Origin of the sequence: Streptomyces sp. NPDC002574, assembly GCF_042889545.1 — a bacterium.
In the GTDB taxonomy this organism is placed as follows: domain Bacteria; phylum Actinomycetota; class Actinomycetes; order Streptomycetales; family Streptomycetaceae; genus Actinacidiphila.
The window spans coordinates 57,672-278,266 of record NZ_JBIARB010000001.1 but is presented as its reverse complement, the minus strand read 5'-3'; the positions used below and the strand labels follow the sequence as shown (position 1 = coordinate 278,266).

The following is a 220,595-nucleotide window of genomic DNA, read 5'->3' as shown; positions in this document are numbered from 1 at the left end:
GGCGCGCGTAGGCGCCGTCCTTGAGCAACAGCTCGTCGTGGGTGCCCTGTTCGACGATGTCACCGTCCTCCATGACGAGGATGACGTCCGCGTCGCGGATCGTGGAGAGCCGGTGGGCGATCACGAAGCTGGTGCGGCCGTGGCTGAGCTGGGCCATCGCCCGCTGGATCAGCACCTCGGTGCGGGTGTCGACGGAACTGGTCGCCTCGTCGAGGACGAGGATGACCGGATCGGACAGGAACGCCCGCGCGATGGTGATCAACTGCTTCTCGCCGGCGCTGACGCCCGTGCCCTCGTCGTCGATGACGGTGTCGTAGCCGTCCGGGAGGGTGCGGATGAAGCGGTCGGCGTGCGCGGCGCGCGCGGCCTCCTCGATCTGCTCGCGGGTGCTGCCGTCGGTGCCGTACGCGATGTTCTCCGCGATCGTGCCGCCGAACAGCCAGGTGTCCTGGAGCACCATGCCGATCCCGGACCGCAGTTCCTCCCGCGAGATGGTCGCGATGTCGGTGCCGTCGAGCGTGATCCGGCCGCCGGTGACCTCGTAGAACCGCATGAGCAGGTTGACCAGGGTGGTCTTGCCCGCCCCCGTCGGGCCGACGATGGCCACCGTGTGGCCGGGCTCGACGGCCAGCGACAGGTCGTCGATCAGGGGCTTGTCGGGCTCGTACCGGAAGGCGACGTCCTCGAAGCGGACCTCTCCGCGCAGGTCCTTGCGCAGGCTGAGCGTCTTCGGCTCCGCGCTCTGCTCCTGCGCGTCGAGGAGTTCGAAGACCCGCTCGGCCGACGCCACACCGGACTGCACCAGGTTGGACATGCTGGCCACCTGGGTCAGCGGCTGGCTGAACTGCCGGGAGTACTGGATGAACGCCTGCACGTCACCGATGGACAGCGCGCCGCTGGCGACCCGCAGGCCGCCGACGACCGCCACGAGGATGTAGTTGATGTTGCCGATGAACATCATCGCGGGCTGGATGATCCCGGAGATGAACTGCGCCCGGAACCCCGACTCGTAGAGCGCCTCGTTCTGCTCCCGGAACGCCTCCGCCGACTCCTCCTGGCGGCCGAAGACCTTCACCAGGGTGTGCCCGGTGTACATCTCCTCGATGTGGGCGTTGAGCTTGCCCGTGGTCCGCCACTGCGCGACGAACTGGGGCTGCGCGCGCTTGCCGACGGCGGTGGCGACGACCACCGACAGCGGCACCGTGACCAGGGCCACCAGGGCCAGCAGCCACGAGATGGAGAACATCATCGCGAGCACGCCCACGATCGACAGCAGCGCGAAGATGATCTGGCCCAGCGTCTGCTGCATCGTCTGGCCGATGTTGTCGATGTCGTTGGTGGCCCGGCTCAGCACCTCGCCGCGCGGCTGCTGGTCGAAGTACGACAGCGGCAGCCGGGCCAGCTTCGCCTCGACGTCGCGGCGCAGCCGGTAGATCGAGCGCTGGATGATCCGGGTGGCCAGCCGGCCCTGGACGATGGAGAAGACCGCGGCCGTCGCGTAGACCGCGACCGCGATCAGCAGCACATGGCCCACCGCGCCGAAGTCGATGCCGTGCCCGGGGGTGAAGTCGATGGACTGCAGCAGGTCGGCGACGGTGTCGTTGCCCTGCTGCCGCAGGTGCGCGATGGCCGTGGCCTTGTCCGTGCCGGCGGGTATGGACCGGCCGATCACGCCCGCGAAGATCAGGTCGGTGGCACGGCCCAGGATGCGGGGGCCGAGGACGTTGAGGCCGACACCCAGCGTCGTGCACGCCAGCATCGCGTACAGCAGGGTGCGTTCGGGGCGCATCAGCCCCAGCAGGCGTTTGCCCGAGCCCTTGAAGTCCATGGACCGCTCGGTGGGCTGGCCGCCCATGAAGCGCATCGGTCCCGCCGGCAGCGGCCCCCGGCGGGGGGTGGGGACGCTCACGCGGCCTCCTTCTCGGTGAGCTGGGAGAGCACGATCTCCCGGTACGTCGGATTGCCGTCCATCAGCTCGTGGTGGGTGCCGGTCCCCACGACCCGGCCCTCGTCGAGGACGACGATGCGGTCGGCGTCGCGGATGGTGCTGACCCGCTGGGCGACGATCACGACCGTGGCCTGCGCGGTCTGCCGGGCCAGCGCGCGCCGCAGGGCGGCGTCGGTGGCGTAGTCCAGCGCCGAGAAGGAGTCGTCGAAGAGGTAGAGGCGCGGCTTGCGGACCAGCGCCCTGGCGATCGCCAGGCGCTGCCGCTGACCGCCGGAGACATTGGTGCCGCCCTGCGCGATGGGGGCGTCGAGCCCGGAGCCTTCCTCGCTCAGCCGCTCCACGAAGTCCCGCGCCTGCGCGATCTCCAGGGCCTGCCACAGCTCCTCGTCGGTCGCCTCCGGGTTGCCGTAGCGGAGGTTGGAGGCGACGGTGCCGGAGAAGAGGTACGGCTTCTGCGGGACGAGGGCGACGGTCTCGGCGAGGTCCACCGGGTCCAGTTCGCGGACGTCGACCCCGTCGATCAGCACCTGGCCGCCCGTGGCGTCGAACAGCCGCGGCACCAGCCCCAGCAGGGTGCTCTTGCCGCTGCCGGTGGAGCCGATGACGGCCGTGGTCTCACCGGGCCGGGCGATCAGGTCGACGGCGTGCAGCACCTCGGCCTCGGCGCCCGGGTACTTGAAGTCCGCGCCGCGCAGCTCCAGCTCGCCGCGGCGCACCGGCAGCCGCACGGGCTGCTCGGGCGGCACGACGCTGGTCTCGGTGCCCAGCACGTCCTCGATGCGCTCGGCGCAGACCTCCGCGCGGGGCACCATCATCACCATGAAGGTCGCCATCATGATCGACATCAGGATCTGCATCAGATAGCTGATGAAGGCGGTGAGCGCGCCGATCTGCATGCCCCCGCTGTCGATGCGGTGCGCGCCGAACCACAGGACGGCGACGCTGGTGAGGTTCACCACGGCCATCGCGATGGGGAACATCAGCGTCATCGTCCGCCCCGCGCGCAGCGAGACGTCGGTCAGCTCGTCGTTGGCCCTGCCGAAGCGCTGCTGCTCGAAGTCGTCCTTGACGAAGGCCCGGATGACCCGGATGCCGGTGATCTGCTCGCGCAGCACGCGGTTGACCGTGTCCAGCCGCTGCTGCATCGAGCGGAACAGGGGGCGCAGCGTCCGTACGAGCAGCACGATCAGCACCGCCAGCACGGGCACGACCGCCAGCAGCAGGGAGGACAGCGGCACGTCCTGGCCGAGCGCCATGATGATGCCGCCGAAGCACATGATCGGCGCCGTGACCATCAGCGTGAAGGTCATCAGCACCAGCATCTGGACCTGCTGCACGTCGTTGGTCGAGCGGGTGATCAGCGACGGGGCGCCGAACTGTCCGACCTCGCGTGCGGAGAAGCGCTGCACCCGGTCGAAGACCGAGGCGCGGATGTCCCGGCCCACGGCCATGGACGTACGGGCGCCGAAGTAGGTGGCGCCGACGGAGCAGGCGAGCTGCGCGAGGGTGACGGCGACCATGATGCCGCCGAGCTGCAGGATGTAGCCCGTGTCCCCCTTCACGACGCCGTTGTCGATGATGTCGGCGTTGAGCGTGGGCAAGTAGAGCATGGCGATGGTCGCCACGAGCTGGAGGACCACGAGCACGGCTATGGAACGCCGGTACGGGCCCAGGTGGGAGCGGAGGAGTCGGATCAGCACGACCGCTGACCCTATAGTCCGAAGGTTGCCACAGGCACCCGATTTACCGGGGCATTCCTCACACCCGGGCAGACTCTGACGCACGCGCGTGCGCCGGGTGTCAGCCCGCGAACGCCCCCGGATGCGTCTGCTCACGCACCGCGACGAACTGCTGCCGCACCGAGTGCCCGATCGCCCCGTCGTCCGGCCCGGCGTCGACGACCGCGTACTCCGCCTGCTGCCAGTACGGGGGCTGCTCGGGCGATCCCTTGCCCTCCGCCACCGCCAGCGCCCAGGCCGCCTGCCGGGCCGCGCCCAGCGCCGCGTACTCCGCCGGCGGCGGGATCACGATCTGCGCGCCCAGCAGTGCCGGGGCCATCGACCGCACCGCCGGGAGATCACCCGCGGGGCCCAGAAGGAAGATCCGGCGCACCTCCACACCCCGCCCGCGCAGCATGTCGAGCGCGTCCGCGAGCCCGCACAGCATGCCCTCGAAGGCCGCCCGCGCCAGGTGTTCCGGCTTCATGCTCTCGCGCCGCAGCCCGGTGAGGGTGCCCGCGGTGTGCGGCAGGTCGGGGGTGCGCTCGCCCTCCAGATAGGGGAGCAGCACCAGCCCGTACGAACCCGGGGTCGAGCGCAGCGCCAGCTCCGACAGCCCCGCGAGGTCGGTGCCCAGCAGATCGGCGGTGCCGCGCAGCACCCGTACGGCGTTGCGCGTGTGCAGCATCGGCAGATGGCGTCCGGTCGCGTCCGCGAAGGAGGTGATCGTGCCCGACGGGTCGTTCAGCGCCTGGTGGTGCACCGCGAAGACGGTGCCGGCGGCGCCCAGCGACACCACGGCGTCGCCCGGCCCGACGCCCAGCCCGAGCGCGGCCGCCATGTTGTCCCCGGTGCCGGCCGAGATCAGCAGCCCCTCAGGGGTGCGCCCGGCGGGCTGGGCGGGCGCCAGCACCTCGGGCAGCGCCACCTGGTGGCCGAGCGCCCGCTCCACGATGTCGGTGCGGTACCGGCCGGTCGCCGCCGACCAGTAGCCGGTGCCGGAGGCCTCGCCGCGGTCGGTCGTCCGCCGCTGCGGCCGGCCCATCAGCTGCCAGACCAGCCAGTCGTGGGGGAGCAGCACCTCGGCGGTGCGCTGGGCCGCGGCCGGCTCGTGCTGCGCCATCCAGCGCAGCTTCGCCACCGGGTACGCCGCCTGCGGCACCGCCCCGACCGCCTCCGCCCAGCCGGCCTGGCCGCCCAGTTCCTCGGTGAGGTCGGCGGCCTGTATCTGCGCCCGCTTGTCGTTCCGCAGCAGCGCGGGCCGCACCAGCACGCCGCCCGCGTCCAGCGGCAGCAGACCGTGCTGCTGCCCCGACACGCCGATGGCCTGAACGTTCTCCAGCATCCCGCTCTTGGCCGCCTCGCCGAGCGACAGCAGCCACGCCTCGGGGTCGATCTCCGTCAGCGCCCCGGCGCCCTCCGCCCCCTGCGCCGGATGCGGGGCATGGCTCTGCCGGAGCACGGCCCCGCTGTCCGCGTCGCACACGACCACGGTCGTGCCGGCGCTCGAGCTGTCGATCCCCGCCACAATCCCCATGCGTCGCATCATGCCGTACTTGACGCGCACACAGGACAACCGGGCGCAGCCGGTCCCGTGCGGTCAGGTGTTGCTGGTGCCCCAGTCGTCCTGGGCCCTGCCGTTGCCCGCGCGCAGCCGGCGCACCCGGTCGGCCACCGCGGGCGGCAGCCGGTCGCCGACCTTGGCCGACACCGCGTCCACGGCCTTCACGGCGGCCTCGCGCCCGGTCTGGCCCGCGGTCTCCACGGTGTTCCGCACCGCGGGGTTCTGGGCGATCCGCTGCGCGCTCTTGCGCAACTGCTCGTAGCGCTCGCGGCCGGCCCGCGCCCCGAGCACGTACCCGACGGCGACCCCACTGATGAACGTCAGTCGGTAGCGCATGGCTCCACCCTCTCCTCGGACCTCGGGGGCTGTGCTCCGCGCCTACCCGCTGTGGCCTGCGGACAACCACGGCGTTACCGGTTGGCGGAGCACCCCCCACCTTGCGCTAATGTATGTGTCGCAGCGAGCGCACGCCGTCCGGGATGCCGGAAACGGGTGCATTCGGTGCAAGCGGAGCGATCCCCTGTAGCTCAATTGGCAGAGCAGCCGGCTGTTAACCGGCAGGTTACTGGTTCGAGTCCAGTCGGGGGAGCTCGCGCAAGTCTTTCCCCTGTAGCTCAATTGGCAGAGCAGCCGACTGTTAATCGGCAGGTTACTGGTTCGAGTCCAGTCGGGGGAGCGCTGATCAAGGACTCCTTCGGGGGTCCTTTTTCGTGTGCGGGAACCGATCACCGGGTGATCGAGGTCTCCCAGGTGGTGCGTCTGTGACCCGCGAGGGCGACAGATCGTATGAGCAGCTATGCTGCGGCAGACGGCGTGCACGACACGTGAAGGCGCGCCGTACGGGGCGGTAGCTCAGCCGGTTAGAGCAGCGGACTCATAATCCGCCGGTCGTGGGTTCGAGTCCCACCCGCCCCACCCTGGGCGGCAGGTCGGCAATCCAGCCGGCCTGCGCCGTTGGGTAAGCCGTGGCGTTGGCCGTCCACTTGGGACGGCCGCAGAGATCGTTGGCTGGCCCGCTGCTGGCCCGAAGTGCAAACGATCACGGCCAACTGGACTGTGAAGCCACCTGCATGGCCAAGGCCCCACCGCCGTAAGGGTGATGGGGAAGTCGCGGTTCCCTGACCGGACATGACGAGGCCCCCACCGCCCGTCAAAGATCGGTGGGAGCCTCGGGCGCGTCCGCGGCTCCTCGTACCCGAAACGGAAGGGCCCTCGCTCTCTATGGGAGTGAGGGCCCTCGTCACGTCGTGGAGTGGTCAGTTGTGTGTGCCGTTCCACTCCCATCGATCCAGCTCGATGCCGGACTGGCCCCAGGGGGCGGAGTAGACGGCATCACCGTTGGCCGAGGTGCGCAGGGAGTTCTCCCACAACCCGGCATTGACCGAGAGTTCGTTGTTGTCGCCTCTCCACAGCTGCCCGGAGTTGTTGAAGATGGCATCGCAGGGGCTCGTCCAGACGGCGTTCGTGCTGGTCTTGAAGTCCGTGGTGAGGCACCGTTCGTCGTTGCGGTACCAGGTCTTCAGTTGACGGTAGGTGAGGCCACTGCGGGGGTCAGTGAGTGAATCGCCCCAGTACCAGGCGACGGTTGATCCGCTGCAGGGACCCGACCAGACGTTGCTGGTCGTGTCGGAGTAGGTGAGGCAGTTGCCCTCGTAGACGTTCTGGTACACCCATCGGGTCGTCGTCGCGGACGCGGTGGACATCGAGCCCGTGATTGCGAGCAGGAGGGCGGCGAGTCCAATGGGCACGGTCAGGCGCAGGGTCTTCAGAGATTTCATGATCGCGAGGATTGGGGGTCGAAGCGTTCACCATGCGAACGGAACATGAACATGCCGCGTCTCGGTGGTCAGGCTCTCGACATGCCCGCGTCAGAGAATGGCTTCCGGGATGTCGGAGGTCCGCCCCTGCCTGCGCTGCCACCCCGAGCACGACCGGACAGGGCGAGGCCCCCACCGCAGTCGTGAGCGGTGGGGGCCTCGTGCCGTCCGTCCCGTGGTGCTTGCCGTCGGGCGGCCGGCAGTCTCAGGAGGGTGCGGTCCAGCGGGGCGCCGGGGCGCGGCTGACGCACGCGGCCGCGTCGGCGCAGACGACGAGGATGCCGCCGGGGCTGGAGCCGGTCTCCACCAAGTACGAGACGCCGTTCTCGGTGAACTTCTGGCAGCGGGCGCAGGTGCCTTCGATGCGCTCGTGCTCCCGGGGGATCACCGTGCGCTCCCGTGGCACGCGCAGCCGCAGCGGCGCGACAGAACGATGCGCGGCTCGGCCGGCATGTGATGGTCCTCCAGGCGGCGGCACCCGCGGTGCAGGTCCTCGTAGCCCGGGCGCTTCGCCAGCTCGCAGTGTTCGGACAGGGGCCGTGCGGGCGCTGTCGCCCTGTCGGTCGTCCCGGTAGCGTTGGGCATGTCGACTCCTCTGCAGTCGGCCACGCCCTCGGGGACCGTCGCCACGGTCCGCCGGGGGCTTTCTCGTACCCCCACCTTAGGCAACCTGTACACCCCTGTAGATGGCTGTGTATGCCTAGGCGTGTCTATGACCGGGTGTGTGCAGTTACGTACAGTCCGATCGTGATCGAATACGACCCGACCCGGCCGAAGTGGGAGCAGATCGCCGAGGTGCTCCGCGAGCGCATCACGACCGGCGCCCTGCCGCCCCGCTCCCTCGTGTCCGAGGTGCAGCTGGAGTCCGAGTTCGGCGTGGCCCGCGGCACCATCCGCAAGGTCACCGCCGCGCTGCGCGAGGAAGGGCTGATCACGACCACCCCGGGCATGGGCTCGTTCGTAGCCGAGCCGACCGACGCCTGACCCCGAACGCACGAAAGCGCCCCCGCCGTCCCGAAGGACAGCGGGGGCGCTTCGTGGCCACTACGCCACGTCGTTACTCACGCGGACTAATTCATCCTCTGCTTCATCCAGATGTCGAAGCCACTCGGCAGCCCGTCCTTGTAGCCCACCACCACGCGGGTGTTAGGGGCGTCGAGGAAAGTGAGAGAGCCGCCCTGCAGCGATGCTATCGGGGTCTCGCTGAGGGTGCTGACCCACCACAACCTACTCGTCCAGTCCTCGCATGTGCCGGACTTGGCGTCCTCCCCCAGGTTGGTGGGGGCGACCAGGCAATCTCCCGTCCACCTGTTCACGAGCCGCCTGCCGTCCTCGCTCCAGCTGCTGTTGATCCAGTACCACTGCTGGGCCGTGCCTCCATCGCAGTCAGCCATACGGATAACGCCGCTGGAAAACTCCGTCAAGCACCTTGCCTGCACACGGGTGGCATCTTCGAACGCCCAGTAGATCGGCCCGGCGGCGGCCTGCTGGGTGGTGGCCGAAGCCGTCTGGACGCTGGTGGCCGTGGTGCCGAGCATGGCCAGGGCCAGTGCAGCAACCGCGAGGATGCGCTTACGCATACGAAGGTCCCCCTTGATCTCGATGAGTGATCGGGAGCCAGACTGGCCCGCATGATCAAACACTGCGGTGTCGCACAGGGAACGGAATCCTGAACGCCGGGTTGCCGAGTGGTCTCCGTTGGTACGCGCCGATACCAAGCACACAAAGTCGGTAGACGCCCCTGAACAGGCGAAAGCGCCCCCGCCGTCCCGAAGGACAGCGGGGGCGCTGCGATGTTCAGACTCCGACGTCGTGCAAGTACGGGCGCACCTCGTCAGGTATCGGCTGCGGGGGCGTGGGGGGCTCGAGGCCGGAGACCCTGATGTAGCCGACCATGTCGCGGATCCAGCCGGCCAGATACCGGATCGTGAAGTCCTGGGTGGTGATGCGGGCCTGCTGCTGCTCGGACTCCGCTTCGAGGTCGGTGATGCGGGCGCCCTGCCGGGTGATCTCCTTCTCCATGCGGTCCGTGAACACGGTGAAGTCGTCGCGCCGCCGCTGGTCTCGCGGCTGACGCCGCCCCACCACGACCGTGATGGCGTCGCCGGCGGCCGTGACGACGGCGACCCCCAAGGCGCTTGCGGCAGTCAGCATTTCAGGGCTCACGGCGGCCCTCCGTTCTACCGCGGCTGGGCTCGGGCCAGCCGACGGCAACCAGGCACACCAGGCCGAACGCGCCGAAGATCGCGGCAGCGACCCAGCCGCGGGGGTTGTCGTGCAGCGGCCACCAGGACGCCAGGTAGGACAGGGCCCATGGCGTGCTGACGGCCCATACGGCGAGGAAGCCGGGCCAGTCCCTGTCCTGCCCGAGCCACGCGGCGACGAGGGCGATGGCGCCCGCGGTGATCCAGGCCCAGGCCCAGCCGGTGATGGGCATGAGGTGCAGGGCGAGGCGTAGGCCGCGGGTGTCGGGTATGGGTGCGGCCAGTTGGGCGTAGCCGTAGAGCAGGGCGATCAGGCCCTTGAGGCTGAGCATGGTGCCGCGGCGGCCCAGCCACCTGGCGAGCCGCCGGGCCGCCGCGCGCATCACGCGTCCTTGGTGAGCGAGGCGCTGTTCTTGTCGCCGAAGGCACGGGCGAGCATGCCCTTGACGAGGGAGCCTGCGGCCGCGATACCGGCGGCGCCCATGGTCTCCCAGAAGGAGGCGTGGAACATGTCCGCGGGGCCGGCCGCGATGGCGACGCCACCGGCGGCGACGACGGCGGTGGACAGGACGCGCTCGGCGACGTCGCGGCCGTAGGTCGCGGCGGTCTTACCGAGGGCGGGGAAGTTCGGGGCGGTCATGGATCCTCACTTCGTTTCGAGGGCAGCGATGCCCTTGCCCTGGTCGGCGACGGTCTTCTCCAGGGCGGAGAGCCGCTGTTCGGTGGTCGGCTTGGGGGCCGGCGGCGTCGGGGGCTTCGGCGCGGGTGGGGTCGTGACGGGCGGGGACCACGACGCGGGGTGCTTGAGCCGCTCGGCGACGTCCATGCGGAACTGGCCCATGGAGAACGTGAACTTGCCGCGGGTGCCGTAGCCCTCGACGGGCCCCTTGGGGTCCGGCTTGCCCTCGACGCTGGTCTCCAGGTGGCCGGCGCACGACTCGGCTGACCAGCCGTAGTGGCGGCAGATCGCCGCGTTGATACGGACCCGGGCGTCGTACTGGGCGCGCGGGTACACGTCCTTGCTGTCGCCGCGGTTCTCGGTCTCGATGCCGATCGCGACATCGTTGCCGTCGATCGTGCCGGTGGACTTGGACGGCGTCGGGTGCGAGGTCTTCTCGTTGAGGAACGAGGTGTACGCGTTCACGGCCATGAGCCCGGCGTGGTTCGCGCGGCCGGCGCTGCACATCGTGGCGAGGCCGCTCTTGGCCAGGTGGATGTGGGCGAGCGGTGCGGGCAGGTCGGGGCGGCCGTTGTTTGCCACCAGGGCGAGGGAGTCTGTTCCGCCCGTGTGGTGGTTGAGGATCATGTGGATCGGGCCGAACGGCTTGCCGGTCGCCTGGTCACGCTCGCGGGTGCGCCAGCCGGGGTACTCGGCCGTCTTCACGCCTTCGGCCTTGAGTATGGCGAGCAGCTTATCGGGGGTAGGAGGTGTGGCCACTGGTGCCCTCCAGGGCATGCGAAAGCCCCCGGCCATCGGCTCGGGGGCGTGGGGTAGGGCGGGGTCAGGGTGCTGGGGGCGACAGGTCGATCTGTGTCTCGGCGGCGATGACGGCGTAGATGGATCGGACCTTGGCCAGCGGTACCGCCAGGGTGTTGGCGAACGCCAGGACCGCGGCCTGCATCAGGTCCGGAGCGATTCCCCCGGTGCCGCTGATGAGGATCTCGGAGATGCTCTCGGAGCCGTCGTCGATCCGTACTCGGAACGCCGGGCGGCTGGCGTCTCCGAGGTCCATCAGGATCTGTGTGCTGGACACAGCTCTCCTTACGAGGCGGTTTGGTAGGTGAGGGATCCGCGGAGCACCGCGCCGTTGGCCCAGATCTCCGGCCCCGTCGGTGAGGCGTTCGCGGCGCGGGTGTTGGTCGCAGTGGCCGGGAAGATCACGTTGGCGCCGCTGGAGTTGGAGCCGAGGGTGACCACGCCGAACCAGCCGTCTGTGAGACCGAAGCGGGCCGCCCCCATCGAGACCAGGCCCGAGGATGCCGATGTGAAGGGCACGCCGATGATGTAGCTGCCGGAGCCATAGGTCGTGGTGGAGCCGGTGCTCAGCTGGAACTGCACGTGGCAGGTACGGCCGACCTTCATGTACAGGCCGGTGATCGTGCCGTTGCCCAGGGACGGGTTGGAGGTCGCTGTCCAGGTCGGGGTGTACGAGGTCCAGGCCGCGAGCATCGAGCCGATCTGATCGCGGATCTCCTGGTTGAGGAGGACGGCGGTCACGACCTCGCCCACGACCCAATCAGAGTGCCAACCATGACTGCGAGCGCGATCCACGGGATCACCGGCCAGCCCTTGACCAGACTGACCAGGAACACCAACAGCGCGCCAACGAACATCCCGGCGCCGACGTTGCCCTTCATCGTGACCCCCTCGTTCGAAGCGACCACGGTAGGGCGGACCAGCCAGTGTGACGAGGTATGTCACGGCACTGTCATAACCTCGCGTACCCGGACACCCCCTGCCACAGTGGCCCAACACCTACGCCACAGGGGGCGACCCATGGGATTCATCAACAACGCCAAGGCCGGTTCGGCAGGCGCTGAGGCCAAGAAGGCTCGCGAGAACGGGCAGCGCGTCCTCGCCTACAAGTTCATCGAGGCCAACAAGAACTCCATGGCAACGGGCCCGATGGCCGGCATCGCCGAGCGGATCGAGGCCATCGAAGCCGAAGGCTGGACGCTGTACAACATGGCCGCAGGCGAAGGTAAGGCCCTCGGCGGCGAACGCATCGCCGTCATCTGTCTGTTCCGCCTCGGCGCCTGACACAACACCGACCCGGCCCGGCCGACGCAACGAGCAAGGCCGGGCTGTTGTCGCGCGATCAGGCAGCCACACATCACGGAACCGTCACACAGCAGACGCACAGCCCCCAACCTGCGCATGATGCCCCCTCGATCACACATCCCTGGGGGATTTCTTGCGCATCCGTACAGCCGCCGTAGCGGGCGCCCTGCTCCTCGCCCCACTCCTCACCGCCTGCGGGACCCGTAGCGGCGCACCCATCAGCGGGGACGCCACCACAGTCGCCGCAGCCACGTGCGAGGGCATTGTCAAGGGCCGCCTCAAGTCGCCAGACACAGCAGAGTTCCCCGGCCTCACGAGCGAGGACCACGCCAAGACCACCACACTCCACGACACCAAGCCGTGGAAGTACAAGGTCACCGGCGTCGTCGACAGCCAGAACAGCTCCGGCACCAAGGTCCGCAGCGACTACGTCTGCACCATCTCCAGCAACGACAACCTGCAGATGTGGCACCTGGACGACATGCAGATCGCGGAGCGATAGGCCTGCACCCCCACCCCGGCCCGGTCCACGCCATGAGCGAGGCCGGGCCGTCGCGTGCCCGGAGGATGCCATGGATCACACCTGGGACCTGCAGAACGACCTCGTCGAGCTCCCGCCCATCGACGGCTGGCACAACTACGAGAACGCCGGCACCGCGGGCTTCAGGTCATCGTGATGAGCGCCCATTTGTTCTGGGTGGCCTGGGACCACGGGCGGGACGCCGTTCGCTCCACGTCCGGCAACAAGCCCTGATCCCGGACGCACGAAAACGCCCCCGCCATCCCGAAGGACAGCGCGTACCCGGCGGCAACGTCGCCCAGGGCCGCGGCGGTGCGGCCGACGCCGCTGGCACGGACATTTCGCGGGACATGTCCGACCGGTCAGGCCGGTGAGGGCAAGGTGGACGCGTCGCGCGGGCGGTGGCATGATCACGCGCGGGTCCGGCGTGGGGCCGGGGTGCAGGGGGGAATCATGGAGCTCTACTGGGACGTAGCTCTCGTTGTGATCGGATCGCTTTACGCCGCCTCGGGTGTGGCGGCGATCACCCGTGGCTGGGTGTTCCCCTGGAGCCGGCGCCATGTGGGCCGCCTGCGGCTCTACGGTGGGGGGCAGTTGGTACTTGCCTTCGCCCTCTGCTGGCAGGGGCTCTTCGGCACGGTGATCGGCGACCCGGACGCCCGATCGACGGGATCAGTGATCGGCAGCGTGACCGTGGTGGCCGCCCTCTTCGTGATCAACCGCGGTTACGGCGACGGGCGACGGAGCGGCGGGGCGTCGTAGGCGGCGGTGACGGCGCAGGGCCGCCCGCTGGTGGCGGGCGGCCCTGGGCTTCGGGGGGCTCAGCGGGTGGCGGTCAGTTCCGCTGTTCCTGTCCGGGCAGGGTCTGCGTGCCGCCCGGGCGGGACGGCATGGGCAGCTTCGCGGCCGTGGCCTGCGCGGCCAGGTTGGCCGCCGCCGTGTCGGCCTCGAACTGCGGGTTGCTCGGAGCCGGCTTGTTCTCGTAGAGGTGCAGGGCCCCGGTGAAGTCGCCGAAGGTCCTGCGCCGCCACTTGCTGATCGGCGTGAAGGTGACGGGCCCGTTGCCGGACAGGCCGCCGGCGGCGGTGATCGCCTCGATGAACTGCAGTCCGGAGGTGTGGTCGGTGACCCCGGAGAAGATCCGGCCGCCCACGGTCCACGGGGACACGATGATGCACGGCACCCGGAACCCGGCGCCGACCGGCAGGCCACCGCCCGGGGTGCCCTTCGGGGAGGGCAGGTGCACGAACTCCTCGGGGTACTTGTCGGAGTGCGGGACGGGCGGCGGGACGTGGTCGAAGAAGCCGTCGTTCTCGTCGTAGTTCAGCACGAACACGGTCGAGTTCCACAGCTCCTCGTTGGAGGCGAGCGCCTCCAGCTTGGACGCCAGGTACTGCGCCCCCGCCGCGGGGAGGTTCGGCGGGTGCTCGTCGGCCTCGCTCGGCATGAACAGCCAGGAGACGTCCGGGAGCACTCCGTTGGCGCAGTCCTCCTCGAACGCCAGCGCCGGGTCGGCCGCCGGGGTCGGGCTGACCGGGTTGCCGATCATGCCGGGCGTGCCGTCGCCGTACAGCGTGCCGCCGGTCATCACGGAGTTGTACAGGTCGACGGGCAGCTTCGTCTTGTCCTGGAAGTTGGCGAACCAGGAGAACACGTTGAACCCGCTGGTCGCGCCGGAGAAGTAGGTCTTCACGCTGTACCCCGCGTCGTGCAGGATCTCCGCTGCCGACGGGTGGGTCAGCGGGTTGGGCGTGACGGTCTCCAGCACGGGACCGCCGAACCTGCCTTCCGGGTCGTTGGTGCCGGACATCCACACCAGCCGGTTGGGGTCCGTCGGGCCCAGGATCGAGCAGTGGTAGTTGTCTAGCAGGGTGAACGACTCGGCGAGCGCCCAGTGGAAGGGGATGTCCTCCCGGGTGAAGTAGCCCATGGTGTACGAGCCGTTGACCGCGCCGTCCGAGGCGATGTGGGTGGTCAGCCAGCCGTCCATCGCGCCCTGGTTCCACGAGGCGTGCTGGTCCCGCCAGTCGTGGGACAGCGACGGGATCGCGGCGGCACCGGTGGTGAGGGTGGACATGTGGAACGGTTCCAGGTACCCGTCGGGGTTGGCCGGGTCGGGCTGCTGGAAGACCGAGTTGCCGTTCGGCAGCGTGATCGCGGTCGGGTCGCCGAAGCCGCGGGCGCCGGGGTAGGTGCCGAAGTAGTGGTCGAACGACCGGTTCTCCATCATCACGTACACGACGTGCTTGATCTGGGAGAGGGTCCCCTTGGCCGGCGCGGCGGTCGCCGCCCGGGCGAGGTTCTCCGGCAGCACGCCGGCCACGCCGGCGGCGCCCGCCAGGGCCGCCGCGCCGGTGACGAAGCGGCGGCGGGACATGATCGAGCGGGATGAAGCGGTGTTGCTCATCGTCTCTCTTCTTCGTTTCGTGGGCCGGGTCAGGACTGGCCGGGGGCCACCGGGCCCGCGATGTCGCCGGACCGGGCGACGCCGATTACCTGCGCGATCGCGCTGTTGCGCGTGTCGGCGATGTACAGGAGGTTCGTGGAACGGTCGACCGTGACCGCGTACGGGGTGTTGAGCTTCGAGGCGGTCGGTGCCGCGCCGCTGCTCTCCCCGCCCGGGGCGGCCGCGGAGTTCACCACGGTGGTGATGGTCCCGTCCGGGGTGATCCGGCGGATCGCGTGGTTGAAGGTGTCCGCGACGAACAGGTCGCCCGCGCCGTCCACGGCGACGCCCTGCGGGTCGTTCAGCCGTGCCGAGGTCGCGGGGCCGCCGTCGCCGGAGAACCCGCCGAGGCCGTCGTGGGCCTGGCCGGCGGCGTGGTCGCCCGCCACGGTGGTGATGGCCCGGGTCCCGGCGTCCACCCGGCGGACCACGTTGTTGGCCGAGTCGGCGATGTACAGATTGCCCCGGACGTCCACCGCGAGCCCGGTCGGCTGGTTCAGCAGTGCCGCGGTCGCCGGGCCGCCGTCACCGGCGTACCCGGCCTCGCCGGTTCCGATGACCTGGACGATGTTCCGTTTCGGGGACACCTCGAGCACCCGGTTGTTGCGCGTGTCGGCGATGAAGACGTCGTCCGCCGCGTCGACCGCCACCGCGGTGGGGCCGTTCAGCTGGGACGCCCGGGCGTTGGCGCCCAGCGCGCTGCCCGCCGTGTTGTTGCCGGCGAAGCGGTCGATCTCGCCGTCGTCCGCGGTGATCTCGCGGACCACGTTGTCGCCGGTGTCCGCGATGAGGAGGTCGCCGTCGGACTCCACCGCGGTGCCGGCGGGCTGGTACAGCGTCGCCTGGTCGGCCTGGTGGTGGTCGCCGTTCTCGCCGTAGCCCTCCAGGGAGCCCGCGACGATCGTGGTGCCGCCGTTGCGCAGCTCCGCCACGACGTTGTCGCCGGTGTTCGACACGTACAGCGAGTCGCCGTCCGCGGACACGCCCGCCGGGCGGAACAGGGAGCCCGGAGTGACGTTGGGGACGACGGCTCCGGTGCCGGGGTCGACGTGGGTGCCGGGAACGTCGCCCACCGCGGAGTAGGGCATCGTCTGGAGGATCGGGCCCGGCGGTGTCGCGCTGGACCCGATGGTGAGGTTCAGGTTGTCGGCGGTGCCGTCGCTGTTGGCGCCGCTGCTGACGCCCACCGTGGCGACCGTGACGACGATCTTCTCGGTGCGGACCGGGATCGTGCCGTACCAGGCCTGGTGGATCAGGCTGGAGACGTTGTTGCGCTGGGCGGCGGTGACCGGGCCGATGACGCCGGAGCCGAGGGTGGCGCCCTTGGCGTCCTGGAACCTGGCGGTGACGGTCGCGTAGTCGCCCTGCGTCGAGTAGCCGCCGAGGTCACCGGAGAGCCGGAACGGCCGGCCGCCGGCGCCGAGCGCGGCGACGTCGATCGACTGGGTGCCGGTGGTGGAGATGCCCGGAATGGAGACGGTGCTGGGGTTGGTGCCGCCGTAGAAGACCCGGCCGCCGGTCACGCCGGGGTAGGTCGAGGTCCTCGACTCCTGGGTGCCGTCCGGCGGGTTGAGCGGGGAGGCGCTGGTCCAGCAGTCGGCGATCGTCTGGTCGTCGCCCAGCGGGGCGCCCAGCGCGGTCGCGGCAATCCAGTCCTCGGCGCCGGGGTTGGCGATCAGGTTGGTGTCGAGGGCCGGGGTGACCTTGTCGGAGGCCGGGCAGGGGGCGGCCCAGCTCTGGCCGACCGCCTTCTGGCCGATCGTCAGATTCAGGTTGTCCGCCGTGCCGTCGCTGTTGGCGCCGCTGCTGACGGCGACCGTGATGACCGTGACGCGGATCCTCTCGGTGCCGGCCGGGATCGTGCCGTACGTGCCGTCCGGCAGCAGGCCCGAGGCGTTGCCGCGCTGGGCCGCGGTGGCCGGGCCGATGCCGGCCGTGCCGAGGCTCGCGCCGTCGGCGCCCTCGAACGTGGCGACCACCTGTGCGTAGTCGGTCTGCGTCGAGAAGCCGCCCACGTCGCCGGTCAGCTTGAACGGCTTGTCGTCGGCGTCCAGCGAGCTGACGTCGATGAGCTGCGTGCCGGTGGTGACCACGCCCGCGACCTGGACGGTGCCGGGGTTGGTGCCGCCGTAGAAGACCCGGCCGCCGGTCACGCCGGGGTAGGTCGAGGTCCTCGACTCCTGGGTGCCGTCAGGGGCGTTCAGCGGGGAGGCGCTGGTCCAGCAGTCGGCGATCGTCTGGTCGTCGCCCGAGGGGGCGCCCAGTTCCGTCGCCGCGGTCCAGTCCTCGGCGCCGGGGTTGGCGATCAGGTTGGTGTCGAGGGCGGGGGTGACCTTGTCGGACGCAGGGCAGGGGGCGGCCCAGCTCTGGCCGGTGCCGTTCGCGGCGAACGTCAGGTTCAGGTTGTCGGCGCGTCCGTCGATGCCGTAGCCGGAACTGACGCCGGTCGACGCCACCGTGACCAGGACCTTCTCGGTGCCGGCCGGGACTGTGCCGACCATCGCCTCCGGGACGAGGCTGGTGACGTTGCCGCGCTGCGCGGCGTTGACCGGGCCGATGGCCGCGGAACCGAGGGCGGTGCCCTTGGCGTCCTCGAACGCGGCGGTGACGGTCGCGTAGTCGGTCTGCGTCGTGTAGCCGCCGATCGCGCCGGTCAGCGTGAACGACTTGCCGCCCGCGTCCAGCGCGCCTACGTCGATCAGCTGGGTGGCCGTGGTGGTGACGCCCACGATCGAGACCTGCGGGGAGTCGTAGTCGTAACCGCCGTAGAAGGTACGGCTCCCGGTCTGGCCGGGGACCGACGACGGCAGGGACGCGAGGACGGCCCCCGGCGCCTTCATGGGGGAGGCGGCCTCCCAGCAGTCGGGCACGTACTGCGTGTCGCCCTCAGGCGCGCCGAGTTCGGTGACCGCGGTCCAGTCCTCGGCGCCGGGGTTGGCGATCAGGTTGCTGTTCAGGGCCGGGGCCACCACGTCCGCCGCCGGACAGGCGGCGGAGTAGCTCTGGCCGATGGTGGCCGCGGACGCGGGTCCGCCCACGACGTCGGCCCCGGCGAGGCCGATGACTGTGAGGGCCGCGGCGACGGCCGCCACGGCCTTCCAGCGGGCCTTCGGATGAGAAATCATGCGCGTCATTGATGTATGGAGCAACAGACGTCAACCGGACCACTTCTGTCCAGATGGCGGACCGGACGTGAACACTCGTCAGGCACACGACGAAATTTGCCTCCCCTTGGGAATTCCCGCACGTCCAGGCGGTGCGACGCGCGGTTCGACCACCCCTGCGGCCCACGTCGGGCTCCACCGCGAGGGCGTGGCGCGGCGTGCTTCCTCCGCGCGTCCGGTTCTGTACGGGGACGTTGGAGTGCGGCGATGAAATCGACGCCGTGGGCCGTTGCCGCCGCCGCTACGGGCGTGTTCGCACCGGCCGTTGTCGTGGCTGTCGTCGTGCGGATCGCCCAGGGCGATTTCGCCGCGGTCGTCATGCCGTCCGTGCCCATCACGGTGGCGCTGCCGGTCGGGCTCGGTTTCGGTGCACGGGCCGCCTGGCGCAAGGCCCTGGGCCGGGAGAGCGCTCAGCCCGTCGCCGGCGAACGGGCGTGGCAGGTTCGGGCGAAGTAGCGCCGCGCGCGGGGGGTTTGCTCGGGTGGGGCACCGCCGCGCCGCGGGCCGGGACGGCGGCAGCACCCTCGTGATCGACACCGTCGGCGGGCTGGCTAGGGTGCGCGGCATGAAATCCGTTCCCTGGACCCTTGCCGCCACCGTGATCAGTGTCATGGCACTGTCGAGCATCGCGGGCATCGTCGTCACCCTGAGCAGGGGGGTGTCGATCCAGACCGTCTGGGCGCTGCCCTTCTCCCTGGCCTGGCTGGTCGGGCTCGGCTTCGCGTCCCGGACCGCGTGGCGCAAGGCCCTGGGCCGCGACAAGGAGCTGCCCGCCGGTACTTCGCAGGGCTGGGAGGCCGGAGACCGCTGACCGGAGCGCGCGGTGGGCGGCTCCCCGGCGCACCCGGGGGAGCCGCCCGCCGCGCGTGGGCTCACGACGTGCAAAGGGTCTTGCGCAGCGCCTCGTTGATGGCCTCGGCCTGCGCCTCGGTGACCTGGTGGCCGCCGCTGCCGAAGCGGGACCGGGCGGAGTCCACCGCGTTGCCGCCGCCGCTGAGGGTCGCGCACTGGTCGCGCGCGTTCGCGACGGCCTGGTCCGCGTCCTTGGCGAACGCCGGGTCGATCGCCTTCAACGCGGCCAGCAGGGCTGTGCGTTCGGTGCCGGTGGGCTCGTCCGGCATCAGGTCGGCGATGTCGGGCACCGGGGAGCCGGCGGCCGTGGGGGAGGACGTCGGGGCGGGTGCGGGGCCGGCCGCCGGCGTGCCGCTGTCGCCGCCGGACGTGCACGCGGTGAGCGCGAGCAGGAGGGCGGCGCCGGTGAGGACGGCGGCTGTGAGGTGAGTACGCATGCCCGGCATTGTGGCGGCGCCCGGGCGTACCTGGGCCGAGTCGGCGCATTCGTACCGGCGACGGTGCCGAACCCGGCCCCCGCCGGGCGTCAGACCGAGGAGAGGTCGATCGCGCGGTCGACGTCGTCGGGGCGCAGGACGCGGAGGATGCCCTCCAGGAGGTAGTAGTCGCCGTAGGGGACGGAGACCTCGATGCCGTCCTCGGCGGGGCGGTTGCGGGTGGCGCGGGCGAGGACGGCCTGGGCGCGGGTGGACCGGGTGGTGAGGCAGGTGGTGGCGAGGGCGGTGAGGATGCCCAGGGCGGCCTCGCGGTAGGAGGGGCGGCCGGTGGCGGCGGAGAGGTCGAGCAGGCCGCAGGCGAGCACGGCGCCGGCGGAGGAGTCCTTGACGTCGTACGGCTGCTGCGGCGCGAGGAAGTCCCAGACGGGGACGTTGTCGGGGGTGAGGGCGCCGAGCGCGTAGTCCGCCAGCTTCGTCGCCGTGGTGAGGAACTGGGCGTCGCCGGTGCGCCGGTGCATCGTGGTGAAGCCGTAGACGCCCCAGGCCTGGCCGCGGGACCAGCAGGAGGCCGCGCTGTAGCCCTGGACCGTGTTGGGGCCGACGGGGGCGCCGGTGGCCGGGTCGAAGTCGTAGACGTGCGGCGTGGAGCCGTCCGCGCGGGGGAAGTAGCGCTGGGCGGTGCGCGCATGGCCGACGGCGGCGTCGAGGTAGCGGGAGTCCCCGGTCTGCTCGGTGGCGAAGGTGAGCAGGTCGAGGTTCATCATCGTGTCCATGATGACGCGGCCCGCGTTGGCGGTGTCGTTCAGCGCGCCCCAGGCCCGGATGAACCGGCCCGTGCTGTTGTACCGCCTGACGAGCGAGGACGCCGCCTGGACCGCCCCGTCGCGCCACTTGGGGTCGCCGGTGAGCCGCCAGGCGGTGACCCACGAGGGGTAGAAGAGGAAGCCCAGGTCGTGGGTGCTGGTGTCGGTGCGGCGCGGGGCGAGCCGGTCGGCCGCGGCGAGGGCGAGGGAGCGGAACCGGGTGTCGCCGCTGTGCAGCCACGCCATCCACAGCGTGCCCGGCCAGAAGCCGCCGACCCAGTCGCCGTTGTCGGCGTAGGTCCACTTCTCGAACTTCGTGATGACGGGGAACGACGTGACGCCGGGGGCGACCGCCCGCAGCTTGGTCACGGCGTAGTCCGCCGCCGCGCGCAGGGTCTGCAGGGTCTCGGCCGGATCGGCGGCCCGGACCGGGGCAGCGGCCTGCGCGGGGGGCGTGAGTACGGTCGTCGCGGCCGCGGCGCCGGCCGCGGTGGTCAGCAGGTGTCGCCGGGAAATGCTCATGGGTGCCCGCCGTTTCGAGTGGGGGGACGGATCACGAAGAGGCGAGGCAAGGGTTGCACGGCGTTCACCGCGAAGTACATATACGTGGCACGAGTTTGTGTATGTGAACGATTGGGGCGGTCGACCGCCGGGACAGGGAGCCGCCGATGGCCGCGGCGCGCAACGGCGCCGCGGCCACCGGCGGTTCAGCGCGCTCCCGGCGCCCCGTCCGCGGCCTCGGCCGCGCCGTCCTCGCGGCCGGCGGCGTAGACGCGTTGCACGAACTCGGCGGCGGTCGCCTGGTCGAGGTCGTCGGTGAGGCGCATCAGTTCGGTGGTGAAACGGATGATCGGGTTCTGGGCCATGCGTACAGGAGACCGCGTCGACGGGCCTTCTGCCAATCGGCAATTCGCACGAATGTACGGGCCCCTGCCTGTGGAACCCCGCCCGTGGAACCCCGCCGGTCCGGGACACTCCCGCGCTCGCCGTTGCCGGTCGGCGCGGGGTGCGGCTGCGATCCTGTGGTTTCCGCACCCCCCACGGAAGAGGAGCAGGCGATGCCCGGCAAGCCGAGGATTCTCGTGACCGGTGCCGCGGGGAACGTGGGAGGCGTCGGCCGCTCCGCGGTCGAGGTCCTGCGGGACCGCGGGTTCCCCGTGCGCGCGTTCGTCCGCCGTGAGGACGACCGCGCCGAGGCGCTGCGGGCGATCGGGGCCGAGGTGTTCGTCGGGGACCTGACCAGCACCGCGGACGTGGCCGAGGCGGTGCGCGACTGCACGCGGATGTACTTCGGGATGAGCGTGTCGGCGCAGTACCTGCAGGCCGCGCTGGTCGCCACGGCCGTCGCCCGCTCCTTCGGCCGGCTCGACGTGCTGGTCAACATGTCGCAGATGACGGTCTCCCAGATGGACCTCACCGGCGGTTCGGACTCCCGCCAGCACCGGCAGCAGTGGCTGGTGGAGCAGGCCATGAACTGGTCCGGGGTCCCCGTCACCCACGTCCGGCCGACCGTCTTCATGGAGAACCCGCTCCTCCTGAGCGCCGGGTTCGGCTCGATCACCCGGGACGGCACGATCCGGCTGCCCTTCGGCTCCGGACGCACCTCGCCCATCATGGGGCGTGACGTCGGGGAGGCGGTCGCGGCGATCCTGGAGGACCCGGCGCCGCACATCGGGCGGGTCCGCGAGCTGACGGGGGCGGTCTCCCGGGACATGGACGCGATCGCGGCGGAGTTCTCCGAGGTGCTCGGTCGGCCCGTCCGGTACGTCGACGTGCCCTACGAGGAGTGGGTCGAGACGGACCTGGGCGCGCTCGGGCTCCCGGAGCACGTCCAGCAGCATCTGTCCGTCATGGCGCGCCTGCACGCGGAGAACCGCTACGACCGGGTGACCGACGACCTGGAGCAGATCATCGGCCGTCCGGCGTCCGGCGTCCGTGAACTCGTCGCGGCGCACCCGGAGGTCTTCGCCTGACGCGTGCCCCGCCCCGCCCCGGCCGGGGCCGGGACGGGGCAGGCGTACTCAGTGGTCGGCGCAGCAGGGCGTCGGGTTGGGCACCTCGAAGGGGGCGAGGCGCCCGTCGACGGCCGGCACCAGCGGCAGCACCAGCCGGCTGGCGCGCCACTCCGGCCTGACGTGGTCCCTGGTGAGGACCTCGACGGCGGGCGCGGGGCGCTCGTCCGCCGGGGAGCCGAGGACCGGGAGCCCGGTGATCGGGGTGTGCGCGAGCACGTCGGCCACCGTGACCGTGCCGGTGAGGAGTTCCACACCGGGGTAGACCACGGCGCGGCCGCCGGTACGGGCGGCGGCCTCCTCCGCGGCCTGCGCGGCGGCGGCGGCGAGCGGGGCCGGACCGTGGCTGCGGCCGGCCAGGTGCACGCCCCACGGCCCCGGTCCCGCCGGGTCGTGCTCCGTCGTGTCCGCCCCGGCCGCCCCGTCCGGCGCGGTCAGGGCACGCCAGGCCGCCTCGGCTGCCTCGGCCGCCTTGTTCACGTCCCCGTCCGGCAGGGTGAAGGACACCGCCGTGTGCGGGGTGCCGGTGCGGATGAAGTGGGTGCAGGCGACCGTGCCCGCGGGAAGGCCGAGCCGGTCCACCAGACGGTGGATCAGGTGGTCGGCCTCCCGCAGGGAGGCGGTTCCGGCGTCGACGCCGAGTACCGTGCCGTACGTCACGCGGGCAGCACCCAGATCGGGTTGGTGTAGAACCACAGGTCGCGCCACGGGTCGGCGTCGCCCACGACGTCGATGGCCGGACCGTGCGGGTCCACCGCGGCGCCATTCAGGCCGACGGCGCTGCGGTTGCCGTCCGTACCGCGCAGGCGGACGTACAGCGGGCGGTCGACGCGGCCCAGCGACCAGCGCAGGCGCACCGAGCCCATGGACTGGTTGACCTCGAAGGACGTCACGACCTTGGTGTTGGGCGCCGCGAAGGCGTCCTTGTCCGAGGCGCGGCCGGTGACGTCGCCCTGGATGACGTCGACGCGGGCGAGCGTCGGCACGAACTGCGCCCAGTTGGGGCCGTTCGCCAGGTCGATCTCCATGATCAGGTCGACCTTGTCGCCGCGGCGGATGCGCAGCATGCCACCGAGGGTCTGCTCCTCGCCGCCGGCCTTCAGGCGGGCGTTGAGACCGCTGATCAGGCCGCCGTGGTCGACCCAGACCCGGCCGTCGCGGATGCCGTCCATCACCGCGCGGTAGGAGAAGCTGACGGCGCCGACGTGGGTGCGGCTGTACTGGCCGGGCCAGAAGTCGCCGTCGGTGAGGTTGAGCGCGCCGCCGTAGACCGGGTCGTTGTACTTGCCGTTGGCGTTGAAGTCGCTGCCCGGGCCGCGCACCGCGTTGTCCGCGTACACGTTGTGGGAGTCGGAGTTGGCGGTGATCCACCACGGCTTGCCCTCGGCGAGCAGGCTGTCCCAGAGGCCGCCGACGGTGGAGGTCATCCAGTCGAAGCCGCCCCAGGTGCGGTAGCTGTCCAGGGGGTAGCCGCCCCAGGACTGGGCGCTCGGGCTGTTGTCGTACCCGCCTCGGCCCGAGCCGGGACCCTGCGGGGCGCGGATGCCGGTGGCCTGGTGGCCGGGGGCGCCCTCCATGCCGACCGCGATCGTCGGCTGGGCGTCGCGCCAGGCACGGATCTCGTGCGGGGAGTCCAGGCCCTTGCGGGCCGGGTGGTTGGCCAGGAACAGCGCGTCGCGGACCCGGCGCTGGTCGACCGCGTCGGCGAGGAAGTTCAGGCCAGCGATGGCCAGCGCCTCGTTCGCCGGGGTGTTGTCGGTGGCGCCCTTGACCGCGCCGTCGAAGGAGTTCTCGAACTCCTTGAGCACGGCGACCTCGTTGTCCCCGGGGTGCACGAAGACGGTGCCGTGCTCGGCCGCCGGGATGTTCCACTCCAGGCCCTGGAAGACCAGGGTGTCCTCGATCTCGTCGCGGGCGGCGACGATGTCGGGGTTGACCTTCTCCACACCGATCTTGGCGTGCTGCTCGCTGCCGTGGTCGGTGATGACCATCCAGTCCAGGCCGTTGCCGTTGGCGTGCCGGACGTGGTCGACGACGCGGTACTTCGCGTCCGAGCTGTACTGGGTGTGGATGTGGTGGTCACCGGCCAGCCACAGGAAGTCGCCGTTCCAGGTGCCGCTGCGGCCGGTCTTGGCGTCCGCGAAGGCGGGGGTCGCGCCGGTGGCGGCGCCGGCGAGCACGCTGCTCGCGGCCAGGCCCGCGCCGAGCAGGCCGGTACGCCGCAGCATCCCGCGGCGGGACAGCTGGTTCGGCGTCAGTTCCTCGTCGGGGACGGACATGTCCAACGCGGGCGGCAGCGACTGCGAGGCGTCGCCGTGCTCGTGGTGGTGTCCGTGGCTGTGGTCGTGTCCGTGGTGGTGGCCGTGGCCCATGTCGTTTCGCTCCTTGCTCTGAGCGCCGGTCCGCGCTGATAGGAGACGTGCAGGAAGAGAGCCTGCGGAGGCTGGATGAATTCTTCGGACCGGTGAGGTGGAGCACAGAGTTACGCCGCATGTGATCCGGGTCGCTTGTTCCGGAACGTGTCAGTTCGCCGCGGTCAGGAACTGAGTGGCCGCCAGTTCCGCGTACAGCGGTTCCCCTGCGACGAGTTGGGCGTGCGTGCCGACCGCGCGCACCGTGCCGGCGTCCATCACGACGATGCGGTCGGCCATGGTCACGGTGGACAGCCGGTGCGCCACCACCAGCACCGTGGTGGTGCGGGCGACGTCGGCCACGGTGTCCCGCAGCGCCGCCTCGTTGACCGCGTCGAGCTGCGAGGTGGCCTCGTCCAGGAGCAGCAGGCGGGGACGGCGCAGCAGCGCCCGGGCGATGGCGACGCGCTGCCGCTCGCCGCCGGACAGCTTGGTGCCGCGATGACCGACGAGGGTGTCCAGGCCGTCGGGGAGCCGGGCGACGAGGCCGTCCAGACGGGTGGTGCGCACGGCCTCGCGCAGCGCGTCAGCGGTGGCGTCGGGCGCGCCGAGCAGCAGGTTGTCGCGCAGGCTGCCGGACAGGACGGGGGCGTCCTGCTCCACGTAGCCGATGGCGGCGCGCATCGTGGCCAGGTCCCAGTCGCGCACGTCCCGGCCGTCGAGGAGGACCCGTCCGGCGTCCGGCTCGTAGAAGCGCTCGATGAGGGAGAAGACGGTGGTCTTGCCCGCCCCGGAAGGGCCCACGAAGGCGGTCATGCCGCGCGGTGGCACGTCGAAGGTCACGCCGTGGTGGACCGGCGGCAGGTCCGGGGCGTAGCGGAACACCACGTCGAGGAAGGCGACCGAGGCCGGCGGCGCGCCGGGGTCCGGCGCCGCGGCGGGCGGCACGGCGGGCTCCACGGGCAGTGCCTGCGCCTCCTGGATGCGGGCCACGGCGGCGGCGCCGACCTGGTACTCGTTCGCCGCGCCCACCAGTTGGTTGATCGGCGCGATCAGGTAGAAGACGTACATCAGGAAGGCGATCAGCGTGCTGACGCCGATCGCCCCGGACGCCACCCGTGCCCCGCCCACCGCGAGCACCGTCAGGAACGCGACCTGGCCGGCCAGGCCCGCGGTGTTCCCGGCCAGGGCGCCCCACTTGGCGGCCCGCAGACCGGCCTCCCAGGACTCGTGCGCGGCGGCGTGGATCCGGGCCTCCTCGCGGTGCTCGGCGCCGGAGGCCTTGACGGTGCGCAGTGCGCCGAGCATCCGCTCCAGGGCGGCGCCCATCCGGCCGACGGACTCCTGCGCCTGCTTCCCGGCCCGGTTGATGCGCGGGACGAGCAGCCCGATGACGGCGGCGGCGAACAGCAGCACGCCCAGGGTCACGGCCAGCAGCACCAGGTCCTGGAGTCCCATCATCACCAGCGTGGCCAGCAGGGTGAGGCTGCCGGTGAGGGCGCCGAGCAGGGAGTCGGTGGTGACCGAGTGCAGCAGCGTCGTGTCGGCGGTGACGCGCGACATCAGGTCCCCCGGCTCTGACCGGTCCACCGCCGGGACGCGCAGGCGCAGCAGGTGCGAGGCCAGGCGGCGGCGCGCGGTCAGCACGACGGACTCGCCGGTGCGGCGCAGTACGTAGGAACCCACCGCCCCGATCACGGAGTTGGCCGCGACCAGACAGGTCATCAGCAGCAGTGCCGTGGTCACCGGCCGGTCCTGGCCGAGGTCGTCCACCAGGCGCTTCGCGGCGAGCGGGAGCAGCAGACCGGTGGCGCCGGTGACCAGGCTCAAGGTGCCGCCGAGCACCAGCCACCCGCGGTACGGGCGCACGTACCCGGCGAGCACCCGCCAGGTCGGCGACGGCCGTTCGGAGGACGGCTCCGCGGCCTTGCCCACCGGGGAGCGGGATATGGCCCCGCCGTTCGCTGCCTCGTCCACGGTGATTCCCTCGCTACGGCCCGGACTCGGGCGCGACCGGTGATCGGGCACGAGTATCGCGCCCGTGCGCCGTGCCCCCGGGGGCAGGGTCGGTCCCGGCGCCCGGCGGGCGGGCCGCCGCGTCAGCCGCCCGGCCGGGGTCACTTCTCGGCGGCCGCGGCCGTCACGGCGACCGCCAGGGCGCAGCCCGCCGCCGCGGCGATCGCGGCGGCCGGGCTCACGTGGAGCACGACGAGGGCGCCGATCGCGGCCCCGGCGATCAGCGCGACGACGCTGAGCGCCTGCCGCGCGGCCAGCGGGCGGGGATGCCTGGGGGCGCCGGCGTCGCTGACCAGGGCGACCAGGGTGCGGGTCATCACGGAAGTCGTCAGGCCGCCGATGCCCAGCCGTCCCGCCATGGCGTTCTGCATGCCCAGCGCGACCGCGCAGATCGCGACCAGGGCGTCGTGCGGCACGCCCACCGCCGACAGCGCCGCCGCCGTGCCGAGCAGCACGGTCTCGCAGCCCGCCCCGACGCGCACCAGTGCCAACGGCGCGTCCAGCCGCCCCACCGTCGAGCGGCAGAGCAGGATGCCGGCGACGAATCCGCCGAGGGCCACCACGGAGGTGACGACGGAGAAGCCGGAGACGCCCGCCATGCCGAGGCTGACGAAGACGAGATTGCCGGTCATGTTGGCCACGAACACATGGCCCAGGCCGATGATGCTCACCGCGTCGATCAGCCCGCTCAGCACGGTGAGGACGAGCAGCAGCGCGGGGAGCAGGCGTCCCGTCCCGGTGGCCGGTCCACCGCCCATGTCCGCCGCCCTCCGCCGATGTCGCGCCGTTTCCCGGTCAGGATGCACCGTGCAAGCGGTGGGAGCAGACTGGTGCGTGGCCGATCAGGGGTACGAAGGAGCGTGGCGATGGCGGAACCGTCCCCGGAGGCGCTGTCGCAGCCGGTGCTCAGCCCTCTCACGACCTCCGCCATCTTCCTCGTGGTCACCGTCGACGACGGGGGCGAGGACACCGTCCGCGATCTGCTGGAGGACCTCTCCGGTCTGCGGCGCTCGGTCGGCTTCGGCTCGCCGGGCGGCAGGCTCAGCGTCGTGGCGGGGATCGGCTCGCAGGTCTGGGACCGGCTCTTCGACGGTCCGCGGCCGGCCTCCCTGCACCCGTTCGAGGAGCTGACCGGGCCCCTCCACCGCGCCCCCGCCACCCCCGGCGACCTGCTCTTCCACATCCGGGCGACCCGGCAGGACCTGTGCTTCGGGCTGGCCGCGCAGATCATGGAGCGCCTGCGCGGTTCGGTGACGGTCCGCGACGAGGTGCACGGCTTCACCTACCTCGACGTGCGCGACCTGCTCGGCTTCGTCGACGGCACGGAGAACCCGGTCGGCCTCGAGGCGACCGCGGCCGTCCTGATCGGCGAGGAGGATCCCGGCTTCGCCGGCGGCAGCTATGTGATCGTGCAGAAGTACCTGCACGACATGGACGCCTGGAACGCGCTGACGGTCGAGCAGCAGGAGCTGGTCATCGGCCGGAGCAAGATGGGCAACATCGAGATGGACGACGACGCCAAGCCCGCCGACTCCCACGTCGCCCGCACCACGGTCGTCGACGCGGACGGCACCGAGCGGCAGATCCTCCGCGACAACATGCCCTTCGGGGCGGTCGGGAGCGGCGAGTTCGGGACGTACTTCATCGGCTACGCGCGCACCCCGCAGGTCACCGAGACCATGCTGCGCAGGATGTTCCTCGGCGACGACGAGGCGTCCCACGACCGCATCCTGGACTTCTCCACCGCCGTGACCGGCACCCTCTTCTTCGCCCCGCCCGCGGCCTTCCTCGACGACCTGCCCGACCCGCCCGCCCCGGCGGACACGGCGGTGCCCGCGCCCGTACCGGCCCCGCAGTCGCTGGGGATCGGAGACCTCCGGAAGGCGGCCACGCCATGAACAACCTGCACCGAGAACTCGCCCCGATCTCCGGCGCGGCCTGGGCGGACCTGGAGGACGAGGCGCGGCGCACCTTCGAGCGCCATGTCGCTGGCCGCCGGATCGTGGACGTCCCCGAGGCGGCGGGCGCCGAACTGGCCGCGGTGACGACGGGTCACCTGGACGACGTGGAACCGCCCGCGCCGGACGTCGTGGCGCACATCCGCCGCTCGCAGCCGGTCGTCGAGCTGCGCGTGCCGTTCACCGTCGACCGCCGCCAGGTGGACGACGTCGAGCGCGGCGCCAAGGACGCGGACTGGCAGCCGGTCAAGGACGCCGCGCGCCGCATGGCCTTCACCGAGGACCGGGCGATCTTCGAGGGCTACGCGGCGGCGGGCATCGACGGCATCCGCGCGAGCGCGTCGAACCCCCCGCTCACCTTGCCGGAGGACGTGCGCGACTACCCCGAGGCCGTCAGCCAGGCCGTCTCCGCGCTCCGCCTCGCCGGTGTCGGCGGCCCCTACACGCTGGCGCTCAGCGCGGAGGCGTACACCGCCGTCAACGAGACGTCCCACTACGGCTATCCCATCCAGACCCACCTGGCCCGCGTCCTGGACGGCGAGATCGTCTGGGCCCCCGCGATCGACGGGGCCTTCCTGCTCTCGACGCGCGGCGGCGACTTCGAACTGCGCCTCGGCTCCGACGTGGCCATCGGCTACCTGTCGCACGACGACACGAGCGTCCGGCTGTACTTCCAGGAGACGCTGGCCTTCCTGGTGCACACCGCCGAGGCCGCGGTCGCCCTCGCCCCGGCCACCGCGTAGCCCGGCCGGTACCGGGTAACGGACCGATATGACCGGAAAGCACAGGAAAACCTCGCTCTGGCCGCACCGCCACCCCGAGCGCCACGAGGAACACACCCGTCACGCGGCCACCCCGCCCACCGCCGCCCCCACCCGCGCGGGCGCCGCCGGGGACGCCGGTCCGCCGCCCCTCGTCCCCGGCACCCATGTCGACGGCAGTCAGGCCCCCCACCACCGCGCCTGAAACGGCCCCCCCTCTGCGAGGATCGCCGGTGCCGACGCACCGCGCGTCCAAGGGGGTTGAGGGTGCCGTCCACCGAACTCACGCACGTCTTCCGGATCGCCGCGCCGCCTCGGGAGGTCTACGACCACCTGAGGGAGCCGGAGCACTACATAGGCCTGTCGCCGCTCGTGGTCGCCGTCCGCGACGTGCGCCGCGACGGCGACGGCACAGTGCGCTACACCGCCGTCGAGCGCTTCAGGTTCCTCGGCCTGCGCCACGACAACGCCATCGACGTCACCATCAGCGCCGATCCGGCGGGCCTGCCGGACGCCGCCGCGATCAGCGGCGAGGTGCGCAGCCCCGGCCGGGTCCGCATGGGCTACCGCTTCGCCGTCGCGGGCGACGGGACCGGCAGCGTCGTCACCGACGTGCTGCGCCTGCGCACCCCTCCCGGCCTGCTGCGTTTCGCCGCGTCCCAGGCGGCCGCCGTGCAGCGGGCGCGGGCCCAGGTGCTGGCCGAACGCCTGGCGCGGCGCGCCTGACGGCCGTACGGGTGGACCGGGCCGGGAGCGCGTGACACGTTCCGTCACCGGGGGGACCGTTTGTGTGATCATTCGCCGTCCTTCTGGAGGAACCCCCACGATGAGCGCGCACACGGAGAACGAGATCGTCATCGACGCGCCGCTGCAGTACGTCTGGTTGCGGACGAACGACGTCGCCGCCTGGCCCTCGCTCTTCAGCGAGTACGCGGCGGCCGACGTCATCGCGCAGGAGGGCGACACCGTGCGCTTCCGGCTGACGATGCACCCGGACGAGAAGGGCCGCGTCTGGTCGTGGGTCTCGGAGCGCACCGCCGACCCGGCGACGCGCACCGTGCGGGCGCGGCGGGTGGAGACCGGCCCGTTCGAGTTCATGAACATCTTTTGGCAGTACGAGGAACTCGGGCCGGAGAGCACGCGGTTGCGCTGGGTGCAGGACTTCCGGATGAAGGCGGACGCGCCGGTCGACGACGAGGGCATGCGGCAGCGCATCAACGGCAACTCCAAGGTGCAGATGCAGCTCATCAAGGAGCGCCTGGAGTCCCGCCGCACCCGGCCGGTCGGCACCCTGGACGTACCGGCCGACACGCGCCGCGGCGGGGACATCCGCACCCTGCTGGCGACCGGCTCGGTCGGGACGACGGACGGCTTCTGCGGCATGGTCACGGTCGGCCCCGGCGAGGCGGTGGCCGAGCACTACCACCCGTACTCGCAGGAGTACCTGGTCGTCGTGGAGGGCGAGTTGCGGGTCGACCTCGACGGCGTGCCGCGCAGCGTCGCCGCCAACGAGGCGCTGCTCATCCCGCGCGAGGTGCGGCACCGCGTGGTGAACGCCTCCGGGACGGTCGGCCGCGCGGTGTTCTTCCTCAGCCCGCTGGCTCCCCGCCCCGACCTCGGCCACGTGAACACCGAGAGCCGCGAGGACGCGGCCGCCGTGGCCCAGGCCGCGGTCACCGAGTCCGGCGGTCCCTCGGGACCGGGCCGCGAACTGGTCGACCGGTGACCGGACGCCCGGCCGTGCGCCGCGTCGTGGTCACCGGCGTCGGCGCGGTCGCGCCCGGCGGCGCCGGACGGGAGGCGTTCTGGCGGCGGATCGTCGGAGGGCAGCCGGCGGTCCGCCGGATCAGCCGCTTCGACGCCTCCGGCTACCGCTCGCAGATCGCCGCCGAAGCCGACTTCGACCCGGTCGCGGCCGGGCTCACCCCGCAGGAGGTGCGCCGCAACGCCCGCTTCGCACAGTTCGCCCTGGTCGCCGCCGCGGAGGCGCTCGCCGACAGCGGGATCACGCCGGAGCACGAGGACACCGACCGGATCGGGGTCTGCCTCGGCACCGCCGCGGGCGCCACCGCCACCCTGGAGGAGGAGTACGCGGTCGCCAGCGACGGCGGCCGCGACTGGGAGGTGCACGCCGAATACGGCGTCCCGTTCCTCCACCGGGCGATGCACCCCTCCTCGGCGGCGGCCGAACTGTCGCTGCGCTACGGGTTGCACGGCCCCTCGGTCGTGGTCTCCACCGGCTGCACCTCGGGCATCGACGCGATCGGCCACGCCTTCCAGACACTGCGCGACGGCGAGGCCGACGTGGTGCTCGCGGGCGCCGGCGACGCGCCCATCTCACCGGTCACGGTGGCCTGCTTCGACGCGGTCCGCGCCACGACCGACTTCGACGGCGACCCCGAGCGGGCGTCCACCGCCTTCGACGCGCGCCGCAGCGGCTTCGTCCTCGGCGAGGGCGGCGCCGTGCTCGTCCTGGAGGAGATGGAGCGTGCCGTGGCGCGCGGCGCCGCCGTCTACTGCGAGGTGCGCGGCTACGACAACCGGGCCAACGCCTACCACATGACCGGGCTGCGCCCCGACGGCTACGAGCTGAGCGAGGCCATCATCACCGCCATGTCCGAGGCCGGCATCTCCCCCGAGGAACTGGACTACATCAGCGCCCACGGCTCCGGCACCGCGCAGAACGACCGCCACGAGACCGCCGCCTACAAGCGGGCCCTCGGCGACCACGCGCGGAAGGTGGCGATCAGCTCCATCAAGTCGGTCATCGGCCACTCCCTGGGCGCGATCGGCGCCCTGGAGACGGCCGCCTGCGCCCTGGCCATCAGCCGCGGCAAGATCCCGCCGACCGCGAACCTGGTCCACCCCGACCCGCTGTGCGACCTGGACTACACCCCCGTCTTCGCCCGCGACCAGCGGGTGCGGCACGCGCTGTCGGTCGGCAGCGGCTTCGGCGGCTTCCAGTCGGCGATGATCTTCTCCGCCCTGGACGCGGACGAGGACCGGGGCGCCGCCGACGCCCGCCGCGTGGACGAGGCGGACCACCGGGGGGCGGCGGCATGACCACGCGCGCGGTCCTCAGCGGCATCGGCGTGATCGCCCCCACCGGCATCGGCACCGGCCCGTACTGGCGGGCCACCCTGGCCGGGCGCAACGGCCTGCGCCCGCTGGGCCGGCCCGACGCCCGCCGCTCCCCGGTCGCGGTGGCCGGCGAGATCACCGGCTTCGACGCGGGGGAGTGGATCGGCGACCGGCTGCGGGCGCAGACCGACCGGTGGACCTGGTTCGCGCTGGCCGCCGCCGAGATGGCGCTGACCGACGCCGCCCTCAAGCCGGCCGACCACCCCCCGTTCCATCTGTCGGTGGTCACCGCAGGCGGCTCGGGAGGCAACGAGTACGGGCAGCGCGAGCTGCACCACCTGCTGGCCGGGCGGGCCGGCAGGACGAGCGCCCGTCAGCCGGCGGCGTCCTTCTACGCGGCCAGCACCGGACAGATCTCCATCCGGCACGGGTTCACCGGCGGCTGCGGGGTCGTCGCCTCGGACGGGGCCGGCGGGCTCGACGCCCTGAAGCAGGCGTGGCGGCTGCTGCGCCGCGGCAGCAAGGCGGTGCTCGTCGGCGGCACGGAGGCGCCGCTGTCCCCGTACGCGCTGGCCTGCCAGGCGACCCTGCCGACCGTGCACCGGGGCGCCGACCCCGAGCGCGCCTACCTGCCGTTCAGCCCGGAGGCCTCCGGCTTCGTGCCCGGCGAGGGCGGCGCGCTGATGGTGCTGGAGGAGAAGGCGTACGCCGCGGAACGCGGCCGGCTCGCCTACGCCGAACTGCTGGGGCACGCCGCCACGCACGACGCGTACCACCACACCCTGCCCGCGCCCGACGGCGTGCAGCTGGCGCGGGCGGTCACCACCGCCCTGGAACAGGCCGGGCGCGAGCCGCGGGACGTGGACGTGGTCTTCGCCGACGGCGCGGGCGACCTGGAAGGGGACGCGGCCGAGGCCGCCGCCCTGCACCGGGTCTTCGGCGACCGGCTGGCCGAGCTGCCGCTGACGGTGCCCAAGGCGGCGGTCGGCCGGCTCGTCTCGGGCGCGGGCGCGCTCGACGCCGCCACCGCCGCGCTGGCCCTGCGCACCGGCCTGGTCCCGCCCACCCGCGGCGGGGACGAGCGGACCTGCCGGGAGCGGTACGGGCTGCGCCTGATCACCCGCTGGCACCGGCCGGAGCTGCTGCGCACGGCGCTGGTGGTGGCGCGCGGCACGGGCGGCTTCAACAGCGCGGTCGTGCTGGGCGCGCTGGAGTGACACCCGCGGTGGACCCCCGGCACGACGACGGCCGCCCCACGAGTGCGGGGCGGCCGTAGCCAGGGGTTCGCCGATGGTGCGCGTACCCGTGGCCGTGGACGTCGGAGGCCTGGGCGAGGGGCGCGAGGGCCGCGGCGCTGCCGGTGGCGGGGACGAACAGGGTCGCACGGGAGGGTGCGCGGGCGCCCCGGCGAGGGCGCTGCCGTCAGTCGTTGAGGCAGACGTTCCCGACGGTCGGGTTGACCAGCGAGAGCAGGACGTTGACGCCGTTGCCGCACACGTTGACCGGGATGTTGACCGGGACCTGGATCGCGTTGCCGCTGAGCACACCCGGGGAGCCGATCGCCGCGCCGTCCGCGTGCGCACCGCCGCGGCCGAAGCCGCCGTAACCGCCGCCGTAGCCACCGCCGCCGTAACCGCCGCCGTAACCGCCGTCGGCGAGGGCGCCGCCCGCGCTGCCGAGGACCGCGGCGCCCGCCGCGACGGTCAGGACCGCTGCCTTCGAAAAACGCTTCACGAGCTGTTCCTTTCATCGATCACTGCATGCCGACTGGTCAACGAAGCCCCCGTGCCGTCGGATGCGGAGCGTCACCCGGATAGCGGTCCGGGGCGGACGGGGCGGAAATATCAGCCCATGAGCGAGGTCTGAGCAGGAGTCGGTTCGTGGTGATCGTCAAGGGAGCCCTCAGGTGCCCCGGTTCTCGTGGCGCCCCTCGCGGCAACGCCGTGTGACACGACGGCCGGACGCGACGACGAGGCCGCCGGAGGAGTCCTCCGGCGGCCTCGGGTCGGGGTGGTGTGCGGCTGCGTCAGCTGTTGATGCAGACGTTGCCGGCCGTCGGGTTCAGCAGCGCGATGATGCCGATGCCGTTGCCGCAGACATTGATCGGGATGTTGATCGGCACCTGGACGACGTTGCCGCTCAGGATGCCGGGCGAGCCGATGGCGGCCGCCCGCGCGTGGGCACCGCCGCCGCGGCCGAAGCCGCCGAAGCCGTTGCCGTAGCCACCGCCGTGGCCGAAGCCACCGCCGTAGCCACCGCCGTGGCCAAAGTTGCGGCCGTTGCCGCCGTAACCGCCGCGGCTGTCGTTGCCACCGGCGACAGCGGCCGTGGCTGCGCCGAAAACGGTGACCCCGGCGACGATGGTCGAAATGGCGGCCTTGGTGAAGCGGTTCACTTTTATTCCCTTCGGATCGGTCCGACAGTGAACGTCGTGACCGAATCAACGCCCGCTGATGTCCGGAGATGCGAACGATCACCCATATAGTCCCATCAGATAAGCACACTGGGTGATGGGTCGTCAGGTTCGACAGTCGTTCGGACGTGCCCCGGGTGTCGCGTCTGCGTGATGCGCGGCCATTGCCCGGTGCGCCCGGCGCGGATACGCTGCGTTCGCGATACCGATCGCTTTTCGGAATATCGAACGGCCGGATACGGCTGTGAACGTCCGCCCGGAGAGAGCGAGCAGAGATGGGACGTCTCGTACCCGCCGTGACCAGAGCGCTGGACATCCTGGAGCTCTTCCTCGAGGGTGACGGCACGATGTCCGCGCCGGAGATCACCCGCAGGCTGGGACTCCCGCGCACCACGGTGCACGAGCTGGTGACCACGCTGGCCGCGCGCAACTACCTCGTCCCGCAACCGGGGCACGCCGGCCGCTACCGGCTCGGGGTGCGCACGTACCAGCTGGGCAGCCGCTACGCCGAGCAGCTGGACCTGGCCGCCGAGGGGCAGCAGGTGGCCCGCTCCGTCGCCGAGACCTGCGACGAGACGGTGCACGTGGCGGTCCTGGAGGGCACCGACGTGATCTACATCGCCAAGGTCGACAGCACCCACGCGGTGCGGATGGTCTCCGCGGCGGGCCGCCGGCTGCCCGCGCACTGCACCTCGGTCGGCAAGATGCTGCTCGCCGCGCTGCCCGCGGCCGCGCTCGACGAGCGCTTCCCCGACGACCGGCCGCTGACGGCGATGACCTCGCACAGCATCACCTCGCCGCACGAACTCCGCCGCCAGCTGGACCTGGTGCGCGAGCGCGGCATCGCCGTCGAGCAGCGCGAGTCCAACCCGGACGTCTCCTGCGTGGCCGCCCCGGTGCGGGACTCCGCCGGGCAGGTGGTGGCGGCGCTCAGCATCTCCGTGCCGATGGTCCGCTGGAGCGACGAGCGCCTGACGGAGCTGGAGGCGCTGGCGGGCAAGGGCGCCGCCGAGCTCTCCGAACGCCTGGGCCACCGCGGCGGCCTGCGGTGACCGGCGTCGAACTCGCGCTCCCCGCACGGGCGTCGCTCGGCGAGGGTCCCACATGGGACCCGGCCGCCGCCCGGCTGGTCTGGGTGGACATCCTCGCCTGCCGCGTGCACTGGTACGACCCGCTGGGCGGCCGGACCTCGGTCATGGCGACCGGGCAGCACGTCGGCGCCGCCAAACCGCGCGCGGGCGGCGGCATCGTGGTCAACCTCCGTGACGGCGTGGCGGTGTACGACGCCGACGGCGCCTTCCGCTGGCTGCACCGCGAGCCCGTCCCCGGCCGGCGGGCCAACGACGCCGCGGTGGACGCCTCCGGAACCCTGTGGGCCGGCACCATGCGCTACGACGAGGCACCCGGCGGCGGGACGCTGTCCCGGGTGGCCCCGGACGGCACGGTCGAACCGGTCCTGGACGACGTGGCCGTCAGCAACGGGACCGACTGGAGCCCCGACGGCTCGCTCATGTACTACGTCGACAGCCCCACCCGCCGGATCGACGTCTTCGACGTGGACCCCGACACCGGACTGGTGCGCAAGCGGCGCCCGTTCGCGGCGGTCGAAGAGGGCGCGGGCTTCCCCGACGGGCTCACCGTGGACGCCGACGGCTGCGTCTGGGTGGCGCTGTGGGACGGGGCCGCGGTACGCCGCTACACCCCGCGCGGCGTCCTGGACCGGGTGGTCGAGGTGCCCGTGCGGCGGCCGACGGCCTGCGCCTTCGGCGGGCCGCAGCTCACCGATCTCTACATCACCTCGGCCCGGACCGGCCTGGGGGAGCGGGAGCTGTCCGCACGGCCGCTGGCCGGGGCGCTGCTGGTGCTGCCGGGGGCCGGGCAGGGCATGCCCGAAGTGCCGTATGCGGGCTGATTGGGGCGGGATTCGGGGCTGATCGGGTTCCTAAACCCGCATGTCCCGGCTTTCACAGAGGTTTCACTTGTTCGACGAACGACTCATGTGTACGTCGTACCGGTGCCTCACATACGCTGCCCGGACGATGGACTACTGCGCAGCCTGCCGACGGCACATCAACGGCGCCCTGTCTTGCCCGGGGTGCGGAACGCCCGCTCACCAGCTCGGGGAGAAGGGTTCCGCGGACGTGCCCGCGGCGCAGACGGCGTCCGCCGACACCGAGGCCATGGAGAGCGTCGCACCCGGCAGGGCCGAACGCCGCCGCGCGGCTGCCCGTGACGGCGCCCCGCGCCGCTCCCGCAGCCGCACCCGCAGCATCCGCACCCGGCGCAAGTCCCGGCTGCTGGTGGGCACCCTGGTCGGCGCCACGATCGTGTTGGTCGGCTGGAGCGTCGCGGAACTGCCGCTGGCCGGCTACGTCACCGGTGACCGGACGCAGTCCGCCGGTTCCGACGAAGTCCCCAGCCCGAGCGCCTCACCGGGCGCGACGTCCTCGGCCCACGCCTCCACGTCGGCGAGCGCCCCCGCCAGACCGGCGTCCGACGCCTCCGGTTCGGCCTCGGCCAGTGCCAGCGACTCGACGTCACCGAGCCCCTCGGCCAGTGACAAGCAGTCCACCACCGCGACCGCTTCCGGCGCGGTCAGCCAGGCCCCGGTCAGCTCCGGCCCGCCGGCCTCGCCCGGCGGCGGTTCGGGGTCCTCCAGCCCGGCCTCGGACCCGACCACCAGCGCTCCGCCGCCCCCGCCGTCGACGCCGACACCGAGGCCCACCTGCACCCGCTTCCTGTGGTGGTGCAGCTGACGGGTCCCCGCCCGTCACATCGGCCGGCCGGCCATCCGCCTGAGCAGGTCGCGCAGCGTCGCCCGCTCGTCCGCCGAGAGTGCGGCCAGCGGTTCGCGTGCGAAGTCCAGTGAGCCGCGCAGCTGTCCCGCGGTGTCCTCGCCCGCGGCGGTGGCGGCCGCGAGCCTGACCCGCCGGTCGGCCGGGTCCGTGCGCCGCTCCACCAGGCCCTGCGCCTCCAGGCGGTCCACGATGCCCGTCACATTCGACGGCTCGCACTTCAGCCGTGCCGCTATGCCGCGCATCGGCAGCGGGTCGCGGGCGAGCAGCGTCAGCACACGCGCCTGGGCGCCGGTGAGCCGGTGGGCGGCGGCGGCCTCCTCGTACTCCTCGTGATAGCGCGCCACGACGGTGGCGATGAGGTCGACGACCTCCACGGTCAGCGGATCGGTGCGGCGTGGCATGGCCCCAGGCTACCTGTTGCTTGACATCATCAAACATCCAGGTACATGGTTGGTTGAGAACCTAAAGCTTTTGGAGGCGTTACCCATGCCGCAGAGCCGTGAATGGCACCTGGTCTCCCGCCCGCACGGGTGGCCGAAGCCGGAGGACTTCGCGCTGCGCGAGACCGAGGTCGGCGAGCCCGGCCCCGGGCAGGTCCTGGTCCGCAACCTGTACGTGTCCGTGGACCCGTACATGCGCGGCAGGATGAACGACGCGAAGTCGTACGCGGAGCCGTACCGGCTGGACAAGCCCATGCAGGGCGCCGCGGTCGGCCGGGTCGTCGCCTCCGGCGCCGAGGGCTTCGCCGTCGGCGACCACGTGCTGCACTTCCTCGGCTGGCGCGAGTACGCCCTCGTCGACGTCAAGTCCGCGGTCAAGGTCGACCCGGATCTCGCGCCGCTGAGCACCTACCTCGGCGCGCTCGGCATGACCGGCCTGACCGCCTACGCGGGTCTGCTGCGGGTCGCGGAGCTCAAGGAGGGCGACGTCGTCTTCGTCTCCGGCGCGGCCGGCGCGGTCGGCAGCCAGGTGGGCCAGATCGCCAAGCTCAAGGGCGCCTCGCGGGTCATCGGCAGCGCCGGCTCGGACGAGAAGGTCAAGCTGCTCACCGAGGAGTACGGCTTCGACGCCGCCTTCAACTACAAGAACGGCCCGGTGGCGGAGCAGTTGGCCGCCGCCGCCCCCGACGGCATCGACGTCTACTTCGACAACGTCGGCGGTGAGCACCTGGAGGCCGCCATCGGCGCCCTCAACCTGCGCGGCCGGGTGGCCGTCTGCGGCATGATCGCGATCTACAACGCCACCGAGCCCGCCCCCGGCCCGCGCAACCTGGCCCGCCTCATCCAGAACCGGCTGCGCATCGAGGGCTTCCTCGTCGGCGACCACTACGACCTGCAGCCGCAGTTCGTCCAGGAGGTCGGCGGCTGGATCCGCGAGGGCAAGCTGCGCTACCGCGAGACCGTCGTGGACGGCATCGAGAACAATCTGGAGGCCTTCCTCGGTGTCCTGCGCGGCGACAACACCGGCAAGATGCTGGTCCGCCTGCCCGAGTAGGCCGGTTCCCGGCCGGTGTCCAGGGGCGCGCTCCCGCGGGGGCGCGCCCCTGGTGCCGTGGTGGCGGGTGGCAATGCCCCGCCGTGACCGCCAGGTTCAGGGTCTGCCCGGCCGCCTGGGTCACAGGGCGCTACCGGGCTGTCGGGCGAGGCCGGTACGTGGGGTTCGCCATGGCGTGTGCCTCCCCTGGCCCCGAGGGGCGAGGTCGTGCACCACTTCATGATCCGGGCGGACCCGCCCGCTGGGCGCTCCCCGGCGTCCCGTCCGCCGAGCGGGGCGCGGTCAGCAGGGCGACGAAGTCGCGGAAGGCGGCGGGCATGCCGACCGCTTCCGGGTCGTGGAGCCACTGCGTCTGCAGGCCGTCCATCACGGCGACGAGCAGGGGCGCGGCCTGCTCGGGGGTGAGGCCGCCGGGCAGGACGTCGCCGTACTCGCTGCGCAGCGACTGGGCCGCCCACTCGCGCACCCGCGCGTAGCGCTCCTTGAAGTACCCGCTCGCGGGATGGTCCTCGGTGACGCTGTCGCCGGCGAGGACGGTGAAGACCTGGACGACTCCCGGCCGCGTCGCGTTGTACTCGACCAGGCCGGCGATCATCTCCAGCGGCCAGGCGGTGCCGTGCAGCGCCGCCGAGGCCATGTCCCACTGGTCGCGCGCGTCCAGCACCGCGATCAGCAGCGCCTCCTTGGTCGGGAAGTAGTGCAGCAGGCCCTGCTGGGTCAGACCGACCCGCTCGGCCACGGCCGCCAGCGAGGCACCCCGGTAGCCGCGTTCCGCGATCACCCCGAGGGCGGCCTGGACGATCTCGGCCCTGCGGCCCGCGCCGCGGGTCGCGCGCCCGAGGCCCCGCCCGTGGTCGTTGGCTGTCACGACGGCGAGCCTAACCGGGCCGTGGCGGGCCCGAGTAACGGGCGGGTGACGACACCTACCGATCATCAGGGAGGAGGGCCAGGATGGCGGGGCACGTGGCACGAGGAGGGGCCGCCGCGTACCGGCCGGCGCGGTGCCGCGGCCGGAACGGGCCGGCCCCGTGGCAAGGCGACGACAACCGTCCCCGACATGGGAGTTGACCCGATGACCGACACCGAGCGCGCGGCCGCCGTGGAGCAGGCCCTCGGCAAGCTCGACCTCGACACCAAGGCACGGCTGCTGGCCGGGCAGGACATGTGGTCGCTGCCCGCGGTCCCCGAGATCGGACTGGGTTCGCTGGTCATGTCGGACGGGCCCATCGGCGTACGGGGCGTGCGCTCCACCGCCGACGACCCGTCCGTCGCACTGCCCAGCCCCACCGCCCTCGCCGCCGCCTGGGACCCCGATCTCGCCCGCCGCACCGGGCGGCTGCTCGCCCAGGAGGCCCGCCGCAAGGGCGTGCACGTGCTGCTCGCGCCCACGGTCAACCTGCACCGGTCGCCGCTGGGCGGACGGCACTTCGAGGCGTACTCCGAGGACCCGTACCTGACCGGCGAGATCGGGACCGGCTACGTCGCCGGGGTCCAGGACGGCGGTGTCGGCACCACCGTCAAGCACTTCGTGGCCAACGACGCCGAGACCGACCGCTTCACCGTCGACAACGTCATCGGCGAACGCGCCCTGCGGGAGCTCTACCTCGCCCCCTTCGAGGCCATCGTCAAGAACGCCCGCCCCTGGGGCGTCATGGCCGCCTACAACGGGGTCAACGGCTCGACGATGACCGAGCACCGCAGGCTCCAGAACGAGGTGCTGCGCGACGGATGGGGCTTCGACGGCTTCGTCGTCTCGGACTGGATGGCCGCCCGCGACACCGTCGCGGCCATCACCGGGGGCCTCGACGTGGCCATGCCCGGCCCACGCACCGTGTACGGCGAGGCGCTCGCCCAGGCGGTACGGGACGGGCGGGTCGAGGAGTCCGTCGTCGACGACGCCGTGCGCCGCGTGCTGCTGCTCGCCGCCCGCGCCGGACTGCTGGAGGGCGTGCCCGCCGCGGTGCCCGCGGGGGCGCTGCCGGCCGCCGTCGACGGCGGGGCGCTGGCCCGGGAGATCGCGCGGCGCTCGTTCGTCCTGCTGCGCAACGAGCCGCGCGACGGACGCCCCGTGCTGCCGCTCGACCCCGCTCGCCTTCGCCGCGTGGCCCTGATCGGTGCCGCCGCGCGCGACGCCCGCGTCCTCGGTGGCGGTTCCGCCCACGTCTTCCCCACCCACGTCGTCTCCCCGCTGGACGGGCTGCGCGCCGCGCTCCCCGCGGGCACCGCGCTGACGTACGCCGTCGGCGCCGACCCCAGCGACGAACCGGCCGCCGCGGAACAGGGGTTCGCGCTGCGCGCGCTGTGCAGGGACGCCGCGGGACAGCCGCTGGGGGAGACCGCCCTGCCGAGCGGCCAGGTGCAGTGGATGGGCGGCGACCTGCCCGCCGGCGTCACCTACGACGCGCTGCACTCCGTCGAGGTCACCGGCACCTTCACCCCGCGCGAGAGCGGCGCCCACCACTTCGGCACCCGCGGGCTCGGCGGCTTCCGGCTGGTCGTCGCGGACACGGTCGTCTTCGACGGCGTGCAGGAGATGGGCCAGGAGAGCGACCCGTTCGAGGCGTTCTTCGGCTCGCCCCTCGACCGCGGGACGGTCGAACTGGAGGCGGGCGTCACCGTCGCGGTCTCCCTCGCGTACGACGTCTTCAAGATCGAGGACATGCCGATCGAGGCGGTCGCGTTCTCCCTCGTCCACGGCGGACCGCGGCGCGACCCGGACGAGCTGATCGCGGAGGCGGTCGCGGCCGCCCGCGACGCCGAGGTCGCGGTCGTGGTCGTCGCCACCACCGAACGGGTCGAGAGCGAGGGCTTCGACCGCGGTGACCTGCGGCTGCCGGGGCGTCAGGACGACCTCGTGCACGCGGTCGCCGCGGCCAACCCGCGCACGGTCGTCGTGGTCAACTCCGGTGCCCCCGTGGAGCTGCCGTGGCGCGCGGAGGTCGCGGCAGTGCTGCTCGGCTGGTTCCCCGGGCAGGAGGCCGGCGCAGCCCTGGCCGACGTCCTGCTCGGCGCGGAGGAGCCCGGCGGGCGGCTGCCCACCACCTGGCCGGCGAGGCTCGCCGACGCCCCGGTCACCCGGGTCGAGCCGCGGGAGGGCGTCCTGGCCTACGAGGAGGGCGTCTACATCGGCTACCGGGCCTGGGACCGGTCGGACGTCGCCCCGGCGTACGCCTTCGGACACGGGCTCGGCTATACCGACTGGGAGTACGACGGCGCCGGTTACGAGACCGACGGCGACCCGGACACGCTGGGCGTCGTGACGGTGCGCCTGCGCAACGCCGGGGCCCGCGCGGGCCGCGAGGTCGTCCAGGTCTACCTGGCGGTCCCCGAGGACGACACCGCCGACCGGCCGCGCCGCGTCCTCGCCGGCTTCCTCTCCTTGGAACTGCCCGCGGGCGGCACCACGGAGGTCCGCGTACCGCTGTCCCGGCGGGCCGCCCGCACCTGGGACGAGACCGCCGGCGCCTGGCGCACCCCGCCCGGCACCTACACCGCGGAGATCGGCCGCAGCCTTCTCGACCGCAGGCTCACGGTGCCGGTGTCCGTGACGGGCTGAGGCCTGCGGGGTCGCCCCCGTCCCCGGGGAGGCAGTTTCCGCTTCCCCGGGGCCGGGGGATGCCTGTCCGGCCCGGGCCCAACGGTCCGTTGTCCGGGGCCGGTTGGGACGTGCGCGAAGCGCCGCCGGGCAGACGGCCGGCCTCCTCGGCGCGGCGGTGCGTGCCGGACGGCGGGAACGCCGGTTCGGGCCCGGCTTCGTGGAACCGCTCGCGGGCGCCGCTGAGGCGCGCCCGCCGCCCGGTGCTTACGCCGCCGGGGCCGGTCACGGCCTGGCGCACGGCGTGAGTGCCGGACCGCGGAGGGACGGCTGCCGCGAGGCACGCCGGGCACGGCATGTGCACCGTGCCCGATCGCCGGCCGGAGGCTCCCGGGGAGGCGGCGACCGCCTCCCCGGGTGAGCCGTCAGTGACGGGTGGCCGACAGGAGGGCCACCGCGCCCGCCCAGGGGCCCGGGTGGTGCCAGCGGAGACGGGCTCCGGCCAGGGAGAGCGGGGCACCGAAGGGGGTGAGCGCGGCGTCGACGGTCCACAGGCCCTCGGGGAGGACCAGGCCCGCGGAGTCCCCGGGGTCGGCGAAGGTGTGCAGGACGGCGAGGGCACGCAGACCGTCCGGGGAGACGCGGAGCACGGACTGGCAGCCCGTGGCGTTGCCCGCGGCGTCGGCGGCGCGCGTGCCGCCGTGCAGGGAGATCCCGTCCGCTATGACGGGGGCCGCGCGCTCGTACAGCGCCAGCGCCCGCCGCACCAGTGCCCAGCGGGCCGCGTCCAGCCGGGCGGGGTCGCCGGACAGGGACATCCGGCCCAGGAAGCCCGCGGCGAGGCGGGAGACCAGGGTGCGGTCGTCGTCCTGCTCCCCGAGCTCCACCGGGACCAGGGACTGCCGGGGCAGCAGCACGCGGTGCAGGTTCGCCGCGACGACGGGGATCTCCCGCGCGTCGACGGCGCCCGTCCCGTACGACAGCGCGGTGACCGCGGTGTACGCGGGGGTGACGCGTCGCCCGCCGCCCGCGCGGTTCTCGATCACGAGGTCCGGCAGGCGCGCGGCGAGCGCCCGGAGGAAGTCGACGGCGGCCTCGCCCAGTTGACGGGACGTCTCGCCGTCGGCCGCCAGGTCCGCGCCGCAGTCGACGGTCAGGTACCCGAAGTCCCGCAGCACCGCCGTCATCCGGTCGACCAGCGGTTCCGCCACCTCCGGGCGGCGCAGGTCCAGCAGACGCCGTCCGGCGACCGCGGCGGGCGTCCCCTCGCCGGGGAGGTGGGCGACGTGCCCGTCCTCGGCGCCGTACCGCTTGGACAGTTCGCCGGTGGTCTCCGGCTCCCACCACAGGCCGGGTACGAACCCGCGCTCCCGCAGCGCCCCGGCCGTCGCGGCGAGGCCGTCGGGGAAGCGGGCGGCACTGGGCTCCCAGTCGCCGTGGGTGCGGTCCGCGTCGGTGCCGGGGTCGCCGTACCAGCCGGGGCCGAGCGTGACGTGGCGGACGGGCGTGCCCGCGAGCCGGTCGGCCAGTGCGAGCACCCGGTCGTGGGACGGGTCGTCCACGGTGAAGCCGACGGGCAGGGAGGGTTCCGCGCCCGGGCGCGGATGCCCGGACTGCGCGGAGGTCAGCCGGTGGCAGAGCTCGTCGAGGCCGCCGCGCACCACGGACAGCACCGCCTCCGGGGCGTGCAGGCTGCCGCCCGGCGGCAGCGCAAGGCGCCATCCGCCGAAGCCGGCGTCGGCCGGGCCGCCGCCGATGGCCAGCTCCGCACCGGAGCGCAGCAGTTCCATCTGCCACGGCCCCGACGCGGCCAGCTGGACGCCCCACACGACGCCCGCCACGGTGTCCTCCACGGCCAGGAACGGAAGCCATCCCACGACCGGCAGCAGCCCCGTGGCCCCGAACCGCTCCGCCACCGTGCCGGCCGCGCCGTCCCGGGGCCGCTCCAGGCCGAGTCGTTCGACGGTCTCGGAGACCAGCCGGGCCTCGGCCCCGCGGGCGCAGCGCAGGCGGTGCACGACGTGGCGCCCGGGTTCCGGGTCCCCCGCCCCGCCCTCTCCGGGATCCCCGGCGAACACGGTGAGGCCGCCGAGGGTGAACGAGCTCAGCAGTTCCAGCGTCAGCGGCCGGTCGCCCTCGTTGACCGCGCTCGTACGGACCCGGACGAAGCCGTCGCCCCGCACCACCCGGTGGCGCAGGACGAGTCCGTCGTCCGTGGCCAGTTCGGTGGTGACGACGTCGTCCGCGGCCTCGTGCGCGCGCTCGCGCAGCGAGGACGCCGTCGCCCCGCGCCGCAACGTGCGCGCGGCCGCGTACGGTTCGGTCACCGCGTCGCCGGCGCGCGCGGCCGTGGCCAGTGGCTCACCGGCCCGGCCGTCGCCTGGGAGGGCCCCCGCCGCGAGCGCGGTGGGAAGGAGCTCCAGCGCCCGCACACCTCGGTCGGCGGGACAGCGGACGGTCAGGTCTCCCCATGCGTACACACGGACTCCAATGCTGTTCGGGGCGTTGAGGTGCGGGGCGTTGACGTGCGGCCGTGCGATCTCACGTTCCCCACTCGACGTTACGAGCACCTGACGTGCCCCCGAACGCAAGACTGAGGCCCGGCGTGTGACCGCCCCGCCCCGCCCGCCGACGGACGGCGCGCGTCGGTTCCGCTGCTGCTCACCGGGCCCGCGCCGGGCCGTCGGGCCCCCGCGGGGCGTGTTGGCGCGTCCGGCGGCACTGCGGCCGCGGGTCCGCCGCCCGTCCCGCTCCGGCGCGCGCGGGCGCCCGGCCGTGCGCCGGGCCGCGGTGTCCCCCGGCCCCGCCCCTCCGCCCCGCTGACGGGTTCCGCGCGGGCCGCCGGACCCCCTTGCGGCGGTGGCGCCCCGCACGGTGAACGGCACGGCCGTCGCGGGTGCGGTGGTGACGGGGACGGAGGGCACCGACGCGATCGCGTGCCCGGCAGGGGTGGCCGCCGACACCGATGTGTGCCTCTTCGACGCCGAGCCGTCCGGACCGGCTGACTGCGAGATCGTGGCCTGATCCCGATGCGCGGCGGCCGGACGGTCCCCCCGTCCCCGGGAGGTCGCATACCCTGTCGCGCATGGGAGATCTTGCGACCGGGATACGTCACTTCGTGGACGGCCAGCGCTGGGTCGTCCGGCACGGCCGCTGGTTCGGTTTCGGGCTGCTGCCCGCGCTGATCACCCTTGTCGGGTACCTGGCCGCGCTGGTCGTGCTGGCGTTCTGGGCGGACGACGCGACCGCCTGGGCGACCCCCTTCGCCGACGACTGGGGCTCGCCGTGGCAGGGGCTCTTCCGCGGTCTGCTCACGGTCGTCGTCTTCGGCGGCGGCCTCGTACTGGCGGTGATCTCCTTCACCGCCGTGACGCTGCTGGTCGGGCAGCCCTTCTACGAGTCGCTGGCGGAGCGGGTCGACGACACCGAGGGCGGCGCCCCGGACAGCCCGGACGTCCCGCTGTGGCGCGAGCTGCTGCGGTCCGCCTGGGACAGCCTGCGGGTGCTGGTGCGCGTCACGGTCTGGACCGTCGCGCTGTTCGCCGCGGGCTTCATCCCCGTCGTCGGGCAGACCGTGGTGCCCGTGATCGGCTTCTGCGTCTCCGGTTTCTTCCTGGCCCTGGAACTCAGCGGTGTCGCCTTCCAGCGCCGCGAGGTGCCGCTCCGCGAGCGGCTGCGGATGCTCCGCGGCCGGATGATGCTGAGCCTCGGGTTCGGTGTGCCGCTGGTGCTGTGCTTCCTCGTGCCGGTCGTGGCGGTCTTCCTGATGCCGGGCGCCGTGGCCGGCGCCACCCTGCTGGTCCGCGACCTGCTGCCGCCGCAGGCCGACGACCGGCCCGCGGAGGCCGGACCGGAGGCGGCGCCCGGGAGCGCGCCGCGTCCGCTGGACCTTCGCAAGCCCTGACCTTGCGGAGGGAACCGTTCCCGGTGCCGTACGTGACCTGAACTGTGTCAGGTGACGGCAGGACGCGAGGGGGACGCGATGGCACAGCGGGCCGATCAGTACGACGACAACCAGCGGAGCTACCGCACCTATTGGGACGGCCGCGGCTACGAGCACGACGCCGAGGTCGCCGCGCTGCGCCGGCTGCTGGCCGGCCGCCACTTCGGTCACGCGGCGGACGTCGGCGGCGGATACGGGCGTCTCGTGCCGGTGCTGCGGGAGTTCGCCGACCGGGTCACGTTGCTGGACTCCAGCCGCCGTCAACTGGACGACGCGGAGGAGTACCTGGCGGGCCTCGCGGGCGTCAGCATGCGGCTGACGACCGTGTCCGGCCTCGGCCTCCACTCCGGCAGCGTCGACCTGGTGACGATGGTCCGGGTCATGCACCACCTGCCCGACCCGGCGCCCGCCCTGGCGGAGATCGCGCGGGTCCTGCGGCCCGGGGGCACCGCGGTCGTCGAGAGCGCCAACCTGGCGCACGCCGCCAACCGGCTGCGGTACGCGGCCCGTCGCCGGCGTGTTCCGCTGGAACCGGTCGACATCCGTTCCGCCGCCAACCGCGAGCGCGAGAGCATCCCCTTCGTCAACCACCACCCGCGCACCGTGGCGGCCCAGTTGGAGGCCGCCGGGCTGCGTGTGCAGCAGCGGCTGTCGGTGTCGAACCTGCGCAGCACTCGGCTGAAGCGGGTGGTGTCCCGGGGCACCCTGGTCCGCGCCGAGGAGGCGCTGCAGCGGCCGCTGGCTCGGGTGACGTTCGGGCCGAGCATCTTCTTCCTCGTGCGGAAGGCGGCGTAGGCGCCCGCGCCCCGCGGGTGATCCCCGCGGCACGCCGCGCCGGACGGCAGCCGGGGCCGGGGCAGCCGCGTCCCTTTTGTTACTGTCCGGAGTGTTTGCGCCGGTCGGTACGGGGAGTGACGCGTGGTGCGGTGGGCTGGGCGTCTGGTGACGGCCGTGTGCGCGGCCCTGGCGGCGGCCTGCCAGCCGGTGCCGGCGACCCCGGCGGAGCCCGCGGGCTCCGGTGCCGGGTGCGCGCCGACCAGGGTCTTCGTCTCGGGCCAGAAGGACTACAGCACCTTCCGCATCCCCGCGGTGGTCCAGGTGCCCGGGTCCGGCCCCTCGGGGCCCGTGCTCGTCGCCTTCGCGGAGGGCCGGCGGGAGTCCGGCGCGGACCACGGTGACGTCGATGTCGTCGAGCGCCGCTCGAAGGACGGCGGCTGCACCTGGACGGCGCTGCGCAGGATCGCGGACGCCGGGCCGAACACCCTGGGCAACCCCGCGCCGGTGGTGGAACCGTCCGGGCGGCTGGTGCTGCTGACCACCCGCAACGGCGGCGCGACCACCGAGGCCGACATCATGTCCGGCGACGCCGTCCCGGCCGACGGGCGGCGCGTCTTCGTGCGGACCAGCGACGACGCCGGGGTCACCTGGTCGCGGCCGCGCGAGATCACCGCACAGGTCAAGCGCCCCGGCTGGCGCTGGTACGCCACCGGCCCCGGGCACGGCATCGTGCTGACCACCGGTCCGCACAAGGGCCGGCTCGTCGTCGGCGCCAACCACTCCGTCACCCCGTCGCCGGGCAGCGGGGACAACGGCGCGGAGCCCCGCTGGTACGCGGGCCACAGCCTGCTGAGCGACGACGGCGGCAGGACCTGGCGGATCGGCTACGTGGACACCGCCGGGGACGGCCGGATCAATGTCAACGAGACCGCTGTCGCCCAACTCCCCGATGGCCGCGTGTACTTCAACGCCCGCGACCAGAAGGGCACCGACCGCGGCAGCCGGGCCCACGCCTGGAGCGCCGACGGCGGCACGACCCTGCTGGCCCCGTTCCGGACCGTTCCCGGGATCACCGCGCCGTCCGTCGAGGGCAGCCTGCTGCAGACGTACAACGGCCGCGGCTCGGGCCCGCTGCTGCTGGCCGCCCCGGGCGAGCCCCGGGACCGGGTGGGGATGACCGTGCGGGCGAGCCTCGACGACGGGGTGACCTGGTCGCGCGGGTACCGGGTGTCGGACACCAAGGCCGCCTACTCGGACCTGGTGCAGATCGACAGCGAGCACGTCGGCCTGCTGTACGAGACCGGGAGCGCCACCCCGTACGACACCATCACCTTCGTCCGGCTCACGATCGCCTCGCTGCTGCGCTGACCCGGCGGGCGCCGGGGCGGAGCCCCCTGGCGTTCCGCCGTGCGGGTCCGGAATGCTGGGAGGACGCTCCACCTGGTGCGCACCTGATCAGCTCGGAGGTTCCCGGACAGTGCGGCCCCCCACCCGGACCGGCGTGCCGGCCCTCGCGCCGCCCGCCGGCGCCCCCTTCGCGACCGTCCCCGGGACCGCCGGCACCGTCCCGGAGCCGACCGTGGAGGAGGCCCGGCTGGACCGGGCCGTGCCCCAGGAGCTCCTGCGCCGCAGCGGTTTCGACGCCGCCGCCCCCCGCTTCGCCCGGGCGCTGGCGGCGGCGCGGTCCAGGGCGGCGGCGCAGCGCGTCGTGCGCCACCACGGCCGCGCACTGTGGCAGGACGCGGTCGGCAGGGTCCAGGGGCGCGGCCCGGCCGGCGGCGACCTCAGCCGCGACGACGACCGGCCGCTGTACTGGGCCCGGCTCGCCCTCACCCGGACCCTGCGCGTGTGGCAGCCGTCCTTCCCGCTGGAGGAGCACGGGCGCGCCGCCCTGCTGGACCGGCTGGAGCGGACCTCCCGGGGTCAGGACACCGTCCGGCCGCCCACGGTCGCGGGCGTCAGACGCATCCTGCTGACCGGCTTCGACCCCTTCCGGCTCGACGTCGACGTCCGCCGCAGCAACCCCTCGGGGGCCGCCGCGCTCGCCCTGGACGGCGTCACGATCCGCACCGCTGCCGGCCCGGTCCGCGTGGAGGCCGTCGTCTTCCCCGTGCGCTGGGACGACTTCACGGGGGGCACCGTCGAACGCGCCCTGCGCCCGTGGTTCCGTCCGGGCCCGCACCGCGTCGACCTGTTCGCCACCGTCAGTCAGGGCCGCGCCGACCGCTTCGACCTCGAACGCTTCAACGGGGCCTGGCGCGGCGGCCATTCGGACAACGCCGACGTCCGGGTCACCGGTCCGGTTCCCGTCCCGTACGGCCACGAGGCGCCGCAGTGGACCACCACCGGGCTGCCGTACCGGGCGATCGTCGCGGCCGGGACCGGTCCCTACCCGGTGCACGACAACACCGCGGTCACGGAGATCCCGGCCGGGGCCACCGTGCCCGTCGCCGGCGACTCCGGTCCGACACCCGGCTCCACGGCGCGCGCCGGGGGCGGCGGCGACTACCTCTCCAACGAGATCGCCTACCGCGCCACCCTGCTCCGCGACGTCCTCGCGCTCCCCGCGCCCGGGGGCCATGTCCACACCCCTGTGCTGCAGTTCGGCGCCGGCAACACCGACCCCGGCACCGGCACCGTCTCCGATCCCGAGTTCGTGGCCAACCGTCTGGCCATCACCGCCCAGCTCCGCGCGATCCTCACCGCGGCCGCCGGCGGCTGAGGCGGATCCCCGGGCCGCCGCCAGGCGGTGAGGGTGCTGAACGGAAGCCGGAGCCGGGCCGTAAAGGACTGCGAAAGACCGCAAGACAGCCGTCCTGCGCACCTCTTGTCCCGCATACGCCCCACACGCCCCGCCTGTGAGGAAATGCGACAGAGGTGCGCGGGCAAGGGGAAGCAGGCCGCCGCGGCGCGGCCTCTGTGATCGAGGGAGGTCCTGCCGTGACCGTCGCCGTCGGCGTCACCGGTAATGCCACCGAATTGTTCCGCGCCAACACCGCGCACAGTCCCTCGTACTTCGCCCTGCGCCGCGCCGGTGGCGTGTCCTCCCCCGAAGGGGCGGCGGACATCGTCGACTTCTGCATCCCGTGCAATCCGTACTTCCCGAGCCCGGCGATGTACGAGAAGCTGCAGCGCTCGATGCAGGACATCCTCACCTACTACCCGAGCAGCACCGACGTCATCACCGGCGAGCTGTGCTCCCTGCTCGGCCTCAACCCGCAGACCGTCGCCATGGGCAACGGCTCCACCGAGCTGATCACCTGGATCGACCACCTCCTGGTCCGCGACAGCCTCGCCGTCCCCATACCGACCTTCGGCCGCTGGACCGATCAGCCGATGGAGACCGGCAAGCGCGTCGACATGTTCCTCCTCCCCGAGGCCGCCGGGTTCGCACTCGACCCGGCGGCCTTCGTCTCGTTCGTCCGGGCCCGCGGCTCGCGCACGGCCGTCATCTGCAACCCCAACAACCCCGACGGCGGCTTCCTCCCCAAGCACGCGGTCGTCGGCCTCATGGACGCCCTCGCCGACCTCGACCTGGTCGTCATCGACGAGTCCTTCCTGGACTTCGCCGACGCCGAGGCGTGGCCCAGCGTGGCGGCCGAGGCCGTGCTGCGGCCCAACGTCATCGTGCTGCGCAGCCTCGGCAAGAACTTCGGCCTGCACGGCATCCGCTTCGGCTACATGGTCGCCAACCCGGCCCTCGCCGGGAAGGTGCGCCGGATGCTGCCCAAGTGGAACCTCAACTCCTTCGCCGAAGCGGTCGTCTTCATGCTCAAGGACCACCGCGAGGAGTACGCGCAGAGCCTGCACATGGTCTCCCGCGACCGCCAGGAGATGATCTGGCAACTGGCCGCGCTGCCCGGCCTGACCGTCTACCCCTCACAGGGCAACTTCGTCTTCGTCAAGCTGCCCGACGGCGTGGACGGCGCGGTTCTCCGCGACCGGCTGCTCGCCGAGCACGGCGTCCTGGTCCGGGAGTGCGGCAACAAGCTCGGCAGCAGCAGCCGCTTCATGCGCCTGGTCGTGCGGCCGCAAGGGGACGTCCAGCGCCTCCTGACCGGGCTGAGCACGGTGCTGTACGGCAGCACCTGGTACGCGGCCGCGCCCGAGCCCGCTCCCGTGCCGGAACCGGCACCGGCACCGCAGGTCCAGCAGCTCCCGCAGATCCAGCCCGCGCCGCAGCCGGTACCCGCCCCCGCGCCCGTCCCGCAGCAGCTCCAGCTCCCGCAGGCCCAGCCCCCGCAGCCGGTGTACGAGCCGCCGCCGCCGCTCCCGCCGGCGCCGCAGCAACCGGTGTACGAGCCCCAGCGGATGGCCCCGCCGCCGGTCTACGAGCCGCAGCCGATGGGCCCGCAACCGGTGTACGAGCCGCAGCCGATGGCCGCCCAGATGCAGATGCCCCTGCAACAGCAACAGCAGCAACCGCAACCGCCGCAAGCCCCGGCCACGGACCTCTACCCCGCGCTGACCACCGAGGTGCCGCCCGCCTTCGCGTCCGCCAAGCCGGGCTCGCCCAGACCCGCGCTGTACTGGCAGGACGCGTCCTGATCCCGGCGGGTCCGGGCGACCGGCTCAGCGGACGTCGAAGGAGTGCACCGTGGTGGAGCGGTACGTCTCCCCGGGCCGCAGGACCGTCGAGGGGAAGGACGGGCGGTTGGGGGAGTCCGGGAAGTGCTGGGTCTCCAGGCAGAAGGCGTCGCCCTGCCGGTAGACGTGCCCGGAGGGGCCCGCGAACGCACCGGCGAGGAAGTTGCCGGTGTAGAACTGCATGCCCGGCTCGGTGGTGGCGAGCCGCAGCCTGCGGCCGGAGACCGGGTCGGTGACCGTGGCCACGTGCTCGGGCAGGTCGGTGCGGCCCTTGTCGAGCACGAAGTTGTGGTCGAACCCCTGCCCGTACAGGATCTGCTGGTGCGGGGTGCGCAGATCGCGGCCGATGGGCTTCGCGGCGCGGAAGTCGAACGGCGTGCCCTCGACGGGCGCCAGCTCGCCGGTCGGGATCTGCGTGGCGTCGACCGGTGTGTAGCGGTGTGCCGCGATCTCGGCCTCGTGGTCGTCGACGCCGCCGCTGCCCTCGCCGCGCAGGTTGAAGTACGTGTGGCTGGTGAGGTTGACCACCGTCGCCCGGTCGGTGGTGGCGGTGTAGTCGATGCGCCACCGCGCGTCCTCGGTCAGCGTGTAGACCACCTGGACGTCGAGCGTCCCCGGGAAGCCCATCTCGCCGTCCGGGCTGGTGCGGCGCAGCACGAGCCCCGCGTCGCCGCCGTCGGTGAAGCTCTCCACCGCCCAGACCCGCTTGTCGAACCCCTGGTCGCCGCCGTGCAGGCTGTTGGGCCCGTCGGTGACCGGCACCTGGTACGTCGTACCGTCCAGGGTGAAGGTGCCCCGCGCGATCCGGTTGCCGTACCGCCCGATGAGCGCGCCGAAGTACGGGCTGCGGGCCACGTAGTCGTCGAGGTCGTCGAAGCCGAGGGCGACGTTGGCCCGGTGCCCGTGGCGGTCGGGCAGTTCCAGGGACTGCACGATCCCGCCGTACGACAGCACCCGCAGGGCGATCCCGCCGCCCCGCACGGTCCAGATGTCGACCTTGGTCCCGTCCTCCAGGGTCCCGAAGTGTTCCTTGCTCACCTGTGTCCCACCCGCGGGCCCCTTGTCGTGTGGGCGGCCGGCCCGTTCGTGCCGGCCGCGAGGGCGCTGGTCCCGCTCGTCGCGGGCGCGACCGCCCCGAGCGCCGCGCCAGTGATCAATGTACGTCCGTTCCCGGTGCGACTTCACACGGGAGCGGCGCCGGCCGCCGTCCGGTGACGGACGGCGGCCGGCGCCGCTGCGCTGACGGAAGGGCGGACGTCAGGATCCGACCTTGCGCTTGTTCCACACGTCGAAGCCGACCGCGGCCAGCAGCACCAGGCCCTTGATGACCTGCTGGTAGTCCGTGCCGATGCCGACCAGCGACATGCCGTTGTTGAGCACGCCGAGCACCAGGCCGCCGATGATGGCGCCCAGCACCGTCCCGACGCCGCCGGTCGCCGAGGCACCGCCGATGAAGGCGGCGGCGATGGCCTCCAGCTCGAAGTTGATGCCGGCCTGGGGGACGCCCGCGTTGAGCCGTGCGGCGTAGACGAGGCCGGCGAGGGCGGCGAGCACGCCCATGTTGACGAAGACCAGGAAGACCACGCGCCGGTCCTTGACGCCGGAGAGCTTCGCCGCGGCCTGGTTGCCGCCGAGGGCGTAGACGTGCCGGCCGACGACCGCGTTGCGCATCACGAAGCCGAAGACGATCAGCAGACCGGCCAGGATGAGCAGCACGATGGGCACGCCGTGGTAGCTGGCCAGCGTCATGGTGAAGGCGACCACGCAGGCGACGATGGCGAGCAGCTTGAGCAGGAAGAACCGGCGCGGCAGCACGTCGAGGTCGTAGGCGACCTGCTGGCGGCGGTCGCGGATCTCCTGCATGACGGCGATGGCGATGACCAGGAGGCCGATCAGCAGGGTGAGGTTGTGGTAGTTCGTGTGCGGCCCGACCTCGGGCAGGAAGCCGTTGCCGATCTTCTGGAAGCCGGTCGGGAAGGGCGAGACGGACTGGCCCTCCAGCAGGATCTGCGTGCCGCCGCGGAAGAGCAGCATGCCGGCCAGCGTCACGATGAAGGAGGGGATGCCGACGTAGGCGATGAAGTAGCCCTGCCAGGCCCCGGCGACGGCGCCGATCAGCAGGGAAACCACCAGGGCCAGCGGCCAGGAGACATGGTGATGGATGATCATCACGGCCGCGGCGGCGCTGACGAAGGCCGCAAGCGATCCGACGGACAGGTCGATGTGACCGGCGATGATCACCACCATCATGCCGATGGCCAGGATGAGGATGTAGCTGTTCTGGCCGATCAGGTTGGTGACGTTCTGCGGCTTGAGCAGGATGCCGCCGGACCATATCTGGAACAGCGCGGCGATCAGCACGAGCGCGATGATCATGCCGTACTGGCGCATGTTGCGCCGTGCGGCCTGCAGGAGGTAGCCGGCGGTCCCCGCCGGTCCACCCCCCGCCGCGGCCGCGCCTCCGGCGGGCGGCGGAGGAGTCTTGTCGGTCTTCACCGGGCTGCCCATCTCAGTTCCCTCGGTCCATGGTCATGTGGCGCATCAGCACTTCCTGGGTCGCGCTCTCGCGCGGGATCTCCCCGGTCAGCCGGCCCGCAGACATCGTGTAGATGCGGTCGCACATACCGAGCAGTTCCGGCAGTTCGGAGGAGATGAAGACGACGGCCTTGCCCTGGGCCGCCAGGTCGTTGATGACCGTGTAGATCTCGTACTTGGCCCCGACGTCGATGCCGCGCGTGGGCTCGTCGAGGATGAGGATCTCCGGTCCCGCGAAGATCCACTTGCTGAGGACGACCTTCTGCTGGTTGCCGCCGCTCAGCTTGCCCGTGGTCTCGAAGACGGTGGGCGCCTTGATGTTCATCGTCGAGCGGAAGGACTCGGCGACCCGGGCCTCCTCGTGCTGGTTGACGATGCCGCGCCGGGCCACCTTGGACAGCGCGCTCAGCGAGATGTTGCGGCTGATGTCGTCGATCAGGTTGAGCCCGTAGTGCTTGCGGTCCTCGGTGACATAGGCGATGCCGTGGGCGACCGCCTCGGGGACGGTACGGGTGCGGATCTCCTTGCCGCGCAGGTAGACCCGGCCGGAGATGCCGCGGCCGTAGGAGCGGCCGAAGACGCTCATGGCCAGTTCGGTGCGGCCGGCGCCCATCAGGCCGGCGATGCCGACGATCTCGCCGCTGCGGACGTTGAGCGAGACCCCGTCGACGACCTTGCGCTGCTGGTCGATCGGGTGGTGCACGGTCCAGTCCTCGACGGCGAAGGCCACCTCGCCGATGTCGGGCTCGCGCTCGGGGAAGCGGTGGTCGAGGTCGCGGCCGACCATGCCGCGGATGATCCGCTCCTCGGTCACCGCCGGGGTGCCGTCCTCGGCGGTGCCCTTCATGTCCAGCGTCTCGATGGTCCGGCCGTCCCGCAGGATCGTGATGGAGTCGGCGACCCTCGCGATCTCGTTGAGCTTGTGCGAGATGATGATGCAGGAGATGCCGTGCTCCTTGAACTCCAGGATCAGATCAAGGAGTTTGCGGCTGTCCTCGTCGTTCAGGGCGGCCGTCGGCTCGTCCAGGATGAGGAGCTTGACCTCCTTGGACAGCGCCTTGGCGATCTCGACGAGCTGCTGCTTGCCGACACCGATGTCGGCGACCCGGGTGTTGGGCGGGTCGGCGAGCCCGACCCGCTTCAGCAGCCGGCCGGCGTGCCGCAGCGTCTCGTTCCAGCTGATGACGCCGCGCGTGGAGTGCTCGTTGCCGAGGAAGATGTTCTCGGCGATCGACAGGTAGGGCACCAGGGCGAGCTCCTGGTGGATGATCACGATGCCGCGCTGCTCGCTGGCGCGGATGTCGCGGAAGGCGCAGGGCTCCCCCTGGAAGAGGATCTCCCCTTCGTAACTGCCGTGCGGATAGACCCCGCTGAGCACCTTCATCAGGGTCGACTTGCCCGCACCGTTCTCACCGCAGATGGCGTGGACCTCGCCCTCGGCCACTGTCAGGGTGACATCGGAGAGCGCCTTGACCCCTGGGAAGGTCTTGGTGATGGAGCGCATTTCGAGGACGGGTCCGGCCATTCCTGCTTTCCGTTCTCCTCGGTTGGAGTGGGGTGACGATCGTCGGTCGTGGTCCGGCTCCGCGACTACTGGAGCTCGGACTCCTTGATGTAGCCGGAGTCGACGACGATCTCCTTGTAGTTGGACTTGTCGACGCTGACCGGCGGCAGCAGGAAGGTCGGGACGACCTTGGTGCCGTTGTCGTAGGTCTTGGTGTCGTTGACCTCGGGCTTGCCGCCGGTGAGGACCGCGTCACCCATCTGGACGGCGACCTTGGCCAGTTCGCGGGTGTCCTTGTAGACGGTCTGGGCCTGCTCGCCCGCGATGATCGACTTGATCGAGGCGACCTCGGCGTCCTGGCCGGTGACGATCGGCAGCGGCTTCTTGCCGCTGCCGTAGCTGACGCTCTTGAGCGCCGAGATGACGCCGCGGGAGATGCCGTCGTACGGGGACAGGACCGCGTCCACGTTGGCGGAGGTGTACGACTTGCTCAGCAGGTCGTCCATGCGGGCCTGGGCGGTGGCGCCGTCCCAGCGCAGCGTGGTGACCTGGGTGAGCCCGGTCTGGCCGCTCTTGACCACCAGCTGCTTCTTGTCGATGTACGGCTGGAGCACGTCCATCGCGCCGTTGAAGAAGTACTTGGTGTTGTTGTCGTCGGGCGAGCCGGCGAACAGCTCGATGTTGAAGGGGCCCTTCTTGCTGCCGTCCTTCAGCCCGAGCTTCTCGACGATGTAGCCCGCCTGGAGCTGTCCCACCTTGAAGTTGTCGAAGGTGGCGTAGTAGTCGACGTTCTGCGAGCCGAGGATCAGGCGGTCGTAGGAGATGACCTTGATGCCCGCGTCGTGCGCCTGCTGCAGCACGTCGCTGAGGGCCGAGCCGTCGATGGCGGCGACGACCAGGAGCTTGTCGCCCTTGGTGATCATGTTCTGGATCTGGGCGACCTGGTTCTCCACCTTGTCGTCGCCGTACTGCAGATCGGTCTTGTAGCCCTTGGCCTGGAACTGCTTGACCATGTTGTCGCCGTCGGCGATCCAGCGCTCGGACGACTTGGTGGGCATGGCGATGCCGATGGTGCCGCCCTTCCCACCGTCCTTGTCGCCGCCGCCGCTGTTGTCGCTCTGCCCGCAGGCGGTCGCGGTGGCCCCGAGGGCGAGCGTGGCTATCAGCGCGGCTGTGGTGCGCAGGTGGGCGGCTCTCGCGATGCGCATGGCTGATCAGATCCTTTCGGGGGACAGGCGGAGGTCGGTCGCCTGGCCCTGGTCGGTCGTGATGTCCTGGGGAAAGCGGTGGAGCGGCCCGGGCAGCCGCGCGCCCAGCGGGGAGAGCCCGCCGTCCGCGCCGAGCCGGGAGAGCAGGTCGAGCACGAGGCGTCCGCGGCGGACCCGTTCGCGGGCGGTCGCCAGGGCGACGTCCCGCAACTGCCGTCCGTACGGGTAGATGCCGGGGGCCTTGCTCAGGCCGAACTTGAGGTAGATCGGGGCGCCGCGGCGGATCAGCTCCGCCGCGTCGTAGAGCCGGACGAAGCCGCCGAGGTCGTCGGGGGCCTCGATGTAGAAGTCCATCGGGGCCCGGCTGGTCCTGCGGATCTCGGTGATCTGCTGGAGGGTCAGGTCGGAGGGGATGTTGACGGAGTCGGCGCCGAGCCGCTCCCACACCGCGTAGGCGGCCGGGTTGACCGGGCCGACCAGCGCGGAGACCTTGAAGGTGGTGTCGGCGGGCAGCAGGCCCTGCTCGCGGAGCCGGTGCAGCAGCCACAGCACGCCCTCGTCGGCGACGAGCAGGCAGCGCACGCCCAGCGCGGCCGCCCGCAGGGCGTCCTCGACGCAGCCGGCCACCTGGTCGTGGCCGCGGGCGCGCAGGCCCCCGCCGCGGGAGTCGGTGCGGGTGGCGGAGCCGATGTCCCAGGTGCCGCGGGGACCGGTGAACAGGCAGAGCTCGACGTCGCGTTCGGCGCACGCGGCCACCATCTCGGTGATCTCCGCGTCGGTCAGCATCCAGATCCCGCTGCCCTGGCTGATCCGGTGCACCGGCACGTCCAGCCGTTCGGCCTCCTCGAGCACGGTGGCCAGCGCCTCGGGGCCCTCCACGGAGGGGATCTCGGTGCGCCAGGTGCCGCCGTCGGGGAAGGAGTGCGGGGAGGCGTCGGCCGGGTCGTCCGCCGGGGCACCGTGACCGAGCAGGGCGAGGGCGTGCTGCCCTGGGTGACGGGGTCCGGGCGCGGTGCCGGTCCTCTCGGGACTCGTGGTGGAAGCGTCGGTCACGGTGCTCCTTCGTCGGTGCCGGTGGTGCCGTTCCAGATCTGCGAGGGCGTGTTCGGGATATCGGACGACGTTCGGGTCATTGGGTACGGGCCGGTACGGAGGGGGACATCGCCGCCCAAGGCCGTACGGGGCCGGGCCGGGTCATGGGCGCAGCAGCACCTTGCCCACCTTCGGGTCCCGGTTCGCCAGCAGGCCGAGCGCCCCCGCGTAGTCCTCCAGGGGCAGCTCGTGCGTGATCAGGGGGGCCGGGGTGAGCACTCCCGCGCCGAACGCCCGTACCGTGTGCGCCCACGCGGCCGGCGGCGCGCCGAACACCGTGTGCACGGTCAGCTGCCGGACCACCAGGTCGGTCGGGTCCAGCCCCAACGCGGCCCCGGGTTCCGGGATTCCGGTGAGGGCCAGTCGGCCGCCGCGGCGCAGCAGTCCCGCGCCGGTACGGGCGGCGGAGGCGGAACCGGCCGCCTCCACGACGAGGTCGAAGTCCGCGGCGGCCGCGTCCGGCAGTTCGTCGGCCGTGCGGAACATCGTGGCGCCGAACGAGGCGGCCAGTTCCTCCCGGTCGCGCCGGGCGCCCACCACGAGCAGTTCCGCGGGGGACACCGCGGCCAGGAACTGCACCGCCAGCATCCCGAGCGTGCCGGTGCCCACGACGGCCACCCGCTCGCCCGGCGCGGCAGGCGCCTTCAGCAGCGCGGCCGCCACGCACGCCGCCGGCTCCAGGAGCGCGGCGGAGCGCAGGTCGGCGGCGTCGTCCAGGACGTGCAGCAGCCGGGCGGGCAGGGTGAGGGTGTCGGCCATCGCGCCGGGCTGCGTGAAGCCGGTCTCCTCGTACGGGGCGCCGCACAGCGTGGTCTCCCCGGCGTGACAGCGGTCGCAGACCTGGCAGTTGCGGAAGCCCTCGCCGACGACCTTGCGGCCGGTCAGCTCCGCGCCCACCCCGGGGCCGACCGCCTCCACCGTGCCGGACCACTCGTGCCCGGGGGTGACGGGGTAACGCACGTACCCCTTCGGGCGGGTGCCCGCGTGGACCTCGCGGTCGCTGCCGCAGATCCCGGCCGCGTGCACGCGGACAAGTGCCTCGCCCGGGCCGGGAGCGACCGGTTCCGCGGGCACGATCCGGTGCCGGCCGGGCCCGTCGAGGACGACCGCGCGGGGGGAAGGGGCGGTCACTTCGCGCCACCCGGCTGCCGGCGCTCCCAGCCCTCGGCCCACAGGTCGAAGCGCGCCTGCTGCTGGGGGAACTCGGCGGCGGCGTCCACGTCGAGCTCGACACCGAGGCCGGGGGCGTCCGACAGGGTGAAGTACCCGTCCGGCCCCACCACGGGGGCACCCTTGACGACCTTCTTGATCTCGGAGTCAGCGAAGTCGTTGAAGTGCTCGAGGATCTTGAAGTTGGGCGTGCAGCCCGCCAGTTGGAGGCTCGCCGCGGTGAGCACCGAGCCGCCGACGTTGTGCGGGGCGACCAGCACGTAGTGCGTCTCGGCGGTGGCGGCGAGCTTGCGGACCTCGTTGATGCCGCCGATGTGGCCGAGGTCGGGCTGGATGACGTCGGCTGCCTGGAGCTCGAACAGCTCGCGGAACTCGTAGCGGTCGTGGACGCGTTCGCCGGTCGCGATCGGCAGGTCGGTGTGCGCGGCCACCTTCGCCAGGGCCTTGAGGTTCTCCGGCGGCACCGGCTCCTCGATCCAGCTCGGCTTGAACGGCGCCAGTTCCTTCGCGATCCGGATCGCGGTCGCCGGGCTGAAGCGCCCGTGCATCTCGACCAGCAGTTCGGCCTCGGGTCCGATCGCGTCGCGGACGGCCTCGATGAGGGAGAGGGAGTACGCGGTGGCCGCGTGGTCCAGTTCGAAGTGGCCGGTGCCGAACGGGTCGATCTTCAGCGCCCGGTAGCCGCGCTCCACGACCGCGGTGGCGGCCTTGTGGTAGGCCTCCGGGGTGCGCTCGGTGGTGTACCAGCCGTTGGCGTAGGCCTTGACCTTCTCGTTCACCTTGCCGCCGAGCAGCTGCCACACCGGCACGCCGAGGGCCTTGCCCTTGATGTCCCAGCAGGCCATCTCGACGACCGCGATCCCCGACATGACGATCTCGCCGGCCCGGCCGTAGTCGCCGTACTTCATCCGCCGGACGAGATCCTCCACCGCGAACGGATCGGAGCCGGTGATGTGGTTTGCGGACGCCTCGTGGAGGTAGCCGAGCAGTGCGTCGGTGTGGCCCAGCATGCGCGTCTCGCCGACGCCCGTCAGGCCCTCGTCGGTGTGGACGAGCACGTAGGTGAGGTTGCGCCAGGGAGTGCCGACGACATGCGTGCTGATGCCGGTGATGCGCACGGAAGTTGCCCCTTAAGGACGGTCGTTCGAGATTTCGTCACCCGTTCGAAATGTTGAAGGGACCGTAGTTACGGGCTCCGGGCGGTGTCAATGGCAAAGTCACCCGCGTGTGGGCGTTGTTGCCGAAGTGAGGCCGGACCGCGTGCCGGAGACCGGCCGCGCCGTCGTATACAAAGGGGCCCGGGCGGCCCGCCGGGCGACCGCTCAGGAGCCGAAGGCCGCGCCGTAGACGATCCCCGCGAGCCGCGACTGCCCCCGCGCGCTGGGGTGGAACCAGTCGAACGGGCTCAACTCGGCCGAGGTGAAGCGGTAGTCGAAGACCGCGCCGCCGTCGGAGCGGCAGCGCTTCCAGCGCGCGCACTCCTGCCCCAGCACGCTGTTGTACGCGATCACCCGCTCCCGTACGGCCTGCCGTCGCGCGTTCGCCGCGGCGTCCGTCGACTCGGGGTCCGCCAGCATGGACGGGCACAGGCCGAGCTTCCAGATCTGCCGGCCCAGGACGTTGTGCCGCCCGACGTCCCACAGCCGCAGCAGGTCGGGCACGCTCGCGACGAAGACCTGCGTCCGGGGCAGCCCTCGGTGCAGGGTGCGCAACGCGGTGGCGAACTCCTGGCGGAAGGTGTCCACCGGGGTCATCCGGGCGGTGCTGGGCGCGCACGCGTCGTTGGCGCCCATGAGGATCACCACCTGCTGCGGCCGCAGCGCCACGGCCCGCTCCGCCTGGGCCGGCAGGTCGGCCATCCGGGCGCCGCTGGCCGCCAGGTTCCAGCTCGCGGCGGAGGGGCGGGCGAGCAGCCGGCCGGCGACGCTGGTCACCGAGGCCCCGCTGCCGGTCGCCCAGGACAGTTCCGGACAGTCCGTCAACACGCCGCACGCGTCGAAACCCCGGGTGATGGAATCCCCGAGCGCGGCCAAAGAGGCCGGCCGGGTGTTCCACGCCAGGGCCGCCGAGGCGCTCGGACGGGGGCTCGCGGCACCGCTCCCGGCGGCCGCCGGGGCCCCGGGGCCGGTCACGGAACAGGCCGCCACCAGGGCCGTTGTGAGCAGACCGGTCAGAGCGACGGTGGCGCCGCGCATACCGCGCCGGAGCGGCTCCCGCATCGCTGCTCCCTCCGACGAGTGGGTGACTTCTCGGTGATCCCGACAGTACGTCACTCCTCGGGAGACGCCGCGCGGTAGCTTTTTCCCTGACGCCTGAGGGGAAAGAGGTGATCAGAAGTCAGATCTTGTCTCATTCGTTATGATTAGTGCAGAATGTCCACTGCTGTCCCGGATGGCTCGGTTATGGGCATGAGGCCGCTGGGGAAGGCGTACCTCGTCCCACACTGGAGGTCCCGGTGACGACACGTGGAGTTCTGTACGTGCACTCCGCACCGCGCGCGCTGTGCCCACACGTCGAGTGGGCCGTCGCGGGCGTGCTCGGCGTGCGCGTGAACCTCGACTGGATCCGCCAGCCCGCCTCTCCGGGCACGTGGCGGGCCGAGTTCTCCTGGCAGGGAGATCCCGGCACCGCCTCCAAGCTGGCGTCCGCGCTGCGCGGCTGGCATCTGCTGCGCTTCGAGGTGACGGCGGAGCCGTGCCCGTCCGCCGAGGGGGAGCGCTACAGCAGCACCCCCGAGCTGGGCATCTTCCATGCCGTCACCGGCATCCACGGCGACATCCTCATCCCCGAGGACCGGCTGCGCGCCGCGCTCGCCCGGGCCCGCAAGGGCGAGGCCGACCTCGAGACCGAGGTCGCCAAGCTCCTCGGCAAGCCCTGGGACGACGAGCTGGAGCCCTTCCGGTACGCGGGCGAGGGCGCCCCCGTCCGGTGGCTGCATCAGGTGGTCTGACGCTGCCTCGGCTCCGCGGCCCCCGCCGCGGGGTCCTGCGGCGTGCCGTCGTCCTCCCCGCACCGCGCGGCGGCCCCCGGCCACCACACCCGGGCCCCGATGTCCCGCACCAGCGCGGGCACCAGCAGCGAACGCACCAGCGTGGTGTCCAGCAGCACGCCGAACGCCACCATGAAGGCGATCTGCACCAGGAAGGCCAGCGGGATCACGCCCAGTGCCGCGAAGGTCGCCGCCAGCACCACGCCCGCCGAGGTGATCACGCCCCCGGTGGCGGTCAGGCCGCGCAGGACGCCCTGCCGGGTCCCGTGCCGCAGCGTCTCCTCCCGGACCCGGGTCATCAGGAAGATGTTGTAGTCGACGCCGAGCGCGACCAGGAAGACGAAGCCGTACAGCGGGACCGAGGCGTCCGTCGCCGAGAAGCCGAACACGTGCGGGAAGACCAGCGCCGACACACCCAAGGTGGCGGCGAAGTTCAGCGCCACCGTGGCGACCAGGAGCAGCGGCAGCAGCAGGCTGCGCAGCAGGGCCACCAGAATGAGCAGGATGATCGCGAGGACGACGGGCACCACGAGCGTGCGGTCCCGCTCGGCGGTGCGCTGGGTGTCCAGCTGCTGCGCCGTGTACCCGCCGACCACGGCGTTCGCGCCGGGTACCGCGTGCACGGCGCGCCGCAGCCGTTCCACGGTGGCCTTCGCGGCGTCGCTGTCGGCGGCGTCCCTCAGGGTCACCTCCAGCTGTGCCCGGCCGCCGGCGACCAGCGGCTCGCCCTGGCCGGGGCGGCCGGAGGCCGTGACCGCGGCGGCGGAGGAAACTCCGGAGGTGCTTTCGGCCGTCCGGGTCACCTCGGGCAGCCGGCCCGCGGCGGCGACCACCACGGCGGGGTTGCCGGAGCCGCCCGGGAAGTGCTCGCCGAGGACGCGCTGGGCGGTCACCGAGGGGGCCTGGTGGACGAAGATCTCGTCCAGCGGCACGCCCCGGGCGGTCAGGGCGGGGGAGAAGGCCGCGCAGGCGACCAGCACCGCCAGGCTCGCGGCCCAGACCCGGCGCGGCGCCCGGTCCACGAGCGCGGCCACCCGCTGCCACACCCCCCGGCCCCCCTCCCGCGCCGGACGCGGCCGGGCGGGCCAGTACGCGGCCCGGCCGAGCAGCAGCAGGACGGCGGGCAGGAAGGTGAGGCTGCTCGCCACGGCGCAGACGACGCCTACGGCGCCGACCGGGCCCAGCGCCCGGTTGTTCGTCAGGTCGCTGGCCAGCAGGGCGAGCAGCGCGAGCGCCACGGTGGCGGCGCTCGCCACGATCGCCCCCGCCGAGCGGCGCAGCGCCGCCCGCATGGCGGCGAACCGGTCGCCGCGCGCGGCGAGTTCCTCCCGGAAGCGGGCCGACAGCAGCAGGGCGTAGTCCGTCGCGGCGCCGATGACGAGGATCGACAGGATGCCCTGCACCTGGCCGTCCACCCGGACCGCGCCGTGCTCGGCGAGCACGTACACCACGCCGCAGGCGAGACCGAGGGAGAGGACCGAGCCGGCGATGACGACCAGCGGCAGCAGCACCGCGCGGTAGACCAGCAGCAGGATCACCAGCACCACGCCGAGGGCGACGAGCAGCAGCAGCCCGTCGATGCCCGCGAAGGCGTCGCCCAGGTCGGCCTGCGAGGCGGCCGGCCCGGCGACGTGCGCGGTGGTGCCGGGCACGCGCCCGGCCGCGGCGGAGATCCGGTCGACGGTGTCCTGCACCTGCCGCCCGAGGTCGGGGCGGAGCTGCAGCACGCCCTCCAGCGCCCGGCCGTCACGGGAGCGCAGCGCGGGGGAGGGGTGACCGGTCATTCCCTCGGTCCCGGCCAGGGAGGCCAGGGCCGCGGTGGCGGCCTCCCGCTGGGCGTCGGTGACGGGTCCGCGGTCCGCGGTCCAGACGACGATCGCCGGCACGGTCTCGCCCCGGCGGAACGCCTGCCGTTCGGCGAGCGCCTTCGTGGACTCTGCGCTGCGCGGGAGGAAGGCCGCCTGGTCGTTGGTGGAGACCTCGCCCAGCTTGCCCGCGTAAGGGCCGAGGGTGCCGCCGATCCCCAGCCAGGCGACCAGCAGCACCACGGGGAGCAGCCATCGGACGGTGCGCGGCACGGATGTCATCGCTTCTCCCGTGGGGGTGGGTGCGGGTGTCTCCCTCTGCTGTCCACAGGATATATCTCACTCATCGATTATCTTAACCGTCGAGATTATTTACGATGGAGGAGTGCCCGAACACGTACAGGACGATCGCCACGACGCCGAGCAGCCCGAGTCCCCCACGGGGCTGCACGCCTTCGCTGTGCAACTGCGCCGGATGAACGGCGAGTTCAACCGCATCGCGCAGGACTTCGCGCAGAGCCGGCGACTGCACCACACCGATGTGCAGGCCCTGGTGGCGATCCTGGACGGCGACGGGCACGGCGGCGCGATGACCCCCGGAATGCTGGGCGAACGGCTCCATCTGACCTCCGGCGCGGTCACCGCCTGCCTGGACCGGCTGGAACGGGCCGGCCACATCCGCCGCACCCGAGACGCGGCCGACCGGCGCGTCGTCCACCTGCACTACGCGCCCAAGGCGAAGGCGGTGGCCCGCGCGTTCTTCCGGCCGCTCGCCCAGGGCACGGAGGCGGCCAGGAGCCGCTTCACCGAGGAGGAACTCGCCGTCGTCATACGCTTCCTGACCACGATGAACGACGAACTCACCCTCCTGCACGGCGACCCGGCCCCCGAAGTGCCGCCCCGGGCCTAGGGCGCGACCTGCTGCGCCGCCGAGGCGATGTTGCGGGCCATGCCGCCGAACACCACGGAGTGGAACGGCGACACGCTCCACCAGTACGCGTGGCCCGCCAGGCCCCGCGGGTGGAACAGCGCCCGCTGCCGGTAGACGGTGCGCCCCCGGTCGTCCCGGTCGGCCGACAGCTCCAGCCAGGCCAGCCCCGGCAGCCGCATCTCGGCGCGGAGCCGGAGCAGCTTCCCGGGTTCGATCGCCTCGACCCGCCAGAAGTCCAGCGAGTCGCCGGTCCGCAGCCGCGTCGCGTCCCGCCGCCCCCGGCGCAGCCCGACTCCGCCCACGAAGCGGTCGAGCCAGCCGCGCACCGCCCAGGCCAGCGGGAAGGAGTACCAGCCGTTGTCGCCGCCGATGCCCTCGATCACCCGCCACAGGGCCTCCGGTGAGGCGTCCACCACCCGGGCCCGCCGGTCGGTGTAGAGGCTGCCGCCGGCCCAGTCCGGATCGGTGGGCAGCGGGTCGCTGGGCGCGCCGGGCACCGAGGCCGACGACCAGCGGGTGACCACGTTGGCGTCCCGGATCCGCTGGAGGGCCAGTTCCAGTGCCCGCTCGACGCCGATCATGCCCTGCGGCGGGTCGGGCACCCACGCGGCGATGTCGTGGTCGTGGCAGACCACCTCGTGCCGCAGCGACTCGGTCAGCGGACGCGCGATGCCCGCGGGCACCGGGGTCACCAGCCCCACCCAGTGGCTGGACAGGCGGGGGGTGAGCACCGGCACCGGCACGATCAGCCGCGGTGGCAGCCCCGCCACCTCGGCGTACTTCAGCATCATCGCCCGGTAGGTGAGCACGTCCGGCCCCCCGACGTCGAAGGCGCGGTTCACCTCGGGCGGCAGCGCCGCGCAGCCGACGAGGTGGCGCAGCACGTCCCGCACGGCGATCGGCTGGATGCGGGTGCCGACCCAGCGCGGGGTGACCATCACCGGCAGCCGCTCGGTCAGGTAGCGCAGCATCTCGAACGAGGCCGAGCCCGAGCCGATGATGACCGCCGCCCGCAGCACGGCCGTCGGCACCCCCGAGGCGAGCAGAACCCGGCCCACCTCGGTGCGCGAGCGCAGGTGCGGCGACAGCTGCCGCTCGGGCACCCCGGCCGGGGTGAGCCCGCCCAGGTACACGATCCGCCGCACGCCCGCCGCCTTCGCCGCGCGGCCGAAGATCTCGGCGGCCCGGCGGTCGGTCTCCTCGAAGTCCCGGCCGCTGCCGAGCGCGTGGACGAGGTAGTAGGCGACGTCCACGCCCTCCATCGCCGCGAGCACCGACTCCTCGTCGGTCACGTCGCCCCGCACCACCTCGGCGCGGGGCGCCCAGGGATGGTCGCGCAGCTTCCCCGGCGTGCGGACCAGGCAGCGCACCGTGTGGCCGGCGTCGAGCAGTTCGGGCACCAGACGGCCGCCGATATAGCCGCTGGCGCCGGTCACCAGACAGGTGAGGGTCATCCCGGTCGTTCCTTTCCGGCGCCCGGGGCCGCCAGGGCGCTCGCCACATCCGGCGGCAGCGGGGCCAGCCGCAGCAGCCCCGCCACCACGCGGGCGGTCGTCGCGTGCCAGGTGCCGGCGCCCCGCAGCATCGCGTGGTCGCCGCCCGGCACCGTCAGATGGCAGGCCAGGGCGCCCGCCGCCCGCGCCCGGTCGGCCAGGACCAGCGACGCGGCCGGATCGGTGACCCGGTCCCGGTCCCCGTGCAGCATCACCAGACGGCGTCCGGCCAACTGCCCCACCGGCTCGCCCGCCGGGCACCACGGGGCCAGCCCCACCACCCCCCGCACCAGCGGATGCCCGGCCACCCGCAGCGCCGCACGGCCTCCCATGGAGTGGCCGACCAGCACGACGGGAACCGCACCCGCACGCCCCCGCAGGGCCTCCAGCGCCCGCCAGGCGTCGCGTGCGGCGTCCTGCCGGTCGCCGTTCCAGCCGCGGTGCCGGTAGCGGACGCCGGCGAGCGCCACCGGGTGCCCGGCCGTGACCCGGCCTATGGCGCGGACGAACGGCCGCATCCGGGCCCCGGGGAGATTCCACCGCGTGGGCGGCTCCAGGCCCTCGGCGCGACCCCCGTGCAGCAGCAGGACGGCGGCCGCCGGGCGCTCCGGGAGGGCGTACGGGACCAGCGCCGGGTGCGGCGCCGCACCGCCGTCGGTGCCGCTGTCACCGTACGTCATCGGATCGCCCCTTCTCGTACTCTCCGTCATTATCCGCCGCTCCCTCCGCCGCCGCCCGTCCTGTTCCTGCCCCCGCCCTTCCTGCCCAGGGATTCGAAGCCGCGCCCCCACCGGATTGCCCGTCCGGCCAATCCGCCGGCCGCAGGCCTACGAATCACCGGCAGGGAGAGACGGGGCACGAAGGGAGCGGCATGACCGACACAAGGCGCCGGATCGCGGTCGTGGGAAGCGGGGTGGCCGGACTGACCGCCGCATACGCACTGCAACGGGACTGCGACGTATCGTTGTTCGAGGCGGACGACCGGCTGGGCGGGCACGCCCACACCCACGACATAGCCTCGGCCGACGGACGGGTGGCGGCGGTCGACAGCGGCTTCATTGTGCACAACGAGCGCACCTACCCCACCCTGCTGCGGATCTTCGCCGAACTCGGGGTCCCCACGCAGGAGTCCGAGATGAGCATGTCCGTGCGGTGCGAGGGCTGCGGCCTGGAGTACGCCGGGGCCCGCGGGCCCGCCGGGCTGTTCGCACAGCCGCGCAACGGGCTGCGCCCCGCGTACCTGCGCATGCTGGCCGAGGTGCCGCGCTTCCACCGCGGGGCCCGGCGGCTGCTGGCCGGGGACGGCGGCGACGACAGCACCACGCTGGGCGAGTTCCTCCGCGCGGGCGGCTTCTCGGCCTACTTCGTCGCGCACTTCACGACCCCGCTGGTGGCCTGCGTCTGGTCGTGCTCGCCGCGCACGGCGGCCGACTACCCGGCCGCGTACCTCTTCCGGTTCCTGGACCACCACGGCATGCTGTCGGTGTCCGGCTCGCCCACCTGGAAGACCGTCACCGGCGGCTCGCGTGTCTACGTCGAGCGGATCGCCAAGCGGCTCACGGCCATCCGCACCGCCACCCCCGTACGCGCCCTGCGGCGGCACGCCGACGGCGCCGAGATCGTCACCGACGACGGCGAGAGCGAGGAGTACGACGCGGTGGTCGTCGCCACCCACCCCGACCAGGCGCTGCGCCTGCTCGCCGACGCCACCGCGGCGGAGCGCGCCGTGCTCGGCGCGATCCCGTACTCCCGCAACCCCACGCTGCTGCACACCGACACCTCACTGCTGCCGCGCAGCACGGGGGCCCAGGGCTCGTGGAACTACCTGATGCCCTCCTGCGCGCCCTCGCCCGGCGGGGTACGGGTCACCTACGACATGAACCGCCTCCAGCGGCTGGACAGCCCCGAGCGCTTCCTGGTCACCCTCGGCGGCGAGGAACTCGTCGACCCCGGCCGGGTGCTGGCCCGCATGGTCTACGAACACCCCGTCTACACCCCGGAGTCGGTCGCCGCGCGGCGCCTGCTGCCCACCCTGGACACCCCCGTCACCGCCTTCGCCGGGGCCTACCACGGCTGGGGCTTCCACGAGGACGGCTGCCGCTCCGGCGCCGAGGCCGCCCGCACGCTGGGGGCGCGATGGGAGTGACCGCCGTCGCCCCGCCGGACGTGCCCGCCCTGTACGAGTGCGTGATCACCCACGTCCGCACCCGCCCGGTCCGCAACGCCTTCACCCACCGCACCTACATGTGGCTGATCGACCCCGACCGGCCGCCCCGGCTCCCCGCGCCGCTGCGCCCCTTCGCCCGCTTCGACGCCCGGGACCACTTCGGCGGCCGGCAGCCCACCGTACGGGCCGCCCTGGAGACCTGGCTCGCCGCGCGCGGCGTGGACCTGCGGGGCGGCCCGGTGCGGATGCTCACCCACGCCCGGGTCCTCGGCCATGTCTTCAACCCGCTGACGCTCTACTGGTGCCACACCCCGGACGGCGCGCTGGCCTGCGTCGTCGCCGAGGTCCACAACACCTACGGCGAGCGCCACGCCTACCTGCTGCGCACCGACGGGGCCGGGGCGGCGAGCGTCGCCAAGGACTTCCACGTCTCGCCGTTCTTCCCCGTCGACGGGGCCTACCGCATGCGGCTGCCGGAGCCGGACGCCGCGCTCCGTCTCACCGTCCACCTGGAACGCGAGGAGACCTGGCCGTTCACGGCCACGGTGCGCGGCGAACGGCGGCCCGGCACCGCCCCGTTCCTGCTGCGCGCCGCGCTGCGCCATCCCTGGTCCACCGCCGCCGTGTCGGCCGGCATCCGCCGGCACGGCATCCGACTGCTGCTGCGCGGACTGCCCGTGCTGCGGCGCCCCGTTCACCGGTCTCAGGAGGGCTTCGAGTGACCACGTCCGTCCCCGTCCCCGCACCCGCTCCCGCCTCCGACGGCGGCGTGGACCCGCGCCGCTGGCCGGACGTCGCCGCACCACCGCGCCGCTCACGCGTGCGCGCCGCCGTCGCCGGCGCCGTCGTGCGCCGCGCCCTGTCCCGGCTGCCGCTGCGCTGCCGCCTCGGGCCCGGCGGCCCGGTGATCGGCACCGGCGGTCCCGCGGTCGAGATCGCCGACCCCGACGCCTTCTTCCGCCGCCTGGGCGCCGGCGGGCTGATCGGCTTCGGCGAGTCCTACATGGCCGGCGAGTGGGACGCGCCCGACCTCGTCGCGGTGCTGACCGTGCTGGCCGGCCACGTCACCGAACTCGTCCCCCGGCCGCTGCAGACGCTGCGCTCCCTGTGGGCGCGGCGGCAGCCCCCCGAGCGCCGCAACACCCTCGACGGCGCCCGGGACAACATCCACGCCCACTACGACCTGTCCAACGAGCTGTTCGCCCTCTTCCTGGACGGGACCCTCACCTACTCCTCGGCGGTCTTCCGCGCCCTGCCCGCCACGTACGACCTGCTCGCCGACGCCCAGCGCCGCAAGATCGACCGCCTGCTGGACCTCGCGGGGGTCGGCGAGGGCACCCGGCTGCTGGAGATCGGCACCGGCTGGGGCGAACTCGCCGTGCGCGCCGCCCGGCGCGGCGCGGAGGTCGTCAGCGTCACCCTCTCCGAGGAGCAGCGCCGGCTGGCCACCGAACGCATCGAGGCGGCGGGCCAGTCCGCCCGGGCGACGGTGCTGCTGCGCGACTACCGCCAGGTGACCGGCCGTTACGACGCGATCGTCAGCGTCGAGATGATCGAGGCCGTCGGCGCCGACTACTGGCCCGCCTACTTCGGCGCCCTCGACCGGCTGCTCGCCCCCGGCGGCCGGATCGCGCTCCAGGCCATCACCATGGCCGACGACCGGATGCTGGCCACCCGCCACACGTACACCTGGATACAGAAGTACATCTTCCCCGGCGGCCTCATCCCCTCCCCGGAGGCGATCGGGCGCACCCTCGCGGAGCACACGGCGCTGCGCGTCGAGGACAGTACCGGCTTCGCCGCGCACTACGCCGAGACGCTGCGGCTGTGGCGCGAACGCTTCACCGCGCGGGCCGCCGAGGTGGCCGCCCTCGGCTTCGACCAGACCTTCCGCCGCATGTGGACGCTCTACCTCGGCTACTCCGAGGCCGGCTTCCGCTCGGGCTACCTCGACGTACGGCAACTGCTGCTGACCAGAGGGGAGACCGCCCGGTGAAGAGCGCCGCGGACACCCTCGTCCCCCTGCTGGAGCAGTTCACCGGCGGCCCCCTGCCGGTGCGGCTGCGGGCCTGGGACGGGAGCACCGCCGGGCCGCGCGACGCGCCGATGGTGGTGCTGCGCTCCCGGCGGGCACTGCGCCGGCTGCTCTGGGAGCCCGGCGAACTCGGCCTGGCCGAGGCCTACATCACCGGCGACCTCGAGGTACGCGGCGACCTCACCGAGGGACTGCGCGCGATCTGGCGCGCGGTGCGCGAGGGCAGCGTCGAACCGCCCCGGCTGACGGCCGCCGGCCGCCTGCGGGCGACCGGCGCCGCGCTGCGGCTCGGCGCCGTCGGCCCCCGCCCGCCTGCCCCGCGGGGCAGGGCCCGGCTCAACGGGGCCCCGCACAGCCGGGGCCGCGACCGCGCCGCCATCAGCCACCACTACGACCTGTCCAACGAGTTCTACGCCCTGCTCCTCGACCCCTCCATGGCGTACTCCTGCGCCTACTGGACCCGCGCGGACGACCCCGGCTACAGCCTCGCCGACGCCCAGCGCGACAAGCTGGAACTCATCTGCCGCAAGCTGGGACTGCGCCCCGGTATGCGGATGCTGGACATCGGCTGCGGCTGGGGCGCGCTGTCCCTGTACGCCGCCGAGACCCACCGCGCCCAGGTGCACGCGGTCACCCTGTCCGCCGCGCAGCGCGACGCCGTCCGCGCGCGCATCCGCGAGCGCGGCCTGGAGGAGTACGTCCAGGTCGAACTGCGCGACTACCGCGACCTGGAGGGCAGCGGCGGCTACGAGGCGGTCACCGCGATCGAGATGGGCGAGCACGTCGGCGACGCCCACTACCCCGCCTTCGCCGACACGCTGCACCGCGTGCTGCGCCCGCACGGCCGGGTCCTGGTGCAGCAGATGTCCCGCGGCCGGGTCGCGCCCGGCGGCGGCGCGTTCATCGAGACGTACATCGCCCCCGACATGCACATGCGTCCCCTCGGCCGTACCGTCGCCCTGCTGGAGGGCGCCGGGCTGGAGGTGCGCGCCGTGGAGTCGCTGCGCGAGCACTACGTGCGCACGGTACGGGCCTGGCTGGCCACGCTGGAGGCGCGCTGGTCCGAGTTCGTCGCGCTGGCGGGGGAGGAGACCGCCCGCGTGTGGCGGCTGTACCTGGCCGGCGGCGCGCTGGCCTTCGCCGAACGGCGCATGGGCGTCGACCAGATCCTCGCCGTGCGGCCGACCGGGGAGGGCGGCACCGGGATGCCGGACACCCAGGACGGCTGGTACGGGCGATGGTGACCCTCGCGGCGGCGGGTGCCGCGCTCGCGGTCATGCTGGTGGCGTTCGTCGTCGGCCGGGTCCGCGGCATGCACCGGTACGTCGACGTCGCGTGGGGCGCGGGCTTCGCGGCCGTCGGAGTGGTCGCCTACGTCATGTCGGCCGGGCACGGGGACCCGGCCCGGCGCGCCCTGGTGCTCGCGATGGTGGGGGTGTGGGGGCTGCGGCTGGCCGCCCACATCGCCTGGCGCGGCCGGGGGCACGGCGAGGACCCGCGCTACGAGGCCCTGTTGGACAAGGCGCCGGGCAACCGCACCCTGTACGCCCTGCGCATGGTCTACCTGCTGCAGGCCGCCCTGGTCTGGCTGGTCTCCCTGCCGGTCCAGGCGGCCTCCTACATCCCGGGCCCGCTCGGTCCCGCCGCCGCGGTCGGCGTGGCGCTGTGGGCCGTCGGCCTGCTCTTCGAGGCGGTCGGCGACCACCAACTGGCGCGCTTCAAGGCCGATCCCGCGAACCGGGGACGGATCATGGACCGCGGGCTGTGGAGCTGGACGCGGCACCCCAACTACTTCGGCGACTTCTGCGTCTGGTGGGGCCTGTACGCGCTGACCTGCGACGCCTGGCAGGCCGCGGCGGCCACCGTGGTCTCCCCGCTGGTGATGAGCCTGCTGCTGATCCGCGGCAGCGGGAAGGCCCTGCTGGAGCGGCGCATGCAAGGCCGCCCCGGCTGGGCCGGCTACGCCTCCCGCACCTCGGGCTTCTTCCCCCGGCCGCCGCGGAAGCGGGCGGCGCCCTCGTCCAGGTCCACGACCGGAGACGGGTAGTCCAGGTCGCGGCGCCGCTCCTCGGGCAGCAGCCAGGGCCGGTGGACGGCGCCGCCCGCCACGCCGGACAGCTCCGGCAGCCAGTGCCGGACGTACTCCCCGTCGGGGTCGAAACGGCGGGCCTGCGTCAGCGGGTTGAGGACGCGGTTGGGGCGGGTGTCGGTACCGGTGCCGGCCACCCACTGCCAGTTGAGCTGGTTGTTGGCCAGGTCGCCGTCCACCAGCAGGCTCAGGAAGTGCGCGGCGCCGACCCGCCAGTCCACGTACAGCGTCTTGGTCAGGAAGCTGCCCACCAGCAGCCGCGCCCGGTTGTGCATCCAGCCCTCGTGCCGCAGCTGCCGCATCGCCGCGTCCACGATCGGATAGCCGGTGCGGCCCTCGCGCCAGGCCTCGGCCTCCGGGCCGTCGCCCTGCCAGGAGTCGTGGCGCGGGCGCAGGTCGTGATGGGCGGCGTCCGGGCGGGCGGCCAGCACCTGGTGGTGGAAGTCCCGCCAGGCCAGCTGCCGTACGAAGCCGCCGTGGGCGCCGGCGACGAGCTCCGTCGCGGACAGGCAGCCGAAGTGCAGGTACGGGGAGAGCCGCGAGGTGCCGTCACCCGCCAGGTCGTCGTGGCGCTCCTCGTACGCGTCCACGCCGCCGCCCGAGCGCCAGGCCCGCCAGCGGCGCCGGCCCTCGCTCTCGCCGCCCGCGGGCAGGCCGGGCGAGACCCCGTGCGGCGCGTCCGGCACCGGGAGCGACCGCGGGCCCTCCGGCACCCTGACCACCCGCGGCGCGCCCAGCACATCCCGGACCTCCGCCTGCTCCCAGCGCCGGAAGTACGGCGTGAACACCTCGAAGAGGTCCTTCCCGGCCGGGGTGAGGGCCCCGGGCGGCACCACGGTGAGCACGCCGTCGTGGACCCGCAGCTCCCGCCGCGCCCCCTCCAGTGCCTCCCGCAGCCGCGTCTCGCGGCGGGCGGCGTAGCCGCTCACCCCGGCCGCGACGTGCACCTGCCGGGCGCCGGTCTCCTCGGCGACCCGGCACACCTCCTCGACCACGTCCCCCGAGCGCAGCACCAGCCGTCCGCCGCGGTCCCGCAACCGGGCGTCCAGGTCCGCCAGGCACCGCACCAGGAACGCCGTCCGGTTCGGCACCGCGAACCCGGCCGCCTCGACCCCGTCGTCCAGCACGAACAACGGGACGACCTCGTCCCCGGCGTTGAGCGCCGCACGCAGGACGGGGTTGTCGTGCACCCGCAGATCCGCGGTGAACAAACAGACGGCCACGGACACGCGGGCACCTCGCACCTCTGACTGCTTTCCTTTCGCCCGAGCCTAGGCGGCTCCCGTGCCCCGTCCCGGCATTCGCCGGGGCGCGTCCCGCCCGGTCAGGCCTTCGGGAAGGACATGAGCGCGAGCGGCTGGGTGGTGGGCCGGGGGGAGCCGCCCGCCGGTTCGACGGTGATGCCCATGCCGGAGGCGTCGCCCACGGGACCGTCGAGGAGGACGGCCTCGCTGGTGCCCGGGGTGGGGCGGGGGACGAGCCCGGCGGAGCGCATGGTGCCGCCCGTGTCGGAGAACCACAGCTGGTAGACGCGGCCGCCGGACAGGGAGGGGAGGCCCTGGGCGAAGAAGACGGCGCGGTCCTGGCTCCGGGAGACCACGACGGTGCCGCTGGCGCCGCCGGAGAGCTTCCCGGTGGTGGCGGCGGCGTCGGGCGCGGCGAGGACCCGGGCGACGGACTCGGCACCGGCCTGCGCCTGCCGGGTCTCCTGGCGGGCGTCGCCGAGTTGCTGCTGCTGCCAGACGGCGACGCCGCCGAGCGCGGCGGCGGCCACCAGGCAGGCGGCCAGGGCGAACCGGGTGGGCAGCGGTGTGCGCGGGGCGCGGCGGACGCGGCGGCGGTCCCGGACGGGGACGGGCTCGGTCACCCGCGGCGGCTCCTGCCGGACGGTGGCGATCCGCCGCATCACCTCGTCCTTCATCCGCGGCGGCACGGGTTCGGCCGCGGCGAGGCCGAGCCGGGCGGCGGTCGCGGTGAGCTCGCGCACCTCCAGGGCGCAGGGCTCGCACTCCGTCAGATGGCTCTCGAACTCGGCACGCTCGTGCCGGTCCAGGGCGTCCAGGGCGTACGCCCCGGTGAGGGTGTGCAGCTCGGCGTTGGTGCTCACGCGGTCACCCCCAGGCAGTCACGCAGTCGGATGAGACCGTCCCTGAGCCGGGTCTTGACGGTCCCCAGGGGCAGCGACAGCAGTTCGGCGACCTCGCGGTAGGTCAGGCCGCGGTAGTACGCCAGCATCACCGACTGGTGCTGGAGTTCGGTGAGGGTACGCATGCAGCGCCGCACCTGCTCGCGTTCGAGCCGGGCCTCGACCTGCTCGGTCACCTCGTCGTAGGCGGGCGTGCGGTCCAGCAGGGCCGCCTTGTGCTCGCGGTCCGCGGCGGCGCTCGCCGACCGGACCCGGTCGACCGCGCGGCGGTGGGCGAGCGTCATCACCCAGGTCATCGCACTGCCTTTCTCGGGGCGGAAGCGGGCCGCCGTGCGCCAGACCTCCACCAGGACCTCCTGAGCGACCTCCTCCGACTGCGCGGGGTCGCGCAGTACGCCGCGGACCAGCCCCAGCACCGGTCCGCTCACGGCGTCGTACAGCCGGGCGAAGGCCTCCTGGTCGCCGCGCGCGACGGCGAGCAGCAGTTCCGTGAGGTCCGGCCCCTGGCGCGCGGGCATGCCGATTCGCACCGGTTCCCTCTCCACATCTCCCGCTTTCGTCGTGTCCGCTGTCGTGGTCGTGGTCGTGGTCGTGCCGTCGCTCCGGCACACAGTCTCCCGTCCGGCATTCGGCGCCGCGAGCGGTTCGGATTGGTCCGTCGTACGGTGGCTCTCATGTCCGACACCACCTCAGTAGCAGTACTCGGCACCGGGATCATGGGTGCCGCGATGGCCCGCAACCTCGCCAAGGCCGGCCTCGACGTCCGTGTGTGGAACCGTACGAGGGAGAAGGCCGAACCGCTCGCCGAGGACGGCGCCCGCGTCGCCGCCACCCCCGCGGAGGCCGTGGAGGGCGCGGACGTCGTGCTCACCATCCTCTACGACGGCCCGGCCGCGCTGGAGACGATGCGGCAGGCCGCGCCCGCGCTGCGGCCCGGCACGGTCTGGGCGCAGGCCACCACGGCCGGGATCGACGCGCTCGGCCCGTTCGCGGAGTTCGCCGCCGAGCACGGCCTCGTGCTGGTCGACTCGCCGGTCCTCGGCACCAAGCAGCCGGCCGAGGCCGGACAGCTCCTGGTGCTCGCCGCCGGGCCGCAGGAGGCGCGGGCGGCGCTGGCACCGGTCTTCGAGGCCGTCGGCAGCCGCACCGTCTGGGTGGGCGAGGACGCGGCGGGCGGCGCGGCCAGCCGGCTCAAGCTCGTGATCAACAGCTGGGTGCTCACGGTCACCCACGGCGCCGCCGAGGCGCTGGCCCTGGCCGAGGGACTCGGGGTCGACCCGCGCGGTTTCCTGGACGCGGTGGCCGGCGGCGGCCTCGACATGGGCTACCTGCGGGTGAAGGCCGACGCCATCCTGCGCGGCGACTTCACGCCCAGCTTCGCCGTGCGGACCGCCGAGAAGGACGCCCGCCTGGTGGTGGCGGCCGGGGAGGCCGCCGGGGTCCGCCTCGACGTGGCCGCGGCCGGCGCCGAGCGCTTCCGGCGGGCGGCGGCCCAGGGCCACGGCGAGGAGGACATGGCGGCCACCTGGTTCGCGAGCTTCGGCGACGGCAGGGCCGCGAAGCGGGCGTAGGCGGCCGCCCGGCGGGCCGGGGCGGCGCCCGCTACCCCACGTGCGGGAAGAGGGCGGCGAAGGACGCCGCCGCCTCGGCGGGGGTGCGCCCGTAAGGCGCGTTGAAGTCCCAGATCAGGAAGAGGAGGAAGGCGATCAGGGCGCTGTAGAGCCCGGCCAGGATCAACTCCCGGCGGGAGCGGCGGATCTGCAGGGTGAAGATCAGCCCGACCGCGACCAGGCCGCCCACGATCAGCCCGAACCAGACCACGCCCGGCATGGTGGGCCCGGAGCTGTCGGCGCGTGCGTTGCGCGCGTCGTCGGCCGCGGCCACTTGGTCGACGACCGGCTGGTAGGCCTGGTTGGCCAGCGGGGTGCGCGGCTCGAAGGAGGTCACGTCGCGGCGCACCACGCCCAGCAGGTCGCTGCCGCGCTGGGTGTTGTCGCCGTGCTTGATCATGTAGGGGATCTCTGTGTCCACGACGTACGACACATAGGTGTCGATGTCGCCGCGCACCCGGTCGCGGACCGCGGCCGGGTACACCTGGACCCGTTCCTGGACCTCGTGCAGCGCCTGGGCCTCACGGCGTGCGGCGTCCTCGGCGGCGCCGCGCCCCTCCCAGACGCCGGCGATGGCCAGGCCCAGCACGATCGCGTAGACCACGCCGATCATCATCGTCATGTACTCGATGACGTCCGGGGTCTCGCTGGGGTCGTCGTCCTCGCTCAGCCGGCGGTTGTTGATCGCCACGATGCTCAGCACGACCACGCAGCTCGCGGCCATTCCGATGGCCAGGACAATCCAGTCCGACATGCGTCACCTCCGGGAACGAGCTTGGGAACGGGGTTTGAGCGCGGCGGCCGACAGCACCGCGGGCGCGGTGATCAGCAGCATCAGATGGACGAGGCTCGGCCCCTCGGGCGGCGGCAGCGCCGTGACCTTGTGGTAGGCGACCGGCGGTAGTTCGACCCGGCGGGTGGGGGCCGGGGTCGGGGTCGGAGTGGGTGTCGGGGTGGGCGTCGGTGTCGGGGTGGGGGTGGGCGCGGGCCGCTGCCGTACCGGCGCGGCGGGCGCGGGGGTGGGTTTCGGGCGCGGGGCCGGTCCGCACGGATGCCGCCAGGACACCGAGCCCCGGGCGCCCGAGGCGTCCGTGGAGGCGTCCACGGAGGACTGGTAGCGGGGGCAGTGCTCCCGTCGTACGCGCGCCGACGAGCCACCGGGGCCGGTCTGCGCCTCCACGGTGTCACCGCCGTGCCGGATCCGGACGCGGGTCCGCGGCACGTTCGCCCCGGTGCCGCCCTCGGTGTTCGTCTCCACGCGGACGGCACCGCCGCCCGTCTCCACCCGTACGGTGCCGTCCGGCAGGAACCGCACGACCGGCGGTCCCGGGACCCCGGGGCGGTCGTCGGCGTGTGCCGTACCGGCGCCCCCAGGCCCCCCTGGGCCCAGCACAGCCAGCAAAGCGGCCGCCGTGAGGCCGGCCCCCCTCAGCCATATGGTCATGTCCGAGATGTTGTGCGGCGGCACGGCCGCCCATCCGGCAATTCGGGCCAATCCCCCCGAAGGGCTGATTCGTCAGCGCAGGACGCGGCGCAGCGCACGCCGGGCGCGGTCGGGGGCGCTCCGGTCGCCGAAGAGCTGGACGGCGTGATTGAGCGCGAAGTAGATGCCGTTGAGCTCGAACACGACCTGGTCGGGATCGGTGTCCGGGGGCAGTTCGCCCTGCTCGACGGCGGCGCGCAGGTCCCGCACCAGGCGCCGCTTCCACACCGTGTACAGCCGGGCCACCGCGTCCCGCACCGGGCCCTCGCGCCCGTCGAACTCCACGGCGGAGGCGGTGAACAGGCAGCCGCCCGGGAAGGCCTCCCGCTCGCGGTCGAGGTAGGTCACCCATGCCTCGCAGATCGCCGTCAGCCGGACCAGGCCGGGCGGGCTGCCCGCGGCGGGCAGCCAGACGGCGCGGGTGAAGATCTCCGACGCCCGGCGCAGGGCGGCGATCTGCAGCGCCTCCTTGGTGCCGAAGTGGCCCAGCAGCCCGGACTTGCTGATCCCGAGGTCGGCCGCGAGCCGGCCGATGGTCAGGCCCTCCAGGCCCTCCACGGAGGCGACCGCGACGCTGCGCTCGATGATCCGCTCGCGGGTGTGGCGGGCCTCGGTGGCTGACTTGCGTGGGCTCATGCGGCCATCGTAGCGAGCCGTCCCTATTTAGAGTCCGATCGGTCGGTCGCTATAGTTCGGGCATGACCTCGACCCGTATCGTCGCCCTCGGCCACCACCAGCCCGAACGCGTCCTCACCAACGACGACTTGGCCGCCATGGTCGACACCAGCGACGCCTGGATCCGGCAGCGCACCGGCATCGCCACCCGCCGCATCGCCCGCGACGACGAATCGGTCGCCGACATGGCGACGGCCGCCGCCGGCAAGGCCCTGGCCGCCGCGGGCCTGGCGCCCGCCGACATCGACCTCGTCGTCGTGGCCACCTCCAGCGCCATCGACCGCTCCCCGAGCACCGCCGCCCGGGTCGCCGCCCGGCTCGGGGCGGCCGCACCCGCCTCCTACGACCTCAACAACGCCTGCGCGGGCTTCACCACCGCGCTGGCCGCCGCCGACCACTCCCTGCGCGCCGGAGCCGCGCGGCACGCCCTCGTCATCGGCGCCGAGAAGATGTCCGACCTCACCGACTGGACCGACCGCAGCACCTGCGTCCTGCTCGGCGACGGTGCCGGGGCGGCCGTCCTCAGCGCGGTCGCGGATGGCTCCACCGGCCCCGGCGGTCTCCAGGGCGTCGGCCCGGTGGTCTGGGGCTCCGACCCCACCCGCGCGGACGCCGTACGGCTCACGGGCGCCTGGCAGCCGCGCTTCGCCCAGGACGGCCAGGCGGTCTTCCGCTGGGCCACCTCGACCCTCGCCCCGATCGCCGAGGAGGCCTGCCGGCGGGCCGGCGTCGCCGTGGCCGATCTCGGCGGCATCGTCACGCACCAGGCCAACCTGCGCATCATCGAGTCGGTGGTCCGTCAACTCGGCGCCACGGAGGCCGTCGTGGCCAAGGACGTCGTGGACTCCGGCAACACCTCCGCGGCCTCCGTTCCGCTGGCCTTCTCCAAGCTCGTCGAACGCGGCGACCTCACACCGGGCGCCCCCGTGCTGCTGCTCGGCTTCGGCGGCGGGCTGTCCTGGGCCGGACAGGTCGTCAGCTGCCCCTGACCGCACGCCCGCCCGCAACGCCGAGGGCCGGCCCACCGCGTGAGCGGGGGGCCGGCCCTCGGAGCGTTGCCGTGCGCTGTCGTCAGACCGTGCGGAGCGCCAGGACGACGTTGTGACCACCGAAGCCGAACGAGTTGTTGACGGCCACGATCTGGCCCTCCGGCAGCTTCCGCGCCTCGCCGGAGACCAGGCCCGGCTCGATCTCGTCGTCGAGGTCCGTGAGGTTGATCGTCGGCGGGGCGGTGCGGTGGTACAGGGCCTGGACGGTCGCGACCGTCTCGATGCCGCCCGCGCCGCCGAGGAGGTGACCGGTCATCGACTTGGTGGCCGAGATGGCCACGTGGTCGAGGTGGTCGCCGAGGACCTTGCGCAGCGCCTTGACCTCCGCGACGTCACCCTGCGGGGTGGACGTGGCGTGCGCGTTGAGGTGGTGGATCTGCGCCGGGTCGATGCCCGTGGCGGTCAGCAGCTGCTCCAGCGCGGCGGCGATGCCGCGGCCGGTGGGCTCCGGCTGGGCGATGTGGTGGGCGTCGGCCGACAGGCCCTGGCCCAGCACCTCGGCGTAGACCTTGGCGCCGCGCTTGGCGGCGTGCTCGGCCGACTCCAGGATGACGACGCCCGCGCCCTCGCCGAGGACGAAGCCGTTGCGGGCCTTGTCGTACGGGCGGGAGGCGCCCTGCGGGTCCTCGTTGTTCTTGGACATCGCCATCATGTTGGCGAAGGCCGCGATCGGCAGCGGGTGGATGGCCGCCTCGGTACCGCCGGCGACGACCACGTCGGCGCGGCCGGAGCGGATCATCTCGTACGCGTAGCCGACGGCCTCCGCGCCCGAGGCGCACGCGCTGACCGGGGTGTGCACACCGGCCCGGGCGTTGACCTCCAGGCCGACGTTGGCGGAGGGGCTGTTGGGCATCAGCATCGGCACGGTGTGCGGGGACACCTTGCGCGGGCCGGACGCCAGCAGGTTGTCGTACTGGTCGAGCAGGGTGGTGACGCCGCCGATGCCGGAGGCGATGACCGCGCCCAGACGGTCGGGGTCGATCGAGCTGTCCTCGCCGGCCTTGGCGGCGAAGCCCGCGTCGGCCCACGCCTCACGGGTGGCGATGAGCGCGAACTGGGCAGAGCGGTCGAGCTTGCGCGCGACCGGGCGGGGCAGAACCTCCAGCGGCTCCACGGCGATCTGCGCCGCGATGCGCACCGGCAGTTCGGCGGCCCAGTCCTGGGTCAGGGCGGTGACGCCGGAACGGCCGGCGAGAAGCCCCTCCCAGCTCGACGCGCTGTCCCCGCCCAGCGGAGTGGTTGCGCCGATACCGGTGACGACCACGGTGTGATTGGTCGGGCTCACAGGGATTGTCTCTCCACGTCTAGAAGGGCGGGCGACAGACACGTCGTCCGGGAACCGGCCTTGATCAGGCCTGAGCCTTGAGGATGTAGTCGACGGCGTCGCCGACGGTCTTGAGCTGCTTGACGTCGTCGTCCGGGATCTTCACCTCGAAGCGCTCCTCGGCGGCGACGACGACCTCGACCATGGACAGCGAGTCGACGTCCAGGTCGTCGGTGAAGGACTTGTCCAGCTGGACGTCCTCGGTGGGGATGCCGGCGATCTCGTTCACGATCTCGGCGAGACCCTCGACGATCTCTTCCTGGGTGGCGGCCATTGCGGCGCTCTCCTTCTTCGGTGCTGTTACTACGGGCTGCGGCGGGCGGGAGTGCGGCGCCGCGTGGGGTGTTGCCTAGGGGAGGGTAACGACCGTGGCGGCGTAGACGAGACCCGCCCCGAACCCGATGATCAGGGCCGTGTCGCCGCTCTTGGCCTGTCCGGTGGCCAGCAGGCGCTCCATCGCGAGCGGGATCGACGCGGCCGAGGTGTTGCCGGTGGTCTCGATGTCGCGGGCCACGGCGACGTGCTCGGGGAGCTTGAGCGCCTTGATCATCGAGTCGATGATCCGCATGTTGGCCTGGTGCGGAATGAAGACGTCCAGCTCGTCCGCGGTGATCCCGGCGGCGTCGAGCGCCTCCTGGGCGACCTTGGCCATCTCGAAGACCGCCCAGCGGAAGACCGTCTGGCCCTCCTGGGTGATCGCCGGGAACTTCACCTGTCCGTCGGCGTCCACCGGGAGCGACGAGACATCACCCACTCGGAAGCGGTCCCATGCGACGGTCTGGGTGATGGTGTTGGCCTTGTCACCCTCCGAACCCCACACGGTCGGGCCGATCTCCGGCTCGTCGGCGGGGCCGATGACGACCGCGCCGGCACCGTCGCCGAAGAGGAAGGCGGTGGCACGGTCGGACTTGTCGGTCAGGTCGCTCAGCCGCTCGACGCCGATCACCAGGACGTGCTTGGCGCTGCCCTCGGTGACCATGCCCTTGGCGAGCGTCACGGCGTACGTGAAGCCGGCGCAGCCCGCGGAGATGTCGAAAGCGGCCGGCTTGACGGCACCGATCCGGTGCGCGATCTCGGTCGCGACCGCCGGGGTCTGCTTGAAGTGCGAGACGGTGGCGACGATGACGCCGCCGATGTCCTCGGCGGAGATCCCCGCGTCGGCGATGGCCTTGCCCGCCGCGATCACGGACATCTCGGCGACCGTCTCGTCCGGGCCGGCCCAATGGCGGGAGGCGATGCCGGAGCGGGAGCGGATCCACTCGTCGCTGGAGTCGATGTGCTCCAGGATGACCTCGTTGGGCACCACGCGGGTCGGGCGGTAACCGCCGACACCCATGATCCGTGCGTACGGGGAGCCCTTGGCGGGCCTGATCTTCGCGGTCATGTCTGCGAGGACTCCTATTCCTGGGCGCCGTGCTCGGCGACGATCGCGCGGGCGGCCTCGAGGTCGTCCGGGGTCTTGAGGGCCAGGGTCGCGACGCCGGGCATCGCGCGCTTGGCCAGGCCCACCAGAGTGCCACCCGGCACGAGCTCGATCACGGCGGTGACGCCGAGTTCCTTGAAGGTGTCCATGCACAGGTCCCACCGCACGGGGTTGGACACCTGCGACACCAGCCGCGCGACGATCTCCTTGCCGCCGGCGACGACCGTGCCGTCGGTGTTGGACACGTAGGGCAGCGACGGGTCGGAGACCTCCAGCGTCCCCGCCAGCGCGTCCAGGGTGGCCACGGCCGGGGCCATGTGGTGGGTGTGGAAGGCACCCGCCACCTTCAGCGGGATCACCCGCGCCTTCTCCGGCTTGTCCGCGGTCAGCGCGGCCAGCTGCGCGGCCGTGCCGGCGGCGACGATCTGGCCGGCCCCGTTGATGTTCGCCGGGGTGAGTCCGAGCTTCTCCAGGTGTGCCACGACCGTGTCCGGGTCCCCGCCGAGCACCGCCGACATGCCGGTCTCGGTGACGGCGGCGGCCGCGGCCATCGCCGTGCTGCGGGTGCGGACGAACGCCATCGCCGCGTCGGCGCTCAGCACCCCGCCGATCGCCGCGGCGGTGATCTCACCGACGCTGTGGCCGGCCACCGCGTGCGGCGCGCCGGCGCCGGGCAGCAGCCGCTCCGCCGCGACCAGGCCGGCGGCGACCAGCAGCGGCTGGGCGACGGCCGTGTCGCGGATCTCCTCCGCGTCGGCCTTGGTGCCGTAGTGGGCGAGATCGAGTCCGGCGGTCGCGGACAACTCCGCGAGGCGGTCGGAGACGCCGGGCAGATCGAGCCAAGGGGCGAGGAAGCCGGGGGCCTGAGCACCCTGGCCGGGAGCGACGAGTACGAGCACGCTTTCAACTCTCTCTTGAGCGAGGTCGTCCCCGCCCGTGGGGACAGGGACCAAGAACCGACGGGCGATTTGTTGGTGTCCCACAAACGCCCTGCGTACACCTACGGTGTCTGTCCGGAGTCGGAGAGCCGGCCCAGGATGAGCGCGATACGGAGGGTGAATGCGGAGCGTACATCCGAGGGCGACCAGCCGGTGACGTCCGTCACACGTCGCAGGCGGTATCGGACGGTGTTGGGGTGAACGAACAACATACGGGCGGCCCCTTCGAGCGACGACGCCTGTTCCAGGTACACCGACAGCGTCTCCAGCAACGCCGAACCGGCTTCCTCCAGAGGCCTGTAGATCTCCTCCACCAGCTGATCGCGGGCGTAGCGGTCCCCGGCCATCGCCCGCTCCGGCAGCAGGTCGTCCGCCTGCACGGGACGCGGCGCGTCCGGCCAGGCGGCGCAGGCCCGCAGGCCGGCGGCCGCGGCCTGCGCGGAACGGGAGGCCGACAGCAGGTCGCCGACGACCGGGCCGGCCACCACCGGGCCCGCCGCGAAGGGGCCGATCAGCGCCTTGGCGACGCGCAGCGGTTCGTCGTCGCCGCCCGCGACCACGATCAGCCGGTCGCCCAGCACACCGGTCAGCACCTGCAGCTTCGCGTGGCGCGACGCCCGGCGGATCGCCTCCACGGTCAGCTCGCTGTCGCCGTTGGGCGCCGTGCCCAGCACCACCACGATCTTGTCGGGGGAGCTCCAGCCGAGCGCCGCCGCCCGCGACAGCACGCCCTCGTCGGCCTCCCCGGACAGCACGGCGTTGACCACCAGGGACTCCAGGCGGGCGTCCCAGGCGCCGCGGGCCTCCGCGGCCTGGGCGTACACCTGGGCCGTCGCGAAGGCGATCTCCCGGGCGTACACGAGCAGCGCCTCGCGCAGCACCGACTCGTCGCCGGGGGCGGCGACCTCGTCGATGGCCGCCTCCATCACCTCGATGGTGGTGCGCACCATCTCCACCGTCTGGCGCAACGAGATCGCCCGGGTCAGCTCCCGCGGAGCGGTGCCGAAGACGTCGGTGCTGATCGCCTGGGGTGTCTCCGGGTGCCGGAACCATTCGGTGAACGCCGCGATGCCCGCCTGCGCCACGAGCCCGATCCACGAACGGTTCTCCGGCGGCATGGCCCGGTACCAGGGCAGCTGTGCGTCCATCCGAGCGATCGCCGCCGCCGCGAGGCGCCCCGAGGACTTCTCCAGCCGTCGCAGTGTGGCGATGTGGGAGTGGTCGCGGGCGGGGTCGAATGCGCTCTGCGCGGGTTCTGGCACGGTACAAGCCTGCCTTATCCGGGCGGAAGGATGGCACGGACCCCTGTTCTGCGCGCGTCCGCGCCTCAGATTCTGCCCCCCGAAGCGGTGTCCGCGGACAGCCGCTGGGCGAGGTAGATGGGGACCACCGACAGCACGATCAGCACCGCGGCGACCACGTTGACCACGGGCGCCTGCTGCGGCCGGGCCATGTTGCCGAAGATCCACACCGGGAGCGTCTGGACCCCGGGCCCGGCGGTGAAGGTGGTGACCACGATCTCGTCGAAGGAGAGCGCGAAGGCCAGCAGCCCGCCCGCCAGCAGCGCCGAGCGGATCAGCGGGAAGGTGATGTCGCGGAAGACCTGGAAGGTGTCGGCGCCCAGGTCCATGGCCGCCTCCTCGTACGAGCGGGAGGTGCGCCGGAGCCGGGCCAGGACGTTGTTGAAGACCACCACGACGCAGAAGGTGGCGTGGCCCACGACGACGGTGAACAGGCCCAGACCGACGCCGAGCGGCTCCAGCACCGTGCGGAACGCCGTGTTCAGGGCGATGCCGGTGACGATGCCCGGCAGGGCGATCGGCAGGACCACCACGAAGGACAGCGCCTCACGGCCGAAGAACCGGTGGCGCTGGACGGCGAAGGCGATCAGCGTGCCCAGCACCAGCGACACCGCCGTCGCGCCGAGTCCGGCCCTCACCGAGGTCCACAGCGCCGCGCGGGCGCCGTCGCTGTGCCAGGCGTCGCCCCACCAGCGCAGGGTGAGCCCGGAGGGCGGCCAGCCGAAGGCGCGGTCGGCGTTGAAGGAGTTCAGCAGGACCAGCAGCAGCGGCAGGTAGATGACGGCGAAGCCGAGCGCGGCCGCGACACGCAGGGCGATCCGGGCGGGTCGGGACAGTTGCATGGCGTACGGCCCTCACAGACTCTGGAGCGCGCCGGTGCGTCGCACGGCCAGCAGGTAGACGACGATGATCGCGACCGGCACCGTGCCCAGGGCGGCGGCGAGCGGCAGGTCGAGGGTGATGTTGGAGTAGACGACGTTGCCGATGAGCTGGGTCTTGCCGCCGACGATCTGGACGGCGATGTAGTCGCCGAGGCTGAGCGAGAAGGTGAAGACCGAGCCGGCCGCCACCGAGGGCAGCACCATCGGCAGCACGACGGACCTGAAGGTCCGCCAGGTCCGCGCCCCGAGGTCCGCGGAGGCGTCCAGCAGGCTGCCGGGCAACTGCTCCAGGCCGGCGTGCAGGGGCAGGATCATGTACGGCAGCCACAGATAGGCCAGGACGACGACGGCGGCCGGCAGCCCGTACCCGGGGCCGTGCAGACCGAGGGGAGCCAGCGCCCAGTCCAGCGGCCCGTCCTCGGAGAGCATCACCCGCCAGGCGTAGGCCTTGACGAGGTAGCTCGCCCACAGCGGGGTGAGCATGGCGACCACCAGCAGGTGCCGGTGGCGGGGCCGGGCCACCCGCGCGGTGTAGAAGGCGATGGGGAAGGCGACGACGATGTCGATGACGGTGACCGCGACCGCCACGCCGAGGCTGCGCAGCGCGACGTCCCGGTAGACCGGGGTCGTCCACAGGGCGTGGAAGTTGTCGGTGCTCCAGACCTTGACCACGTCCGAGGTGAAGGGGTCGGTGGTCCAGAAGGCGGAGAGGAACAGCGCGGCCAGCGAGCCCAGGTAGGCCAGTACCAGCCACAGCAGCGGGGCGGACAGCAGCAGGGACAGCCGCAGCCGCGGGCGGCGGTGCAGGAAGCCTGCGATCCGCCGCCCGGGGGTGGTGGTCGTGGGGGTCACGGACGGTTCAGCCCTTGATCTCGGTCCAGGCCTGGACCCACTTGGCGTAGGGGACGCAGGCGACGTCGGTGCGGCCGTCGAGGCACTGCGGGATCGGGGTGTTCCAGAAGTGGACCTTCTTCCAGTAGGGCTCGTCGGAGGCGTGGAAGACGGTGCAGTGGTTCTTGTCGGCGGTCAGCGCGCAGGACTTGGCGTTGGACGGGGCCTCGCCGAACCACTCGGCGACCTGGGCGTTGACCTTGGGCGAGACGATCCAGTCCAGCCACTTGTAGGCGCAGTTGGGGTGCTGGGCCTTGGCGGAGATCATCCAGGTGTCGGACCAGCCGGTCGCGCCCTCACTCGGCAGGACGGCGGCGACCTTGGCCTTCTCGGCCTCGGCGAGGTTGGCGATGACCTGCCAGCTCGTGCCGATGACGGAGTCGCCGCTCTTGAACGCGGAGATCTCCTTGAGGTAGTCGCTCCAGTACTCGCCGATGTTGGCGTTCTGCTCCTTCAGCAGGGCGACCGAGGCGTCGAACTGCTTCTGGTCCAGGGCGTACGGGTCCTTGATGCCCAGTTCCGGCTTCGTCCTCATCAGGTACAGCGCGGCGTCCGCGATGTAGATGGCCGAGTCGTAGGCGGTGACGTGGCCCTTGTACGGGGCGGACTTGTCGAACACCGCGGACCAGGAGGTGGGCGCGGGGGAGACCTTGTCGGTGCGGTACATCAGCAGGTTGGCGCCGCGGCCGTGCGGGATGCCGTAGGCGACCCCGTTCACCGAGTTCCACTTCTGCATCTTCAGACTCGCGAAGACGTCCTTGTAGTTGGGCACCAGATCGGTGTTGACCGGAGCCGCGTCGCCCGAGGCGATCAGCCGCAGTGATGCGTCGCCGGAGGCGGAGACGGCGTCGTACTGGCCGGTCTTCATCAGGCTGACCATCTCGTCGGAGGTGCCGGCCACCTTGGTGTTGACCTGGCAGCCGGTCTCCTTCTCGAACGGCGTGACCCAGTCGACGGACTTGTCGTTGGAGCCGTCCTCGGCGTAGCCGGCCCAGGCGATCAGGTTGACCGTGCCCTCGGTCTTCCCGAGGGTCTTCTGCGCGCTGAGTTTCGGCGGGGTGAACCCGCTGCCGGAGCCGGAGCCCTTGTCGGAGGAGGTCCCGCCGCAGGCGGTGGCCAGGGCCAGGAGGGTGCAGGCGGCGAGGGTACGGGTCAGACGCACGTGGACTCCGTTTCCGGTGGGGCGGGCTGGACGGTGACGTGGTGGCGGCGGTGCCACTGGAGGCGGACGCGGGTGCCCCGGTACGCGGCGACATCCGCGGAGGAGGTCTCCCGGTTCTGCTGGAGCGCGGTCACCCGGCCGCCGTCGTCCAGGTCGACCAGGAAGCGGGTGGAGTCGCCGAGGTAGACGACCTCGGCGACGGTGCCGGAGACGGTGCGCAGCGCGGTGTCGTCGGTGCCGGCGGTGCCGTCCGCACCGGAGCCCTTCTCCCGCGGGTCCAGCAGCCGGATCTTCTCCGGCCGGACGCTGTAGGTCCCGCTCTCGTCGGTGAGCAGGTTGGACGTGCCGACGAAGCCGGCGACGAAGCGGGTGGCGGGCCGCTCGTACACCTCGGCCGGGGTGCCGACCTGCTCGATCCGGCCGCCGTTGAAGACGGCGATCCGGTCGCTGAGGGTGAGCGCCTCTTCCTGGTCGTGGGTGACGAAGACGAAGGTGATGCCGACCTCGCGCTGGAGTTCCTTGAGCTCGACCTGCATCTGCTCGCGCAGCTTGAGGTCGAGCGCCCCCAGCGGCTCGTCCAGCAGCAGCACCTTCGGCCGGTTGACCAGGGCGCGGGCCAGCGCGACGCGTTGCCGCTGACCGCCGGACAACTGGGCGGGGCGCCGTCCGCCGAAGTCCGCGAGCCGGACCGAGGCGAGGGCGGCGCGGGCGCGCTCGGTGCGCTCGGCCTTGGGCACCTTGCGGATCCTCAGTCCGTACGCGACGTTCTGCTCGACCGTCATGTGCGGGAAGAGGGCGTAGTCCTGGAAGACGGTGTTCACGTCCCGCTCGAAGGGGGCGAGGCGGGTGACGTCCCGGCCGGCGAGTTCGACGGTGCCGGCGGTGGGCGCCTCGAAGCCCGCGACCATGCGCAGCACGGTGGTCTTGCCGGAGCCGGACGGCCCGAGCATCGAGAAGAACTCGCCGTCGCCGATCTCCAGGTCGACGCCGTCGACCGCGCGCACCGGGCCGAACGACTTGGCCAGGCCCCGCAGGCGTACGGCGGGCGTCCCGGTGGCTGTTCCCCTGGCCGTTCCCTCCATGGGCGGGAACCTTTCTGTTGGCACGGGCGTTGACCGTTGACCGAAAACCTATGAAGTTATATTTCAGAGGACAAGGCCTGGCCGGGGTAAAACTTTCCCCAAGTGAGAAGGTGTCCGGGTGAGCAAACTTTCGAATGGCGCGCTGCACGCCGTCTTCGCACCCGTCGGCAACCTCGCCCGGGTGGACGCGGTCGTGCGGCGGCTGGCGGACGCCATCGAGCTGGGCCTGCTGGCCGACGGGGAGCAGCTGCCCGGTGAGAGCGAACTGGCCACCCGGCTGGGCGTGTCCACGGTGACCTTGCGCGAGGCGCTCATGGCCCTGCGGCAGCAGGGGCTGGTCACCACCCGCCGCGGCCGCGGCGGCGGCAGCTTCGTCACCGCCCCCGGCCAGCCCCGGCACGCCCGGCTGGGCCACCGGCTGGCCGACTGGAGCACCGAGGAACTGCGCGACCTCGCCGACCACTGGGCCGCCGTCGCCGGTTCCGCCGCGCGACTGGCCGCCGAGCGCACCGGACCTGACGACCTCGCCCCGCTCCAGCGCTCCCTGGAGGAGTTCGAGACCGCCGAGGACCCCGCCGCCCGCGGCCGCGTCTACGGCCGGCTCCATGTGGAACTCGCCGCCGTCTCCCAGTCGGCCCGTCTCACCAAGGAGGAGATCCGTATCCAGGCGGAGATCGGAGCGCTAATCTGTCTCGCACTCGGGGAGGACGACGCCCGCGCGGCGGCCGTCGCGCTGCACCGCGCGCTGATCGGCGCCGTGCGCGAAGGCGACGCGGAACGGGCCAGGTCCCTGGCCGAACGGCGGGTGCAGGACGCGATGGAGCGCCTGATCGGACTGCGTCTGACCGCCGCCGGCTGACCCGGGCGCCCCGTACCTCCCGTCCTCCCGCACCGGAGGCAGTCGCCGTGGTCATGAGCTCATCAACCGTCGTCGAGGACGTCGCCGCCGGTGTCGTGGACCGGGTCCGCGCCGCGCTCGAGGACGTCTTCGCCGCCGTCAGCCAGGTCGCGGAGCGCACCACCGCCGTGGCCGCCGTGCGCGCGGCCGGCCGCGCGCCCACCACCGCCGACCTCGCCGCACTGCGGCCGCTGCTGCACGACCGGCTGCGCGGCCGGGGCGACCTGATCTCCGGCATCGGCTTCATCGCGGAACCCGGGCTGCTCGGCGACGTACCGGCCTGGCTGGAGTGGTGGCAGACGCACCGCGACGGGGAGTTGCGGCCGCTGCTGCTCGACCTCGACCCGGAGACCTCGGCGTACTCCGACTACACGCACTGGGACTGGTTCGCCCTGCCCCGCGCCACCGGCGAGCGCGCGGTGGCCGGGCCGTACGTGGACTACCTGTGCTCCGACGAGTACAGCCTCACGCTGTCGGTGCCGGTCCAGCACGGCGGGCGCTTTCTCGGCGTGGCCGCCGCGGACGTCTACCTGCGCCACTTCGAGGCCGCCGTGCTGCCACTGCTGCGCCGGCTGCCCGCCCCGGCCGCACTGGTCAACGCCCGTGGCCGGGTGGCCGCTTCCACCGATCCCCGGCACTTGGCCGGCTCCCTGCTGCGGAGCTTCAGCGGGCGGTCCTGCGGACCGATCCCGCTGACGCTGGTCACAACTCCGACAGCACCGCGTCCGTGAGCGCGGGCCACAACGGCAGCGCCCACTCGCCGAAGTCACGGTCCGTCAGCACCACGCAGGCCGCCCCGGCCCCGGGATCGACCCACAGGAACGTGCCGGACTGCCCGAAGTGCCCGTAGGTGCGCGGCGAGGACGACGCGCCCGTCCAGTGCGGCGACTTGTGGTCCCGGATCTCGAAGCCCAGGCCCCAGTCGTTGGGGTTCTGGCCGCCGTAGCCCGGCAGGACGCCCTTGAGCCCCGGGAAGGCCACCGAGGTGGCCGCGGTCACCGTCTCCGGGGCCAGCAGCCGCGGCGCCTGCAGTTCGGCGGCGAAGCGCACCAGATCGTCCGCGGTCGCGATCGCGCCCGCGCCCGCCGAGCCCGGCAGGTCGGTGGCGTGCATGCCGAGCGGCTCCAGCACCGCCTGCCGCAGGTACTCGGCGAAGGGGATCCCGGTGGCCTTGGCGATGTGGTCGGACAGCACCTCGAAGCCCGCGTTGGAGTAGATCCGCCGGGTGCCCGGTGCGGCCATCACCCGGTGCTCGTCGAAGGCGAGCCCGGAGGTGTGCGCGAGCAGGTGCCGTACGGTCGAGCCCTCCGGACCGGCCGGCTCGTCCAGCTCGACCGCGCCCTCCTCCACCGCGACCAGCGCCGCGTACGCGGACAGCGGCTTGGTCACCGACGCCAGCCGGAAGCGCCGCCAGGTCTCGCCGTACGTTCCCGCGACGGTGCCGTCGCGGCGGACGACCGCCGCCGCGGCCGTCGGGACAGGCCAGTTCTCGATCGCGCTCAGGCTGCTCAGGCTCCGCATGACGGTGAGCCTAACCAATGCCCTTGCTTGGAGTGCACTCCAGGGTTTTAGCGTGGAACCCATGACCGTGACGCAGGTGGCCAAGAGCAAGCCCGGCAGCGTACGCAGCTGCGCCGACGAGGCGCCGCACCCTCTCCCGGCCGGCCGGGACCGTTACACGATCAGCGAGGTCGCCGCCTTCACCGGCCTGAGCGCGCACACCCTGCGCTGGTACGAGAGGATCGGCCTGATGCCGCATGTCGACCGGTCCCACACCGGGCAGCGCCGCTTCACCCACCGCGACCTGGACTGGCTGGCCTTCGTCGGCAAGCTGCGGCTGACCGGAATGCCGGTCGCGGACATGGTCCGCTACGCGGAACTGGTGCGGCTGGGCGAGCACACCTTCCCCGAGCGCCAGGACCTGCTGGAGTCCACCCGGCGCGATGTGCTGCAGCGGATCACCGAGCTCCAGGACACCCTCGCGGTCCTCGACCACAAGATCCACACCTACGCCGACGCCCGCCGGGCGTCCGAGAGGGCATGAACCCCATGAGCGACACGAACAACGAGCCGATCGCCACGGTCGCACTCGGCACGGACGGCCCCCTGGTCGGCGTGCAGGGCCTGGGCTGCATGGGCATCAGCGAGTTCTACGGACCGACCGACGAGGGCGCCGCCCGCGCCACGCTGGAGGCGGCGCTCGGCGTCGGCGTCACGCTCTTCGACACCGCCGACGTCTACGGCCTGGGCGCGAACGAGGAGTTCCTCGCCCCCTTCGTGCGGGCGCACCGCGACGAGATCACCCTCGCCACCAAGTTCGGCATCGAGCGCAAGGCCGACGACCTGCGGTACCGCGGCGTCCGCAACGACCCCGCCTACATCCGGCAGGCCGTCGACGCCAGCCTGCGCCGCCTCGGCACGGACGTCATCGACCTGTACTACATGCACCGCCGCGACCCGGCCGTGCCGCTGGCCGAGTCGGTCGGCGCGATGGCCGAGCTGGTGCGGGCGGGCAAGGTCAAGCACCTCGGCCTGTCCGAGGTGACCGGGGCCGAGCTGCGCGAGGCGCACGCCGTGCACCCGATCGCGGCCGTGCAGTCGGAGTGGTCGCTGTTCAGCCGTGACGTGGAGGTCTCGCTGGCCGGCGCCGCCGCCGAGCTGGGCGTGGCCGTGGTGCCGTACTCCCCGCTCGGGCGCGGCTTCCTCACCGGCTCCTTCCAGGCCGCCTCGGAGCTGACGGCGGGCGACTTCCGGCAGGCCCAGCCGCGCTTCACCGGGGAGAACGCCAAGCGCAACGCCGATCTGCTGGAGCCGCTGCGCAGGGCCGCCGAGGCGCACGACGCCACGCCCGGCCAGATCGCCCTGGCCTGGGTCCAGCAGCGGGCACAGGTGCACGGGCTGGCCGTCGTCCCGATCCCGGGGACCCGGAAGGCCGAGCGCGTGCGGGAGAACGCCGCCGCCACCCGGATCGTCCTGGACGAGACCGAGCTGGGCCGGCTGGAACCGATCGCGGGGCAGGTCGCCGGTGACCGCTACGCGGACATGTCGTCCACGTCGGCGGCGCGCGAGTAGCCCTCGCGCTCCAGGGCGGGCCGCGACCGCGTGGCCCGCTGGATCGCCGCGAGCACGGCCGCCGCCAGCGGCAGCGACTCGTGGACCGGGCCGTAGCCGAGGCCGAACACCACGGCGGTCGGGTCGTCGTCCGCGCTGCCCGGCCGGCGGCCGCCGCCGTCGCGGGGGAGCAGCCGCAGGTGGCCGCCGAGTGCCTCGGGGGAGCGCCAGTCGAGGCCGGTCAGCTCGGCTACCGGGAAGTGCTGGTCGCCGGCCCGCCACTTCGCCGTGGAGGCGCCGGTCCAGAACCAGCGGAAGGACACCGTGTGCCCGTCGAAGGACGCCTTCCCGTCGTACGCCTTGAACGACAGGGGAGGGGCGGGGGCGTCCACCAGATGGCGCGGGGCCGGCTCGTCCTCGTCGGCGCCGAGGGCGCCGATCGCGGTCAGCAGGTGCTCGGCCCACTGCTCCGCGAGCGGTTCGCGGGCGGCGGGCAGCACCAGACGGTAGGGGTCGGCGGCCTCCTTGAGCTGGCCGTCCGCCGCCTCCATCAAGGGGTCGGCGCCCGGCCGCGGCACGGCGCGCAGCACAAGGGTGCCGCGCCGGCCCGGCGCGAGCTCCACGCCCGACAGAGCGGCGTAGGGGACGCGGCGCTGACCGAGCACCTGGAGCAGTTTGGAGTTGCGCATCCCCCGCTCGTACCGGATGAGGACCGCGTCGGCATCGAACTCCCATACGGCGTTGGATCCGGCCAATACGTCACCCATACGAGTCATCGTAGGCCGGGTTCCCGCCGGGGGAGCCTGCCGGGTGAGGCCGGTCTAGGCCACGCCCGCCGTGCAGGACCTGCCCTCGGCGCAGCGGACGTCCGGAAAACGCCCGAGGGCGATACGGGTGAAGTTGTCGAGGCTGCCGGTGCCCGAGCGGAAGTAGCCCGCGTGGCCCTCGGCGCCGTCGGAGCTGACGACCCGGGCACCGAAGGCCCGGGAGACCGGGTCCGCGCCGTGGCCCAGCCCCGCGATCTCCAGGTGCGGCACGTCGCCGATCCAGTCCGAGCTGTCCCGGGTCGCCCACACACGGGCACCCGTGCGCAGATCGGCCGCCCGGTCCACGCGCATGCCGGGGCTGCCGAAGACCGTGATGTCCGAGACCCGGCCGGCCGGCAGTCCGGGCGCGGCCACGCCGCACAGCACCGAGCCGTACGAATGGCAGAACAGCGCCACGTCGCCGCGCGCCGGCAGCGCCCGCACCAGGGCGGTCAGCCGGACCGCGCCCTGCTCGGCGCGTTCGCCGGTGGACGCGTCCAGGCCCACGCCGAGCGGGGTGGTCCAGTCGGCCCACGCGATGACGGCCGTGCGGGCGCCCGGGTCCGCGGCCCGCTCGGAGGCGTACAGGGAGCGCGCCATGCCCGCCGGGGCCCGGTAGGGCAGGGCGGTGCGCTCGAAGGACATCACGTCGGTGTCGACACCGGGCACCACGATCGAGACCCGGTCCGCGTGCCGCAGATCACCGAGGACCTCGGCGATCCGGCCCCGGCCCGCGGGGTCGAAGGCGAGGATCTGCCGGCCGGGTTTCTGGAGGGAGGCGTAGCGGCTGGCCAGTTCGGCCGCGTCCTTGCGGCCCTCGGCGCTGAGCAGCGGGCTGTGCGAGCGGGCGTTCTCCCGGGCCCGTTCGGTGCCGAGCGAGATCTGGTTCGCCTGGTAACGCAGCGTCAGCGGGGCGCCGTTGAGGTTGCCCACGATCAACGGGTAGCGCTTCGTCAGGCGCTGGGCCTGCACCGGGCCGAGCGTGCCGAAGAAACGCGCCACCGCGTTCGCCCCGGCCTGCGGATCGGGCAGCGGACGGCCGCCCACCGTGGCGTGCCGCCAGGCGGACGTGGCAAGGGACTTGGGGTCGCTGTCACCGGTGTGGTGACGCAGCGCCGTCCAGCCGGTGGTCGACAGCATGACGAAGACCACGGCCAGGGCCATGAGGGCGCGCAGGGAGGGGGAGCTGAAACGCTCGTCGGCGAAATTCACTGCGTGCCACCATAGGAGACGGCGCCGGTCCCCTGAGCACGCCGTGACTCAAGTCACGTTTGAAAGAAGGAGATTCCGGACACACCCTTGTGTTCGTCCCACGGTTGTGTCAACACGGGCACGAGTTGGGCCAGGTGCTCCTCGGTGATCCGGCGGATCGACTCCACGCTCGTCTCGTCGCCGCCGCCCCACAGTCGCTGGGCCGCCCTGAGCACCCCGCCGACGGCGCCCACGAGCACCCGCGGCCGCGGGTCGGTCGCGTCCAGGCCCTCACGGGCGGCGATGACGGCCGCCAGCCGCCCCTCCACCACCGCCGAGCGGCGCATCTGCGCGGCCAGCAGCGTCGGGGTGGACTCGATGACCCGGTACATCGCCATGTACGTGGGCAGCGGCACGACGGCGACGATGAGCGCGCCGATGCCGTCCCACGACGCGACCAGCGCCGCGTGCAGCGCCTCGAACGGCGGCTCGCCGGGCGGCCGGGCCGCGACCGCGGTGACGTAGGCGTCCTCGACGGTGTCCTCCAGCGCGAGGGCGACCTCCTCCTTGCCCGCGAAGTAGCGGAAGAACGTGCGCTGCGAGACGTCCACCGCGGCGGCTATCTCGTCCACGGTCGTCCCGTCGTACCCCTTCGCCACGAACAACTCCACCGCGGCCCGCACGAGCGCGTCCCGTGTGCGCTGCTTCTTGCGCTCCCGCAGGCCGCACACGGGCGTCTTGGGCATCGCGTACGTCATCTGCCGTCCACCTTTCCGGGCCCCCTTTCGAAACGGTTCTGCTTCCTGACAGTTACCGACGGATGAATGCTTTGGTCAAATGTCAGATGCTGCCATAATCTCTTGCCCATGACCCAAGCCTCCGTCGTCACCGACCAGGCCCCGGACCCCATACCGGCGCCTTCCAAGAAGCCACTCCGCGGCCATCCCTGGCTGACCCTCTTCTCGGTCGCCATCGGCGTCATGGTCGTGGCGCTGGACGGCACGATCGTCGCCGTCGCCAACCCGGCCATCCAGGCCGACCTCGGCGCCTCCCGCGAGCAGATCCAGTGGATCACCACCGGGTACATGCTCGCCCTGGCCGTGTCGCTGATCACCGCGGGCAAGCTCGGCGACCGCTTCGGGCACCGCCAGACCTTCCTGATCGGCCTCGCGGGCTTCGCGCTCACCTCGGGACTGATCGGCCTCTCCAGCGGGGTCGGCATGGTGATCGGGCTCCGCGTGCTGCAGGGCGTGTTCGGCGCGCTGCTGCAGCCCGCCGCGCTCGGCCTGCTGCGGGCCACCTTCCCGGCCGAGAAGCTCAACATGGCCATCGGCATCTGGGGCATGGTCATCGGTGCCTCCACCGCCGCCGGGCCGATCGCGGGCGGTCTGCTGGTCGAGCACGTCAACTGGCAGTCCGTCTTCTTCATCAACGTGCCCGTGGGCCTGATCGCGCTCGCCATGGGCCTGGTGATCCTCAAGGACGTCCGTGCCGACAAGGCGCCGCGGTCCTTCGACATCCCCGGCATCGTGCTGCTCTCCGGCGCGATGTTCGGCCTGGTGTGGGGCCTGATCAAGGCTCCGGAGTGGGGCTGGGGCAACGCGCAGACCCTGCTCTTCCTGATCGGTTCGGTGCTGCTGTTCGTGCTGTTCGCGCTCTGGGAGACCAGGGCCTCCGAGCCGCTGATCCCGCTGCGGATGTTCCGCTCGGTGCCGCTGTCCGCGGGCACCCTGCTGATGGTGCTGATGGCCTTCGCCTTCCTCGGCGGCCTGTTCTTCGTCACCTTCTACCTGCAGAACGTCCACGGGATGTCGGCGGTGGAGTGCGGTGTCCATCTGCTGCCGCTCACCGCGATGATGATCGTCAGCTCGCCGGTCGCCGGCCTGCTGATCACCAAGTTCGGCCCCCAGGTGCCGCTGGTCGGCGGCATGGTCTGCACGGCGGTCGCCATGTTCGGCATGACCGGCCTGGAGGCCGACTCCGGTTCCCTGGTCATGTCCCTGTGGTTCGCACTCCTCGGTCTCGGCCTCGCCCCGGTGATGGTCGGCGCGACCGACGTCATCGTCGGCAACGCCCCGCTGGAGCTGTCCGGCGTGGCCGGCGGTCTCCAGGGCTCCGCCATGCAGGTCGGCGGCAGCCTCGGCACCGCCGTCCTGGGGACGATCATGGCCTCGCGGGTGGACAGCGCGCTGCCCGAGAAGTGGGCCGCCGCAGGTCTGCCCCCGCTGAAGGGCGAGCAGGCCGCCCAGGCCGCGGACGCGGTCGTGGTGGGCGTGCCGCCGGTCGCCCCGAACACCCCGGCCCAGGTCGTCGCCGTGATCACGAAGGTGACGCACGAGACCTTCCTGTCCGGGATGGGGCTGGCCTTCATGGTCGCCGGCATCGTGGCCGCCTTCGCGGCGGGCGTCGCCTTCCTGACCAAGCGCGGCGTCAACGCGGACGCCGCCGGCGGCGCGGTGCACGTCTGACGCCGGCGGACTCCCTATCAGGGTGATCGAGGCCCGGGGCCCTTGGCGGCCCCGGGCCTCGTCGTTCACGGTGGTGCTCCGTACGCGCCGTACCGACAACGGGGAGTGATCCACATGCGCCGTGCCCTGACCCTCACCCTGACCCTGCCGCTCGCGCTGGCCGCGGGCGCCGCCGCCCTGGTGTCCCCCGCCGCGGCGGGCGCGGCCCCCGCGGGCGGCTGCGACCCGGGGGAATTGTGCCTGTGGGCCCGGCCGGACTACGGCGGCCCCCGCACCGTCCACGAGCTCGCGGACACCGACGTCAACTCCTGCGTGCCGCTGCCCGCGGGCGTCACCGCGAAGTCCTTCGTCAACCGCACGCGCAAGCTCGTGACGACCTACCAGAGCGCCGAGTGCTCCACCGAGGGCGACTTCGTGACGTTCCCGTCCGGCACCTGGGTGCCGCAGTCCCGGCACACGATCCGGGCCTTCCAGATCGTCGACCAGTGACCGGTCACCCCTGAGCCCGCGGCAAGGGGGCAAAAGGGCGAAGGGACGAAAGGGCAGGGCCCCCACCGCGACCGCGGTGGGGGCCCTTGCGAAGCGGGGACCGTCAGGCGTCGCCGCCGGCCGCGCCGGGGTCGGCGGCGGCCACATCGAGCAGCTGGTAGCGGTCGATGGCCTGCTTCAGCACCGAGCGGTCGATCTTCCCCGCCTTGGCGAGCTCGGTGAGCACGCCGAGGACCACCGACTCCGCGTCGATGTGGAAGAAGCGCCGCGCCGCGCCGCGGGTGTCCGCGAAGCCGAAGCCGTCCGCACCCAGCGACTGCCAGGCACCGGGCACCCAGCGGGCGATCTGGTCCGGGACGGCCCGCATCCAGTCGGAGACCGCCACGAACGGGCCCTCGGAGCCGGAGAGCTTGCGCGTCACGTACGGGACGCGCTGCTCCTCCTCCGGGTGCAGCAGGTTGTGCTCCTCGGCCGCGACCGCGTCGCGCCGCAGCTCGTTCCAGGAGGTCGCGGACCAGACGTCGGCCCGCACGTTCCACTCCTCGGCGAGGATGCGCTGCGCCTCGAGGGCCCACGGCACCGCGACACCGGACGCCAGGATCTGCGCCGGGACCACGCCCGCCTCGCCGGCCCTGTACTTGTACAGGCCCTTGACGATGCCGTCGACGTCCACGTTCGCCGGCTCGGCCGGCTGGACGATCGGCTCGTTGTAGACGGTGAGGTAGTAGAAGACGTCCTCGTTCGCCTCGGGCGTCCCGCCGTACATCCGGCGCAGACCGTCCCGCACGATGTGCGCGATCTCGAAGCCGTACGCGGGGTCGTAGGCGACCACGGCCGGGTTCGTGGAGGCGAGCAGGTGCGAGTGGCCGTCGGCGTGCTGCAGGCCCTCACCGGTCAGCGTGGTGCGGCCGGCGGTGGCGCCCAGCACGAAGCCGCGCGCCAGCTGGTCGGCCATCTGCCAGAACTGGTCGCCCGTGCGCTGGAAGCCGAACATCGAGTAGAAGACGTAGACCGGGATCAGCGGCTCGCCGTGCGTGGCGTAGGCCGAGCCCGCGGCGATCAGCGAGGCGGTGCAGCCCGCCTCGGAGATGCCGTCGTGCAGCATCTGGCCGGTCGGGGACTCCTTGTACGCCAGCAGCAGCTCGCGGTCGACCGACTCGTACGTCTGGCCCAGCGGGTTGTAGATCTTGGCCGACGGGAAGAGCGAGTCCATGCCGAAGGTGCGGTACTCGTCGGGGGCGATCGGCACGAAGCGCTTGCCGATCTCCTTGTCCCGCATGAGGTCCTTCAGCAGCCGGACGAACGCCATGGTGGTGGCGATCGTCTGCTGCCCGGAGCCCTTGCGGGTCGCCGCGTACGCCTTGTCGTCCGGCAGCGCCAGGGGCTTGGCACGCACGACGCGGGTCGGGACGTAACCGCCCAGGCCCTTGCGGCGGTCGTGCATGTACTGGATCTCCTCCGAGTTCCGGCCCGGGTGGTAGTACGGCGGGGCGCCGGACTCCAGCTCCTTGTCGGAGATCGGCAGGTGCAGCCGGTCGCGGAAGCGCTTGAGGTCGTCGACCGTCAGCTTCTTCATCTGGTGGGTCGCGTTGCGGCCCTCGAAGTTCGGGCCGAGGGTCCAGCCCTTGACGGTCTGGGCCAGGATCACGGTCGGCTGGCCCTTGTGCTCGCGGGCCGCCTTGTACGCCGCATAGATCTTGCGGTGGTCGTGGCCGCCGCGGCCCAGGTGCAGCACCTGGTCGTCGGTGAGGCCCTCGACCATCGCGCGCAGCCGCTGGTCCTCGCCGAAGAAGTGCTCACGGATGTACGCGCCGGTCTCGGTGGCGTACGTCTGGAACTGGCCGTCGGGCGTGGTGTTGAGCTTGTTCACCAGCACGCCGTCGCGGTCCTGGGCGAGCAGCGGGTCCCAGGTGCGGTCCCAGATCAGCTTGATGACGTTCCAGCCGGCGCCGCGGAACTGCGACTCCAGCTCCTGGATGATCTTGCCGTTGCCGCGCACCGGGCCGTCGAGCCGCTGCAGGTTGCAGTTGACCACGAAGGTCAGGTTGTCCAGGCCCTCGCGGGCGGCCAGGGACAGCTGGCCGAGCGACTCCGGCTCGTCCATCTCGCCGTCGCCGAGGAAGGCCCACACGTGCGACTGCTCGGTGTCGGCGATGCCGCGCGCCTGCATGTAGCGGTTCATCCGGGCCTGGTAGATCGCGCCCAGCGGGCCGAGGCCCATGGACACGGTCGGGAACTCCCAGAAGTCCGGCATGAGCCGCGGGTGCGGGTAGCTGGACAGGCCGTACGGGGCCTTGGACTTCTCCTGGCGGAACGCGTCGAGCTGGGTTCCGGAGAGCCGGTCCAGCAGGAACGCGCGCGCGTAGACACCCGGAGAGGCGTGTCCCTGGAAGAAGATCTGGTCTCCGCCCTTGCCGTCGTCCTTGCCCCGGAAGAAGTGGTTGAAGCCCACGTCGTAGAGGGAGGCCGAGGAAGCGAAGGTGGCGATGTGGCCGCCGACGCCGATACCGGGCCGCTGCGCCCGCGACACCATGACCGCCGCGTTCCAGCGGGTCGCGTTCAGGATGCGACGCTCGATCTCCTCGTTGCCGGGGAAGAACGGCTCGTCCTTGGTCGCGATGGTGTTGACGTAGTCCGTGCTGCGCATCTCGGGCACGGCCACGCGCCGCTCGCGGGCTCGCTCGATCAGCCGGAGCATCAGGTAGCGGGCGCGCTCGCGTCCGCGCTCGTCGATAGCGGCGTCAAGCGAGTCGAGCCATTCCGCCGTCTCCTCGGGATCGAAATCCGGGACCTGGCTGGGAAGGCCGCCAATGATGATCGGGTTGCGATCTGATCCGGAAGCCACGCTAATCCTTCGCTGCTAGGTAGTGCTCTACGGGGTCACGCCGCCTCCATCGTGTACCGCGCGTTCGGGATACGTCATCTCTACTGAGCGGTAACCGTCATGTAGCGAGACAGACCCACCTACAAGGCCCCTGGCGGGGCTCCTGCGTGGCTTCCGGTGGCCGAGCGACCAAATCGCAACTGTACGCCCACTCGGACGTACGACCGACCGCGACTCCGATTCGGGAGAAATGCTGGCATAGTGGAGTGAGCCACGTCACCCTTCGCAGTTCGGGTTGCGGTGACACGTCAACGTTTGGGCGGGATGGGCGGCCGGGTACTTGCGCGATCCGCCGCGCCCGTGTGGACTACCGCCCATAACCCCGCACAGGAGCGGGAAGACAACCCCCATGACAGGAGGCAGAGCGTGAGCGCGACCGCGGGCCACGCGGAGGAGCGGACCAACCCGGCAAGCCGGCTTGGTTTCGAGCCCGGACAGGTGGTCCAGGAGCTCGGTTACGACGACGACGTCGATCAGGAGCTCCGTGAGGGTATCGAGGAGATCACGGGCGAAGAGCTCGCGGACGAGGACTACGACGACGTCGCAGACGGTGTCGTCCTGTGGTTCCGCGACGATGACGGCGACCTGACCGACGCCCTGGTCGATGCCACGTCCGCCGTCGACGACGGCGCCCAGATCTGGCTCATGACCCCGAAGACCGGCCGTGACGGGCACGTCGAGCCGAGTGACATCGGAGAGGCCGCACAGACTGCCGGCCTTGCTCAGACCAGCAGTGTCAACGTCTCCAAGGACTGGACCGCCAGCCGGCTGGTGACCCCCAAGTCGGCCAAGGCCGCCAAGCGCTGAGGCGTTAGGACGGACCCCACGCCCCCGCGGCACCGCGCCGCGGGGGCGTCTTGCGTCGCGTCCCGCGGGCAGTGGTTGACTGGGGCACCGGACGGCCGGGCCGCGAGGGTCCCGTCGCAGCCCCCGTCACCGGAAAGGTGTGTTCCGCATGGCGCTCGCCGCAGGAGAGATCGCCCCCGACTTCGGGCTGAGGAACCAGCACGGCCAGACCGTGCGGCTCTCGGACTACCGGGGCGCCAAGAACGTCGTGCTGCTCTTCTTCCCCTTCGCCTTCACCGGCGTCTGCACCGGCGAGCTGTGCGCGCTGCGGGACGAGCTCCCGGCGTTCCAGAACGACGACGTCCAGCTGCTGGCGGTCTCCAACGACTCCATGCACACCCAGCGCGTGTTCTCCGAGCAGGAGGGCCTGGACTACCCGCTGCTCTCCGACTTCTGGCCGCACGGCGAGGTCTCCCGTGCCTACGGCGTCTTCGCCGAGGACAAGGGCTGCGCGGTGCGCGGCACCTTCGTCATCGACAAGGAGGGCGTCGTCCGCTGGAGCGTCGTCAACGACCTGCCGGACGCGCGTGACCTGAACGAGTACGTCAAGGCGCTCGAAGCCCTGTAGTCGGAGGGAACCGGGTACTACCCTCAGGGCGTTGATCCTGTTACGAGCGACACGCGATGACATGGGAGGACTCGTGGGAGTCAGCCTCAGCAAGGGTGGCAACGTTTCGCTGACGAAGGAGGCCCCCAACCTCACGGCCGTCGTCGTCGGCCTCGGCTGGGACGCCCGCACCACCACGGGCGCCGGATTCGACCTGGACGCCAGTGCGCTGCTCACGGGCGCCGAGGGCAAGGTCCTCTCCGACCAGCACTTCGTCTTCTTCAACAACCTCAAGAGCCCCGACGGCTCCGTGGAGCACACCGGCGACAACATCACCGGTGAGGGCGAGGGCGACGACGAGCAGATCAAGGTGAATCTGGCCACTGTCCCGGCCGAGGTCTCCAAGATCGTCTTCCCGGTGTCGATCTACGAGGCCGAGACCCGTCAGCAGTCCTTCGGCCAGGTCCGCAACGCGTTCATCCGCGTGGTGAACCAGGCCGACAACAACGAACTGGCCCGCTACGACCTCACCGAGGACGCCTCCACCGAGACCGCCATGGTCTTCGGCGAGCTGTACCGGCACGGCGCGGAGTGGAAGTTCCGGGCCATCGGCCAGGGGTACGCCTCCGGCCTGCGCGGCATCGCGCAGGACTTCGGCGTCAACGTCTGATGTCCAGGGTCGTGCGGCCCGCCCGCCCGGGGCGGGCCGCGCACCCCGACTGGGGGAGGAGAACAGCATGGGCGTGACGCTCGCCAAGGGAGGCAATGTCTCCCTTACCAAGGCCGCACCGAACCTCACGCAGGTGATGATCGGACTCGGCTGGGACGCGCGCTCCACCACCGGAGCGCCCTTCGACCTGGACGCGAGCGCCCTGCTGTGCGCCTCGGGGCGGGTCCTCGGCGACGAGTACTTCGTCTTCTACAACAACCTCAAGAGCCCGGAGGGCTCGGTCGAGCACACCGGGGACAACCTCACCGGTGACGGCGACGGCGACGACGAGATCCTGATCGTCGACCTGACGGCGGTCCCCGAGCGGGTCGACAAGATCGTCTTTCCGGTCTCCATCTACGAAGCGGACACCCGCGGCCAGACCTTCGGCCAGGTCAGCAACGCCTACATCCGGGTGCTCAACCAGTTCGACCAGAGCGAGCTGGCCCGGTACGACCTGTCCGAGGACGCGTCCAGCGAGACCGCCATGATCTTCGGCGAGCTCTACCGCTACGGCGGGGAATGGAAGTTCCGGGCCGTTGGCCAGGGGTACGCGTCAGGTCTGAGGGGCATCGCCCTAGACTTCGGGGTCAACGTTTCGTAAAGGGATTGGATATCCAGTGCTCCTCCGTACATTCGGCTGGTCGCTCGGCGTCACCGCCGTGGGCTTGGCCCTCGCCGGCTTCCTGTGGGGTGCGGAAGGTCTCGCACTCGTCGCGATCCTCTCTGTCCTGGAGATCTCGCTCTCGTTCGACAACGCGGTGATCAACGCCGGAATCCTCCGGAAGATGAACGCCTTCTGGCAGCGCATCTTCCTGACGATCGGCATCCTGATCGCCGTCTTCGGCATGCGGCTGGTCTTCCCGATCATCATCGTGTCGATCACCGCCAAGATCAGCCCGATCGACGCGATCGATCTGGCGATCAACAACAAGGACCAGTACGAACACCTGGTGACCTCCGCCCACCCGGCGATCGCCGCGTTCGGCGGGATGTTCCTGTTGATGATCTTCCTGGACTTCATCTTCGAGAGCCGTGAGCACACCTGGCTGTCCTGGCTGGAGCGCCCGCTGTCCAAGCTCGGCAAGCTGGACATGCTCTCGGTGGTCGTCGCCCTGGTCGTGCTGCTGGTCACCGCCACCACCGTGGCCACCGCGGTGGCCCACGGCGGCGGCGACAAGACCTCCACCGTGCTGCTCGCCGGCGTCGGCGGTCTGATCACCTACCTCGTCGTGGGCGGCATCTCCAGCTACTTCGAGGACCGCCTGGACGAAGAGGCGGACGAGGCGGACGAGGAGCTGGAGGAGGTGGCCGGCGGCGGCAAGCCGAGCGGCAGCGGCTCCAGCGCCGTGGGCCTGGCCGGCAAGGCGGCCTTCTTCCTCTTCCTGTACCTCGAGGTCATCGACGCCTCGTTCTCCTTCGACGGCGTCATCGGCGCGTTCGCCATCTCGAACGACATCTTCATCATCGCGCTGGGCCTCGGCATCGGTGCGATGTACATCCGGTCGCTCACCGTCTACCTGGTCCGCAAGGGCACCCTGGACGACTACGTCTACCTGGAGCACGGCGCGCACTACGCCATCGGCGCCCTGGCCGTCATCCTCCTGGTCACCATCAAGTACGAGATCAACGAGGTCATCACCGGCCTCGTCGGCGTTGTCCTGATCGGTGCCTCCTACTGGTCGTCGGTGGTGCGAAACCGCCGCCTCGGGGAAAGCTCCGAGCAGCGGGACGACAACGACAAGACGGAAGTGACGAGCGGGGTCTGAGCCCCGGCGCACGACCGGTCCGGGCCGCCGCCCTCCGCCCGCAGGGCGGAGGGCGGCGGTACGTCAGGGGAGGGGCGGAGCCCACATGTGGAACTTTCTGCGGCCCAGCGGCGGCTTCAACGTGCAGTTCGACCTGGCGAACGCGCACACCATCGAACTCACCCGGCGCCACCAGGTCGTCTCGCTCACCAAGCAGGGAGCGGCCGTCGGCAATCTGCGGATCAACCTGTCCTGGCAGATGCGCACCTCCGACACCGGCGGCTGGAACCAGCGCGGCGGCTCCTGGCTGAACCGCCAGATGCACCTGTTCCGGCCCGAGCCGGTGCAGGCGGCCGGTCCCGCCATGGTCAACGTCGACCTCGACCTGGCCTGCATGTACGAACTCGCCGACGGCACCAAGGGCGTCGTCCAGCCGCTCGGCAACTTCCTCGGCGACCTGGACGCCCCGCCGTACATCCAGATGAGCGGGGACGACCGCTTCGGCGGCTCCTCGGGCGAGACGCTCTACATCAACCTCGACAAACGCGACGAGCTCAAGCGCATGCTCGTCTTCGTCTACATCTACGACGGCACGCCGGCCTTCGACCGCACCCACGCCAAGGTGGAGATCTTCCCCAGCTCCGGGCCGCGCATCGAGATCCCGCTCAACGAGCGCGAGCCGCAGGCCCGGTCCTGCGCCGTCGTGCTCATCGAGAACAAGAAGGGCGATCTGACCGTGCGGCGCGAGGTCAAGTACGTCTACGGCTTCCAGGCCGAACTCGACCGGCTGTACGGCTGGGGGCTGCAGTGGGGCCGCGGCTACAAGAGCAAGGTGTGACGCCGGCCCGCCCGCGGCCCGCGGTCAGCGGCGCTCCTGGAACTGCGGGCCCTGCGGGGGCAGCGTGACGCCCTGCTGCGGCTGGGGGTACCCGTAGGCGGGGCCGGGCGCGGCCGCGGTGGCGGCCGGCTGCTGCGGCGGGTAGCCGTAGGCCGGCGCCGGTGCGGTCGGCTGCTGCGGATAGCCGTAGGCGGGGGCCGGCACGGTCGGCTGGGGCTGCTGCGGGTAGCCGTACGCGGGCTGTGTGGCCGGGGCGGGGGCCGGGGCCTGCAGGGTGTACGCCTCCGGCTCGGCGGTCACCGGGACCGTGGGCGGCACCGGCTGCGGCAGCGAGGTCACCTCGCCGTCCGGCCGCGGCTGCTGCGGCGGGGCCTCGACCAGGTCGCCCTCGTCCACGGCGATCCCGAACTCGGTGGCCAGACCCTCGAGGCCGGACACGTACCCCTGCCCCAGCGCGCGGAACTTCCAGCCGCCGGAGCGCCGGTACAGCTCCCCGCAGATCAGCGCCGACTCGTCACCGGTGTCCGGGACGACGTCGAAGAACGCCAGCGGCTCGCCCTCGGAGCCGGCCGTGGCGGCGACGTCGTACAGCAGCACCCGCAGGTCCGAGACGAGCGCGAAGGGGCCGCCGTCGGAGGAGGCCGCGATCACCACCCGCTCGACGCTCGCGTCGAGGGCGGACAGGTCCACCTCCACCGCGTCCGTCAGCCCGGCCGGCTCGCTGCGCTTGGGCAGGTGCCGTGCCACGCCCGCCGGGTGCCGGGGCTGGTTGTAGAAGACGAAGTCCTCGTCGGAGCGCACCCGCCCGTCCGTCCCGACCAGCAGCGCCGACGCGTCGACGTCCGGTATCCCCGCGCCCGGGCTCCAGCGCAGTACCGCCCGCACGCCCGAAGCCGGCACCGGGATGTTCGAGCCCTTCACCATCGCCTGCGTCATGCCCGTCATCCTGCCCTCCCGGGGGCCGCGGTCACAACGCGGGGCACAACGGGACCGCCCGCCACGGACCGGCCGACATCCCGCCGACGCGAGGGGGTTACCTGATTTTCATGCATGACGGGAACGACCCGGGTGACCCCACACGTACGATAATCGGCCACGGCGTCGGGGGACGCTTCCCGCCCCACCACCCACCACCTGCCACGGGGGAACGTATGCGCCACTTCGCGCACCTCGCGCCGGACGTACGGAACGAACTCTTCCACCGCGAGCCCGGCGAGTTCACCGCCGACTCGCCGGCCGCCACGCTCGCGGTCGCCCTGGGGGCGACGCTCTACAGCCCGGCGACCCGCCCGAGCCTGGCCGAGGACATCCTCAAGCAGTCCGCCCGCGGCGTCGTCTCGATGGTGCTGTGCCTGGAGGACTCGATAGACGACCGCGAGGTCGTCGCGGGCGAGGAGAACCTGGTCCTCCAGTTCGGCGCGCTGGCCGCCCGCATCGGGGACGCCGACCCGCCCCTGCTCTTCATCCGCGTCCGCACCCCGGAGCAGATCACCGACCTGGTGCGGCGCCTCGGCGAGACCGTGCGCCTGCTGTCCGGGTTCGTGCTCCCCAAGTTCACCGAGGAGTCCGGCGTCCCCTTCCTGGAGGCGCTCGCCGCCGCCGAGGGCATGTGCGGCCGCCGTCTGTTCGCGATGCCGGTCCTGGAATCGCCGCAGCTGCTGCACCTGGAGTCGCGCACCGAGACGCTGTACGGCATATCGCGGACCGTCGACAAGTACCGCGAACGCGTCCTCGCGCTGCGCCTGGGCGTCACGGACTTCTGCTCCGCCTACGGACTGCGCCGCTCGCCCGACATGACCGCCTACGACGTCCGCATCGTGGCCTCCGTCATCGCCGACGTCGTCAACGTGCTCGGCCGCGCCGACGGCACCGGCTTCACGATCACCGGCCCGGTGTGGGAGTACTTCCGGCACTCCGAGCGCATGTTCAAGCCGCTGCTGCGGCACAGCCCCTTCGTGCCCGAGGCCGTCGACCTGCGCGACGCCCTCATCCAGCGCGACATGGACGGCCTGCTCCGCGAGATCGAGCTCGACCGCACCAACGGACTGCAGGGCAAGACCTGCATCCACCCCTCGCACGTGCAGCCCGTGCACGCGCTGAACGTCGTCTCCCACGAGGAGTGGACCGACGCCGCGGACATCCTCCACGAGGACCGCAGCGGCGGCGGCGTCCTGCGCTCGGCCTACACCAACAAGATGAACGAGGTGAAGCCGCACCGCGCCTGGGCCGAGCGCACCGTGCGGCGTGCCGAGGTCTTCGGCGTGGCGCGGGAGGAGACCAACTTCGTGGAGCTCCTCGCCGCGTGCGTGCCGTCATGACCGGCATCCACCGGGAAAGGGCCGTCCCCATGGCAGCAGAGCCCGTCTGGTCCGGGCAGTGGGTCGCCGACCGCCTCGGCATCGCCCTGCGCGGCGAGGGCCTGAGCGATCTGCTGGGCCTCGCCCTGCGGCGCAACCCCAAGCGCGCGCACCTGCTCGTCTCCAATGTGCTGGGCAAACACGTCCCGCAGCGGCCCGGGGCCGTCTACGCGGCCGGGCACGGGCTCGGCGTGCGCGTGCGCGACCTGCTCGGCGCCGACGCGGCGGCGCGCGCGGTCGTGCTCGGCTACGCGGAGACCGCGACCGGCCTCGGCCACGCCGTCGCCGACGGCCTCGGCACCGCCCCCTACCTGCACTCCACCCGGCGCCCGGTGCCCGGCGTGACGCCGGTCGGCGGCTTCGAGGAGGAGCACAGCCACGCCACCTCCCACCTCCTGCTGCCCGAGGACCCCGCGCTGCTGGCCGGGGACGGGCCGCTGGTCCTGGTCGACGACGAGTTCTCCACCGGGCGCACCGTGCTCAACACCGTCCGCGCGCTGCACGCGCGCTACCCGCGGGACCGGTACGTGGTGGTGGCCCTGGTCGACATGCGCTCGCCCGCCGACCGGGAACGGCTCACCGCCGTCGCCGCCGAACTGGGTGCCGCGGTCGACCTGGTCGCCCTCGCCTCGGGCGGGGTCGACCTCCCCGAGGACGTGCTGGAGCGGGGCCGGGCGCTGGTCGCCGCGCACGGCGGCGACGCCCCCGCCGCGCACCCGGTGCCGGACGGCGCCCGCCCGCTGCCGGAACGCGTACCCCTGGACTGGCCGGCCGGCGTGCCCGACGGCGGCCGGCACGGCTTCACGCCCGAGCACCGCGCGCGCCTGGAGGCGGCCCTCCCGGCGATGGCCGCCGCACTGGCGGCACGGGCGAGGGGCGCGGCAGGCGGCGGCCGGATCCTGGTGCTGGGCAACGAGGAACTGATGTACGCCCCGCTGCGCCTCGCCCAGGCCCTCCAGGACGCGCTGCCGCACGCGGAGGTCCGCTTCTCCACCACCACCCGCTCGCCCGTGCTCGCGGTCGACGACCCCGGGTACGCGATCCGCACCCGGATCGTCTTCCCCGACCACGACGCGCCCGCCGACGGCCCCGGCGAGCGCTACGCCTACAACGTCGCCGGCGCCGCCTTCGACACGATCGTCGCGGTCGTGGACAGCGCGGGGGACACGCCCGCGCTGCACGCCCCGGACGGGCTGCTCGCGCGGCTCGCCGCACACACAGAAAGGCTGCTGCTCGCCGTGGTGCCTTCGTACGAACCCCGCACCTCCCCGGGGCTGCCGGAGCCGCTGCGCGGCCCCGCGTTCTCCTCCTACGCGCCCGAAGAGGTCGGCTGGCTGCTGAAGGACCTGTCGGACGTGGAGCTGGAGGCCCCGACCGAGGAGCGCGAGGAGGCCATCCAGAGCGGCGGCGCGCACTACGCGGAGTCGCTGCCCGAGGAGTACCAGCCGAGCGCGGAGTACCAGGAGCTGTTCCGGGCCGCCCTGGAGGAGTCCGCGGACCGGATCGCCCGCGCCGTCGGCGCCGTCACCGACCTGGTGCTCGCCGAGCGCGGCCCGGACGCGGTGCTGGTGTCGCTGGCCCGCGCGGGCACGCCCGTCGGCGTGCTGATGCGGCGCTGGGCCCGGCACGCCCACGGCCTGGACCTGCCGCACTACGCGGTCTCCATCGTGCGCGGCCGCGGCATCGACACCACCGCGCTTCGCTGGCTGGCCGGGCACCACGACCCGGCCCGGGTGGTCTTCGTGGACGGCTGGACCGGCAAGGGCGCGATCACCCGTGAACTGGCCGAGGCCGTCGCCCCCTTCGGGAACTTCGACCCGGAGATCGCGGTGCTCGCCGACCCGGGGTCCTGCGTGCGCACCTTCGGCACCCGGGACGACTTCCTCATCCCGTCCGCGTGTCTCAACTCCACCGTCTCCGGCCTGATCTCGCGCACCGTGCTGCGCTCCGACCTGATCGGCCCGGACGACTTCCACGGCGCGAAGTTCTACCGCGAGCTGGCCGGCTCGGACGTCTCCACGCTCTTCCTCGACACGGTCGCCGCCCGCTTCGACGACGTGGCCGAGGACGTGGCCCGCGACCTCAAGGAACTCCAGGCCGCCGACCGCACGCCCACCTGGGAGGGCTGGAAGGCCGTCGAGCGGATCAGCGAGGAGTACGGCATCGGGGACGTCAACCTGGTCAAGCCCGGCGTCGGCGAGACCACCCGGGTCCTGCTGCGCCGCGTGCCCTGGCGGGTGCTCGCCCGCCGCGGGGCAGGCGCGGACCTGGCCCACATCCGGCTGCTCGCCGAGCAGCGGGGCGTCCCGGTGGAGGAGGTGGACGACCTGCCGTACTCGTGCGTCGGGCTGATCCACCCGCGCTTCACCCGGGGCGCGACCGGTACCAACGGAAAGGCCGTGACGGCCCAGTGAAGCAGCGTCCGGACCAGCGCACGCTCGTCGCGAGCGACCTCGACCGCACCCTCGTCTACTCCCCGTCGGCGCTCGCCCTGACCGTGCCCGACGAGGACGCGCCACGCCTGCTGTGCGTGGAGGTCCACGAGGGACGGCCGCTGTCCTTCATGACAGAGACCGCCGCCGGCCTGCTCCAGAAGCTCGCCGCGGTCGCCGAGTTCGTCCCCGCGACCACGCGCACCCGCAAGCAGTACCGGCGGATCAACCTGCCCGGCCCCGTGCCGCGTTACGCGATCTGCGCCAACGGCGGGCACATCCTGGTCAAGGGCCACACCGACCACGACTGGAACGCCGAGATGCGCCGCCGCCTCGCCGAGGGGTGCGCGCCGCTGGACGAGGTGCGGGAGTACATGGCGCGCACCTCAGACGAGTCCTGGCTGCGCAAGGAGCGCGTCGCCGAGGACCTGTTCGTCTACCTCGTCGTCGAGCGGTCCGCGCTGCCCGAGAACTGGGTGAAGGAACTCGCCGAGTGGGCCGAGGAGCGGGGCTGGACGGTGTCGCTCCAGGGCCGCAAGATCTACGCCGTGCCCCGGCCGCTCACCAAGTCCGCCGCCCTGGCCGAGGTCGTCCGCCGCACCGGCGCCGAGCACGTCCTGGCCGCCGGCGACTCCCTCCTGGACGCGGACCTGCTGCTCGCCGCGCACACCGGCTGGCGCCCGGGCCACGGCGAGCTCGCCGACTCCGGCTGGACCGCCCCGCACATCGACCCGCTCACCCTGGCGGGCGCGGCGGCGGGCGAGGAGATCCTGCGCCGGATGCTCAGCGTGTCCCGTCGCTGATCCGCAGCACACGGGTGGCCGCGCTGCGCGTCGACTCGACGCGCAGCGCGTTCGGCCGCTCACTGGCCTCGATGAAGGCGCGCGCCTCGTCCTCGGTGCGACCTCCCGTCACATGCCGTACGCGCAGCCGCTCCTCGCGCACCGCCCGGTCGGTCTCCAGGAACCACAGCTCGTCCAGCAGGTCCCGCACCTCGTGCCAGCCGGGGCCGTCGTCGGCGAGGTAGTTCCCCTCGGTCACCACCAGGCGGACGTCGTCCGGCACCGCGATGCCCGCGGCCACCGGCTCGTCCAGCGCCCGGTCGAAGTCCGGCGCGTAGACCGTGCGGCCCTGCGCCGCGCGCAGCCGCCGCAGCAGATGGACGTAGCCGTCCACGTCGAAGGTCTCCGGCGCGCCCTTGCGCCCGCGCAGCCCCAGCCGGTCCAGCTGGGCGTTGGCCAGGTGGAAGCCGTCCATCGGGACGTGCACGGCCGTGTCCGCGCCGAGCCGCGCGTTCACCCCGTCCACCAGCGACCTGGCCAGGGTCGACTTGCCCGCGGCGGGAGCTCCGGCAACACCCAGCAGCACCCGCCTTCCTGGCATGCTGGGCACCAAGGCGACGGCGTCATCCACGTACATGCCCGCCACCTTAAGGAGCAGCCGTGACCGACACCAAGAATCCCCCGCTCACCCCCGAGCTCTACGCCTACGTACTGGACCACAACCCGCCCCTGGACCCCGTCCAGCGCGAGCTGGTCGAGATCACCCACGCCCGCTTCGGCGACGCGGCCGGGATGCAGTCCGCCCAGGAACAGGGACCGCTGCTGGCCTTCCTGGTCCGGCTGCTGGGCGCCCGGAACATCGTCGAGGTCGGCACCTTCACCGGCTTCTCCGCGCTCTCCATGGCGCAGGCCCTGCCCGCCGGGGGCCGCCTGCTCGCCTGCGACATCTCCGAGGAGTGGACCGCCGTCGCCCGCGAGGCGTGGGCCAAGGCGGGCGTGGACGACCGCATCGACCTGCGGATCGCGCCCGCGCTCGACACGCTCCGGGCGCTGCCCCAGGAGCCCGCGATCGACCTCGTCTACCTGGACGCCGACAAGGAGAACTACGTCGCCTACTGGGAGGAACTGGTGCCCCGCATGCGGCCGGGCGCGGTCCTCGCGGCGGACAACACCCTGTTCCACGGCCGGGTGGCCGACCCCGCCGCGGGCGGCGCCGCGGGGGCCATCCGGCGGTTCAACGACCACGTCGCGGCCGACTCCCGCGTCGAGGCCCTGCTCCTGACGGTCGCCGACGGGCTGACCCTGGCGCGCAAGCGCTGAGCCCTGGCTAACCTGTGCACATGCCCCGATACGAATACCGCTGCCGGTCCTGCGGCACCACCTTCGAGCTGAACCGGCCGATGGCCGAGTCCTCCTCCCCGGCGCAGTGCCCGTCCGGGCACGACGACACCGTCAAGCTGCTGTCGGCCGTCGCCGTCGGCGGCACCGCCTCCGCCGCGGGCGCCGCCACCGGCCCGTCCGGCGGCGGGGGTTGCTGCGGCGGCGGGTGCTGCGGCTGACGCGCCGCGGCAACGTCCGATAACCGCTCGCGGGCACGGGCCCCGGGCGGGACACTGCCCGCGTGACGGAACAGCGGGCAACAGGGCGCACGGTCGATGTCGTGGTGACGTACGACGGGGAACGGCTCGGCGGGACGGGTCCCTTCCCCGTCGTGACGCGGTGGTGGTCCGACGTCACGGAGGTCGTGGCACACCTGGAGGCCCTGCTGGGCGTGCCGGTGGTCGTGCTCCGGCTGCTCCGCACCCACGGCGGCGAGGGCGGCCGCGACGGGTCGGTGACCTACCACGCGGAGGCACTGCGCCGGCCCCGCGACGGCGCGCTCCGCGAGGACGCGGCCGGGCCGGACGTCGACGGCCTCCTGGGACCGGCGGACCTGCGCGCCGACTGGGCGACGACGACCGGCCTGTGGTCCGGCCTGACGTGGGCCTTCGACGCGCTGGGCGGCGGCACGGCCGAGCAGGTCAGGACGTGGAACCTGTCCGGGCTGTTCCGCATGACGCCGAAGGACGGCCGCACGGTGTGGCTGAAGACCACCAACCCCCGCTTCAACGCCTGCGAGGCCACGGCCATCGGCCTCTTCGCCGCCGGGGACCGGGCGTTCGTCCCCGACGTCGTGGCGGCCGACACACCGCAGCGGCGCGTGCTGCTCGGTCACGTGGACGGCAAGGACTGCTACGGGGCCGCCCCGGACGTCGCCGGCGCCGCCGTGCGGCGACTGGCCGCCGCCCAGGCCGCCATCGCCTCGACGACGCCTCCGCCGGGGCTGCCGGACCGCACCCCGGCCACCCTGCCCGGCCTGCTGGACCGGCTGCTCGACGGCGAGGCCGGCCGCGACCTCGCCCCGCAGGAGGCAGCCGCGGCACGCCGGCTGACCGCGCGGCTCCCCGCGCTGATCGCGGAACTCGACGCCTGCGGGCTCCCGCACACCGTCGTGCACGGCGACTTCCACCCCGGGAACTGGCGCAGCGACGGCCGGCGCATCGTGATGATGGACTTCGCCGACAGCCACTTCGGCCACCCGGTGCTCGACGGTCTGCGACCGCGCGACTTCCTGGACGACCGCAGTTGGCGGCAGGCCGCCGACGCGTGGGTCCAGGCCTGGTCGCGGCTGGTGCCCGGATCCGATCCGCGGCGTGCGCTCGCGGTGGGCGCGCCGCTGGCGCGTCTGCTGTACGCCGTTCGGTACCAGGAGTTCCTGGACAACATCGAGCGGAGCGAGCGCGTGTACCACGCGGGCGGTCCCGCCGCCGAGATCCGCGCGGCGCTGGCCGCCTGAGTTTTTTCCCCGCCCACCCTCCCGGGTGCCCTGTGAAGTCAGGTGCCCCGGCGCGTGTTGCGGGGTGGGCCGGGTTCGGGGCGTCCGGGGCTGCACGTCCTGGACTGGCATATTTACGCGCCTTTCCAGCACCTGCTCATCCCGTCCCGGCCCGGATACTGCGCACAAATATGCCGCACCGTCCAGAACATCCACCCCTGCACCCCCGCCCCCTCCGTAGTTGTCGCGCCTGATCCCCGGAGGGGGGTGGTTGGCAGTGACGGCTGGGCACCTGGACAGCGCCGCGCCAACGAATGGCCCGAGCACGGTGCCGTCTCCACCCGCCCTCCGGGGATCAGGCGCTTGGAACTACGGAGGGGGCGGGGTCGGAGGGTGGGTGTTCTGGACTGTGGAGCATATTTGGGTGCACGACCCGGAGTGACCGATCCAGGGTGCTCGAGGCACCTAAATGTGCTGTCCAGAATGGCCAGCCCGGAGGCCCCGAACCCGGCCCGCCCACCGCGCGCGCCGGGGTCACTGACTTCACAGGGCACCCGGGAGGGCGGGCGGGGAAAAAACCTACCCGGACAGCCAGCGCAGCGGCACCGCTAGGGGCGGCCCGCCGCGCGGTCCTCACGGATCGCCGCGACGACGTGCGCGGCGGCATCGCGTACGGCCGCCATCTCCTGGAGGAAGTGCCACCAGTCGGGGTGGCGGCCCTCCAGACCGGCGACCGCGCGGTCGAGCCGCCCGACCGCGTCGTCGAGCGGGCGCGCGTGCCGCGCTTCCGGGGTCGAGCGCCCCTGCATGGCGAGGCGCTGGGCGTCGCGGAGGGCGAAGCGGGTGCGCTCGATCTCGCCCTGGGGGTCCTTGCTGACCTCGTTGAGCCGGCGCAGCCGGTCCCCGGCCGCGGAGACGGCGCCGTCGGCGTCGTCGAGCTGCGCCCGTACGGTCGCCAGGAGCGCCGTGGCGTCCGGCCAGCGCTGTTCCTCGCGGGCCTTGGCGGCCTCCACCAGTTTCTGTTCGGCGTGCCCGACCGCCTCCGCGGCCCGCTGCGGGACCGGCTGGAGATCCTCCCAGCAGGCCATGGAGAACCGCCGCCGCAGCTCGCTGAGGACCGGTGTGACGCCCTCGCTGCGGGTGGCCAGGGCCTGCGTGCGGGTACGCAGCGAGACCAGGCGCTTGTCGATCTCGCGGGCCCGCTCGGGGAGCCGTTCGGCCTCGGCGCGGATGCCCTCCGCCGTGCGCAGGACCTCGTCGGCGCGGCGGATGGTCTCCTGGATGCCGTGCCGGCCGGCGCCCTGGTTGAGTTTGGTCAGTTCCGGGCCGAGCGCGGCGAGCCGGGCGGCCAGGTCGTCCGCGCGCAGCCCCGACGCGCGTACCGCGTCCAGGGCGTTGGAGGCGGCGAGCAGGGCCTGCCGGGCGCGTTCGACCGCGGGGGCGAGCCGGGCGAGCTGGGTCTCGGCCTTCTCCAGCAGCGGCGTCAGGTTGCCGGCGAAGGTGTCCAGGTCGGTCCTGGCGCGGGTCAGCTCGTCCTTGGCGCGGGTGAGCTCGGTGCGCGCGCGGGCCGCGGTCGAGGCGTCCAGCTCGTCGTGGTCGAGGTCGTAGGCGTCGACGGCGGCGATGTAGCCGGCGCTGACCTGGTCGATGCGCTCGCCCAGCGCCCGGAAGTCCGCGACGGCGCGCCGCGCGGCCGGGGTGTCGTCGACCGCGGTGACCGTCTCTATGGAGATCACGAGGTCGCGCTGGGCCGTGTCCAGCTCGTAGAAAGCCTGCGCGGCGGCGTCCTTCGCGGCCTGGGCGTCGGCGCGCAGATTGTCCCCACGCCGCCACCACGAGCGTGCCGTCGTCACAGTCGCCCTCTCCCGCAGGTCCGCCGCCGGTGGTTGTCCGCTCCAGTCTCCCACCCGGCAGGGACGAATACACGGGCCGGTCGGTTGCGTCAGCCGGCGTCCGCCCCGACGACGTTCACCGATCCGTCGGACGTCCGGACCGTGACCGTACGCGGGCTGTGGTCGTCGCGGGGCACGTCGACGCGCACATGCCCGTCGCCGGAGCTCGCGCTCACCTTGTACCCCTGCTTGGGCAGGGAGACCCGCACGGAACCGTCACCGCTGCGGGCCTCGACGCTGTCGGGGGCCCGTACGAACGCCAGCGTCAGCGAGCCGTCCGAGGTGTGCGCGGTGACCCGTCGGGAATTCAGGCCCGTCGCCTCGATCCGGCCGTCGCCGCTGGACAGCTCCAGGGGGCCGGTCACGTCGCGGACCCGGACCGAGCCGTCCTTGGTGGTGAGCGTGAGCGGGGTGGTGAAGCCACTGGCCTCCACACGGCCGTCCCCGTTGGTCACGGTCACGGTCACGTCGCGCGGCACCAGCACCTCGTGCCGGGCGGAGCAGTTCTGCATCACGCCCTGGCAGGAGACCCGGAACTTCAGGGTGTGGCCGTCCATCGACCAGGTGGCCTTCGGGGTGTCGCCGAGCACCGACCAGCCGTCGAACCAGCGGGTGACCTCGACGTCATGGACGTCGGCGGGCCTGACGACGACCGCGCTGTCGGCGGCGTCGATGGTCAGCCGGGTGCCGTCCAGCGCGAAGTCGCGCTTTTCGGGCCGGGTGTCGTCGGAGGAGTCCGCGCAGGCGGACACCGTCATGGCGAGTGCCACCGCGCCGGCGGTGGCGGCCAGGGTCCTGAGGATGCGCTTGCGTTGCGTCGTGTCCGTCATGTCAAGGACGGTACGGAGAGCGCCGCGGAGCCGGAATCAGGCCGCCCACCGGATGCGGGGTGGGGCAAACCCCCCGTTCGGCGCGGGGGTCAACGGCCGTGCTCGCGGCGGACGGTGGGCCGCGTGGGGCCGCCGTGCGCCGCGAGCACGCGCCGCCGCTCCCGGGGGCCGCGGTCGCGCGGTCCCCGGACGCGGGTCGGGCCGGCCGGGCCGGTGCGTGCTACTCCCCGCGGCGGGCGATCTCGACGTTCTCCAGCACGCCGAGGGCGTCGGGGACCAGGACGGCCGCCGAGTAGTAGGCGCTGACGAGGTAGGAGATGATCGCCTTCTCGTCGATGCCCATGAAGCGGACGGACAGGCCCGGCTCGTACTCGTCCGGAAGTCCCGTCTGGTGCAGGCCGATCACGCCCTGGTTGTCCTCGCCGGTGCGCAGCACCAGGATCGAGGTGGTGTTCTCCTTCGTGATCGGGATCTTGTTGCACGGCAGGATCGGCAGGCCGCGCCAGGAGGGCACGTGGTTGCCGTGCAGGTCGACGGTGTGCGGCACGAGGCCGCGGCTGTTGAACTCGCGGCCGATGGCGGCGATGGCCCGCGGGTGCGCCAGCAGGTACTGGGCGCCGCGGCGGCGGCTGATCAGCTCGTCGAGGTCGTCGGGGGTGGGCGGCCCGGAGTGGGTGGTGATGCGCTGCCGGTAGTCGGCGTTGTTCAGGAGCCCGAACTCGCGGTTGTTGATCAGTTCGTGCTCCTGGCGCTCGCGCAGCGCCTCGATGGTGAGCTTCAACTGCTGCTCGACCTGGTTGTAGGGCTGGTTGTACAGGTCGGCGACGCGGCTGTGCACCCGCAGCACGGTCTGGGCGACGCTCAACTCGTACTCGCGCGGCGAGAGTTCGTAGTCCACGAAGGTGCCGGGCAGCTCGTGCTCCCCGATGTGGCCGGAGGCGAGGGCGATCGCCTTCTCGCCGTACTTGTTCTGAGCCTGCTGGGTGCCGCTGACGAATCCGGCGACGTGCTCGCGCAGTCCGTCGGACTGCTGCATCAGGGCCTGGAAGGCCTGGCGCGGCAGGGCGAGGGCGGTCACGGTGGTGGCGGCCTTGGCGGTCCAGTCCCAGGTGGCGTCGGCGGCGGCCAGCCCCTCGGAGCCGAAGTGGTCGCCGTCGGCGATGGTGCCGACCACGCCCTGGCCGTCCCACTTGGTGGGCGCCAGCTTGTTGATCTTTCCGTGGGCGACCAGGAAGACGTGGTCGGCCGGTTGCCCCGCGGAGACGATCACCTCCCCGGGCGCGAACTCCCGTTGCTCGAACTGACCGGCCAGCGCCGCGAGCACGGCGCCGTCGTCGAATCCGCGCAGCAGGGGCAGTTCGCCGAGCTCCGCGGGGATCACCCGCACCTGGGAGCCGGTCTGGACGAAGTCGACGCGCCCGTCACCCACCGAGTAGCTCAGTCGCCGGTTGACCCGGTACGCGCCGCCCGCCGCCTGGACCCACGGCAGTACCTTCAGCAGCCAGCGCGAGGTGATTCCCTGCATCTGCGGCGTGGATTTGGTGGTCGTCGCCAAATTCCGCGCCGCAGCGGTGCTCAGACTCTGCTGAGACTGGCCGTTCTCTGTCGCCGACTCCGACGCGACACCCGGCTCAACCGTCATGAATGGTCCTTCCCTTGCGGCCTCGTGGCCCACGCGCTCAAATGCGTGGTTAATGCAATCAATTCACCGTGAAACGACGTTCGCTGTGGGAGCCCCCTGCCCTCGGCCGCTGTCCTCACGGAAGCTACCCAGGGGACAGAGCGACCTGCACTCACTCGTATGGATGAGAATCCGGAATGGGCGACTTGGGTAGATCCGAGGGCTTCCGTTCTTCCATCGGCTCCCGTGTACCGAATCGTGACCATGGGCGGGGGTCTGTCGGGCGGTCGCGCATCGGCTGAGGTCACGGCCTCGCGGCGAGCGCGCGGAACGGCGCCATCGCAGGGTGATCAAGGTGACTCCCCGGTAATTCGCGTGCTATTCCCCAACCCCGCCATCGATGATGAGGAAAACGTCACGCGCCCCCGGGGGGATCCTCGGCGGGTCTCTGGCGTACGCTGTACGGCTGAGGGCGGGTCGCAGAAGAACCGCTTCTGCGCGACACCGCCACACCCCCGGAGGGCGCCGCGCACCAGAGGGGGAGAGGAGGCGCGGTGCTGACCGGAGCGGGCTCGCTGTTCGACTCACCGTGGATCTACGCCCTGGTCGCCGCGTCCATCGTGCTCGACGTCTTCGTGCCAGTGATGCCCAGTGGCGTCCTGCTCATCTCGGCCGCCACTGCCGGCACCACCGCCGGAGGCGCCAGCGGCATCCTCGACGTGGTCGTCCTGCTGCTGTGCGCCGCCACCGCCTCCACCCTCGGCGACCTGGCCGCGTACCGGCTGGCCTGGCGCGGCGGGGACTGGCTCGACCACCGGGTCGCCAACTCCCGCCGGCTGTCCTCCGCCCAGGAGGTCCTCGGCGCGGTCCTGGCCCGCGGCGGCGGCGCGCTCGTCGTGCTGGCCCGCTTCGCACCGGCCGGCCGTTCCGTCGTCAGCCTCACCGCGGGTGCCTCGCACCGCAGGGTCCGCGAGTTCCTGCCCTGGTCCGCGCTGGCGAGCCTGGTCTGGGCCGCGTACAGCGTCGGCCTCGGCTACGCGGGCGGCCATTGGCTCGGCGCCGGCTGGCTCGGCACCGCCACCTCCGCCGTCGCCCTGATCGGCTCCGGCTCGATCGCGGCGTACGTCTTCCAGCGCGAGCGCCGCACCCATTCCGTGGTGCCCGTCACCCTGCCCGTGCAGGCCACGGCCACCCCCGACCGGGCGGCGGTGGCGGAGGCCCACTGAGGCCCCGTCCGCCGATGGCGGCCCCCCGGCACCCGTGCAAACATCATTACGGGCATCGCCGGTGCCGGGGGCGGCAGCTGCACGGACGCACGGACGGAGGCCCCGGATGCGACTCGGGCCGCTCAACGGCCTCGTGGCCGTGATCCTCGCCGCCATCGCCTTCGCCCTCCAGGGCGACACCCCCGGCGTCGGCAGCTCCGGCTTCACGGTCCGGCTCTTCTACACCGAGCACGACACCGCCCAGGGCATCGGCCTGTACCTGCTCCTGGTCGCCGGGATCTTCCTGGTCTTCTTCGCCGGGAGCCTGCGTCACGCGCTCGCCAGGACCGACCGCTCCGGCTGGCTGCCCGATGTCGCCCTCGTCGGGGGCGCGCTCGCCGCCCTCGGCTTCTGGATCAGCGCCGGGCTCACGCTCTGCCTCATCGAGGCGGGCGGTGAGCAGATGGTCGGCGGCGGCGCGCTGCAGGCCCTCAACGTGCTCAGCGGCGACCTGTTCATGCCGTTCCTCGGCGGGGTCGGCCTGATGCTGCTGGCCGCCGGGATCAGCACCGCCCGGTCCTCCGGGCCGCTGCCGCACTGGCTGGGGTGGATCGCCTTCGTCCTCGGCGTGCTGATGTTCGTCCCGTTCGCCGGCTTCATCGGCCTCGGCCTGGCCGGCCTGTGGATCATCGCCGTGAGCGTGTGGCTCGCCGGACCGCCCCGGCGGCGTCAGCCGCAGCCCGAGCAGGCCCGCTGACGTGCTCTAGCGGATCCTGCGGTAGACCGTGCCGTCCGCCGAACGTTCCAGCCAGCCGTCGTCGACGAGGTACCGCCGCAGGGCCGCGCAGTCGTCGTGCACCGTGCGCAGGACCCCGTTGACCTCGGTCTCGCCGTAGGCGCGGCCGGACACGAACAACGTCTCGGCCAGGTGCCGGAGCAACTGCTCGCGGCGCGCCGCGCGGCGGGGGACGACGGTCAGCCGCCCGTCGCGGAACAGGGCCGACACGGCGTGCGCACCGGTCTCGGTCACGGGACTCTCCTTCGTACGGACGATTCGGCGACTGCTGCGCAGCCTGACACGCCCGCCCCGGCCCCGGCACCTGAATTCCGGCTGGCACGATGGGGGCATGAGCATTGTGAAGATCAACGCCCTGACCGTTCCGGCGGAGCAGCGCGAGGTCCTGGAGAAGCGCTTCGCCGCCCGCGCCGGCGCCGTGGAGAACTCCGACGGCTTCGAGTGGTTCGAGCTCCTGCGCCCCCTGGAGGGCACCGACCAGTACCTGGTCTACACGCGCTGGCGCAGTGAGGAGGACTTCAAGAACTGGATGGCCGGCTCGATGCGCGAGGCCCACCAGGGCGGCGGCGAGGGCCGCCCTCAGCCCGCCGCCACCGGTTCGACGCTGTGGTCCTTCGAGGTCGTCCAGCAGGCCGCTCCCCAGCAGGCCTGAAGGGCCCCGGCCGGACGTGAGCCGGTGAGCGCGTCGTCGGCCCGGCCCCTGCTCTTCCTGGACGTGGACGGGCCGCTCAACCCGTACGCGGCGAGGCCGGCCCGCCCGCCGGACGGGTACGCGACGCTGCGCGTGCCGCCGGTGGGCCTGGCGACGGCGCCGCTGCGGGTGTGGCTCAACCCGGCGCACGGCCCCGCGCTGCTCGCCCTCGGCTACGAGTTGTGCTGGGCGACCACGTGGATGGCGGAGGCGAACACCTGGATCGGCCCGGTCCTCGGGCTGCCCCGGCTGCCGTACGTCGACTTCACCGACGTGCTGTTCGCCCACCGGCCGGACCTCGTGCACTGGAAGACGGCGACGCTGGTGGCGCACGCCGCCGGACGCCCGTTCGCCTGGGTGGACGACGAGCAGAGCCCGGCGGACACGGCGTACGTCGCCGCCCACCACCCCGCGCCGGCGCTGCTGCACCACGTCGATCCCCGGGTCGGCCTGCGCGAGCCGGACTTCGCCGCGCCGGCCGCCTTCGCCGGGGGCGGGTAGCTACGCGGCACGCCCCGGGCCGTGCCCGGGGCGGTCCTGGTCCTGGCCGCACAGCTCGCCGGTCAGCCGGGTGAGCAGGGCCGCCAGATCGTCGTGCCGTTCGGGGTCCCAGTCGCCGAGCAGGTCGGCCAGGAGCTTGCGGCGTGCCTCCGTCAGCAACGCGGCGATCTCCTGGCCCCGCTCGGTGAGCACCAGCGGATCGCCCTCCCGCACGGCCAGTCCGCGCTCCTCGACCTCCCGGGCGGCGCGGTCGATGACCTCCGCCGGGACCGTCGTCTGGCGGGCCAGTTCCGCGGGGTCGGCGCTGCGGGCCCGGGCCAGGTAGAGCAGCAGCCAGCCGGAGGCGGGGTGCAGGTCGAGCCCGGCCAGCCGGACGATGCGGACGTACAGGTCGCGGCCGGCCTGGCGGCCGCCGAGGACGCTCAGGCAGCGGGCGATCTCGTCGAGCGAGGAACGGCTCACGGGGTTGGTGCCGATGGTCTCGCTGGCGTCGGGCACGGTGACCGACCGCCGCAGCGGCTCCTCCTTGAGGAACCAGGCCAGGACGAAGGCGACCGCGCACACCGGTACCGCCCACAGGAAGACACCGGTGATGGCGGTGGAGTACGCGTGCAGCACCGGCCCGCGCAGGTCTGCCGGGAGCGCGCCGACCCCGCGCGGGTCGGCCTGCACGACCGCGGGGTCGAAGCCGGGCGGCAGCGTACGGCCGGAGAGCGCGTCGGTGATCCCGCGGGCCAGGCTGGTGGTGAAGATCGTGCCGAAGATGGAGACGCCGAAGGACGCGCCGATGGAGCGGAAGAAGGTCGCGCCCGAGGTGGCGGTGCCCAGGTCCTCGTAGCCGACGGCGTTCTGCACGGCGAGGATCAGCACCTGCATCACCAGGCCCAGCCCCAGCCCGAACACCAGCAGGAAGGTGCTCAGCACCCAGACCTCGGTGTGCTCGTCGAGCCGGTGCAGCAGGAACAGGCCGACGATGGTGACGGCGGTCCCGGAGATCGGGAAGACCTTGTAGTGCCCGGTGCGCGAGACGATCTGGCCGGAGCCCGTGGAGGCCACCAGCATGCCGACCACCATCGGGATCATGTGCACGCCCGACCACGTCGGCGAGTAGCCGTGCACGACCTGGAGGAAGGTCGGCAGGAAGGTCAGCGCGCCGAACATGGCGAAGCCGACGACGAAGGAGATCACCGAGCAGAGCCAGAAGGTGCGGATCCGGAACAGCCGCGGCGGCAGCACCGGTTCCTCCGCCCGCAGCTCGATCAGTACGAACGCCGCCACGAGCAGCACGCCCAGCACGGCGAGCCCGATGATCCGCCACGAGCCCCAGGCCCAGGTGGTGCCGCCCAGCGAGGTCACCAGCACCAGGCAGGTCGCCGCGGCCGCCACCACCGCCATGCCCCAGTAGTCGATGCGGTGCGAGGTGCGGCGGACCGGGATGTGCAGCACGGTGGCGATCACGGCGAGCGCGACCAGCCCGATCGGCAGGTTGACGTAGAACACCCAGCGCCAGCTGAGGGTGTCCACGAACAGCCCGCCGAGCAGCGGCCCGAGCACGCTGCTGGCACCGAACACCGCACCGAAGACGCCCTGGTAGCGCCCGCGTTCACGGGGCGGCACGATGTCGCCGACGATCGCCATGGACAACGCGATCAGACCGCCGCCGCCCAGGCCCTGCAGCGCGCGGAAGGTGATCAGCTCGCCCATGCTGCGGGACAGTCCGCACAGCGCCGAGCCGATCAGGAAGATCACGATCACGGCCTGGAAGAGCTTCTTCCGGCCGTACATGTCGCCGAGTTTGCCCCACAAGGGGGTCGCCGCGGTCGACGCCAGCAGGTAGGCGGTCACCACCCAGGACAGATGGTCCAGCCCGCCGAGGTCGCTGACGATGGTGGGCAGCGCCGTGGACACGATCGTCTGGTCCAGGGCGGCCAGCAGCAGGCCGAGGGCGAGCGCGCCGATGGCCAGGCGTACGGCCCGCCGGTCGCCGATCTCGACGGGACCGGCCGGGGCCGGTCCCCCGGGGGCCTTGGTGTCCTCGATGTCGTCCCGCGCCATGTCGCTCCGCTCGGGCACCGGGGTGCCCGGTACCGCCTGCCCGTCACTTCTTCACGAAGATTCACACCCATTCCACATCATGCGCGCGGTTTGTACGACCGGCGGAGGTGGAGGCGGCTGCGCGGCTCCGGCGGCCTGTCTGCATAATCACTGCGACTGTCAGGACGTCGGGAGGGGGCGCCGGTGGCGTCGCAGGGGCCGGGATCTCCGGAGGACGAGTACGAGTACGAGTCGCTGCGCGTGCGGCCGTACGTTCCGGGGCCTGACCCCGACGGGCACGGCGGGGAGCCGGCACCACTGCCCAAGGCGCTGCGCGACGCCGACGAGGAAGCCGCCGCGGCGGACGTCGACTTCATCGACCTCGGCACGGTCTCGTCCGCCGACCGGCTGCCCGTCCCGGTGTCGCAGGCCTCGCGCGAAATGGAACGGTACGTGCCGGCGGGGACCGCCCCTGCCACCGCCCCTGCCGGTCCGGCCCGTCGCCGCCGTGCCGCGGGACCGCGCCGGGCGGCGGTGATCGCGGGTGCCGCGGGCGCCGCGGTCGTCCTCGCCGTCGGGGCCGTCCTGCTGACGGCGCACCTGACGAAGGTTCCGGACCGCACCGAGGCCGTCCCGGACCGCGGCGCCTCCGAACCCGCGCTCGAACTGCCGCCGAGCGCACGGCCGACCGCCGCGGCCGGCGCGTCGGCGTCCGCCTCCCCGAGCGAGAGCCCGTCCACCCTGGCCTCCAGCAAGGGGCTGAGCTCGGCCACCGCCCAGTACCCCGGCGTCACCGCGACACCCTCCGCGTCGCACGCCCCGGCCTCCGCGCCCGCCTCCGCGTCCGCCCCGGCCACCGGCGCGACGTCCGAGCCCCCCGCCAGCACGCCCCCCGCCGCCCCCGCCACGCTCCGGCCCGGCGACAGCGGAGCCCAGGTCGTCGAGCTCCAGGACCGCCTGCGCAAGGCCGGCCTGTACTACCGCGACTCCGACGGCCAGTACGACCAGGGCGTGAGCCGCGCGGTCTCCCGCTTCCAGTACTTCCACCACGTCACGGGCGATCCGGAGGGCGTCTACGGCCCGAACACCCGCAAGGCCCTGGAGGAGGCGACCGCCTAGCCCGCCGCGCCTCCCGGCGCGCGGGGCTGGCAGGATCTGTCCCGTGGCGATCGACGACTTCGGACCGGTGGGCTTCCAGCTCGTGCTGCTGCGCCGGATGGCCGACCACCGGCCCGAGCTGGTCGAGGAGGCGCTGCGCACGCTCGGCGTGAGCCGCACCGACATGCGGGAGGCCAACCGCCGCTGGCAGGCCTGGGGCCACGCCCGCGGCTTCCCGCGCGGCGAGCGGCGCTACCGCGCCGTACTGGGCCCGCCCGAGGCGATCACCCAGCGCCGCGTCGGCGACCTGGTCTGCCCCGCCTCCCTGTGGCCCGTGCCGCTCTGGCCGACGCTCCGCTTCGAGGTGCTGTGCGCCCCCGGCGGCGGCGCGGTCTGGAACGAGTGGCTGGTGCGCGCCCCCGGGGAGGTCGGGCCGCGGCCCGCGACGGCCGACGAGATCGAACCGTGGTCCTGCACGGTCGACGAACTGGCGCACGCGTTCCCGCCGGCGACGCCTCTCGAGGGCGATGCGCCGACGCGGTGGCGGATGGCGTTCACGGATCCCCTTGACGGGGGGACGCGGATCGCGCACTTCACGTATGGCCTGTTCCAGTCCGTGGACCGCGTCTAGGTTTTTTCCCCGCCCGCCCTCCCGGGTGCCCGGCGAGGTCAGGGTGCCCCGGCGCGCGTGGTGGGTGGGCCGGGTTCGGTGCCTCGGGCACCCTGGATCGGTCACTCCGGGTCGTGCACCCAAATATGCTCCACAGTCCAGAACGCCCACCCTACGACCCCGCCCCCTCGGTTTCGTCATGCGCCTGATCCCCGGAGGGGGGTGGAGACGGGACCGTGCACGGGCCACCCGTCGGCGCAGCGCTGTCCAGGTGCCCAGCCGTCACCGCCAACCAACCCCCACCGGGGATCAGGCGCCACAAACAACGGAGGGGGCGGGGGAGTTGGGGGCACCCCCGGCCGGAGGTTGGGGGGAGGGCGGGAGGGCGGGGAAAGAATCGCGCCAGAGGGGAACTGGCAGGGCCCCGTTGGCGCGCCCACAGCGCGAAACGGACTGGTTGCCTGGAGGTCGCGGACGGGGCGCGAAGGGCGCCCCCCGCATCGCGGAAAGGCGACCCCCATGACTGGAACACCCCGTATCACCACGCCCTTCGACGGCAGTTCGACCGCCGCCGAGGTCATCGCCGGCGTCGACCTGACCGGCCGCCGTGCCGTCGTCACGGGCGCAGCCTCCGGCATCGGCGTCGAGACCGCGCGGGCGCTGGCCGGGGCCGGCGCGGAGGTGACGCTGGCGGTGCGCGACACCGCGGCGGGCGAGCGGGCGGCGGAGGACATCCGGGCGTCGGTCGACGACGCCCGGGTGCACGTCGCGCACCTGGACCTGACCGACCTCCCGTCGGTCGCGGAGTTCACCTCCGCGTGGTCGGGCCCGCTGCACCTGCTGGTCAACAACGCCGGCGTGATGATGACGCCCGAGACCCGTACGCCGTCCGGCTGGGAGCTGCAGTTCGCGACCAACCACTACGGCCACTTCGCGCTGGCGACCGGGCTCCACCCGGCACTGGCGGCGGCCGGCGGCGCGCGGGTGGTCGCGCTGAGTTCCGTGGCGCATCTGCGTTCCGGTGTGGACTTCGAGGACCCGCACTTCCTGCGGCAGCCGTACGACCCGTCCGTCGCGTACGCCCGTTCCAAGACGGCCAATGCGCTCTTCGCCGTCGAGGCGCAGCGGCGCTGGGCGGACGACGGGATCACCGCCAACGCCGTGCACCCCGGCGCGATCCTGGAGACGGGGCTGAGCCGCCACATGAGCCAGGAGGCCCTGGACGGCGCGGTCGCGAACGGGGGCTATACCTTTAAGACGCGTGAGCAGGGCGCGGCGACGTCCGTCCTGGTCGCGACCTGGGCGGCGCTCGACGGGGTGGGCGGCCGCTACTTCGAGGACGGCAACGAGGCGCTGCCGCACGAGCCGGGTATGCACGGCGGGGTCGCGGCGCACGCCCTGGACCCGGAGGCGGCCGCGCGGCTGTGGGAGATGTCGGCGGACGCGGTCCTGCCGGCGCGTACCTGACGCGGACCGAGGGGCCCCCTGGCGCGATGCCCGTGCGGTTTTGTATCGTGTAGGAACAAAGTGGTTCCGCCCGTTTCCCCTGACCGGCGGGCGGGCCACTTGTCCTGTTCTTCCGAGGGAGCCTTCATGTCGCCGTCCACCACCGTTCCCGCCCGCGCGCTGCTGCTGGACATGGACGGGACGCTGGTGAACTCCGACGTGGTCGTCGAACGCTGCTGGCGCCGCTGGGCCGCGGAGCACGGCCTGGAGGGCGACGCCGTGATGAAGGTGGTCCACGGCCGCCAGGGCTACGCCACGATGGCCGTGCTCCTCCCGGAGCGCCCGATGGCGGAGAACCTCGCCGACAACAAGCGCCTGCTGGCCGAGGAGACCGCCGACGTCGACGGCGTCGTGCCGATCGCCGGCGCCCCCGCCTTCATGACCGCGCTGCGTGATCTGCCGCACGCCCTGGTCACCTCGGCGGACGACGCCCTGGCCCGCGCCCGCATGGGGGCCGCGCGGCTGCCGCTGCCCGACGTGATGATCACCGCCGAGAGCGTCAGCGCCAGCAAGCCGGACCCCGAGGGCTTCCTCAAGGGCGCCGCGGAACTCGGTTTCGGCCCGGAGGACTGCGTGGTCTTCGAGGACTCCGAGGTCGGCATCGCCGCCGCCAAGGCCGCCGGCATGCGCGTGGTCGGCGTCGGCCCGCGTGCCGCCGCGCACGCGCCCACCGCGCACGTGGACTCCCTGGAGCAGGTGCGCGTCGAGACCGCGCCGGAGGGCGGCCTCGTCCTGCACATCGGCTGACGCCCGGGGAGACGCGGCCGGAAACCTGCGTGTGATCCGCCCGGCGCGGTGACATGCTGACGGGGTGAGCGGGCCGGAGATCGGGATCAGTTTCGCCTCCGGGCTGCGGCTCTTCGCCGCGGCCCCACGGCGTGAGGGACGGACGAGCGTGGTCACCGACGGGGTGTCCTCGCTCGGGCATGTGGTGGAGTCGCTGGGGGTGCCCCTCACCGAGGTGGGCAGCCTGGTGGTCGACGGCCGCGAGGCGCCGTTCTCGCACGTGCCGCGCGCCGGGGAGCACGTGGACGTGTGCCCCGTCGCCCGCCCGCAGGCGGTGCCCGGAGCGCCGCTGCGCTTCCTGCTCGACGTGCACCTGGGCACCCTGGCGCGGCGGCTGCGGCTGCTGGGCGTGGACGCCGCGTACGAGAGCGCGGACATCGGGGACCCGGCGCTCGCGCGGCGGTCGGCCGCGGAACGGCGCGTACTGCTCTCCCGGGACCGCGGGCTGCTGCGGCGGCGCGAGCTGTGGGCCGGCGCGTACGTCTACAGCGACCGGCCCGACGAGCAACTGCGCGACGTGCTCAGCCGGTTCGCCCCGGAACTGGCGCCGTGGACGCGCTGCACCGCCTGCAACGGGCAGTTGGAGGACGCCGACAAGCACGCCGTCCTGGAGCACCTGGAGCAGGGCACGCGCCGCAGCTACGACGTCTTCGCGCGCTGCACGGCGTGCGAGCGGCTGTACTGGCGCGGCGCCCACCACGCCCGCCTGGAGGCGATCGTCGAGGACGCGCTGAGCGAGTTCGGGCGCCCGGCCGCCTGACCGCGTCGCGGCCGGGGAGGCGCGTCCCGTCCTGCTCGCCGCCCGCGGCGACCCGTGCGGAGACATCGCGCTCCGGCACGGCCTCGCGCGACGCGAAGCAGCGCAGCACGCGCAGCCTAGAGACCCCCGGTCTGTTGTTATCGGACCGGGGGTCTGCTAGCTTCCCATTCAACGGACCGACGGTCTGTTGATGCTTCGCCCGTTCTCGCTCCCGGGAGTGCCCATCTACGAGATCCCCGACCGCACCGGCACCTTCGCCGTCGTCACCGGAGCCAACAGCGGCACCGGCAAGGAGGCGGCCCGCCGTCTCGCCGAGGCCGGCGCCCGGGTCGTCCTGGCCGTACGCACGCCCGCCAAGGGCGAGCAGGCCCGCGCCGAGATACTCGCCCGGCACCCGCACGCCCGGCTGGAGGTGCGCCGGGTCGACCTGGCCGACCTGGCCTCCGTCGAGGCGTTCGCCGAGGCGATCGTGGCCGACGGCACCCCGCTGGACCTGCTGGTCAACAACGCCGGGGTGATGTCCCCGCCCACCCGGATGACCACGGCGGACGGGTTCGAGCTGCAGATAGGCAGCAACTTCCTCGGCCCCTTCGCGCTCACCGTGCGCCTGCTGCCCGCCCTGCTCGCGGCCTCCGCGCCCCGCGTGGCGACGATGAGCAGCGGCTCCGCCAACTTCGGCCGCATCGCCTTCGACGACCTGCAGTGGGAGCGCCGCCGCTACCACCCGTTCCTCTCCTACGGCCAGTCCAAGCTCGCCGACCTGATCATGAGCGTCCACCTCGCCCGCGTCGCGGCCGAGCGCGGCTGGAAGCTGCTGAGCACCGCGGCGCACCCCGGATACACCCGCACCAACCTCCAGACCGCCGGTGCGAGCCTGGGGCGCGAGACGCCGTACCGGCCGAACCCGGCCCTCCGTGCCCTCAACGCGCTGCTGCCCTCGCAGGCCGTCGAGCCCGGTACCGAGCCGCTGCTGTACGCGGCGACCGGCCCGGACGCCGTCGCCGGCGGCTACTACGGGCCGGGCGGGCGCTTCGGCCTGGTCGGTGCCTCCGCCCCGGCCCGCATCACCCGCCGGGCCCAGGACGCCGCGGTCAACGCCCGCCTGTGGGCCGAGGCCGAGCGTCTGACCGGGGTCGCCCTCCCCGCCCCGGCCGCGGGGACGGCCGGGACCGGGCAGCGCTCCGGGAGCTGACCCGCGGCGGGCGCGGGCGCCCGGGACTCAGCCGGCGAACGCCTCGTACAGGCTGAAGCCGGCCAGCAGCACCATCACGGCCGCCGCGACCTTGGTGATCAGCCGCAGGGGGACGTACTTCATGAGGGTGCGGCCGCCCAGGATGCCGATCGCGCCGACGGCCCACAGGCCCAGCACGGCGCCGAGTCCGACGGCGATCGGGTCGTCGTAGCGGGCGGCGAGGTTGGCGGTCATGATCTGCGTGAGATCGCCGAACTCGGCGACCAGGATGAGCATGAAGCCGGCGCCGGAGACCTTCCAGAAGCTCTGGTCGGCCGGGGCCTTGACCTCCTCCTCGTCCTCGTCCTTCTTGAACAGCAGCACGGCCGCGCCCGCGAGGAAGAGCAGGCCCACCACCCCCTGCACCCAGCGGTGGGGGAGCAGGGTCAGCACGCTGCCGGCGGCGATGGCCAGTGCCACATGGACCAGGAAGGCCGCGGCCACTCCGCAGAAGACGTACGAGGCGCGGTAGCGCGTACCGAGCATCAGCCCGGCCAGCGCGGTCTTGTCGGGCAACTCGGCCAGGAAGATGACGCCGAAGGTGATGGCGGCGACGGTGAGGCTGAACAACGGACTTCCTCTGGGTTCGGGCCGCACCAGGAACTCCGTGAAGGGGTCGCTTCGGCACGGCAGCGTCTGACACTGCGGCCGAAGGTCTCGCTGGCCCGGTCCGCCGCCGTGCCTCGCGGGCGACGATGACGCGTGTACCGGGCTCCGGGCGCCGGCCTGGCCGTCATCCGTTGTGCCTGAGCACATTCCACCGGCTGGTGGACGGGCGACGGACGGGCAGTATGTCGACGGTCCGGCGAGGAGCTACTCCCCTTCTGCTGCTCCCAGTCTACCGGCTGCCGGGCGGTGCGCCTCGGGGCCGCCCGTCGGGGGAGCGGGGGCAAAGGACGTGTCCGGGGCGGGGGTTGGGCGCGGGGAGTGCGGGCCCCGCCCGGCCGGCGGTGTGACGGACACCACATCGGGGCCGGGGGCGGATCCACTCCTGTCGCACCCCTCGACATGACGTGTCCATGTCGGCAGGCTGTTACCTGCCGCACGCCCCCACGCAACGTCGCGACACAAGGATGGCCGTCGGCTCCATCGGCCAACACCCCCACATCCAAGGGAGTTCTCCATGTCCCGGATACGCCTCGCCTTCACGCGCCCCGGTGTCTACGCGCGTCGATACCTTGGTCTGCTCGCCGCTCTCACCAGCCTGTTCGCCACCCTCGGCACCCTCAACGGCCCCGCCGCCCAGGCCGCGCTCCCCACGCCCGTGAGCGCCGCCACCGCCCGCACCTACCTGGCCTCGCTCAAGGTCGCCACCGAGAACCGCACCGGCTACAACCGCGACCTCTTCCCGCACTGGATCACCATCAGCGGCGCCTGCGACACCCGCGAGACCGTCCTCAAGCGCGACGGCAGCGGCGTGGTCACCAACTCCTCCTGCTCGGCCACCAGCGGCAGTTGGTACTCGGTCTACGACGGCGCCACCTGGACCGCCGCCTCCGACCTGGACATCGACCACCTCGTGCCGCTCGCCGAGGCCTGGGACTCCGGCGCCTCCGCCTGGACCACCGCCCGCCGCCAGTCCTTCGCCAACGACCTCACCCGCCCGCAGCTCATCGCCGTCACCGACAACGTGAACCAGTCCAAGGGCGACCAGGACCCGGCCACGTGGATGCCGTCGCGCGCCGCCTACGCCTGCACCTACGTCCGCGCCTGGGTCCAGGTGAAGTACTACTACGGCCTGTCCGTCGACACCGCGGAGAAGAACAAGCTCAGCAGCGTCCTCAGCGGCTGCTGACCCCCCCGCGCCCGGCCGTCGTCCCCCCACCGTCCGGCCGCCGGGACCGCGACCGGGAACTCACGCCTTCCCTCCGACGTCCGTACCCAGTGACGACGGAGGGAAGGCCGACCGCATGGCAGAGCTGCGCCTGGGCCCGCTGCTCAGATACGTGGACGAGGACACCGCTACCGTCTGGCTGGAGGCCGACCGCCCCGCCACCGCCGAGATCCGCTGCGACGACGGCTCCGCCGGCAGCGAACGGACCTGGCAGATCGCCGGGCACCACTACGCCATCGTGACCGTCACCGGGCTGCGCCCCGGCGCCAGCACCCCCTACCGGCTGCTGCTCGACGGCCGCGAGGTCTGGCCGCTGCCCGGATCCTCCTATCCGCCCAGCACCATCGACACCCCCGCCGGCGAGGACGGCGAACTCCGCGTGGCGTTCGGCTCCTGCCGCTGGGCCGCGCCGCCGCCCGACGAGCCCGACCCGATCGGACCGGACGCGCTCGACACCCTCGCCCACCACATAGCCGACGGCACCGCGCCCCGCCCCGGCCTGCTCGTCCTGCTCGGCGACCAGATCTACGCCGACGAGACCTCCGCCGCCACCCGCGCCTGGCTCGCCCGGCGCCGCGACCTGAGCGAACCGCCCTGGGACCAGGTGGCCGACTACGAGGAATACACCCGCCTCTACTACGAGTCCTGGCTCGACCCCGACATCCGCTGGCTGCTGTCCACCGTGCCCAGTTGCATGATCTTCGACGACCACGACGTCATCGACGACTGGAACACCTCGCACACCTGGCGCGACGCCATGCGCGACACCGCGTGGTGGAACGAGCGCATCGTCGGCGGCCTCGCCTCGTACTGGGTCCACCAGCACCTGGGCAACCTCAGCCCCGCCGAACTCGCGGGCGACAAACTCCTCGCCGCCATACGGGCCGAGGACGACGGCACCGAGGTGCTGCGCGCCTTCGCCGCCCGCGCCGACGCCGACCCCGCGCACAACCGGTGGAGCTACCGCCGCGACCTCGGCCGCACCCGGCTGCTCATGGTCGACTCCCGCGCCGCCCGCGTCCTCGCCGAGGAACGCCGCGCCATGCTCGACCCGGACGAACTCGACTGGCTGCGCCGGCAGACCCACCCCGACGGCGCGTTCGACCACCTGCTCATCGGCACGTCGCTGCCCTGGCTGCTCCCGCACGCCGTCCACGACGTCGAGGTCTGGAGCTCCGCCCTCGTCCGCGGCAACCGCGGCCACCGCTGGAGCCGGCGCGGCGAACGCCTGCGCCGGGCCGGCGACCTGGAGCACTGGTCCGCGTTCCCCAACTCCTTCGACGACCTCGCCGGACTGCTCACCGCGGCCGCCGACCACCCCGACGCGCCCGCCACCATCTGCGTCCTGTCCGGCGACGTCCACCACGCCTACACCGCCGAAGCCCACCGGTCCGGCACCCCCTTGCGGTCCCGGGTCCTCCAACTGACCTGCTCGCCGGTGCACAACACGATCCCCGGCTTCATGCGCGTCGCCTTCCGCCTCGCCTGGACCCGGCCCGCCCGCCTCCTCGGCCGCGTCCTGACCCGCCACGGCCGCGCCCCCGCGACCTCCCTGACGTGGAGCAGACTCGGCGGCCCCTGGTTCGGCAACCAGCTGATGACGCTGACCCTGCGGGGGCGCGCCGCGCACCTGCGGCTGGACCAGACACGGGCCGAGGAGCCCACGGCCCGGCTGGAGACGGTGCTGGACAGCCGGCTCACGGACTGAACGGCGGCCGGGATTGCCGATCCCGGGACGGACGGGGTGGAATGGCGGCGTGGACCACGCACCGGCGATCACCGCCACCCTCGCCGAGGTCGGGCCCCGGCTCAAGCGCCTGCGCACCGGGCGGGGCGTCACGCTGGCCGGACTGTCCGAGGCCACCGGCATCTCGACGAGCACGCTGTCCCGGCTGGAGACCGGTGGGCGCCGCCCCAGCCTCGAACTGCTGCTGCCGATCGCCCGGGCGCACCGGGTGCCGCTCGACGAACTGGTCGGCGCGCCCCCGTCCGGCGACCCCCGCGTCCGCCCCGCCCCGCGCCGGGTGAACGGCAGAACCGTCGTCCCCCTGACCGAGGGGCCCGGCGCCCTGCAGGCCTGGAAGGTGATCATCCCCGCCTCCCAGACCGAGCCGGACCCGCGCGTGCACGAGGGGTACGAATGGCTCTACGTCCTGGCGGGGCGGCTGCGCCTCGTCCTGGACGACCACGACCTGGTCCTCGGCGTCGGCGAGGCGGCCGAGTTCGACACCCGCCGGCCGCACTGGTTCGGCAGCGCCGGTGAGCACCCCGTCGAGATCCTGAGCCTCTTCGGCCGCCAGGGCGAGCGCATGCACGTCCGCGCCGCGCCGCGCCCCCGCGGGCCCGGCGGCGGCTGACCGGGCGGGCCGTGCGGCCCGGGTGGGCCGTCAGCCGCGCCGCGTTCCGTCCACCCTCACCACTCGCGCCACCGGTCCGTGACCCCGTCCGGGCCGATGCCGCCCCGCGCGGCGAGGGCGGGGACGTCGATGCCGTGCTCGGCGAGGGTGAGATCGATGTACCTGCACAACTCCTCCCGCTCGTCCGTCTCGTAGCCGCCTCCGCCGTGCTCCTCGTTGACGGCGTTCAGCGCGAGCACGACGTGCTCGACCGCCGCGAGGACTTCTCCGTCGCAAGGGCCGCCCATCGCCCTCACCTCCGCCTCGAACGACGCCGTCACACGGTCCGTGGCCGCGAGGAGAGACTCGGGGAAGAGCCGGGCCATGAAGGCGCATTCGGGACCGATCGTCCCGGCCGCGAGCTCTCGGGCCTCCTCGGCCACGCCGTCACGCCAGTGTTCGGAAGGTCTCGTCGCCATGCCCGCGACTGTACGTGCGGCCTCCGGCATCGCCACCGGGACGGTGTGACACGCGGCGGTGCGTACGCACACCGTGGCAATGTGGGTGGAGGTCCCGACCGGAGGGGGCGCGGCGCGGTGTCCTGCCCGCCGCCGGCTCCCCAATCCGGCCCGGGAAGTGCAGGGTTCGCGGACCGCCGCGTGACCTCGCCGGAGCGTCGGCCGCGGGGCTTCTCGCCCGGCAGGGGAGTGTGCCACCTCCCACACCGTGTCAACGGACGCCGGGTGCTAGGGTCCGTGTGGCGCTCCCCGAGGCGCCGTACTCCAAGGCACAAGGCGCAGCACGGTCGGCGCCCCTCGCCATATCTGCGTCCCCGGGCAGATGGGGTTCCCGCATGCCTTCCGGCCGTTCGCGGCGTGCCGGTTCGCGGGCGCGGGGTGCCCGAGGACGGACGAGGGGGCGGATTCCCCCTTCGTGCGGCCGGGCTTCTTCTCGCCACTTCTGATCCTGGAAGGACGCAATGACGGCTTCTCCCAACGACGGGACGGCGGCAGCCGACGAGACCCGGGCGACGCCTGCGTCCGCAGGCTCCACGCCGCTGCCCCGCCGGACGCAGAGGACGACCGCTATCGCTCGGGCTGCCGCCGGTACGAGTGCGACGCCCCCGGGCTGGAGCGACGGGCGGACCGCGACGGAGCGCTCGCGGCGGGCCGCGGAGATCCCGGAGGAGCCCGAGGACCCCTCGGGGGCGTCCGGGTCCACCTTCGCCGACGGGTTCGCGGCGGGGCTCGCGTTCGCGCCGCGCCCGGCGGCCGAGGAGACCGGCGCCGCGGGACCGGCCGCCGCCGACGCGGTGCCGCCCCCCACCCCTCGCCCGCGGTCCCGCAGGACCGTCCTCGTCGGCGCGGTCCTGGCCGCGGGCGTCCTCGCCTGCGTCCCCTTCGTCGTGCGCGCCGTCGACGGGAACGACCGGGGCGCGGCGACGGTCACCATCACCGACGCCGCCTCGGGCGAGCAGGCCCCCGGGGACGTCGCGGCTCCCGCGAGCCCGTCCGGGTCGGTGTCGCCCTCCGCCGCGAGCAGTCCGCGGCAATCGCCCGGGAACAGCGCGAGCGCCACTGACAGTGCCGGCGCCACCCCGTCCTCGACCTCGGACCCGACCGGCGGGAACGGGAAGCCGGGCAACGGCGGCAAGCCCGGCGGCACCGCGCACCAGCCCACGTCGAACAGTTCGAACACCTCGCACACCGGCGTCCCGGCGGACGCCACCGTGCCGGACGGGGCCATCGTCAACCCCGCCTCCGGCCGCTGCATCGACAACAGCACCCCGAACAACACGCCGCTGCAGGTGTGGGACTGCACGGGGAGCCCCCAGCAGACCTGGCAGGTCATGCCGGACACCAGCATCCGGTCCGTGGGCCGGTGCCTGGACGTCGTGAACGGCTCACGGGACGACGGGGCGGGCATCCAGCTCGCCGACTGCAACGGCACCGGCGCCCAGCAGTTCCGGTTCGACTCCGCGCACCGGCTGGTCAATCTGCAGGCCGGCAAGTGCGTCACCCTCCAGGACGCCTCGGGCGCCAACGGCACCCGACTGCACCTGTGGACGTGCGGCGCCGACGCCGGCCAGAGGTGGACCGCCCACTGACCCACGGGGCCGTGTGTCCGGGGGCGGCCGGGCGTCAGATGACGGTCAGCGTCAGCACCGCGGTGTACGTGCCGGGCGGGGTGGAGGTCGGTGCGTCGAGGTCGAGTTCGGCGCCGACCCTCGCGGTGCCGGGGCCGGTACCCGTGGCCAGGGTCCTGATGCCCTTCAGCCCGTTGCCGTCGCCGGGGGCGACCGGGGCGCCCGCCGTGACCGACTGCGCATTGCCGCGGTCGATGACGGCGGGGGTCCAGGTCAGGTGGCTCGCGTCGATGGTGGCGCCGGCCGGGTCCGACGTGAAGTCGCCCGCCTGGGCGGTGGCGGTCCAGCCGATGTTGCCCGGGCGGGTGTCGGTGACGGTGACCGGTGCCAGCTGCCCCGAGGTGTGGAGGAACTCGCCCGTCGCGTCGAGCACCGGGGTGGGCAGGACGACGTGCGGGCTGCCCGCGACGGAGATCACCAGCGCCCCGGGTTCGAGGGTGGTGGTGATCGTCTGCATCCGGTGTCCCGGGTTGGTGTCGGTGCACGGCGGACCGCCCACCCGGTCGCAGGCCCGCGGCTGAGGCGCGTTCTGGAGTTCCTCGGCGGCCGCGCCGACGCAGTTCGACGTGTCGACCTCGCTGAGCGGGGAACCCGGGATGCGGCGCACGATGCCAAGACCGGCGGACACCAGGTCGGGCGGCAGAGGCGCGCTCTCCATGCCCACCGTCGCGGCCTGGTGGCACAGGGCGTACGAACCGAGGGAGGCGAGCGTCTGTCCCTTCTCCTCGGTGAACCCGGTGCCGGTCGTCGTCGGGACGATCAGGTGGCCGACGAGCGGCAGCGGGTAGGTCCGCGGGTCCGGCGCGGTGTACACGGGCGTGAGATCGACGAGGCCGGAGGGCCCGGCCGTGGCGGACGAGAGGGCGACCGTCACGGCGCCGCTGGTGGGCGCCGTGTAGTACCCCGAGGTGTTGAGCAGACTGGCCACCGGCAGGCCCGCCGACGACGCGTAGCCCGACTCCACGTAGGTGATGGCACCGCTGGTGAACCTGGTCTCGACGGTCACACCGAGCGAGCCGGCCACGGCCAGGTCCCCCGGCACGGTCGGGAAGACCGCGGTCGTACCGCATCCGGGGCCACGCCCGGCCGCCGAGCAGTAGGCGCCCCACACCGACGGCTGCTCGGCCGCCAGCCACTGCGTCAGACCGGCCGTGGTGGCGTTGTTGTCGGCGCGGACCACCGGGGTGATCGCCGTGGCCGGCAACGTGGTCCTCGGGTTGTCCGCCTGGATCGCCGGATCGTTCCACCGGGTGATGGTCCTGGTGAAGATCCCCGCCACGGTCGCGCCGGACAGCCGCAGGTTGGTGATGCGCCTGCCGTTGACCTGCACGTTGTAGGTGAAGCCGATGCTGCCCGCCATGACGGGGAGATAGGCGAAGGGCCTGGAGGGCGGCGGGTCGGTGAACCCGTCCTCGTTCAGGCCGTACGGCAGCTCCGAGGCCGCGAAGTCCAGCGTCCCGGAACGGAACCGGCTGCGCCCGTCGATCGAACCGGTCCCCTCGTAGTGGACCGTGCCGAAGCCCTGCCTCTGGACTGCGGCTCCCCACCCCTGGATCTGGTCCTGGGCCCACGTCGAACCGGCTCCGTCGATCGGCGCGCCGGTGTCCGCCCGGGCGGGCGACGCGCCGTTGAGGACGACGACGAACACCGCGGTGACCGTCGCCACGGCGCCCCTGAATCCGCGCCGGCGCCACACCCGCGAGGAACTGCCCTGTACCGCCGCCCGGTCCGACCGTGCCATCGTCCGCCCATCGTTCTCCGGGGACCGCCTCCCCAGGGGCCCCGACCGCATCGCGTCAGGATGTGCGCCCCGTGGCAACCGGGGACGACGGACAGGTGAAGGACGAACGAACACGCCCGGGGCCGACGGGACTTCCCGGGGCTAGGCCACCTCGATGCCGTACTCCTGGACCAGTGCCTCCAGGCCTCCGGCGTAGCCCTTGCCGCCGATGACGAAGTCCCAGTCGCCGGCGGCGCGCCGGCGGAACGAGCCGAGGACCAGCGCGGTCTCGCCCGGGCGCCCGTCGGACACCTCCAGGCGGTCGAGTTCGGCGCCCGAGGCGTCGAGGAGCCGGATGCCCGCGTCGGTGAAACCCGACAGGTCCGCCCGGGGGTCGGCGACGGGATCGATCGCGGCCACGAGGACGAGCCGGTCGGCCCGTTCCGGCAGCGCGTCGAAGGCGACGCGGAGCGCCGCCTTGTCGGGGGCCGCGTCGTCGATCGAGCGGACCGCTCCGTCGGGGGTCCGGGGGTTGTTGTAGAAGACGAAGTGGTCGTCGCTCAGTACCCGGGACCCCTGGCAGACGAGCGCGCACACGTCCACGGCGACCGCGCCCGACCACGACATGCCCAACACGTTGTGGTCGACGGGCTGTTCGCCGGCCGAGGGCGCCGGAGCCGGAGGCCGGCCGGGACCGCCGGACCCGCCGTCGCCCAGCCTGCCGCGCAGCCCGTGACGGTGCAGCAGGTCGACCAGTTCGCTGCCGGACACCAGCTCCAGCGGCTTGCCGTTCGCGAACGTACGGGACCCCGGGCCGAACCCGGAGGTGGTGACCAGCACGCCCTTGTTGGCGCCGGCGTCCTGCACGGTGCCGTACAGATCACGGACCGCGGTCGGCGGGACCGTGTTGCGGTACCGCTTGACCTGCACGACGATCTTCCCGCCCCGTATCGGGGTGGGGTCGTCGGCCTCGACGTCGACGCCGCCGTCGTTCGAGCGCTGCGTCGTCACCGCGCGCATCCCCATGGCGCGGAACAGGTCCGCGACCAGCGACTCGAAGGCGACCGGATCCATGGTGAAGAGGTCCGGCCCGTCGTCCCCTCCGTGCGTGACGACGTCCCCGCCGACGTCGCCGGGCAGCCGGCCCGGCCTGACCGCGACGCGCTGGTCGGGACGCGCCGAGAGCCGGCCGTGAAGGCCGTCCATGAGGCAGTCCACCGCGTTGACCTGCTCCAGGTTCAGCGCGACGAAGGCCGGACGCGCGGCCATGACGGTCGCCAGGACGATCTCGGCGCGCCGGCCGGTCGCCGGGTCGTGGTCGTCGACGAAGCCGTTCAGCGCCACCGACTCCAGCGCCCCGAACTCGTCGGCCGCGAACAGCTCGCGCAGCACCAGCAGCACACTCTGCGCCAGCACGTCCCGGTACAGCGCCCGCCGCTGGGCGACCGGGCGGGCCGTCTCCTTGTCCTGGTCGGCGGACGGCACGTAGCGCACCGACTTCGCCTCCGGGACGATGTCGTACTTGGGCAGCTCCCAGTTCACCACCAGCTCCCGCCCGGACGGGTCGTAGGCCGCGGACAGCTGCCGCGGCATCGCCTCGGGCCAGGCCGAGGACGCGTACAGCGCCGCGGAGAAGTACTCCACGGCCGCCTCCGGGTCCCCGTCGCGGAGCGCCGCGGCCATCTCCGCTGTCGCGGCGTTGTGGCGGCGTATCTCGGCCAGTTGCCCGCTCGCCCACTGGTCGTACTGCTGCCGGTACTCGGCCAACTGCCGCTGCCGCTGCTGCTCGGCCGCCTGCGCGGCGTGCCAGTCGCGCTCGAACCGGGCCCGCGCCTCGTCCTGCGCCTGGGCACGCCGATGCGCTCCCAGGCCCCAACCGCCCTGGGCCTGGTACTGGTTCGGGTCCGGCATCGCGAGGGGGTGGGCCAGCGGGCCGGGGGCGAACGCCTCGATCCGCTCCGGCCGGACGAGCGCGGCCGACCGGAACGCCGGGGCCCGGCACCCCGCGGCCAGCAGACCTCCCAGGGCCGCGACCTGCGCGTCCAGCTCCTCGGTACGGCGACGCGCGTCCGCCTCCCGGTGCCGCCGGTACGCCGCCTGCTGCTCACGATGACCGCGCGCCATGTCGCGCTCGTAGGCCCGCTGCTGCCGCTCCGCGTCCCTTTCCCGCTGCACCTGCGAACGCAGCTGCGCCTCCCGCTGCCGCTGCTGCTGGCGCTGCGCCTCGGCCCAGATCCCGGCCAGTCCGCTGGAACGACGACTCATGGCGGTACACGTCCTCCCCCGGGACACCGTCGTCCCACCCAACCGTTCGTCCGCCGGCTCCCCACCAGCAGTAACGGGACAGCCTAGTCGCGATCCGGCCCGGTTCCCACGGGCTTGGCACACGCTTTGACCTGCCGCCCACCACTGCCCACCGCCGCCCCGGGCATCAGGCGTCGTGCCACGGCAGCGGATCCGGCCGCCGGTACCACCACCAGCCGTGTCCGCCCCCCGGCGTCAAGACGCCGCTCGCACCACGGTCTTCGGCGCGACATATGTCCGTGGCATACTGCGCCCTCGAAGAGCAGGGGAGGGGTCTTCACATGCAGCGGGTCAAAGGTGCCGCACCGGATCTCGGCAAGACCGACTACTGGTCGAAGTTCCGCGGACTCACCTGGTGGCAGTGGGCGCTGTCGGTACTGCCGTTCGGCTTGTTCATCGGCGGAGCACTGGGCGCGGGCATCGGCCTCCTGAGCATCGCCGCGAACACCTCCCTCGCCAGGAAGCAGTTCCCGACGCCGCTCAAGGCGCTCGCCATGACCGGCGTCGTCCTGGCCGCCTATCTCGTCTGGATCGTCATCGCGGTCATCCTCGACACCACGGTGAACTGAGGCGCGCAGCGCGGACGCGGTGAAGGACGGCGGCGGTTCAGCCGATGCGCGGCTGCTCGCCATCGACGGCTGCGGCCGTTCCGCGCTGCCCGACCCGGCAGCTGCGTCAACGCCCACGGGAGCCGCTACGTCGTCGGCGGCGCCCTCCTGCGGGGCGGGACCTCCGGCCGGACGGGATCGGGACCGCGCGGCGATGCGGTCAAACGGGAGGGACCGAAGGGCCCGCGACCGTGGAGACCGGCAGGAAAGGAACGGCTTCACGGGGCCCGGCAGCCCGCTCCGAGAGGTCTTCGGGCGGTTCCTCGCCACGGCTGAGGGCGGCGACGTACTCGCGGACCTGGCTCAGGGGCAGCAGAGTCGCACGCCTGCGCAGCAACCGCATGGCCGCGACCCGCCCGTCCGCCGCCAGGACGCGGGCGACCGCGACCCGCAGGTCGTCCGGCGCAGCCGGCCGGGGGAGCCCCTTCACACGGTGACGGTAGTCGTCCTCCCACTCGCCCATGAGGTACGCGACGGAGTGGATCGTGTGGACGCTGCCGTCAACGGCGTCCACCAGGTAGGGGCCGACACCGAGGAACATGTCCCTGCTGTCACGGGTCCTGACCCATGCCGCTGACTGAGCGAACACAAGCCAGCCAAGTCCGTGCCTCTGGGTCTTCCAGACGACCATGGGATGGGCCGCGGCGTGAGGCGACTCCGCCTCCTCACGCGCCAGGACCTGCTCGACCAGCGCGATGGCCCATTCGATGGGGATCATCCGCTCATGACGGGTCGGCGCGGGTTCCGTGGGTCACTGCTTTCGCGTCCTGCCATTGGTCGACCGTCATCCGCCACACGACGTCGATCCCCACTTCACCGGGAGCGGCAGGCCCGTCCGGCACACGGAACCGTTTGACCTCGGTGAAGCCCAAACGGAGGGGGACGGCTCCGCTCGCCACGTTGGCGGCATCGTGATGGATCTCGAGGCGGTCGATGCCGGGCAGGCGGAAGCCTTGGTCCGCAAGGGCCGCCGCGGCCATCGTGACGAGTCCCTGTCCGGTCCAACGGGGGTGGATCCAGTAGCCGATCTCGAGGCCGCCGGCACCGATGCGGCGATGCAGGCCGCAACTGCCGATCACGGCACCACCCGATGTGATCGCGTAGCCGTAGGCCTGCCCGGTCTCCCAGTCGTCGTGGGTCCGCGCCAGGAAGTCGGCGACCTCCTGCCGACTGTGGGCGGCCGCCCAGACCATCCACGGCAGGAGCGTGTCCAGGGCCTCGGTGGTCACCCGGTCCAGGGCGTCGAGATCGGTCATCCGCCACCGGCGCAGTTCGACCCGGTCGAAGCGGAGACGCTCGGCAGGCTCGTCATCCATGCCGGGATGCTCTCGCGACCCGGCTGAGGCCGACAACGCATTATCGCCCGCCCGCTGCCAGAGGGGCCCGCACACGCGACCGGCGAACATCGGATCGGTCCTGCGCTACGGCGAGTTCGTCGTGGGCGCGGTCGGGTTCCTGATCGAAGAGCAGCCAGTAGGCGGCTAGAAGGGGACGAAGCTCACCGCGGCGAGGGTGCCGTGCTCCACGACCTCGCGCGGCAGGGTCAGGCCGAAGTGGCGTTCGCCCATTTCGAGGATCTTGATCTCCGCGTTCACATCGGGGGCGGCGGTGCCGTCGGGGAGCAGCAGTCCCACCTCGCGCATGGCGGGCACCAGTCGCCCCGGATCGTCCCCGCCGAGCTGGTCGGCTCCCCACCCCGGCTCGAAGTCGCCGATCAGGCATCCGTCCTCGGCGTACAGGAACCAGCGAGGCGGAGTGCCGGAGTTGAGGTACACGACCGCCTCGGTTCCCCGGGAGACATCGCGGAGCGCCTTCCGCTCCATGCCCTCGGCGCTCCAGTGCTCCAGCGCGAACGCCCACCCACCGCAGGTGCCCAGCCGGGCCACGGACCCCTTCTCGTAGGACCAGTCCATGGCCTCGTCGGCCGAGAGTCCCTCACGGATCGCACCGGCGTCACCCCCCATCCGCCGGACCAGTTCGTCGATCTCCAGCCCTCGCGCGAAGGTCAGGCAGTAGGTGTCGAAGGCCGTGGAGATCCACTGAATTCCGCTGTCTGTCACGAGGACGAGCTCCTGGTCCGTCGATCAGCCGATGTAGGGCTCGGTGCGGCTGCCCAGTCCGTGGTCGATCCGCATCCGCATGGACGGGTGGATGCTCAGTTCGTCCAGCCCGCTCGGGTGGACGAACGCCACGTCCTTGCTCTCGCCGCTGGTACGGAGTTCGCCGCCGGTGATGCGGGCGCGGAAGCAGAGGGAGAACTGCTGGCGCACCTCGCCGTCGTCGTAGGCCATGACGTGGGCGGGGTCGGTGTAGATGCCGATCAGGCCGGCCACCTCGACGTCGAACCCGGTCTCTTCCTTCGCCTCCCGTACGGCCGCGGCCGACGCGGACTCCCCGATGTCGATGCCGCCACCGGGGAGCGCCCACAGGTCGTTGTCGGTCCTGTGGATGAGCAGGATCTCCCCGGCCTCGTTGAGCGCGACGGCCGTGACCGAAGGGACGATGCTGTTCGCCTTCGGGGCGTTCGGGTCGTTGAAGTAGTCGACGCGGGCCATGCGCCCAGCCTCGCACAGACGTCCTTCGCGGTCCCGTCCGTCCAGACCCTGATGTCGACAACTCTGGGCGGGAGCCCCGGCGCAGCGGCCCGGAACCCCACCGATGGGGTCCCGGGCCCCGGCCGGGCGCACGCTGCTGAAAGGTCCGTGCGGGACAGGCCTCAGGCGAGGGCCGAGCCGGACTTCCACTGGTCCCAGGTCATGTTCCAGCCGTTGAGGCCGTTGTCGGGGGCGATCGTGTGGTCGTGGGAGTGCTCGACCACGACCACGTCGCCGAGGAGGGAGTGGTCGTAGAACCACGCCGCGTCCTGCCCGGAGTCGCCGCCGCCGCGGACGTCGTTCAGCCCCACGCAGCCGTGGCTCACGTTGCTGTGGCCGAACGTCGAGTCCGGGGCCCAGTAGTTGCCGTGGATGAAGGTGCCGGAGGTGGACAGGCGCATCGCGTGCGGGACGTCGGGGATGTCGTACTCGCCGGCGTATCCCACGCTGGCGCCGTCCATGCGGGTGGAGATGAGCTTCTGGGAGATCACCATCTGCCCGTTGTACGTGGTGCGGCCCGGCGCGCCGGAGGTGATCGGGATCGTGCGGACGGTGCGGCCGTCGCGGACGACGCGCATCGTGTGCGTGGCGGCGTCGACGGTGGAGACCTGACGGCGGCCGACCGTGAAGCGGACCGTCTTGTCCTGGGTTCCGTAGGCATTGCCCGCGGCCTTCACGCCGTCCAGGCGCAGGCTCAGGGTGACCCGGGTGCCGGCCTTCCAGTACGCCTGCGGGCGCAGGTCCAGGCGCTGGTCGCCGAACCAGTGGCCCACGACCTCCTGACCGCTGTCGCCGGTGACGCGTATGCCGCCCTCGACGGCCTTCTTGTCGGTGACCGGTTTGTTGAAGGTCAGCGACACGGGCATGCCGACCCCGACGGTCGAACCGTCCTCCGGGGTGAACGTGCCGACCAGGCGGTCGTCCTTCGCGAGGGTGGTGAAGGACAGGCTGCGTGTCTGCTCCCCGCCCGCCTCGTCGGCGGCGCGGACGACGAGGCGGTACGCGGTGCCGTACGCCAGGGCGGCGTCCGGGGACCAGCGGCGGTGGTCGCCGGCCTCGGTCCCGCGAACCTCTTGTCCGGCCGCGCTGGTGAGGGTGACGGACGAGATCTTCCCGCCGGAGACCTCGACGTCGGCCGCGCTGCCGACGGACGCGTGCCGCTCGCCGTCGGCGGCGCCCGTGGTGAGCCGCAGGGCCGCCGCGGAACGTGGCTCGCCCGAGGCGGCCTGCGACGGCGCCGTCGCCTGCGCGGCGGGCGTGGCGGCGGGGTGCGGGCCCGCGCAGGCGGTGAGCAGCGACGCCCCGGCGACGGCAAGGGCGATCACGGTGCGGTGGGGAAGGGACGACACGCTTACTCCTGTGGACCGCGGGACTGTCATCGGGTGAGAGAGGCCGCGTCGCCCATGACGACGACGGGGTGGTCGGCGGGGTCCAGGGCCCGCAGCAGCTGGCTCATGTGCGCCTTGGAGAGGCTGATGCAGGCGTGCGTGGGGCCGCCGTGGTCGACGTGGATCCATATGCCCCCGCCGCGGTTCGCGCCCATCGGCTGGGCACCGTCCATCGGTGAAGTGCCGGGCTGCCGGTTGTAGTTGATGGCGATGACGTAGTCGAAGGATCCGGCGAGCGATTCGCCCTCGATACCGGGACCGCTGATGGAGAAGGCACCGGAGTGGTGGTAGGGCAGCTTGGTTCCGGGGTCGGGCAGCCGTCCGCCGGCGTCGGTGAGACCGAACACTCCTATGGGGCTGTGCAGGTCACCCGCGTAGTGCTCGTCGGTCCAGCCCTTGTAGCCGTTGTGCGCGGCCCACACCGCGCCCGGACGCCAGCCGCCGTCGACGCGCTCCCAGAGCACGACCCGCGAGGACGACGACTTCTTGCCGGTTCCCGTGACCAGGACGACCTGCCGGGTGCGGGCCGGGACCTGCGACAGGGTCTTGGGGCCGAGCCCCGGCAGCCGGGCGGGGAACTCCGGCTCCGGCGGGGCCGTCGTCCGCGGTGCGGCGGGGGCGGCCGCCGGCCGACCGGTCGCGGGGGCGACGGCGTCCTGGACGACCGAGGCCGTCTCGGGGGCGGAGTGGGCATTGCCCTCGGGTGCTTGGAGGTACGTGGCGATGCCCAGCGAGGAGACGACGACCGCGGCGGACATGGATATGTAGGGCCTGTGGAGGCGCATGGGTGCGGGCTTTCTCAAGAGGAGGGGGGACGTTGCGGGGGCAGCCCTGTGTCGGGGCGCGCGTGTCCGGCGGGCCTGCCGGCGTCCGTGGGGGGTGCGGCACTCCTGGCGTCGCCGCCCACGTCGTGGGGGCGGTCCAGGGCCGCGGGGGTGGTTCCACACGCGTTCAACCAGGCGGACGCCGGTTCGGGTTGCCTGGAGGTCGGGACGCGGTCGGGACGCGGGAACGGGTTTGCCGCCGGCGGCCTGGCGGCCTCAGCGGGCCGCGGTCGTGGGCGTCGCCCGGAGATCTGCCGCGGCCGGTCGGCGGCGGTCGGCGGCGGATCTCCGGGTCGCCGGTGGGTGCGGGCCGGGGGCGCGTCGCCGCGCGGCCCGGCCGCCCGGTTCAGCTGTGCGCGTTCTTCGGCACCGTGATCTGGCGCTCGCCCCAGCTCATCCGGGTGGTCGCCGAGTAGTTGACCGTCGTGCCCGCGCGCAGGCCCGCCGTCTTCGCCTGGGCGGAGGGTTCGACCAGCACGACCTCGTCGCTGAGCATCGCACCGGTGGACGGGTCCACGACCAGCCGCTGCCGCGTGGTCCCCAGCGCCGTGCGGTAGGTGACGGGGAAGTCGACGCCGACGCCCTCGCGTCCCAGGGGATCGGTGACGCTCCCGGTCACCCGGACGCCGGGCAGACCCGCCATCACGCGGTACGCGGCCGCCCGGACGCCGGGCTTCACCGGCATCGTGACCAGATCGGCCGCCTGGCGCAGCATCCAGGCACTGCGGTTCCCGGTACCCGTGTCGGCGCCGTTGTCCCGCGCGTACAGCCGCTCCAGGTAGCGGCGCAACTCACCGCTGGTGGACGGCAGGGCGCGCAGGTCCTTGTAGGTGACGTTGTTCGGGCCGACGGCGTAGATCTTGTCGTCGACGTTCGTCCGCAGGACCAGCGGCCGCCGCCCGGTCCCCATCGTGACCCCGAACCGGCCGGGGCCGTTGGCCTTCGAGACCTTGACCTCGATCGAGCGCGGCGAGCCCGCGGCGTGCCAGCGCGCCGCGTCCGCCGCGGTCCGCGGCCCGGTCGCCGCATCGAGGCCGGTGACCATGAGGCTGCCGGTGCCGGGGCGCACGCCCACCGACCACTCGTCGGTCGAGGTGCTGCGCACGGCGAAGATCCGCCCCTTCGCCTCGGTGACGTCCAGGTGCTCCGAGCGCGTCGTGGTCTGCCAGTACGTGCCCTCGGCGACCGAGGTCTCCGCCTTCCGGGCCGCGCTGAGCAGTTCGAAGTGGCCGTCGACACGGACGTCCTCACCGGCGGCCGGTCCCGCTCCGTCCGCCCCGTCCGAGGGGGCCGCGGCGGAGGACGGTGACTGTGCGACCGGCCGATCGGCCGGATCCTGCGAGTCGAGCGTGCTGACGACCACCACCGACGCCGCGACGGCCGCCAGCGCCACGGCTCCCAGCGGCCGGAACCCACTTCTGCGGCGGGGAGCGAGGAAACGTGCCGCGCGGCCGTCCGTCTCCCCGGCGACGATGCGTGCGAGGTCCTCCCGCTGCCGTACGGGGTCCACCAGCCGGGACGGGTCCAGTTCGCCCGGCCGCGCGTCGGCGAGCACCTTCATGACGTCGGGCCGCCCGGACGGCCTGTGGGTGTTCTTCACGCGGGTGCTCCTTCGCGGTGGGTGGGGTACGGGGCCTCTACGGCAGGTGCGGAGGCGGCCTCCGGCACGGGCGTCGCCTCCAGGGCCCTCTCCAGACGGCGGCGGGCCCGGTACAGCCGGACGGTCAGCGTCGCGGTGGTGCAGCCCAGGACCTGGGCGGCCTCCTTGGCGCTCAGGCCGTGCCAGGCGATCAGCGTCAGCAGCTCCCGGTCGGCCTCCGGCAGGCTCGCGAGGGCCTGCAGCGCGTCGTGCCGATCGGTGACCTCCGCCGCGACGTCCCCGGCGTCGGTCCCGGTGCCGCTGCTGATGCGCCGCGCTTCCTCGGCGGCGAGGAGGTACTGGTGCGCGTCCCGGCGGCGCAGCTCGCGCACCAGGTTGCGGGCCACGCCCAGGAGCCACGGCAGCGCCGGGTGGGGGATGTCCCGCACGCGCCGCCAGGCGACGGTGAACGTCTCGCTGGCGATGTCCTCGCCTACCTGTCGCCCCACCAGGCTGGTGGCGTAGGCAAGGACCCGCGGATAGCACTCCTCGTAGACGTCCCGGAAGCGTTGGGCATGTGTCACGCGCCGTCCCTCCATCTCGGCTCTCTCACCGAGCAATGCGCGAGGCGGCGCGTTTCTTACAGCCCGAACCGAGGATTCCGTCGGATGTGGTCCATGTCACGCGGCGGCGGCGCGACTGCGTCGATCAGAATCCCGGGGCCGGCAGGAAGCCCGGCCGCCAGGGAGGGACACTGCCGGGCACGAAGTGCGACGCACCACACGACGGCGAGGAGCGTCACCGCGAGGACGAGGGCGTGCACAAGCGGCCGTTCCCCGACGAGGAGCCCCACCGCGACCCGAGGCCCGTGATGGAGAGGAAGAGGAGGAAGGTGCTGTCGGCCGCGTTGTTCACCCCGACGTCGCAGGCGCTCCACGACCTGCCCGGAAGCAACGCGGTAAGTACCGCGAGAGCCGTCCCCACTGCCATGCCGAGACATCCGTGCAGCCGTCGGCGCTCCATCTGCCTTCTCGGGAGCGCTTGATCCGCGCCGCTTGTCACCGCGTTCCCGCGTTACGGCGGGTGGGGCCCGCGTGCGTGCGCATCCCGACGGACGGCCTGGACGCGTCCCAGGGGGCGGCCGATCCGGCCGAGCCGAAGTGCCGCCGCTCGGGACCCGACGAAGGGATCTGACGGTGACGTGGGCCGAGAGGCGCCGTCACGGCGGGTTGGCCGCTGCCCGGCAGGCACCGGTGGCGGCGCCGCCCGGTACGCCGACCGCGGTCAGGCCGCTCACACAGCCCTGCAGGTCACCGTGCACCCCGCGGGTGCACGCCGATGTGACGGCGCCCGAGACCTCGACGCCCGTTTGCCGGACCATGTTCTGGCAGGTCGGAATGTCCGCGTGGGCGGCGGGCACGGCGAGAGCCACACCACCGAGGGCGACGGTCAGACCGGTGAGGACATGGGCGATTCGGATCGACGTGCGCATGGGAGGCACCTGCTCTCCGGGGCTGGTCGGGGATTCGAGGCGCCGAGGCGGACACGACCGCAGCACTACCGTGAAACCGGGCCCCGTATGCGTCGGCTCGGCAGACCACCCCTCCGTTCGACACTAGAACAGCGCGCCACCACGCGCATGCCGGCTCGGGGCCGCTGGTCCGCTGCATGGGTATCGCCATCGTGGCGCCCGTAGTCGACTGTGGCCGGCCGCCCGAGGGGTCGCGATGCAAGCGTCGTTGCCGATCCCTGACGCGTAAGTTCGCGTCAGGCTCCGTCCGTCCTGCACGAAGGTGCCGACACCCTGGTTCCGCGGCCGTCCTCCTGCGTTGATGTCATCTGGTGATGTCTTCGCTGGTGCTCGCGTGGCTCATCTGCTTGATCGCGGATCTCGCGCTCCCGCAGCTCTCGGTGCCGCCCGTCGTCGCGCTGCGCCTGTCCTTCGCCGCGACAGTCTGCGGGGAACGCCCACGCCGGGGCCCTGTGGCGCCGGTCCTCCATCCATCCGCGGCGCGAGGGCTGAAGGCCAGGCCCCCACCGCGGCCGGAACCTCAAGCCCCGGCGCCCTCCACGCGGAGCAACGCCTGGGCCGGGACGTCGTCCCGGCCCAGGCGTTGCCGACTACTGCTGCTGGCCGCGCTGGGTCAGTGGTGGTCGTGGCCGTGGCCGTGGCCGTTGCCGCCGTCACTGCGCTGGCGCTGGAGCGTGAACTTCTCGAAGACCGACAGCTCACCCGTGGGCGTGATGATGTTGTAGTAAGTGACGTAGATGCGGGTCATGTCGCCGGGGTGACGGCCCGGGTCGACGCTGAACTCGGCGAAGCCGTACGGATGCTCCGCGTCGCGGACACCGATCCAGACCGCCGTCTCCTTCTCCTTGACGGAGTTGAACTTGCCGACGTGCTCCGTCTGGACGTACGCCGAGTGGTGCCCGTGACCGTCCGCGTCGTCGTTGGTGAAGCTGTTGTTGGTGATGCCGGACACGCCGCCACCGCCGAGGATCATGTGCGTGGTGCCGTGCTCGCTCTCGATCACGTCGAGCGCGTTCTGACTCGGGTTGGGCGTCAGGGTGACGCTGCCGGGGACGACGCCGCGCACCGCCAACGAGCGCTCGTAGTCGTGCTCGTGGCCACAGAGCACCAGGTCGACGCCGTACTTGTCGAACAGCGGGCCGTACGCCGCGCGCAGCGCGAGGTCGGCGCCGTTCGCGGCGGTCGCCGAGCTGATCATCACCTGGTGCATGCAGATGACGATCCAGTCGACGTCCTTCGAAGCCCGTGCCGACTTGAGCTCCTTCTCCAGCCAGGCGAGTTGCCGACCGCCGGAGTAGCCCTTGATGTAGATGTCGCCGCCCTCCTGCAGGGCGATCTCGTCGTTCTGCAGGACGATCACCTTCACCGAGCCGACGGTGAAGGAGTACCAGAGGTTGTCGAGTTCGGGCTGGGTCTCGGTCGAGGGCAGCTCGAAGTAGGTCTGGTACGCGTCGAGACCGAGCTTGCCGTTGCCCAGCTCGATCTCGTGGTTGCCGGCGGCCGGCATCCACGGCCGGAATCGCGCCGAGCGGCTGTTGTTGGTGAGGAAGTCGCGCCAGACGCGGACGCGGTCCGGCCCGGTGTTGGCGTAGCAGAGGTCGCCGTTGAGGAGGTTGAACAGCGGGCCGACCTTCTCGATGCCGGTGACGATGTCGGCGGCGGCGGGCGTGGCGTTGGGCTCGAAGTCGCGGCCCGAGGCGTCGGCCGGGTTCGCTCCGGTCTTCCACGTCACACTGGGCGCACCCTGGTCGCCGAAGCTGGTGAAGGTGAACGGAGCTCTGCCGGACGGCGCCGTGTGGAAGGTGCCGGCGTCGGGGGTGGCGCCGTCGTGCTGGGCCGCGTACAGGTAGTCGGTGTCGGCCTTGAGCTTGCTGATCAGCGCGTGATGGACCCAGACGGTGCGCCCGGAGGTGCCGTCCACGTAGGTCTTCGTCGTCGCGCGCGCCGTGGAGCCGAAGCCGCCACTCAGCGTGCCGTAGACGACCCGCGGGTTCTTGACGGCCGCGTCGGTGACCCACGAGACGACCATCTGGCTGCGCGGGTCGGCGCCGAAGGTCAGGTGCAGGCCCTGGACCGGGGTGGTGGCCGAGCCGGTGGTGAGACCGGTGACCTCCGACTGAGAGGGGACCGCCTCGGCGGTTCCGGCGCCGAGGACCAGTGGCCCGGCGGCGGCGCCGGACACTGTCGCGCCGAACAGGCCGAGCGCGTTACGACGAGAGATGCGAGTTTGCTTGGGTTCTTCGGACATTCCGGGGGCCTTTCGCGTCTTCGGGTGCAGTCGAACACCGACCGGACAGCAGCGGTTCGAACCTGACAGCGGGCTGCGGCAGGCCAGTGGTGAGCACACTCACGGACGCTAGGAAGCACGGACGACCGGCGCGGCGGGACAGGCATGAACGCCAGATGGCAGTCACCGCAACGGACGGCAACTCCTGACGGCCTGGCCCTGCAGGCGTCCGGCAGCTCGGCAGGCAGCGCCCACCACGTTCACCGGACGATCCAGGTCGCCACCGGCGATGATCAGGCTTCTCCGGCGGCACCAGGAGGAGCAGGCGCGGGAGCGCGGTGCGGCCGGCGCCGACGGGCAGGACAAGGGATACCTCTTCGCCTCGCCGACCGGCGAGCCGTCCAGTCCGAACACCGGCTACCACGGGGGGATTCAGTCGGTCGCCGCAATGCCGATGGCCCACCACGCCTTGCCGTCGATCTACGCGGGCACGGCGTGTCAGACAAGCCCGCGTACGGCTACCGCGTCGCGCGGTTCGCGGCTGATCTACGCGACCTCCTGGTAATGCTCGACCTGCGGGACGTAGCGGTGCTGGCCCACTCGCTGGCGTGCACGGTGATCTGGTCCTACTGGGACCTTTATGGGGGCGACCGGATCTCGCGACCGATCCTCGTCGACCAGGGGCCCATCGGCGAGTCCGCATCTGCTCGGCGAGAACCTCACCCTGTCAGGCGCCCACGCCGCCGCCCTCCTGCGGGACTACGCCCACAACGACTGGCGAGACGTACTTCATCGGATCGACGTGCCAACTCTGGTCGTCGGCGGCGAGGCGAGCATGACGTCTCCCACGGTCGCCCCCGAGGTGGCCGCGTGCATCCCCGACGCCCAGTGCCGGGTCTTCACAGAACGCGAAAAGGGGAGCCACCTGATGTTCTGGGAGAACGCCGCCGACTTCAACGAGATGGTGGCCCGGTTCCTCGACGAGACTCCGGGAGCCAGGGGTCTCTCATGACGAACACTCCCCAGCGCCCCGGCGGCAATCCTGTTGAGTAGGACGGTGGATTCGAGTGACGGGGTGACCGTCACGATTTCGGGATGCCTCTGTTCGCCGCCCGGATGCCCGCCTCCAGCGCCGCCATCAGATCCGCCGGCACCGGCTCCTCCAGCCCCTCGCCCGCCATCTTCGCCACCACCGGCTGCTCCAGCGCTGCGGCGTACTCGTCGTGGAGCTCCTGGATCTCAACGCCGACCAAGGAGTGCATGAGGAGCTCGGCGAGCTCGAGCTCCCGCTCCGTCACCAGGGCCGCGCTCGACAGGTCATCCGGCTCCCGGATCTCTTCCGGCCACAGCAGCGGGTGCAGGACCGAACAGCGGAGCGAGCTGACGCAGGGTCAAGTTCGTACGCCAGTAGGCCGTGACCAAGAGGAGGCGATCCTCCAGTGGTAGACCCCACGGCCGTCCACGCCGCGGCTCCTTGGCGACTTCGCGACGCACCGCGGTCACCAGCCTGCTGAAGCAACGTGGGCTCAGCCCGGTGAACGGGGCTATCCAGGACGTCTCCACCGCCGTGATCACACCAGCCATCCGGAGATCATTTCAATTGCCGACGGCCCGCCCATCGGCGATCCTGGGCACCCAGCAAGGAGGGTGGGCGAGATGGGGCTGATGCTCTTCCCAGGTGACGACGACGTGACAAGTCCAGACGTCTCCTGGTCCTACACCGGCTTCGGGATGTTCAGGGAGTGGCTGGCCCAGACCGAGGGGTTCGCGCTCGCCGAGATGGACGGCTTCGGCGGAGACCGCGACTGGTCCAGCGTCTCCACCACGCTGGAGCCACTCCTCAACCATCCAGACGACGATGGCCCCGACCTCACGCCCGCTCAATGCGCGGCCATGCTGCCCCGTCTGGAAGCAATCCTCGATCACCGTCTGCCGGACCCCAGCGACCCTGTCCTACGACGGCGCATCGGAGACGTCAGTCAGTTGGTCACCGTCCTGCAGTCTTGCGTGAACAAGAACGTCGACCTCATCTTCGGCTGATCCGGGAGCGCGTCGCGACCCACCGCCGAGGGATGGCGGCGGCTCGCAGTTACGGGACAACCTTTACGCTCACCTGCGGCGATGGTTGCGCCAGCGCGGCATCCAGCACCGCATCGCGAGGAAAGGAGTCGAGTCCTCACAGCGACTGGGCCGCCACCGCTGGACCATCGAACGCACCATGGCCTGGCTGGCTGGCTGGCTGGCCGGCTGCCGCCGCCTTCATCGCCGCTACGAGCGCAAGGCCGACCACTTCCTTGCTTTCACAGCCATCGCCTGCACCCTCGTCTGCTACCGCAGACTCACCAAATGAGATGTCTTCTAAAGTCACCACGATGATCACCAGGCCCGTGCCTGTTTGCTGCGCACCCCAACCGGTCACAACCCGACCAGCCGGACGACCCCCGAACTTGCAACCACCCTGACTTCCGGACTCGTACGGCTCCCAACCCGCTGTCCGCGCGCTCGCGCTTCCAAGATGCCGGTTGCGGTCGAGAGGAATAGCGTGGAGTTACCCAGTCGGCTCGTGATGTGACGACGGAAAAAGGTGCGTCGCATCTTCAACACGAGTGTGAGGACTGTACGGAAAGGCTGATGCGGACGACGACTCGGGGTGTGCGGCATGCTTTTCTACGTCCAGATGCGCTGGAACATCGAGGGTCGCATGAGCTTCGATGAAATGTGGGATTATCAAGTAAGAGAGCAAGAGGAGGTCGGCGGTAAGGTAAATGTCGTCCACATGTACAAAGTGGCTGGCCAGCGGCGCGTCATCGCCGTGATCGATGCGGAATCCGCAGATGAGCTGGATCGTATCTTCATGGCAACGCTCCCGCTGAGAGAATATCTCGACATCGAGATCATCTGGGCGCTACGCGAGTTCTCCGGCTTCGTCGAGGACTGCAAACGACACTTCCGTGAATAGACACCCTACCTGCGGCCGTTCCCTGCCGACCCAGGGTGGTTGCAAGTTCGGGGTCGTCCGGCTGGTCGGGTTGTGACTGGTTGGGGTGCGCAGCAAACAGGCACGGGCCTGGTGATCATCGTGGTGACTAATGTGCCGAGGGGGCCCCGCGTGGTGGCAAATGGCCCTGTGTATCCGCGCTCCCACGAGGCAAATTCAGGCGCATCCCGAGTGGAGGGATGCAGTGCCCGAGCGGATCGAACGCACCGTCACGAACCTGTCACTCTCCGGCGCGACCGAGCTGGTAGCCACCAGCATCGCGCCATGAAACTCCGCACCCTCGCCGCCGCTGCCACGCTGATCGTCCTGGCTGTCAGCGGCTGCAGTTCCAGCCCGGACACCTCCGAAGACAAACCCCGGCCCGCCGGCGCTTCCCCATCGGCCTCCAGCCTCGGCGACCTCGTCGTGCCCGACCCCACCGGAACTGCCTCAAAGGCAGCCCGCGAAGCAGCAGCCAAGATCCTCCGGGCCAGCAACGACCACTACCGGAGCCTCCTGGACGAGGGCCGCAACGCCTGGGGTACGCCCGACTTCGGCTCCTGGCAATCCAAGGCCCTGAACGACTTGAGCTACCTGGACGCCTTCCGCAAGGCCGACGGGCACTTCGACGCAACCAACGAGCCCGCCGGCATCCGGAACTGGCAGAGCGACATCGCGGCCGTCGGCGATGCGATCAACCAGTGGGCGCAGCAGAACACCCTCGACACGGCGCAGAAGTCAGCCATGCCCGAGCCCAAGGACGTCACCACGGCCTTGGGCAAGTGCGACTCCGACGTACGGGCCGTACTCGCCGGGAAGTAGCGCGGACCGCCGCCGCAGAGGGCCTGTTGATCGTTTAGCGGGGTGACACCGCACACTCTGCCCCGGGGGCCCCATGCCCACTCCCGCCCTCTGTCCCGGCTTCTGCAACACCGCGTGGCGCCGAGCCGCACACGCCCTCGCCGTCAACGGCACCCCCCCACGACATCCCCGCGTCGTGGGGCACGCCCGTCCACTGCCCCGGCTGCGTCATGCGCACCCACCGGCAACTCGACGAACTCCCCGCCGTCGCCCGCGAGCCGCTCCATGCCACCCGCGCCCCGTCGGTCTCCACCACGCGCAGCGCGCCGACCGACACCACGCCCCTGGCCCGGGCAGTCCGCCCGCCTCCTCATCGACCTCGTCGCCGGAGGCCTCCTCGAGACCGCCGCCGAGCTGCTGCGCCTGCGCGGCATCAGCTCCGACCGGCTCCTGGCCACCGGCGTGCGGGAAGAGAGGCGCACCAACCGGGCCATCACCATCCTCGAGCGCCACCTCGAGTGGCTCCTGCAGGAGCACCCCCTCGCCACCGAGTCCCACGAACCGACCCGCACCGGCACGGTCGTCATCGCCTCCGGCAACCCCGCTGCGCAGATCGCGCACTGGCACCGCGCCATGGTCCGCTTCACGCACCAGGACGAGGCCCACGCCGTGCAGCGCCTCGCCCCTTGCCCCCGCTGCGGCGGCCCCTGGCTCGCCGAGGCTCGAGACCTGCGCCTCGTCAACGGCCTGTCCTACATCGAGTGCCAGAACACCGACTGCGGCGCCCTGCTCACTCAGCCCGAGTACGACGAGCACGTCCGCAGCCTCATCGGCGGCGTCCCCACCCAAGCCCCCGCCCGGCGCCCCGTGACGCTCGACGCCGGCGTCCGCCAGGCCGTCGAGGAGGTCCTCCGCGGCGTCCTCACAGACGACCGCACGCCACCGGGTCACCCGGACGGCGCGCCCGGAGGAACTGCAGCTTGACGGGGGTCAACGTGACGCGTCACAGTGAGCGCGGAGCAGTGTGTTCACAACACAACGCGCCAACAGGGCCCCCGCCGCAACTGGCAGAGGGGCCCTTGGCGTTTCTCGCCGGAGGTGAGCCCCGTGGACCAGCAGCCTGACTTCTCCCGCCTGTGGACCACGGCCGAGGCCGCCCGGGCCGCCGGCGTCCGGGCCGATGTGGTCCGCGCGTGGAAGTCCCGTGGCCACCTCGAGCAGGCCAGCCGCAACCACCTCGGCCAGCCGCTGTACCGGCCCGTCGACGTCATCCGCGCCGAGGCCGCCACCCGAACCCTCACCCACGCCCCCGCCGGCGCCATTCGGCTACACCGCGCCCTGCGACCTCGAGCAGCCGCCGGAGGCGTAGCCACCACTGACTCCGATCCACGGCCAGGGCCCCGGCCGCAGATCGGGGACCGTCCGTCGTCGGGAAGCGCCGAGGGTCGCCAACCGGCGACGGACATCCAACGCCCTGATATCGACCCAGCCTCGCATTAGTCCGGCGGCATCTGGGAACGATGGACCCCGTGGACCAGGGGCTGGCGGCCGTGTTCGGGGCGGCGGTGGGCGTTATCGGATCGGCGATGACAGGTGCCCTGACGTGGGCCATCACGCGCACGCAGCTCAAGACCCAATTACAGGCGGATCTCCAGCGCTGGAAGCGGGAGATACGCCGGGAGACCTATTTGGGCCTGCTCAACGCCGTACGTGCCGCGCGAGGAGCCCTGGCGGCCGCCCTAGATGAGTTCGAACTCAACCGTGAGACCGGGCAGCCGCACATGGCCGAGGCATGGAGACTGCAGCCATCGGTCGAGGTGGCCCGAACGGCGGTCCACCTTGAAGGTCCGGCCGAGATGGCAGCGTTGGCGGACGACCTCGCAGAGGCACTCCACTCACTGTTCGGGTGCGCGTATCCGTGGCGACAGGGAAGTTCCTTCGACGACCCAGATCTCACCGCTAACAACCGTCGGGCTCGCGCCAGGCTGTTCTCCGCGGAGCAAGCGTTTATCGCAGCCGCGCAAAGGCAATTGGATGCCGGGGGCAGCACCTCACTCCTGACACGCTCTCCCTGACCAGCGGCTCTGCTCGGCCGCATCCCCCCGATGAGGGGGGACAGTCGCATTCTGCGTACACGCGGGGAAGGGACCAGCCCTGCTGGCGTCGCCCAGCTTTGTCAACTCCCGCTGTCCGGCAACCCTGTGTGCGGATGCGGGGATGGCCATCGAGGGGAACGAGGGCCACCGGGCAGCGGGCCGCAACGTCGCCTGGGCGCGGCCCTCGCTCCCCGGGACCGCTTCCCTCACGCGTTGCCCCACCCGACCAACGGCCCAGGAGAAACCCCCGTGTCCGAGCCCGCGATCTTCTACCCCTCGAGTCAGCCTCCGGTCCCGAGCATCGGCCGCATCGTCTGGTACCGCCTGTCGGCCGATGACGTGCGCGCCCTCGCCCGGGAGCGCGACGACGCCGGCATCTGCGGCAACCCGCTCAAGGCCGGCGAGCAGTACCCCGCGGTCATCGTGCGTGTCTGGGGCGAGACTCCGCAGGCCGCATGCAGTCTCCACGTCCACCTCGACGGTCCCGACGTGTACTGGGCGACGTCCCGGCACCTCGGCGACCAGAACGGCAACTGGTCCTGGCCGCCGAGGACCGGTGCCTGATGGCCGAAGTCGGCGCCTACGTAGTCCAATGCCCGGAATGCGACGCGGAACTCTGCATGCCCATCAACGTCCGGATGCCGGAGGCCCCGGTTGTATCGACCCCCGGCGGGGGATCACGCTCGTCCTCGCCGCCGACCTGACTACCTGTTTCTGTACCCGGAAGCTGCAGGTCAACCGGATGGTGTCCGAAACGCGAAGTTCGTGGAAGTGTTCACCGAACGGTCACCGTGACCTTCGGCGAACGAACCCCGTGGGGTCCATGGGGCCCGTGGTTCTCCGGGGCGCGGTGCCCGTGGGGACAGCGCCCCGGAGGCCGACGAACTCGGTCGGCGGACCGACCCGGCCTTGATCGTTCTCAAGTTGGTGGCCACCAACTTGCCCTGGAGCCCACCTGATACCGGACTACCGAGCTCGGCAGTTCGGGGGCTTGAAAACAGGTTCTGAACGTTTCAGGCGCGCTCTCAATAACAACTGTTTGTGGCGGTGCCGTCCGCCTTGAATTGCTTGAAGGAGAACCAGGAGCTGGTAAGGGGGCCGAAACGGCCGTCCTCGCTCAGCCCCGCGTGCCACGTATTGTTGAGTGCTATCTGGACGTTCCTTACCGCCTGCTCGGTGGCGGGGCCGAAGTCCGAATCCTCCTTGAGGCCCTGCTTGTAGCAGGTGTTCAGGGTCTCCTGCAAGGCCCGCACGGCCCAGTTGTGGTCCCCCCGGGCCACGACGCAGTTGTAGTTTCCTGACTCCGGGGTCGTCGACGGCCTGTGGATGTACAACGACCCCCCATCGATGGTCCCGCCCCTCTGCAGCGTGGTGAAGTTGGCGCAATGGACCTCGGCAGCGGAGGCCGGCGTGGCGCTCAGACCGAGGGTGGCGGCGGTCAGTGCGCCGACCACGCCTGCGGCCAGATTGATTCTTATAGTGCGGAATTGCATATTCTCTCCCCCTGCTCTCTGCCGTCGAAACGCGATGAGTCTGACAGGCAACCGTCTGCCTAGAAGGCCGAATTTCGGCCATTGTCGCCGCAGTTCACGGCCTCGGCTTCCAGCGCCTTCCAAGGACCGGGCGGTGTGCCCGGCTCCCCGCCCACCCTGGCCGCCAGGACCATGGGGAGGACAGACAGCCGCCGCGCTGGCCTCCGCCATACGCCCAGCCGAGGTCGCGCGGACCAGGACCGGCCCGAACGTCTCCGGCACCGGCCGAAGTACGGCCTGCGGCAGCCGGTCGGCCTTGGCGTGACCACGTTCTGTCGCCATTCCACGCTCACGTCGACGAGTACCTGGGGGTGAGCGGTGGGCCGCAGGCCAGTCCTCGGTGACCTCGTCCACTACCAGGCCTACGGCTCCGCCGAAGATAACCGAACAACTGTTCACGCTTTTGGGTGATCGACGCCACTCGGATCCATGAGTTGAACTGGTGGACCGCAAAAATCGCGGGGCATAGACGCGCCGGGCGCCGTGAAGGGTGGCCCCCGCTCCCGGTGGCCCGGTCGCGAACGCAGCCCCCTCCCGCTGTGGACGGGAGGGGGCTGACGTCTTCCCAACGTGAGTACGTGGCTCCGGCGTGCCCGACTCGCCGCGTCCCTCCCGCAAGGGTGGCCGTAACCCGAATGTGCCGCAAGGGGTTGCCAGCCTGGTCGCGTAGGAGGCGGCGCCCGGTCATCCGGGAGACGTGGCACCCGGGTTGGAGTGTCTGACCTGCGGCGTCCCCTTGATCATCTGGGAGAGATGTGGGAGACGGGATCGGGTATTGCGGGGGTCTCCGAGGGTTTCCAAGGGTCTCCGGTGCATGCAGCGAATGCAGCGGCCCAGGGCGCCGATATGCCGGGCGACCTGGGCTGTCGGGCTAGAAAGCCCTGTTCACTGGGGTGGGCGTGGACGGTTTCGAACCGCCGACATCTGCCTTGTAAGCCTGGTGGTCAGGGTTGTTGAGGGTGCGCACGTCAGAGTGGCTTGGGCGAGTCTCCGGCTCGGCCAGTCATCGCGACCGCGGCGATCCGTCGTTGACCGTGGCTGACCGCCCGATGTGGCACGGTTGTGGCACGCGCGGGTGCGTGTCAACAACTGGCTCCCAGGCCTGTGAGGGTGATACCTGATTTCTGGTGCCCCTCCAAAGACCGTGCGGCGTTTGCTGGGGCAGCGAGAAAGGATTCGCGTTGGTACGGCATCTCACCCCTATGTTCGCGCTGGGAGCGTTGCGTCGCGGCAAGGAGATCGAGCAGTTCCTCGGCCCGGTGGAGCGGGGCGGCCGGCGTGGCGTTCGTTGGATCGCGCTCAGCCCTGGCCGTGCCGGCGTCGGGGTCTATCTGCAGGAGGTGGAGGACATCCCCTCCGACCCCTTCCGTGACATCACCTACCAGCTACCGCTCGACCGGGACGACGAGACGTGGGGCAAGGAGATCACCACCGTGGCGACTCCGGAGGAAGCCATCAGCCTGGCCGAGCGGGAGTTCGGCGCGATTGCTGATCGGTGGGTCAACCTCGGTTTCGTCAGCGACGAGTACTACGACTACGTGACCTCCGGCCGTCCGGATCACACGGGCTGACACGCGCCTTGTAAGTTCGATCCGGGTCCGCTGCGGCGGCTTTCGTCGATTGGTGCGACGGCCGGGCAGAGGTGCTGGAGTACGCACCTGTCCAGCGTCGTTGATGTCAGCCGCTGATGTCAGCCCCCGCACGCGGTCTTTGCAGGGGGGCGACGCTGTTGAGCGATTGGGGCTGTCCCTGGCGTGGCGGAGGATGGTGCTCATGTGCGCTCTTTTCGACCCCCCTGAGCCTCGCGGCGTCTCGCCGGGCGAGTACCCAGTGTGGGACCAGGCTCTCGCCCTTCTGAACCGGGACCTAGCGGTGACGCTTCCCCAGCTGGAACCCCTGCAGCTGCTGGCCCTTCCGGCCTACGACGCGGATGAGCCGGAGAACGTCTACGTCGCCATGGCCAACGGCGAGTGGCACGGTAACCACTTGGACCCGAACTCACAGGACAGCCTTGCCTCTGCACTGGCGAGCGTCGCCGATGCCGCGCAGGAGACCGTCATGGAGCTTCTGTGGAAGGCGTGGCCTCTGTGCCCCGAGCATGGCCTGGGCATGCATCCAAGGGAGGACACAGAAGAGCGACTGTCCTGGTGGTGCGCGGGAGAACGGTTGCGTCGCGGCCCGGCCCATATCCACGGGGCCGTGGGTGCACTCGACGCTTTGGGAGCGTCGATCCGTACACGGTCTTGAAAACCGTCGTGGCAGCGATGTCACCGTGGGTTCAAATCCCACACTCTCCGCACGTGAACGGCCCCCGACCAGCAGTGCAGGTCGGGGGCTCGTTGCTCTCGGGTTCCCGTGAGTGCCCGCTGTTGGCCGGGGTTTACCGCCTCGAATGGCACGTGGATGGCACGCCAGGGGAGGTACCGCGACCTTCCGCCATAAGCTGGCTCGGCTACTCTCCCAGCGTGATCACGGAGTATGGCGTTAAGACTGGGCCGAAGAGACAGCGACCGTGGGATGTGGTGGCCTCTGTCGCACTCCGGACCCTGCTCGGTCTTGCTGTCTGGACGGTAGCCACGCTGGCACTGTGGCGATTCGTAGAGGGGCCCGTCAGAACGCTTACCACTGGGGTCGAGCTGTTCGCGGGTGCTCCGCTGGTCGGGCTATACATCGCGGGACCACCGCGTCGGCGCGTTGGTTGTGCCGCTGCTCTCCTGACGGTCGTGGCGATGGCAGCGCTCGGCATGGCGGTTCAGGGATGGCTCTTTCCCACCATGAGGAATGTCGGGTTTCAGGTTGGCGCGATCATCGGAGTGCCCGTTGCAGCGGCCCTGTTCGTGGTGATCGCTGGTCGGGCAAAGGCGACGTGAGCCCCAGTTGGGAAGACTGAGGCTGCGGACCCTGCCTCACCCGGGCGGACGTTGACCTGCGGCAAAGCGGTCTCGTTACCGCTGTTCCCCGTGGTTCCCCGTTCGGCACCGCCGTACGTGGCACGCGTGTGGCACGCGCCCCTTGATATGGCTATTTGAGGAGCCGGAAGCCCGGCTGAGCAGCCCATGCACGCAGAAACTCCGCTGTGGCGAACACAGTCGGCCACGACTCGTCCGTCATCGCCAGCACACCCGGTAGCCCCGCTACGACAGTCATCTGACCATCCCATAGCTCGGCACTGGCAACGCCGCCAACCACGTCCATGATGGAAGCCGTCAACAAGGCCGTCGTGATGTGATCGATCTGGCTGTTGCACCCGGCGATGACGTCCACGGCGTGCGTTGGGCGGAATCCGATGAGTGGCGCCAGATCAGGCCCATCCGCGTGCTCACCCTCGAAGATCTCTGCGTCCCCGATTCCAGGTCCCATGACGGAAACCAGAAAGGGCCGGCGCTTGTCGACGTCCCCTGAGTTCATGACGCCGAGACGGTCCGCGATGACGTTGATGTCGTACTCGCCGGGACGTTTCTCCTCGAACCAAGCCGAAGTGCCCACAAGAAGGTCACGGAGCTGTTTGACCACTGCGCCAGGGAGCGCCTCGGGCAACTCAATCACCAACACTGGACCAGCCACGGCGCGAGCCTAGTCAATCGAGCGGTGCAACCCTTAGCCCATTACTCAACCTGTCTACCCTGCTCGCCTCTGCACGTTCGCTCCATCCGAGTCGGGCACGTCGATCAGTTCTTCTGGAAGTAGTGCGCTGGTCCTGCGACCTGCGGTGCGATTGTCGATCATCCCTCTGAGCTGGATCGCGGCTGTCGACGGTTGTCATCGTTGCGTGTTATCGGTTCGCCTTGCACGGCCCCACCACGGCCCGAGGCCAACGTGTCGAGCTCTGGCCAGTGCTCGCTGATCGGCGATAGCCCCTCTATCCCGTGGCGAAGCAGCAGTGGCACCGCGACTGCCAAGGAGGCCGGGTTCGCGACTACGTGAAACGGCAGCGGTACACGGGCGCTGCGATCGGGATTCTCTTCGGAATCGAGCGGCATGCACAGCCATCCTCCATCGCGCCGCCAGAACAAGACGAGCCCGTATGCCCATATCGCACGTGACAGACCAGGAGCTCCCGCTGTCCACCAAAATGCGGTTCCGGCCGCCTCTTCCCACCTCTCACACGGTGCGTGATCCACGGCCTCAAGAGCGCTGACCACGGCATTGGCGTACCGATATCCCTCCCGGAATCCCAGAACTGCATCTGGCTCCGTCATCCCCATCGCGCCTCTTCCGCTCTCACCGCCGGCATTGGCTGCACGCTACCGCGGGCGTTGGCGCGATCTTTGGCCGGTGGCCTGCCTGGGCTGGGGTCGAGCATGGCCAGGGGGCCTTACGCTGGCCGCGAATCGGGCTGGCTCCTGCCTGCCCGCAACAAGCCCGATCGGCCCCCTGGTCTTGCTCGACGTCGGGTCCCGGACCGGGGAGGTGGCTAAAGATCGTGTCGGCGTCCGCCCCAGCCACAGGGGTTCTGACCTCATGCCCCTGGGCCTACCTGGTGGGCGCGCGGCGGCGGACGGCCGTGCCGAGCGGGACGGAGGCAGGAGCGTGGGCGCGGCCGGACGCGGGCCGCGCGCCCGGCGGAGCGTGAGCGACGCCGGGTGTCTTGATGAAGTAGAGAAAGTCTTACCGCGCTGTGGTCGCTTCATGATCGCCTAGGGCTCGTCAGTGAGGTTTAGCCGGTGCCGTTGCAAGCGAGTGCTGTGCGTAAAAACCGGGTCGCCGCAGATCAGCGCTATACCGGATCATGTGTTCATGCCCCAAAGAGAGACCCTTGCCCGAGTCGATGCAGACCTGGCCGCGGGCCGGGTTCCTGTCGCGCGCCAGCGTTTGCGCGGTCTCGTCTCGTCCTTCCCGTACGACCTGACGCTCCGCCGACGTCTGGCCGAGGTGTACCGGCTCTACGGCGACGCCGCCGAGGTTGGACGCTGGATGTACCTCGAAGAGGACCGCAACGCCGATGAGACTGCCGCCTTCGAGGCGCGGTACGGGTCTCCCGCGTGGCGGATGAAGGCCCTCGCTTGGCGCGGCCCCGAGGCGATGGCTGCCACCGCCTTCGCCGAGGGGCAGCTGGCCGCAGTGCGGACCGCCTGTGCCGAGGAACTGGGGCACCCCGTCGACTGGGACGACCCCGCCTCCTACCGGGACGGCCTGGAGGAGGAGTACGAGGCGACTTCCGAGCCGTGGACGGTCGGCAGTGTGCTGGCCAGCCTCGGATGCCTGGTGGGGGCTCTTGCGTTCCTTGCGATCTGGGTGAATGGAGTCGTTGCCCTCTTCGACTGACTCAGGTCACCTCGGCCGGTGAGAAGCGCACTAGCTTGATCGATTCGCGAGCCTCCTGGAGCTGTCGGCTGTCCACACCGTTCGGATACCGTGCGGTCCATGTCTTCTGCGCTGGACACGCCCCATGGAGCGGCCGAGTTGGCCGAGTCGTTGTTGCCGCCGCTTGGGAACCGCTGGCTGCATACGCAGGCCGTTGCAGCGCGTGCCCGCGAGGTGTCCGCGGCCGTGCCAGCGGGTGAGCGGGATCTCCTCGTGGCTGCCGCCTGGCTGCACGACATCGGCTACGCCCCACAGCTGCGGGACACCGGCTTTCATCCGGTCGACGGTGCACGGCACTTGGAGTCTCTCGGTGCACCCGACCGGCTCGTGCGCCTGGTGGCCCATCACTCGGGCGCCGTCTATGAAGCGGAACAGCGGGGACTGTCGGTGGAGCTGGCCGTGTATGAGCGGGAGGACTCTCCGTTGCTCGATGCCCTCATCTGCGCCGACATGACGACGGGGCCTGCCGGCCAGTCCCTCGACTTCGAGCAGCGCATCGACGAGATCCTGGTCCGGTACGCGCCAGGCAGCGAAGTGCACACGGCGATCAGCAACGCGCGCCCGTACCTGCGGGCAGCTGTGGAGAGAACGCAGGCTCGTCTCGTCGATCAGCCGATGTAGGGCTCGGCGCGTCGGGCCAACCCGTGGTCGATCCGCATCCGCATGGACGGGTGGATGTTCAGTCCATCCAGCTTGCTCGGGTGGACGAATGCCACTTCCTTGCTCTCGCTGCTGGTACGGAGTTCGCCGCCGGTGATGCGGGCGTGGAAGCAGAGGGAGAACTGCTGGCGTACCTCGCCGTCGTCGTAGGCCATGACGTGGGCCGGGTTGGTGTAGATGCCGATCAGGCCGGTCACCTCGACGTCGAACCCGGTCTCTTCCTTCGTCTCTCGCACGGCTGCGGCCGGCGCGGACTCCCCGACGTCGATGCCTCCGCCCGGCAGTGCCCACAGGTTGTTGTCGGTCTTGTGGATGAGCAGGATCTCCCCGGCCTCGTTGAGGGCGACGGCCGTGACTGAGGGGACGATGCTGTTCGCCTTCGGGGCGTTCGGGTCGTTGAAGTAGTCGATGCGAGCCATGACTCCAGCCTTGCATGGTGCCGGTTAGTGCTGCTGCTACCACCCTCACCTGCGAGCGTGCTTGGGCTGTTCCAAGATTCCGCTGTCACCAGCCGCGGAATGTGTCAGTTGCGTCCGTGGAGTCAGCGAAGTCGGCGAAGTCCATGTTGGCGATGCTCAGGTTGGCGGAGATTTCGGCGAACCACTCGGCCGGTACACGGAAAGTCCGGCCTGGTTCGTCGTAAAGGTCGACGGCCAGGAGGGGGCGTGTCGTATCGGTCATGGTTATGGCATCCGCGAGGAAGACGTACGTGATCTTGTCGTCATCCTCGGCTGCGGCATCCTCCTCGACCAGGGCCTGGATGCTCACGTCAGCGAAACGCGGGTCGTCGACGTAGGTCGCGACTCCGTCCTCCGCGGCGTTGATCGCCTCTCGCAGGGCGTCCCACGCTGAGTCGTTGCTGAAGTCAGTGCGCATGACCACAGATGCGAGATCGTCGGGGTAAGGCAGAGGCATAGGGTCATGCTCTCACCTGCGTTTGGTCGTCATCGCGGCAGGTGGATGAACTGCCTACGCCGGTCGGCCGCGCTCCCATGCGTAGTCGAAGCTGCGCATGTAGTGCCGGAAGGTGCGGGCACCGGGCAGGTAGCGGAAGTGCAGGACCGGGTTCTGGCCGGCGGGGGCTCCGAGGACGTGCGGGTTCACGAGGATGTCGTCGTCGAAGCGGTAGATGGAGTTGTACAGGATGGTGTCGTGCGACCTGACCTCCACGCCTGGCGTGGCCATGGTCGGTTCGAGGTAGCGACGCGTAATCCGGGCCCGTGCGGCCAGGTCGCCGCCGATTCCCTCCTCTTCGCCGCGCTGGCGGACCGCGTCCGAGTCCGGGTCGCCCAGCAGTATCCGCACCTGCGCGCCGGCGGCGGCCTTCTGCGCCAGCAACTCGGGGAGGTCGGGGTGGCTGTCGAAGAGGAACAGCCCTGCGTAGACCAGGATCTCGACGTGGCTGGTGGCCTGCTCGATCAGCGATGACCACAGGGCCGCCGGGACCGCTCCACGGTGCGGGTAGTACGTGATCAGCTCGGATGCGCTCGCCGTCTCGGCTTGCTTCTGGACCGACGGCCACACGTAGACCTCGTCGACGCCGAGGAAGCCCGCTGCCTTCCAGCGGTGGCCTCGGTGCGGTGTCCGGTTGGTGCTGATCCAGCGCTCCACGCTCTTGGGATCAACCCCGACGTGGTCCGCCACGGACTGGATCGTCTCGCCCTTTGCCGAAATCGCCGCTCGTAACCGCTCGTTCGCCATCGCCGTGCCCTTCCGGGGGACGCTAGGGACGTTTTGACGATAGCTCAGACGTCCCCAAACGTCCATACGGACCGTGATGCGTCCACTACCTCTCGCGGTCTCCTGAAGTCACCGCCGAACGACGGCGGAACGCCCACTCCAACAGGAGACAGACGATGCGTCAGATCCCCGTGGACACCTCCGCCGCCACCGTGATGGTGGCCCAGGCACCCCAGCCCAAGGTCCGCGACCGCCGTACCGGCGAGATCGCCACCGACGCCGAGACCGGCGCGACGATGATGACCGTCGACGTGATGTTCGCCGCCAACGGCGACGTGGAGATCCTCTCCGTGACGGTCCCCGAGCCGGGCATCTCCGGTGACCTGGTGATGGGCACGCCCGTCGCGCTGACCGGGCTGGTCGCCCGGCCGTGGGAGAACGAGTTCAACGGTCAACGCCGCCACGGCATCAGCTTCCGCGCCGTCGCCGTCACCTCCCTCGCCGCCGCCAGCACGAACGCCCAGGCGGCCTGACCATGACCAACTTCACGGTCGCGCTGCTGCTGCTGCTCGTCGCCACCGCTCTCGTTCTGCGCTGGTGGCGCCCCTCCTGGTACTGGCTGACCTTCGGAGTCTCGCTCGCCCTGCTGCGGGTCGCCGTCCGCTACAGCTCGGTGATGGACGCCTGCGGGCTGACCGTCCCGCCGTCCCGCTGGCGCATGGCGCTCGCTCGGGCCGCGAACCGCCCTGTACCGGGCCCGCGGGCGCCCCGTATCCTCCGCGCACGGCCCACCCGGACCGGCCTGGTCCTGCGGTTGAAGATGCGCCCCGGACAGGGCGCCTTCGACTTCTCGGCGGCCTCCGACCGGCTCCGGCACTCCTTCGCCATGTACGCGGTGACCGCCCGCGAGATCCGCTCCGGTGTGGTCGAGCTGCGGATGACCGGCTACGACGTCCTCAAGCGCGTGCAGATGCCCGCGAAGGTCGACACGACACCGATGCGCGTACCCGTCGCCCTGCGCGACGACGGCGAAGTCCACTACCGGGACTACCGAAAGGTGCCACACGCGCTGAACATCGGTGCCACGCAGTCGGGCAAGTCCGTCTATCAGCGCAGGCTCGTCAGCGAACTCGCCAAGCAGCACGTAGCCCTGGTCGGCATCGACTGCAAACAGGGTGTCGAACTCTCCCCGCTGGCCCGCCGGTTCTCGGCCCTGGCCGACAACCCCGACTCCGCCGCCGACCTGCTGGAAGCGCTCATCGGACGCATGGCAGACGTCTACCAGCTCATACGCCGCGAACAGCGCGTGAGCGCCGACACCTCCGACGCGGAGATCGCAGCCGATATCTGGGACCTGCCCGAGAGCCTGCGGCCCGTGCCGGTCGTGCTCCTCATCGACGAGGTGGCAGAGCTGGCCCTCTACGCCACCAAGGAGGAAGAGAAGCGCCGGGACCGGATCATCACCAACCTAGTCAGCCTCGCCCAGCTCGGCCGCGCCGCCGGCATCTACGTCGAGGTGTGCGGACAGCGCTTCGGCTCGGAACTCGGGAAGGGCATCACGATGCTCCGCGCCCAGCTCACCGGCCGGACCGCGCACCGGGTCAACGACGAGACCAGCGCCAACATGGCCTTCGGCGACATCGCTCCGGACGCAGTGCTGGCCGCGATCCAGATCCCCACCGAGACGCCCGGCGTCGCCGTCGCCGCCGACTCCGCCGGCGGCTGGGTCCGCACCCGGACACCGCTCACCTCGTTGCGGCACGCGGCCAACGTCTGCAACCGCCTTGCGGACCTGACCCCGGAGCTGCCCGAGCTCGCCGCCTTCCGGCCTGCTCTGCCGCCCGTGGCCCCGCCCAAGCCGCTCCGCGCCCCCGCCCCCGTGCGGCTGCCGGACGCTGCCTGACCCGAAAGGAGAACGATCATGCGGTCTCTGCGCGTGGACGCGGTGCTCGTGCAAGCGGTCATCGCAGGGGCGCTGTCCTTCGCCCACCTGCACGACCTCGCCGCCGCTGCCGGACAGAGCGGCTGGAAAGCCTGGGCTTACCCGATCAGCGTGGACCTGCTTCTCGTTGCTGCTTGGCGACGGCTTCGCATCCTGCGTACGGATGGTGCCCCTGTCCGGGCCGCGTGGCTGTGGTTCGCGGTGGCCTTGTCCGCCTCCCTCGGGGCGAACGTCGCCACCGCGGGGCTCCTCGACCTGGATCACGTGCCTGACTGGCTGAGCATCCTCGTGGCCGGATGGCCCGCCCTGGCCTTCCTCGGCGGCACCCTTCTGGTCCACGCCCCCGGCCACCAGGCTCCGGCTCCCGAGCCGACCGCGACGGCCAGCGTGGAACGCTCCCCTGAGCCCGCGCCGGTGCCGGAGGCCGTCGAGGCAGCCGAGCCCGTCCCGGCCCTGCCCGCATCGAAGCCCGCTTCTGCGCCGGCCGCTCCACCGGTGCCGGCCGCACTCGTCGCGCACGCCCGGAAGGTCGCCGACGACCACCACGCCCGCACCGGGACCGCGATCGACACCGACATCCTGCGCGTGCGGCTCGGCGTCCCCGCGTCGCTGGCCGATGCGATCGCCGCTCAACTCACCTGATCCGAGAGGAGAACCACCGTCATGCCTGCCCGCGATTTCTTCCACTCCGTGATGCGGATCGGCCCTGTGCAGATCGGCACCCACCGCGACCGGCACGGCCAGACGAAGCACGCCGCGGTGTGCACCAACGACCGCTGCGGCTGGTCCGCCGACTACTCCAGCCAGTCCGCCGCTCAGCTGGCCGCCCGCACCCACCGCTGCACGGCCCGATAGGAGACCCCGCCCGTGGACGTCCCGCTCTGGTTCGCCCTGATCGTCGTCGGCTACCTCGGCTGCAAGCTCATCCGCCCACCGTTCTGGCTGGTCCTGGTGCTGCTCCTGGGCGGCTACCTCATCGCCGACAGCCTCCTCGCCCCCGTCATCGACACCCTCATCGAGAAGTAGGGAGACCGCTCATGCTCCGGCCGAAGATCCCCACCAACCCCGTCCCCACCGGCACCGTGATGCCGCTGCCGGTCGAGGCGACCGCCATCGTGCCGTCCGCCCCGACCGCTGCTCCCGCGCCTGCTCCGGCTGCTCCGGTGTCGTCCCGGCCCGTCGTGCAGCTCACCCCGGGCGCTCTGGTCGCGCTCGTCGGCGGCGGCACGGCCGTGGTCCTGGTCGTCGGCACGGTCCTGGTGTCGCTGCTTCTGGCGGTCGCCGTCACCGCCGCATCGGTCGCCGTGTGCGCCGTCGTTCTGCGCTCGATGCTCAACGGCCAGCGTCAGCGCTGACCGGCCCCCGGGGCGGTCTCAACCGCCAAGTATCCGCCGCCCCGGGAGCCGTGCCCCTGCCCGAACCAGAGATCCGGAAGGAACCCCCATCATGACCCACCCCACACCGCCCCCGCCGCGGATCTGCCCGGCCTGCGACGGCTTCGCTTCCGCCGCCGTCACCCTCGGTGGCCGCGACCACCGCGGACACCTGCGCACCCTCACCGTCCACTGCCCGGCCTGCCACGGCGCCGGCACCCTCCACCCGGGGCGGACGCGGGAGGGCGCCCGTGTCTGACACCGCGACCCTCGCGGGCCTGGACCCGACCACCCTCACCGACCTGTTGCGGGTGGCCGGGTCCCCGGGCTTCCACCGCTGGGAAGAACAGGTCCACCGCACCGGCGGCTGCTCCGACCCGATCCACCTGACCGGCTGGACCCTCACCAAAGACAAGACCAGCGGCGAGACCCTGCACCACTACTCCACAGAGAACGAACCCGGCGGACGCCTCCGTATCGCCTGCGGCAACCGCCGCGCCTCCCGCTGCTCGGCCTGCGCCTGGACCTACGCCGGCGACACCTACCACCTCATCCGCGCGGGCCTGGCTGGCGACGACCGCCGCGACATCCCCGGCACGGTGCGGGATCACCCCCGGGTCTTCGCCACCCTCACCGCCCCCTCGTTCGGCCGCGTGCACAACCGGCCCGACACCGGCCGCTGCCGCTGCGGCACCCAGCACCCCGCCGACGATGCAGCGCTCGGCACCGCGCTCGACCCCACCACGTACGACTACGCGGGAGCGGTGCTGTTCAACAACCACGCCGGGCAACTGTGGCAGCGCTTCACCAACCGGCTCCGCCGAGAGATCGCCGCCCGCGCCGGCCTCACCCAGCGGGCCATGGCCGAGGTCCTGCGCGTCTCCTTCGGCAAGGTCGCCGAGTTCCAAAAACGCGGAGCCGTCCACTTCCACGCCGTCATCCGCCTCGACGGCCCAGACGGTCCCGACACCACGCCCCCGGCCTGGGCGACCACGGGCCTACTGGAAGACGCCATCCGCGCCGCCGCCCACCACGCGTACACGAGCGTCAGCGTCCCGGCGGCTGCTGACCAACCTGCCCGGACCTTCCGCTGGGGCGCCCAGCTCGACGTCCGACCGGTCAAGGCGTTCGGGGACGGCTCCGACATCACCGAACAGGCCGTCGCGTCCTACGTCGCCAAGTACGCCACCAAAGCCGCCGAGAACACCGGCACCCTCGACCGCCGCATCGGCGAACTCGCCGAACTCGACCGCCACCAGGTGCCCGACCACGCCCGCCGCCTCATCCAAGCCTGCCGCGACCTCGACGACCTCTACCCCGACCGGCGGCTGTGGCCCTGGGCACACATGCTCGGCTTCCGCGGCCACTTCTCCACCAAATCCCGCGCCTACTCCACCACCCTCGGCGCCCTTCGCCAGGAACGCGCCGACTACCGCGCCGCCCAAGAACACGCCGACCTCGGCCTGGAGCCCATCGAACCGGACACCGTCCTGGTCCTGGCCGACTGGCAATACGCCGGCCACGGCCACACACCCGGCGAATCCGCCCTCGCCGCGACCATCGCCCGGGACCTCCAGCTCAACCGCGAGACCGCCCGCGAAGCCCTGCACGACCAACTGGCCCTGGAAGGAACCGCAACATGACGACCGCCACCGCAGAGCTGCTGACCGTGCCGGAAGTCATGGCCCGGCTCAAGCTCGGACGCTCCACCGTCTACGACCTGATCCGCTCGCGCCGCCTGGTCTCCATCACCATCGGCCGCGCCCGCCGCATCCCCGCCGACGCCCTACGGGACTTCATCACCCGCGAGACAGAGGAGGCCGCTGCCTGATGCCCGGACAGCGCAAGCGCAACCCCAACGGCGCCGGCACCATCACCAAGCGCAAGGACGGCCGCTACCAAGCCGCCGTCTACGTCCTCCAGCCGGACGGCACCCGGGCCCGCAAGTTCGCCTACGGCAAGACCTGGGTCGAGTGTGACGTCAAGCGCCGGGAACTGCTGGCCAAGGTCGAGTCCGGCATCCCGGTGCCTACCCGGTCGGCCAAGCTCGGCGAATGGTTGCCGTACTGGTTGGAGAACGTCATCAAGCCCCGGCGGAAGCGCACGACGTTCGCCAAGTACGAAGTGCACGTCAGGCTTTACCTGGTGCCCATGCTCGGCGCCAAGAAGCTGGACGCCCTGAGCGTCGCCGACGTCCGCCGCTTCCTCGCACGTCTGGAGCAGCAGACCACCGCGGCCACCGCCAAGGAGTCGCACAAGGTGCTGCGCTCCGCGCTGTCGGCTGCCTGCCGCGAGGAGCTGATCGCGCGCAACGTGGTGTCGCTCGTCGAGCCGCCACAGGTCGAGCAGCGCGACCTGTCGCCGTGGTCGCTGGATGAGACGCTCGACTTCCTCGCGGCGGCTCGGACTGATCCGCTGTACGCGGCCTTCGTCATCGCCATCGCACTCGGGTTCCGGCGCGGGGAGATCGTCGGTCTTCGTTGGCAGGACGTCGACCTGGAGCAGCGCGTGATCCGGGTCCGCAAGCAGCGTCAGCGGGTCCATGGGGAGCTGTACGACGACGATCCCAAGGGACGCCGCCGTAAGCAGTCGCTGCCTTTGCCGGCGATGTGTGTCGCGCCTCTGCGGTGGCAGCGGATGCGCCAGGCGGCCATGCGGGAGCGGGCGGGGGAGCAGTGGGCGGAGACCGATTACGTCTTCACCACTCGCACGGGGCGACCCGTCGAGCCGCGGAACCTGTACCGCTCGTTCACGCGCGTCGCTGGCGGCGCGGGCCTTCGCGTGATCCGGCTGCACGATGCCCGGCATGGCTGCGCCACGCTCCTCACCGCGGCCGGCGTCGCGCCCCGCGTGGTGATGGAGATCCTCGGGCACAGCCAGATCGCCGTCACGATGAACGTCTACACGCACGTCGTGCAGGACACCCAGCGTGAGGCTTTGAGTCACATGGACCGGCTGCTCCGGAGGCGTCCCGGCCGTGAGTGAGCGTGGCCGTTGATGTCGGATCGGGATGTCAAAGACCCCCAGCCATCACCGGCTGGGGGTCTTTTCGCTGGTGGGCGTGGACGGTTTCGAACCGCCGACATCTGCCTTGTAAGGGCAGCGCTCTACCGCTGAGCTACACGCCCGCTGGACACGCGAAAGCACACCCTACCCTGCCATACCCCCTGCCCAGCAATCGCACGCGCGCGGTCAGGCGTAGGTCACGGGGAGTTCCTTTACGCCGTTCAGCCAGGGGGAGCGGAGGCGGCGGGGGGTGCCGGCGAGGCGGATGGCGGGGGCGGTGTCGGCGATGGCGTGGAGGATCAGGTCGATCTCCAGGCGGGCGAGGCCGGCGCCGAGGCAGAAGTGAGGGCCGCCGCCGCCGAAGGCGAGGTGGGGGTTGGGGTCGCGGGTGATGTCGAATGTGCCCGGGTCGGTGAAGACCTCCGGGTCGTGGTTGGCGGAGGCGTAGAAGAGGCCCACGCGGTCGCCTGCGGCGATCTCGACGCCGCCGAGTTCCGTGTCCCGGGTGGCGGTGCGCTGGAAGGACGTGACCGGGGTGGCCCAGCGGGCGATCTCGTCCGCCGTGGTGCGGGGGCGCTCGGCGCGGAAGAGGTCCCACTGCTCCGGGTGGGTGAGCAGGGCGTGCATGCCGTGGGTGAGGGCGTTGCGGGTGGTCTCGCTGCCCGCGACCGCCAGGACGAGTACGAAGAAGCCGAACTCGTCGCCGGTCAGACTGCCCTCGTCCTCGGCGGCGACGAGCGTGCTGACGATGTCGTCGGCGGGGTGGGCCTTGCGCTCGGCGGCCATGCCCATGGCGTACGCGATGAGCTCGACGGAGGCCTGGGCGGCGGTCTCCTCGGTGACGGCGAGTTCGGGGTCGTCGTAGCCGGTCATCCGGTTGGACCACGCGAAGATCCTGGCCCGGTCCTCCTGCGGGACGCCGATGAGTTCGGCGATGGCCTGCAGCGGCAACTCGCACGCGATGTCGGTGACGAAGTCCCCGCCGCCCCGCGCGGCGGCCTCGGTGACGATGCGGCCCGCGCGCTCGCGCAGGGCGTCCTCCAGGGCGCGGACGGCGCGCGGGGTGAAGCCGCGCTGCACGATCCGGCGCAGCCGGGTGTGCTCGGGCGGGTCCATGTTCAGCAGGATCAGCCGCTGGGCGTCGATGCGGTCGCGCCGCATGTGCTCGTGGAGGCGGATGATCGCGGTGTTGGCCCGGGAGGAGAAGGTCTCGGGGTCGGTGGACACCGTCCGCACGTCGGCGTGCCGGGTGACCGCCCAGTAGCCGTCGTCGCCGAAGCCGGCGAGGCCGTGCGGCTGGGGGACCCAGACGACGGGGGCGGTCTCCCGGAGGACGGCGAACTCGGGGAGCGGGACGCGCTCCTGGTTGAGGTCGGGGTCGGTGGGGTCGAAGCCGTCCGGCAGGGCGGGGCAGGTGGGGCGGGCGTGGCCGGTGGGGGCGGGCATCGGCGGCAGCCTTCCGGCAGGCGGGGGAGGAGGCCGACGGCCCCCTGGGAAATGACGGACCGTCAACTGGGAGCGTCGACGCTAATTGCGCGGCCGCCGCGAGGCAAGGACCTCCCGCCCCGTCAGACGATGTCGTACGTCAGGTGCGTGGCCGTCGACGTCACGGTCACGCTCCGCTGCACCAGCGCCCGCGGTGATCCTCCGGTGAACAGCGGTGTCCCGGCGCCCAGCACGACGGGTGCGAGGTGCAGCGTCAGCGAGTCGACCAGCCCGGCCTCGAACGCCGAGCCGACGGTCGCGCCGCCGCCCATGAGGACGACGTCGAGGTCCCTGCCCTGTCGCGACGAGGCCGCCTCGGCCCGCTCACGTGCGACGGCGACGGCGTCGGGCAGGCCCGTGGTGACGAACGTCCAGTCGAGGCCGGTGAGTCGCACGGACTCCGGCGGCGAGCTCGTCACGACGACGAACGCGGGCCTGCCGACCTCGCCGGCGCCGTAGCCGATCTCGTCGCTCCAGCCCTTCGGTCCGTCGACCACGTCGAAGAGCCGGCGGCCGAGGACGACGGCGCCGGAGCGGGCGGTCGTCTCGCGCAGGAACCGGCGGTCGTCGGGGTCGTCGGAGAACACCCAGGTGTGCAGGGCCCTGCCGCCGTCGCCCAGACCGTTGTCCGGGCCGGCGTCGGGCCCGGTGACGAAGCCGTCGAGGGAGACCGAGATGTCGGCGATGATGCGTGTCATGTGAGGGCAGACCCGGCTCGCCGCCCGAACTCATCGCCCACCCGGCACTCCACCGCGTGCACGACCCTTGCGCCCCTGTACCGGCGGTAAGCAGACTGCCTGACGAAACGGGAACGCGTACGGGTTGCCGCCGTGGAAGGGCGAGGTACATGGCCTCCGAAGCCGTCATCGTCGAAGCCGTACGCACTCCGATCGGCCGGCGCGGCGGCGCGCTCGCCGCCCTCCATCCCGCCCATCTGCTGGGCCAGACGTACCGCGAACTACTGGCCCGCACCGGTGTCCAGCCCGACGCCGTGGAGCAGATCGTCGGCGGCACGGTCACGCAGGCCGGGGAGCAGGCGGCGAACCCGGTGCGCACCGCCTGGCTGGCCCGCGGCCTGCCGTACGAGACCGCGGCGACGACCGTCGACTGCCAGTGCGGTTCCTCGCAGCAGGCCAACCACATGGTCGCCAACATGATCGCGGCCGGGGTGATCGACATCGGTATCGGCTGCGGCGTGGAGGCCATGTCGCGGGTGCCGCTGGGCAGCGACTCCCGGCACGGGCCGGGCAAGCCCCTCCCGGACGAGTGGAACGTGGACCTGCCCGGCCAGTTCGAGGCCGCCGAGCGCATCGCCCGGCGCCGCGGACTGACCCGGGAGCACGTGGACGGGCTCGGGCTGATCTCCCAGGAGCGGGCGGCGCGTGCCTGGGCAGAGGAGCGTTTCAAGCGGGAGACCTTCGCGGTGCAGATGCCCACCACCGAGGAGGAGCAGCTCGCCGGGCAGGGCGCGGGGCGGCTGGTCGACCGGGACGAGGGCCCGCGCGACACCAGCATGGAGGCGCTGGCCGGGCTGCGGCCGGTCATGCCGGCGGCCGTGCACACCGCGGGGAACTCCTCGCAGATCTCCGACGGCGCGGCGGCCGTGATGTGGGCGTCCAAGCGGACGGCGCGGGCGCTGAGGCTGCGCCCGCGGGCCCGCATCGTGGCCCAGGCGCTGGTCGGCGCGGACCCCCGATTCCTCCTCGACGGGCCGGTCGACGCGACACGGGCCGTGCTCGGCAAGGCCGGCATGACCCTGGACGACATCGACCTCGTCGAGATCAACGAGGCCTTCGCCTCCGTGGTGCTGTCCTGGGCACAGGTCTTCGGCCAGGACCTGGAGAAGGTCAACGTCAACGGCGGAGCCATCGCGCTGGGCCATCCGGTGGGTGCGACCGGTGCTCGCCTGATCACCACGGCGCTGCACGAACTGGAGCGCACGGACCAGGAGTTCGCCCTGATCGCGATGTGTGCGGGTGGCGCTCAGGCGACCGGGACGATCATCCAGCGGATCTGAACGCGGCAGCGCGGCCCCGGACCGGACGGTCAGATACGGGTCTTGCGCCCCGCGAGCAGCACACCGAGGCAGAGGACGGCGACCAGGCCGGTGCCGGCCAGCCACCACACCGAGTCGCCGCCGGAGGACTCGGCCTGCTGCTGCGGGGGGAGGAGCGCGCTGAGCCGGGTGACGGGATCGCGGGTGGGGCTGTCGGTGGCGTACGCGGCCAGGGCCAACTGGGCCAGCGCGGCGGGATTGTCCTGCGACCAGCCCTCGGCGTGGCCGGCCAGCCAGTTGTAGGTGTCCCGGGCGGCGTCGAGGTGGCCGCCGGCGGCGAGTGCCACGACCGCCTCGGCGGTCGTGCCGAAATCGGGCGTCTGCGGGGCGGAGCTGAAGTAACCTCCGCCCGCGCCCAGTTGCCGGACGAGCCAGGCGGCGCCCGCGTCGGCGGCGCTGCCCTCGCAGGCCGAGCGCGGCGGCATGTCCTGGGCGGGGGCCTCGACCACGAAGCCGGCGCCCTCGGCGGCGCGCACCGCGTCCACGGTGGCCTTGGCGTTCGCCGCCGATGCGCCGGTGCCGGCCTGCCGCCGGTAGGTGAAGGCGCCCCCGTCCTGGTGCCCGCAGGGTATTTGCAGCGCGCGCAGCGCGTCGTACGGGCCCATGCCGTCGGTGGTCACGGACTTCACGTCGGTCCCGGCGGCCTTGAGCGCGCCGATGGCGACGCCGGTGGAGTCCGCGTCGGTGGTGCCCCCGGGGTTGTAGGACCAACCGCCGTCCGGGTTCTGCACCTTGGCGAGCCAGTCGGCGCCCCGCTTCGCGGCGAAGTCCTCGCCGTGGGCGGCGAGGGCCTGCACGGCTATGCCGGTGGCGTTGGTGTCCTCGGCCGCGGCGTCGCAGGGCACGGTCGGGTCCGCGCGGTACGAGGCGAAGCCGCCGTCCGCGCACTGCTGCCCGGCCAGCCAGGCCACCGCGCCCTCGGCCGGCGGGGTGTCCGCCGCGTGCAGCGCGAGCAGCGCGTACGACTGGCGCCACACACCGTCGTACGTGGGGTCCGCCGCGCCGTACAGCGCGGCGGGGCGCGTCGCGGGGGCCGGCGAGGCGGCGATCGCCAGGGCACTGAAGGCGGCCAGGGCCGCCGCCGCGGTGCGGCGCAGAAGCATCGGCGGGTGCCTTTCGGTCGAGCGGTCGCGCGCGGCGGGAGGGCGCGGGACACGGCACCGGACGGGTCGTTCGAGCACACCTTAACCGGGTGCCGCCACCTCTTTGTGGCCACCCCGTGCGGCGATGCTCACACGACCCTCACAACGCCCTTACCGGAACGGCTCATACCGCCGCGTATGCGACCGGCGTGGACCGGGAGGGCGGAGTACGCGCCTGCCGCGAGGGGCCCTCGTGACTGGAACGGGTATCAGTCCGGCCGCGCGCCTTTCCGACGATGCGTCAGCGAGGGCGGGCGGCCGCCCGGGACCCGGAAGGCACCGTTTACCGCCGGCGGGTACGTGCCCGCCGTCGCAGGCCCGCGCCGGGACCGGCGCCCGGCCGGCCGTGCGGGCTCACCCCGGTCGGCACGTGTTCCAGCGGCGCTCCCGCCGGGCGGCAGGCGATCGGAGTCCCGCACCAGGCTTGGTCCGAGTGCAACGCCCCTTCCTCACGGCGTCATTGGGACTGCCCTCACGCCCGCCCCGCCATGGGCTCCGCTCCCGCGCCACCGGCTCAGCGGGCCGCCGGCTCCGGGGGAGCGGTGAGGTCGATCAGGCGGCAGACCGTCTCGAGGTCGACTTTGACCTGGGCGATCGAGGCGCGGCCCGAGAGCCAGGTGACGAGCGCCGAGTGCCAGGTGTGCTCGATGACCCGGATCGCGGACAGCAACTCGGCGCCGGGCGGCCCGTCCAGCCGCATCGCGTCGAGGATGATCGCCGTCGTCAGCCGTGACACCGCGTCCACCTCGGGACTGACCGAGCGGTCCGCGAAGTTCAGGGCCCGCACCATCGCGTCCGCGAGATGCGGATCCCGCTGCATCGCGCGGAACGCCCGCATCAGCGTCTCGGCCACCCGGTCCGCCGGCCCGGCCGCGGCGGGCGGGCGCTTGCGCAGCGCCTCGTGGAGGCGTTCCAGCTGATCCTGCATCGTGGCGACCAGCAGGTGGATCTTGGACGGGAAGTACCGGTAGAGCGTTCCCAGCGCGACGTCCGAGCGCTCGGCCACCTCGCGCATCTGCACCGCGTCGAAGCCGCCCCGGCCCGCGAGCACCGCGCTGGCCTGCAGGATGCGGCGGCGACGGGCTTCCTGACGCTCGGTCAGCGGCACCGGGGACGGCTGGGGAGCTGCGGTCATCTGGCCCAATCCGGTGTGCGGCGCGGAGATTCCCGCCAGATTACCGCGCCCCGCGCACCCGCGGCGGGCCGTCCGGGGTCCCCGGCAGTACCGCCCCCAGTCCCGCCGGCGGCCCCGTCAGGCGCCCTGCCCGGGGCCCCGTCACGGGCTCCCGCGGCCGTGCCGCCGGGCGGTCGCGGGCGGTGCGCCGGGGGTTTTCCCGGCGGGCTTCCGCACAGTGGCGCGAATCACCTGTCCCGGCCCAGGGTGCCCGCACCGGGGCAGGTATCTTCAAGCTCTCGGGCAACTCCCGAGTAACCGAATCTGGAACTTGTTCTAGCAAGGCGCGGGCGGCTACGCTCCGGCCGACGTGCAGCGAGAAGGGGGCCGTGAGTGACCGCAGAGGCCAGGCCGCTCCGGATCGCGCTGCTCACCTACAAGGGGAACCCGTTCTGCGGGGGTCAGGGCGTCTACGTCCGCCATCTGTCCCGCGAACTCGCCCGGCTGGGCCACAGCGTCGAGGTGATCGGCTCCCAGCCGTACCCCGTCCTGGACGTCGTGGACGACCCCGATGGCGCAGTGACCCTCACCGAACTTCCGAGCCTCGACCTCTACCGGCAGCCGGACCCGTTCCGCACGCCGGGGCGCGGTGAGTACCGCGACTGGGTCGACGCGCTCGAGGTCGCCACCATGTGGACCGGCGGATTCCCCGAGCCGCTCACCTTCAGCCTGCGGGCCCGCCGCCATCTGGCCGCGCGGCGCGGTGCCTTCGACGTCGTCCACGACAACCAGACGCTCGGTTACGGCCTGCTCGGCGGCCCCGGCGCGCTCGGCGCGCCGCTGGTGACGACCATCCACCACCCCATCACCGTCGACCGGCAGCTGGATCTGGACGCCGCGCAGGGCTGGAAGCGCCGTGCCTCGGTGCGCCGCTGGTACGGCTTCACCCGGATGCAGAAGCGGGTCTCCCGTCGGCTGCCCTCGGTGCTCACCGTCTCCGGCACCTCCCGCCAGGAGATCGTCGACCACCTCGGGGTGCGCGAGGACCGGGTGCACGTGGTGCACATCGGCGCCGACACCGGGCTGTTCTCGCCCGACCCCTCGGTGCCCGAGGTGTCCGGCAGGATCGTCACCACCTCCAGCGCGGACGTTCCGCTCAAGGGCCTGATCCACCTCGTGGAGGCGCTCGCCGCGGTCCGCGCCGAGCAACCCGACGCGCACCTGGTCGTGGTCGGCAGGCGCGCCGACGACGGCCCGGTCGCCGCCGCCATCGAACGCCTCGGCCTGTCCGGCGCCGTGCGGTTCGTGAAGGGCATCAGCGACGCGGAACTCGTCGACCTGGTGCGCAGTGCGCAGGTCGCCTGCGTGCCCTCGCTGTACGAGGGGTTCTCGCTGCCCGCCGCCGAGGCCATGGCGACCGGCACGCCGCTGGTCGCCACCACCGGCGGCGCCATCCCCGAGGTGGCGGGACCCGACGGCGAGACCTGCCTGGCCGTCCCACCGGGCGACTCCGGCGCGCTGGCCGCCGCGCTCGGCCGGCTGCTGGCCGACTCCGCGCTGCGCCACCGCCTCGGCCGCGCCGGCCGTGAACGCGTCCTGGCCCGCTTCACCTGGGAACGGGCCGCCATCGGCACCGCGGAGCACTACCGCGCGGTCATCGAGGCCGCCGGCGGCCCACGGCCGCAGACCGCACGCACCCCCGCCCCGCAGGCGGCGCGGATCTGATGCCGCGCCGCACACGACCGCCGCAAGAGAAAGGCGACGCTCCGTGCTGACCGTCGATTTTTCCCGGTTCCCCCTCGCCGCGGGGGACCGCGTCCTGGATCTCGGGTGCGGCGCGGGCCGCCATGCCTTCGAGTGCTACCGGCGCGGTGCGGACGTGGTCGCCCTGGACCGCAACGGCGAGGAGATCCGCGAGGTCGCCAAGTGGTTCGCCGCCATGAAGGAGGCCGGTGAGGCGCCGGCCGGCGCGACCGCCACCGCCATGGAGGGCGACGCGCTCAATCTGCCGTTCCCCGACGACAGCTTCGACCGGGTCATCATCTCCGAGGTCATGGAGCACATCCCGGACGACAAGGGCGTGCTCGCCGAGATGGTCAGGGTCCTCAAGCCCGGCGGGCTGCTCGCCGTGACGGTGCCGCGCTACGGGCCGGAGAAGGTCTGCTGGGCGCTGTCGGACGCCTACCACGAGGTCGAGGGCGGTCACATCCGCATCTACCGGGCCGACGAGCTGCTCGGCAAGATCCGCGAGGCGGGCCTGCGCCCCTACGGCAGCCACCACGCGCACGCGCTGCACTCCCCGTACTGGTGGATCAAGTGCGCGGTCGGCGTGGACAACGACAAGGCCCTGCCGGTGAAGCTGTACCACAAGCTGCTGGTGTGGGACATCATGAAGAAGCCGCTGGCCACCCGGCTCGCCGAGAACGCGCTCAACCCGCTGATCGGCAAGAGCTTCGTCGCCTACGCCACCAAGCCGCACGCCCCGAAGGCGGGCGTCGACGCGTGAGGCGGACCGAACACCTCGTCCTGCCCGGCGTCCTGACCTCGCAGCAGGCCGCGGCCACCGTCGCCGGCATCCTCGCGGTGCAGCGCCCCGACGGCGCCATACCGTGGTTCGACGGCGGCCACCTCGATCCGTGGGACCACGTCGAGGCCGCCATGGCGCTGGACGCCGCCGGCGAGCACGACCGCGCCGACGCGGCCTACACCTGGCTCGCCCGCCGGCAGAACCAGGACGGCTCCTGGTACGCGGCGTACGGCTACGCCGACGCCGCGGAGGGCGAGCCCACCGACCGGGGCCGGGAGAGCAACTTCTGCGCCTACATCGCGGTCGGCCTCTGGCACCACTACCTGTCCACCGGGGACGACGCGTTCCTGGAGCGGATGTGGCCGGTGCTGTACGCGGCGATCGAGTCCGTGCTGGAGCTCCAGCTGCCGGGCGGCGCGATCGCCTGGAAGCGCGAGGCGGACGGGACGTACCCGCGCGAGGCGCTGCTGACCGGCTGCTCGTCGATGTACCAGGCGCTGCGCTGCGCGCTGGCGGTCGCCGAGCACCGCGAGGACCCGCAGCCGGACTGGGAGCTGGCCACCGGCGCGCTCGGGCACGCCGTGCTGAGCCACCCCGAGCGGTTCCTGGACAAGGACCGCTACTCGATGGACTGGTACTACCCGATCCTGGGCGGCGTGCTGCGCGGAGCGGCCGCGAAGGACCGCCTGGAGTCCCGCTGGGACGACTTCGTCGTGCCCGGCCTCGGGGTGCGCTGCGTCGTCCCCAACCCGTGGGTGACCGGCGGCGAGAGCGCCGAACTCGCCCTCGCCCTGTGGGCGATGGGCGAGTCCGACCGTGCGGTGGAGATCCTCGCCGCGATCCAGCACCTGCGGGCCGAGGACGGCATGTACTGGACCGGGTACGTCTTCGAAGGGGATGCCGGAACGGACGGCGCCCCGGCCTTCTGGCCGCAGGAGCGGACGACCTGGACCGCGGGCGCCGTGCTGCTGGCCGTCGCCGCCCTGGGAGGGGACGAGGCGACGACGGCGGTCTTCGGGGGCGACCGGCTTCCCCTGGGGCTCGTTCCGGAGGCCGCGGGCTGCTGCTCCGCCGGCTGAGCCCGGCCGGGGGCCGGTGCCTCGTGGGTCAGGCCCGGTTGACCCGCCCTGCCACGGCGTGCCCGATGATCAGGTAGACCGCCGCCGGCAGACCGTAGTTCAGCAGGGTGCGCGCCCACGCCGAGTCGGGGGAGAAGATGTTGTGGGCCCAACCGCCGAGCCAGGTCGCCATGTCGTGGATCCACTCCACGAGATCGTTGGCCCGGTTGGCGTCGAGCATCCACAGGACGATCCACAGGATCAGGATGAATGCCGCCACATCCGCCACGACCATGATGATGGTGGCGGCGAGATTGCCGCGATATCGTCTGGACATACCTGCCGTCTTGCCCCGATCGGGTGACTGAAACGTCGTTCCCCGGCCAGTGCATGACTCCCCGTACGGCCCGCTGCGCTGGCCGGCCGCCGGGCCCCGGGTGAGGATGCGATCACGCACCGCATCCCCCACCGGAGAGTCCTTCATGCCCCTGCGCCGCGTCCTGACCGCCTTCCTGATGGCGGGTCTGCTCCTCCTCGTTCCCGCCTGCGGCGGCGACTCCGACACGACCGGCAGCGCCGGCACCGCGAGCCCGACGGCCTCGGTGCAGAAGCAGAAGCTGGCCAAGACCCGCTTCGTCGCCAACGCCGGTCTCGCCGCCGGTGCCACCTACCAGTGGATCGTCAAGCCCTACCGGGCGGGCAAGTTCAAGAAGGGCGCCGACGGCCGCAGGACCGCGATGGTCAAGGCGGCCCTGGCCGGCGCGTTCGCCTACAACCGGCTCAAGGCCGCCTCCGACAACGCCAAGGCCGACCCCACCCTGTCCAAGCTGGTCGCGCCGCTCACGTCCGGCATCGACGCGCTGAAGGACCTGCCGTCCAAGCTGCGCAAGGGCGAGGGCACGGACGACGTCGTCAGCACCTTCCAGGACACCATCACCAACGTGAAGTCCGCCGGCCGGCAGGGCGGCGCCAAGGTCACCGACCAGATCCCGTCCCTGGGCCAACTCGCGGGCGGCTGAGCCCCTTCGGCTCCGCCACCCCGGAAGCGACAGAGCCGTGCCCCGGACCGTGTGTACGGTCCGGGGCACGGCTCTCGCGTGTCAGGCCTGCTGCGTGGGGCTCGCCACGGGGGCGGCGGCCGGCGCGGGCACCGTGCCCGCCGCGTCGTAGGCGGGTGGCGCCGGGGGCGCCATCATCTGCTGCGGGGCGGAGGGAACCCTGGTCCGGGCGGCCAGCGCGCGGAAGAAGTTGACCACCATGAGCACCGGCAGGATGAACGCCTTGAAGAAGATGACGTACTCGCCACCGTGGAAGATGAATCCGAGGTAGATGCCGTAGCCCGTGAAGGCGACACCGGCGAGCACGTTGAAGGCGCGCCAGCCGCGGCTGAGGCCTCCGGAGTTGACCGCGCCGATGACGATCATCGCGATACCGCTGACCATCAGGAGTACGACGTACCAGGAGAAGAGCGGTTCGGCGCTGAAGTCGAGATTCACTGAGTTTCCCGTGTGCAGATGTGGCGATCGTGTGATCGAGGGACAGACGCGTACCTTACCTGTCCCTGTCAAAATTCATATGTTTTATTTACCGGCATTTGGGAAAGCGCTTCGCCCCACCGGCAGGCCGGTGGGGCGAAGGGGGCGAAGCGTGCCGGAACGGATCAGCCGCGCTGGATGCCGCTGGTGTCCTGGAGGACGCCGCGGCGGCCGTCCTGGGTCTGGGCGACCAGGGACTGGCCGTGCTGGTCCACCGCCAGGTACCAGGTGCCCGGGGTGAGTTCGGCGATCGGGGAGCCCGAGCCGTCCTCGGCGTACAGCGGGCGGGCCACCGGCACCGCGAACCAGAACGCCGCGAACTCCGCCGCCGGCTGCTGGTGCTGCGGCTGGGCCGGCTGCTGGTTCTGCTGCGGGTAGCCGTACTGCGGCGCACCGCTGCCGAAGGACTGGTCCGGGGCGGGCTGCTGCCCGGGGTGGCCGTAACCGGTCTGCCCCGTCTGCTGGGCGCCCGGGTAGGGCTGGCCCGGCTGCCCGTACGCCTGCGGCTGCTGCGGGCGCGGCGCCGGCAGCAGACCCGCCTTGAGGGCCGGCAGGCCCTGCAGCGACAGCAGTATCACCGCGGCCAGCGCGGCGGCGGCGACGAACGACAGGTAGGCGCCGGCGCCCAGCTCCCAGGCCTCCTGGCCGTTGAACAGCGACCACAGCGCGTCCCACGCCGCGGCGACCGCGAGCACCGCGCCCCACTGCTCCAGGCCGATGCCGAGCACCTTGCGGCCCTCGGGCTGGAAGCGCGCGGCGATGAACAGCCCCGCGGCGACCAGGCCCAGCAGGTGCACCGACGGCAGCAGCGGGAACAGCTCGCTCTTCCACGCGCTGGCCCCGCACTCGGAGGAGCTGCATCCCTTGAGCGTGTAGAAGTTCAGGAACGAGGCGATCAGCAGCAGGAGCGCCGCGCCGATCGCCGCGCCGTCTCCTCGGGTGAGGGAGCGGTTATTCACTAGGGGTCCTTCTCAGTCGTCTCGTCGTCGCTCTAGCCACGTGTTCCCCATCGTATGGGGGGTGTTGCCGACGGGTGCGCCCGGTAGGGGCTCCGGTGACAGGATCGGGACCCAACGCTCACCTGCCGCTCACCCGCGGCCCTCCAAGTACGCCGTGATGCCGTCGGCGATGCCCTGCGCGGCCTTCTGGCGCCACGCCGCGCTGGTGACCAGGGCCGCGTCCTTGGGGTCGCGCATGTTGCCGCACTCGATGAACACCTTCGGCACCCTGCTGAGGTTCAGCCCGCCCAGGTCGTTGCGGACGTCCAGGCCCGTGCCGCCGCCGATGTAGTTGGACGGCTTGGTCCCGGTCGCCTTCTTGAAGTGGTCCCTGAGGGCGATGCCGAGCGCCCGCGAGGGCTTGGTGATCGCCCGGGTGTCCGCGACGCCCTTGTGGACGGAGGCGGGCAGGATGACGTGGAAGCCGCGGTTGCCGGCCGCCGAACCGTCGGCGTGCACCGACACCACCGCGGCCGCCTTCGCGTTGTTGCCGATCCGGGCCCGCTCGTCGATGCACGGGCCGTAGGCGCGGTTGCCGTCCTGGGTGAACTTCACCGTCGCCCCGCGTGCCGCGAGGATCTTGCGGACCCGGCGTGACACGTCCAGGGTGTACGACGCCTCCGGGTACCCGGCGTTGGTCGCCGTACCGGTGGTGTCGCACTCCTTGCGGGCGGTGCCGATGTCCACCTTGCGGGCGATCGCGCTCGTGTGCCGGTTGTTCGTGGGGTTGTGGCCGGGATCGAGCACGACGACCCGCCCCGCCAGCGGCTTCGTGCTCATCGGGGCCTTGGCGTCCGACGTCCCGCGCGCGGGCGCGGACATCCGCCCCGACGGCAGCGCGGCCACACTCTCGGGGACGGCCCTGTCGCGCCCCTGGTCCGAGGGGTCGCCCGTCGCGCCCCACACCAGCCACGCCGCCGCACATGTCGGTACCAGTGCCGCGGTCACGACCGCGGCGGTGCTGCCCATCGTTTTGAACACGTCCGCGATGCTATCGGCCGGGCCCGATTCCCGGGCCCGTACGGCGCAGGACATGCAGCGAACCGGTCACGGAGAGCTCCGTGAACGCCCCCGACTCCAGGGCCCTGCGGTAGATCCGCCACGGCGCCTGACCGCCGTCGGCAGGGTCCTCGAACACGTCGTGGATCACCAGCAGGCCGTCCTCGGCGAGGTGCGGCACCCAGCCCTCGTAGTCGTTCGTCGCGTGCTCGTCGGTGTGGCCGCCGTCGACGAAGACCAGGCTCAGCGGCGTCCCCCACACTGCCGCCGCCTGCGGGGAGCGGCCCACCACCGCGATCACGTACTCCTCCAGGCCGGCCGCGTGCAGCGTCCGCCGGAACGCCGGCAGCGTGTCCATCCGGCCGACCTCCGGGTCCACCAGCGTCGGGTCGTGGTACTCCCAGCCGGGCTGCTGCTCCTCGCTGCCGCGGTGGTGGTCGACGGTCACGGCGACGGTCTTCGCCTCCCGCGCGGCGGCGGCCAGCAGGATCGTCGACCGGCCGCAGTACGTACCGACCTCCAGCAGGGGCAGCCCGGGCAGCCGCGTGGCCGCGTCCGCGGCGGCGGCGTACAGGGCGAGGCCCTCGTGCGGGGGCATGAATCCCTTGGCGGCAGTGAACGAGGCCAGGACGTCAGCGGATGGCGTGCGCATGGGGACCATGCTCCCGCATCCCGCGTGAGGTACTTTCCCCGCCCTCCCCCACCCTTCGGCCGGGGGGTACCCCCAGCCCGGCGCGGTCAGGTGCCTCGGCGCGCGTGGTGGGTGGGCCGGGGTCGGGGCCTCCGGGGCTGCACGTCCTGGACTGTGATATTCACGCGCGTTTCCAGCACCTGCTCATCCCGTCCCTGCCCGGGCCCTGCGCACAAATGTCCCGAACCATCCAGAACATCCACCCTCCCCCAGCCTCCGGCCGGGGGTGCCCTCACCTCCCCCGCCCCCTCCGCTTCGTCCTGCGCCTGATCCGCGGAGGGGGTGTTGGCGGTGACGGCTGCGCACGTGGGCGGCGTTGCGCCAACGTGTGGCCCGTGCACGGTGCCGCTTCTCCCCCCTCCGGGGATCAGGCGCATACAACTACGGAGGGGGCGGGGGCGTAGGGGTGGGTGTTCTGGACTGTGGAGCATATTTGTGTGCGGTATCCGGGCAGGGATGGGAGGGGCAGGTGCTGGAAACGCACGTAAATGTGCTGTCCAGAATGGCCAGCCCCGGAGGCCCCGACCCCGGCACCCCACGAAACGCGCGTCGGGGTGACTGACCGCGCCGGGCGCTCGGGAGGGTGGGTGGGTGACGTCAGAGCCACCCATTGTGCCGCGCCGCCCGAACCGCCTCCATCCGATTCCGCGTCCCCGTCTTCCCGATCGCCGACGACAAATAATTCCGCACCGTCGACTCCGACAACCGCACCCGCGCCGCGATGTCCGCGACCGTCGCCCCGTCGACCGCCGCGTTGAGGACGTCCTGCTCACGCGCGGTCAGCGGGCTCGGCCCCGTGCTCAGGGCGGCGACCGCGAGCGCGGGGTCGATGACCTGGTGGCCGGCCAGGACGCGGCGGATGGCCGCGGCCAGCTCCTCGACGGGGCCGTCCTTGACGAGGAAGCCCGCCGCGCCGGCCTCCATCGCGCGGCGCAGGTAGCCGGGGCGGCCGAAGGTGGTGAGGATGAGGACCTTGCAGGAGGGCAGCCGCTCCCGCAGGTCCGCCGCCGCGTCGAGCCCGCTGCGTCCGGGGAGCTCGATGTCGAGCAGCGCGACGTCCGGCCGGGCCTGCAGCGCCGCGGCCACGATCTCGTCGCCCGCGGAGACCTGCGCGACGACCTCCATGTCGTCCTCCAGGTCGAGCAGCAGCGCGAGGGCGCCGCGCATCATGCCCTGGTCCTCCGCCAGCAGGACCTTCACGACGCTGCTCATGCGGCCTGTTCCTCCTCCACCGGAAGCTCCGCGACCACCCGGAACCCGGTGCGCGGCGCCGGTCCCGCCCGCAGGGAGCCCCCCGCCGCCGCCAGCCGCTCGGTGAGGCCCTTCAGGCCCGAACCGGAGGTGATCGGCTCCGAGCCTACGCCCTGCCCGTCGTCGGTGATCTCCAGCCGCACCTGCCCGCCGCCGCTGGCCAGTTCGATGCGGCAGGAGGTGGCGCCACTGTGCCGTACGACGTTGGTGACCCCTTCCCGTACGACCCAGCCCAGCAGCGCCTCGGCCTGCGGCGGCAGGGGCGGGCCGGTCTCCACGACGACCGCCTCGACGCCGGCCGCGGTGAGCGCCGAGCGGGCCCGGTCCAGCTCGGTGGACAGGCTGCCCTCGCGGTAGCCGGTGACGGCCTCGCGGATCTCGGTGAGGGCCTGCCGGCCGACCGCCTCGATGTCGGCGACCTGGGCCAGCGCGGCGTCGATGTCGCGCGGGGCGAGCCGGCGGGCCGCCTCGGACTTCACGACGACCACCGAGAGGGTGTGGCCCAGCAGGTCGTGCAGGTCGCGGGAGAAGCGCAGCCGCTCCTCGGCGACGGCGTGCCGGGCCAGTTCCTGCCGGGTGGCCCGCAGTTGGGCGACGGCGTCGAAGAGCCGGAGCATCGCGGCGGTCACCAGGCCCGAGATCAGCGATCCGTAGCCCATGGAGACGCCGTTCCACAGGTCGTCGCTGCGCCAGCCGGAGAGCACGCCCGCGGACACGGCCAGTCCGACGAGGACGAGGCCCATGTGCCGGCCGCGCACGACGATCCCGACGGCCAGCGACAGCAGCGGGAAGAAGAGCAGCCAGCTGCCGCCGTAGCCGATGGCGAGCGCGTACGTGAGGGCGCCCAGCGGGAGCAGCAGCAGCCGCGGCACCCCGCGCTCCACGGCCCGGGGGTTGAAGGCGGTGAACGCGACGCCCACATAGAGGGAGTTGAAGGTCAGAAGGCCGAGTGCGCCGAGCCACGGGTTGGACGCGTCGCCCTGGAGGAGGTGGGACAGCGCGCCCACCCCCATGAGCAGCCAGGGCAGGAAGCTCAGGGGTGTGGGGGCCTTGAGGTCCTCGATCGCCTCCGAGATGTCCCGCGGACCGCGCGGGCGGCGACGCTCCCACGCGCGCCAGGCGCGGGACGTCCACGGCTCCCGTGCGGCCTCGCACTCCTCCGACACGGTCATGACCGGTCCGCCTTCCTCGTGGGTGCTGTGCGGGGGGTTCATCACACGGTGCGTGCCGAGCGCCGGTAGGCGTACATCGCGTAGACCGCGAACAGTGCCGTCCAGCCCGCCAGGACCGCGACGGTGCCCGGGTGCGGCGCCGATCCGCCGGTGACGCTCCAGCCGAGCTCCCCGAAGCGGTGGGACGGGGTCCACCGGGAGACCGCCCGCAGCCAGCCGGGGAAGAGCGAGGTGGGGAACCACAGACCGCCGACGACGGACAGGCCCAGGTTGCAGGCGACGTTGACGACTCCGGTGGTCTGCGCGGTCAGCCGGTAGCCGTTGCCGAGCCCGAGCAGGGTGAAGGGCGCGGTGCCGGCCCACAGCAGGGCGGCGATCGCCGCCCACTGCCACGGCCGCAGTTCGACGCCGTTGACGACGCCCCCGGCGAGCAGGACGGCGATGATGGAGGGGAGCACGGTGACCGAGCCGCTGAGGCAGCGCCCGACGACCACCTGGAACGGCGACATCGGGGTGATGCGCAACTGGCGCAGCCAGCCGTGCCCCTTGTCCTCGGCGACGCCGGTGCCGGCGGCCAGGGCGGAGCCCAGCGCGCCGTACGCGGCCATGCCGATCATCGCGGTCAGCGCGGCGGCCTTGTCCTCGTCGGAGCCGGAGACGCCGAGGTTGGTGAAGAGCAGGTACATCATGACCGGCATGCCGATCCCGAAGATCACGAAGCCGGTGTCCCGCAGGGTGCGGCGGATCTCCAGCGTGACGTAGGCGAACAGCATCAGACGTTCTCCTTCTTCAGGGTGGCCGGGGTGGTCGGGGTGGCGGGGGAGTCGGCCGGCGCGTCGTCGGCGTCGCGCGAGGTGAGGCTGAGGAACGCGTCCTCCAGGCTGGCCGCGCTCACCTCCAGGCCGCGGATCATGCCGCGGTCGGCGAGCGCGACCACGGTGGCGTCGGAGTCCGAGCTGCGCAGGTGGGCACGGTCGCCGCGGACCTCGACGGAGACCACGCCGGGCAGTTGCCGCAGGCCCTCGGTGGCGGCGCCGGCCAGGTCGAAGGCGACCAGGTTGCCGCCGACCGCGCGCTTGATGCGCTCGCCGCTGTCGTCGGCGACGATCCGGCCGCGGTCGATGACCACGATGCGGTCGGCGTTCTCGTCGGCCTCCTCCAGGTAGTGCGTGGAGAACAGCACGGTGTTGCCGCGCGCGGCGTAGGCCCGCATGGATTCCCAGAAGGAGCGGCGGGCCTCGACGTCGAGGGCGGCGGTCGGCTCGTCCAGCACGATCAGTTCGGGGTTGCCGGCCAGCGCCACCGCGAAGCGCACGCGCTGGGACTGGCCGCCGGAGAGCCGGTCGGCCCGGCGGTCCGCGAAGTCGGTGAGCCCGGCCAGTTCCAGGGACTCGGCGACGGGCAGCGGGTCGGGGTAGGTGCGGGCCACGAAGGTGAGCAGTTCCCGCACCGTGACCCGGGGGATCGGCCGGCCGTCCTGGAGCATCGCGCCGACGCGTCCGGCCCGCACCGCCTCCTGCGGGGTGCCGCCGAAGAGCCGGACCTCGCCGCTGTCGGGGGCGTCCAGCCCCAGCAGCAGGCTGATCGAGGTGGACTTGCCCGCCCCGTTGCGGCCGAGCAGGGCCACGGACTCACCGCGACGGATCTCCAGGTCCACCTTGTCCACGGCGCGTACCGCGCCGAAGGTCTTGACCGCCCGGGTGAAGCTCACAGTCGTCGTCATGCCCACGACGGTACGGGGGGAGGGCCGGGCCGGGGCAGAGGGGAAAGTACGCGGTTCCCCAGGACAAATGTCATGGGTGCGGCGGTGGCTGACGTCACGTCAGCAGTTGGCGCCCGGCAGCGGGTCGGGTGTCCGGCGCCCCCGGCGGTGCGGGGCGCCGGAATCCGTTTCCTCAGCGCAGGTGGGAGGTGTCGTTGAACAGCCGCACCGACGCGTTCCCGTCCGCGAAGTACGCCACCGCGGAGAACGCCGCGGCCGACAGCTCCATGCGGAACAGCGACTCCGGCGGTGCGCCCAGCGCGAGGCGCAGGAGGGTCTTGACCGGCGTGACGTGGGTGACGACCAGGACCGTGCGGCCCGCGTAGCGCGCGATCATCTTGTCGCGGGCCAGCGCGACCCGCCGCGCGGTGGCGGCGAAGCTCTCGCCGCCGGGCGGCGCGACCTTGGGGGAGGCCAGCCAGGCGGTCAGCTCCTCCGGGAAGCGCTCCTTGACCTCGCCGAAGGTCAGCCCCTCCCAGGCGCCGAAGTCCGTCTCGCGCACGCCCTCCTCGACGCGCACGTCGAGGCCGAGCCGCTGCGCGACGATCTCCGCGGTCTGCCGGGTGCGCTTCAGCGGGGAGGACACGACGGCCTGGACGGTGCCGCGGTCGGCCAGCAGGTCCGCCGCCCGGCGGGCCTGCCACAGCCCCTTCTCCGACAGCTCCGGGTCGGTGCCGCCGCTGCCGGAGAATCGCTTCTCCGGGGTGAGCGGGGTCTCGCCGTGCCGCAGCAGCACGAAGGTGGTCGGGGTGCCCATGTCGGCGTCGCCCCAGCCCACCGCGGTCTCGGACTCCCCGGCGGGCTCGGGGTCCTCGTCCGCCTCGACCGCCTCGACCACCGCCGGCGCCGCGGCCGTGGTCAGGGCGGCCGTGGACCGGCTCGGCTCCCACTGCCGGCCGCGCTTGCCCGCGTCCATCGCCTCGTTGGCCAGCCGGTCGGCGTGCTTGTTCTTCTCCCGCGGGATCCACTCGTACGTCACCTGCCCGGCCGGCAGGATCGAGCGGGCCTCGGCGGCGAGCGGGCGCATGTCCGGGTGCTTGATCTTCCAGCGGCCCGACATCTGCTCCACGACCAGCTTGGAGTCCATCCGCACCCGCACCTGCGCCTCGGGGTCGAGCGCCCGCGCGGCCCGCAGGCCGGCGATCAGACCCCGGTACTCGGCCACGTTGTTGGTGTGCGTGCCGATGAACTCGGCGGCCTCGGCGAGCACTTCGCCGGTGGCGGAGTCGCACACCACGGCGCCGTACCCGGCCGGGCCCGGGTTGCCCCGGGACCCGCCGTCGGCCTCGACGGTGAACGTACGGGCCATTACAGGCCCGACTCGGGCGTGCGGACCAGGATGCGGCGGCAGTTCTCGCAGCGCACGACCGTGTCGGCCGCGGCCGCCCGCACCTCGTTCAGCTCGGTGATGTTCAGCTCCAGCCGGCAGCCCTCGCAGCGCTTCTGGTAGAGCCGGGCCGCGCCGACGCCGCCGGACTGCGCGCGCAGCTTCTCGTAGAGCTTGAGCAGGTCGGCCGGGACCGAACCGGCCATGATCTCCCGCTCCTTGGTGACCGACATGCCCTCGGCGTCGATCCCCCGAATCGCCTCGTCCCGCCGGGTCTCGGCCTCGCGGGCCTTGCCCTGCACCGAGTCCAGGCGCTCGGTCAGCTCCTGGACCCGCTCCTGCAGGGACTCGCGGCGCTCCATGACCTCCAGGACGACGTCCTCCAGGTCGCTCTGCCGCTTGGCCAGTGAGGTGATCTCGTGCTGGAGGTTCTCCAGGTCCTTCGGCGAGGAGACGGCGCCGGAGTCCAGCCGCTCCTGGTCGCGGACGGAGCGCTTGCGCACCTGGTCCACGTCCTGCTCGGCCTTGGTCTGCTCGCGGGCGGTGTCGCTCTCCTCGGTCTGGGCGGCGACCAGCAGGTCGCGCAGCTGGGTCACGTCGGAGGAGAGGCGCTCGATCTCCGCGTGCTCGGGAAGGGTCTGCCGCTTGTGGTCCAACTGCGCGATGCGCGCGTCGAGTGCCTGGACCTCAAGGAGTCGGATCTGGTCTGCGGGCGCGGCGTTCAGCGGGGGGCTCCTGAGGTGGTGGGTTCGTGAGGAACGTGCGGGACGTGAGGAGGGGCGGCGGCACGGGCGTGGGCCGTCCACGGGTCGGTGACGGTGTGCGACACATGGGTGCGCAGCGCCCAGCCGTTCCGTTCCGCGACCTCGTCGAGACGGCGGGCCGCCTGCGCGCACCAGGGCCACTCGGTGGCCCAGTGGGCGGCGTCGACGAGCGCCGGGGGACCTGCCTGCTGCGCCTCAGAGGCCGGGTGGTGGCGCAGGTCGGCCGTCAGGTAGACGTCGGCCCCGGCCCTGCGCACGTCGTCGAGGAAGCTGTCGCCGCTGCCGCCGCACACCGCGACGGTGCGCACCTGCCGCCGGGGGTCGCCGGCGACGCGCAGCCCGGTCGCCGTCGCGGGCAGACCGCGGGCCGCCCGCTCGGCGAACTCCGCCAGCGTCATGGGCTCCGGCAGTTCGCCGAGCCGGCCCGCGCCGCGGCGTCCGGCGGGATCGGACGGGTCCGGTACCAGCGGGCCGGTGACGCGCAGTCCGACGGCTGCCGCGAGGGCGTCGGAGACCCCGGGGTCGGCGCGGTCGGCGTTGGTGTGGGCGACGTGCAGCGCGACGTCGTTCTTGATCAGGGAGTGCACGACCCGGCCCTTGAAGCCGGTGGCGGCCACCGTCGTGGTGCCGCGCAGCCAGAGCGGGTGGTGGGTGACCAGCAGGCCGGCGCCGAGCCGGATCGCCTCGTCGGCGACCTCCTGGACCGGGTCGACGGCGAAGAGCACCTGCCCGACCTCGGCGTCCGGGTCCCCGCAGACCAGGCCGACGGCGTCCCACTGCTCGGCCCACTCCAGCGGCCAGAGGACTTCGAGGGCGGCGATGACGTCGGACAGTTTCGGCACGGGGTCGAGGTTACCGCGCCGGTACCGGGCGGCTGGAATTCCCGGCTGGTCATGAGCACACCGACCGCACGAAGTCCGACGGAACGGGACGAGAGCCACCCTTATGTGTGAAGCACACCGACTCGTGTCGGGCGGTTGCGCGTACGAAAACTAGCGTCGTGGTCAGGAGGTGAGCGACACCATGACAGCCTGCGCAACCGAGACCGCCACCGGCACCGGAGCCGTGCCGCGGGCCGGGTTCACGATCGCCGCGGACGGCTCGTACGCCGCGTGCCTGGCCCGGACGCCGGACGGCGGGGACGGCTGGTACCCCGAGCGCTGGACGCTCGGCGGCCCGGAGCCGTACACCGTTCCGCTGCCCGGCAACCAGCCCGAGGAGGAGTGCTCCGAGGTGCTGCCGCTGCCCGACGGCCGCGTCCTCATCCGCCGCCGTGTCGCCGACCGGCACGACTTCGCGCTGCTCTACCCGGCCGGCCCCGGCACCGGCGAACTGCTGCTCGGCTCGGTGCCGGGCGGTTCCGACGGTCCGGACGGTTCCGGCGCTTCCGGCAGCGAGGTGCGCCTGCTGCCGCCGCCCGCGTCCGGGCTCGCGTTCGCCCTGGCGTACGACGCGGCGACCAGCCGCACCTCGGTGTGGCTGGTCCACGACGGCCGCGACGGCCCGCCGCGCCGGCTCGCGGAGATCCACGGCCGCTGCGGGGGCGGCGCGTGGCTCGACCGGGCGGGCGGCGTGCTGGCCCTGGACCGCGAGACGGACGGGACGGTCAAGACCGTCGCCGTGGACCTGCGGGGCGGCGGCGCGGTCAGCCCGCTGCTGCAGATCACCGACGACAGCAACGACCGGCTGCTGCTCGCCGAACCCGACAGCGGGCTCCTCATAGTCCGCAGCGACGCCACCGGCGAGGACCGCATCGGCTGGGGCGTGCTCGGCAGCCGGCAGCCGATGAGGTTCGCCGAGTGCCTGCGGGTGCCGGACGCCGTCCTCACCCCGTTCGCCGCGCAGCCGGGCCAGGTGCTGATGCCCGAGTCGTGCGCGGTGGCGCTGCGCGCCGACGGCCCGCACGGCACGTCGCTGGCCGTGTGGCGGCCGGGGGAGCGCCGCGCCACCTGGCTCGGCGGCCCCGAGGGCTGGCTCGCCGGGACCGGCATGTGGACGCCGCAGGGTGTGCTGCGGCTGCCGTACGCGTGTGTGCACTGCCCCTGCGGGATCGTCGACTACGCCGCCCCCGCGCCGTTCCCGCCGCCCCTGGCCGCGGTCCCCGAGGGAGCCCTGGAGCCCGCGCCGGAGGAGTCCAGGAGCAGTCCGGTCCTTCCTCTGCAGAAGGCGCCGCTGGCGGCCGGATCATGACCGGTAAACTCCCGCCGGGGGCTGCGCTGCCGTTTCGGCGTGCGGTGGTAGTACGACGGCGCGTCGGCAGCACGGTTCCTGCGACCCGTAAGCCACCGACAGAGAGTCCTCGCATGTCAGACTCCCGAATCGAGACCACCGCCGCGCGCCACGAGGACGCGGCGGATCTCCATGGCCGCCACCGCGGCCCCGCCTCCTCCGAGGAAGTACCCGCCGCGCCGCACGGCCGGCACCGCCGCACGGAGGGCTCCGGCGACGACGACTGAGCCGGACGGAACGTTCAGGCTCCCCGCAGACCGGCCGCCGTCCGCGCCAGCGCGCGGACGCGGGGCCAGTCCCGGGACCGGAGCGCGTCCCGCGGGACCATCCAGCTCCCGCCCACGCAGGCCACGTTCGGCAGCGCCAGGTACTCCGGCGCGCGGGCCTGGTCGATGCCCCCGGTGGGGCAGAAGCGCACGGCCTGCAGCGGCGAGGCCAGCGCCCTGAGGTACGCCGTGCCGCCCGCCGCCTCGGCCGGGAAGAACTTCAGCTCCGTCACGCCGAGTTCGGCCAGCGCCACCACCTCGGACGCGGTCGACACCCCCGGCAGGTACGGCACCCCCGTCGCCCGCGCGGCGCCGAGCAGCCGGGGCGTCCAGCCCGGACTGACCAGGAACCGCGCCCCGGCGTCCACCGCCGCGGCGGCCTGCTCCTCCCGCACCACGGTCCCGGCCCCGACGAAGGCCTCCGGCACCTCGCGGGCGACGGCCCGGATCGCCTCCAGTGCGGCCGGGGTGCGCAGCGTGATCTCCACGACCGGCAGCCCGCCCTCCACCAGGGCCCTGGCCAGCGGCACCGCGTCGGCGGCGTCCTCCAGCACGACGACGGGGATCACGGGGGCGAGGTCGAGCAGCATGCCCGGGATGCTGCCGGGGCGACGCGGCTCGCGCAACGGTCGTTGCGACCTGCGCAACGGCGGCAGGGTCAGTGGACGTCCGACACCAGCACGTCGATCCGCCCAGGACCCCGCACCTCCACCCGGAAGCCCAGCTCCCCCAGCACGTCGACCAGTTCGTCCGGGCCGCCCGGCCGGGCCCCCGACTCCAGCAGGGCCCGCACCATGCGCCCCTTCGTCGCCTTGTTGAAGTGGCTGACGACCTTGCGGGTCTCGGCCTGCACGACCCGCACGGTCGCCGTCCGCCCGGCCAGCGCCCCCTTCGGCTTCCACGCCGCCGCGTACGCCGCCGAGCGCAGGTCCAGCACCAGACCGCCGCCCGCGGCCCCGGCCGCCTCCGGCAGCACGTCCGCCATCGCGTCCCGCCAGAACGTGCCGAGCGCCCCCGTCGCGGGAAGCCGGACGCCCATCGAGCAGCGGTAGGCGGGGATCGCGTCCTTGACGCCGACCGCGCCCCACAGCCCGGAGAAGATCAGCAGCGAGCGCGCCGCCCGCCGCTTCGCCGCCGGGGTCAGCGTGGCCAGGCCCAGCGCGTCGTACAGCACCCCGGTGTAGATCTGCCCGGCCGGGCGCGCCGGAGCGCCGTGCAGCCCGGCGTTGCGGGTCACCTCGCCGCGCAGCCCGGGGCTGAGCCCCAGCACGTCGGCGGCCTTGGCGACGGCGTCGGGATCCTCGCTCGCGCACAGTCCCACCAGCTCGTCCAGTACCGTGCGCCGCGCGGCGGCCAGGCCGGGCAGCGACAGGGTGCCCAGGTCCACGGCCTTCCCGGTGGCGGGAGCGGCCTTGCCCTCGGACGGCGGCAGCAGGACGAGCACGGTGGTTCTCCTTCACGTTCACCTGTGTTCGTGCAGCCTACGGCCGCCGGAATTACGCTCGCTCCATGCCTCGTCGCCCCTTGCGTGTGAAGGCCGCCGACGGCGAGCCGCTGCGCACCGCGCTCAGCGCCCTGCGCACCGAACTCCACGTGCCCGCCGCCTTCCCGCCCGCCGTGCTCGCCGAGGCCGAACAGGCGGCCGGGGCACCGGGCCTCGACGGCCACGAGGACGCCACCGGCCTGCCCCTGTTCACCATCGACCCGCCCGGCTCGCGCGACCTCGACCAGGCGATGCACCTGGCCCGCCGCGACGGCGGCTACCGCGTGCACTACGCGATCGCCGACGTCGCCGCCTTCGTCGCACCCGGCGGCGCCATCGACACCGAGGCCCAACGCCGGGTCACCACGCTCTACTTCCCCGACGTCCGGGTCCCGCTGCACCCCACCGTGCTCAGCGAGGACGCCGCCAGCCTGCTGCCCGGCCGGGACCGGCTCGCGCTGCTGTGGCGTATCGACCTGGACGCGGACGGCGGCGTCACCGGTGTCGACGTCCGCCGCGCCCGGGTGCGCAGCCGCGCCCGGCTCGACTACGCGGGCGTGCAGCGCGACCTCGACGACGGCACCGCGGAGGAACCGCTGACCCTGCTGCGCACCATCGGCCGGCTGCGCCAGGAACAGGAACGGCGGCGCGGCGGCATCTCCCTCGACGTGCCCGAGCAGGAGGTCATCGAGCGCGGCGACGGCTACGCCCTGGAGTACCGCGCACCGCTGCCCGCCGAGTCCTGGAACGCCCAGATCTCCCTGCTCGCCGGCATGGCCGCCGCCGGCCTGATGATCGCCGCGGGCACGGGCATCCTGCGCACCCTCCCGCTCGCCCCGCACGGCGAGGTCGCCCGGCTCAGGAGGGTCGCCCAGGCCCTGCACATCGACTGGCCGCACATGACCTCGTACGCGGAGCTGATCCGCTCGCTGGACCCCGCCCGCACCGGGCACGCCGCCTTCCTGCACGAGGCCACCAGCCTGTTCCGCGGCGCCGACTACACCCCGTTCTGGCCCGGCCACCCGGCCTCGCCGCTGCTGCACGCCGCCGTCGCCGACGCCTACACCCACTGCACGGCGCCGCTGCGCCGGCTGGTCGACCGCTACGCCGGGGAGTTCTGCCTCGCCGCCTCCGCGGGCCGCACCCCGCCGGAGTGGGTCACCGACGCGTACCGCGACCTGCCGCACCGGATGCGCACCGGCTCCCAGCTCGCCTCCCGCATCGAGGGCGCCTCCGTCTCCATCGTCGAGGCCGCCCTCCTCGAGGACAGGGTGGGCGAGGTCTTCGACGCCTATGTCATCGACGTCCGAGAGAACGACCCCACCGCCGGCACCGTCCACCTGCGCGACCCCGCCGTCGTCGCCCGCGTCAGGGGCGGCGACACGCCCCTCGCGCTCGGCGAGCCGCTGCGCGTACGCCTGACCGAGGCCGACGTCGCGCGGCACACGCTGCTTTTCGCGCCCGCATGATCGCCGGGTAACATGGCGGCACGGCAGACGAGCCGAGTGGACGGCCGCGTCAGGACCACGGTCCTGCCGAGGAACGTCCGGGCTCCACAGGGCAAGGTGGTGGGTAACGCCCACCCGGGGTGACCCGCGGGACAGTGCCACAGAAAACAGACCGCCGGGGGCCGCAAGGCACTCGGTAAGGGTGAAACGGTGGTGTAAGAGACCACCAGTGCCCAGGGTGACCTGGGCAGCTAGGTAAACCCCACCTGGAGCAAGGTCAAGAGGAGCGCTGTCACAGGTGCTCTGCGCGGACGTTCGAGGGCTGCCCGCCCGAGTCCGCGGGTAGACCGCACGAGGCCGGCGGCAACGCCGGTCCTAGATGGATGGCCGTCACCCGGCCGGCCGCGAGGCCGACCGGGACACAGAACCCGGCGTACAGCTCAGGCTCGTCTGTCGGCCCGGCCTGCGCCGGGCCCCGGCTTCCTCAGTGGAAGCGTGTGGTCCTTCTCGCCGGATATCGGCAGCAGCGGCCCGCGGTCCGGGTTCTCGGAGTCGCTCTTCGTCCCGCTCCACGGGGTGACGTCGGCGACGGCGGCCTGGAACAGCGGCTAGCCGGGGGCGGGCACGGCGAAGGTCCGGTACAGCGAAGGAGTACCGGAACCGGTCGTAGGTCAGCGGCACGGCCATCCGGGGGACCGGGGCGTACCCGGCCTCCTCGAACACCGCGGCCCGGCGGTCCCAGCTGCTGGGCAGCAGCCAAGAGCCCGTCGTGTGCAGCGGTCACGGGAACCCCTCCTCGCGAGAGGGGTTGACGGCCCCACCCCCGCGAAGGCCGCCGGGCCCGGGGGCGCCGGCGGCGTGGATGTGCACGGCGGGAACAGATCCCGGCACCGCGGGAGCAGATCAGCAGTTCTTGTAGTCCGAGCGCGTGCTGTTGTAGCTGCAGGTGTCGGCCTTCGCGCCGCCCGCCTTGCGCAGGGTCGCGGTGTCCTTGTCGTTGTTCCAGACGTACCAGCCGCGGTTCTGGTAGCGGTTGCCCGTCGTGTCGCGGCCCGGGCCCGTGTGGACCTTGACGGTCTTGCCGGCGCCGAGCGAGTAGGTGCCGAAGGTGTACTTGTGGTTGGACGCGTCGGTGAGCGTCCAGCCCTTCAGGCTGACCGCGCGGGACGTGGAGTTGGTGATCGTGACCCACTCGGCGTTGAGGCTCGCGTCGGAGCCGCGGTCGACGCCGGGGCTGTCGTAGTAGATCTTGGCGAGGTGGACGGAGCTGGCGGCCTCGGCGGCCGGGGCGGCGAGGGTGAGCGTGGCGGCGGTCGCGGATATCGCGGTGAGCAGGCAGGTCAGCGTCGTACGGGTGCGCATGGTGCGGGTTCCCCCCAAGGGCGGTGCGAATACGAACGGTTAGCGTACACAGGATGTGCGCGATCAGCGCACGAAACCTTCACATGCGACGGCGGGCGCGTGCACGGTCGCGGCGCCCTCCGCCGCCGGTCGGCCACGGGTGCGGTCTGCGCCGGGCGGCGACGTCCTCGGCCCAGCCGGTCAGCACGATGGCCGCGCCGATCAGCGGCCAGGCCATGAGGAACTGGAACCAGGTGGCGTCCAGCGGCAGATGGGCCTCGAAGAAGGGCACGTCCCACATGCGGTCGATCAGCGGGACGCTGAGGACCAGCGCGACCTCGTGCCACAGGTAGACCGTCACCGCACGGGCGTTGAGCAGCCCCACCGCGCCGTCCGCCACCGGTACCCGGCTCAGCCGGCGCGGGCGGAAGCGGAGCAGTACGAGGACGAAACCGACCGACCACAGCGCCTGCGCGAGCGGGATCTCGCCGAGGTCGAGGCCCTCGTCGGTGGGGTGCGTGAGGGCGAACCAGCCGCCCGCCGCGAGGCACAGCGCCGCCAGGCCCAGCACCGTACGGGCCCGTAGCGCGTCCAGCCGCCCGTCCCGGTGCGCGAAGCCGAGCAGCCAGCAGGCCGCGAAGGTGGCCAGGTCGACGGCCGGGGTGAGCGCGGGCTCGGTCAGCGGGAGCCGGTCGTACTGGGCCAGGACGACCAGCAGCCCGCACACGGCCAGGCACGCGCGGGGCGCGGCGCGGAACGCCTTCAGCAGCCACGGGGACAGCAGGACCAGCCACAGGTAGGTGCGGATGTACCACAGCGGGTCGGTCACCTGCTCGGCCCACGCGATGCGCGGCGGGTCCGCCAGCGGCAGGACCCACAGCAGCATCCGCGGCCACGAGTGGATGCGCCAGCCGTGCACCAGCATGGCGCCCACGACGACCGCCGCGAAGAACCAGTACGGCACGAGCAGCCGCCGCGCCCGGCTGCGCAGCACCGAGCCCGCCGGGCGCTTGAGCGAGTGCGCCATCAGCGAACCGGCGAGCGCGAACATCACGCCGATGGACGGGAAGGCGAAGGTCAGCCACGCCCAGTTGAAGGTGTGGAAGACCACCACCCGGACCAGGGCCAGCGCCCGGAGCAGATCGAGGTAGCGGTCCCGGCCCCCGCCGCCTCCCCCGGCCGCACCCGCCGTGGCGCCGGGACCGGCGGTGGCTGCCCCGCCCCGCGTCGGCGGCGGGACGGCGACCGTGGCGTCCCGCTCGGGCGCGTCGGCGTCGACGGTGACGGTGGCGCCGTGGTCCGCCGCGACGCGGGCGCGCCGCCGCCCGCCCCCGGGGCCTGGGACCGGCGCGGGCACCGGCGCCGGTCCCGTCGGGCGGACGCCGCGGGGGTCGTGGGCGTGCATGGGGTCCTCCGGGAAGGGATGAGCGGGCGGACGCGGTGTCACCGCTGGGTCCCGGCGGCCACGGGCGGGGTGCCGACCTCGCCCGTGCGCCGCAGTTTGTGCCAGCCGAGCCGGCCGCCGTTGATCGCGGTGATGCACGACTGCAGCAGCACCAGGTACATCAACTGCCGGTACAGGACCTGCTGGAGCGGCAGCGGCCACAGGTCCCGCAGTCGCTCGCCGTCGAGCCGGAACGCGTACGCGGCGCACGCGGCCTGCACTCCCAGCACCGCGGCCCACGCGACCGCGGTGCGAAACGGATCCATGAACACCAGCCCGTACACCGCGAAGACGTCGATCAGCGGTGCCAGCAGCGGGGCGAGCACCTGGAAGAGCACCACCAGCGGCAGCCCGACCCGGCCGAACCGGCCCGAGTGCCCGCGGTCCAGCACCGCCCCGCGGTGCTTCCACATCGCCTGCATGGTGCCGTAGCTCCAGCGGTAGCGCTGCTTCCACAACTGCCGCACCGTGGACGGGGCCTCGGTCCAGGCGCGGGCCCGCTCGGCGTAGACGACGTGCCAGCCGGCCCGGTGCAGGGCCATGGTGACGTCGGTGTCCTCGGCGAGGGTCTCGTCGCTCATGCCGCCCACGTCGCGCAGCGCGTCGCGCCGGAAGGCCCCGCAGGCGCCGGGGATGGTCGGCATGCAGCGCATCAGGTCGTACATGCGGCGGTCGAGGTTGAAGCCCATCACGTACTCGATGTGCTGCCAGCGGCCGATCATCCGGTTGCGGTTGCCGACCTTGGCGTTGCCGGCGACCGCGCCGACCCGCGGGTCGCCGAAGGGCTGGACGAGTTCGCGGACGGTGGCCGGCTCGAAGACCGTGTCGCCGTCCATCATCACGATCAGGTCGTGCCGGGCGTGCGCGACGCCGTTGTTGAGCGCGGCCGGCTTGCCGCCGTTGGGCTGCCGCACCACCGTGACGTCGGGCAGGCCCATGGCCTCCACGATGTCGGCGGTGCCGTCGCTGGACCCGTCGTCGACGACCACGATCTCGATCGGATGCTCCCCGGCCGCGAGCGAGTTGACCGTGTGGGCGATGCACTCCTTCTCGTTGTACGCCGGCACGATCACGCTGACCGGTTCGGTGACGGCGGGCCCCCAGTGGAAGCCGCGCCTGCGGCGCCGCCGGGCGTGCCGTCGGGCCAGCAGCAGCATCGCGGCGAACCGCGCCAGGACGAGCACGCCCACGGCGGCCAGCAGGACCGCGAGCGCCGGCACGGCCGCCTCGGACAGCTCGACGGCGGCCACGAAGATGCGCCCCTGCCACAACTCCGTCCCGGCGACGGGGTGGTTGGTCGAGCTGGCGCCGACCGCCTCGCCGACCGTCTCGAAGCGGTAGCCGCGCTCCTTGAGCAGCGGGATCAGCCGGTCCAGCGCGGCCACCGTCTGCGAGCGGTCGCCGCCCGCGTCGTGCATCAGCACGATCGCGCCCTTGCCCGGCTTCTTGGGGAGGGAGCCGTCGACGATCGCCTGGACACCGGGCCGGCGCCAGTCCTCGGCGTCCTGGTCGATGAAGGCGGTGACGTAGCCCTTGCGGCCGACCTGCTGGACGACCGGCCAGGACAGGTCGTCCAGGGCGTCGGCGGTGGAGGAGTACGGCGGGCGGAACAGCGAGCTGTGGATGCCGGCCGCCCCCGCGAGGGCCAGCTGTGTCTGCGACAGCTCGCGGTCGACCCGACCCGGGGACTGGTACACCAGGTCCGGGTGGGCGAAGGTGTGCACGCCGATCTCGTGCCCCTCGTGCACCATCCGGCGGATCAGGTCAGGGTGGCGGGCGGCGTTGCTGCCGGTGACGAAGAAGGTGGCCGGCACCTTCTGCCGCTTGAGCACGTCGAGCACCTCCGGCGTCCAGACCGGGTCCGGTCCGTCGTCGAAGGTGAGGGCGATGGTGTGGTCCGGCGTGCGGTACGAGCGCGGGCGGTCGCCGGTGGAGTCCACCACCGGACCGCCGTCCAGCACCGCCTCGGGGACCTTGTCCGTGGCCACCGGCGGGTGCACCCGGTGGTCGGCCTCGAAGTCGCCGCGCACGTAGCCGCCGAGCAGCAGCACGCAGACGAGTACGACGAGGGCGAGGACGGGAATGACGAGCCGGGGCCGCAGGGGTATCACGAGCCACCCTGCGGTTGCTGGTCGGGACCGCCGGCGGGCGGTACCTCGGGGCCGGGTGCGGAGGAGCCGGAGGGCTGCGGCGACGACGAGGCCGACGGGCCGGCCGACTGGCTCACCGAGGCGCTGGGTGTCGACGACACGGAGGTCGGGGCGGTCCTGGTGGTGCGCGGCGAGGGAGAGGTGCTGGCCTTCGGACTGGTGCTGACGCCGGCGTGGCCGGTGGGCGAGGTACGCGGGCTGGGGGAGGTGGTCGCGTGCGGCCGGGCGCCGCCGGACGGGGACGGAGCCGGGTCCGTCCCCGCCCGGAACAGCCCTGCCGTCGCCGGGGGAGCGGCCTGGTCGGCCGGTACGTCGACTTCTCCCGTCCCCGAGGAGCCGGCGTCGTCCGGCGCTGTGCTCGGTACTCCCGGCAGCGGCAACAGCGTCTTCGGCGCGATCGGCGTCGCGCCGGAGAGGCTGAGTACGAGGGCGGCCGTGTAGAGCGAACAGGCGGCCCCGATCGCCCAGCCGGCCCTGCGGACCACGCGGGCCCGTCGCCCGCTGGAATCGACGAAGACGGGGCCGGGCAGCGATATGAGTTCGGTCTCGGGATCGTCGATCCCGGCGCCGGCTTCCGGATCGTCCACGGGCGGTGGTTCTGACCATACGTCACGGTGGTGCTTGGAGAGCATGCCGCAACGTAACGCGACGCAAGCGGTCCTATGGGACGTATTTCGCACTTGACCGATTCCGTAGGCGAATTGGTCGTTCTCTGCCAGGCTCAGCCGCGTCCGATGTACGGCATCGCGGTCGCCATCACCGTCGCGAACTGCACGTTCGCCTCCGGCGGCAGAGATGCCATGTGCACGACCGTGCGGGCCACGTCGATCACGTCCATGCGCGGTTCGGGCACGACGGTGCCGTTCGCCTGCAGGATTCCATCCGCCATGCGTTCGGTCATGTCGGTCGCGGCGTTGCCGATGTCGATCTGGCCGCAGGAGATCCGGTACGGGCGGCCGTCCAGCGACAGGGACCTGGTCAGTCCGGTCACGGCGTGCTTCGTGGCGGTGTACGCGATGCTCAGCGGACGCGGTACGTGCGCGGACAGGGAGCCGTTGTTGATGATCCGGCCGCCCTGCGGGTCCTGGGCCCGCATCACGGCGAACGCGGCCCGCGCGCAGAGGAAGGCGCCGTGCAGGTTGACGTCCACGACCGCCCGCCAGTCGTCGTACGACAGCTCGTCAGGACCGACGGCGGGCGCGCCCCGGCCCGCGTTGTTGAAGAGCAGGTCCACCCGGCCCCAGCGCGCGGCGACGGCGCCGAACAGCGCCTCCACCGCCTCCGGCCGGGTGACGTCCGTCGGGATGACGGCGGTCTCACCGGCCGCCGTCGCCGCGGTCTCCCGCAGCGCCTCCTCGCGCCGTCCGGCCAGCGCCACCGTCCAGCCGGCGGCGGACAGTTCGTGCGCCACCGCCCGCCCGATGCCCGAGCCGGCGCCCGTGACGACGGCGATCTTCCTGTCCGCGGCCTTGTTCACGTCCATGGCCCCGCAGCGTAGGCGGTGGGACCATGACGACATGCCGCCCTACGCCGAACCCCTGTCGCACAAGGAGATCGAGGACCGCCTCGCCGAACTGCCCGGCTGGTCCCTGACCGACGACGGCGCGACCCTCCAGCGCAGCTACCGGCTCCCGCATCTGCCGGGGGCGGTCTTCGTGGTGCACATCGCCCAGATCCAGGACGAGGCCGACCACCACAGCGACCTGACGCTGCGTTACAACAGGGTCGACGTCTCCGTCACCACGCACGCGGCGGGCGGCCGGCTCACGGCCAAGGACTTCGACCTCGCCCGCCGCATCCAGGACATCGCCCCGGCCCACGGGGCCGCGTAGCGCTGCCTGGCGGAAGCGCGGGGCGCCACGGGCGTCCCGCCGGGCCGGCGGCCGCCCGCGGCCCGCGCCACGGGGAGGCCGCCCTCCCCGCGCAGGGGGCGACCTTGGGTCCCGTCTGCGCACGGGCGACGCGTGCCCCGGCGGGAGCGGGCGGGAGACGCCCGGAACGCCCGTCCGGCGGCCCGTTCCCGCGCCTTGGCGCCTTCGGCCCGCGATGTCACGCCGAGGGCGTCCCGCGGCCGCCGCGCCGGGACCGGCGGTGAGGGGGCTTCGCCCGCGCGCGGGCAGCGGACGACCTCGTCGCCGCGTACCGGGCCCGTGCAGCCGACGCGGCGGGCGGCCCGAAGATGTGCGGCGGCCATGTGCGGCGCAGGGGCATGCCCCGCGCTTCGGTGTCGCTGCCGGGCGGCGAGGAGGGCATCCCGCCCGCGCGTGGCTCGCCCCGCGCCGGGACCGGCGGTACGGGGTCCCGCCCGCGCGCGGGCAGCGGACGGCCTCGATCACCTCGTGCCGGAGTTCGTGCAGCCCCTCCCCACGGGGCGGCCGGTCGGCGAGGAGGGCATCCCGCCTTCGCGGCCAGGCATGGCCCGGTGCACGACCGGCGACGTGGTCAGCGGCAGCCCGTGCCCCCGCCGCACCGCCGAGGTGGCGGGCGGCGGAGGGGGACCTGCCGGACGGCGCCGCTCAGGCCTCGCCGGGGTAGCGGACGCCGATACGGTCGCGGACCGTGTCGAGGGTGCGCATCACGGCGAGGCTGCCCTCCACCGGCACCAGCGGCGACTGGGTCTCGCCCGCCCGCAGGCAGCGCATGACCTCCATCGCCTCGTACTGCAGCCCGTGCAGACGCTCGCCCGCCGGGGCGGCCGGCGGGCCGAAGACCTCGGGCTCGACGCCGTCGCGGTGCAGCACGAAGTGCTCGGGGTAGAAGAAGCCGCGCGGGAACTCGATCCGTCCGGTCGTGCCGGTCACCACCGCGGTGCGGGCCGTGTCGGCCGCCAGCGAGCAGCTCAGCACCGCCATCGCGCCGCTGTCGTAGCCGAGCACCATGCCGGTGGCGTCGTCGACGCCCTCGGGGGTGAGGTGCCCCCAGGCCTGGACCTCGTCCGGTTCACCGAGCAGCAGGTGGGCGAAGGACACCGGGTAGACGCCGAGGTCGAGCACGGCGCCGCCGGCCTGGGCCGGGTCGCGCAGCCGGTGGCTGGGCTCGAAGGGCCCGGCCAGGCCGAAGTCCGCGTGCACCGCGCGGATCTCGCCGATCGCCCCGTCCGCCACCAGCGCGGTGAGCCGGCGGATGACCGGGCTGCAGTACATCCACATCGCCTCCATCAGGAAGCGGCCGTGCCCGCGCGCGAGGTCGGCCAGCTCGCGCGCCTCCACCGCGTTCACGGTGAGCGGCTTCTCGCAGAGCACCGCCCGCCCGGCCCGCAGGCACAGGCCCGCGGCGACGCGGTGCGCCGAGTGCGGGGTGGCGATGTACACCACGTCCACGTCCTCGTCGTCGGCGAGCGCGGTCCAGCTGCCGTACGCGCGCGGTACGTCGAAGCGGTCGGCGAAGGCGCGCGCCGCCCCGGTACTGCGCGAGCCGACGGCGACGAGCTCCGCGTCGTCCTTGAGCTCCCGCAGGTCGCTCGCGAACGCCGACGCGATGCCGCCGGTCGCGAGGATGCCCCACCGGATCCTGCGTCCGGACCCGGCGGCGGAAGCACCGCCGAAACCACCGACTGAATCACTCACGGATCTGCCCCCACCTGGTCTCACCCACCTTGTGATGGCTGAGAGCATAGAGAACGATTCATCGACCACGGAGATGCAGATGCCGGAAGCCGGCCCGATCCCGCCCGACCAGATATCCACACCGGGGGCGTCAACCCCGGTACGACGCGCCGCAGAGCGCCCAGGAGGCCGTACCGGACTGCTGGTGACGTTCGTGCTCGGCGGCCTCACCGCGCTCCCCGCGCTGTCGATGGACATGTATCTGCCGGCGCTGCCGCAGGTCACGGAGTCGCTGCGGAGCCCGGCCGTCACGGTGCAGCTCACCTTGACCGCGTGCCTGGCCGGACTGGCACTCGGCCAGATGGTCGTCGGCCCGATGAGCGACCGCTGGGGGCGCCGCCGGCCGCTGCTGGCCGGCATGGTCCTGTACGTGCTGGCGACCGCCGTGTGCGCGTTCGCCCCCAGCGCCGGGCTGCTGATCGCCTTCCGGCTGCTCCAGGGGCTGACCGGCGCCGCGGGCATCGTCATCGCCCGGGCCGTCGTCCGTGACCTGTACGACGGGGTCGCCATGGCCCGCTTCTTCTCCACGCTGATGCTGATCTCCGGGGTGGCCCCGATCGTGGCCCCCCTCATCGGCGGCCAGGTGCTGCGGATCACCGACTGGCGGGGGGTCTTCGTCGTGCTCACCGTGGTCGGTGCGCTGCTGATCCTGCTGGTGTGGCGCTGCCTCCCGGAGACCCTGGACCCGGCCGACCGGCACCGCGGCGGGCTGGGGGAGACGCTGCACACGATGCGCGGGCTGCTCGCCGACCGGGCGTTCACCGGCTACATGCTCACCGCCGGCTTCACCTTCGCCGCCCTGTTCGCGTACGTCTCGGCCTCGTCCTTCGTGGTGCAGGAGATCTACGGGGCCTCGGCGCAGACCTACAGCCTGCTCTTCGGCGTCAACTCCGTCGGCCTGGTCGCGCTGGGCCAGGTCAACGGCAAGGTGCTGGTGGGCCGGGTCAGCATGGACAAGGTGATCGCCGTGGGGCTGGCGGTGATCACGCTGGCCGCGCTCGCGCTGCTGGCGATGACCTCCGGCCTGTTCGGGAGGGCCGGGCTGGTGCCGGTGGCCGCGGGCCTGTTCGTCCTGATGTCGGCGATGAGCCTGGTGATGCCGAACGCCAACGCCCTGGCGCTGATGCGCACCCGGCACGCGGCCGGTTCCGCCTCCGCGCTGCTCGGCACGACCTCCTTCCTCGTCGGGGCCGTGGCCTCGCCGCTGGTGGGTGTCGCGGGCGAGGACTCGGCCGTGCCGATGGCCCTGGTGCAGCTGGGAAGCGTGCTGGCCGCGGCGGCCTGTTTCGTCGGGCTGTGCCGCCCCTGGCGGCGTACTGTGGATGCACGGTGATCCCTGCGATCATTGCCGTGCCGAGTCAGGAGGCAGTGATGACCGAGCCGATCGACGAGAGCAAGTGGGCCTGGAAGACCGCGGACAGTTGCCTGCACACCGGGTCCGAACACATGATCGATCCGGAGGACCTGGTGATGGCCTCCGGCCGCGAGCCGACCCCGGCCCGGCTCGAAAAGGCCCGCAAGTTGCTGGAGGAGCATGGCCCCGCGGCTGTCGAGAGGTACCTGCCCTGACGCGGAGCTGCGCGCGGACGAGTTGAACCGGCTCGTCGGGGACCTCACCCCCTTTCTGGAAGCCTCGCCCGCCTCCGCGTACCCCTGGTGCGCGGGGGCCGTTGTCCTCGCCGGGCGCGGCGGCACCGTCGCCCTGCACGAGGCGGTGGGCTGGGCGGTGCGCTACCGCGGGTACGACGAGCGGGACGGCCGCGGTGTCGAACTGCCCCGCGAGCAGTGGGTCCCGATGCGGCCGGACACGGTCTTCGACCTGGCGTCGCTGACCAAGCTGTTCACCGCGGTCGTCGCGGTGCGCCGGCTGGAGCCGGACCGCGAGGTGGCCGCCTACGTGCCCGAGTTCGCGGCCGCGGGCAAGCAGCGCATTACCGTCCGGCAGCTGCTCGACCACACCTCCGGGCTCCGTCCCGAACTGCCCTTCCACAACCACGCCGACGCGCAGGCGCGGGCCCGGCTGCTGTGGCAGGAGGAGCCGGTCGCCGCGCCGGGCGGCACGCGCATCTACTCCGACCTCAACCTCATCGCCCTCCAGCACGCCCTGGAACGCGAGACCGGGGAGTCCGTCGACGCCCTGGTGCGCGAGGAGATCACCGGCCCCCTCGGCATGCACGACACCCGCTACAACCCGCCCGCCTCCTGGCTCCCCCGGATCGCCGCCACCGAGGACCAGCGCCGCCCCTGGGGCCGGCTGGACCGCGGCATGCTGCGCGGCTCGGTGCACGACGAGAACGCGTACGCCATGGGCGGCGTCGCCGGCCACGCGGGCCTGTTCTCCACTGCCTGGGACCTGGCCCTGCTGTGCCGCTCCCTGCTCGACGCCGGCGGGCCCTGTCCCGGTCACTCCGGCTATCCCGGTTTCGAGACCGACGCGGCATGGTTCATGGGGGCCCTCGCCGGGCGCGGCGCGGCCGGGCACACCGGATTCACCGGGACCAGCCTGGTGATCGACCCGGCGACCGACTCCTTCCTGGTGCTGCTCGCCAACTCCGTGCACCCCTGCCGCCTTTGGCGCGACGGGAGCGCCCCGCGGGCGGTCGTGGGGACCCGTTTCGCCCGGGCGCTCGGGGTCGTGTGAGCCCGGTGCCCGTGTGGTGCCGCCGACCTGACAAAAGAGGAATATCGTCAGTAAGGGGGCGGTTCGCTTGTTCGGGGGGTGAGGTCCGCGGCCGGAAGGGGAAAGCATGCGGAACCCCGCCGGAGTCGCCACGGACGCCGACGGCATCGGTGCCGTGGGTCCGGGCCCGGGCCCGGAGCTGATCGACCCCCCGATGCTCCAGGTGACGCGCGAGACCGGCGCGTCCATCGGCCTGCTCTACCTGCTGGACCCCGCCGACGAGACGCTGCGCCTGGCGACGCTGGTCGGCGGCCCGCAGTCGTTCGCCGGGCTGTGGGCGCGGGTCGGGCTGGCCAACCGCACCCCCGTCTCCGACGCGGTCCGCGACGACCGCCTGGTCTGGCTCGGCGGCCCCGAGGACACCGCCCGGACCTACCCCCGGCTCTCCCTGGTGCTCCCCTACGACTTCTCGCTGGCCGCCGCCCCCATCACCTCCGGCGGCAGGTCCTGGGGCGGGCTCGTGCTCTTCCTGCCCGGCGCCCACGACCCGCAGCTGTCGCTGCGCGAGCGCAGCACCGTACGGGCCGCCTGCCACCGCATCGGCGTGCTGCTGCGGGAGGCCGCCGAGGAGGGATGCCCGCTGCCCTGGGAGCGTGAACCCAGGGCGCTGTGCCCCCCGCGGACCCGCCTCCACGGACCCGGTGAGGCGCTGGCGGCGGCGGGCCTCGCCGAGCGGTTCCCCGAGGCGTCCTTCGCGCTGGACCTGGACGGGCGCTTCACCTTCGTCACCCGGGCCGCCGCCCGGCTGCTCGGGGCGGAGATCCCCGTACTCCTGGGCTCACGGCCCTGGAACGCCCTGCCCTGGCTCGGCGACCCGCTCTTCGAGGACAGCTGCCGCGGCGCGCTGATCAGCCTGCGGCCGACCTCCCTCACCACGCTGCGGCCGCCCGACCGCTGGCTGTCCTTCGAGCTGTACCCGGACCCCTCCGGCATCAGTGCCCGCGTCACCGCGGCGCCCGCCCCCGTCGACGCCGACACCCCCGCCGCGCGGCTGCCCGAGGCCGCCGGGAAGGACCGGGCCGTGGCGCTGTACCACCTCCTGCACCTGGCCGCGACGCTCACCGAGGCCGTGGGCGTGCAGGACGTCATCGACCAGGTCATGGAGCAGATGCTGGCCCTCTTCGGGGTGCAGGGCGTCTCGCTGCTGACCACGGAGGGGGACCGGCTGCGGATCATCGGCTACCGCGGGTACACCGAGGAGCTCATGGCCGAGCTCGACATGGCCCCGCTGACCATGGGCAACCCCGCCGTGCGGGTCATGCGGACCGGCGTCCCCGGCTTCTTCGCCACCGTCGCCGAACTGCGCCGGTTCTACCCGGCCGTCGAGGTCCGCGACACCAAGGCCGCCTGGGCGTTCCTGCCGCTGATCGCCTCCGGCCGCCCCGTCGGCGCGATGGTGCTCGCCTACGACCGGCCGCACCCCTTCCCGCCGGGCGAACGCAGCGTCCTCACCTCCATCGCCGGCCTGATCGCGCAGGCGCTGGACCGCGCCCGGCTCTACGACGCCGAGCACGACCTCGCCATCACCCTGCAGGCGCGCCTGCTGCCCCGGGCCCTGCCCGAGATCCCCGGCCTGGACGTGGCCGCCCGCTACGTCCCGGCCACCCAGGGCATCGACATCGGCGGCGACTTCTACGACGTCATCAGCCTCGGCGCGCAGATGACCGCCCTGACCATCGGTGACGTACAGGGTCACAACGTCAACGCCGCCGCCCTCATGGGAGAGGTCCGCACCGCCGTCCGGGCCACCGCCGGGGCGTCCCCCAGCGAGGTCCTGGCGCGCTCCAACCGCCTCCTGGTCGACCTCGACCCCGGCCTGCTCACCAGCTGCGTCTACGCCCACCTCGACCTGGCCCGGCACCGCGCCCACCTGGCCACCGCCGGCCACCCGCCGGTACTGCTGCGGCGTCCCGGCGGCGGTACCGAGCTGCTGCGGGTGCCGCCGGGGCCGCTGCTCGGCGTCGAACGCGACGCGCGGTACCCGACGATCGAGATCCCGCTGCCGCCGGGCACGCTGCTCGTCCTGTACACCGACGGCCTGGTCGAGGCCCGCGGCGTCGACCTCGACGAGGCGACCGCCGCCCTGGCCGACCACGTCGACCGCGCCGGCGACCTCTCCCTGGAGGAGCTCGCCGACGCCCTGGTCGAGCAGGCCCGCAGTTCCGCGCCCCGCAGCGACGACATCGCCCTGCTGCTCACCCGCGTGACCTGACATCCGGCCCCTGATCCGGCCGGACCCTGACATGATGTGAAGCGCACGAATGAGGCATTGCGTGGGGGGATACGTGACGCTAACGATGGCCGGCGCGCTGCGCGAGCTGCGCACCGCGCAGAAGTCCGCCAAGGGCGTGTCGCTCTACTCGCGGTACGTGAACCGTCCGACCGGGCGGGTGCTCGCCGTGGGCGCCTACCGGGTGGGCCTGACGCCCAATCAGGTCACCCTGGTGAGCGCGGCGTTCAGCCTGGGCGCGGTGGCCGCGCTGGCCCTGGCCGGGCCGTCCTGGCCGCTGGCCGTCGCGGTCTGGCTGGGCCTGGTCGTCGGCTTCGCCTTCGACTCCGCGGACGGTCAACTGGCCCGGCTGCTGGGGCGGGGCAGCCCGGCGGGGGAGTGGCTGGACCACGTCGTGGACGCGGCGAAGATCACCGCGGTCCATTCCGCGGTGCTCGTCTCCTTCTACCGCTTCTTCGAACTGCCCTCCGACGGGTGGCTGCTGGTGCCCCTGGGCTTCCAGCTCGCCGCCGTCCTGCTCTTCTGCGGGGGCCTGCTGGCGGACAAGCTCAAGCCCAAGGCCGCGCCCGCGTCCGGTGCGGCGGCCGCCGCCCCCGCGCCGTCGCGGCTGCGCGCGGTCGCCCTGCTCCCCGTCGACTACGGCGTCTTCTGCCTGCTCTTCCTCACCCTGGGCGCACCGCGGGTCTTCCTGGCCGCCTACACCGCCCTGTTCGCGGTGTACGCGCTCTACCTGGCCGCGTTCCTGGTGAAGTGGTTCCGCGAGCTGCGCTGAGGGGCGTGCCGCGGTAAATGGCCGCCGCTCCCGGCCGGTGCTCCGCTACCATCGGGGCATGATCGCGACCGCCTCGTCCCACCGCATGATGCCCCGCTGCCGGGGCTGCTGAGTCGGACGCGTCGCGTTTTCCGAGGCCCTGGACCGGGGCCTCGGCTGTTGTGCGCGTCGGAGCCCCGCCCCTTTCGCAGGAGGTTCCGATGACCACGCATTCCCCGGGTCCCGCACCGACCCCGTTCTACGTCACCACGACCATTCCGTACGTCAACGCCCGCCCCCACCTCGGCTTCGCGCTGGAACTGGTGCAGGCCGACGTGCTGGCCCGGCACCACCGCCGTGCGGGGGAGCCGGTGCGGTTCCTGAGCGGCACGGACGACAACTCGCTGAAGAACGTGCTCGCCGCGGAGGCCGAGGGCGTCCCCGTGCAGGAGTTCGTCGACCGCAACGCCGCCGCCTTCGCCGCGCTCGACGGGCCGCTCGCGCTGTCGCTGGACGACTTCATCCGCACCAGCCGCGACCCCCGGCACCGCGCGGGCGTGGAGCGGCTCTGGCACCGCTGCGCGGCGTCCGGCGACCTGTACCGCACGCACTACGAGGGCCTGTACTGCGTGGGCTGCGAGCAGTTCTGGACGCCCGGCGAACTCGTCGACGGGCGCTGCGCCGAGCACGGCACCGAGCCGCAGCCCGTCGCGGAGGAGAACTGGTTCTTCCGGCTGTCCCGTTGGACCGGTGTGCTGCGCGAGCTGATCGAGGACGGCCGGCTGCGGATCGAGCCCGCAGCCCGCCGCAACGAGGTGCTGGCCCTCCTCGGCCGGGGGCTCCGCGACTTCTCCGTCTCGCGCTCGCAGCACCGCGCCCGCGGCTGGGGCATCCCCGTGCCCGGCGACCCCGGCCAGGTCGTGTACGTGTGGTGGGACGCGCTGGGCAACTACGTCACCAGCCTGGGCTACGGCGGCGAGGACGGTGCGGGGTCTCCCGCGTACGAACGGTGGTGGGCCGGCGAAGGACGCCGCGTGCACCTGGTGGGCAAGGGCGTGCTGCGCTTCCATGCCGTCTACTGGCCGGCCATGCTGCTGTCGGCCGGACTGCCGCTGCCCACGGACATCCTGGTCCACGACTACCTCACCGTCGACGGCCGGAAGATCAGCAAGTCCGCGGGCACCACCGTCGACCCGGTCGAACTGGCCGCCGCCTGCGGCACCGACGCCGTGCGCTGGTGGCTGCTGCGCGAGGTGCCCAGGACCGGGGACGCCGACTTCACCCGCGAACGGCTCGTGGCCCGCGCCGACGCGGACCTCGCGGGCGGCTTCGGCAACCTCGTCAACCGGGTCGTCACCATGGTCCACCGCTTCCGCGGCGGCACGGAGCCCGCCGGCGCGGGCGGGGTCCCGGAGCCCGGTACGGAGCGCCTGCGCGCGGCCTGCGACGGCGCCGGGGCGGACATCGCGCGGGCGCTGCACGAGGTCGACTTCCGGGGCGCCGCCGCGGCCGTGTGGCGGATCGTCGACGAGGCCAACCGCTGCATCGACGAGACCCGCCCCTGGGAACTCGCCCGCGCCGAACGCCACCACCGCAACGCCTCCGCGGGCCGGTGCCTCGACGCGGTCCTGGCCGCCCTCCTCCACGCCTGCCGCACCCTCGGCGACGAACTCGCCCCCTTCCTCCCGCACGCCGCGTCCCGCATCACCGCCCAATGCGCCCCCGCCCCCGACGGCACCCTCCCGGCGCCCGTCCCGCTCTTCCCCCGTCTCGCACCGGCACCGGGGGCGCCACCGGCGCCGTGAGCTGTGACGCGCGCCGTGGGCCGTCCCGGAGGCCGGGCTGCGGCGCGCTGCCGGGCGGTCAGCGGGAGTGGCCGGACGGCCGCACCGTCGTGCTCCTCGATGAGGACCTGGCCGCTCTCTCTCCCGACGAAGCGCACCGTTGACGTGCTGGGCTTCGTGGACGAGGCCGACGTCGACCCGGTGCTCCGTTCCGAGTCGTACTGGGTCGGGGCGTCCGGCGAGCCGGCCCAGCGCCTGTACGCGCTGCTGGTCGAGGCCTTGGCCCGGCACGGGACGGTGGCCGTCGCCAAGGTCACGCTGAGGACCGGGGAGCGCCTGGCCGTGCCGCGGCCACGGCGCGGGATGCTCGTGCTCCATACGCTGCTGTGGCCGGAGGATATCCGCGAGCCTGACGACCTGTCGTCGGCGGCCCCGGTGACCGAGCGTGAACTGGAACGGGCCGAGGTGCTGATCGAGCAGTCGGCCGGCGTCGACATCGAGGGCCTGCACGACGAGTACGCGGCTGTGCCGGAGCAGCTGGTCGTCGCGAAGATGGCGGGCGAAGGCCTGGCCGAGCCGGTTCCGGCCGTAGACCTCTTGGCGGCGTTGGAGGCCGGCATCCGCACAGCTGGTGACCGTCAGCCAACCGGGGTTTGCTGTGTGGAGCAATTTACTGATCGAGCAGGACCTCGGCACCGCGCTCGCCGATCATGATGGATGGGGCGTGCGTGAAGGCCCGCGGGAGGTCGGGCATGACGGAAGCGTCGATGACGCGCAGATGCTCGACTCCGTGCACTCGCAAAGAGGGGTCGACCACCGACATGTCGTCCGTTCCCGCCCGGCAGGTACCGACTGGATGGTTCATGGAGATCATCAATGCACGTGTGGACGCCAGCAGTGTGTGATCGTCTGTTGCCATAGGGACGCTGAGCGGTCCCAGCGCGGACCGGAGGGTGGGGCTGGCGTAGATCTCAAGGGCGCGGTGCAGGCCGTCCACCATGGTCTGCCGATCTTGAGCTTTCTGCAGATAGCGCGGATTGACCAGAGGCTTGTGCTGAGGGTTTGCGGACTGCAGACGCACTGTGCCCCGGCTTTCCGGCTTCAAAACAGTGACCAGGCACGTGACTGTCGAGCTCTGGCCCGCCGCCAGATCCAACAGCATGGGGGTCAGGACCACATCGGGTGCTTGGGCGTCGCTGGCGGTACGGATAAAGGCTGCTACCTGAACGAGCGATGCCAAGGGTCCGCGGCGCTGCGTCTGGTAGAGATCAGCGGCTTGGTCCTTGTTCCCGTCAAGCAGAGTGCTACCTCGGGTGACCGGATAGGTGATCATCCCGACCGGGTGGTCCTGGAAGTTGCCGCCGACTCCCGGCAGGTCGAGGTGGACCTGGATGCCGAGGGACGCCAGATGGTTGGCCGGCCCGATTCCGGAGAGCATCAGCAGTTGAGGGGTGCGCATCGCACCTGCGCAGAGCACCACGGTTTCGGCGCGGACAGTCTCCTGTACACCCTCTGCATTACAGACGATTACGCCACGAGCTGTGTTGTACTCGACCACAACACGTTCGACCTGCACGTTCGTACGCAGGGTCAAGTTGGGTCGGGACAGAGCCGGACGGAGATACTCGCGTGCTCCGCTGCTGCGTTCACCGCCGCGTACGTTGCTGTAGAGAAGTCCTGCCCCGTCGAAGTCACCGCCGCTGAGATCTCGGTTGAGCGGCAGTCCGTTCTCCACAGCGGCTGTAATGAAGGCCAAGGACAGCGGGTTCACGTCCTTGGGGGTGGTCACCGCGATCGGGCCGCCTGTTCCGTGCGCGGCCGATGCCCCCAGTTCGTGGTCCTCGCTCCTCTTGAAGGAGGGAAGCACTTCGTCCCAGCTCCACCCCTCCATTCCGTGAGCCGCCCACCCGTCGTAGTCGGCGCGGTGTCCGCGGGACCAGGCGGTGAAGTTGATACTGCCGCTCCCGCCAAGCACCCGGCCAGCGGAAATGTTGATGCGCCGGTCGTACAGCTGTGGCTGCGGCACGGTGACATCGCACCAGTCGGCCGGACCCCGCCATGTGCTCAGCGCCCCGACGGGCATGGACATGTTTGGATCCGCGTCCTCTCCGCCGGATTCAAGCAGCAGCACGCTCACTGAGGGGTCCTCGGTCAGCCTGGTGGCTACGACACAGCCTGCGGCCCCTGCACCGACAACTATGTAGTCGTAAAGGGTTTTTCCCTGAGTGCTCATCATCAAATCTCCATCGTGTTTAAGGCGGGGTCCGGGAGGTTCCTTGATCTCACCGCCTCGATGCGATTAATGCGCGCCCTTGCTATGGGTCGGTGGGCCAGGCCTCATCCGGGGAAGTCCTGGGAGAGATCTTGTGGAGTTCGGTGATGTTCCCGGAGAGGGTTGCCTTGGCCGCGCGGCTGAAGTCGTCGAGGATGGCCTCGTCCCATCCCGACTCAAGCGCAATTTTCACGACATGCGACGCGCCCGGGTCGAGGCGCCTGGGCGACCTCACGCGTCCCCCCTTCACCCCGCGGACGACTGCGGGCGGTGAGCGGAACCGGGCCGTCCCGGCCCGCGTGGGCAACGACTCTTCGGTGAGGACGCGGCCTGCTCTCGACGTTATGAACCGCCAACCCATGAGTCCAACGAAAGTTCGGCATGAGGCGTATGCTGAAATGTCATGGATTTCACCAATGTGTCGCTGACCGCGCTACGCGTGTTGCGCGCCGTGGTCGAACAAGGAACCTTCACCGCGGCCGCGACGTCGCTCGGATACACCCAGTCGGCGATCTCCCGGCAGATCGCCGCGGTCGAGCAGGCGGCCGGCGCGGAACTGCTGGAGCGACGGCGCGACGGCGTTCGGCTGACCGACGCAGGCCGCATCGTCATGCGCCGCGCTACGACGGTGCTCGACGGGATCGAGGCCACCGCGCGTGAACTGTCAGGCCTGCCGGGGCAGGGCGGCACAGTACACCTGGGATGGGTGCCCAGCACGGGCGCTGTTGTGGTGGCCCGAGCACTTGCCGAGCTCCGCCGCACCGACCCCGACCTGCATGTCATCGGGCGCGAGGGCGGGACCCCCGCACTGGCGCGCGCCCTGCGGGCCGGCAGCATCGACCTGGCGCTGCTCTCATCGGTGCCGCCGTTTCGCGCGCCGGACTCCGAGTCGCCCCCGCTCGTCCTGCAGACGCTGACCGAACGCGCTCTGTGCCTTGCAGTGCCGGCCGGCCACCCCCTGGCCCGCGGCGACTACGTGGACGTGGCCGACCTGCGCGGACAGCGGTGGATCACCAGCTCCTCCTCGGGAGAAGAGCGGCTCATGGGCGTGTGGAAGGGCCTGGACGAGCAACCCGAGATCGTCGTCACTGCTCGCGACTGGCTGGCCAAGCTCCACCTCGTCGCCGCCGGCTGCGGGCTCACCACGGTGCCGGTCTCCCTCGCACCCGTCATACCCCCCGGGGTGCGCATCGTGACCGTCCGCGGCGGCCCCCAGGAACAGCGGCGCCTGGTTCTGGCCCGACTTCCCAACCCGCCGCAGCAATGCGTCAGCCGCGTGGCGGCCGGGCTGCACGCCGAAGCGCTCGCCACCACGACTGCACTCCCTCCACCCTCCTGACGACGCGACCGGCCTTTGGGGTCCTCCAGGTATCCCGTCGCCGAACGGCTCATCGCTGATGCCGGGTTGACCGATGATCAGCGGCACGAGGTACGGACGGTCCCGGCCAGGCCATGGTTGCTCACCCGGCATCCCTGACGACCAACGGGCAGCAACAGGAAGCGAAGGCTCAAGGGGCCTGTGCCACGGACGGCGTCCGAGTTGCTGGCGCCAAGCGACCGTGCGCCGGGCTGCACTGCCCGGTCAGGATGTCGAGCGCTGTCCGTTCGTACGGTCTACCGGTGGACCTTGAGGCGGAGCCGACGGCCGGGGCGCAGCCGGGGATCGTGAACGGGCCGAGGTGATGGGGCAGTCGCGCACGTCGGGGCGCCGGGCCCGGCACGGTCACGCGCCCGCCGGGGACGGTTCGGGGTGGGGGTCCTGGCCGAGGGCGGCGGGGGTGCGGCGGACGACGGTGACGCGGGTCCACAGGACGGCGGCCTTGAGGGCGGAGCCGAGGGCGAGGCCCCAGGCGGCGCCGGGGACGGCGGCCAGCGCGTAGCCGCAGATCATGAAGGCGATGGAGGCGAGGGAGAAGACGACCTGGATGGGGAGGGTCGCCCGGGGCTGGAGGACGCGCAGGGTGAGCAGGGCGCTGGTGCCCGCCGCGATGGCGGCGTACTGCGTGCCGGTGGCGGGGAGCAGACCCTCCGCGGCCGACCAGGTGGCGCCGAGGAGCTGGCGGCCGAACCGGTCGGGCAGGGCCGTCAGCACCGCCGTCCACGCGGCGGCGACGGCGGCCAGGACCCCGGCGAGCACGGCCGTGGCCCGGACCTGGCCGCGCATGCCGGGCACCCGGCCCAGCAGCGGCGGCCCGAAGGCGGTGGCGGAGTTGAAGAGCACGTTCATCGGCCCGAAGAGGGTGGTCGTACCGCGCAGCGCGCCGACCGCCAACGGGCTGGCGAACAGGCCGAGTCCGACGACCGCGAGCTGGCTGGAGGCGTTGCCGACCCCGTACTCGACCACGAAGCGGCGCCCGAGGTGCCCCTTGCGCAGGAAGCGCCGCAGGTCCGACGGCGCGCCGCGCAGCCGGGGTGCGAGCAGCGCGATGCCCGCGAGCAGGGCGGGCACCGCCGACAGCCCCCACACGGCCACCAGGCGCGCGGGCCCGGCGCCGTGCGGCTGCAGGGCGAGGGCGGGCAGCGCCACCGCGAGCCGCAGCACGTCGCCGGCCAGGGCGAGATGCGGCAGGCGGAGGGTGGAGAAGCAGTAGCGCAGCCCGTCCTGCGTCAGGACCAGGGGCAGCACCAGCCCGAGGACCGCCAGCGCCCGTGCCGTCGTGCCCGGTACGAGGACGAGCACGGCCGCCATCGTGGCGCCGACGACCGCCGAGGCGACGGCGACGAAACCGGCCGCCGAGCGGCACGCGGCGCGCACCGCGGAGTCCTCGCCGCGTTCCAGCACCAGCGCCTGGCCGACGTAGGAGACGCTGACGCCGAGCAGCACGGAGAAGACGGCGTAGACCATCGAGAAGACCGAGAAGCCGGCCGCGCTGGACAGCCGGGCGGCGACCACGAGCACGAGGATGTTCGTGAGCGCGGCGACGCCCTGGTCGAGGACGGAGCAGACGATGGCGGCCTTGGCGCCGGGCGCCGGCCGCCCCGTCACCGGGTCACCGTGCGCAGCGGGATGGTGTCCGTGGTCTTGTCCTCGGCCGTGAGGGCGGGAGCCGGTGCCGTGCCCGCCGCGGGGGTCTCCGTACCGGCGCCGCTCGCGGCACCCGCGGCACCCGCGGCGGTCGCCGCGGCGCGCGGCGCGGCGGACTTGCGGCCGCGTCGGGCCGCCCGCCGCCGGGACCACCAGCCGCCGCCCGGCGAGCTGTGCAGCACGGAGCCCAGCACGGTGCTGCCCGCGCCGCTGATCAGCTGCCGCACCCGGTCCAGGTCGGCACGGTGCACCGCGTGCGGGTCGGCGACGACGAGGACGCCGTCGATGCGGTCCGCCAGCGCGAGCGCGTCCGCGTACGTCAGGACCGCGGGGGCCAGGACGACGACGGCCGACCCCGGCTCGTCGGCCTCCGCGAACAGCCGGCCGGCCGCGGCCGAGGTGAGCGCGCGGGCCACATTGCGCACGCGGCGTCCCGGCACAAGGTCGAAGGAGCCCGACTCGCCCGCGTCGACGGGCACTTGGATGCCGGCCGGCCAGCCGCCCTCGCTGAGCTGCGGGGAGCGTGCCCAGCCGGGCCGGGAGCCGTCCGCCGCGCGCAGCCGCGCCGACAGCCCCGGGGTGCGAAGGTCGGCCTCGACCAGCAGGACGTCCATGCCCATCTCGGCGAAGGACGCGGCCAGGTTGACCGCCACCGCGGCGGCCGTGTCGCCGGTGCCGCGCGGGGCGACCACCAGCAGCCGCCGCCGGTCGGCGAAGCGCTGGTCGTAGGCGAGCCGGAAGGCGACGGAGCGGTACTCCTCGGCGAGCCGCGGGTCGGCGTGGTCGACGGCGAGCAGCGGACCGCTCCTGGTGCGCGGCAGCGTGCCCAGCACGGGGGCGCGCAGCGCCCGCACCACGTCCCCCTCGGAACGCGCGGTGGGATCGAAGACCAGCCGCACCCAGGCGGCGAGCAGACCGACGGCGACGCCGACGAGCGCCCCGAGGCCGAGCATCAACGCCAGCCCGGGGCCCGAGGGCGCGGACGGCGGGGTCGCGACCCGGTTCCAGCTGCCGGGGGTGGTGTCCAGTGACTGCAACTCGGTGATGCGGCTGCTGAGTTCGGAGATCCGGCCGACGAGCGTGGCCTGCACGGTGGTGGCCGCGTCGAGGGTGGGCCCTTCGCCGAGGTGGGCGATCTGGGCGTCGAGCTCCTTGCGCTGCTTGACGACCGGGTCGAGCTGCTTCTGCAGGCCGTGCACCGTGTTCTTGATGGTGTTCTCGGTGCTCTCCTTGCGCGCGTCCATGAACGCCGTGGCCAGGGCGTTGGCGCGGCGGGCCGCCTCGTCCGCGTCGGTCCAGGTGTACGCGAAGCGCAGCACCACGGTGTTGGGCGGGTTGGTGACCTGCAGGTCGGACTGGAGCTGGGGCACCGCCCGCGAGGACAGCCCGAGCCGCTTCGCGGCGCGCTTGGCGATCTCGTTGCTCATCGCGGTCTGCCGCTCCGAGCCGATGTTGATCGACTTGTCGGGCGAGGACGCCCCCGCGGCGAACGGGTCGGTCGTGGCGGCGCGCAGCACCACCTCGCTGGTGGCCACGTAGCTGTCGCTGCCGGTCAGCGCCAGGTAGCCGCCGCCGAGCAGGCCGAGCAGCACACCCGCCACGAGCAGCGCGCGGTAGCGGATGAGCTGCCGGAACTGGTCCCGGAGAAGATCGGGTTCGTCCTGTGCCTCGGACATCTGCGAACCGTGCGGTTGATCACTCACGTGCGTGGAACCCCCCATGCGTCCGACCCCACAGGATCGGCACCTCGCGTCGTCGTGTCCAGTGCCTCGGCGAGCAGCGCGCTCATCCGTGACAATCCCGCTTCGCGGCTGAGATGCGCCGCCACGTACACCGGGCCGCGGGCGCCCAGTTCGTCGGCGGCCTCCGGGTCCTGGGCCAGGGCCCGGACCGCCTTCAAGAACGCCTCGGGGTCCTCCGGCGCCACCAGCAGTCCGGCCTCGGAGCGCACCACCTCCTGCGCGGTGCCCCCTTCGGCGGCGACGGAGGCGACGACCGGGCGACCGGAGGCGAAGTACGAGGTGAGCTTGGAGGGGATGCTCATGTCCAGCACCGAGGCGCGCTGCGTGACCGCGAGCACGTCGGCGGCGGCCAGCACGTCGGGGAACTCGGCGTCCCCGGCGGGCGGGGCGAACTCCAGGTTCGGCACGTCCGCGGC

At 72.4% G+C, this 220,595-nt stretch carries 223 protein-coding genes, 5 tRNA genes, 1 other RNA gene and 3 pseudogenes (2 of these 232 cut by a window edge); 114 read left to right on the top strand and 118 right to left on the bottom strand.

The window, feature by feature from the left end; translation table 11 throughout:
* From ACFYXS_RS01385 to ACFYXS_RS01370, 4 genes are all read right to left on the bottom strand, one after another.
* Positions 1–1,864, bottom strand: partial view of an ABC transporter ATP-binding protein gene (locus tag ACFYXS_RS01385; RefSeq protein WP_389243474.1) — the 5' portion only. 44 nt of this gene lie to the left of the window's left edge; the window shows 1,864 of its 1,908 coding nt (coding positions 1–1,864); it begins with the start codon at positions 1,862–1,864; the stop codon falls past the left edge of the window.
* 41 nt (positions 1,865–1,905) lie between these two features.
* Entirely contained in the window at positions 1,906–3,648 is a 1,743-nt protein-coding gene (locus ACFYXS_RS01380; protein WP_389242543.1) for an ABC transporter ATP-binding protein, read from the bottom strand.
* Between the two features lie 100 nt (positions 3,649–3,748).
* Positions 3,749–5,203, bottom strand: a complete 1,455-nt coding sequence (locus ACFYXS_RS01375; protein ID WP_389242541.1) for an FGGY family carbohydrate kinase — start codon at positions 5,201–5,203, stop codon at positions 3,749–3,751.
* 63 nt (positions 5,204–5,266) lie between these two features.
* Positions 5,267–5,566 (bottom strand): YtxH domain-containing protein, encoded by a 300-nt coding sequence (locus ACFYXS_RS01370; protein ID WP_389242539.1) that lies wholly within the window; start codon positions 5,564–5,566, stop codon positions 5,267–5,269.
* Between the two features lie 180 nt (positions 5,567–5,746).
* On the opposite strand from ACFYXS_RS01370, the gene ACFYXS_RS01365 reads away from it, so the two are divergent.
* From ACFYXS_RS01365 to ACFYXS_RS01355, 3 genes are all read left to right on the top strand, one after another.
* Positions 5,747–5,819: transfer RNA gene (locus ACFYXS_RS01365), tRNA-Asn, on the top strand.
* 14 nt (positions 5,820–5,833) lie between these two features.
* A tRNA-Asn gene (locus tag ACFYXS_RS01360) sits at positions 5,834–5,906 on the top strand.
* A gap of 165 nt (positions 5,907–6,071) precedes the next feature.
* Positions 6,072–6,145: transfer RNA gene (locus tag ACFYXS_RS01355), tRNA-Ile, on the top strand.
* Between the two features lie 341 nt (positions 6,146–6,486).
* Here the strand turns inward: ACFYXS_RS01355 and ACFYXS_RS01350 are convergent.
* Together ACFYXS_RS01350 and ACFYXS_RS01345 are read right to left on the bottom strand one after the other, a co-directional pair.
* Positions 6,487–7,008: a hypothetical protein gene (locus ACFYXS_RS01350; protein WP_389242537.1), complete on the bottom strand. Its 522-nt coding sequence runs from the start codon at positions 7,006–7,008 to the stop codon at positions 6,487–6,489.
* A 244-nt stretch (positions 7,009–7,252) separates the two neighbouring features.
* The gene (locus ACFYXS_RS01345; RefSeq protein ID WP_389242535.1) at positions 7,253–7,435 is read right to left on the bottom strand and encodes a hypothetical protein; all 183 of its coding nucleotides are present in this window, start codon (positions 7,433–7,435) and stop codon (positions 7,253–7,255) included.
* A 359-nt stretch (positions 7,436–7,794) separates the two neighbouring features.
* Here ACFYXS_RS01345 and ACFYXS_RS01340 point away from each other — a divergent pair, with 359 nt between their 5' ends.
* Entirely contained in the window at positions 7,795–8,031 is a 237-nt protein-coding gene (locus ACFYXS_RS01340) for a GntR family transcriptional regulator (RefSeq protein WP_389242533.1), read from the top strand.
* A gap of 86 nt (positions 8,032–8,117) precedes the next feature.
* Here ACFYXS_RS01340 and ACFYXS_RS01335 read toward each other — a convergent pair whose 3' ends face one another.
* The 8 genes from ACFYXS_RS01335 to ACFYXS_RS01300 form a co-directional block, all read right to left on the bottom strand.
* Positions 8,118–8,627, bottom strand: coding sequence for a hypothetical protein (locus ACFYXS_RS01335; RefSeq protein WP_389242531.1), 510 nt, complete (start codon positions 8,625–8,627; stop codon positions 8,118–8,120).
* 217 nt (positions 8,628–8,844) lie between these two features.
* A complete protein-coding gene (locus ACFYXS_RS01330) occupies positions 8,845–9,201 on the bottom strand; it encodes a hypothetical protein (RefSeq protein ID WP_389242529.1) in 357 nt (118 codons plus the stop codon).
* 1 nt (position 9,202) lies between these two features.
* Positions 9,203–9,634, bottom strand: coding sequence for a hypothetical protein (locus ACFYXS_RS01325; RefSeq protein ID WP_389242527.1), 432 nt, complete (start codon positions 9,632–9,634; stop codon positions 9,203–9,205).
* Positions 9,634–9,891 carry a hypothetical protein gene (locus ACFYXS_RS01320; protein WP_389242525.1) on the bottom strand — a complete coding sequence of 86 codons (258 nt, stop codon included), beginning with the start codon at positions 9,889–9,891 and terminating at the stop codon, positions 9,634–9,636. Before ACFYXS_RS01320 ends, ACFYXS_RS01325 begins: the two co-directional genes overlap by 1 nt.
* Before the next feature lie 6 nt (positions 9,892–9,897).
* On the bottom strand, positions 9,898–10,689 hold the full coding sequence (locus ACFYXS_RS01315) for an N-acetylmuramoyl-L-alanine amidase (protein ID WP_389242523.1): 792 nt from the start codon (positions 10,687–10,689) through the stop codon (positions 9,898–9,900).
* Between the two features lie 64 nt (positions 10,690–10,753).
* Positions 10,754–11,005 (bottom strand): hypothetical protein, encoded by a 252-nt coding sequence (locus ACFYXS_RS01310; RefSeq protein WP_389242521.1) that lies wholly within the window; start codon positions 11,003–11,005, stop codon positions 10,754–10,756.
* Positions 11,006–11,013: 8 nt separating this feature from the next.
* On the bottom strand, positions 11,014–11,481 hold the full coding sequence (locus ACFYXS_RS01305) for a hypothetical protein (protein WP_389242519.1): 468 nt from the start codon (positions 11,479–11,481) through the stop codon (positions 11,014–11,016).
* Positions 11,466–11,609, bottom strand: coding sequence for a hypothetical protein (locus ACFYXS_RS01300; protein ID WP_389242517.1), 144 nt, complete (start codon positions 11,607–11,609; stop codon positions 11,466–11,468). The genes ACFYXS_RS01305 and ACFYXS_RS01300 overlap by 16 nt, the downstream gene beginning before the upstream one ends.
* Before the next feature lie 139 nt (positions 11,610–11,748).
* On the opposite strand from ACFYXS_RS01300, the gene ACFYXS_RS01295 reads away from it, so the two are divergent.
* From ACFYXS_RS01295 to ACFYXS_RS01285, 3 genes are all read left to right on the top strand, one after another.
* Positions 11,749–12,012 (top strand): hypothetical protein, encoded by a 264-nt coding sequence (locus tag ACFYXS_RS01295; protein WP_389242515.1) that lies wholly within the window; start codon positions 11,749–11,751, stop codon positions 12,010–12,012.
* A gap of 154 nt (positions 12,013–12,166) precedes the next feature.
* Positions 12,167–12,535 (top strand): hypothetical protein, encoded by a 369-nt coding sequence (locus tag ACFYXS_RS01290; RefSeq protein WP_389242513.1) that lies wholly within the window; start codon positions 12,167–12,169, stop codon positions 12,533–12,535.
* Positions 12,536–13,006: 471 nt separating this feature from the next.
* Positions 13,007–13,315, top strand: a complete 309-nt coding sequence (locus ACFYXS_RS01285) for a hypothetical protein (protein ID WP_389242511.1) — start codon at positions 13,007–13,009, stop codon at positions 13,313–13,315.
* Between the two features lie 73 nt (positions 13,316–13,388).
* Here ACFYXS_RS01285 and ACFYXS_RS01280 read toward each other — a convergent pair whose 3' ends face one another.
* Positions 13,389–14,960, bottom strand: a complete 1,572-nt coding sequence (locus ACFYXS_RS01280) for a phospholipase C (RefSeq protein WP_389242509.1) — start codon at positions 14,958–14,960, stop codon at positions 13,389–13,391.
* A gap of 29 nt (positions 14,961–14,989) precedes the next feature.
* Positions 14,990–18,124 (bottom strand): hypothetical protein, encoded by a 3,135-nt coding sequence (locus tag ACFYXS_RS01275; RefSeq protein ID WP_389242507.1) that lies wholly within the window; start codon positions 18,122–18,124, stop codon positions 14,990–14,992.
* A 246-nt stretch (positions 18,125–18,370) separates the two neighbouring features.
* On the opposite strand from ACFYXS_RS01275, the gene ACFYXS_RS01270 reads away from it, so the two are divergent.
* Together ACFYXS_RS01270 and ACFYXS_RS01265 are read left to right on the top strand one after the other, a co-directional pair.
* A complete protein-coding gene (locus ACFYXS_RS01270) occupies positions 18,371–18,619 on the top strand; it encodes a hypothetical protein (RefSeq protein WP_389242505.1) in 249 nt (82 codons plus the stop codon).
* A 109-nt stretch (positions 18,620–18,728) separates the two neighbouring features.
* Positions 18,729–18,974, top strand: a complete 246-nt coding sequence (locus ACFYXS_RS01265) for a hypothetical protein (protein WP_389242503.1) — start codon at positions 18,729–18,731, stop codon at positions 18,972–18,974.
* 61 nt (positions 18,975–19,035) lie between these two features.
* Here ACFYXS_RS01265 and ACFYXS_RS01260 read toward each other — a convergent pair whose 3' ends face one another.
* From ACFYXS_RS01260 to ACFYXS_RS01250, 3 genes are all read right to left on the bottom strand, one after another.
* Complete coding sequence (locus ACFYXS_RS01260) at positions 19,036–19,452, bottom strand: hypothetical protein (RefSeq protein ID WP_389242501.1); 417 nt, start codon at positions 19,450–19,452, stop codon at positions 19,036–19,038.
* A gap of 89 nt (positions 19,453–19,541) precedes the next feature.
* A complete protein-coding gene (locus tag ACFYXS_RS01255) occupies positions 19,542–20,777 on the bottom strand; it encodes a glycoside hydrolase family 88 protein (protein ID WP_389242499.1) in 1,236 nt (411 codons plus the stop codon).
* A gap of 185 nt (positions 20,778–20,962) precedes the next feature.
* Positions 20,963–21,121: a hypothetical protein gene (locus tag ACFYXS_RS01250; RefSeq protein WP_319662679.1), complete on the bottom strand. Its 159-nt coding sequence runs from the start codon at positions 21,119–21,121 to the stop codon at positions 20,963–20,965.
* Between the two features lie 192 nt (positions 21,122–21,313).
* Between ACFYXS_RS01250 and ACFYXS_RS01245 the strand changes: the two genes are divergently transcribed.
* Positions 21,314–22,228, top strand: coding sequence for an NmrA family NAD(P)-binding protein (locus ACFYXS_RS01245; RefSeq protein ID WP_389242497.1), 915 nt, complete (start codon positions 21,314–21,316; stop codon positions 22,226–22,228).
* Between the two features lie 48 nt (positions 22,229–22,276).
* On the opposite strand, the gene ACFYXS_RS01240 is transcribed toward ACFYXS_RS01245, so the two are convergent.
* The 4 genes from ACFYXS_RS01240 to ACFYXS_RS01225 all read right to left on the bottom strand — a co-directional run bounded on the left by ACFYXS_RS01240 (position 22,277) and on the right by ACFYXS_RS01225 (position 27,392).
* On the bottom strand, positions 22,277–22,927 hold the full coding sequence (locus ACFYXS_RS01240) for a hypothetical protein (protein ID WP_389242495.1): 651 nt from the start codon (positions 22,925–22,927) through the stop codon (positions 22,277–22,279).
* Positions 22,924–24,639 (bottom strand): PHP domain-containing protein, encoded by a 1,716-nt coding sequence (locus ACFYXS_RS01235; RefSeq protein WP_389242493.1) that lies wholly within the window; start codon positions 24,637–24,639, stop codon positions 22,924–22,926. The genes ACFYXS_RS01240 and ACFYXS_RS01235 overlap by 4 nt, the downstream gene beginning before the upstream one ends.
* A gap of 150 nt (positions 24,640–24,789) precedes the next feature.
* Positions 24,790–26,553 (bottom strand): ABC transporter ATP-binding protein, encoded by a 1,764-nt coding sequence (locus tag ACFYXS_RS01230; protein ID WP_389243471.1) that lies wholly within the window; start codon positions 26,551–26,553, stop codon positions 24,790–24,792.
* A gap of 182 nt (positions 26,554–26,735) precedes the next feature.
* A complete protein-coding gene (locus ACFYXS_RS01225; RefSeq protein ID WP_389242491.1) occupies positions 26,736–27,392 on the bottom strand; it encodes a YoaK family protein in 657 nt (218 codons plus the stop codon).
* A 108-nt stretch (positions 27,393–27,500) separates the two neighbouring features.
* Here ACFYXS_RS01225 and ACFYXS_RS01220 point away from each other — a divergent pair, with 108 nt between their 5' ends.
* The 7 genes from ACFYXS_RS01220 to ACFYXS_RS01190 all read left to right on the top strand — a co-directional run bounded on the left by ACFYXS_RS01220 (position 27,501) and on the right by ACFYXS_RS01190 (position 33,651).
* Positions 27,501–28,532 (top strand): Dyp-type peroxidase, encoded by a 1,032-nt coding sequence (locus ACFYXS_RS01220; RefSeq protein ID WP_389242489.1) that lies wholly within the window; start codon positions 27,501–27,503, stop codon positions 28,530–28,532.
* Positions 28,529–29,335, top strand: a complete 807-nt coding sequence (locus ACFYXS_RS01215) for a family 1 encapsulin nanocompartment shell protein (RefSeq protein ID WP_389242487.1) — start codon at positions 28,529–28,531, stop codon at positions 29,333–29,335. The genes ACFYXS_RS01220 and ACFYXS_RS01215 overlap by 4 nt, the downstream gene beginning before the upstream one ends.
* A gap of 28 nt (positions 29,336–29,363) precedes the next feature.
* Positions 29,364–29,558 carry a hypothetical protein gene (locus tag ACFYXS_RS01210; protein WP_389242485.1) on the top strand — a complete coding sequence of 65 codons (195 nt, stop codon included), beginning with the start codon at positions 29,364–29,366 and terminating at the stop codon, positions 29,556–29,558.
* 62 nt (positions 29,559–29,620) lie between these two features.
* Positions 29,621–30,079 (top strand): SRPBCC family protein, encoded by a 459-nt coding sequence (locus tag ACFYXS_RS01205; protein ID WP_389242483.1) that lies wholly within the window; start codon positions 29,621–29,623, stop codon positions 30,077–30,079.
* A 100-nt stretch (positions 30,080–30,179) separates the two neighbouring features.
* A complete protein-coding gene (locus tag ACFYXS_RS01200) occupies positions 30,180–31,079 on the top strand; it encodes a cupin domain-containing protein (RefSeq protein ID WP_389242481.1) in 900 nt (299 codons plus the stop codon).
* Complete coding sequence (locus ACFYXS_RS01195) at positions 31,076–32,416, top strand: beta-ketoacyl-[acyl-carrier-protein] synthase family protein (protein ID WP_389242479.1); 1,341 nt, start codon at positions 31,076–31,078, stop codon at positions 32,414–32,416. The genes ACFYXS_RS01200 and ACFYXS_RS01195 overlap by 4 nt, the downstream gene beginning before the upstream one ends.
* On the top strand, positions 32,413–33,651 hold the full coding sequence (locus tag ACFYXS_RS01190; protein WP_389242477.1) for a beta-ketoacyl synthase N-terminal-like domain-containing protein: 1,239 nt from the start codon (positions 32,413–32,415) through the stop codon (positions 33,649–33,651). The genes ACFYXS_RS01195 and ACFYXS_RS01190 overlap by 4 nt, the downstream gene beginning before the upstream one ends.
* A gap of 205 nt (positions 33,652–33,856) precedes the next feature.
* Here ACFYXS_RS01190 and ACFYXS_RS01185 read toward each other — a convergent pair whose 3' ends face one another.
* Together ACFYXS_RS01185 and ACFYXS_RS01180 are read right to left on the bottom strand one after the other, a co-directional pair.
* A complete protein-coding gene (locus ACFYXS_RS01185) occupies positions 33,857–34,168 on the bottom strand; it encodes a chaplin (RefSeq protein WP_389242475.1) in 312 nt (103 codons plus the stop codon).
* 292 nt (positions 34,169–34,460) lie between these two features.
* Entirely contained in the window at positions 34,461–34,829 is a 369-nt protein-coding gene (locus tag ACFYXS_RS01180) for a chaplin (RefSeq protein ID WP_389242473.1), read from the bottom strand.
* A gap of 293 nt (positions 34,830–35,122) precedes the next feature.
* Between ACFYXS_RS01180 and ACFYXS_RS01175 the strand changes: the two genes are divergently transcribed.
* Positions 35,123–35,899, top strand: coding sequence for an IclR family transcriptional regulator (locus tag ACFYXS_RS01175; RefSeq protein WP_389242471.1), 777 nt, complete (start codon positions 35,123–35,125; stop codon positions 35,897–35,899).
* Positions 35,896–36,759, top strand: coding sequence for an SMP-30/gluconolactonase/LRE family protein (locus ACFYXS_RS01170; protein WP_389242469.1), 864 nt, complete (start codon positions 35,896–35,898; stop codon positions 36,757–36,759). The genes ACFYXS_RS01175 and ACFYXS_RS01170 overlap by 4 nt, the downstream gene beginning before the upstream one ends.
* Positions 36,760–36,957: 198 nt before the next feature.
* On the opposite strand, the gene ACFYXS_RS01165 is transcribed toward ACFYXS_RS01170, so the two are convergent.
* From ACFYXS_RS01165 to ACFYXS_RS01155, 3 genes are read right to left on the bottom strand one after another with little or no spacing between them, the layout of a single operon-like run.
* Positions 36,958–37,170 carry a hypothetical protein gene (locus ACFYXS_RS01165; protein ID WP_389242467.1) on the bottom strand — a complete coding sequence of 71 codons (213 nt, stop codon included), beginning with the start codon at positions 37,168–37,170 and terminating at the stop codon, positions 36,958–36,960.
* Between the two features lie 45 nt (positions 37,171–37,215).
* A complete protein-coding gene (locus tag ACFYXS_RS01160; RefSeq protein ID WP_389242465.1) occupies positions 37,216–37,572 on the bottom strand; it encodes a hypothetical protein in 357 nt (118 codons plus the stop codon).
* Between the two features lie 45 nt (positions 37,573–37,617).
* Complete coding sequence (locus ACFYXS_RS01155; RefSeq protein WP_389242462.1) at positions 37,618–38,046, bottom strand: MarR family winged helix-turn-helix transcriptional regulator; 429 nt, start codon at positions 38,044–38,046, stop codon at positions 37,618–37,620.
* 85 nt (positions 38,047–38,131) lie between these two features.
* Here ACFYXS_RS01155 and ACFYXS_RS01150 point away from each other — a divergent pair, with 85 nt between their 5' ends.
* Positions 38,132–39,139 (top strand): NADP-dependent oxidoreductase, encoded by a 1,008-nt coding sequence (locus ACFYXS_RS01150; RefSeq protein ID WP_389242460.1) that lies wholly within the window; start codon positions 38,132–38,134, stop codon positions 39,137–39,139.
* A 217-nt stretch (positions 39,140–39,356) separates the two neighbouring features.
* On the opposite strand, the gene ACFYXS_RS01145 is transcribed toward ACFYXS_RS01150, so the two are convergent.
* On the bottom strand, positions 39,357–40,007 hold the full coding sequence (locus ACFYXS_RS01145) for a TetR/AcrR family transcriptional regulator (RefSeq protein WP_389242458.1): 651 nt from the start codon (positions 40,005–40,007) through the stop codon (positions 39,357–39,359).
* Between the two features lie 204 nt (positions 40,008–40,211).
* Here ACFYXS_RS01145 and ACFYXS_RS01140 point away from each other — a divergent pair, with 204 nt between their 5' ends.
* Positions 40,212–42,695 (top strand): glycoside hydrolase family 3 C-terminal domain-containing protein, encoded by a 2,484-nt coding sequence (locus tag ACFYXS_RS01140; protein WP_389242456.1) that lies wholly within the window; start codon positions 40,212–40,214, stop codon positions 42,693–42,695.
* Between the two features lie 404 nt (positions 42,696–43,099).
* Here the strand turns inward: ACFYXS_RS01140 and ACFYXS_RS01135 are convergent, their stop codons facing one another.
* Positions 43,100–45,154, bottom strand: a complete 2,055-nt coding sequence (locus tag ACFYXS_RS01135) for a glycoside hydrolase family 36 protein (RefSeq protein WP_389242454.1) — start codon at positions 45,152–45,154, stop codon at positions 43,100–43,102.
* A gap of 379 nt (positions 45,155–45,533) precedes the next feature.
* On the opposite strand from ACFYXS_RS01135, the gene ACFYXS_RS01130 reads away from it, so the two are divergent.
* The 6 genes from ACFYXS_RS01130 to ACFYXS_RS01105 all read left to right on the top strand — a co-directional run bounded on the left by ACFYXS_RS01130 (position 45,534) and on the right by ACFYXS_RS01105 (position 51,942).
* A complete protein-coding gene (locus tag ACFYXS_RS01130) occupies positions 45,534–45,698 on the top strand; it encodes a hypothetical protein (protein ID WP_389242452.1) in 165 nt (54 codons plus the stop codon).
* Positions 45,699–45,759: 61 nt separating this feature from the next.
* Positions 45,760–46,578 carry an EI24 domain-containing protein gene (locus tag ACFYXS_RS01125; protein ID WP_389242450.1) on the top strand — a complete coding sequence of 273 codons (819 nt, stop codon included), beginning with the start codon at positions 45,760–45,762 and terminating at the stop codon, positions 46,576–46,578.
* 78 nt (positions 46,579–46,656) lie between these two features.
* Positions 46,657–47,412 (top strand): class I SAM-dependent methyltransferase, encoded by a 756-nt coding sequence (locus tag ACFYXS_RS01120; RefSeq protein WP_389242448.1) that lies wholly within the window; start codon positions 46,657–46,659, stop codon positions 47,410–47,412.
* 123 nt (positions 47,413–47,535) lie between these two features.
* Positions 47,536–48,762: an exo-alpha-sialidase gene (locus ACFYXS_RS01115; protein ID WP_389242446.1), complete on the top strand. Its 1,227-nt coding sequence runs from the start codon at positions 47,536–47,538 to the stop codon at positions 48,760–48,762.
* A 109-nt stretch (positions 48,763–48,871) separates the two neighbouring features.
* Positions 48,872–50,116 (top strand): pyroglutamyl peptidase, encoded by a 1,245-nt coding sequence (locus ACFYXS_RS01110; protein WP_389242444.1) that lies wholly within the window; start codon positions 48,872–48,874, stop codon positions 50,114–50,116.
* Between the two features lie 218 nt (positions 50,117–50,334).
* Positions 50,335–51,942 (top strand): pyridoxal phosphate-dependent aminotransferase, encoded by a 1,608-nt coding sequence (locus ACFYXS_RS01105; protein WP_389242442.1) that lies wholly within the window; start codon positions 50,335–50,337, stop codon positions 51,940–51,942.
* 24 nt (positions 51,943–51,966) lie between these two features.
* Here ACFYXS_RS01105 and ACFYXS_RS01100 read toward each other — a convergent pair whose 3' ends face one another.
* The 8 genes from ACFYXS_RS01100 to ACFYXS_RS01065 all read right to left on the bottom strand — a co-directional run bounded on the left by ACFYXS_RS01100 (position 51,967) and on the right by ACFYXS_RS01065 (position 61,709).
* Complete coding sequence (locus tag ACFYXS_RS01100; protein WP_389242440.1) at positions 51,967–53,019, bottom strand: aldose epimerase family protein; 1,053 nt, start codon at positions 53,017–53,019, stop codon at positions 51,967–51,969.
* Between the two features lie 219 nt (positions 53,020–53,238).
* Positions 53,239–54,489, bottom strand: a complete 1,251-nt coding sequence (gene mmsB, locus ACFYXS_RS01095) for a multiple monosaccharide ABC transporter permease (protein WP_389242438.1) — start codon at positions 54,487–54,489, stop codon at positions 53,239–53,241.
* 1 nt (position 54,490) lies between these two features.
* A complete protein-coding gene (gene mmsA, locus ACFYXS_RS01090) occupies positions 54,491–56,041 on the bottom strand; it encodes a multiple monosaccharide ABC transporter ATP-binding protein (protein WP_389242436.1) in 1,551 nt (516 codons plus the stop codon).
* Positions 56,042–56,106: 65 nt separating this feature from the next.
* Positions 56,107–57,228 carry a multiple monosaccharide ABC transporter substrate-binding protein gene (chvE, locus tag ACFYXS_RS01085; RefSeq protein WP_389242434.1) on the bottom strand — a complete coding sequence of 374 codons (1,122 nt, stop codon included), beginning with the start codon at positions 57,226–57,228 and terminating at the stop codon, positions 56,107–56,109.
* Between the two features lie 6 nt (positions 57,229–57,234).
* Positions 57,235–58,281 carry a hypothetical protein gene (locus tag ACFYXS_RS01080; RefSeq protein WP_389242432.1) on the bottom strand — a complete coding sequence of 349 codons (1,047 nt, stop codon included), beginning with the start codon at positions 58,279–58,281 and terminating at the stop codon, positions 57,235–57,237.
* Positions 58,282–58,422: 141 nt separating this feature from the next.
* A complete protein-coding gene (locus tag ACFYXS_RS01075; protein WP_389242430.1) occupies positions 58,423–59,451 on the bottom strand; it encodes a zinc-binding dehydrogenase in 1,029 nt (342 codons plus the stop codon).
* The gene (locus tag ACFYXS_RS01070) at positions 59,448–60,608 is read right to left on the bottom strand and encodes a mandelate racemase/muconate lactonizing enzyme family protein (RefSeq protein WP_389242428.1); all 1,161 of its coding nucleotides are present in this window, start codon (positions 60,606–60,608) and stop codon (positions 59,448–59,450) included. The genes ACFYXS_RS01075 and ACFYXS_RS01070 overlap by 4 nt, the downstream gene beginning before the upstream one ends.
* Positions 60,609–60,812: 204 nt before the next feature.
* The gene (locus tag ACFYXS_RS01065; RefSeq protein WP_389242426.1) at positions 60,813–61,709 is read right to left on the bottom strand and encodes an SGNH/GDSL hydrolase family protein; all 897 of its coding nucleotides are present in this window, start codon (positions 61,707–61,709) and stop codon (positions 60,813–60,815) included.
* A gap of 236 nt (positions 61,710–61,945) precedes the next feature.
* Here ACFYXS_RS01065 and ACFYXS_RS01060 point away from each other — a divergent pair, with 236 nt between their 5' ends.
* Complete coding sequence (locus tag ACFYXS_RS01060) at positions 61,946–62,440, top strand: DUF3145 domain-containing protein (protein WP_319662641.1); 495 nt, start codon at positions 61,946–61,948, stop codon at positions 62,438–62,440.
* On the opposite strand, the gene ACFYXS_RS01055 is transcribed toward ACFYXS_RS01060, so the two are convergent.
* The gene (locus tag ACFYXS_RS01055; protein WP_389242424.1) at positions 62,428–64,566 is read right to left on the bottom strand and encodes an MMPL family transporter; all 2,139 of its coding nucleotides are present in this window, start codon (positions 64,564–64,566) and stop codon (positions 62,428–62,430) included. The genes ACFYXS_RS01060 and ACFYXS_RS01055 overlap by 13 nt on opposite strands.
* Before the next feature lie 193 nt (positions 64,567–64,759).
* On the opposite strand from ACFYXS_RS01055, the gene ACFYXS_RS01050 reads away from it, so the two are divergent.
* A complete protein-coding gene (locus ACFYXS_RS01050) occupies positions 64,760–65,194 on the top strand; it encodes a MarR family winged helix-turn-helix transcriptional regulator (protein ID WP_389243468.1) in 435 nt (144 codons plus the stop codon).
* On the opposite strand, the gene ACFYXS_RS01045 is transcribed toward ACFYXS_RS01050, so the two are convergent.
* Positions 65,191–66,669, bottom strand: a complete 1,479-nt coding sequence (locus ACFYXS_RS01045; protein ID WP_389242422.1) for an SDR family oxidoreductase — start codon at positions 66,667–66,669, stop codon at positions 65,191–65,193. The two genes, ACFYXS_RS01050 and ACFYXS_RS01045, sit on opposite strands and share 4 nt — an antisense overlap.
* Entirely contained in the window at positions 66,666–67,388 is a 723-nt protein-coding gene (locus tag ACFYXS_RS01040; protein WP_389242420.1) for an alpha/beta hydrolase, read from the bottom strand. The genes ACFYXS_RS01045 and ACFYXS_RS01040 overlap by 4 nt, the downstream gene beginning before the upstream one ends.
* Before the next feature lie 191 nt (positions 67,389–67,579).
* On the opposite strand from ACFYXS_RS01040, the gene ACFYXS_RS01035 reads away from it, so the two are divergent.
* The 5 genes from ACFYXS_RS01035 to ACFYXS_RS01015 are packed head-to-tail and all read left to right on the top strand — an operon-like array spanning position 67,580 to position 72,957.
* Positions 67,580–68,854: an NAD(P)/FAD-dependent oxidoreductase gene (locus ACFYXS_RS01035; protein ID WP_389242418.1), complete on the top strand. Its 1,275-nt coding sequence runs from the start codon at positions 67,580–67,582 to the stop codon at positions 68,852–68,854.
* Positions 68,845–69,597, top strand: a complete 753-nt coding sequence (locus tag ACFYXS_RS01030; RefSeq protein WP_389242416.1) for a DUF1365 domain-containing protein — start codon at positions 68,845–68,847, stop codon at positions 69,595–69,597. The genes ACFYXS_RS01035 and ACFYXS_RS01030 overlap by 10 nt, the downstream gene beginning before the upstream one ends.
* Positions 69,594–70,871, top strand: a complete 1,278-nt coding sequence (locus tag ACFYXS_RS01025) for a class I SAM-dependent methyltransferase (protein WP_389242414.1) — start codon at positions 69,594–69,596, stop codon at positions 70,869–70,871. Before ACFYXS_RS01030 ends, ACFYXS_RS01025 begins: the two co-directional genes overlap by 4 nt.
* Positions 70,868–72,154 carry a class I SAM-dependent methyltransferase gene (locus tag ACFYXS_RS01020; protein ID WP_389242412.1) on the top strand — a complete coding sequence of 429 codons (1,287 nt, stop codon included), beginning with the start codon at positions 70,868–70,870 and terminating at the stop codon, positions 72,152–72,154. Before ACFYXS_RS01025 ends, ACFYXS_RS01020 begins: the two co-directional genes overlap by 4 nt.
* Positions 72,148–72,957: a DUF1295 domain-containing protein gene (locus tag ACFYXS_RS01015; RefSeq protein ID WP_389242410.1), complete on the top strand. Its 810-nt coding sequence runs from the start codon at positions 72,148–72,150 to the stop codon at positions 72,955–72,957. Before ACFYXS_RS01020 ends, ACFYXS_RS01015 begins: the two co-directional genes overlap by 7 nt.
* Here ACFYXS_RS01015 and ACFYXS_RS01010 read toward each other — a convergent pair.
* From ACFYXS_RS01010 to ACFYXS_RS01000, 3 genes are all read right to left on the bottom strand, one after another.
* Entirely contained in the window at positions 72,870–74,228 is a 1,359-nt protein-coding gene (locus ACFYXS_RS01010) for a cryptochrome/photolyase family protein (RefSeq protein WP_389242408.1), read from the bottom strand. The genes ACFYXS_RS01015 and ACFYXS_RS01010 overlap by 88 nt on opposite strands.
* A gap of 95 nt (positions 74,229–74,323) precedes the next feature.
* On the bottom strand, positions 74,324–75,106 hold the full coding sequence (locus tag ACFYXS_RS01005) for an anti-sigma factor domain-containing protein (RefSeq protein WP_389242406.1): 783 nt from the start codon (positions 75,104–75,106) through the stop codon (positions 74,324–74,326).
* Positions 75,103–75,663 (bottom strand): sigma-70 family RNA polymerase sigma factor, encoded by a 561-nt coding sequence (locus ACFYXS_RS01000; protein WP_389242404.1) that lies wholly within the window; start codon positions 75,661–75,663, stop codon positions 75,103–75,105. Before ACFYXS_RS01000 ends, ACFYXS_RS01005 begins: the two co-directional genes overlap by 4 nt.
* Positions 75,664–75,819: 156 nt before the next feature.
* Here ACFYXS_RS01000 and ACFYXS_RS00995 point away from each other — a divergent pair, with 156 nt between their 5' ends.
* Positions 75,820–76,716 (top strand): NAD(P)-dependent oxidoreductase, encoded by an 897-nt coding sequence (locus tag ACFYXS_RS00995; protein ID WP_389242402.1) that lies wholly within the window; start codon positions 75,820–75,822, stop codon positions 76,714–76,716.
* A 31-nt stretch (positions 76,717–76,747) separates the two neighbouring features.
* Here ACFYXS_RS00995 and ACFYXS_RS00990 read toward each other — a convergent pair whose 3' ends face one another.
* The 3 genes from ACFYXS_RS00990 to ACFYXS_RS00980 form a co-directional block, all read right to left on the bottom strand.
* The gene (locus ACFYXS_RS00990; protein WP_389242400.1) at positions 76,748–77,509 is read right to left on the bottom strand and encodes a hypothetical protein; all 762 of its coding nucleotides are present in this window, start codon (positions 77,507–77,509) and stop codon (positions 76,748–76,750) included.
* 3 nt (positions 77,510–77,512) lie between these two features.
* Positions 77,513–78,070, bottom strand: a complete 558-nt coding sequence (locus ACFYXS_RS00985; protein WP_389242398.1) for a hypothetical protein — start codon at positions 78,068–78,070, stop codon at positions 77,513–77,515.
* A gap of 201 nt (positions 78,071–78,271) precedes the next feature.
* Positions 78,272–78,874: a TetR/AcrR family transcriptional regulator gene (locus tag ACFYXS_RS00980; RefSeq protein ID WP_389242396.1), complete on the bottom strand. Its 603-nt coding sequence runs from the start codon at positions 78,872–78,874 to the stop codon at positions 78,272–78,274.
* A gap of 62 nt (positions 78,875–78,936) precedes the next feature.
* On the opposite strand from ACFYXS_RS00980, the gene ACFYXS_RS00975 reads away from it, so the two are divergent.
* The gene (locus tag ACFYXS_RS00975) at positions 78,937–79,902 is read left to right on the top strand and encodes a beta-ketoacyl-ACP synthase 3 (protein ID WP_389242394.1); all 966 of its coding nucleotides are present in this window, start codon (positions 78,937–78,939) and stop codon (positions 79,900–79,902) included.
* An 82-nt stretch (positions 79,903–79,984) separates the two neighbouring features.
* Here ACFYXS_RS00975 and fabF read toward each other — a convergent pair whose 3' ends face one another.
* The 9 genes from fabF to ACFYXS_RS00930 all read right to left on the bottom strand — a co-directional run bounded on the left by fabF (position 79,985) and on the right by ACFYXS_RS00930 (position 88,964).
* A complete protein-coding gene (gene fabF / locus ACFYXS_RS00970; protein ID WP_389242392.1) occupies positions 79,985–81,247 on the bottom strand; it encodes a beta-ketoacyl-ACP synthase II in 1,263 nt (420 codons plus the stop codon).
* A 64-nt stretch (positions 81,248–81,311) separates the two neighbouring features.
* Positions 81,312–81,560: an acyl carrier protein gene (locus ACFYXS_RS00965; protein WP_319662619.1), complete on the bottom strand. Its 249-nt coding sequence runs from the start codon at positions 81,558–81,560 to the stop codon at positions 81,312–81,314.
* Between the two features lie 75 nt (positions 81,561–81,635).
* Positions 81,636–82,670, bottom strand: coding sequence for a ketoacyl-ACP synthase III (locus tag ACFYXS_RS00960; protein ID WP_389242389.1), 1,035 nt, complete (start codon positions 82,668–82,670; stop codon positions 81,636–81,638).
* Between the two features lie 14 nt (positions 82,671–82,684).
* Positions 82,685–83,608 carry an ACP S-malonyltransferase gene (locus ACFYXS_RS00955; RefSeq protein WP_389242387.1) on the bottom strand — a complete coding sequence of 308 codons (924 nt, stop codon included), beginning with the start codon at positions 83,606–83,608 and terminating at the stop codon, positions 82,685–82,687.
* A gap of 101 nt (positions 83,609–83,709) precedes the next feature.
* Positions 83,710–84,909, bottom strand: coding sequence for a PucR family transcriptional regulator (locus ACFYXS_RS00950; RefSeq protein ID WP_389242385.1), 1,200 nt, complete (start codon positions 84,907–84,909; stop codon positions 83,710–83,712).
* A gap of 65 nt (positions 84,910–84,974) precedes the next feature.
* Positions 84,975–85,790: an ABC transporter permease gene (locus tag ACFYXS_RS00945; protein WP_389242383.1), complete on the bottom strand. Its 816-nt coding sequence runs from the start codon at positions 85,788–85,790 to the stop codon at positions 84,975–84,977.
* 12 nt (positions 85,791–85,802) lie between these two features.
* Positions 85,803–86,681, bottom strand: a complete 879-nt coding sequence (locus ACFYXS_RS00940; RefSeq protein WP_389242381.1) for an ABC transporter permease — start codon at positions 86,679–86,681, stop codon at positions 85,803–85,805.
* A gap of 7 nt (positions 86,682–86,688) precedes the next feature.
* Positions 86,689–87,882, bottom strand: a complete 1,194-nt coding sequence (locus tag ACFYXS_RS00935; protein ID WP_389242379.1) for an ABC transporter substrate-binding protein — start codon at positions 87,880–87,882, stop codon at positions 86,689–86,691.
* Positions 87,873–88,964 carry an ABC transporter ATP-binding protein gene (locus ACFYXS_RS00930; protein ID WP_389242377.1) on the bottom strand — a complete coding sequence of 364 codons (1,092 nt, stop codon included), beginning with the start codon at positions 88,962–88,964 and terminating at the stop codon, positions 87,873–87,875. Before ACFYXS_RS00930 ends, ACFYXS_RS00935 begins: the two co-directional genes overlap by 10 nt.
* A gap of 118 nt (positions 88,965–89,082) precedes the next feature.
* Between ACFYXS_RS00930 and ACFYXS_RS00925 the strand changes: the two genes are divergently transcribed.
* A complete protein-coding gene (locus tag ACFYXS_RS00925; RefSeq protein ID WP_389242375.1) occupies positions 89,083–89,823 on the top strand; it encodes a FadR/GntR family transcriptional regulator in 741 nt (246 codons plus the stop codon).
* A gap of 53 nt (positions 89,824–89,876) precedes the next feature.
* Positions 89,877–90,593 (top strand): cache domain-containing protein, encoded by a 717-nt coding sequence (locus ACFYXS_RS00920; RefSeq protein ID WP_389242373.1) that lies wholly within the window; start codon positions 89,877–89,879, stop codon positions 90,591–90,593.
* Here ACFYXS_RS00920 and ACFYXS_RS00915 read toward each other — a convergent pair.
* Positions 90,565–91,374, bottom strand: a complete 810-nt coding sequence (locus ACFYXS_RS00915) for a serine hydrolase domain-containing protein (protein WP_389243466.1) — start codon at positions 91,372–91,374, stop codon at positions 90,565–90,567. The two genes, ACFYXS_RS00920 and ACFYXS_RS00915, sit on opposite strands and share 29 nt — an antisense overlap.
* Before the next feature lie 70 nt (positions 91,375–91,444).
* Between ACFYXS_RS00915 and ACFYXS_RS00910 the strand changes: the two genes are divergently transcribed.
* Together ACFYXS_RS00910 and ACFYXS_RS00905 are read left to right on the top strand one after the other, a co-directional pair.
* Positions 91,445–91,906, top strand: a complete 462-nt coding sequence (locus ACFYXS_RS00910; protein ID WP_389242371.1) for a MerR family transcriptional regulator — start codon at positions 91,445–91,447, stop codon at positions 91,904–91,906.
* 5 nt (positions 91,907–91,911) lie between these two features.
* Entirely contained in the window at positions 91,912–92,934 is a 1,023-nt protein-coding gene (locus ACFYXS_RS00905; RefSeq protein WP_389242369.1) for an aldo/keto reductase, read from the top strand.
* Here the strand turns inward: ACFYXS_RS00905 and ACFYXS_RS00900 are convergent.
* Genes ACFYXS_RS00900 through ACFYXS_RS00890 form a run of 3 tightly spaced genes read right to left on the bottom strand, consistent with a single transcriptional unit; the run spans position 92,895 to position 95,668 of the window.
* The gene (locus ACFYXS_RS00900; RefSeq protein ID WP_389242367.1) at positions 92,895–93,680 is read right to left on the bottom strand and encodes a DUF4429 domain-containing protein; all 786 of its coding nucleotides are present in this window, start codon (positions 93,678–93,680) and stop codon (positions 92,895–92,897) included. The two genes, ACFYXS_RS00905 and ACFYXS_RS00900, sit on opposite strands and share 40 nt — an antisense overlap.
* Before the next feature lie 54 nt (positions 93,681–93,734).
* The gene (locus ACFYXS_RS00895) at positions 93,735–94,931 is read right to left on the bottom strand and encodes an alpha/beta hydrolase (RefSeq protein WP_389242365.1); all 1,197 of its coding nucleotides are present in this window, start codon (positions 94,929–94,931) and stop codon (positions 93,735–93,737) included.
* 53 nt (positions 94,932–94,984) lie between these two features.
* Positions 94,985–95,668 (bottom strand): TetR/AcrR family transcriptional regulator, encoded by a 684-nt coding sequence (locus ACFYXS_RS00890; RefSeq protein ID WP_389242363.1) that lies wholly within the window; start codon positions 95,666–95,668, stop codon positions 94,985–94,987.
* A 108-nt stretch (positions 95,669–95,776) separates the two neighbouring features.
* Between ACFYXS_RS00890 and ACFYXS_RS00885 the strand changes: the two genes are divergently transcribed.
* Together ACFYXS_RS00885 and ACFYXS_RS00880 are read left to right on the top strand one after the other, a co-directional pair.
* Positions 95,777–97,378, top strand: a complete 1,602-nt coding sequence (locus ACFYXS_RS00885; RefSeq protein ID WP_389242361.1) for an MFS transporter — start codon at positions 95,777–95,779, stop codon at positions 97,376–97,378.
* A 114-nt stretch (positions 97,379–97,492) separates the two neighbouring features.
* Positions 97,493–97,867 carry a peptidase inhibitor family I36 protein gene (locus ACFYXS_RS00880; protein ID WP_389242359.1) on the top strand — a complete coding sequence of 125 codons (375 nt, stop codon included), beginning with the start codon at positions 97,493–97,495 and terminating at the stop codon, positions 97,865–97,867.
* Positions 97,868–97,970: 103 nt separating this feature from the next.
* Here the strand turns inward: ACFYXS_RS00880 and aceE are convergent, their stop codons facing one another.
* Positions 97,971–100,712, bottom strand: a complete 2,742-nt coding sequence (aceE, locus tag ACFYXS_RS00875; RefSeq protein ID WP_389242357.1) for a pyruvate dehydrogenase (acetyl-transferring), homodimeric type — start codon at positions 100,710–100,712, stop codon at positions 97,971–97,973.
* 405 nt (positions 100,713–101,117) lie between these two features.
* Between aceE and ACFYXS_RS00870 the strand changes: the two genes are divergently transcribed.
* From ACFYXS_RS00870 to ACFYXS_RS00845, 6 genes are all read left to right on the top strand, one after another.
* Positions 101,118–101,558 carry a DUF3052 domain-containing protein gene (locus ACFYXS_RS00870; protein ID WP_319662596.1) on the top strand — a complete coding sequence of 147 codons (441 nt, stop codon included), beginning with the start codon at positions 101,118–101,120 and terminating at the stop codon, positions 101,556–101,558.
* 148 nt (positions 101,559–101,706) lie between these two features.
* Entirely contained in the window at positions 101,707–102,165 is a 459-nt protein-coding gene (locus tag ACFYXS_RS00865) for a peroxiredoxin (protein ID WP_389242354.1), read from the top strand.
* Positions 102,166–102,238: 73 nt separating this feature from the next.
* Positions 102,239–102,814: a TerD family protein gene (locus ACFYXS_RS00860; protein ID WP_389242352.1), complete on the top strand. Its 576-nt coding sequence runs from the start codon at positions 102,239–102,241 to the stop codon at positions 102,812–102,814.
* A 67-nt stretch (positions 102,815–102,881) separates the two neighbouring features.
* A complete protein-coding gene (locus ACFYXS_RS00855) occupies positions 102,882–103,457 on the top strand; it encodes a TerD family protein (RefSeq protein WP_389242350.1) in 576 nt (191 codons plus the stop codon).
* 16 nt (positions 103,458–103,473) lie between these two features.
* Positions 103,474–104,622 (top strand): DUF475 domain-containing protein, encoded by a 1,149-nt coding sequence (locus ACFYXS_RS00850; protein WP_389242348.1) that lies wholly within the window; start codon positions 103,474–103,476, stop codon positions 104,620–104,622.
* An 85-nt stretch (positions 104,623–104,707) separates the two neighbouring features.
* Positions 104,708–105,439 (top strand): Tellurium resistance, encoded by a 732-nt coding sequence (locus ACFYXS_RS00845; protein WP_319662591.1) that lies wholly within the window; start codon positions 104,708–104,710, stop codon positions 105,437–105,439.
* A gap of 24 nt (positions 105,440–105,463) precedes the next feature.
* Here the strand turns inward: ACFYXS_RS00845 and ACFYXS_RS00840 are convergent, their stop codons facing one another.
* Complete coding sequence (locus ACFYXS_RS00840; protein WP_389242346.1) at positions 105,464–106,375, bottom strand: TerD family protein; 912 nt, start codon at positions 106,373–106,375, stop codon at positions 105,464–105,466.
* 215 nt (positions 106,376–106,590) lie between these two features.
* On the opposite strand from ACFYXS_RS00840, the gene ACFYXS_RS00835 reads away from it, so the two are divergent.
* The 3 genes from ACFYXS_RS00835 to ACFYXS_RS00825 are packed head-to-tail and all read left to right on the top strand — an operon-like array spanning position 106,591 to position 111,031.
* Positions 106,591–107,757 (top strand): HpcH/HpaI aldolase/citrate lyase family protein, encoded by a 1,167-nt coding sequence (locus tag ACFYXS_RS00835; protein WP_389242344.1) that lies wholly within the window; start codon positions 106,591–106,593, stop codon positions 107,755–107,757.
* Positions 107,758–107,786: 29 nt separating this feature from the next.
* On the top strand, positions 107,787–110,210 hold the full coding sequence (locus ACFYXS_RS00830; RefSeq protein WP_389242342.1) for a phosphoribosyltransferase: 2,424 nt from the start codon (positions 107,787–107,789) through the stop codon (positions 110,208–110,210).
* Complete coding sequence (locus ACFYXS_RS00825; RefSeq protein ID WP_389242340.1) at positions 110,207–111,031, top strand: HAD family hydrolase; 825 nt, start codon at positions 110,207–110,209, stop codon at positions 111,029–111,031. The genes ACFYXS_RS00830 and ACFYXS_RS00825 overlap by 4 nt, the downstream gene beginning before the upstream one ends.
* On the opposite strand, the gene ACFYXS_RS00820 is transcribed toward ACFYXS_RS00825, so the two are convergent.
* Positions 111,012–111,647, bottom strand: coding sequence for a nucleoside/nucleotide kinase family protein (locus ACFYXS_RS00820; protein ID WP_389242338.1), 636 nt, complete (start codon positions 111,645–111,647; stop codon positions 111,012–111,014). The genes ACFYXS_RS00825 and ACFYXS_RS00820 overlap by 20 nt on opposite strands.
* Positions 111,648–111,670: 23 nt before the next feature.
* Here ACFYXS_RS00820 and ACFYXS_RS00815 point away from each other — a divergent pair, with 23 nt between their 5' ends.
* The 3 genes from ACFYXS_RS00815 to ACFYXS_RS00805 all read left to right on the top strand — a co-directional run bounded on the left by ACFYXS_RS00815 (position 111,671) and on the right by ACFYXS_RS00805 (position 113,846).
* Positions 111,671–112,330 carry an O-methyltransferase gene (locus tag ACFYXS_RS00815; RefSeq protein WP_389242336.1) on the top strand — a complete coding sequence of 220 codons (660 nt, stop codon included), beginning with the start codon at positions 111,671–111,673 and terminating at the stop codon, positions 112,328–112,330.
* 20 nt (positions 112,331–112,350) lie between these two features.
* The gene (locus tag ACFYXS_RS00810) at positions 112,351–112,569 is read left to right on the top strand and encodes a zinc ribbon domain-containing protein (RefSeq protein ID WP_319662584.1); all 219 of its coding nucleotides are present in this window, start codon (positions 112,351–112,353) and stop codon (positions 112,567–112,569) included.
* Between the two features lie 62 nt (positions 112,570–112,631).
* Positions 112,632–113,846 (top strand): phosphotransferase, encoded by a 1,215-nt coding sequence (locus tag ACFYXS_RS00805; RefSeq protein WP_389242333.1) that lies wholly within the window; start codon positions 112,632–112,634, stop codon positions 113,844–113,846.
* 587 nt (positions 113,847–114,433) lie between these two features.
* Here the strand turns inward: ACFYXS_RS00805 and ACFYXS_RS00800 are convergent.
* From ACFYXS_RS00800 to ACFYXS_RS00790, 3 genes are all read right to left on the bottom strand, one after another.
* Complete coding sequence (locus ACFYXS_RS00800; protein WP_389242331.1) at positions 114,434–115,678, bottom strand: hypothetical protein; 1,245 nt, start codon at positions 115,676–115,678, stop codon at positions 114,434–114,436.
* A gap of 89 nt (positions 115,679–115,767) precedes the next feature.
* Positions 115,768–116,547: a DUF4097 family beta strand repeat-containing protein gene (locus ACFYXS_RS00795; protein WP_389242329.1), complete on the bottom strand. Its 780-nt coding sequence runs from the start codon at positions 116,545–116,547 to the stop codon at positions 115,768–115,770.
* Between the two features lie 220 nt (positions 116,548–116,767).
* Positions 116,768–118,189, bottom strand: coding sequence for a family 2B encapsulin nanocompartment shell protein (locus ACFYXS_RS00790; protein WP_389242327.1), 1,422 nt, complete (start codon positions 118,187–118,189; stop codon positions 116,768–116,770).
* 533 nt (positions 118,190–118,722) lie between these two features.
* On the opposite strand from ACFYXS_RS00790, the gene ACFYXS_RS00785 reads away from it, so the two are divergent.
* The gene (locus ACFYXS_RS00785; protein ID WP_389242325.1) at positions 118,723–119,394 is read left to right on the top strand and encodes a DedA family protein; all 672 of its coding nucleotides are present in this window, start codon (positions 118,723–118,725) and stop codon (positions 119,392–119,394) included.
* A 106-nt stretch (positions 119,395–119,500) separates the two neighbouring features.
* Positions 119,501–120,130: a hypothetical protein gene (locus ACFYXS_RS00780; protein ID WP_389242323.1), complete on the top strand. Its 630-nt coding sequence runs from the start codon at positions 119,501–119,503 to the stop codon at positions 120,128–120,130.
* Between the two features lie 6 nt (positions 120,131–120,136).
* On the opposite strand, the gene ACFYXS_RS00775 is transcribed toward ACFYXS_RS00780, so the two are convergent.
* Positions 120,137–120,403 (bottom strand): DUF2087 domain-containing protein, encoded by a 267-nt coding sequence (locus tag ACFYXS_RS00775; protein WP_389242321.1) that lies wholly within the window; start codon positions 120,401–120,403, stop codon positions 120,137–120,139.
* A 97-nt stretch (positions 120,404–120,500) separates the two neighbouring features.
* On the opposite strand from ACFYXS_RS00775, the gene ACFYXS_RS00770 reads away from it, so the two are divergent.
* A complete protein-coding gene (locus ACFYXS_RS00770; RefSeq protein ID WP_389242319.1) occupies positions 120,501–120,821 on the top strand; it encodes an antibiotic biosynthesis monooxygenase family protein in 321 nt (106 codons plus the stop codon).
* Between the two features lie 24 nt (positions 120,822–120,845).
* A complete protein-coding gene (locus ACFYXS_RS00765; RefSeq protein WP_389242317.1) occupies positions 120,846–121,361 on the top strand; it encodes a hypothetical protein in 516 nt (171 codons plus the stop codon).
* On the opposite strand, the gene ACFYXS_RS00760 is transcribed toward ACFYXS_RS00765, so the two are convergent.
* Positions 121,362–123,416, bottom strand: a complete 2,055-nt coding sequence (locus ACFYXS_RS00760; protein WP_389243464.1) for an MFS transporter — start codon at positions 123,414–123,416, stop codon at positions 121,362–121,364.
* A 183-nt stretch (positions 123,417–123,599) separates the two neighbouring features.
* Here ACFYXS_RS00760 and ACFYXS_RS00755 point away from each other — a divergent pair, with 183 nt between their 5' ends.
* The 6 genes from ACFYXS_RS00755 to ACFYXS_RS00730 all read left to right on the top strand — a co-directional run bounded on the left by ACFYXS_RS00755 (position 123,600) and on the right by ACFYXS_RS00730 (position 129,347).
* A complete protein-coding gene (locus ACFYXS_RS00755) occupies positions 123,600–124,514 on the top strand; it encodes a peptidoglycan-binding protein (protein WP_389242315.1) in 915 nt (304 codons plus the stop codon).
* A gap of 97 nt (positions 124,515–124,611) precedes the next feature.
* The gene (locus ACFYXS_RS00750; RefSeq protein WP_389243463.1) at positions 124,612–125,124 is read left to right on the top strand and encodes a hypothetical protein; all 513 of its coding nucleotides are present in this window, start codon (positions 124,612–124,614) and stop codon (positions 125,122–125,124) included.
* Between the two features lie 498 nt (positions 125,125–125,622).
* Positions 125,623–126,570 carry an SDR family NAD(P)-dependent oxidoreductase gene (locus tag ACFYXS_RS00745; protein WP_389242313.1) on the top strand — a complete coding sequence of 316 codons (948 nt, stop codon included), beginning with the start codon at positions 125,623–125,625 and terminating at the stop codon, positions 126,568–126,570.
* 126 nt (positions 126,571–126,696) lie between these two features.
* Complete coding sequence (locus tag ACFYXS_RS00740) at positions 126,697–127,356, top strand: HAD-IA family hydrolase (protein WP_389242311.1); 660 nt, start codon at positions 126,697–126,699, stop codon at positions 127,354–127,356.
* Positions 127,357–127,420: 64 nt separating this feature from the next.
* The gene (locus ACFYXS_RS00735; protein WP_389242309.1) at positions 127,421–128,155 is read left to right on the top strand and encodes a Mut7-C RNAse domain-containing protein; all 735 of its coding nucleotides are present in this window, start codon (positions 127,421–127,423) and stop codon (positions 128,153–128,155) included.
* A 190-nt stretch (positions 128,156–128,345) separates the two neighbouring features.
* The gene (locus ACFYXS_RS00730) at positions 128,346–129,347 is read left to right on the top strand and encodes an SDR family oxidoreductase (protein WP_389242307.1); all 1,002 of its coding nucleotides are present in this window, start codon (positions 128,346–128,348) and stop codon (positions 129,345–129,347) included.
* Positions 129,348–129,374: 27 nt separating this feature from the next.
* Here ACFYXS_RS00730 and ACFYXS_RS00725 read toward each other — a convergent pair whose 3' ends face one another.
* Positions 129,375–129,956, bottom strand: coding sequence for a TMEM165/GDT1 family protein (locus ACFYXS_RS00725; protein WP_389242305.1), 582 nt, complete (start codon positions 129,954–129,956; stop codon positions 129,375–129,377).
* A gap of 553 nt (positions 129,957–130,509) precedes the next feature.
* Here ACFYXS_RS00725 and ACFYXS_RS00720 point away from each other — a divergent pair.
* The 3 genes from ACFYXS_RS00720 (at position 130,510) to ACFYXS_RS00710 (ending at position 133,577) form a co-directional block, all read left to right on the top strand.
* On the top strand, positions 130,510–131,181 hold the full coding sequence (locus ACFYXS_RS00720) for an HNH endonuclease family protein (RefSeq protein ID WP_389242303.1): 672 nt from the start codon (positions 130,510–130,512) through the stop codon (positions 131,179–131,181).
* Positions 131,182–131,296: 115 nt separating this feature from the next.
* Positions 131,297–132,928 (top strand): alkaline phosphatase D family protein, encoded by a 1,632-nt coding sequence (locus tag ACFYXS_RS00715; protein ID WP_389242301.1) that lies wholly within the window; start codon positions 131,297–131,299, stop codon positions 132,926–132,928.
* Between the two features lie 49 nt (positions 132,929–132,977).
* Positions 132,978–133,577, top strand: a complete 600-nt coding sequence (locus ACFYXS_RS00710) for a helix-turn-helix domain-containing protein (RefSeq protein WP_389242299.1) — start codon at positions 132,978–132,980, stop codon at positions 133,575–133,577.
* A 56-nt stretch (positions 133,578–133,633) separates the two neighbouring features.
* On the opposite strand, the gene ACFYXS_RS00705 is transcribed toward ACFYXS_RS00710, so the two are convergent.
* Positions 133,634–134,035, bottom strand: coding sequence for a hypothetical protein (locus tag ACFYXS_RS00705; RefSeq protein ID WP_389242297.1), 402 nt, complete (start codon positions 134,033–134,035; stop codon positions 133,634–133,636).
* Between the two features lie 500 nt (positions 134,036–134,535).
* On the opposite strand from ACFYXS_RS00705, the gene ACFYXS_RS00700 reads away from it, so the two are divergent.
* Positions 134,536–135,663 (top strand): ricin-type beta-trefoil lectin domain protein, encoded by a 1,128-nt coding sequence (locus tag ACFYXS_RS00700; protein ID WP_389242295.1) that lies wholly within the window; start codon positions 134,536–134,538, stop codon positions 135,661–135,663.
* A 34-nt stretch (positions 135,664–135,697) separates the two neighbouring features.
* Here ACFYXS_RS00700 and ACFYXS_RS00695 read toward each other — a convergent pair whose 3' ends face one another.
* Positions 135,698–137,443 (bottom strand): substrate-binding domain-containing protein, encoded by a 1,746-nt coding sequence (locus ACFYXS_RS00695; protein ID WP_389242293.1) that lies wholly within the window; start codon positions 137,441–137,443, stop codon positions 135,698–135,700.
* Positions 137,444–137,584: 141 nt separating this feature from the next.
* The gene (locus ACFYXS_RS00690; protein WP_389242291.1) at positions 137,585–139,687 is read right to left on the bottom strand and encodes a restriction endonuclease; all 2,103 of its coding nucleotides are present in this window, start codon (positions 139,685–139,687) and stop codon (positions 137,585–137,587) included.
* A 320-nt stretch (positions 139,688–140,007) separates the two neighbouring features.
* On the opposite strand from ACFYXS_RS00690, the gene ACFYXS_RS00685 reads away from it, so the two are divergent.
* Positions 140,008–140,295: a hypothetical protein gene (locus ACFYXS_RS00685; protein WP_389242289.1), complete on the top strand. Its 288-nt coding sequence runs from the start codon at positions 140,008–140,010 to the stop codon at positions 140,293–140,295.
* A gap of 199 nt (positions 140,296–140,494) precedes the next feature.
* On the opposite strand, the gene ACFYXS_RS00680 is transcribed toward ACFYXS_RS00685, so the two are convergent.
* From ACFYXS_RS00680 to ACFYXS_RS00635, 10 genes are all read right to left on the bottom strand, one after another.
* The gene (locus ACFYXS_RS00680; RefSeq protein ID WP_389242287.1) at positions 140,495–141,052 is read right to left on the bottom strand and encodes a YrhB domain-containing protein; all 558 of its coding nucleotides are present in this window, start codon (positions 141,050–141,052) and stop codon (positions 140,495–140,497) included.
* 4 nt (positions 141,053–141,056) lie between these two features.
* A complete protein-coding gene (locus tag ACFYXS_RS00675) occupies positions 141,057–141,650 on the bottom strand; it encodes a GNAT family N-acetyltransferase (protein WP_389242285.1) in 594 nt (197 codons plus the stop codon).
* 165 nt (positions 141,651–141,815) lie between these two features.
* Entirely contained in the window at positions 141,816–142,394 is a 579-nt protein-coding gene (locus tag ACFYXS_RS00670) for a DUF6461 domain-containing protein (protein WP_389242283.1), read from the bottom strand.
* A 24-nt stretch (positions 142,395–142,418) separates the two neighbouring features.
* On the bottom strand, positions 142,419–142,889 hold the full coding sequence (locus ACFYXS_RS00665) for an NUDIX hydrolase (protein WP_389242281.1): 471 nt from the start codon (positions 142,887–142,889) through the stop codon (positions 142,419–142,421).
* Positions 142,890–143,050: 161 nt separating this feature from the next.
* Positions 143,051–144,277 (bottom strand): Ig-like domain-containing protein, encoded by a 1,227-nt coding sequence (locus tag ACFYXS_RS00660; RefSeq protein ID WP_389242279.1) that lies wholly within the window; start codon positions 144,275–144,277, stop codon positions 143,051–143,053.
* Positions 144,278–144,303: 26 nt separating this feature from the next.
* Positions 144,304–145,101 (bottom strand): L,D-transpeptidase family protein, encoded by a 798-nt coding sequence (locus tag ACFYXS_RS00655; RefSeq protein WP_389242277.1) that lies wholly within the window; start codon positions 145,099–145,101, stop codon positions 144,304–144,306.
* Between the two features lie 385 nt (positions 145,102–145,486).
* Entirely contained in the window at positions 145,487–146,740 is a 1,254-nt protein-coding gene (locus ACFYXS_RS00650) for a CU044_5270 family protein (RefSeq protein ID WP_389242275.1), read from the bottom strand.
* On the bottom strand, positions 146,737–147,303 hold the full coding sequence (locus tag ACFYXS_RS00645) for an RNA polymerase sigma factor (protein WP_389242273.1): 567 nt from the start codon (positions 147,301–147,303) through the stop codon (positions 146,737–146,739). Before ACFYXS_RS00645 ends, ACFYXS_RS00650 begins: the two co-directional genes overlap by 4 nt.
* Positions 147,304–147,938: 635 nt before the next feature.
* Positions 147,939–148,211 carry a hypothetical protein gene (locus tag ACFYXS_RS00640; protein ID WP_389242271.1) on the bottom strand — a complete coding sequence of 91 codons (273 nt, stop codon included), beginning with the start codon at positions 148,209–148,211 and terminating at the stop codon, positions 147,939–147,941.
* 652 nt (positions 148,212–148,863) lie between these two features.
* A complete protein-coding gene (locus ACFYXS_RS00635; protein ID WP_389242269.1) occupies positions 148,864–150,498 on the bottom strand; it encodes a purple acid phosphatase family protein in 1,635 nt (544 codons plus the stop codon).
* A 268-nt stretch (positions 150,499–150,766) separates the two neighbouring features.
* Here ACFYXS_RS00635 and ACFYXS_RS00630 point away from each other — a divergent pair, with 268 nt between their 5' ends.
* The 3 genes and pseudogenes from ACFYXS_RS00630 (at position 150,767) to ACFYXS_RS00620 (ending at position 151,489) form a co-directional block, all read left to right on the top strand.
* Positions 150,767–151,042, top strand: a complete 276-nt coding sequence (locus ACFYXS_RS00630; RefSeq protein ID WP_389243528.1) for a hypothetical protein — start codon at positions 150,767–150,769, stop codon at positions 151,040–151,042.
* A pseudogene (locus tag ACFYXS_RS00625) lies at positions 150,973–151,224 on the top strand (alpha/beta fold hydrolase); the annotation flags it as partial. The gene ACFYXS_RS00630 and the pseudogene ACFYXS_RS00625, both read left to right, overlap by 70 nt.
* 88 nt (positions 151,225–151,312) lie before the next feature.
* Positions 151,313–151,489 carry an alpha/beta fold hydrolase gene (locus tag ACFYXS_RS00620; RefSeq protein WP_389243526.1) on the top strand — a complete coding sequence of 59 codons (177 nt, stop codon included), beginning with the start codon at positions 151,313–151,315 and terminating at the stop codon, positions 151,487–151,489.
* A gap of 70 nt (positions 151,490–151,559) precedes the next feature.
* On the opposite strand, the gene ACFYXS_RS00615 is transcribed toward ACFYXS_RS00620, so the two are convergent.
* Both ACFYXS_RS00615 and ACFYXS_RS00610 read right to left on the bottom strand, forming a co-directional pair.
* Entirely contained in the window at positions 151,560–151,775 is a 216-nt protein-coding gene (locus tag ACFYXS_RS00615; RefSeq protein WP_389242267.1) for a hypothetical protein, read from the bottom strand.
* Positions 151,776–151,824: 49 nt separating this feature from the next.
* Positions 151,825–152,061, bottom strand: a pseudogene (locus tag ACFYXS_RS00610) (transposase family protein); the annotation flags it as partial.
* Positions 152,062–152,133: 72 nt separating this feature from the next.
* Between ACFYXS_RS00610 and ACFYXS_RS00605 the strand changes: the two are divergent.
* The 8 genes and pseudogenes from ACFYXS_RS00605 to ACFYXS_RS00570 all read left to right on the top strand — a co-directional run bounded on the left by ACFYXS_RS00605 (position 152,134) and on the right by ACFYXS_RS00570 (position 156,915).
* Positions 152,134–152,517, top strand: a complete 384-nt coding sequence (locus ACFYXS_RS00605) for a hypothetical protein (RefSeq protein WP_385088894.1) — start codon at positions 152,134–152,136, stop codon at positions 152,515–152,517.
* Between the two features lie 64 nt (positions 152,518–152,581).
* Positions 152,582–152,827: pseudogene (locus ACFYXS_RS00600) on the top strand (transposase); the annotation flags it as partial.
* Positions 152,828–153,136: 309 nt separating this feature from the next.
* Positions 153,137–153,436: a muconolactone Delta-isomerase family protein gene (locus ACFYXS_RS00595; protein WP_093507730.1), complete on the top strand. Its 300-nt coding sequence runs from the start codon at positions 153,137–153,139 to the stop codon at positions 153,434–153,436.
* Between the two features lie 303 nt (positions 153,437–153,739).
* Positions 153,740–154,276, top strand: coding sequence for a hypothetical protein (locus ACFYXS_RS00590; protein ID WP_389242264.1), 537 nt, complete (start codon positions 153,740–153,742; stop codon positions 154,274–154,276).
* A gap of 264 nt (positions 154,277–154,540) precedes the next feature.
* A complete protein-coding gene (locus ACFYXS_RS00585; protein WP_389242262.1) occupies positions 154,541–155,239 on the top strand; it encodes a hypothetical protein in 699 nt (232 codons plus the stop codon).
* Between the two features lie 24 nt (positions 155,240–155,263).
* Positions 155,264–155,755, top strand: coding sequence for a MerR family transcriptional regulator (locus tag ACFYXS_RS00580; protein WP_389242260.1), 492 nt, complete (start codon positions 155,264–155,266; stop codon positions 155,753–155,755).
* 29 nt (positions 155,756–155,784) lie between these two features.
* On the top strand, positions 155,785–156,330 hold the full coding sequence (locus ACFYXS_RS00575) for a hypothetical protein (protein WP_389242258.1): 546 nt from the start codon (positions 155,785–155,787) through the stop codon (positions 156,328–156,330).
* A 270-nt stretch (positions 156,331–156,600) separates the two neighbouring features.
* On the top strand, positions 156,601–156,915 hold the full coding sequence (locus tag ACFYXS_RS00570; RefSeq protein ID WP_389242256.1) for a hypothetical protein: 315 nt from the start codon (positions 156,601–156,603) through the stop codon (positions 156,913–156,915).
* 461 nt (positions 156,916–157,376) lie between these two features.
* Here the strand turns inward: ACFYXS_RS00570 and ACFYXS_RS00565 are convergent, their stop codons facing one another.
* Positions 157,377–157,844, bottom strand: coding sequence for a peptidoglycan-binding protein (locus ACFYXS_RS00565; RefSeq protein ID WP_389242254.1), 468 nt, complete (start codon positions 157,842–157,844; stop codon positions 157,377–157,379).
* A 1,220-nt stretch (positions 157,845–159,064) separates the two neighbouring features.
* On the opposite strand from ACFYXS_RS00565, the gene ACFYXS_RS00560 reads away from it, so the two are divergent.
* From ACFYXS_RS00560 to ACFYXS_RS00545, 4 genes are all read left to right on the top strand, one after another.
* Positions 159,065–159,454 (top strand): hypothetical protein, encoded by a 390-nt coding sequence (locus ACFYXS_RS00560; RefSeq protein ID WP_389242252.1) that lies wholly within the window; start codon positions 159,065–159,067, stop codon positions 159,452–159,454.
* A 301-nt stretch (positions 159,455–159,755) separates the two neighbouring features.
* Entirely contained in the window at positions 159,756–160,130 is a 375-nt protein-coding gene (locus ACFYXS_RS00555) for a hypothetical protein (RefSeq protein ID WP_389242250.1), read from the top strand.
* Positions 160,104–160,180 (top strand) — tRNA-OTHER (locus ACFYXS_RS00550). Before ACFYXS_RS00555 ends, ACFYXS_RS00550 begins: the two co-directional genes overlap by 27 nt.
* Before the next feature lie 168 nt (positions 160,181–160,348).
* Positions 160,349–160,753: a hypothetical protein gene (locus tag ACFYXS_RS00545; protein WP_389242248.1), complete on the top strand. Its 405-nt coding sequence runs from the start codon at positions 160,349–160,351 to the stop codon at positions 160,751–160,753.
* A gap of 151 nt (positions 160,754–160,904) precedes the next feature.
* Here ACFYXS_RS00545 and ACFYXS_RS00540 read toward each other — a convergent pair whose 3' ends face one another.
* Positions 160,905–161,447, bottom strand: coding sequence for a DUF6368 family protein (locus tag ACFYXS_RS00540; protein WP_389242246.1), 543 nt, complete (start codon positions 161,445–161,447; stop codon positions 160,905–160,907).
* A 1,173-nt stretch (positions 161,448–162,620) separates the two neighbouring features.
* Here ACFYXS_RS00540 and ACFYXS_RS00535 point away from each other — a divergent pair.
* Positions 162,621–163,148: a DUF6584 family protein gene (locus tag ACFYXS_RS00535; RefSeq protein ID WP_389242244.1), complete on the top strand. Its 528-nt coding sequence runs from the start codon at positions 162,621–162,623 to the stop codon at positions 163,146–163,148.
* Positions 163,149–163,247: 99 nt separating this feature from the next.
* Positions 163,248–163,808 carry an HD domain-containing protein gene (locus ACFYXS_RS00530; RefSeq protein ID WP_389242242.1) on the top strand — a complete coding sequence of 187 codons (561 nt, stop codon included), beginning with the start codon at positions 163,248–163,250 and terminating at the stop codon, positions 163,806–163,808.
* Here the strand turns inward: ACFYXS_RS00530 and ACFYXS_RS00525 are convergent.
* The 3 genes from ACFYXS_RS00525 to ACFYXS_RS00515 all read right to left on the bottom strand — a co-directional run bounded on the left by ACFYXS_RS00525 (position 163,796) and on the right by ACFYXS_RS00515 (position 165,491).
* Complete coding sequence (locus ACFYXS_RS00525) at positions 163,796–164,266, bottom strand: NUDIX hydrolase (protein WP_389242240.1); 471 nt, start codon at positions 164,264–164,266, stop codon at positions 163,796–163,798. The two genes, ACFYXS_RS00530 and ACFYXS_RS00525, sit on opposite strands and share 13 nt — an antisense overlap.
* Positions 164,267–164,351: 85 nt before the next feature.
* A complete protein-coding gene (locus ACFYXS_RS00520; RefSeq protein WP_389242238.1) occupies positions 164,352–164,723 on the bottom strand; it encodes a DUF6924 domain-containing protein in 372 nt (123 codons plus the stop codon).
* 93 nt (positions 164,724–164,816) lie between these two features.
* Positions 164,817–165,491: an XRE family transcriptional regulator gene (locus ACFYXS_RS00515; RefSeq protein ID WP_389242236.1), complete on the bottom strand. Its 675-nt coding sequence runs from the start codon at positions 165,489–165,491 to the stop codon at positions 164,817–164,819.
* 212 nt (positions 165,492–165,703) lie between these two features.
* Here ACFYXS_RS00515 and ACFYXS_RS00510 point away from each other — a divergent pair, with 212 nt between their 5' ends.
* The 10 genes from ACFYXS_RS00510 (at position 165,704) to ACFYXS_RS00465 (ending at position 171,827) form a co-directional block, all read left to right on the top strand.
* Positions 165,704–166,060: a hypothetical protein gene (locus ACFYXS_RS00510; protein ID WP_389242234.1), complete on the top strand. Its 357-nt coding sequence runs from the start codon at positions 165,704–165,706 to the stop codon at positions 166,058–166,060.
* 2 nt (positions 166,061–166,062) lie between these two features.
* Positions 166,063–167,430: an FtsK/SpoIIIE domain-containing protein gene (locus ACFYXS_RS00505; protein ID WP_389242232.1), complete on the top strand. Its 1,368-nt coding sequence runs from the start codon at positions 166,063–166,065 to the stop codon at positions 167,428–167,430.
* Between the two features lie 18 nt (positions 167,431–167,448).
* A complete protein-coding gene (locus ACFYXS_RS00500) occupies positions 167,449–168,111 on the top strand; it encodes a DUF2637 domain-containing protein (RefSeq protein ID WP_389242230.1) in 663 nt (220 codons plus the stop codon).
* Positions 168,112–168,132: 21 nt separating this feature from the next.
* Entirely contained in the window at positions 168,133–168,324 is a 192-nt protein-coding gene (locus ACFYXS_RS00495; protein ID WP_319159126.1) for a mobile element transfer protein, read from the top strand.
* A 12-nt stretch (positions 168,325–168,336) separates the two neighbouring features.
* Positions 168,337–168,495 carry a hypothetical protein gene (locus ACFYXS_RS00490; RefSeq protein ID WP_389242228.1) on the top strand — a complete coding sequence of 53 codons (159 nt, stop codon included), beginning with the start codon at positions 168,337–168,339 and terminating at the stop codon, positions 168,493–168,495.
* Positions 168,496–168,506: 11 nt separating this feature from the next.
* Positions 168,507–168,824, top strand: coding sequence for a SpdD-like protein (locus ACFYXS_RS00485; protein WP_389242226.1), 318 nt, complete (start codon positions 168,507–168,509; stop codon positions 168,822–168,824).
* 91 nt (positions 168,825–168,915) lie between these two features.
* A complete protein-coding gene (locus ACFYXS_RS00480; protein ID WP_389242224.1) occupies positions 168,916–169,101 on the top strand; it encodes a hypothetical protein in 186 nt (61 codons plus the stop codon).
* A complete protein-coding gene (gene repSA, locus ACFYXS_RS00475) occupies positions 169,094–170,485 on the top strand; it encodes a replication initiator protein RepSA (protein ID WP_389242222.1) in 1,392 nt (463 codons plus the stop codon). Before ACFYXS_RS00480 ends, repSA begins: the two co-directional genes overlap by 8 nt.
* Positions 170,482–170,673, top strand: a complete 192-nt coding sequence (locus tag ACFYXS_RS00470; RefSeq protein WP_389242220.1) for a helix-turn-helix domain-containing protein — start codon at positions 170,482–170,484, stop codon at positions 170,671–170,673. Before repSA ends, ACFYXS_RS00470 begins: the two co-directional genes overlap by 4 nt.
* The gene (locus ACFYXS_RS00465) at positions 170,673–171,827 is read left to right on the top strand and encodes a tyrosine-type recombinase/integrase (protein WP_389242218.1); all 1,155 of its coding nucleotides are present in this window, start codon (positions 170,673–170,675) and stop codon (positions 171,825–171,827) included. Before ACFYXS_RS00470 ends, ACFYXS_RS00465 begins: the two co-directional genes overlap by 1 nt.
* Positions 171,828–171,895: 68 nt before the next feature.
* On the opposite strand, the gene ACFYXS_RS00460 is transcribed toward ACFYXS_RS00465, so the two are convergent.
* The 3 genes from ACFYXS_RS00460 to ACFYXS_RS00450 all read right to left on the bottom strand — a co-directional run bounded on the left by ACFYXS_RS00460 (position 171,896) and on the right by ACFYXS_RS00450 (position 174,031).
* Positions 171,896–171,970 (bottom strand) — tRNA-Val (locus ACFYXS_RS00460).
* 64 nt (positions 171,971–172,034) lie between these two features.
* Positions 172,035–173,294 (bottom strand): cytochrome P450, encoded by a 1,260-nt coding sequence (locus ACFYXS_RS00455; protein ID WP_389242216.1) that lies wholly within the window; start codon positions 173,292–173,294, stop codon positions 172,035–172,037.
* Between the two features lie 122 nt (positions 173,295–173,416).
* Positions 173,417–174,031: a dihydrofolate reductase family protein gene (locus tag ACFYXS_RS00450; protein ID WP_389242214.1), complete on the bottom strand. Its 615-nt coding sequence runs from the start codon at positions 174,029–174,031 to the stop codon at positions 173,417–173,419.
* A gap of 149 nt (positions 174,032–174,180) precedes the next feature.
* On the opposite strand from ACFYXS_RS00450, the gene ACFYXS_RS00445 reads away from it, so the two are divergent.
* The gene (locus ACFYXS_RS00445; protein WP_389242212.1) at positions 174,181–175,350 is read left to right on the top strand and encodes a steroid 3-ketoacyl-CoA thiolase; all 1,170 of its coding nucleotides are present in this window, start codon (positions 174,181–174,183) and stop codon (positions 175,348–175,350) included.
* A 29-nt stretch (positions 175,351–175,379) separates the two neighbouring features.
* Here ACFYXS_RS00445 and ACFYXS_RS00440 read toward each other — a convergent pair whose 3' ends face one another.
* Both ACFYXS_RS00440 and ACFYXS_RS00435 read right to left on the bottom strand, forming a co-directional pair.
* Positions 175,380–176,492: a prenyltransferase/squalene oxidase repeat-containing protein gene (locus ACFYXS_RS00440; RefSeq protein ID WP_389242210.1), complete on the bottom strand. Its 1,113-nt coding sequence runs from the start codon at positions 176,490–176,492 to the stop codon at positions 175,380–175,382.
* Positions 176,493–177,045: 553 nt separating this feature from the next.
* Positions 177,046–177,666, bottom strand: a complete 621-nt coding sequence (locus ACFYXS_RS00435; RefSeq protein WP_389242208.1) for a TetR family transcriptional regulator — start codon at positions 177,664–177,666, stop codon at positions 177,046–177,048.
* A 372-nt stretch (positions 177,667–178,038) separates the two neighbouring features.
* Here ACFYXS_RS00435 and ACFYXS_RS00430 point away from each other — a divergent pair, with 372 nt between their 5' ends.
* The 3 genes from ACFYXS_RS00430 to ACFYXS_RS00420 are packed head-to-tail and all read left to right on the top strand — an operon-like array spanning position 178,039 to position 181,251.
* On the top strand, positions 178,039–179,370 hold the full coding sequence (locus tag ACFYXS_RS00430; protein WP_389242206.1) for a glycosyltransferase family 4 protein: 1,332 nt from the start codon (positions 178,039–178,041) through the stop codon (positions 179,368–179,370).
* A gap of 43 nt (positions 179,371–179,413) precedes the next feature.
* Positions 179,414–180,151 carry a class I SAM-dependent methyltransferase gene (locus ACFYXS_RS00425; RefSeq protein WP_319662533.1) on the top strand — a complete coding sequence of 246 codons (738 nt, stop codon included), beginning with the start codon at positions 179,414–179,416 and terminating at the stop codon, positions 180,149–180,151.
* Positions 180,148–181,251 (top strand): prenyltransferase, encoded by a 1,104-nt coding sequence (locus ACFYXS_RS00420; RefSeq protein ID WP_389242204.1) that lies wholly within the window; start codon positions 180,148–180,150, stop codon positions 181,249–181,251. The genes ACFYXS_RS00425 and ACFYXS_RS00420 overlap by 4 nt, the downstream gene beginning before the upstream one ends.
* A 28-nt stretch (positions 181,252–181,279) precedes the next feature.
* Here the strand turns inward: ACFYXS_RS00420 and ACFYXS_RS00415 are convergent, their stop codons facing one another.
* Positions 181,280–181,567, bottom strand: a complete 288-nt coding sequence (locus ACFYXS_RS00415; protein WP_319662531.1) for a hypothetical protein — start codon at positions 181,565–181,567, stop codon at positions 181,280–181,282.
* A 145-nt stretch (positions 181,568–181,712) separates the two neighbouring features.
* Here ACFYXS_RS00415 and ACFYXS_RS00410 point away from each other — a divergent pair, with 145 nt between their 5' ends.
* Positions 181,713–182,249 carry a hypothetical protein gene (locus ACFYXS_RS00410; protein ID WP_389242201.1) on the top strand — a complete coding sequence of 179 codons (537 nt, stop codon included), beginning with the start codon at positions 181,713–181,715 and terminating at the stop codon, positions 182,247–182,249.
* Positions 182,250–182,330: 81 nt separating this feature from the next.
* Here the strand turns inward: ACFYXS_RS00410 and ACFYXS_RS00405 are convergent, their stop codons facing one another.
* The 11 genes from ACFYXS_RS00405 to ACFYXS_RS00355 all read right to left on the bottom strand — a co-directional run bounded on the left by ACFYXS_RS00405 (position 182,331) and on the right by ACFYXS_RS00355 (position 192,571).
* Entirely contained in the window at positions 182,331–182,726 is a 396-nt protein-coding gene (locus tag ACFYXS_RS00405; protein ID WP_389242199.1) for a hypothetical protein, read from the bottom strand.
* Between the two features lie 164 nt (positions 182,727–182,890).
* Positions 182,891–183,724, bottom strand: coding sequence for a hypothetical protein (locus tag ACFYXS_RS00400; protein ID WP_389242197.1), 834 nt, complete (start codon positions 183,722–183,724; stop codon positions 182,891–182,893).
* A gap of 129 nt (positions 183,725–183,853) precedes the next feature.
* Positions 183,854–184,732, bottom strand: a complete 879-nt coding sequence (locus ACFYXS_RS00395; RefSeq protein ID WP_389243462.1) for an N-acetylmuramoyl-L-alanine amidase — start codon at positions 184,730–184,732, stop codon at positions 183,854–183,856.
* A gap of 22 nt (positions 184,733–184,754) precedes the next feature.
* A complete protein-coding gene (locus ACFYXS_RS00390; RefSeq protein ID WP_389242195.1) occupies positions 184,755–185,423 on the bottom strand; it encodes a class I SAM-dependent methyltransferase in 669 nt (222 codons plus the stop codon).
* 627 nt (positions 185,424–186,050) lie between these two features.
* Complete coding sequence (locus tag ACFYXS_RS00385; RefSeq protein ID WP_389242193.1) at positions 186,051–186,665, bottom strand: response regulator; 615 nt, start codon at positions 186,663–186,665, stop codon at positions 186,051–186,053.
* Positions 186,662–187,876: a sensor histidine kinase gene (locus tag ACFYXS_RS00380; RefSeq protein WP_389242191.1), complete on the bottom strand. Its 1,215-nt coding sequence runs from the start codon at positions 187,874–187,876 to the stop codon at positions 186,662–186,664. The genes ACFYXS_RS00385 and ACFYXS_RS00380 overlap by 4 nt, the downstream gene beginning before the upstream one ends.
* Before the next feature lie 41 nt (positions 187,877–187,917).
* Positions 187,918–188,649, bottom strand: a complete 732-nt coding sequence (locus ACFYXS_RS00375) for an ABC transporter permease (protein ID WP_389242189.1) — start codon at positions 188,647–188,649, stop codon at positions 187,918–187,920.
* Positions 188,649–189,599, bottom strand: coding sequence for an ABC transporter ATP-binding protein (locus tag ACFYXS_RS00370; RefSeq protein WP_389242187.1), 951 nt, complete (start codon positions 189,597–189,599; stop codon positions 188,649–188,651). The genes ACFYXS_RS00375 and ACFYXS_RS00370 overlap by 1 nt, the downstream gene beginning before the upstream one ends.
* 172 nt (positions 189,600–189,771) lie before the next feature.
* The gene (locus tag ACFYXS_RS00365) at positions 189,772–190,947 is read right to left on the bottom strand and encodes a bifunctional RNase H/acid phosphatase (RefSeq protein ID WP_389242185.1); all 1,176 of its coding nucleotides are present in this window, start codon (positions 190,945–190,947) and stop codon (positions 189,772–189,774) included.
* A complete protein-coding gene (locus ACFYXS_RS00360) occupies positions 190,947–191,690 on the bottom strand; it encodes a zinc ribbon domain-containing protein (RefSeq protein WP_389243460.1) in 744 nt (247 codons plus the stop codon). Before ACFYXS_RS00360 ends, ACFYXS_RS00365 begins: the two co-directional genes overlap by 1 nt.
* Positions 191,687–192,571: a Nif3-like dinuclear metal center hexameric protein gene (locus tag ACFYXS_RS00355; RefSeq protein ID WP_389242183.1), complete on the bottom strand. Its 885-nt coding sequence runs from the start codon at positions 192,569–192,571 to the stop codon at positions 191,687–191,689. The genes ACFYXS_RS00360 and ACFYXS_RS00355 overlap by 4 nt, the downstream gene beginning before the upstream one ends.
* Before the next feature lie 181 nt (positions 192,572–192,752).
* On the opposite strand from ACFYXS_RS00355, the gene ACFYXS_RS00350 reads away from it, so the two are divergent.
* Positions 192,753–193,919 (top strand): hypothetical protein, encoded by a 1,167-nt coding sequence (locus ACFYXS_RS00350; RefSeq protein ID WP_389242181.1) that lies wholly within the window; start codon positions 192,753–192,755, stop codon positions 193,917–193,919.
* 113 nt (positions 193,920–194,032) lie between these two features.
* Positions 194,033–194,185: a hypothetical protein gene (locus tag ACFYXS_RS00345; RefSeq protein ID WP_389242179.1), complete on the top strand. Its 153-nt coding sequence runs from the start codon at positions 194,033–194,035 to the stop codon at positions 194,183–194,185.
* A gap of 14 nt (positions 194,186–194,199) precedes the next feature.
* Here ACFYXS_RS00345 and eda read toward each other — a convergent pair whose 3' ends face one another.
* Both eda and yaaA read right to left on the bottom strand, forming a co-directional pair.
* The gene (eda, locus tag ACFYXS_RS00340; RefSeq protein ID WP_389242177.1) at positions 194,200–194,814 is read right to left on the bottom strand and encodes a bifunctional 4-hydroxy-2-oxoglutarate aldolase/2-dehydro-3-deoxy-phosphogluconate aldolase; all 615 of its coding nucleotides are present in this window, start codon (positions 194,812–194,814) and stop codon (positions 194,200–194,202) included.
* Between the two features lie 68 nt (positions 194,815–194,882).
* The gene (yaaA, locus tag ACFYXS_RS00335) at positions 194,883–195,668 is read right to left on the bottom strand and encodes a peroxide stress protein YaaA (RefSeq protein ID WP_389242175.1); all 786 of its coding nucleotides are present in this window, start codon (positions 195,666–195,668) and stop codon (positions 194,883–194,885) included.
* 65 nt (positions 195,669–195,733) lie between these two features.
* On the opposite strand from yaaA, the gene ACFYXS_RS00330 reads away from it, so the two are divergent.
* Together ACFYXS_RS00330 and rnpB are read left to right on the top strand one after the other, a co-directional pair.
* Positions 195,734–197,176 carry an RNB domain-containing ribonuclease gene (locus ACFYXS_RS00330; RefSeq protein ID WP_389242173.1) on the top strand — a complete coding sequence of 481 codons (1,443 nt, stop codon included), beginning with the start codon at positions 195,734–195,736 and terminating at the stop codon, positions 197,174–197,176.
* Positions 197,177–197,204: 28 nt separating this feature from the next.
* Positions 197,205–197,608: RNase P RNA component class A (rnpB, locus tag ACFYXS_RS00325), an RNA gene on the top strand.
* Between the two features lie 450 nt (positions 197,609–198,058).
* On the opposite strand, the gene ACFYXS_RS00320 is transcribed toward rnpB, so the two are convergent.
* From ACFYXS_RS00320 to ACFYXS_RS00300, 5 genes are all read right to left on the bottom strand, one after another.
* On the bottom strand, positions 198,059–198,517 hold the full coding sequence (locus tag ACFYXS_RS00320) for a lamin tail domain-containing protein (RefSeq protein WP_389242171.1): 459 nt from the start codon (positions 198,515–198,517) through the stop codon (positions 198,059–198,061).
* Positions 198,518–198,596: 79 nt separating this feature from the next.
* Positions 198,597–199,901, bottom strand: a complete 1,305-nt coding sequence (locus tag ACFYXS_RS00315) for an acyltransferase (protein ID WP_389242169.1) — start codon at positions 199,899–199,901, stop codon at positions 198,597–198,599.
* Between the two features lie 38 nt (positions 199,902–199,939).
* Complete coding sequence (locus ACFYXS_RS00310) at positions 199,940–202,051, bottom strand: bifunctional polysaccharide deacetylase/glycosyltransferase family 2 protein (protein ID WP_389242167.1); 2,112 nt, start codon at positions 202,049–202,051, stop codon at positions 199,940–199,942.
* Positions 202,048–202,677 carry a hypothetical protein gene (locus ACFYXS_RS00305; RefSeq protein ID WP_389242165.1) on the bottom strand — a complete coding sequence of 210 codons (630 nt, stop codon included), beginning with the start codon at positions 202,675–202,677 and terminating at the stop codon, positions 202,048–202,050. Before ACFYXS_RS00305 ends, ACFYXS_RS00310 begins: the two co-directional genes overlap by 4 nt.
* A gap of 134 nt (positions 202,678–202,811) precedes the next feature.
* Positions 202,812–203,573, bottom strand: a complete 762-nt coding sequence (locus ACFYXS_RS00300) for an SDR family oxidoreductase (protein WP_389242163.1) — start codon at positions 203,571–203,573, stop codon at positions 202,812–202,814.
* A gap of 34 nt (positions 203,574–203,607) precedes the next feature.
* Here ACFYXS_RS00300 and ACFYXS_RS00295 point away from each other — a divergent pair, with 34 nt between their 5' ends.
* Positions 203,608–203,922: a 4a-hydroxytetrahydrobiopterin dehydratase gene (locus tag ACFYXS_RS00295; protein ID WP_389242161.1), complete on the top strand. Its 315-nt coding sequence runs from the start codon at positions 203,608–203,610 to the stop codon at positions 203,920–203,922.
* Between the two features lie 684 nt (positions 203,923–204,606).
* Here ACFYXS_RS00295 and ACFYXS_RS00290 read toward each other — a convergent pair.
* The gene (locus tag ACFYXS_RS00290) at positions 204,607–205,599 is read right to left on the bottom strand and encodes a Gfo/Idh/MocA family protein (RefSeq protein ID WP_389243458.1); all 993 of its coding nucleotides are present in this window, start codon (positions 205,597–205,599) and stop codon (positions 204,607–204,609) included.
* 91 nt (positions 205,600–205,690) lie between these two features.
* Here ACFYXS_RS00290 and ACFYXS_RS00285 point away from each other — a divergent pair, with 91 nt between their 5' ends.
* The 7 genes from ACFYXS_RS00285 (at position 205,691) to ACFYXS_RS00255 (ending at position 213,854) form a co-directional block, all read left to right on the top strand.
* Positions 205,691–207,028, top strand: coding sequence for a multidrug effflux MFS transporter (locus tag ACFYXS_RS00285; RefSeq protein WP_389242158.1), 1,338 nt, complete (start codon positions 205,691–205,693; stop codon positions 207,026–207,028).
* Positions 207,029–207,066: 38 nt separating this feature from the next.
* Positions 207,067–207,264, top strand: coding sequence for a hypothetical protein (locus ACFYXS_RS00280; protein ID WP_389242156.1), 198 nt, complete (start codon positions 207,067–207,069; stop codon positions 207,262–207,264).
* Positions 207,230–208,336 (top strand): serine hydrolase domain-containing protein, encoded by a 1,107-nt coding sequence (locus ACFYXS_RS00275; protein ID WP_389242154.1) that lies wholly within the window; start codon positions 207,230–207,232, stop codon positions 208,334–208,336. Before ACFYXS_RS00280 ends, ACFYXS_RS00275 begins: the two co-directional genes overlap by 35 nt.
* A gap of 106 nt (positions 208,337–208,442) precedes the next feature.
* Entirely contained in the window at positions 208,443–210,587 is a 2,145-nt protein-coding gene (locus tag ACFYXS_RS00270; RefSeq protein ID WP_389242152.1) for a PP2C family protein-serine/threonine phosphatase, read from the top strand.
* Between the two features lie 85 nt (positions 210,588–210,672).
* Positions 210,673–211,377, top strand: a complete 705-nt coding sequence (locus ACFYXS_RS00265; RefSeq protein ID WP_389243456.1) for a CDP-alcohol phosphatidyltransferase family protein — start codon at positions 210,673–210,675, stop codon at positions 211,375–211,377.
* Positions 211,378–211,577: 200 nt separating this feature from the next.
* Complete coding sequence (locus ACFYXS_RS00260) at positions 211,578–213,161, top strand: methionine--tRNA ligase (protein WP_389242150.1); 1,584 nt, start codon at positions 211,578–211,580, stop codon at positions 213,159–213,161.
* 99 nt (positions 213,162–213,260) lie between these two features.
* Positions 213,261–213,854 carry a Ku protein gene (locus ACFYXS_RS00255; RefSeq protein ID WP_389242148.1) on the top strand — a complete coding sequence of 198 codons (594 nt, stop codon included), beginning with the start codon at positions 213,261–213,263 and terminating at the stop codon, positions 213,852–213,854.
* Here the strand turns inward: ACFYXS_RS00255 and ACFYXS_RS00250 are convergent.
* On the bottom strand, positions 213,811–215,373 hold the full coding sequence (locus ACFYXS_RS00250) for a GMC family oxidoreductase (protein WP_389243454.1): 1,563 nt from the start codon (positions 215,371–215,373) through the stop codon (positions 213,811–213,813). The genes ACFYXS_RS00255 and ACFYXS_RS00250 overlap by 44 nt on opposite strands.
* A 442-nt stretch (positions 215,374–215,815) precedes the next feature.
* Between ACFYXS_RS00250 and ACFYXS_RS00245 the strand changes: the two genes are divergently transcribed.
* On the top strand, positions 215,816–216,751 hold the full coding sequence (locus ACFYXS_RS00245; protein ID WP_389242146.1) for a LysR family transcriptional regulator: 936 nt from the start codon (positions 215,816–215,818) through the stop codon (positions 216,749–216,751).
* A gap of 384 nt (positions 216,752–217,135) precedes the next feature.
* On the opposite strand, the gene ACFYXS_RS00240 is transcribed toward ACFYXS_RS00245, so the two are convergent.
* The 3 genes in view from ACFYXS_RS00240 to ACFYXS_RS00230 are tightly spaced (at most 23 nt apart) and all read right to left on the bottom strand, a layout consistent with a single transcriptional unit that may run on beyond the window.
* The gene (locus tag ACFYXS_RS00240) at positions 217,136–218,398 is read right to left on the bottom strand and encodes a hypothetical protein (RefSeq protein ID WP_389242144.1); all 1,263 of its coding nucleotides are present in this window, start codon (positions 218,396–218,398) and stop codon (positions 217,136–217,138) included.
* A complete protein-coding gene (locus ACFYXS_RS00235; RefSeq protein WP_389242142.1) occupies positions 218,395–220,113 on the bottom strand; it encodes a lipopolysaccharide biosynthesis protein in 1,719 nt (572 codons plus the stop codon). Before ACFYXS_RS00235 ends, ACFYXS_RS00240 begins: the two co-directional genes overlap by 4 nt.
* Positions 220,114–220,136: 23 nt before the next feature.
* Positions 220,137–220,595: the 3' portion of a glycosyltransferase family 4 protein gene (locus tag ACFYXS_RS00230; protein WP_389243452.1), read on the bottom strand. Its footprint extends 798 nt past the window's final position; only the last 459 of its 1,257 coding nucleotides appear in the window; the start codon falls outside the window, past its right edge — the gene reads right to left on this strand; the stop codon is at positions 220,137–220,139.

What these genes read in the sequence shown, in the direction of transcription:
- ACFYXS_RS00315 (WP_389242169.1), bottom strand. Translation starts at nt 199,901, where the DNA reads ATGCACGCCCACGACCCCCGCGGCGTCCGCCCGACGGGACCGGCGCCG.
- ACFYXS_RS00235 (WP_389242142.1), bottom strand. Translation starts at nt 220,113, where the DNA reads ATGTCCGAGGCACAGGACGAACCCGATCTTCTCCGGGACCAGTTCCGG.
- ACFYXS_RS00250 (WP_389243454.1), bottom strand. Translation starts at nt 215,373, where the DNA reads ATGAGCACTCAGGGAAAAACCCTTTACGACTACATAGTTGTCGGTGCA.
- ACFYXS_RS00845 (WP_319662591.1), top strand. Translation starts at nt 104,708, where the DNA reads ATGTGGAACTTTCTGCGGCCCAGCGGCGGCTTCAACGTGCAGTTCGAC.
- ACFYXS_RS00960 (WP_389242389.1), bottom strand. Translation starts at nt 82,670, where the DNA reads ATGACCGCGAAGATCAGGCCCGCCAAGGGCTCCCCGTACGCACGGATC.
- ACFYXS_RS00345 (WP_389242179.1), top strand. Translation starts at nt 194,033, where the DNA reads ATGTCAGACTCCCGAATCGAGACCACCGCCGCGCGCCACGAGGACGCG.
- ACFYXS_RS00465 (WP_389242218.1), top strand. Translation starts at nt 170,673, where the DNA reads ATGCCCGGACAGCGCAAGCGCAACCCCAACGGCGCCGGCACCATCACC.
- ACFYXS_RS00770 (WP_389242319.1), top strand. Translation starts at nt 120,501, where the DNA reads ATGAGCATTGTGAAGATCAACGCCCTGACCGTTCCGGCGGAGCAGCGC.
- ACFYXS_RS00715 (WP_389242301.1), top strand. Translation starts at nt 131,297, where the DNA reads ATGGCAGAGCTGCGCCTGGGCCCGCTGCTCAGATACGTGGACGAGGAC.
- ACFYXS_RS00795 (WP_389242329.1), bottom strand. Translation starts at nt 116,547, where the DNA reads ATGACGGACACGACGCAACGCAAGCGCATCCTCAGGACCCTGGCCGCC.
- ACFYXS_RS01040 (WP_389242420.1), bottom strand. Translation starts at nt 67,388, where the DNA reads ATGACGTACGGTGACAGCGGCACCGACGGCGGTGCGGCGCCGCACCCG.
- ACFYXS_RS01255 (WP_389242499.1), bottom strand. Translation starts at nt 20,777, where the DNA reads ATGAGCATTTCCCGGCGACACCTGCTGACCACCGCGGCCGGCGCCGCG.
- ACFYXS_RS00505 (WP_389242232.1), top strand. Translation starts at nt 166,063, where the DNA reads ATGACCAACTTCACGGTCGCGCTGCTGCTGCTGCTCGTCGCCACCGCT.
- ACFYXS_RS01045 (WP_389242422.1), bottom strand. Translation starts at nt 66,669, where the DNA reads ATGACCCTCACCTGTCTGGTGACCGGCGCCAGCGGCTATATCGGCGGC.
- ACFYXS_RS01300 (WP_389242517.1), bottom strand. Translation starts at nt 11,609, where the DNA reads ATGAAGGGCAACGTCGGCGCCGGGATGTTCGTTGGCGCGCTGTTGGTG.
- ACFYXS_RS01270 (WP_389242505.1), top strand. Translation starts at nt 18,371, where the DNA reads ATGAAATCGACGCCGTGGGCCGTTGCCGCCGCCGCTACGGGCGTGTTC.
- ACFYXS_RS00890 (WP_389242363.1), bottom strand. Translation starts at nt 95,668, where the DNA reads ATGACGTACGCGATGCCCAAGACGCCCGTGTGCGGCCTGCGGGAGCGC.
- ACFYXS_RS00485 (WP_389242226.1), top strand. Translation starts at nt 168,507, where the DNA reads ATGCTCCGGCCGAAGATCCCCACCAACCCCGTCCCCACCGGCACCGTG.
- ACFYXS_RS01215 (WP_389242487.1), top strand. Translation starts at nt 28,529, where the DNA reads ATGAACAACCTGCACCGAGAACTCGCCCCGATCTCCGGCGCGGCCTGG.
- ACFYXS_RS01220 (WP_389242489.1), top strand. Translation starts at nt 27,501, where the DNA reads ATGGCGGAACCGTCCCCGGAGGCGCTGTCGCAGCCGGTGCTCAGCCCT.
- ACFYXS_RS00390 (WP_389242195.1), bottom strand. Translation starts at nt 185,423, where the DNA reads ATGGTCCCCATGCGCACGCCATCCGCTGACGTCCTGGCCTCGTTCACT.
- ACFYXS_RS01370 (WP_389242539.1), bottom strand. Translation starts at nt 5,566, where the DNA reads ATGCGCTACCGACTGACGTTCATCAGTGGGGTCGCCGTCGGGTACGTG.
- ACFYXS_RS00995 (WP_389242402.1), top strand. Translation starts at nt 75,820, where the DNA reads ATGTCCGACACCACCTCAGTAGCAGTACTCGGCACCGGGATCATGGGT.
- ACFYXS_RS00265 (WP_389243456.1), top strand. Translation starts at nt 210,673, where the DNA reads ATGGCCGGCGCGCTGCGCGAGCTGCGCACCGCGCAGAAGTCCGCCAAG.
- ACFYXS_RS00720 (WP_389242303.1), top strand. Translation starts at nt 130,510, where the DNA reads ATGTCCCGGATACGCCTCGCCTTCACGCGCCCCGGTGTCTACGCGCGT.
- ACFYXS_RS01120 (WP_389242448.1), top strand. Translation starts at nt 46,657, where the DNA reads ATGGCACAGCGGGCCGATCAGTACGACGACAACCAGCGGAGCTACCGC.
- ACFYXS_RS01245 (WP_389242497.1), top strand. Translation starts at nt 21,314, where the DNA reads ATGCCCGGCAAGCCGAGGATTCTCGTGACCGGTGCCGCGGGGAACGTG.
- ACFYXS_RS01065 (WP_389242426.1), bottom strand. Translation starts at nt 61,709, where the DNA reads ATGCGGGAGCCGCTCCGGCGCGGTATGCGCGGCGCCACCGTCGCTCTG.
- ACFYXS_RS00500 (WP_389242230.1), top strand. Translation starts at nt 167,449, where the DNA reads ATGCGGTCTCTGCGCGTGGACGCGGTGCTCGTGCAAGCGGTCATCGCA.
- ACFYXS_RS00740 (WP_389242311.1), top strand. Translation starts at nt 126,697, where the DNA reads ATGTCGCCGTCCACCACCGTTCCCGCCCGCGCGCTGCTGCTGGACATG.
- ACFYXS_RS01325 (WP_389242527.1), bottom strand. Translation starts at nt 9,634, where the DNA reads ATGCGCGCGGCGGCCCGGCGGCTCGCCAGGTGGCTGGGCCGCCGCGGC.
- ACFYXS_RS00495 (WP_319159126.1), top strand. Translation starts at nt 168,133, where the DNA reads ATGCCTGCCCGCGATTTCTTCCACTCCGTGATGCGGATCGGCCCTGTG.
- ACFYXS_RS00350 (WP_389242181.1), top strand. Translation starts at nt 192,753, where the DNA reads ATGACAGCCTGCGCAACCGAGACCGCCACCGGCACCGGAGCCGTGCCG.
- ACFYXS_RS00630 (WP_389243528.1), top strand. Translation starts at nt 150,767, where the DNA reads ATGATCAGGCTTCTCCGGCGGCACCAGGAGGAGCAGGCGCGGGAGCGC.
- ACFYXS_RS01175 (WP_389242471.1), top strand. Translation starts at nt 35,123, where the DNA reads ATGGGACGTCTCGTACCCGCCGTGACCAGAGCGCTGGACATCCTGGAG.
- ACFYXS_RS00840 (WP_389242346.1), bottom strand. Translation starts at nt 106,375, where the DNA reads ATGACGCAGGCGATGGTGAAGGGCTCGAACATCCCGGTGCCGGCTTCG.
- ACFYXS_RS00695 (WP_389242293.1), bottom strand. Translation starts at nt 137,443, where the DNA reads ATGGCACGGTCGGACCGGGCGGCGGTACAGGGCAGTTCCTCGCGGGTG.
- ACFYXS_RS00905 (WP_389242369.1), top strand. Translation starts at nt 91,912, where the DNA reads ATGAGCGACACGAACAACGAGCCGATCGCCACGGTCGCACTCGGCACG.
- ACFYXS_RS00435 (WP_389242208.1), bottom strand. Translation starts at nt 177,666, where the DNA reads ATGACCGCAGCTCCCCAGCCGTCCCCGGTGCCGCTGACCGAGCGTCAG.
- ACFYXS_RS00690 (WP_389242291.1), bottom strand. Translation starts at nt 139,687, where the DNA reads ATGAGTCGTCGTTCCAGCGGACTGGCCGGGATCTGGGCCGAGGCGCAG.
- ACFYXS_RS00680 (WP_389242287.1), bottom strand. Translation starts at nt 141,052, where the DNA reads ATGATCCCCATCGAATGGGCCATCGCGCTGGTCGAGCAGGTCCTGGCG.
- ACFYXS_RS00320 (WP_389242171.1), bottom strand. Translation starts at nt 198,517, where the DNA reads ATGCGCACCCGTACGACGCTGACCTGCCTGCTCACCGCGATATCCGCG.
- ACFYXS_RS00385 (WP_389242193.1), bottom strand. Translation starts at nt 186,665, where the DNA reads ATGAGCAGCGTCGTGAAGGTCCTGCTGGCGGAGGACCAGGGCATGATG.
- ACFYXS_RS00410 (WP_389242201.1), top strand. Translation starts at nt 181,713, where the DNA reads ATGCCCCTGCGCCGCGTCCTGACCGCCTTCCTGATGGCGGGTCTGCTC.
- ACFYXS_RS00980 (WP_389242396.1), bottom strand. Translation starts at nt 78,874, where the DNA reads ATGAGCCCACGCAAGTCAGCCACCGAGGCCCGCCACACCCGCGAGCGG.
- ACFYXS_RS00480 (WP_389242224.1), top strand. Translation starts at nt 168,916, where the DNA reads ATGACCCACCCCACACCGCCCCCGCCGCGGATCTGCCCGGCCTGCGAC.
- ACFYXS_RS01375 (WP_389242541.1), bottom strand. Translation starts at nt 5,203, where the DNA reads ATGGGGATTGTGGCGGGGATCGACAGCTCGAGCGCCGGCACGACCGTG.
- ACFYXS_RS00675 (WP_389242285.1), bottom strand. Translation starts at nt 141,650, where the DNA reads ATGGATGACGAGCCTGCCGAGCGTCTCCGCTTCGACCGGGTCGAACTG.
- ACFYXS_RS00750 (WP_389243463.1), top strand. Translation starts at nt 124,612, where the DNA reads ATGGCCGACCACCGGCCCGAGCTGGTCGAGGAGGCGCTGCGCACGCTC.
- ACFYXS_RS00910 (WP_389242371.1), top strand. Translation starts at nt 91,445, where the DNA reads ATGACCGTGACGCAGGTGGCCAAGAGCAAGCCCGGCAGCGTACGCAGC.
- ACFYXS_RS01150 (WP_389242460.1), top strand. Translation starts at nt 38,132, where the DNA reads ATGCCGCAGAGCCGTGAATGGCACCTGGTCTCCCGCCCGCACGGGTGG.
- ACFYXS_RS00415 (WP_319662531.1), bottom strand. Translation starts at nt 181,567, where the DNA reads ATGTCCAGACGATATCGCGGCAATCTCGCCGCCACCATCATCATGGTC.
- ACFYXS_RS00585 (WP_389242262.1), top strand. Translation starts at nt 154,541, where the DNA reads ATGCCACCCGCGCCCCGTCGGTCTCCACCACGCGCAGCGCGCCGACCG.
- ACFYXS_RS00820 (WP_389242338.1), bottom strand. Translation starts at nt 111,647, where the DNA reads ATGTACGTGGATGACGCCGTCGCCTTGGTGCCCAGCATGCCAGGAAGG.
- ACFYXS_RS00375 (WP_389242189.1), bottom strand. Translation starts at nt 188,649, where the DNA reads ATGCTGTTCGCCTACGTCACGCTGGAGATCCGCCGCACCCTGCGGGAC.
- ACFYXS_RS00930 (WP_389242377.1), bottom strand. Translation starts at nt 88,964, where the DNA reads ATGGAGGGAACGGCCAGGGGAACAGCCACCGGGACGCCCGCCGTACGC.
- ACFYXS_RS00535 (WP_389242244.1), top strand. Translation starts at nt 162,621, where the DNA reads ATGCCCCAAAGAGAGACCCTTGCCCGAGTCGATGCAGACCTGGCCGCG.
- ACFYXS_RS00530 (WP_389242242.1), top strand. Translation starts at nt 163,248, where the DNA reads ATGTCTTCTGCGCTGGACACGCCCCATGGAGCGGCCGAGTTGGCCGAG.
- ACFYXS_RS00470 (WP_389242220.1), top strand. Translation starts at nt 170,482, where the DNA reads ATGACGACCGCCACCGCAGAGCTGCTGACCGTGCCGGAAGTCATGGCC.
- ACFYXS_RS00365 (WP_389242185.1), bottom strand. Translation starts at nt 190,947, where the DNA reads ATGGCCCGTACGTTCACCGTCGAGGCCGACGGCGGGTCCCGGGGCAAC.
- ACFYXS_RS00705 (WP_389242297.1), bottom strand. Translation starts at nt 134,035, where the DNA reads ATGGCGACGAGACCTTCCGAACACTGGCGTGACGGCGTGGCCGAGGAG.
- ACFYXS_RS00525 (WP_389242240.1), bottom strand. Translation starts at nt 164,266, where the DNA reads ATGGCTCGCATCGACTACTTCAACGACCCGAACGCCCCGAAGGCGAAC.
- ACFYXS_RS00445 (WP_389242212.1), top strand. Translation starts at nt 174,181, where the DNA reads ATGGCCTCCGAAGCCGTCATCGTCGAAGCCGTACGCACTCCGATCGGC.
- ACFYXS_RS00520 (WP_389242238.1), bottom strand. Translation starts at nt 164,723, where the DNA reads ATGCGCACTGACTTCAGCAACGACTCAGCGTGGGACGCCCTGCGAGAG.
- ACFYXS_RS00665 (WP_389242281.1), bottom strand. Translation starts at nt 142,889, where the DNA reads ATGGCCCGCGTCGACTACTTCAACGACCCGAACGCCCCGAAGGCGAAC.
- ACFYXS_RS00835 (WP_389242344.1), top strand. Translation starts at nt 106,591, where the DNA reads ATGCGCCACTTCGCGCACCTCGCGCCGGACGTACGGAACGAACTCTTC.
- ACFYXS_RS01140 (WP_389242456.1), top strand. Translation starts at nt 40,212, where the DNA reads ATGACCGACACCGAGCGCGCGGCCGCCGTGGAGCAGGCCCTCGGCAAG.
- ACFYXS_RS00635 (WP_389242269.1), bottom strand. Translation starts at nt 150,498, where the DNA reads ATGTCCGAAGAACCCAAGCAAACTCGCATCTCTCGTCGTAACGCGCTC.
- ACFYXS_RS00810 (WP_319662584.1), top strand. Translation starts at nt 112,351, where the DNA reads ATGCCCCGATACGAATACCGCTGCCGGTCCTGCGGCACCACCTTCGAG.
- ACFYXS_RS00790 (WP_389242327.1), bottom strand. Translation starts at nt 118,189, where the DNA reads ATGACGGTTGAGCCGGGTGTCGCGTCGGAGTCGGCGACAGAGAACGGC.
- ACFYXS_RS00685 (WP_389242289.1), top strand. Translation starts at nt 140,008, where the DNA reads ATGCAGCGGGTCAAAGGTGCCGCACCGGATCTCGGCAAGACCGACTAC.
- ACFYXS_RS01055 (WP_389242424.1), bottom strand. Translation starts at nt 64,566, where the DNA reads ATGACATCCGTGCCGCGCACCGTCCGATGGCTGCTCCCCGTGGTGCTG.
- ACFYXS_RS01225 (WP_389242491.1), bottom strand. Translation starts at nt 27,392, where the DNA reads ATGGGCGGTGGACCGGCCACCGGGACGGGACGCCTGCTCCCCGCGCTG.
- ACFYXS_RS00270 (WP_389242152.1), top strand. Translation starts at nt 208,443, where the DNA reads ATGCGGAACCCCGCCGGAGTCGCCACGGACGCCGACGGCATCGGTGCC.
- ACFYXS_RS00590 (WP_389242264.1), top strand. Translation starts at nt 153,740, where the DNA reads ATGAAACTCCGCACCCTCGCCGCCGCTGCCACGCTGATCGTCCTGGCT.
- ACFYXS_RS00880 (WP_389242359.1), top strand. Translation starts at nt 97,493, where the DNA reads ATGCGCCGTGCCCTGACCCTCACCCTGACCCTGCCGCTCGCGCTGGCC.
- ACFYXS_RS00965 (WP_319662619.1), bottom strand. Translation starts at nt 81,560, where the DNA reads ATGGCCGCCACCCAGGAAGAGATCGTCGAGGGTCTCGCCGAGATCGTG.
- ACFYXS_RS01265 (WP_389242503.1), top strand. Translation starts at nt 18,729, where the DNA reads ATGAAATCCGTTCCCTGGACCCTTGCCGCCACCGTGATCAGTGTCATG.
- ACFYXS_RS00510 (WP_389242234.1), top strand. Translation starts at nt 165,704, where the DNA reads ATGCGTCAGATCCCCGTGGACACCTCCGCCGCCACCGTGATGGTGGCC.
- mmsA (WP_389242436.1), bottom strand. Translation starts at nt 56,041, where the DNA reads ATGGCCGGACCCGTCCTCGAAATGCGCTCCATCACCAAGACCTTCCCA.
- ACFYXS_RS00990 (WP_389242400.1), bottom strand. Translation starts at nt 77,509, where the DNA reads ATGTCGGACTGGATTGTCCTGGCCATCGGAATGGCCGCGAGCTGCGTG.
- ACFYXS_RS01050 (WP_389243468.1), top strand. Translation starts at nt 64,760, where the DNA reads ATGAACGGCGAGTTCAACCGCATCGCGCAGGACTTCGCGCAGAGCCGG.
- ACFYXS_RS01275 (WP_389242507.1), bottom strand. Translation starts at nt 18,124, where the DNA reads ATGATTTCTCATCCGAAGGCCCGCTGGAAGGCCGTGGCGGCCGTCGCC.
- ACFYXS_RS00330 (WP_389242173.1), top strand. Translation starts at nt 195,734, where the DNA reads ATGCCTCGTCGCCCCTTGCGTGTGAAGGCCGCCGACGGCGAGCCGCTG.
- ACFYXS_RS00595 (WP_093507730.1), top strand. Translation starts at nt 153,137, where the DNA reads ATGCTTTTCTACGTCCAGATGCGCTGGAACATCGAGGGTCGCATGAGC.
- ACFYXS_RS00855 (WP_389242350.1), top strand. Translation starts at nt 102,882, where the DNA reads ATGGGCGTGACGCTCGCCAAGGGAGGCAATGTCTCCCTTACCAAGGCC.
- ACFYXS_RS00280 (WP_389242156.1), top strand. Translation starts at nt 207,067, where the DNA reads ATGACCGAGCCGATCGACGAGAGCAAGTGGGCCTGGAAGACCGCGGAC.
- ACFYXS_RS00450 (WP_389242214.1), bottom strand. Translation starts at nt 174,031, where the DNA reads ATGACACGCATCATCGCCGACATCTCGGTCTCCCTCGACGGCTTCGTC.
- ACFYXS_RS00370 (WP_389242187.1), bottom strand. Translation starts at nt 189,599, where the DNA reads ATGACGACGACTGTGAGCTTCACCCGGGCGGTCAAGACCTTCGGCGCG.
- ACFYXS_RS01035 (WP_389242418.1), top strand. Translation starts at nt 67,580, where the DNA reads ATGACCGACACAAGGCGCCGGATCGCGGTCGTGGGAAGCGGGGTGGCC.
- ACFYXS_RS00700 (WP_389242295.1), top strand. Translation starts at nt 134,536, where the DNA reads ATGACGGCTTCTCCCAACGACGGGACGGCGGCAGCCGACGAGACCCGG.
- ACFYXS_RS01280 (WP_389242509.1), bottom strand. Translation starts at nt 14,960, where the DNA reads ATGAGCAACACCGCTTCATCCCGCTCGATCATGTCCCGCCGCCGCTTC.
- ACFYXS_RS00975 (WP_389242394.1), top strand. Translation starts at nt 78,937, where the DNA reads ATGACCTCGACCCGTATCGTCGCCCTCGGCCACCACCAGCCCGAACGC.
- ACFYXS_RS01295 (WP_389242515.1), top strand. Translation starts at nt 11,749, where the DNA reads ATGGGATTCATCAACAACGCCAAGGCCGGTTCGGCAGGCGCTGAGGCC.
- ACFYXS_RS00830 (WP_389242342.1), top strand. Translation starts at nt 107,787, where the DNA reads ATGGCAGCAGAGCCCGTCTGGTCCGGGCAGTGGGTCGCCGACCGCCTC.
- ACFYXS_RS01250 (WP_319662679.1), bottom strand. Translation starts at nt 21,121, where the DNA reads ATGGCCCAGAACCCGATCATCCGTTTCACCACCGAACTGATGCGCCTC.
- ACFYXS_RS00745 (WP_389242313.1), top strand. Translation starts at nt 125,623, where the DNA reads ATGACTGGAACACCCCGTATCACCACGCCCTTCGACGGCAGTTCGACC.
- ACFYXS_RS01190 (WP_389242477.1), top strand. Translation starts at nt 32,413, where the DNA reads ATGACCACGCGCGCGGTCCTCAGCGGCATCGGCGTGATCGCCCCCACC.
- ACFYXS_RS00255 (WP_389242148.1), top strand. Translation starts at nt 213,261, where the DNA reads ATGAGGACCTGGCCGCTCTCTCTCCCGACGAAGCGCACCGTTGACGTG.
- ACFYXS_RS00395 (WP_389243462.1), bottom strand. Translation starts at nt 184,732, where the DNA reads ATGGGCAGCACCGCCGCGGTCGTGACCGCGGCACTGGTACCGACATGT.
- chvE (WP_389242434.1), bottom strand. Translation starts at nt 57,228, where the DNA reads ATGCGCATCGCGAGAGCCGCCCACCTGCGCACCACAGCCGCGCTGATA.
- ACFYXS_RS00760 (WP_389243464.1), bottom strand. Translation starts at nt 123,416, where the DNA reads ATGGCGCGGGACGACATCGAGGACACCAAGGCCCCCGGGGGACCGGCC.
- ACFYXS_RS00245 (WP_389242146.1), top strand. Translation starts at nt 215,816, where the DNA reads ATGGATTTCACCAATGTGTCGCTGACCGCGCTACGCGTGTTGCGCGCC.
- ACFYXS_RS00730 (WP_389242307.1), top strand. Translation starts at nt 128,346, where the DNA reads ATGCTTCGCCCGTTCTCGCTCCCGGGAGTGCCCATCTACGAGATCCCC.
- ACFYXS_RS00300 (WP_389242163.1), bottom strand. Translation starts at nt 203,573, where the DNA reads ATGGACGTGAACAAGGCCGCGGACAGGAAGATCGCCGTCGTCACGGGC.
- eda (WP_389242177.1), bottom strand. Translation starts at nt 194,814, where the DNA reads ATGCTGCTCGACCTCGCCCCCGTGATCCCCGTCGTCGTGCTGGAGGAC.
- ACFYXS_RS00565 (WP_389242254.1), bottom strand. Translation starts at nt 157,844, where the DNA reads ATGCAATTCCGCACTATAAGAATCAATCTGGCCGCAGGCGTGGTCGGC.
- ACFYXS_RS00865 (WP_389242354.1), top strand. Translation starts at nt 101,707, where the DNA reads ATGGCGCTCGCCGCAGGAGAGATCGCCCCCGACTTCGGGCTGAGGAAC.
- ACFYXS_RS00620 (WP_389243526.1), top strand. Translation starts at nt 151,313, where the DNA reads ATGACGTCTCCCACGGTCGCCCCCGAGGTGGCCGCGTGCATCCCCGAC.
- ACFYXS_RS01125 (WP_389242450.1), top strand. Translation starts at nt 45,760, where the DNA reads ATGGGAGATCTTGCGACCGGGATACGTCACTTCGTGGACGGCCAGCGC.
- ACFYXS_RS01015 (WP_389242410.1), top strand. Translation starts at nt 72,148, where the DNA reads ATGGTGACCCTCGCGGCGGCGGGTGCCGCGCTCGCGGTCATGCTGGTG.
- ACFYXS_RS00885 (WP_389242361.1), top strand. Translation starts at nt 95,777, where the DNA reads ATGACCCAAGCCTCCGTCGTCACCGACCAGGCCCCGGACCCCATACCG.
- ACFYXS_RS00640 (WP_389242271.1), bottom strand. Translation starts at nt 148,211, where the DNA reads ATGCGCACGTCGATCCGAATCGCCCATGTCCTCACCGGTCTGACCGTC.
- ACFYXS_RS01335 (WP_389242531.1), bottom strand. Translation starts at nt 8,627, where the DNA reads ATGCGTAAGCGCATCCTCGCGGTTGCTGCACTGGCCCTGGCCATGCTC.
- ACFYXS_RS00900 (WP_389242367.1), bottom strand. Translation starts at nt 93,680, where the DNA reads ATGGGTGACGTATTGGCCGGATCCAACGCCGTATGGGAGTTCGATGCC.
- mmsB (WP_389242438.1), bottom strand. Translation starts at nt 54,489, where the DNA reads ATGGGCAGCCCGGTGAAGACCGACAAGACTCCTCCGCCGCCCGCCGGA.
- ACFYXS_RS01200 (WP_389242481.1), top strand. Translation starts at nt 30,180, where the DNA reads ATGAGCGCGCACACGGAGAACGAGATCGTCATCGACGCGCCGCTGCAG.
- ACFYXS_RS00380 (WP_389242191.1), bottom strand. Translation starts at nt 187,876, where the DNA reads ATGACCGTGTCGGAGGAGTGCGAGGCCGCACGGGAGCCGTGGACGTCC.
- ACFYXS_RS01210 (WP_389242485.1), top strand. Translation starts at nt 29,364, where the DNA reads ATGACCGGAAAGCACAGGAAAACCTCGCTCTGGCCGCACCGCCACCCC.
- ACFYXS_RS01030 (WP_389242416.1), top strand. Translation starts at nt 68,845, where the DNA reads ATGGGAGTGACCGCCGTCGCCCCGCCGGACGTGCCCGCCCTGTACGAG.
- ACFYXS_RS00275 (WP_389242154.1), top strand. Translation starts at nt 207,230, where the DNA reads ATGGCCCCGCGGCTGTCGAGAGGTACCTGCCCTGACGCGGAGCTGCGC.
- ACFYXS_RS01330 (WP_389242529.1), bottom strand. Translation starts at nt 9,201, where the DNA reads ATGCTGACTGCCGCAAGCGCCTTGGGGGTCGCCGTCGTCACGGCCGCC.
- ACFYXS_RS01000 (WP_389242404.1), bottom strand. Translation starts at nt 75,663, where the DNA reads ATGCCCGCGCGCCAGGGGCCGGACCTCACGGAACTGCTGCTCGCCGTC.
- ACFYXS_RS01320 (WP_389242525.1), bottom strand. Translation starts at nt 9,891, where the DNA reads ATGACCGCCCCGAACTTCCCCGCCCTCGGTAAGACCGCCGCGACCTAC.
- ACFYXS_RS00920 (WP_389242373.1), top strand. Translation starts at nt 89,877, where the DNA reads ATGAGCTCATCAACCGTCGTCGAGGACGTCGCCGCCGGTGTCGTGGAC.
- ACFYXS_RS01155 (WP_389242462.1), bottom strand. Translation starts at nt 38,046, where the DNA reads ATGCCACGCCGCACCGATCCGCTGACCGTGGAGGTCGTCGACCTCATC.
- ACFYXS_RS00260 (WP_389242150.1), top strand. Translation starts at nt 211,578, where the DNA reads ATGACCACGCATTCCCCGGGTCCCGCACCGACCCCGTTCTACGTCACC.
- ACFYXS_RS01235 (WP_389242493.1), bottom strand. Translation starts at nt 24,639, where the DNA reads ATGGGCCACGGCCACCACCACGGACACGACCACAGCCACGGACACCAC.
- ACFYXS_RS00285 (WP_389242158.1), top strand. Translation starts at nt 205,691, where the DNA reads ATGGCTGAGAGCATAGAGAACGATTCATCGACCACGGAGATGCAGATG.
- ACFYXS_RS01285 (WP_389242511.1), top strand. Translation starts at nt 13,007, where the DNA reads ATGGAGCTCTACTGGGACGTAGCTCTCGTTGTGATCGGATCGCTTTAC.
- ACFYXS_RS00295 (WP_389242161.1), top strand. Translation starts at nt 203,608, where the DNA reads ATGCCGCCCTACGCCGAACCCCTGTCGCACAAGGAGATCGAGGACCGC.
- ACFYXS_RS00655 (WP_389242277.1), bottom strand. Translation starts at nt 145,101, where the DNA reads ATGCGCCTCCACAGGCCCTACATATCCATGTCCGCCGCGGTCGTCGTC.
- ACFYXS_RS00605 (WP_385088894.1), top strand. Translation starts at nt 152,134, where the DNA reads ATGGGGCTGATGCTCTTCCCAGGTGACGACGACGTGACAAGTCCAGAC.
- ACFYXS_RS00780 (WP_389242323.1), top strand. Translation starts at nt 119,501, where the DNA reads ATGCGACTCGGGCCGCTCAACGGCCTCGTGGCCGTGATCCTCGCCGCC.
- ACFYXS_RS01350 (WP_389242537.1), bottom strand. Translation starts at nt 7,008, where the DNA reads ATGAAATCTCTGAAGACCCTGCGCCTGACCGTGCCCATTGGACTCGCC.
- ACFYXS_RS01260 (WP_389242501.1), bottom strand. Translation starts at nt 19,452, where the DNA reads ATGCGTACTCACCTCACAGCCGCCGTCCTCACCGGCGCCGCCCTCCTG.
- ACFYXS_RS00945 (WP_389242383.1), bottom strand. Translation starts at nt 85,790, where the DNA reads ATGCAACTGTCCCGACCCGCCCGGATCGCCCTGCGTGTCGCGGCCGCG.
- ACFYXS_RS00455 (WP_389242216.1), bottom strand. Translation starts at nt 173,294, where the DNA reads ATGCCCGCCCCCACCGGCCACGCCCGCCCCACCTGCCCCGCCCTGCCG.
- ACFYXS_RS00440 (WP_389242210.1), bottom strand. Translation starts at nt 176,492, where the DNA reads ATGCTTCTGCGCCGCACCGCGGCGGCGGCCCTGGCCGCCTTCAGTGCC.